General features: G+C 71.8%; 218 protein-coding genes, 7 tRNA genes and 2 pseudogenes (2 of these 227 running past the window's edge). 168 read left to right on the top strand and 59 right to left on the bottom strand.

Annotated elements, in window-relative coordinates; all coding sequences use genetic code 11:
- From dop to prcA, 5 genes are all read left to right on the top strand, one after another.
- Positions 1-1,334: the 3' portion of a depupylase/deamidase Dop gene (gene dop / locus ACQEVM_RS24535; protein WP_433082434.1), read on the top strand. It extends 178 nt beyond the left edge of the window; 1,334 of the gene's 1,512 nt are visible here — the last part of the coding sequence; its start codon lies beyond the left edge, outside the window; its stop codon occupies positions 1,332-1,334.
- Between the two features lie 193 nt (positions 1,335-1,527).
- Positions 1,528-1,740, top strand: a complete 213-nt coding sequence (locus ACQEVM_RS24530; protein ID WP_030233608.1) for a ubiquitin-like protein Pup — start codon at positions 1,528-1,530, stop codon at positions 1,738-1,740.
- 344 nt (positions 1,741-2,084) lie between these two features.
- Entirely contained in the window at positions 2,085-2,318 is a 234-nt protein-coding gene (locus tag ACQEVM_RS24525; protein WP_433082432.1) for an endonuclease VII domain-containing protein, read from the top strand.
- Positions 2,270-3,109 (top strand): proteasome subunit beta, encoded by an 840-nt coding sequence (gene prcB / locus ACQEVM_RS24520; RefSeq protein ID WP_351375550.1) that lies wholly within the window; start codon positions 2,270-2,272, stop codon positions 3,107-3,109. The genes ACQEVM_RS24525 and prcB overlap by 49 nt, the downstream gene beginning before the upstream one ends.
- 46 nt (positions 3,110-3,155) lie before the next feature.
- A complete protein-coding gene (gene prcA / locus ACQEVM_RS24515; RefSeq protein WP_351917259.1) occupies positions 3,156-3,920 on the top strand; it encodes a proteasome subunit alpha in 765 nt (254 codons plus the stop codon).
- 59 nt (positions 3,921-3,979) lie between these two features.
- Here the strand turns inward: prcA and ACQEVM_RS24510 are convergent, their stop codons facing one another.
- Positions 3,980-4,975, bottom strand: a complete 996-nt coding sequence (locus ACQEVM_RS24510; RefSeq protein WP_433082429.1) for a LacI family DNA-binding transcriptional regulator — start codon at positions 4,973-4,975, stop codon at positions 3,980-3,982.
- Between the two features lie 135 nt (positions 4,976-5,110).
- On the opposite strand from ACQEVM_RS24510, the gene ACQEVM_RS24505 reads away from it, so the two are divergent.
- The 12 genes from ACQEVM_RS24505 (at position 5,111) to ACQEVM_RS24450 (ending at position 17,290) form a co-directional block, all read left to right on the top strand.
- Positions 5,111-6,373 carry an MFS transporter gene (locus ACQEVM_RS24505; protein ID WP_433082427.1) on the top strand — a complete coding sequence of 421 codons (1,263 nt, stop codon included), beginning with the start codon at positions 5,111-5,113 and terminating at the stop codon, positions 6,371-6,373.
- 58 nt (positions 6,374-6,431) lie between these two features.
- Entirely contained in the window at positions 6,432-7,793 is a 1,362-nt protein-coding gene (pafA, locus tag ACQEVM_RS24500) for a Pup--protein ligase (RefSeq protein ID WP_053678744.1), read from the top strand.
- A 130-nt stretch (positions 7,794-7,923) separates the two neighbouring features.
- On the top strand, positions 7,924-8,928 hold the full coding sequence (locus tag ACQEVM_RS24495; RefSeq protein ID WP_351375540.1) for an FKBP-type peptidyl-prolyl cis-trans isomerase: 1,005 nt from the start codon (positions 7,924-7,926) through the stop codon (positions 8,926-8,928).
- Between the two features lie 69 nt (positions 8,929-8,997).
- A complete protein-coding gene (locus ACQEVM_RS24490; protein ID WP_433082424.1) occupies positions 8,998-9,378 on the top strand; it encodes an FKBP-type peptidyl-prolyl cis-trans isomerase in 381 nt (126 codons plus the stop codon).
- 151 nt (positions 9,379-9,529) lie between these two features.
- A complete protein-coding gene (locus ACQEVM_RS24485; RefSeq protein ID WP_433082422.1) occupies positions 9,530-10,489 on the top strand; it encodes a helix-turn-helix transcriptional regulator in 960 nt (319 codons plus the stop codon).
- Positions 10,490-10,534: 45 nt separating this feature from the next.
- Positions 10,535-11,503 carry a helix-turn-helix transcriptional regulator gene (locus tag ACQEVM_RS24480; protein ID WP_433082420.1) on the top strand — a complete coding sequence of 323 codons (969 nt, stop codon included), beginning with the start codon at positions 10,535-10,537 and terminating at the stop codon, positions 11,501-11,503.
- Between the two features lie 15 nt (positions 11,504-11,518).
- Positions 11,519-11,791: a hypothetical protein gene (locus ACQEVM_RS24475; protein ID WP_078998915.1), complete on the top strand. Its 273-nt coding sequence runs from the start codon at positions 11,519-11,521 to the stop codon at positions 11,789-11,791.
- A 25-nt stretch (positions 11,792-11,816) separates the two neighbouring features.
- Positions 11,817-12,017 (top strand): hypothetical protein, encoded by a 201-nt coding sequence (locus tag ACQEVM_RS24470; protein WP_266972279.1) that lies wholly within the window; start codon positions 11,817-11,819, stop codon positions 12,015-12,017.
- 197 nt (positions 12,018-12,214) lie between these two features.
- Positions 12,215-12,511, top strand: a complete 297-nt coding sequence (gene tatA, locus ACQEVM_RS24465; RefSeq protein WP_433082417.1) for a Sec-independent protein translocase subunit TatA — start codon at positions 12,215-12,217, stop codon at positions 12,509-12,511.
- Positions 12,512-12,567: 56 nt separating this feature from the next.
- Positions 12,568-13,524 (top strand): twin-arginine translocase subunit TatC, encoded by a 957-nt coding sequence (gene tatC / locus ACQEVM_RS24460; RefSeq protein ID WP_351375525.1) that lies wholly within the window; start codon positions 12,568-12,570, stop codon positions 13,522-13,524.
- A gap of 186 nt (positions 13,525-13,710) precedes the next feature.
- Positions 13,711-16,548 carry a DEAD/DEAH box helicase gene (locus ACQEVM_RS24455; RefSeq protein WP_433082414.1) on the top strand — a complete coding sequence of 946 codons (2,838 nt, stop codon included), beginning with the start codon at positions 13,711-13,713 and terminating at the stop codon, positions 16,546-16,548.
- 91 nt (positions 16,549-16,639) lie between these two features.
- Entirely contained in the window at positions 16,640-17,290 is a 651-nt protein-coding gene (locus ACQEVM_RS24450; RefSeq protein ID WP_433082412.1) for a helix-turn-helix domain-containing protein, read from the top strand.
- A gap of 61 nt (positions 17,291-17,351) precedes the next feature.
- Here ACQEVM_RS24450 and ACQEVM_RS24445 read toward each other — a convergent pair whose 3' ends face one another.
- The 4 genes from ACQEVM_RS24445 to ACQEVM_RS24430 form a co-directional block, all read right to left on the bottom strand.
- Positions 17,352-18,335, bottom strand: a complete 984-nt coding sequence (locus ACQEVM_RS24445; protein WP_433082410.1) for a pseudouridine synthase — start codon at positions 18,333-18,335, stop codon at positions 17,352-17,354.
- A 36-nt stretch (positions 18,336-18,371) separates the two neighbouring features.
- Positions 18,372-19,916, bottom strand: coding sequence for a serine hydrolase (locus tag ACQEVM_RS24440; protein WP_433082408.1), 1,545 nt, complete (start codon positions 19,914-19,916; stop codon positions 18,372-18,374).
- A gap of 341 nt (positions 19,917-20,257) precedes the next feature.
- Positions 20,258-21,103 carry a siderophore-interacting protein gene (locus ACQEVM_RS24435; protein ID WP_433082406.1) on the bottom strand — a complete coding sequence of 282 codons (846 nt, stop codon included), beginning with the start codon at positions 21,101-21,103 and terminating at the stop codon, positions 20,258-20,260.
- A 49-nt stretch (positions 21,104-21,152) separates the two neighbouring features.
- Positions 21,153-22,058: a 5'-3' exonuclease gene (locus ACQEVM_RS24430; RefSeq protein WP_433085347.1), complete on the bottom strand. Its 906-nt coding sequence runs from the start codon at positions 22,056-22,058 to the stop codon at positions 21,153-21,155.
- 161 nt (positions 22,059-22,219) lie between these two features.
- Between ACQEVM_RS24430 and ACQEVM_RS24425 the strand changes: the two genes are divergently transcribed.
- Both ACQEVM_RS24425 and ACQEVM_RS24420 read left to right on the top strand, forming a co-directional pair.
- Positions 22,220-22,852, top strand: coding sequence for a helix-turn-helix domain-containing protein (locus tag ACQEVM_RS24425; protein WP_433082404.1), 633 nt, complete (start codon positions 22,220-22,222; stop codon positions 22,850-22,852).
- 43 nt (positions 22,853-22,895) lie between these two features.
- On the top strand, positions 22,896-23,600 hold the full coding sequence (locus ACQEVM_RS24420) for a helical backbone metal receptor (protein WP_433082402.1): 705 nt from the start codon (positions 22,896-22,898) through the stop codon (positions 23,598-23,600).
- Between the two features lie 16 nt (positions 23,601-23,616).
- On the opposite strand, the gene ACQEVM_RS24415 is transcribed toward ACQEVM_RS24420, so the two are convergent.
- Entirely contained in the window at positions 23,617-24,741 is a 1,125-nt protein-coding gene (locus ACQEVM_RS24415; protein ID WP_433082400.1) for a TDT family transporter, read from the bottom strand.
- Positions 24,742-24,811: 70 nt separating this feature from the next.
- Between ACQEVM_RS24415 and ACQEVM_RS24410 the strand changes: the two genes are divergently transcribed.
- Positions 24,812-25,729 (top strand): LysR family transcriptional regulator, encoded by a 918-nt coding sequence (locus tag ACQEVM_RS24410; RefSeq protein WP_433082398.1) that lies wholly within the window; start codon positions 24,812-24,814, stop codon positions 25,727-25,729.
- A 141-nt stretch (positions 25,730-25,870) separates the two neighbouring features.
- Here the strand turns inward: ACQEVM_RS24410 and ACQEVM_RS24405 are convergent, their stop codons facing one another.
- From ACQEVM_RS24405 to ACQEVM_RS24395, 3 genes are all read right to left on the bottom strand, one after another.
- On the bottom strand, positions 25,871-26,671 hold the full coding sequence (locus ACQEVM_RS24405; protein WP_433082396.1) for a gamma-glutamyl-gamma-aminobutyrate hydrolase family protein: 801 nt from the start codon (positions 26,669-26,671) through the stop codon (positions 25,871-25,873).
- 73 nt (positions 26,672-26,744) lie between these two features.
- Complete coding sequence (gene eat, locus ACQEVM_RS24400) at positions 26,745-28,214, bottom strand: ethanolamine permease (RefSeq protein WP_433082394.1); 1,470 nt, start codon at positions 28,212-28,214, stop codon at positions 26,745-26,747.
- Positions 28,215-28,354: 140 nt separating this feature from the next.
- Complete coding sequence (locus ACQEVM_RS24395; RefSeq protein ID WP_433082392.1) at positions 28,355-29,101, bottom strand: FadR/GntR family transcriptional regulator; 747 nt, start codon at positions 29,099-29,101, stop codon at positions 28,355-28,357.
- Positions 29,102-29,178: 77 nt separating this feature from the next.
- Here ACQEVM_RS24395 and ACQEVM_RS24390 point away from each other — a divergent pair, with 77 nt between their 5' ends.
- From ACQEVM_RS24390 to ACQEVM_RS24375, 4 genes are all read left to right on the top strand, one after another.
- Positions 29,179-30,549: a glutamine synthetase family protein gene (locus ACQEVM_RS24390; RefSeq protein WP_433082390.1), complete on the top strand. Its 1,371-nt coding sequence runs from the start codon at positions 29,179-29,181 to the stop codon at positions 30,547-30,549.
- Between the two features lie 48 nt (positions 30,550-30,597).
- A complete protein-coding gene (locus ACQEVM_RS24385; RefSeq protein WP_433082388.1) occupies positions 30,598-31,977 on the top strand; it encodes an aldehyde dehydrogenase family protein in 1,380 nt (459 codons plus the stop codon).
- Positions 31,978-31,984: 7 nt separating this feature from the next.
- Positions 31,985-32,776 carry a 3-oxoacyl-ACP reductase gene (locus ACQEVM_RS24380; protein ID WP_433082386.1) on the top strand — a complete coding sequence of 264 codons (792 nt, stop codon included), beginning with the start codon at positions 31,985-31,987 and terminating at the stop codon, positions 32,774-32,776.
- Between the two features lie 121 nt (positions 32,777-32,897).
- Positions 32,898-34,196, top strand: a complete 1,299-nt coding sequence (locus ACQEVM_RS24375) for a haloacid dehalogenase-like hydrolase (RefSeq protein WP_433082384.1) — start codon at positions 32,898-32,900, stop codon at positions 34,194-34,196.
- Between the two features lie 24 nt (positions 34,197-34,220).
- On the opposite strand, the gene ACQEVM_RS24370 is transcribed toward ACQEVM_RS24375, so the two are convergent.
- Positions 34,221-35,414: an amino acid deaminase/aldolase gene (locus ACQEVM_RS24370; protein ID WP_433082382.1), complete on the bottom strand. Its 1,194-nt coding sequence runs from the start codon at positions 35,412-35,414 to the stop codon at positions 34,221-34,223.
- A 241-nt stretch (positions 35,415-35,655) separates the two neighbouring features.
- On the opposite strand from ACQEVM_RS24370, the gene ACQEVM_RS24365 reads away from it, so the two are divergent.
- From ACQEVM_RS24365 to ACQEVM_RS24355, 3 genes are read left to right on the top strand one after another with little or no spacing between them, the layout of a single operon-like run.
- The gene (locus ACQEVM_RS24365; protein ID WP_433082380.1) at positions 35,656-36,435 is read left to right on the top strand and encodes a hypothetical protein; all 780 of its coding nucleotides are present in this window, start codon (positions 35,656-35,658) and stop codon (positions 36,433-36,435) included.
- Entirely contained in the window at positions 36,432-37,619 is a 1,188-nt protein-coding gene (gene mycP, locus ACQEVM_RS24360; RefSeq protein WP_433082378.1) for a type VII secretion-associated serine protease mycosin, read from the top strand. The genes ACQEVM_RS24365 and mycP overlap by 4 nt, the downstream gene beginning before the upstream one ends.
- Before the next feature lie 2 nt (positions 37,620-37,621).
- Positions 37,622-38,362 carry an SseB family protein gene (locus ACQEVM_RS24355; RefSeq protein ID WP_433082376.1) on the top strand — a complete coding sequence of 247 codons (741 nt, stop codon included), beginning with the start codon at positions 37,622-37,624 and terminating at the stop codon, positions 38,360-38,362.
- Between the two features lie 68 nt (positions 38,363-38,430).
- Here the strand turns inward: ACQEVM_RS24355 and ACQEVM_RS24350 are convergent, their stop codons facing one another.
- Complete coding sequence (locus ACQEVM_RS24350; protein ID WP_433082374.1) at positions 38,431-38,808, bottom strand: DUF1844 domain-containing protein; 378 nt, start codon at positions 38,806-38,808, stop codon at positions 38,431-38,433.
- Positions 38,809-39,158: 350 nt separating this feature from the next.
- Between ACQEVM_RS24350 and infC the strand changes: the two genes are divergently transcribed.
- From infC to ACQEVM_RS24305, 9 genes are all read left to right on the top strand, one after another.
- Positions 39,159-39,893 (top strand): translation initiation factor IF-3, encoded by a 735-nt coding sequence (gene infC / locus ACQEVM_RS24345; RefSeq protein ID WP_433082372.1) that lies wholly within the window; start codon positions 39,159-39,161, stop codon positions 39,891-39,893.
- A gap of 104 nt (positions 39,894-39,997) precedes the next feature.
- Positions 39,998-40,192, top strand: a complete 195-nt coding sequence (rpmI, locus tag ACQEVM_RS24340) for a 50S ribosomal protein L35 (protein ID WP_030387121.1) — start codon at positions 39,998-40,000, stop codon at positions 40,190-40,192.
- 101 nt (positions 40,193-40,293) lie between these two features.
- Positions 40,294-40,680, top strand: coding sequence for a 50S ribosomal protein L20 (gene rplT / locus ACQEVM_RS24335; RefSeq protein WP_007263143.1), 387 nt, complete (start codon positions 40,294-40,296; stop codon positions 40,678-40,680).
- A 201-nt stretch (positions 40,681-40,881) separates the two neighbouring features.
- Complete coding sequence (locus ACQEVM_RS24330) at positions 40,882-41,739, top strand: TrmH family RNA methyltransferase (RefSeq protein WP_433082370.1); 858 nt, start codon at positions 40,882-40,884, stop codon at positions 41,737-41,739.
- Positions 41,740-41,795: 56 nt separating this feature from the next.
- A complete protein-coding gene (locus tag ACQEVM_RS24325; protein WP_433082368.1) occupies positions 41,796-43,016 on the top strand; it encodes an ATP-binding protein in 1,221 nt (406 codons plus the stop codon).
- 164 nt (positions 43,017-43,180) lie between these two features.
- Complete coding sequence (pheS, locus tag ACQEVM_RS24320) at positions 43,181-44,308, top strand: phenylalanine--tRNA ligase subunit alpha (RefSeq protein WP_433082366.1); 1,128 nt, start codon at positions 43,181-43,183, stop codon at positions 44,306-44,308.
- Positions 44,308-46,836, top strand: a complete 2,529-nt coding sequence (gene pheT, locus ACQEVM_RS24315; protein WP_433082364.1) for a phenylalanine--tRNA ligase subunit beta — start codon at positions 44,308-44,310, stop codon at positions 46,834-46,836. The genes pheS and pheT overlap by 1 nt, the downstream gene beginning before the upstream one ends.
- A gap of 440 nt (positions 46,837-47,276) precedes the next feature.
- On the top strand, positions 47,277-48,614 hold the full coding sequence (locus tag ACQEVM_RS24310; RefSeq protein ID WP_433082362.1) for a transcriptional regulator: 1,338 nt from the start codon (positions 47,277-47,279) through the stop codon (positions 48,612-48,614).
- A gap of 61 nt (positions 48,615-48,675) precedes the next feature.
- The gene (locus tag ACQEVM_RS24305) at positions 48,676-49,197 is read left to right on the top strand and encodes an NUDIX hydrolase (protein ID WP_385646803.1); all 522 of its coding nucleotides are present in this window, start codon (positions 48,676-48,678) and stop codon (positions 49,195-49,197) included.
- A 73-nt stretch (positions 49,198-49,270) separates the two neighbouring features.
- Here ACQEVM_RS24305 and ACQEVM_RS24300 read toward each other — a convergent pair whose 3' ends face one another.
- Complete coding sequence (locus ACQEVM_RS24300; RefSeq protein WP_433082360.1) at positions 49,271-50,173, bottom strand: 3-hydroxybutyryl-CoA dehydrogenase; 903 nt, start codon at positions 50,171-50,173, stop codon at positions 49,271-49,273.
- 153 nt (positions 50,174-50,326) lie between these two features.
- Between ACQEVM_RS24300 and ACQEVM_RS24295 the strand changes: the two genes are divergently transcribed.
- Positions 50,327-51,586 carry a glycoside hydrolase family 10 protein gene (locus tag ACQEVM_RS24295; protein WP_433082358.1) on the top strand — a complete coding sequence of 420 codons (1,260 nt, stop codon included), beginning with the start codon at positions 50,327-50,329 and terminating at the stop codon, positions 51,584-51,586.
- An 83-nt stretch (positions 51,587-51,669) separates the two neighbouring features.
- Here the strand turns inward: ACQEVM_RS24295 and ACQEVM_RS24290 are convergent, their stop codons facing one another.
- Together ACQEVM_RS24290 and ACQEVM_RS24285 are read right to left on the bottom strand one after the other, a co-directional pair.
- Positions 51,670-51,867, bottom strand: coding sequence for a DUF1918 domain-containing protein (locus ACQEVM_RS24290; RefSeq protein ID WP_433082356.1), 198 nt, complete (start codon positions 51,865-51,867; stop codon positions 51,670-51,672).
- A 59-nt stretch (positions 51,868-51,926) separates the two neighbouring features.
- Positions 51,927-52,832, bottom strand: a complete 906-nt coding sequence (locus tag ACQEVM_RS24285; protein WP_433082354.1) for a DMT family transporter — start codon at positions 52,830-52,832, stop codon at positions 51,927-51,929.
- Here ACQEVM_RS24285 and ACQEVM_RS24280 point away from each other — a divergent pair.
- A complete protein-coding gene (locus ACQEVM_RS24280) occupies positions 52,831-54,264 on the top strand; it encodes a PLP-dependent aminotransferase family protein (RefSeq protein ID WP_433082352.1) in 1,434 nt (477 codons plus the stop codon). The genes ACQEVM_RS24285 and ACQEVM_RS24280 overlap by 2 nt on opposite strands.
- A gap of 53 nt (positions 54,265-54,317) precedes the next feature.
- Positions 54,318-54,626, top strand: a complete 309-nt coding sequence (locus tag ACQEVM_RS24275; protein ID WP_433082350.1) for a hypothetical protein — start codon at positions 54,318-54,320, stop codon at positions 54,624-54,626.
- 34 nt (positions 54,627-54,660) lie between these two features.
- Here ACQEVM_RS24275 and ACQEVM_RS24270 read toward each other — a convergent pair whose 3' ends face one another.
- The gene (locus ACQEVM_RS24270; RefSeq protein WP_433082348.1) at positions 54,661-55,086 is read right to left on the bottom strand and encodes a VOC family protein; all 426 of its coding nucleotides are present in this window, start codon (positions 55,084-55,086) and stop codon (positions 54,661-54,663) included.
- 186 nt (positions 55,087-55,272) lie between these two features.
- Between ACQEVM_RS24270 and argC the strand changes: the two genes are divergently transcribed.
- Genes argC through ACQEVM_RS24245 form a run of 5 tightly spaced genes read left to right on the top strand, consistent with a single transcriptional unit; the run spans position 55,273 to position 60,130 of the window.
- The gene (gene argC / locus ACQEVM_RS24265; protein WP_433082346.1) at positions 55,273-56,301 is read left to right on the top strand and encodes an N-acetyl-gamma-glutamyl-phosphate reductase; all 1,029 of its coding nucleotides are present in this window, start codon (positions 55,273-55,275) and stop codon (positions 56,299-56,301) included.
- Entirely contained in the window at positions 56,298-57,455 is a 1,158-nt protein-coding gene (argJ, locus tag ACQEVM_RS24260) for a bifunctional glutamate N-acetyltransferase/amino-acid acetyltransferase ArgJ (RefSeq protein WP_433082344.1), read from the top strand. Before argC ends, argJ begins: the two co-directional genes overlap by 4 nt.
- Positions 57,452-58,360 (top strand): acetylglutamate kinase, encoded by a 909-nt coding sequence (argB, locus tag ACQEVM_RS24255; protein WP_267797522.1) that lies wholly within the window; start codon positions 57,452-57,454, stop codon positions 58,358-58,360. The genes argJ and argB overlap by 4 nt, the downstream gene beginning before the upstream one ends.
- The gene (locus tag ACQEVM_RS24250) at positions 58,357-59,586 is read left to right on the top strand and encodes an acetylornithine transaminase (RefSeq protein ID WP_433082342.1); all 1,230 of its coding nucleotides are present in this window, start codon (positions 58,357-58,359) and stop codon (positions 59,584-59,586) included. The genes argB and ACQEVM_RS24250 overlap by 4 nt, the downstream gene beginning before the upstream one ends.
- A gap of 7 nt (positions 59,587-59,593) precedes the next feature.
- Complete coding sequence (locus ACQEVM_RS24245; protein WP_214938308.1) at positions 59,594-60,130, top strand: arginine repressor; 537 nt, start codon at positions 59,594-59,596, stop codon at positions 60,128-60,130.
- A 650-nt stretch (positions 60,131-60,780) separates the two neighbouring features.
- Here the strand turns inward: ACQEVM_RS24245 and ACQEVM_RS24240 are convergent.
- From ACQEVM_RS24240 to ACQEVM_RS24230, 3 genes are read right to left on the bottom strand one after another with little or no spacing between them, the layout of a single operon-like run.
- Complete coding sequence (locus ACQEVM_RS24240) at positions 60,781-61,476, bottom strand: L,D-transpeptidase family protein (protein ID WP_433082339.1); 696 nt, start codon at positions 61,474-61,476, stop codon at positions 60,781-60,783.
- 3 nt (positions 61,477-61,479) lie between these two features.
- A complete protein-coding gene (locus ACQEVM_RS24235) occupies positions 61,480-62,061 on the bottom strand; it encodes a pyridoxamine 5'-phosphate oxidase family protein (protein WP_433082337.1) in 582 nt (193 codons plus the stop codon).
- 42 nt (positions 62,062-62,103) lie between these two features.
- Complete coding sequence (locus ACQEVM_RS24230) at positions 62,104-62,595, bottom strand: hypothetical protein (protein WP_433085345.1); 492 nt, start codon at positions 62,593-62,595, stop codon at positions 62,104-62,106.
- A gap of 928 nt (positions 62,596-63,523) precedes the next feature.
- Between ACQEVM_RS24230 and ACQEVM_RS24225 the strand changes: the two genes are divergently transcribed.
- Positions 63,524-64,717, top strand: coding sequence for an argininosuccinate synthase (locus tag ACQEVM_RS24225; protein WP_433082335.1), 1,194 nt, complete (start codon positions 63,524-63,526; stop codon positions 64,715-64,717).
- Between the two features lie 103 nt (positions 64,718-64,820).
- The gene (gene argH, locus ACQEVM_RS24220) at positions 64,821-66,251 is read left to right on the top strand and encodes an argininosuccinate lyase (RefSeq protein ID WP_433082333.1); all 1,431 of its coding nucleotides are present in this window, start codon (positions 64,821-64,823) and stop codon (positions 66,249-66,251) included.
- A 125-nt stretch (positions 66,252-66,376) separates the two neighbouring features.
- Here argH and ACQEVM_RS24215 read toward each other — a convergent pair whose 3' ends face one another.
- On the bottom strand, positions 66,377-66,898 hold the full coding sequence (locus ACQEVM_RS24215; RefSeq protein ID WP_433082331.1) for an HAD domain-containing protein: 522 nt from the start codon (positions 66,896-66,898) through the stop codon (positions 66,377-66,379).
- Between the two features lie 93 nt (positions 66,899-66,991).
- Here ACQEVM_RS24215 and ACQEVM_RS24210 point away from each other — a divergent pair, with 93 nt between their 5' ends.
- From ACQEVM_RS24210 to ACQEVM_RS24200, 3 genes are all read left to right on the top strand, one after another.
- Positions 66,992-67,543, top strand: coding sequence for a TetR/AcrR family transcriptional regulator (locus tag ACQEVM_RS24210; protein ID WP_433082329.1), 552 nt, complete (start codon positions 66,992-66,994; stop codon positions 67,541-67,543).
- Positions 67,540-69,084, top strand: a complete 1,545-nt coding sequence (locus tag ACQEVM_RS24205) for an MFS transporter (RefSeq protein WP_433082327.1) — start codon at positions 67,540-67,542, stop codon at positions 69,082-69,084. The genes ACQEVM_RS24210 and ACQEVM_RS24205 overlap by 4 nt, the downstream gene beginning before the upstream one ends.
- Positions 69,085-69,165: 81 nt before the next feature.
- Positions 69,166-70,650: a membrane-associated oxidoreductase gene (locus tag ACQEVM_RS24200; RefSeq protein ID WP_433082325.1), complete on the top strand. Its 1,485-nt coding sequence runs from the start codon at positions 69,166-69,168 to the stop codon at positions 70,648-70,650.
- A gap of 38 nt (positions 70,651-70,688) precedes the next feature.
- Here the strand turns inward: ACQEVM_RS24200 and ACQEVM_RS24195 are convergent, their stop codons facing one another.
- Positions 70,689-71,438, bottom strand: a complete 750-nt coding sequence (locus ACQEVM_RS24195; protein WP_329446515.1) for a lysophospholipid acyltransferase family protein — start codon at positions 71,436-71,438, stop codon at positions 70,689-70,691.
- A gap of 189 nt (positions 71,439-71,627) precedes the next feature.
- On the opposite strand from ACQEVM_RS24195, the gene ACQEVM_RS24190 reads away from it, so the two are divergent.
- The 3 genes from ACQEVM_RS24190 (at position 71,628) to ACQEVM_RS24180 (ending at position 73,975) form a co-directional block, all read left to right on the top strand.
- A complete protein-coding gene (locus ACQEVM_RS24190; RefSeq protein ID WP_433082322.1) occupies positions 71,628-72,788 on the top strand; it encodes a glycerophosphodiester phosphodiesterase in 1,161 nt (386 codons plus the stop codon).
- 121 nt (positions 72,789-72,909) lie between these two features.
- On the top strand, positions 72,910-73,431 hold the full coding sequence (locus tag ACQEVM_RS24185; RefSeq protein WP_433082320.1) for a sigma-70 family RNA polymerase sigma factor: 522 nt from the start codon (positions 72,910-72,912) through the stop codon (positions 73,429-73,431).
- Positions 73,432-73,468: 37 nt separating this feature from the next.
- The gene (locus ACQEVM_RS24180; RefSeq protein WP_433082318.1) at positions 73,469-73,975 is read left to right on the top strand and encodes a GNAT family N-acetyltransferase; all 507 of its coding nucleotides are present in this window, start codon (positions 73,469-73,471) and stop codon (positions 73,973-73,975) included.
- Positions 73,976-74,055: 80 nt separating this feature from the next.
- Here ACQEVM_RS24180 and ACQEVM_RS24175 read toward each other — a convergent pair whose 3' ends face one another.
- A complete protein-coding gene (locus ACQEVM_RS24175) occupies positions 74,056-74,487 on the bottom strand; it encodes a hypothetical protein (protein WP_433082316.1) in 432 nt (143 codons plus the stop codon).
- Position 74,488: 1 nt separating this feature from the next.
- The gene (locus ACQEVM_RS24170) at positions 74,489-74,857 is read right to left on the bottom strand and encodes a hypothetical protein (protein WP_267797508.1); all 369 of its coding nucleotides are present in this window, start codon (positions 74,855-74,857) and stop codon (positions 74,489-74,491) included.
- Positions 74,858-74,925: 68 nt separating this feature from the next.
- Here ACQEVM_RS24170 and ACQEVM_RS24165 point away from each other — a divergent pair, with 68 nt between their 5' ends.
- The 9 genes and pseudogenes from ACQEVM_RS24165 (at position 74,926) to ACQEVM_RS24125 (ending at position 86,776) form a co-directional block, all read left to right on the top strand.
- Positions 74,926-75,618, top strand: a complete 693-nt coding sequence (locus ACQEVM_RS24165) for an HAD-IA family hydrolase (RefSeq protein ID WP_433082314.1) — start codon at positions 74,926-74,928, stop codon at positions 75,616-75,618.
- Between the two features lie 378 nt (positions 75,619-75,996).
- Complete coding sequence (locus ACQEVM_RS24160) at positions 75,997-77,064, top strand: methionine ABC transporter ATP-binding protein (protein WP_433082312.1); 1,068 nt, start codon at positions 75,997-75,999, stop codon at positions 77,062-77,064.
- Positions 77,061-77,729, top strand: coding sequence for a methionine ABC transporter permease (locus ACQEVM_RS24155; protein ID WP_053681946.1), 669 nt, complete (start codon positions 77,061-77,063; stop codon positions 77,727-77,729). The genes ACQEVM_RS24160 and ACQEVM_RS24155 overlap by 4 nt, the downstream gene beginning before the upstream one ends.
- Before the next feature lie 106 nt (positions 77,730-77,835).
- Positions 77,836-78,699, top strand: a complete 864-nt coding sequence (locus tag ACQEVM_RS24150) for a MetQ/NlpA family ABC transporter substrate-binding protein (RefSeq protein ID WP_433082309.1) — start codon at positions 77,836-77,838, stop codon at positions 78,697-78,699.
- Positions 78,700-78,874: 175 nt separating this feature from the next.
- On the top strand, positions 78,875-79,555 hold the full coding sequence (locus ACQEVM_RS24145) for a GNAT family N-acetyltransferase (RefSeq protein ID WP_433082307.1): 681 nt from the start codon (positions 78,875-78,877) through the stop codon (positions 79,553-79,555).
- Positions 79,556-79,616: 61 nt separating this feature from the next.
- Positions 79,617-80,833 (top strand): annotated as a pseudogene (gene cbiE / locus ACQEVM_RS24140) (precorrin-6y C5,15-methyltransferase (decarboxylating) subunit CbiE).
- A gap of 236 nt (positions 80,834-81,069) precedes the next feature.
- The gene (gene cobT, locus ACQEVM_RS24135) at positions 81,070-84,408 is read left to right on the top strand and encodes a nicotinate-nucleotide--dimethylbenzimidazole phosphoribosyltransferase (RefSeq protein WP_433082305.1); all 3,339 of its coding nucleotides are present in this window, start codon (positions 81,070-81,072) and stop codon (positions 84,406-84,408) included.
- A 276-nt stretch (positions 84,409-84,684) separates the two neighbouring features.
- Entirely contained in the window at positions 84,685-85,902 is a 1,218-nt protein-coding gene (cobA, locus tag ACQEVM_RS24130) for a uroporphyrinogen-III C-methyltransferase (RefSeq protein ID WP_433082303.1), read from the top strand.
- Between the two features lie 43 nt (positions 85,903-85,945).
- Positions 85,946-86,776: a TrmH family RNA methyltransferase gene (locus tag ACQEVM_RS24125; protein WP_433082301.1), complete on the top strand. Its 831-nt coding sequence runs from the start codon at positions 85,946-85,948 to the stop codon at positions 86,774-86,776.
- Here ACQEVM_RS24125 and ACQEVM_RS24120 read toward each other — a convergent pair.
- Positions 86,709-87,969: pseudogene (locus tag ACQEVM_RS24120) on the bottom strand (serine/threonine-protein kinase). The gene ACQEVM_RS24125 and the pseudogene ACQEVM_RS24120 sit on opposite strands and share 68 nt — an antisense overlap.
- 546 nt (positions 87,970-88,515) lie before the next feature.
- On the opposite strand from ACQEVM_RS24120, the gene ACQEVM_RS24115 reads away from it, so the two are divergent.
- The 4 genes from ACQEVM_RS24115 to ACQEVM_RS24100 all read left to right on the top strand — a co-directional run bounded on the left by ACQEVM_RS24115 (position 88,516) and on the right by ACQEVM_RS24100 (position 90,705).
- The gene (locus tag ACQEVM_RS24115; protein WP_053684373.1) at positions 88,516-88,701 is read left to right on the top strand and encodes a hypothetical protein; all 186 of its coding nucleotides are present in this window, start codon (positions 88,516-88,518) and stop codon (positions 88,699-88,701) included.
- Positions 88,702-89,032: 331 nt separating this feature from the next.
- Entirely contained in the window at positions 89,033-89,329 is a 297-nt protein-coding gene (locus ACQEVM_RS24110) for a hypothetical protein (RefSeq protein WP_433082299.1), read from the top strand.
- Complete coding sequence (locus ACQEVM_RS24105; protein ID WP_433082297.1) at positions 89,317-90,312, top strand: phosphotransferase; 996 nt, start codon at positions 89,317-89,319, stop codon at positions 90,310-90,312. Before ACQEVM_RS24110 ends, ACQEVM_RS24105 begins: the two co-directional genes overlap by 13 nt.
- Positions 90,313-90,378: 66 nt before the next feature.
- The gene (locus tag ACQEVM_RS24100) at positions 90,379-90,705 is read left to right on the top strand and encodes a zf-TFIIB domain-containing protein (RefSeq protein ID WP_351760867.1); all 327 of its coding nucleotides are present in this window, start codon (positions 90,379-90,381) and stop codon (positions 90,703-90,705) included.
- 121 nt (positions 90,706-90,826) lie between these two features.
- Here ACQEVM_RS24100 and ACQEVM_RS24095 read toward each other — a convergent pair.
- The 5 genes from ACQEVM_RS24095 to ACQEVM_RS24075 form a co-directional block, all read right to left on the bottom strand.
- Positions 90,827-90,901 (bottom strand) — tRNA-Val (locus ACQEVM_RS24095).
- 50 nt (positions 90,902-90,951) lie between these two features.
- Positions 90,952-91,023 (bottom strand) — tRNA-Val (locus ACQEVM_RS24090).
- 19 nt (positions 91,024-91,042) lie between these two features.
- Positions 91,043-91,114 (bottom strand) — tRNA-Val (locus ACQEVM_RS24085).
- A gap of 1 nt (position 91,115) precedes the next feature.
- A tRNA-Cys gene (locus ACQEVM_RS24080) sits at positions 91,116-91,189 on the bottom strand.
- A gap of 42 nt (positions 91,190-91,231) precedes the next feature.
- A tRNA-Gly gene (locus tag ACQEVM_RS24075) sits at positions 91,232-91,304 on the bottom strand.
- A gap of 180 nt (positions 91,305-91,484) precedes the next feature.
- On the opposite strand from ACQEVM_RS24075, the gene ACQEVM_RS24070 reads away from it, so the two are divergent.
- The 3 genes from ACQEVM_RS24070 to ACQEVM_RS24060 all read left to right on the top strand — a co-directional run bounded on the left by ACQEVM_RS24070 (position 91,485) and on the right by ACQEVM_RS24060 (position 94,276).
- Positions 91,485-92,552, top strand: coding sequence for a chorismate-binding protein (locus ACQEVM_RS24070; RefSeq protein ID WP_433082295.1), 1,068 nt, complete (start codon positions 91,485-91,487; stop codon positions 92,550-92,552).
- Positions 92,549-93,367, top strand: a complete 819-nt coding sequence (locus ACQEVM_RS24065; protein WP_433082293.1) for an aminotransferase class IV — start codon at positions 92,549-92,551, stop codon at positions 93,365-93,367. The genes ACQEVM_RS24070 and ACQEVM_RS24065 overlap by 4 nt, the downstream gene beginning before the upstream one ends.
- Before the next feature lie 84 nt (positions 93,368-93,451).
- Positions 93,452-94,276, top strand: coding sequence for a GNAT family N-acetyltransferase (locus ACQEVM_RS24060; protein ID WP_433082291.1), 825 nt, complete (start codon positions 93,452-93,454; stop codon positions 94,274-94,276).
- Between the two features lie 12 nt (positions 94,277-94,288).
- Here ACQEVM_RS24060 and ACQEVM_RS24055 read toward each other — a convergent pair whose 3' ends face one another.
- On the bottom strand, positions 94,289-94,816 hold the full coding sequence (locus tag ACQEVM_RS24055) for a DsbA family protein (protein WP_433082289.1): 528 nt from the start codon (positions 94,814-94,816) through the stop codon (positions 94,289-94,291).
- 197 nt (positions 94,817-95,013) lie between these two features.
- Between ACQEVM_RS24055 and ACQEVM_RS24050 the strand changes: the two genes are divergently transcribed.
- Positions 95,014-95,463, top strand: coding sequence for a hypothetical protein (locus tag ACQEVM_RS24050; RefSeq protein ID WP_433082287.1), 450 nt, complete (start codon positions 95,014-95,016; stop codon positions 95,461-95,463).
- Positions 95,464-95,578: 115 nt separating this feature from the next.
- A complete protein-coding gene (locus tag ACQEVM_RS24045; RefSeq protein WP_433082285.1) occupies positions 95,579-95,755 on the top strand; it encodes a hypothetical protein in 177 nt (58 codons plus the stop codon).
- Here the strand turns inward: ACQEVM_RS24045 and ACQEVM_RS24040 are convergent.
- Both ACQEVM_RS24040 and ACQEVM_RS24035 read right to left on the bottom strand, forming a co-directional pair.
- Positions 95,696-96,316 (bottom strand): CGNR zinc finger domain-containing protein, encoded by a 621-nt coding sequence (locus tag ACQEVM_RS24040; protein WP_433082283.1) that lies wholly within the window; start codon positions 96,314-96,316, stop codon positions 95,696-95,698. The two genes, ACQEVM_RS24045 and ACQEVM_RS24040, sit on opposite strands and share 60 nt — an antisense overlap.
- A gap of 199 nt (positions 96,317-96,515) precedes the next feature.
- Complete coding sequence (locus ACQEVM_RS24035; protein WP_030011909.1) at positions 96,516-96,929, bottom strand: SsgA family sporulation/cell division regulator; 414 nt, start codon at positions 96,927-96,929, stop codon at positions 96,516-96,518.
- A 177-nt stretch (positions 96,930-97,106) separates the two neighbouring features.
- Here ACQEVM_RS24035 and ACQEVM_RS24030 point away from each other — a divergent pair, with 177 nt between their 5' ends.
- Positions 97,107-97,544: a TIGR02611 family protein gene (locus ACQEVM_RS24030; protein ID WP_433082281.1), complete on the top strand. Its 438-nt coding sequence runs from the start codon at positions 97,107-97,109 to the stop codon at positions 97,542-97,544.
- A 56-nt stretch (positions 97,545-97,600) separates the two neighbouring features.
- Positions 97,601-97,672 (top strand) — tRNA-Val (locus ACQEVM_RS24025).
- Between the two features lie 59 nt (positions 97,673-97,731).
- Here the strand turns inward: ACQEVM_RS24025 and ACQEVM_RS24020 are convergent.
- Complete coding sequence (locus ACQEVM_RS24020; protein WP_433082279.1) at positions 97,732-100,059, bottom strand: SCO7613 C-terminal domain-containing membrane protein; 2,328 nt, start codon at positions 100,057-100,059, stop codon at positions 97,732-97,734.
- 184 nt (positions 100,060-100,243) lie between these two features.
- Between ACQEVM_RS24020 and ACQEVM_RS24015 the strand changes: the two genes are divergently transcribed.
- Positions 100,244-100,315: transfer RNA gene (locus ACQEVM_RS24015), tRNA-Val, on the top strand.
- A gap of 52 nt (positions 100,316-100,367) precedes the next feature.
- On the opposite strand, the gene ACQEVM_RS24010 is transcribed toward ACQEVM_RS24015, so the two are convergent.
- Positions 100,368-101,093 (bottom strand): 3'-5' exonuclease, encoded by a 726-nt coding sequence (locus ACQEVM_RS24010; RefSeq protein ID WP_053684397.1) that lies wholly within the window; start codon positions 101,091-101,093, stop codon positions 100,368-100,370.
- Positions 101,094-101,300: 207 nt separating this feature from the next.
- Here ACQEVM_RS24010 and ACQEVM_RS24005 point away from each other — a divergent pair, with 207 nt between their 5' ends.
- On the top strand, positions 101,301-101,891 hold the full coding sequence (locus tag ACQEVM_RS24005; RefSeq protein WP_433082276.1) for a DUF4365 domain-containing protein: 591 nt from the start codon (positions 101,301-101,303) through the stop codon (positions 101,889-101,891).
- On the top strand, positions 101,891-103,108 hold the full coding sequence (locus ACQEVM_RS24000; protein WP_433082274.1) for a hypothetical protein: 1,218 nt from the start codon (positions 101,891-101,893) through the stop codon (positions 103,106-103,108). Before ACQEVM_RS24005 ends, ACQEVM_RS24000 begins: the two co-directional genes overlap by 1 nt.
- 57 nt (positions 103,109-103,165) lie before the next feature.
- On the opposite strand, the gene ACQEVM_RS23995 is transcribed toward ACQEVM_RS24000, so the two are convergent.
- From ACQEVM_RS23995 to ACQEVM_RS23985, 3 genes are all read right to left on the bottom strand, one after another.
- Positions 103,166-103,624, bottom strand: a complete 459-nt coding sequence (locus ACQEVM_RS23995; protein WP_433082272.1) for an SRPBCC family protein — start codon at positions 103,622-103,624, stop codon at positions 103,166-103,168.
- A 138-nt stretch (positions 103,625-103,762) separates the two neighbouring features.
- Entirely contained in the window at positions 103,763-104,329 is a 567-nt protein-coding gene (locus ACQEVM_RS23990; protein ID WP_433082270.1) for a TetR/AcrR family transcriptional regulator, read from the bottom strand.
- A gap of 31 nt (positions 104,330-104,360) precedes the next feature.
- Positions 104,361-104,843: a GNAT family N-acetyltransferase gene (locus ACQEVM_RS23985; protein WP_433082268.1), complete on the bottom strand. Its 483-nt coding sequence runs from the start codon at positions 104,841-104,843 to the stop codon at positions 104,361-104,363.
- Between the two features lie 169 nt (positions 104,844-105,012).
- On the opposite strand from ACQEVM_RS23985, the gene thrS reads away from it, so the two are divergent.
- Positions 105,013-106,989 (top strand): threonine--tRNA ligase, encoded by a 1,977-nt coding sequence (gene thrS, locus ACQEVM_RS23980; protein WP_053676663.1) that lies wholly within the window; start codon positions 105,013-105,015, stop codon positions 106,987-106,989.
- Positions 106,990-107,004: 15 nt separating this feature from the next.
- Here thrS and ACQEVM_RS23975 read toward each other — a convergent pair whose 3' ends face one another.
- A complete protein-coding gene (locus tag ACQEVM_RS23975; RefSeq protein WP_433082265.1) occupies positions 107,005-107,694 on the bottom strand; it encodes a potassium channel family protein in 690 nt (229 codons plus the stop codon).
- 67 nt (positions 107,695-107,761) lie between these two features.
- Between ACQEVM_RS23975 and ACQEVM_RS23970 the strand changes: the two genes are divergently transcribed.
- Positions 107,762-108,322, top strand: a complete 561-nt coding sequence (locus ACQEVM_RS23970; RefSeq protein ID WP_053676661.1) for an HIT family protein — start codon at positions 107,762-107,764, stop codon at positions 108,320-108,322.
- 77 nt (positions 108,323-108,399) lie between these two features.
- Here the strand turns inward: ACQEVM_RS23970 and ACQEVM_RS23965 are convergent, their stop codons facing one another.
- The gene (locus tag ACQEVM_RS23965; protein WP_433082262.1) at positions 108,400-110,064 is read right to left on the bottom strand and encodes a hypothetical protein; all 1,665 of its coding nucleotides are present in this window, start codon (positions 110,062-110,064) and stop codon (positions 108,400-108,402) included.
- Between the two features lie 158 nt (positions 110,065-110,222).
- Positions 110,223-112,418, bottom strand: coding sequence for an elongation factor G-like protein EF-G2 (locus ACQEVM_RS23960; protein ID WP_433082260.1), 2,196 nt, complete (start codon positions 112,416-112,418; stop codon positions 110,223-110,225).
- A 264-nt stretch (positions 112,419-112,682) separates the two neighbouring features.
- Here ACQEVM_RS23960 and pgsA point away from each other — a divergent pair, with 264 nt between their 5' ends.
- The 15 genes from pgsA (at position 112,683) to ACQEVM_RS23885 (ending at position 128,132) form a co-directional block, all read left to right on the top strand.
- Positions 112,683-113,342 carry a phosphatidylinositol phosphate synthase gene (pgsA, locus tag ACQEVM_RS23955; RefSeq protein ID WP_433082258.1) on the top strand — a complete coding sequence of 220 codons (660 nt, stop codon included), beginning with the start codon at positions 112,683-112,685 and terminating at the stop codon, positions 113,340-113,342.
- Positions 113,342-114,247 carry a phosphatidylinositol mannoside acyltransferase gene (locus ACQEVM_RS23950; RefSeq protein ID WP_433082256.1) on the top strand — a complete coding sequence of 302 codons (906 nt, stop codon included), beginning with the start codon at positions 113,342-113,344 and terminating at the stop codon, positions 114,245-114,247. The genes pgsA and ACQEVM_RS23950 overlap by 1 nt, the downstream gene beginning before the upstream one ends.
- Positions 114,244-115,404 (top strand): glycosyltransferase family 4 protein, encoded by a 1,161-nt coding sequence (locus ACQEVM_RS23945; RefSeq protein ID WP_433082254.1) that lies wholly within the window; start codon positions 114,244-114,246, stop codon positions 115,402-115,404. The genes ACQEVM_RS23950 and ACQEVM_RS23945 overlap by 4 nt, the downstream gene beginning before the upstream one ends.
- A gap of 93 nt (positions 115,405-115,497) precedes the next feature.
- The gene (locus ACQEVM_RS23940) at positions 115,498-116,037 is read left to right on the top strand and encodes a hypothetical protein (RefSeq protein ID WP_053676655.1); all 540 of its coding nucleotides are present in this window, start codon (positions 115,498-115,500) and stop codon (positions 116,035-116,037) included.
- Between the two features lie 137 nt (positions 116,038-116,174).
- On the top strand, positions 116,175-117,092 hold the full coding sequence (pdxS, locus tag ACQEVM_RS23935) for a pyridoxal 5'-phosphate synthase lyase subunit PdxS (protein ID WP_053676654.1): 918 nt from the start codon (positions 116,175-116,177) through the stop codon (positions 117,090-117,092).
- A gap of 5 nt (positions 117,093-117,097) precedes the next feature.
- Positions 117,098-117,691, top strand: a complete 594-nt coding sequence (gene pdxT, locus ACQEVM_RS23930; protein ID WP_433082252.1) for a pyridoxal 5'-phosphate synthase glutaminase subunit PdxT — start codon at positions 117,098-117,100, stop codon at positions 117,689-117,691.
- A 57-nt stretch (positions 117,692-117,748) separates the two neighbouring features.
- Positions 117,749-118,501 (top strand): YebC/PmpR family DNA-binding transcriptional regulator, encoded by a 753-nt coding sequence (locus tag ACQEVM_RS23925; RefSeq protein WP_053676652.1) that lies wholly within the window; start codon positions 117,749-117,751, stop codon positions 118,499-118,501.
- Positions 118,502-118,697: 196 nt separating this feature from the next.
- A complete protein-coding gene (gene ruvC, locus ACQEVM_RS23920) occupies positions 118,698-119,264 on the top strand; it encodes a crossover junction endodeoxyribonuclease RuvC (protein ID WP_266951383.1) in 567 nt (188 codons plus the stop codon).
- Positions 119,261-119,893, top strand: coding sequence for a Holliday junction branch migration protein RuvA (gene ruvA, locus ACQEVM_RS23915; RefSeq protein ID WP_433082249.1), 633 nt, complete (start codon positions 119,261-119,263; stop codon positions 119,891-119,893). The genes ruvC and ruvA overlap by 4 nt, the downstream gene beginning before the upstream one ends.
- Before the next feature lie 248 nt (positions 119,894-120,141).
- Complete coding sequence (ruvB, locus tag ACQEVM_RS23910; RefSeq protein ID WP_053676649.1) at positions 120,142-121,215, top strand: Holliday junction branch migration DNA helicase RuvB; 1,074 nt, start codon at positions 120,142-120,144, stop codon at positions 121,213-121,215.
- A 164-nt stretch (positions 121,216-121,379) separates the two neighbouring features.
- The gene (gene yajC / locus ACQEVM_RS23905; protein ID WP_433082246.1) at positions 121,380-121,862 is read left to right on the top strand and encodes a preprotein translocase subunit YajC; all 483 of its coding nucleotides are present in this window, start codon (positions 121,380-121,382) and stop codon (positions 121,860-121,862) included.
- Positions 121,863-122,015: 153 nt separating this feature from the next.
- A complete protein-coding gene (gene secD, locus ACQEVM_RS23900; protein ID WP_433082244.1) occupies positions 122,016-123,851 on the top strand; it encodes a protein translocase subunit SecD in 1,836 nt (611 codons plus the stop codon).
- 3 nt (positions 123,852-123,854) lie between these two features.
- On the top strand, positions 123,855-124,922 hold the full coding sequence (gene secF / locus ACQEVM_RS23895; protein ID WP_433082242.1) for a protein translocase subunit SecF: 1,068 nt from the start codon (positions 123,855-123,857) through the stop codon (positions 124,920-124,922).
- Positions 124,919-125,470, top strand: coding sequence for an adenine phosphoribosyltransferase (locus ACQEVM_RS23890; protein ID WP_053676646.1), 552 nt, complete (start codon positions 124,919-124,921; stop codon positions 125,468-125,470). Before secF ends, ACQEVM_RS23890 begins: the two co-directional genes overlap by 4 nt.
- A gap of 238 nt (positions 125,471-125,708) precedes the next feature.
- Positions 125,709-128,132 (top strand): RelA/SpoT family protein, encoded by a 2,424-nt coding sequence (locus ACQEVM_RS23885; RefSeq protein WP_433082239.1) that lies wholly within the window; start codon positions 125,709-125,711, stop codon positions 128,130-128,132.
- A gap of 81 nt (positions 128,133-128,213) precedes the next feature.
- Here the strand turns inward: ACQEVM_RS23885 and ACQEVM_RS23880 are convergent, their stop codons facing one another.
- Positions 128,214-129,443, bottom strand: coding sequence for a DUF349 domain-containing protein (locus ACQEVM_RS23880; RefSeq protein ID WP_433082237.1), 1,230 nt, complete (start codon positions 129,441-129,443; stop codon positions 128,214-128,216).
- Positions 129,444-129,641: 198 nt separating this feature from the next.
- Positions 129,642-130,418, bottom strand: a complete 777-nt coding sequence (locus ACQEVM_RS23875) for a peptidylprolyl isomerase (RefSeq protein ID WP_433082235.1) — start codon at positions 130,416-130,418, stop codon at positions 129,642-129,644.
- Between the two features lie 163 nt (positions 130,419-130,581).
- Between ACQEVM_RS23875 and ACQEVM_RS23870 the strand changes: the two genes are divergently transcribed.
- The 5 genes from ACQEVM_RS23870 (at position 130,582) to ACQEVM_RS23850 (ending at position 135,572) form a co-directional block, all read left to right on the top strand.
- Entirely contained in the window at positions 130,582-131,301 is a 720-nt protein-coding gene (locus tag ACQEVM_RS23870; protein WP_351375297.1) for an MBL fold metallo-hydrolase, read from the top strand.
- Between the two features lie 10 nt (positions 131,302-131,311).
- A complete protein-coding gene (gene hisS / locus ACQEVM_RS23865) occupies positions 131,312-132,574 on the top strand; it encodes a histidine--tRNA ligase (RefSeq protein ID WP_433082233.1) in 1,263 nt (420 codons plus the stop codon).
- A gap of 189 nt (positions 132,575-132,763) precedes the next feature.
- Positions 132,764-133,375, top strand: a complete 612-nt coding sequence (locus tag ACQEVM_RS23860) for a vitamin K epoxide reductase family protein (protein WP_433082231.1) — start codon at positions 132,764-132,766, stop codon at positions 133,373-133,375.
- 50 nt (positions 133,376-133,425) lie between these two features.
- On the top strand, positions 133,426-134,775 hold the full coding sequence (locus tag ACQEVM_RS23855; protein ID WP_433082229.1) for a replication-associated recombination protein A: 1,350 nt from the start codon (positions 133,426-133,428) through the stop codon (positions 134,773-134,775).
- Between the two features lie 80 nt (positions 134,776-134,855).
- The gene (locus ACQEVM_RS23850; protein ID WP_433082227.1) at positions 134,856-135,572 is read left to right on the top strand and encodes an HNH endonuclease family protein; all 717 of its coding nucleotides are present in this window, start codon (positions 134,856-134,858) and stop codon (positions 135,570-135,572) included.
- Here ACQEVM_RS23850 and ACQEVM_RS23845 read toward each other — a convergent pair.
- The gene (locus ACQEVM_RS23845) at positions 135,563-136,468 is read right to left on the bottom strand and encodes a DUF2470 domain-containing protein (protein WP_433082225.1); all 906 of its coding nucleotides are present in this window, start codon (positions 136,466-136,468) and stop codon (positions 135,563-135,565) included. The genes ACQEVM_RS23850 and ACQEVM_RS23845 overlap by 10 nt on opposite strands.
- A 55-nt stretch (positions 136,469-136,523) precedes the next feature.
- On the opposite strand from ACQEVM_RS23845, the gene rpsD reads away from it, so the two are divergent.
- Positions 136,524-137,135, top strand: a complete 612-nt coding sequence (rpsD, locus tag ACQEVM_RS23840; RefSeq protein ID WP_030294564.1) for a 30S ribosomal protein S4 — start codon at positions 136,524-136,526, stop codon at positions 137,133-137,135.
- Positions 137,136-137,162: 27 nt separating this feature from the next.
- Here rpsD and ACQEVM_RS23835 read toward each other — a convergent pair whose 3' ends face one another.
- On the bottom strand, positions 137,163-139,376 hold the full coding sequence (locus ACQEVM_RS23835) for an ATP-binding protein (RefSeq protein ID WP_433082222.1): 2,214 nt from the start codon (positions 139,374-139,376) through the stop codon (positions 137,163-137,165).
- Positions 139,377-139,502: 126 nt separating this feature from the next.
- Here ACQEVM_RS23835 and ACQEVM_RS23830 point away from each other — a divergent pair, with 126 nt between their 5' ends.
- The 14 genes from ACQEVM_RS23830 (at position 139,503) to nusB (ending at position 152,890) form a co-directional block, all read left to right on the top strand.
- Positions 139,503-139,955, top strand: coding sequence for a DUF948 domain-containing protein (locus tag ACQEVM_RS23830; protein ID WP_433082220.1), 453 nt, complete (start codon positions 139,503-139,505; stop codon positions 139,953-139,955).
- Positions 139,956-139,963: 8 nt separating this feature from the next.
- Entirely contained in the window at positions 139,964-140,317 is a 354-nt protein-coding gene (locus tag ACQEVM_RS23825) for a DUF6167 family protein (RefSeq protein WP_433082218.1), read from the top strand.
- Complete coding sequence (gene alaS, locus ACQEVM_RS23820) at positions 140,317-143,004, top strand: alanine--tRNA ligase (RefSeq protein WP_433082216.1); 2,688 nt, start codon at positions 140,317-140,319, stop codon at positions 143,002-143,004. Before ACQEVM_RS23825 ends, alaS begins: the two co-directional genes overlap by 1 nt.
- On the top strand, positions 143,001-143,471 hold the full coding sequence (gene ruvX / locus ACQEVM_RS23815; protein ID WP_053676633.1) for a Holliday junction resolvase RuvX: 471 nt from the start codon (positions 143,001-143,003) through the stop codon (positions 143,469-143,471). The genes alaS and ruvX overlap by 4 nt, the downstream gene beginning before the upstream one ends.
- A 126-nt stretch (positions 143,472-143,597) precedes the next feature.
- Complete coding sequence (gene mltG / locus ACQEVM_RS23810; RefSeq protein ID WP_433082214.1) at positions 143,598-145,415, top strand: endolytic transglycosylase MltG; 1,818 nt, start codon at positions 143,598-143,600, stop codon at positions 145,413-145,415.
- A gap of 168 nt (positions 145,416-145,583) precedes the next feature.
- Positions 145,584-146,417 (top strand): shikimate dehydrogenase, encoded by an 834-nt coding sequence (locus ACQEVM_RS23805; protein WP_433082212.1) that lies wholly within the window; start codon positions 145,584-145,586, stop codon positions 146,415-146,417.
- Positions 146,418-146,583: 166 nt separating this feature from the next.
- Positions 146,584-147,768, top strand: coding sequence for a chorismate synthase (gene aroC / locus ACQEVM_RS23800; RefSeq protein WP_433082210.1), 1,185 nt, complete (start codon positions 146,584-146,586; stop codon positions 147,766-147,768).
- Positions 147,765-148,283, top strand: a complete 519-nt coding sequence (locus tag ACQEVM_RS23795) for a shikimate kinase (protein WP_433082208.1) — start codon at positions 147,765-147,767, stop codon at positions 148,281-148,283. Before aroC ends, ACQEVM_RS23795 begins: the two co-directional genes overlap by 4 nt.
- A complete protein-coding gene (gene aroB, locus ACQEVM_RS23790; RefSeq protein WP_433082206.1) occupies positions 148,280-149,371 on the top strand; it encodes a 3-dehydroquinate synthase in 1,092 nt (363 codons plus the stop codon). Before ACQEVM_RS23795 ends, aroB begins: the two co-directional genes overlap by 4 nt.
- Positions 149,368-149,808 (top strand): type II 3-dehydroquinate dehydratase, encoded by a 441-nt coding sequence (gene aroQ / locus ACQEVM_RS23785; RefSeq protein ID WP_053676627.1) that lies wholly within the window; start codon positions 149,368-149,370, stop codon positions 149,806-149,808. Before aroB ends, aroQ begins: the two co-directional genes overlap by 4 nt.
- Before the next feature lie 80 nt (positions 149,809-149,888).
- Complete coding sequence (locus tag ACQEVM_RS23780) at positions 149,889-150,638, top strand: AAA family ATPase (RefSeq protein ID WP_433082203.1); 750 nt, start codon at positions 149,889-149,891, stop codon at positions 150,636-150,638.
- Positions 150,639-150,721: 83 nt separating this feature from the next.
- On the top strand, positions 150,722-151,828 hold the full coding sequence (locus tag ACQEVM_RS23775; protein ID WP_433082201.1) for a M24 family metallopeptidase: 1,107 nt from the start codon (positions 150,722-150,724) through the stop codon (positions 151,826-151,828).
- Between the two features lie 58 nt (positions 151,829-151,886).
- Positions 151,887-152,453, top strand: coding sequence for an elongation factor P (efp, locus tag ACQEVM_RS23770; protein WP_433082199.1), 567 nt, complete (start codon positions 151,887-151,889; stop codon positions 152,451-152,453).
- Positions 152,454-152,455: 2 nt separating this feature from the next.
- Positions 152,456-152,890, top strand: a complete 435-nt coding sequence (gene nusB / locus ACQEVM_RS23765; RefSeq protein ID WP_329446620.1) for a transcription antitermination factor NusB — start codon at positions 152,456-152,458, stop codon at positions 152,888-152,890.
- Between the two features lie 178 nt (positions 152,891-153,068).
- Here nusB and bldD read toward each other — a convergent pair whose 3' ends face one another.
- Positions 153,069-153,569, bottom strand: a complete 501-nt coding sequence (bldD, locus tag ACQEVM_RS23760) for a transcriptional regulator BldD (RefSeq protein ID WP_007263032.1) — start codon at positions 153,567-153,569, stop codon at positions 153,069-153,071.
- A gap of 249 nt (positions 153,570-153,818) precedes the next feature.
- On the opposite strand from bldD, the gene pyrR reads away from it, so the two are divergent.
- From pyrR to ACQEVM_RS23690, 14 genes are all read left to right on the top strand, one after another.
- Complete coding sequence (gene pyrR, locus ACQEVM_RS23755; protein ID WP_433082196.1) at positions 153,819-154,415, top strand: bifunctional pyr operon transcriptional regulator/uracil phosphoribosyltransferase PyrR; 597 nt, start codon at positions 153,819-153,821, stop codon at positions 154,413-154,415.
- Between the two features lie 104 nt (positions 154,416-154,519).
- Positions 154,520-155,512 (top strand): aspartate carbamoyltransferase catalytic subunit, encoded by a 993-nt coding sequence (locus tag ACQEVM_RS23750; protein ID WP_433082194.1) that lies wholly within the window; start codon positions 154,520-154,522, stop codon positions 155,510-155,512.
- Positions 155,513-155,514: 2 nt separating this feature from the next.
- Positions 155,515-156,801, top strand: a complete 1,287-nt coding sequence (locus tag ACQEVM_RS23745) for a dihydroorotase (protein WP_433082192.1) — start codon at positions 155,515-155,517, stop codon at positions 156,799-156,801.
- A complete protein-coding gene (locus ACQEVM_RS23740) occupies positions 156,798-157,379 on the top strand; it encodes a hypothetical protein (protein ID WP_433082190.1) in 582 nt (193 codons plus the stop codon). Before ACQEVM_RS23745 ends, ACQEVM_RS23740 begins: the two co-directional genes overlap by 4 nt.
- Positions 157,376-158,539 (top strand): glutamine-hydrolyzing carbamoyl-phosphate synthase small subunit, encoded by a 1,164-nt coding sequence (gene carA / locus ACQEVM_RS23735; RefSeq protein ID WP_433082188.1) that lies wholly within the window; start codon positions 157,376-157,378, stop codon positions 158,537-158,539. The genes ACQEVM_RS23740 and carA overlap by 4 nt, the downstream gene beginning before the upstream one ends.
- A complete protein-coding gene (carB, locus tag ACQEVM_RS23730) occupies positions 158,532-161,840 on the top strand; it encodes a carbamoyl-phosphate synthase large subunit (RefSeq protein WP_433082186.1) in 3,309 nt (1,102 codons plus the stop codon). The genes carA and carB overlap by 8 nt, the downstream gene beginning before the upstream one ends.
- A gap of 78 nt (positions 161,841-161,918) precedes the next feature.
- Positions 161,919-163,028, top strand: coding sequence for a quinone-dependent dihydroorotate dehydrogenase (locus ACQEVM_RS23725; RefSeq protein WP_433082184.1), 1,110 nt, complete (start codon positions 161,919-161,921; stop codon positions 163,026-163,028).
- Positions 163,025-163,870 carry an orotidine-5'-phosphate decarboxylase gene (pyrF, locus tag ACQEVM_RS23720; protein ID WP_433082182.1) on the top strand — a complete coding sequence of 282 codons (846 nt, stop codon included), beginning with the start codon at positions 163,025-163,027 and terminating at the stop codon, positions 163,868-163,870. Before ACQEVM_RS23725 ends, pyrF begins: the two co-directional genes overlap by 4 nt.
- Before the next feature lie 371 nt (positions 163,871-164,241).
- The gene (locus ACQEVM_RS23715) at positions 164,242-164,565 is read left to right on the top strand and encodes an integration host factor (protein ID WP_053676615.1); all 324 of its coding nucleotides are present in this window, start codon (positions 164,242-164,244) and stop codon (positions 164,563-164,565) included.
- 61 nt (positions 164,566-164,626) lie between these two features.
- The gene (gene gmk, locus ACQEVM_RS23710) at positions 164,627-165,190 is read left to right on the top strand and encodes a guanylate kinase (RefSeq protein ID WP_053676614.1); all 564 of its coding nucleotides are present in this window, start codon (positions 164,627-164,629) and stop codon (positions 165,188-165,190) included.
- Positions 165,191-165,251: 61 nt separating this feature from the next.
- Positions 165,252-165,524: a DNA-directed RNA polymerase subunit omega gene (rpoZ, locus tag ACQEVM_RS23705; RefSeq protein WP_030879741.1), complete on the top strand. Its 273-nt coding sequence runs from the start codon at positions 165,252-165,254 to the stop codon at positions 165,522-165,524.
- A gap of 97 nt (positions 165,525-165,621) precedes the next feature.
- A complete protein-coding gene (gene coaBC, locus ACQEVM_RS23700; RefSeq protein ID WP_433082179.1) occupies positions 165,622-166,848 on the top strand; it encodes a bifunctional phosphopantothenoylcysteine decarboxylase/phosphopantothenate--cysteine ligase CoaBC in 1,227 nt (408 codons plus the stop codon).
- Positions 166,849-167,042: 194 nt separating this feature from the next.
- Complete coding sequence (gene metK, locus ACQEVM_RS23695) at positions 167,043-168,251, top strand: methionine adenosyltransferase (RefSeq protein ID WP_267797434.1); 1,209 nt, start codon at positions 167,043-167,045, stop codon at positions 168,249-168,251.
- 94 nt (positions 168,252-168,345) lie between these two features.
- Positions 168,346-170,481 (top strand): primosomal protein N', encoded by a 2,136-nt coding sequence (locus ACQEVM_RS23690; RefSeq protein WP_433082177.1) that lies wholly within the window; start codon positions 168,346-168,348, stop codon positions 170,479-170,481.
- A gap of 196 nt (positions 170,482-170,677) precedes the next feature.
- On the opposite strand, the gene ACQEVM_RS23685 is transcribed toward ACQEVM_RS23690, so the two are convergent.
- Entirely contained in the window at positions 170,678-171,223 is a 546-nt protein-coding gene (locus ACQEVM_RS23685; RefSeq protein WP_433082175.1) for a hypothetical protein, read from the bottom strand.
- Positions 171,224-171,474: 251 nt separating this feature from the next.
- Here ACQEVM_RS23685 and fmt point away from each other — a divergent pair, with 251 nt between their 5' ends.
- The 7 genes from fmt (at position 171,475) to ACQEVM_RS23650 (ending at position 177,288) form a co-directional block, all read left to right on the top strand.
- Entirely contained in the window at positions 171,475-172,419 is a 945-nt protein-coding gene (gene fmt / locus ACQEVM_RS23680) for a methionyl-tRNA formyltransferase (protein ID WP_433082173.1), read from the top strand.
- Positions 172,420-172,602: 183 nt separating this feature from the next.
- On the top strand, positions 172,603-173,982 hold the full coding sequence (locus tag ACQEVM_RS23675; protein ID WP_433085343.1) for an RsmB/NOP family class I SAM-dependent RNA methyltransferase: 1,380 nt from the start codon (positions 172,603-172,605) through the stop codon (positions 173,980-173,982).
- Positions 173,983-174,192: 210 nt separating this feature from the next.
- On the top strand, positions 174,193-174,879 hold the full coding sequence (rpe, locus tag ACQEVM_RS23670) for a ribulose-phosphate 3-epimerase (RefSeq protein ID WP_351375216.1): 687 nt from the start codon (positions 174,193-174,195) through the stop codon (positions 174,877-174,879).
- A 138-nt stretch (positions 174,880-175,017) separates the two neighbouring features.
- Positions 175,018-176,031 (top strand): sugar-binding transcriptional regulator, encoded by a 1,014-nt coding sequence (locus ACQEVM_RS23665; protein WP_267797527.1) that lies wholly within the window; start codon positions 175,018-175,020, stop codon positions 176,029-176,031.
- Between the two features lie 96 nt (positions 176,032-176,127).
- Entirely contained in the window at positions 176,128-176,349 is a 222-nt protein-coding gene (locus tag ACQEVM_RS23660) for a CarD family transcriptional regulator (RefSeq protein ID WP_053676605.1), read from the top strand.
- A 49-nt stretch (positions 176,350-176,398) separates the two neighbouring features.
- Positions 176,399-176,863 carry a ribonuclease domain-containing protein gene (locus ACQEVM_RS23655; protein ID WP_433082170.1) on the top strand — a complete coding sequence of 155 codons (465 nt, stop codon included), beginning with the start codon at positions 176,399-176,401 and terminating at the stop codon, positions 176,861-176,863.
- Positions 176,860-177,288 (top strand): barstar family protein, encoded by a 429-nt coding sequence (locus ACQEVM_RS23650; protein WP_433082168.1) that lies wholly within the window; start codon positions 176,860-176,862, stop codon positions 177,286-177,288. The genes ACQEVM_RS23655 and ACQEVM_RS23650 overlap by 4 nt, the downstream gene beginning before the upstream one ends.
- A gap of 41 nt (positions 177,289-177,329) precedes the next feature.
- Here ACQEVM_RS23650 and ACQEVM_RS23645 read toward each other — a convergent pair whose 3' ends face one another.
- The 5 genes from ACQEVM_RS23645 to ACQEVM_RS23625 form a co-directional block, all read right to left on the bottom strand.
- On the bottom strand, positions 177,330-177,821 hold the full coding sequence (locus tag ACQEVM_RS23645; RefSeq protein ID WP_433082166.1) for a group II truncated hemoglobin: 492 nt from the start codon (positions 177,819-177,821) through the stop codon (positions 177,330-177,332).
- The gene (locus tag ACQEVM_RS23640; RefSeq protein ID WP_433082164.1) at positions 177,818-178,147 is read right to left on the bottom strand and encodes a putative quinol monooxygenase; all 330 of its coding nucleotides are present in this window, start codon (positions 178,145-178,147) and stop codon (positions 177,818-177,820) included. The genes ACQEVM_RS23645 and ACQEVM_RS23640 overlap by 4 nt, the downstream gene beginning before the upstream one ends.
- A gap of 77 nt (positions 178,148-178,224) precedes the next feature.
- Positions 178,225-178,740, bottom strand: a complete 516-nt coding sequence (locus tag ACQEVM_RS23635) for a hypothetical protein (protein WP_433082162.1) — start codon at positions 178,738-178,740, stop codon at positions 178,225-178,227.
- 70 nt (positions 178,741-178,810) lie between these two features.
- The gene (locus ACQEVM_RS23630; RefSeq protein WP_433082160.1) at positions 178,811-180,541 is read right to left on the bottom strand and encodes an FAD-dependent oxidoreductase; all 1,731 of its coding nucleotides are present in this window, start codon (positions 180,539-180,541) and stop codon (positions 178,811-178,813) included.
- Entirely contained in the window at positions 180,538-180,810 is a 273-nt protein-coding gene (locus ACQEVM_RS23625; protein ID WP_433082158.1) for a UBP-type zinc finger domain-containing protein, read from the bottom strand. Before ACQEVM_RS23625 ends, ACQEVM_RS23630 begins: the two co-directional genes overlap by 4 nt.
- A 299-nt stretch (positions 180,811-181,109) precedes the next feature.
- Here ACQEVM_RS23625 and ACQEVM_RS23620 point away from each other — a divergent pair, with 299 nt between their 5' ends.
- From ACQEVM_RS23620 to hemC, 30 genes are all read left to right on the top strand, one after another.
- A complete protein-coding gene (locus ACQEVM_RS23620) occupies positions 181,110-181,934 on the top strand; it encodes a type 1 glutamine amidotransferase domain-containing protein (protein ID WP_433082156.1) in 825 nt (274 codons plus the stop codon).
- Positions 181,935-181,943: 9 nt separating this feature from the next.
- On the top strand, positions 181,944-183,590 hold the full coding sequence (locus ACQEVM_RS23615) for a thiamine pyrophosphate-binding protein (protein ID WP_433082154.1): 1,647 nt from the start codon (positions 181,944-181,946) through the stop codon (positions 183,588-183,590).
- Positions 183,591-183,653: 63 nt separating this feature from the next.
- Positions 183,654-184,085 (top strand): nuclear transport factor 2 family protein, encoded by a 432-nt coding sequence (locus ACQEVM_RS23610; protein ID WP_433082153.1) that lies wholly within the window; start codon positions 183,654-183,656, stop codon positions 184,083-184,085.
- Between the two features lie 28 nt (positions 184,086-184,113).
- Positions 184,114-184,569: a nuclear transport factor 2 family protein gene (locus tag ACQEVM_RS23605; RefSeq protein WP_433082151.1), complete on the top strand. Its 456-nt coding sequence runs from the start codon at positions 184,114-184,116 to the stop codon at positions 184,567-184,569.
- A gap of 12 nt (positions 184,570-184,581) precedes the next feature.
- Positions 184,582-184,974: a nuclear transport factor 2 family protein gene (locus ACQEVM_RS23600; protein WP_433082149.1), complete on the top strand. Its 393-nt coding sequence runs from the start codon at positions 184,582-184,584 to the stop codon at positions 184,972-184,974.
- A gap of 10 nt (positions 184,975-184,984) precedes the next feature.
- Complete coding sequence (locus ACQEVM_RS23595) at positions 184,985-186,589, top strand: GMC family oxidoreductase (RefSeq protein ID WP_433082147.1); 1,605 nt, start codon at positions 184,985-184,987, stop codon at positions 186,587-186,589.
- A complete protein-coding gene (locus tag ACQEVM_RS23590) occupies positions 186,582-187,193 on the top strand; it encodes a DJ-1/PfpI family protein (RefSeq protein ID WP_078998584.1) in 612 nt (203 codons plus the stop codon). Before ACQEVM_RS23595 ends, ACQEVM_RS23590 begins: the two co-directional genes overlap by 8 nt.
- Complete coding sequence (locus tag ACQEVM_RS23585) at positions 187,193-187,651, top strand: VOC family protein (RefSeq protein WP_433082144.1); 459 nt, start codon at positions 187,193-187,195, stop codon at positions 187,649-187,651. Before ACQEVM_RS23590 ends, ACQEVM_RS23585 begins: the two co-directional genes overlap by 1 nt.
- A 1-nt stretch (position 187,652) precedes the next feature.
- On the top strand, positions 187,653-189,476 hold the full coding sequence (locus ACQEVM_RS23580) for an AGE family epimerase/isomerase (protein WP_433082142.1): 1,824 nt from the start codon (positions 187,653-187,655) through the stop codon (positions 189,474-189,476).
- 37 nt (positions 189,477-189,513) lie between these two features.
- On the top strand, positions 189,514-189,864 hold the full coding sequence (locus ACQEVM_RS23575; RefSeq protein ID WP_053676594.1) for an STAS domain-containing protein: 351 nt from the start codon (positions 189,514-189,516) through the stop codon (positions 189,862-189,864).
- A complete protein-coding gene (locus ACQEVM_RS23570) occupies positions 189,861-191,660 on the top strand; it encodes a glycogen debranching protein (protein WP_433082140.1) in 1,800 nt (599 codons plus the stop codon). Before ACQEVM_RS23575 ends, ACQEVM_RS23570 begins: the two co-directional genes overlap by 4 nt.
- Positions 191,653-192,009 (top strand): hypothetical protein, encoded by a 357-nt coding sequence (locus ACQEVM_RS23565; RefSeq protein ID WP_433082138.1) that lies wholly within the window; start codon positions 191,653-191,655, stop codon positions 192,007-192,009. The genes ACQEVM_RS23570 and ACQEVM_RS23565 overlap by 8 nt, the downstream gene beginning before the upstream one ends.
- A 16-nt stretch (positions 192,010-192,025) precedes the next feature.
- Entirely contained in the window at positions 192,026-192,337 is a 312-nt protein-coding gene (locus tag ACQEVM_RS23560; RefSeq protein ID WP_053676593.1) for an STAS domain-containing protein, read from the top strand.
- A 14-nt stretch (positions 192,338-192,351) separates the two neighbouring features.
- On the top strand, positions 192,352-192,807 hold the full coding sequence (locus tag ACQEVM_RS23555; protein WP_351375610.1) for an ATP-binding protein: 456 nt from the start codon (positions 192,352-192,354) through the stop codon (positions 192,805-192,807).
- Positions 192,789-194,048 carry a PP2C family protein-serine/threonine phosphatase gene (locus ACQEVM_RS23550; RefSeq protein WP_433082136.1) on the top strand — a complete coding sequence of 420 codons (1,260 nt, stop codon included), beginning with the start codon at positions 192,789-192,791 and terminating at the stop codon, positions 194,046-194,048. Before ACQEVM_RS23555 ends, ACQEVM_RS23550 begins: the two co-directional genes overlap by 19 nt.
- Positions 194,049-194,795, top strand: coding sequence for a MinD/ParA family ATP-binding protein (locus tag ACQEVM_RS23545; RefSeq protein WP_433082134.1), 747 nt, complete (start codon positions 194,049-194,051; stop codon positions 194,793-194,795).
- Between the two features lie 69 nt (positions 194,796-194,864).
- Positions 194,865-195,605, top strand: coding sequence for a type 1 glutamine amidotransferase domain-containing protein (locus ACQEVM_RS23540; protein ID WP_433082132.1), 741 nt, complete (start codon positions 194,865-194,867; stop codon positions 195,603-195,605).
- Positions 195,606-195,637: 32 nt separating this feature from the next.
- Positions 195,638-197,122, top strand: a complete 1,485-nt coding sequence (locus ACQEVM_RS23535; RefSeq protein ID WP_433082130.1) for an aldehyde dehydrogenase family protein — start codon at positions 195,638-195,640, stop codon at positions 197,120-197,122.
- 31 nt (positions 197,123-197,153) lie between these two features.
- On the top strand, positions 197,154-197,762 hold the full coding sequence (locus tag ACQEVM_RS23530) for an NADPH-dependent F420 reductase (protein WP_433082128.1): 609 nt from the start codon (positions 197,154-197,156) through the stop codon (positions 197,760-197,762).
- A complete protein-coding gene (locus ACQEVM_RS23525; protein ID WP_433082126.1) occupies positions 197,753-198,301 on the top strand; it encodes a (2Fe-2S)-binding protein in 549 nt (182 codons plus the stop codon). Before ACQEVM_RS23530 ends, ACQEVM_RS23525 begins: the two co-directional genes overlap by 10 nt.
- Positions 198,302-198,306: 5 nt before the next feature.
- Positions 198,307-200,712: a xanthine dehydrogenase family protein molybdopterin-binding subunit gene (locus tag ACQEVM_RS23520; protein WP_433082124.1), complete on the top strand. Its 2,406-nt coding sequence runs from the start codon at positions 198,307-198,309 to the stop codon at positions 200,710-200,712.
- Positions 200,709-201,530: an FAD binding domain-containing protein gene (locus ACQEVM_RS23515; RefSeq protein WP_433082122.1), complete on the top strand. Its 822-nt coding sequence runs from the start codon at positions 200,709-200,711 to the stop codon at positions 201,528-201,530. The genes ACQEVM_RS23520 and ACQEVM_RS23515 overlap by 4 nt, the downstream gene beginning before the upstream one ends.
- 29 nt (positions 201,531-201,559) lie before the next feature.
- Positions 201,560-202,816: an MFS transporter gene (locus tag ACQEVM_RS23510; protein WP_433082120.1), complete on the top strand. Its 1,257-nt coding sequence runs from the start codon at positions 201,560-201,562 to the stop codon at positions 202,814-202,816.
- Entirely contained in the window at positions 202,813-204,306 is a 1,494-nt protein-coding gene (locus tag ACQEVM_RS23505; protein ID WP_433082118.1) for an ATP-binding protein, read from the top strand. Before ACQEVM_RS23510 ends, ACQEVM_RS23505 begins: the two co-directional genes overlap by 4 nt.
- A 13-nt stretch (positions 204,307-204,319) precedes the next feature.
- Entirely contained in the window at positions 204,320-204,661 is a 342-nt protein-coding gene (locus tag ACQEVM_RS23500; protein ID WP_433082116.1) for a nuclear transport factor 2 family protein, read from the top strand.
- An 82-nt stretch (positions 204,662-204,743) separates the two neighbouring features.
- On the top strand, positions 204,744-205,391 hold the full coding sequence (locus ACQEVM_RS23495) for a TMEM175 family protein (RefSeq protein ID WP_433082114.1): 648 nt from the start codon (positions 204,744-204,746) through the stop codon (positions 205,389-205,391).
- Positions 205,392-205,463: 72 nt separating this feature from the next.
- Positions 205,464-206,753, top strand: a complete 1,290-nt coding sequence (locus ACQEVM_RS23490; protein WP_433082112.1) for an IS701 family transposase — start codon at positions 205,464-205,466, stop codon at positions 206,751-206,753.
- Positions 206,753-207,964, top strand: coding sequence for an XdhC family protein (locus ACQEVM_RS23485; protein ID WP_433082110.1), 1,212 nt, complete (start codon positions 206,753-206,755; stop codon positions 207,962-207,964). The genes ACQEVM_RS23490 and ACQEVM_RS23485 overlap by 1 nt, the downstream gene beginning before the upstream one ends.
- A 145-nt stretch (positions 207,965-208,109) precedes the next feature.
- The gene (locus ACQEVM_RS23480; protein WP_433082108.1) at positions 208,110-209,552 is read left to right on the top strand and encodes a GuaB1 family IMP dehydrogenase-related protein; all 1,443 of its coding nucleotides are present in this window, start codon (positions 208,110-208,112) and stop codon (positions 209,550-209,552) included.
- Between the two features lie 199 nt (positions 209,553-209,751).
- Positions 209,752-210,681: a hydroxymethylbilane synthase gene (gene hemC / locus ACQEVM_RS23475; RefSeq protein WP_433082106.1), complete on the top strand. Its 930-nt coding sequence runs from the start codon at positions 209,752-209,754 to the stop codon at positions 210,679-210,681.
- A gap of 41 nt (positions 210,682-210,722) precedes the next feature.
- Here hemC and ACQEVM_RS23470 read toward each other — a convergent pair whose 3' ends face one another.
- The 6 genes from ACQEVM_RS23470 to ACQEVM_RS23445 form a co-directional block, all read right to left on the bottom strand.
- Positions 210,723-211,976 carry a sensor histidine kinase gene (locus ACQEVM_RS23470; protein WP_433082104.1) on the bottom strand — a complete coding sequence of 418 codons (1,254 nt, stop codon included), beginning with the start codon at positions 211,974-211,976 and terminating at the stop codon, positions 210,723-210,725.
- Positions 211,973-213,703 carry a cation acetate symporter gene (locus ACQEVM_RS23465; protein ID WP_433082102.1) on the bottom strand — a complete coding sequence of 577 codons (1,731 nt, stop codon included), beginning with the start codon at positions 213,701-213,703 and terminating at the stop codon, positions 211,973-211,975. The genes ACQEVM_RS23470 and ACQEVM_RS23465 overlap by 4 nt, the downstream gene beginning before the upstream one ends.
- Before the next feature lie 165 nt (positions 213,704-213,868).
- On the bottom strand, positions 213,869-214,144 hold the full coding sequence (locus ACQEVM_RS23460) for a hypothetical protein (RefSeq protein WP_433082100.1): 276 nt from the start codon (positions 214,142-214,144) through the stop codon (positions 213,869-213,871).
- A 154-nt stretch (positions 214,145-214,298) separates the two neighbouring features.
- Positions 214,299-215,114, bottom strand: a complete 816-nt coding sequence (locus ACQEVM_RS23455) for a LytR/AlgR family response regulator transcription factor (RefSeq protein WP_433082098.1) — start codon at positions 215,112-215,114, stop codon at positions 214,299-214,301.
- A gap of 99 nt (positions 215,115-215,213) precedes the next feature.
- Positions 215,214-216,164, bottom strand: a complete 951-nt coding sequence (locus ACQEVM_RS23450; protein WP_433085340.1) for an SCO0930 family lipoprotein — start codon at positions 216,162-216,164, stop codon at positions 215,214-215,216.
- Positions 216,165-216,281: 117 nt separating this feature from the next.
- Positions 216,282-217,298 carry a GDSL-type esterase/lipase family protein gene (locus ACQEVM_RS23445; RefSeq protein ID WP_433082096.1) on the bottom strand — a complete coding sequence of 339 codons (1,017 nt, stop codon included), beginning with the start codon at positions 217,296-217,298 and terminating at the stop codon, positions 216,282-216,284.
- Positions 217,299-217,744: 446 nt separating this feature from the next.
- On the opposite strand from ACQEVM_RS23445, the gene ACQEVM_RS23440 reads away from it, so the two are divergent.
- Together ACQEVM_RS23440 and ACQEVM_RS23435 are read left to right on the top strand one after the other, a co-directional pair.
- Positions 217,745-219,199 (top strand): amino acid permease, encoded by a 1,455-nt coding sequence (locus ACQEVM_RS23440; RefSeq protein ID WP_267799414.1) that lies wholly within the window; start codon positions 217,745-217,747, stop codon positions 219,197-219,199.
- Positions 219,200-219,209: 10 nt separating this feature from the next.
- A complete protein-coding gene (locus ACQEVM_RS23435) occupies positions 219,210-219,665 on the top strand; it encodes an Lrp/AsnC family transcriptional regulator (protein WP_030027017.1) in 456 nt (151 codons plus the stop codon).
- A gap of 67 nt (positions 219,666-219,732) precedes the next feature.
- On the opposite strand, the gene ACQEVM_RS23430 is transcribed toward ACQEVM_RS23435, so the two are convergent.
- From ACQEVM_RS23430 to ACQEVM_RS23420, 3 genes are all read right to left on the bottom strand, one after another.
- The gene (locus ACQEVM_RS23430; RefSeq protein WP_433082093.1) at positions 219,733-220,224 is read right to left on the bottom strand and encodes a hypothetical protein; all 492 of its coding nucleotides are present in this window, start codon (positions 220,222-220,224) and stop codon (positions 219,733-219,735) included.
- A gap of 254 nt (positions 220,225-220,478) precedes the next feature.
- Entirely contained in the window at positions 220,479-220,772 is a 294-nt protein-coding gene (locus ACQEVM_RS23425; protein ID WP_433082091.1) for a WhiB family transcriptional regulator, read from the bottom strand.
- 435 nt (positions 220,773-221,207) lie between these two features.
- On the bottom strand, positions 221,208-221,927 hold the full coding sequence (locus ACQEVM_RS23420) for a GNAT family N-acetyltransferase (protein WP_433082089.1): 720 nt from the start codon (positions 221,925-221,927) through the stop codon (positions 221,208-221,210).
- 530 nt (positions 221,928-222,457) lie between these two features.
- Between ACQEVM_RS23420 and ACQEVM_RS23415 the strand changes: the two genes are divergently transcribed.
- The 3 genes from ACQEVM_RS23415 to ACQEVM_RS23405 form a co-directional block, all read left to right on the top strand.
- On the top strand, positions 222,458-223,087 hold the full coding sequence (locus ACQEVM_RS23415; protein ID WP_433082087.1) for a glutathione S-transferase C-terminal domain-containing protein: 630 nt from the start codon (positions 222,458-222,460) through the stop codon (positions 223,085-223,087).
- Positions 223,088-223,244: 157 nt separating this feature from the next.
- Positions 223,245-224,045, top strand: a complete 801-nt coding sequence (locus ACQEVM_RS23410) for a carbon-nitrogen hydrolase family protein (protein ID WP_433082085.1) — start codon at positions 223,245-223,247, stop codon at positions 224,043-224,045.
- Positions 224,046-224,133: 88 nt separating this feature from the next.
- On the top strand, positions 224,134-225,529 hold the 5' portion of the coding sequence (locus tag ACQEVM_RS23405) for a flavin monoamine oxidase family protein (protein WP_433082083.1). 317 nt of this gene lie beyond the right edge of the window; only the first 1,396 of its 1,713 coding nucleotides appear in the window; the start codon lies at positions 224,134-224,136; its stop codon lies off the right edge, out of view.

The raw sequence follows: 225,529 nt of genomic DNA, 5'->3' as shown, positions 1-225,529 counted from the left end.
GCGGCTTCGACCTCGCCCGCGAGGCCGCCGACAACAGCCAGCTGACCGACGAGGACATCGGCCTCGCCAACGTCATCCTCACCAACGGCGCCCGGCTCTACGTCGACCACGCGCACCCCGAGTACAGCTCGCCCGAGATCACCAATCCGCTCGACGCCGTCCTCTGGGACAAGGCCGGCGAACGGATCATGGCCGAGGCGGCCGAGCGGGCCGCACAGCTCCCCGGAGCCCAACCGATCCACCTCTACAAGAACAACACCGACAACAAGGGCGCCTCCTACGGCACGCACGAGAACTACCTGATGAAGCGGGAGACCCCCTTCTCGGACATCGTGCGCCACCTGACCCCCTTCTTCGTCTCACGCCAGGTCGTCACGGGCGCCGGACGCGTCGGCATCGGCCAGGACGGGCGCGAGCACGGCTTCCAGATCAGCCAGCGCGCGGACTACTTCGAAGTCGAGGTCGGTCTGGAGACCACCCTCAAGCGGCCCATCATCAACACCCGCGACGAACCGCACTCCGACGCCGAGAAGTACCGCCGGCTCCACGTGATCATCGGAGACGCGAACCTGTCGGAGATCTCCACCTACCTCAAGCTCGGCACCACCGCCCTGGTCCTGTCGATGATCGAGGACGGGTTCATCAACGTGGATCTGGCCGTGGACCAGCCGGTGCGCACCCTCCATCAGGTCTCCCACGACCCCGACCTCGGCCACCTGATCACGCTGCGCAGCGGGCGGACACTGACCGCCGTACAACTCCAGATGGAGTACTTCGAGCTGGCCAGGAAGTACGTGGACGAGCGTTTCGGGTCCGACGCGGACGAGCAGACCAAGGATGTCCTCGCTCGGTGGGAGGACGTACTGGGCCGGCTGGAGACGGACCCGATGAGCCTGTCCGGCGAGCTGGACTGGATCGCGAAGCGGGAGATCCTGGAGGGCTACCGCCGACGGGACAGCCTCGACTGGGACGCCGCCCGGCTGCATCTGGTGGACCTCCAGTACGCGGACGTACGGCCGGAGAAGGGCCTGTACAACCGCCTGGTGGCCCGCGGCAAGATGAAGCGACTGGTGGACGAGACCGCCGTGGAACGGGCCGAGGTGAAGCCTCCGGAGGACACCCGGGCGTATTTCCGGGGCCGGTGTCTGGAGCAGTACGCCGACGACGTGGCCGCGGCCTCGTGGGACTCGGTGATCTTCGACCTGCCGGGCCACGACTCGCTCCAGCGGGTCCCCACCCTGGAGCCCCTGCGCGGCACCAGGGCCCACGTGAAGGAGCTCCTGGACCGCTGTCGGACGGCGGAGGAACTGGTGCGGGTGCTCTCGGGCCGCTGAGCCCATTTCCGGTACCGGGACGGGGCCTGAAAAGGCCCCGCCGAGGGAATCATGAAGTCACCCGGACGTTGTGAAAGTACGGGGACGAATGTCGGGGCCTCCTTGTAGGGTCCGACGTAGGGTCTGATCTTGAGAGATCCCGAATCCGGGGTCTCTCGACATGAGCGTGCGAACCGAGCGGGGTGAGGTAGACATGGCGACCAAGGACACCGGCGGCGGACAGCAGAAGGCGACGCGCTCGACCGAGGAGGTCGAGGAAGCGGCGGTCGAGGAATCGACCGACCTCAAGGAGCGTCAGGAAAAGCTCTCCGACGACGTCGATTCGGTACTTGACGAGATTGACGATGTCCTCGAGGAGAATGCTGAGGACTTCGTTCGGAGTTTCGTGCAAAAGGGCGGCGAATAGCCATCGAATCCAAGGCGAACTCGCTGGCATCGGGGGCATGTCCCATGGGGCCGAGTGGTGTCGTGGCTGCGTCGTGGACGTGTCGCTGAGCGGATTCGCTTCAGACCGAGACCGCGGAGACGGTCCGCAGACGAGTTGTCGGGAGTGTGTGGCCGCGCACCGGGCCACACGCCATCGGCGCCGTCGGGCCGCCGTGGGCGAGGTCGTCAAGGAGAAGGTGGACGTGCCGTCCGGGCGCAAGCCGTGCAGGGTCCGCGGTGTCTGCGGTGAGATCGAGCCGCACGCGGGGTCGTGCGGTTCACCCGAAGCATTCGTGAGGAACCGCCGAGGCGCGGCGCGACGAGATGATCGCCGCTCGAGGCGGGGTCTGCGTGATCTTCGGATCGGCTCCGGCCGATCATGTGGATCACGATCATCAGACGGGTAGGGTCCGAGGCGTGCTGTGCTTCAGCTGCGACGCGGCCTCGGGGCAGTTCAAGGATCGGCCGGACGTCACAAGGCGTGCAGCCGCTTACGTGGAAGGAAACCTGTGGAACCCAACACTCGTAGCACAGGGCGTCTACCGGCAGCCTTCCTGACGCCGGGGTCCTCGTCCTTCATGGACTTCCTGGGGGCGCACCAGCCCGAGATGTTGCCGGGGAACCGCAAGCTCCCCGACGGTGTCGTCGAGGCGCCGCACGGGACGACGATCGTCGCGACGACGTTCCCCGGCGGCGTGGTGCTCGCCGGTGACCGGCGGGCGACCATGGGGAACATGATCGCCCAGCGGGACATCGAGAAGGTGTTCCCGGCCGACGAGTACTCCGCGGTGGGCATCGCGGGCACGGCCGGCCTCGCCGTCGAGATGGTGAAGTTGTTCCAGCTGGAGCTGGAGCACTTCGAGAAGGTGGAGGGGACGACCCTCTCGCTGGAGGGCAAGGCGAACCGCCTGTCCACCATGATCCGCAGCAACCTCGGCATGGCGATGCAGGGCTTGGCCGTCGTTCCGCTCTTCGCGGGCTACGACGAGGCCAAGGAGAAGGGTCGGATCTTCTCCTACGACGTGACGGGCGGTCGCTCCGAGGAGCACGGCTTCGCCGCCACCGGATCCGGTTCGATCTTCGCCCGCGGGTCCATGAAGAAGCTGTACCGCCCCGACCTGACGGAGGAGCAGGCCACCACGCTGGTCGTGCAGGCGCTGTACGACGCGGCCGACGACGACTCGGCGACGGGTGGTCCGGACCTCTACCGCCACATCTATCCCATTGTCACCGTCATCACCGACGAGGGCTTCCGCCGGCTGAGCGACGACGAGTCGCAGGCGCTGGCCCGCTCGGTGACCGACCGTCGGCTGGAGCAGCCCGACGGCCCGCGCGCCGCACTGCTCTGACCATCCGTCGCCTCGTAGGAGCCCAGAAGAAAGGGACGGTCAGCCGGTGTCGACTCCGTTCTATGTTTCACCTCAGCAGGCCATGGCCGACCGGGCGGAATACGCCCGCAAGGGCATCGCCCGCGGTCGCAGCCTGGTCGTGCTGCAATACGCCGACGGCATCGTGTTCGTGGGGGAGAACCCGTCCCGCGCGCTGCACAAGTTCAGTGAGATCTACGACCGGATCGGCTTCGCCGCCGCCGGCAAGTACAACGAGTACGAGAACCTGCGGATCGGTGGCGTGCGCTACGCGGATCTGCGCGGATACACCTACGACCGCGACGACGTGACGGCCCGTGGGCTCGCCAACGTCTACGCGCAGACGCTGGGAACCATCTTCTCCAGCGCGGGCGAGAAGCCGTACGAGGTGGAGCTGGTGGTCGCCGAGGTCGGTCCGACGGCCGCGGGCGACCAGATCTACCGGCTGCCGCACGACGGTTCGATCGTGGACGAGCACGGCTCGGTCGCGGTCGGCGGCAACGCCGAGCAGATCAGCACGTTCCTCGATCAGCGTCACCAGGACGGGATGACCCTGTCCGAGGCGTTGAAGCTGGCGGTGCAGGCGCTGTCGAGTCAGGCGAACGGCGCCGACAAGGCGATTCCGGCCGAGCGGCTGGAGGTCGCGGTGCTGGACCGTACGCGGGCGCAGCAGCGGAAGTTCAAGCGGATCCGGGGTCGGCAGTTGGCGCGGTTGTTGGAGGCCGACGTGCCGGCGGCGGCGCAGGCCGATGCCGTGTCGAATGACGAGGTGCCGGAGGACGACGCCGAGTAGGTCGTGTGTGTGGAGGGGCCCCGGTCTGCCGTTCGCGGTGGGTCGGGGCCTTTGCGCGTTCAGGCGGGGGCGGGGCCGGTGGAGTCGCGGACGACGAGTTCGACGGGGATGTCGGGGGCGGACCAGGGGGTGCCGTCGAGGACGGCGAGGAGCGCGCTCATGCCCTGCTCGCCGACACGTTCGGCCGGCAGCCGGACGGTGGTGAGTTCGGGTTCGACGGCGGTGGCGAGGGCGAGGTCGTCGAAGCCGGTGACGGAGAGGTCGTCGGGGACGCGCAGGCCGAGGCGGCGGGCGGCCTTGCAGGCACCGGCGGCGAGGATGTCGTCGTCGCAGATGACGGCGGTGGGTCGGGGCCCGGGGGCCTCCAGGAGGGCTTCCATGGCCGTGCGGGCGCCGTGCACGGTGAGGGGGGCCCGGATGGTGCGCAGTTCGGTGGAGGGGCCCAGGAGGGCAGGCAGGGCCTTGGCGCGGATGTCGAAGGTCCAGGAGTCGACCGCGGAGGCGAGGTGGAGGAAGCGGCGGTGGCCGTGGTCGAGGAGGTGGGTGGCGGCTTGCCGCATGCCGTCGGCCATGGCGAGGTTGACGTGGGCGGCGGCGGTGTCGGAGGCGGGGTCGCTGTCGAGCATGACGAGCGGGAGGCCTTCGCGGCCCAGGGCGTCGAGGGCGTCGGCGGCCATCGAGGAGGCGATGACTCCGTCGAGGGCGGCGCGGGCGGAGGCGAAGGGGTCGCGGGCGGGTCCGGTGCCGTCGGGGGAGGGGTAGAGGACGACGCCGAAGCCGTGTTCGGCGGCGACGCGGGCGGCTCCGGTGTAGACGCGGGCGAAGAACTCGTTGGTGAGGGCGGGGACGACGAGGAGGGCGGTGCGGGTGGAGCCCAGGCGCAGGTTGCGGGCGGCGAGGTTGGGGCGGTAGCCGAGGGCGGCGGCGCTCTCGCGGACGAGGTCGGCGGTGCGTTCGGAGACGCGTCCGCGCCATTTGTCGCCGAGGACGAGGGAGACGGTGGCCTGGGAGACCCCGGCGGCGGCGGCGACGTCCCGGCTGGTGGGTCTCGTCACAGGGGGCTCCCGTTGTCGCAGGTCATGGGGCGGGGGGTGGTCCGGCGGGTGGACCCGCGGACTGGGGACATGGTACGTATGACCCGTCAAGTTATACGTATTACCCCGGCTGGTTCCGGGCAGGAGGGGGCGGACATGGCCGCGGGTTACGCGGAGCTGCTCAAGACCAGGCACGCCGCGAGGCTGCTGGTGGGCACGCTCGTAGGGCGGTTGCCCAATGGCACCGCAGCCATCGCGATCGTGCTGTTCACCCGGGCCGAGGGCGGCAGCTACAGCCTGGCGGGCGCGCTGGCGGCGGCGTACGGGGTGGCCAACGCGGTGGGGCAGCCGCTCCTGGGCCGGGCCGTGGACCTGTACGGGCAGCCGCGCGTGCAACTGCCGTCCGCCGTGGTCTCCGCCCTGGGCATGGTGTGGCTGGCCCTCGCGGGGACCGGGCAGGTGGCGGTGGCCTACGCGGCCGTGGTCGTGGCGGGGCTGTTCACGCCTCCGCTGGAGGGCGGGCTGCGCGCGCTGTGGCCGGGGGTGCTCGGCGGCAAGGAGGAGCGGGTCCACGTGGCGTACGCCATGGACGCGGTGGCGCAGGAGGTCATGTTCACGGTCGGTCCGCTGCTGGTGACGCTCTTCGTCGCGCTGTGGGACCCGTCGGTCGCGCTGCTGGTGATCAATGGCATCGGCGTGTTGGGCGCGCTGTCCGTGGTGGTCTCCGAACCCTCCCGTACGTGGCGTTCCGCGCCGCGGGAGGCCCATTGGCTGGGTGCGCTGCGCTCTCGGGGGTTGCTGGCGCTGTTGGGCGCGTTCTTCTTCGTCGGGACGGCGCTGGGTTCGATCACGGTGGCCGGTGTGGCGTACGCCGACGATCACGGCGGTCAGGCGGTGTACGGCTGGTTGATGGCGGCCCTGGGGCTGGGCGCACTGGTGGGCGGTGTGGTCTACGGGGCCCGGCAGTGGGCCGGGGCGGCGGAGCGGCGGCTGCGGATGCTGGTGGCGCTGCTCGCCGTCTGCTACCTGCCGTTGATGCTGACACCGGGACCGGTGGGCATGACGGCGTTGGCGGCGTTGGCGGGCGTGTTCCTGGCGCCCGCCATCGCGTGCGCGTTCATCGTCGTGGACCGGCACGCTCCGCGGGGCACGGTGACGGAGGCGTTCTCCTGGCTGGTGACCTTCTTCGGGGTGGGTGCGGCGATCGGTACGGCGGTGGCCGGGCCGGCGGTGGAACTGGGTGACACGAGGGCCGGTTTCGCGGTGGCGAGCGTGGCCGGGGCGGCGGCGCTGGTGGTGCTGATGGCCACTCAGCGGGTGCTGGCCGCCCCGGTGCGCGGCGGGGTAGTGGCGGGCGCCGGCGGGGCCGTCGCGGAGGGCTCGGAGGAGGGCTCCGCGGACCCCCTGATCAGAAACTGATCGGAACGGCGCCGGCGAACCCGGTTTCAGAAGAGGGCAGAAGGCGTAATGTTCAGTCATGGACCGCCGCATTTTCGGGCTGGAGAACGAGTACGGCGTCACGTGCACGTTCAGGGGACAGCGCCGACTGTCTCCTGACGAAGTGGCGCGCTACCTCTTCCGCCGTGTTGTGTCATGGGGCCGCAGCAGCAATGTCTTCCTGCGGAACGGCGCCCGCCTCTACCTCGACGTGGGTTCGCATCCGGAATATGCAACTCCCGAATGCGACAACCTGATCGAACTGGTCACCCACGACAAGGCCGGCGAGCGCATTCTCGAAGGCCTGCTCGTCGACGCCGAACGCCGCCTGCACGAGGAGGGAATCGCGGGCGACGTCTACCTGTTCAAGAACAACACCGACTCGGCGGGCAATTCTTACGGCTGCCACGAGAACTATCTCGTGGCGCGGCACGGAGAATTCTCCCGTCTGGCGGACATCCTCATTCCCTTCCTCGTCACGCGCCAGCTGATCTGTGGCGCGGGCAAGGTGCTCCAGACCCCCCGGGGCGCGGTCTACTGCGTCAGCCAGCGGGCCGAGCACATCTGGGAGGGAGTCAGTTCCGCCACGACGCGTTCCCGGCCGATCATCAACACCAGGGACGAGCCGCACGCGGATGCCGAGCGGTACCGGCGACTGCACGTGATCGTCGGTGACTCGAACATGTCCGAGACGACCATGCTGCTCAAGGTCGGGGCCACCGATCTGGTGCTGCGCATGATCGAGGCGGGCACCGTGATGCGGGACCTGACCCTGGAGAACCCGATCCGGGCCATCCGTGAGGTCAGCCACGACATCACGGGGCAGCGCAAGGTGCGCCTGGCGAGCGGTCGCGAGGCCTCCGCCCTGGAGATCCAGCGCGAGTACTACGACAAGGCGGTGGACTTCGCCGAGCGCCGGGGCATCCGCACCGGTGTCGTCGACCAGGTCCTGGAGCTGTGGGGTCGCACGCTCGACGCGATCGACGCGGAGGACCTGGATCGGATCGGGACCGAGATCGACTGGGTCATGAAGTACCAGCTGATCGAGCGGTACCGGGCCAAGCACAACATGACCATGTCGAACCCGCGGGTCGCCCAGATAGACCTCGCGTACCACGACATCCACCGTCGGCGCGGTCTGTACTACCTGCTGGAGCGCAAGGGGCAGGCGGCGCGGATCTGCAACGACCTCAAGATCTTCGAGGGCAAGTCGGTGCCCCCGCAGACGACCAGGGCCCGGCTGCGCGGTGACTTCATCCGCCGGGCGCAGGAGCAGAGGCGGGACTTCACCGTCGACTGGGTGCACCTGAAGCTGAACGACCAGGCGCAGCGGACGGTGCTGTGCAAGGACCCGTTCCGGTCGGTGGACGACCGGGTGGAGAAGTTGATCGCCGGGATGTGATGTCCGGCGGCGGAGGGCCCCGTGCGCAGTGGCGTGCGGGGCCCTCCGCACGGCGCCGCCTTGTCGGCGAGGGGGTTGGCCGTAGAGTGGGCCGCTACGACGGACCATTCCAGCAACCCTGAGGACCACTGTGCGACGCCGACTTGCTGCCGCGCTCATCGTGCCGGCTCTGATGCTCACCGCGGCCTGTGGAGGGGGCGACGACAAGGACAAGAAGGATTCCGCGTCCCCGTCGGCCGACGCCTCGCAGCCCTCGGTACCGAAGGCGGTCGCGTCCGCGGACCCGATGCCCACCGTGGCGGGTGAGGCCGGGAAGAAGGCGGAGATCACCGTTCCCAAGGGCGACCCGAGCGGCAAGTTCGTGGTGAGCACGGTCAAGGAGGGGTCGGGCGCGGAGATCAAGAAGGGCGATCTCGTCGTCACGAAGTACACGGGCAAGGTCTGGAAGGGCGGCAAGGACCTGAACGGGTCCTACGACGAGGGCGGCGCGCCGATCGTCGTCACCGCCGGTTCCCCGGAGATCCTGCCGTTGTTCAGCGAGTCCGTGGTCGGCAAGAAGGTCGGCAGTCGTGTGCTGGTCGTGGCGCCCCCGGCGGCCGCGTTCGGCGACAAGGGTCAGCCGCAGCTGGGAGTCGGTCCCACCGACAACCTGGTCTTCGTGATGGACATCGACTCGACCCTGCCGAAGAAGGCCGAGGGCACGCAGGCGCCGATCCCGTCGGACCTGCCCCAGGTCAAGGCGGACAAGGACGAGGCCGCCACGATCACGATCCCGAAGAACGACCCTCCGAAGGAACTGGTCGACAAGGTCCTGATCGAGGGCAAGGGTCCCGAGGTCAAGAACGGCCAGACCGTCTACATGCAGTACAGCGGTGCCGCGTGGGCGCCGAACCAGGGCAAGGATGCCGCGAAGCTGTTCGACACCTCCTGGAAGACCGGCTCGCCGTTCTCCACGGCGATCGGCAAGGGGCAGGTCATCGAGGGCTGGGACAAGGGTCTGGTCGGCAAGAAGGTCGGCAGTCGCGTCCTGCTGGTGATTCCGCCGGAGATGGCCTACAAGGACCAGGCCAAGGGTGAGGACCTGCCGGCCAACTCCACCCTCGCGTTCGTCGTGGACATCGTCGGAGCAGTGTAAGACTGGTTCGGTCCTCTTCCCGGTTCAGGCCGGGAGGGGCCCCGGTTCTTAGATTTGAGGAGCAGTTCCGTGAGTGACCAGCTTGAGAAGCCCGAGATCGACTTCCCCGAGGGCGACGCCCCCGCCGATCTCGTGATCGAGGACATCTGGGTGGGCGACGGCACCGAGGCCAAGGTCGGTGCGTTCATCAAGGTCCACTACGTGGGCGTGGCGTTCTCCACGGGCGAGGAGTTCGACGCCTCCTGGAACCGCGGTTCCGCGCTGGCGTTCCAGCTCGGTGTCGGCCAGGTCATCAAGGGCTGGGACCAGGGCGTGCAGGGAATGAAGGTCGGCGGCCGCCGCAAGATCACCATTCCCGCGCACCTCGCGTACGGGGACAGCGGCGCGGGTGGCGGCCTGATCGCCCCGGGCGAGACGCTGATCTTCGTCTGTGACCTGATGGACGCCTGATCCTTCGGTCGTTGAGGCTGTGGGCCCCCGCCGGGACGGCGGGGGCCCTCGCTTTTGCGGGGGACCGCCGGGACGGTACGGTCAACGGTCACGAGGCCGTGCGCGTACGCGTACGCCGGGGGTGTGCGTCGAGAAGGGCGGAAGGGCGTCGATGGCGATTGCCAAGGCCGAGCGGCTGATGAATCTGGCGCTGTGTCTGCTGGGGACCCGACGGCCCCTCAGCAAGCGTGAGCTGCGCGGTTCGATCGAGGCCTACATGGAAGCCGGCAACGACGAATCCTTCAACCGGATGTTCGAACGGGACAAGGACGACCTGCGGGAACTCGGCCTGGTCATCGAGACGGTGGAGAACCTTGACGGTGACACGGGCTACCTGGCCCGTCGGGACAGCAATCGGCTGCCCCCGGTCTCCCTGGACGCCGAGGAGGCCGCCGCCCTCGGGTTGGCGGCGAAGGTCTGGCAGCAGGCCCGCCTGGCGGGCGCGGCCAGCGGAGCCCTGCAGAAGCTGCGCGCGGGCGGGATGCCCGAGGCGGGCGACCCGTACGAAGGTCAACACAGTGCCATCGAACCGCGGATCCCGGTGCACGAGGCCGCCTTCGAGCCGCTGATGTTGGCGTGCCGCGACCGGCGGCCGGTGGTCTTCGACTACCGCAAGTCCACCGCGGCGAGGCCCGAGACCCGTCAGGTCGAGCCCTGGGCGTTGGAGTGCTGGCGCGGCCACTGGTACCTGGCCGGCTTCGACCGGGACCGCGGTGCGGAGCGGGTGTTCCGGCTCTCCCGGATCACCGGCAAGGTCCGCTCCCGGGCCGCGAAGTACACCGCTCAGGTGCCGGACGTGGTGACCGTGCGGGAGACCGTCGCGAGCTGGGCCGGCGAGAGCGCCGACCGGTCCGCGCTGATCCGGCTGCGCACCGGGGCCGGCTATCCGCTGCGGGCCAAGGCCACCGGGGTGCGCGAGGGCGTGGCCGAGGGTTGGGACGAGCTGGAGATCCCTTACGGGCACGGGCTGGACGCCTGGCTGGTCGAGTTCGGCCCGGACGTCGTGGTGCTGGAACCCGCGGACCTGCGGGCCGACGTGGTGGACCGGCTGCGCGCCGTCGCCAAGGGCTGAACCGCAACATTCGCCAGAACCGCCCTGAGGGGGAGACGTACCAGCATGGCTGCGAACGCCATTGACCAGACCCGCCGGATGCTGTCCCTGGTGACGTATCTGCGCGAACGCCCCGGAGCGCACGTCGCCGACGTCGCGCGCGCCTTCGGGATCACCGAGGACGAGCTGATCTCGGACCTCGACGTGCTGCCCATGTGCGGCACCAGCTTCCGGGGCGGGGACCTGCTCGACATCGACACCGACGGGGAGCGCATCTGGTGGCGCAACCCCGACGCGTCGGGGGAGTCCACCGCCGAGCCGCTGCGGCTGTCCGCCGACGAGGCGACCGCGCTGCTGGTCGCCGCACGCGCGGTGGCCACGCTGCCGGGGTTGCGCGAGAGCGACCGGGACGCGCTGCTGCGGGCCACGGCCAAGCTGGAGGCCGCGGCGGGCGAGGTCGCCGGGGCGAGTTCCCGGCTGTCGGTGACCTTCGAGTCGGAGGGCGGGGTCTTCGCGGACGTCGACCGGGCGATCGCCGAGCGGCGCCGGGTCCGGCTGCGGTACTACTCGCCCGCGCGGGACGAGCTGACCGAGCGCACGGTGGACCCGATCCGGCTGTTCGCGGTGGGCCACACGTACATGGAGGGGTGGTGCCACCTCTCGGAGGCCCGGCGGACCTTCCGCCTGGACCGGGTCGCCGAGATCACGCTCCTGGACGAGCGGTCCGACCCGCCCGCGATCGAGCCGCGCGACCTGTCCGAGGGGCTGGTCCAGCCGGCCGCCGAGGACCCGGAGGTCGTGGTCGAGGTGGGCCCCGGCGGGCGCTGGGTCGCCGAGTACTACCCGCACGACAGCGCCGAGGAGCTGGCGGAGGGCGGTCTGCGGATCACCCTGCGCAGCCCGGACCCGGCCTCGCTGCGCCGGCTGGCGCTGCGGCTGGGCCGCGAGGGGCGCATCGTGTCGCCGCCGGAGCTGGCGGACAGCGCGCGGAAGGCCGCTGGAGAGGCGCTCGCGGGGTACGGGGAACAGGGCTAGGGGGAGCGGGGAGCGATGTCGCCATCATCGGGGCCGGTGCCGGGGTCCGGCCCGGCGGATTCGGCGGCGGCGCCCGCCGCGGTCACCTTCAAGGCGGGCTGTCCGCAGTGCCGGGCCCGGTTCGAGCTGGGGGCGGGCGCACTGAGACTGGCCATCGGGGGCAGTCGGCGGACCACCTTCTACTCGTTCACGTGCCCCGAGTGCGGCGCCTCGGTGCGCAAGCCCGCCGGTGAACGGATCGTGGAGCTCCTGACGGGTGGCGGAGTGAGCACCCTGCGCAGTGTCTGAGCCGGTCGTGGCCTAGGCTCGTCCCATGCTGTGGCCGATGCTCGCAATTGCCCTGGGTTTCCTCGGTGTCGCCGTTCTCGGCGTGCTGGCCGTACGAGTCTTCGTGCAGGTCCGGCGGCTGTCCGGCCAGGTGGCCGACGCCAGCCGCCGGATCACCGAGGCCTCGGGCGACCTCGAACGGGCCGCGAGCGATCTGGCCCGCACGGGACGCGCCACACTCCCGTAACTCCTGCCCATGGAAACCGCGGGTCGGGACCCGTACCGTCGGTCCCGTCACCCGCGCGCACGGATGCGGGGAGACGCCGGGGGATTGCCGGGCGTTAACCCCCGGGGGTTACGATCGTTGCAGGAAGGTGTGCCGGATCTTCGTTCGGCGTGACCCGCCACCACAACCAGCCGTTTCGGTGAGTAAGGAAGACACACATGATCGGCAATCTGAAGCCCCTAGAGATCCTTCTGATCATCGCTGTCATCGTGTTGCTGTTCGGTGCCAAGAAGCTCCCCGAGATGGCTCGCTCCCTCGGCAAGTCGGCCCGCATCCTCAAGAGCGAGGCGAAGGCCATGAAGAAGGACGGCGAGCCCGACGACGCGCCGACCGCCGCCACGGTCGCCGACCAGGCCGGCGCCCAGCCCGTCGCGCCGCGCACGATCCAGGCCGCGCCCGGTGACGTCACCAGCTCGCGTCCGGTCAGCGAGCCGAACCGCACCACCCAGGGCTGACGGCCGACGGCCACACCGGTCACGCCAGTCATCTGCATCGAGACGAGGGACGTGGGTTGCTCAAGTCTGCCCGCAAGCAGGAGAAAGCGGACAAGGACGCCGAAGGGCGCATGCCTCTTGTCGAGCACCTGCGTGAGCTGAGAAACCGCCTGCTGAAGTCGGTCCTGGCGATCATCCTGATCACCAGCGTCGCGGCCTTCTTCTACAAGGACCTCATCGACTTCATGCTGAAGCCGATGCTGGGCTCCGTCGGCTGCACCGACGGGGTGGTGTCGCAGCGCAACGGCCGCCCCTGCGCCGACATGACCGTGAACGGCCTCATCGCACCGTTCTCGATCGCCCTCAAGGTCTCGCTCACCGCGGGCATCGTCCTCTCCGCCCCGGTGTGGCTCTACCAGCTGTGGGCCTTCGTGGCCCCCGGCCTGCACGGCCACGAGAAGAAGTACGCGATCAGCTTCGTCGCGGTCGGAGCGCCGCTCTTCGGCGCCGGCGCGGTCCTCGCGTACAAGATCCTTCCGCAGACCGCGACGATCCTGCTGGAATTCACCCCCGATCACGCGCGCAACCTGCTGCCGGTCGACGACTACCTCGACCTGGTCACGCGGATGGTCGTCGTCTTCGGCCTCGCCTTCGAACTGCCGCTGCTGCTGATCCTGCTGAACTTCACCGGGGTCCTCACCGCGAAGCGACTGGCGAGCTGGTGGCGGGTGATGGTCCTCGGCATCACGATCTTCTCCGCCTTCGCGACGCCCACCGGTGACCCGCTCACCATGGTGTCGCTGGCCGCCCCGATCGTCGCCCTCTACTTCATCGCGCTCGGCATCTGCCTGATCAACGACCGCAGGCGCAGGCGCAAGAACCCCGACGCGGGTCTCGACGACGACGAGGCAGCCGAGCTGGACCTGACCCCCGCCCCGATCGGCGCGGTGGGCTCCGCGCCCGCCCCCTCCGCACTGCCGGAGCAAGCCGACGGCGGACGCCGGCAGATCAACGGTTACGACGACGCGACCTGACGGGTGGGCCCCGGACCACCGGGGCCCCACGTCCCTCCCGGCGCGGGCGCGCGCCCGGGATCCCCGGAGGCCGCCGGCATCACCGCCTGCGCGGACGGCGAGCCGCCGGGGCCGCTGCCGGCCACCCCGCACTCGTCGTAAAGATCGCGACTGTTGTCAGGGCCGGCGGGTAGGCTCGACGACAAGATGACCGAAGAACTCTCACCCGCGGAGCGCTACGCCGCTGCCCGGATCCGCGCCGCCGAAGAGGCCACCGCCCTGGCACCCTTCCGCGAGATGTACGAATTCGGCCTGGACCCGTACCAGGTCGAGGCATGCAAGGCACTGGAGGCCGGAAAAGGCGTCCTCGTCGCCGCGCCGACCGGATCGGGCAAGACGATCGTCGGCGAGTTCGCCGTGCACCTCGCCCTGCGGCAGGGCCGCAAGTGCTTCTACACCACGCCCATCAAGGCCCTGTCGAACCAGAAGTACGCCGACCTCGTCAAGCGATACGGCGCCGACAAGGTGGGCCTGCTGACCGGCGACAACAGCATCAACTCCGAGGCACCCGTGGTCGTCATGACCACCGAGGTGCTCCGCAACATGCTCTACGCGGGCTCCCAGTCGCTGCGCGGCCTCGGCTACGTCGTGATGGACGAAGTGCACTACCTCTCCGACCGGTTCCGCGGAGCCGTCTGGGAGGAGGTCATCATCCACCTCCCCGAGTCGGTGACCCTGGTCTCCCTCTCCGCGACCGTGTCCAACGCCGAGGAGTTCGGCGACTGGCTCGACACCGTGCGCGGCGACACCGAGGTGATCGTCTCCGAGGAGCGGCCCGTTCCGCTGTGGCAGCACGTCATGGCCGGCCGCCGGGTCTACGACCTCTTCGAGGAGGAGTCCGACCACGGGGGTCGCGGCTCCGGCCGCCGCGAGGTCAACCCGGACCTGCTGCGCATGGCGCGCGAGGAGAACAGCCGCACGTACAGCCCGAAGGACCGGCGGCGCGGCAAGATGGTCCGCGAGGCCGACCGCGAGCGCGAGCGCCGTTCCCGCAGCCGGATCTGGACCCCGAGCCGGCCCGAGGTCATCGGCCGGCTCGACAACGACGACCTGCTCCCCGCCATCAACTTCATCTTCAGCCGGGCCGGCTGCGAGGCCGCCGTCCAGCAGTGCCTCTACGCCGGGCTGCGGCTCAACGACGAGGCCGGGCGCCTGCGGGTGCGCGAGATCGTCGAGGCGCGGACCGCCACCATCCCCAGCGAGGACCTGCACGTCCTCGGCTACTACGAGTGGCTCGAAGGCCTGGAGCGGGGCATCGCCGCACACCACGCGGGCATGCTGCCGAAGTTCAAGGAGGTCGTCGAGGAACTCTTCGTCCGCGGCCTCGTGAAGGCCGTCTTCGCCACCGAGACCCTCGCGCTGGGCATCAACATGCCCGCCCGCACGGTCATCCTGGAGAAGCTGGTCAAGTGGAACGGCGAACAGCACGCCGACATCACCCCGGGTGAGTACACGCAGCTCACCGGGCGCGCCGGCCGGCGCGGCATCGACGTCGAGGGTCACGCGGTGGTGCTCTGGCAGCGGGGCATGGACCCGGCGGCCCTCGCCGGACTCGCCGGCACCCGCACCTATCCGCTGCGCTCCAGCTTCAAGCCCTCGTACAACATGGCCGTGAACCTGGTCCAGCAGTTCGGGCGGCACCGCTCGCGCGAACTCCTGGAGACCTCCTTCGCGCAGTTCCAGGCGGACCGTTCGGTCGTCGGCATCTCCAAGCAGGTCCAGCGCAACGAGGAGGGACTCCAGGGCTACCAGGAGGGCATGACCTGCCACCTGGGGAACTTCGAGGAGTACGCGCGGCTGCGCCGCGACCTCAAGGACCGCGAGACGGAACTCGCCAAGCAGGGCGCGGCCCAGCGCCGCGCCCAGGCCGCCGGATCGCTGGAGAAGCTCAAGCCGGGCGACATCATCCACGTGCCGACCGGCAAGTTCGCCGGGCTGGCGCTGGTCCTCGACCCGGGCGTGCCGGCCGGCCGTTCCAACGGACACCGCGGGTACGAGTACACCGAGGGTCCGCGCCCGCTGGTGCTCACCGCCGAACGCCAGGTCAAGCGGCTCGCCGCCATCGACTTCCCGGTGCCCGTCGAGGCGATCGACCGGATGCGGATCCCGAAGACCTTCAACCCGCGTTCCCCGCAGTCCCGTCGGGACCTGGCGACCGCGCTGCGCAGCAAGGCCGGGCACGTCAACCCGGAGCGCCAGCGGCGGGGCCGGGCCGCAGCGGCCGACGACCGCGAGATCGCCCGGCTGCGCACCGAACTGCGGGCACACCCCTGTCACGGCTGCGACGAGCGCGAGGACCACGCCCGTTGGGCCGAGCGCTACCACCGACTCCAGCGGGACACCCAGCAGTTGGAGCGGCGTATCGAGGGGCGGACGAACACCATCGCCCGCACCTTCGACCGGATCCACGCGCTGCTCACCGAGTTGGACTACCTGCGCGAGGACGAGGTCACCGTGCACGGCAAGCGGCTCGCCCGGCTGTACGGGGAGCTCGACCTGCTGGCGTCGGAATGCCTGCGCGAGGGGGTCTGGGAAGGCCTTTCCCCGGCCGAACTCGCCTCCTGCGTTTCGGCGTTGGTATTCGAGTCGCGGCAGGCCGACGACGCGGTGGCGCCCAAGGTGCCCGGCGGCGCGGCGAAGGCGGCGCTCGGCGAGATGGTCCGGATCTGGGGTCGGCTCGACGCGCTGGAGGAAGAACACCGCATCAACCAGGCGGAGGGGGTGGGTCAGCGCGAACCGGATCTCGGCTTCGCATGGGCGGCCCACCAGTGGGCCTCCGACAAGAGCCTGGACGAGGTGCTGCGCGAGGCGGAGATGCCGGCCGGCGACTTCGTGCGCTGGTGCAAGCAGGTCATCGACGTGCTGGGACAGATCGCCGCCGCGGCCCCGTCGTCCTCGGACAGCGGGAGCACGGTGGCGCGAAACGCCCGCAAGGCCGTGGACGGGCTCCTTCGGGGTGTAGTGGCATACAGCTCCATCAGCTAGACGCTTTTGGGGCTTCCTCCGAGAGTCGGGACGGCCGGATCTCATCTCTTGCCATGATCGATTCGACGTGTCCTGTGCGACGATCGGTCGCATGAGTGGGGGAACGGACGAAGGGCCGAGACGGGTCGGTCGGCCTCGCGCCGATCAACTGAGACCGGAAAGCGGCCGGCCGCCGCGCGAGGAACTCCTGCGCGCGGCGGCCGAGCTGTTCACCGCGCGAGGGTACGGGGCCACCACCACACGGGCGGTGGCCGAACGGGCCGGAATGCGCCAGGCCACGATGTACCACTACTTCGGCGGCAAGGAGGAACTCCTCGCCGAACTCCTGCAGTCCACGGTGGCGCCCTCGCTTGCGCTGGCCCGCCGGCTGTCGGCCGAGAGCGGCCGGCCCGCGGCGCACCGACTGTGGGAGCTGTGCCGCTCGGACGTGATGCTGCTGTGCGGGGCGCCGTGCAACCTGGGCGCGCTGTACCTGCTGCCCGAGGTCGCCGGGGACCGCTTCGCCGGGTTCCGCCGCATGCGCGGTGAACTGCGCGATGTCTACCTGGAGTTGCTGTACGCCGCCTCGGCCGACACCGAACTCGTCGGCGACAGGGACGGGTTGGCCCTGCGCAACGACCTCGTCTTCGGGCTGATCGAGGGCGTCATACTCATCCGCCGCTCCGATCCGGCGCGCCCGATGGTGACCTTCGCGGAGGCCGCGGCCGATGCCGCCCTGCGGATCGCGGGAGTGGCGCGCTGAGCGCTCGCGGGCCGCTCGCGGCCGCGAGCGCCGGGCGAGGTGGCGGCCGGCCGCCGGGGGTTCAGGAACCCGGGGAGTGTCCGGCGGCTCCGGGGTCGGATTCCCAGCCCGCCCGGTCGTCCCAGGCGCGCAGACTCAGCCCGCTCTCCAGGCGATGGGTCGTCCCGGTGACGGGATCGGTGAACTCCAACTTCCGCGCGAGGAGTTGGAGCGGTCGACGGTAGTCCGACGGATCCGCCGCCGCGGCGACCACCGGATAGACCGGGTCCCCGAGGATCGGCAACCCCAGGCGGTTCATGTGCACCCGCAGCTGATGGGTCCGACCGGTGTGCGGGGTCAACCGGTAGCGGCCCAGCTCGCCCCGGACGGCGACGAGCTCGACGCGGCTCTCGGCATTGGGTTCCAGGTCCGGGAGCTCCACGGCCGCCATCACCCCGCGGACCTTCTCGATGTGGCTGCGGACGGTGCGGGGCAGCTCCACCGAGGGATCGTGCGGGGCGAGGGCCTCGTACTCCTTCGAGACCTTCCGCTGCTCGAAGAGCGACTGGTACGCCCCGCGGTCCTCGGGACGGATGCTGAACATCACCAGTCCGGCGGTCATCCGGTCCAGCCGGTGCGCCGGGCTCAGCGTCGGCAGGTCCAACTCCTCCCGCAACCGCGCCAGGGCGGTCTGGGTGACGTGGCTGCCGCGCGGGGTGGTCGCCAGGAAGTGCGGCTTGTCGACGACCAGCAGGTGCGCGTCCCGGTGCACGACCCGGATCGGGAAGGGCACCACGGGCTCGGTCGGCATGTCCCGGTGGAACCACAGGAAGCCGCCCGCCTCGTACGGGTCCTCGGGGCGCAGCACGCGCCCGCCGACGCCGAGCACCCGGCCGTCGCGCAGGAGCCGCGCCATCGACTCGGCCCCGCGGGTTCCCGCGTACCGCGCCGTGAGGTAGGTGCCGAGATCCGGCCACATCCCCTCCGGGTCGGGGGGAAGCCGCAGTCGTACCGGATCGATGCCGGAGACCTGGGGCAGGGGCGCGGGCGGGATGTTCCGTTTCATCGGGCTCCAGCCTAGGCGCTGCCGTCGCCGCTGCCGCTACTGCTCGGTGAAGGTGCCCAGGTGGTCGGCGTCCAGGTACTCGACGCGGAGCGTGCCGTCGGAGAACGTGACCCCGGTGCGGCCCACGGCGTTCTCGCCGACGGTCTCGAAGCTGAACACGTCGCCGTCGTGGTGGGTGAGCGGGAAACGCATGGGCTTCGGCCCGAGGGCGAGGGTCAGTCCGTCGCCGCCCGGGTTCGCGGTGACGGTGGCCTTGCCGAAGTAGGGGTTGTCGTAGGTCCCGGTGTACGCGCCGACCTCCCGGGCCGGCTTCGCGCCGGCGGGCGGGTGGGCGTAGTCGGTGGGGGAGCGGCCCGCGGCGTCCATCTGCGCGTACAGGGCCCCGGTCAGGGCCGCCCAGTCCGTGGTGGCCTTGCCGTGTTCGGCGACGTCGAAGAAGTCCAGGGCGACGGCGTCGGCGAGACCGACCGGGGCGCCGTTGGTCAGGACGACGATCCCGAGCTGTTCCAAGGGGAGCATCGTCACGTTGGTGTTGGCACCGAGTTCGAAGGCGCCGGAGTGACTCAGGCGCAGCCGTCCGGCCTGGTCGTAGGAGACGTTCCAGCCGAGACCGTAGAAGCCGGTCGTCGCGGTGGGCGTGGCGGGCGGCTGGGAGACGATCTGCGGGACGTGGGTGCGGGCCAGGGTGTCCTGCGGGACGATGCGCCGTCCGTCGAGGGTTCCGCCGGCCAGCTGGAGGCGCAGCCAGCGGGACATGTCACGGGCCGTCGAGCTGACCCCGCCCGCCGGGGACTGGGCGTCCGGGTCGCGGACGAAGCGCGGGCTCCAGGTGCCGTCCGGGTTCCTCACGTGGGTGGCGGCCTTGTCCGTCGCCCGTTCGAAGGCGGCGAACTCCGTGCTGGTGCGCGTCATGCCGGCCGGCCTGAAGAGGGTGTCCCGGGCGAGCTTCTGCCAGGTGGTGCCGTGGGCCCGGGCGATGGCCTCGGCGGCGGCCGTGAACCCGAAGTTGGTGTACGCGTAGCTCGCGCGGAACGGGGTGAGGGGTTCCAGGCGCAGGTGGTCGAGGATGTACGCCTGGTCGTAGCCGAGGTCTTCGAGGAGGTCCCCGGCGTGGTCGGGGAGGCCGCTGCGATGGGAGAAGAGGTCGGCCGTGGTGACGTGGCCGGCGACCCAGGGGTCCTTGAGGGAGAAGCCGGGGAGCGGGACGTGCCGGTCCCATTCGTCGGGGGTGGTCAGGGCGCCGGCCACCACCGTCGAGGAGACGGGCTTGGAGAGGGAGGCGATCTGGAAGACCGTGTCGGGGTCGACCTTCGCGATCTCGCCGGTCCGGCGCAGTCCGAAGCCCTTCAGGTGGATGACCTCGTCGTTGTGGACCACGGCCACGGACACCCCCGGGACGCCGGTGCGTTTCATCATGTCCGTGACGGTGGCGTCGAGGCGGTCCACCGCCCTGTCGACGGCGGCGTCGGTCAGTCGGGGCTTCGGCGACGGGGGGCTCGGTGCGGCGGTCGCTCCCGCGGTGGCGGCGGTGGCCAGCATCATGGCAGCCCCTGCCGCGCCGAGCACGCGGAGCGTACGCATGGGGTCATTGTCCCGCCGGACGGGCGGGGGCGCGCGGTGGCCTGGCGGCCGGGCGGGCGGGCGTGGTGGTTGCGCGCCGCGCGGGGTGTCGGTGCGGGTGCCGGGTGCCGGGTGCCGGGTGCCGGGTGCGGTGCGGGCCGTTGCGCGGAGCGGCCCGGCTGCGCCGGGCTTTTCGGGGCTCCGCCCCGGACCCCGCGCCTCAAACGCCGGCGGGGCTGGAATGGCCGGGGTCCGGCGCCGGGTGTGTGGGGCGGGGCTGGAATGGCGGGGTCCGGTGCCGGGTGCGTGGGGCGGGGCTGGACCCCGGACCTCGAACGCCGGCGGGCTGGAAGTGGGCGGGGTCAGACCGTGGCGGGGGTGGGGAGTTCCTGTTCGGCTTCGACCTTGGCGTTCCAGTCGCGCTTGATCGCGCGCCAGCCCTCGTCGGTCTGGCCCAGGCGCCAGTAGCCGGAGATGGAGAGACGTTCCCTCGGGATGCCGCGTTCGACGCGCAGGTGGCGGCGGAGTTCCTTCACGAAGCCGGCCTCGCCGTGGACGAAGGCGTGGACGTCGGCGGAAGGGAATTCCAGGGAGGTGATCGCCTCGACCAGGGCCTCGCCGACGGGGCGGTTCCCGCGGTGCAGCCAGACGGGGACGATGCCGTCGGGGGTGGCGATCTTCTGCTCGCCGTCCGGGCCGTCGACCTCGATGAAGGCGCGGACCAGCGCCCCGGCCGGCATCCGCTCCATCGTCGCGGCGATGGCCGGCAGGGCGCTCTCGTCGCCCGCGAGGAGGTGCCAGCCCGCGTCCTCGGCAGGGGCGTAGGCGCCGCCCGGCCCGAGGAAGCGGACGAGTTCGCCCGGTTGGACCCGAGCGGCCCAGGGGCCGGCGAGACCCTCGTCGCCGTGAACGACGAAGTCGAGGGTCAGCTCGCGGTGTGTCGGGTCCCAGCAGCGCACCGTGTACGCGCGCTGACGCGGCCACTCCTCGCTGGGGTGCACGGCGCGGATCCGGTCCAGGTCCCACGGCACGGTGTACGTGACACCGTCCGGTGCGAACAGGAGTTTGACGTAGTGGTCGGTGAACTCGCCCGCGCCGAAACCGGCCAGACCCGCACCGCCCAGCACGATGCGCACCATGTGCGGCGTGAGCCGTTCGGTGTGTACGACGACGGCGGTGCCGACTGTGCGGGCGCGTCCTTCTGCCACGGCGTCTCCCCTGACTCCCCAGAAACTTAGGATTACCTAAGTTAGCACCTCAGGGACGCAGCGCGCCTCCCAGGCGCGATACGGCTCCACCAAGACCCCACCGGCGGGCCAATGCGTCGACCATCTCCGGATCCGCCGCAGCCGCCGGGAGCGCGGGGTCGAAGGGGGGCAGCGGGACGTCCGAGGCGACCTGGACCACCTTCGGGGCCACCGCCAGATATGGCCGGGATTCATCCAGCCGCCGGCGCTGCGTGGGGGTGAGGCCCGACGTCGGGTCGTCGATCGCGGCGATGATCCCCGCGAGGTTCCCGTACGCGTCCAACAGTTTGGCCGCCGTCTTCTCGCCGATCCCCGGCACGCCCGGCAAACCGTCGCTCGGGTCGCCCCGCAGCAGCGCCAGGTCCGCGTACCCGGGACCGTCCACCCCGTACTTCCCGCGCAGCCAGGCCTCGTCCGTGACCTGGAGGGTGCCCACGCCCTTGAGCGGGTACAGCACGCGGCGCCGCTTGGCGTCGTCCACCAGCTGGTAGAGGTCCCGGTCGCCGGTGACGATGTCCACCGGGCCGGTCGCCCGTGCCGTCAAGGTGCCGATGACGTCGTCGGCCTCGTAGTCGGCGACTCCCACCCGGGCGATCCCGAACGCGTCCAGCGCCGCCTCGATGATCGGCACCTGCGGGGCGAGGGTGTCCGGGGTCTCCTCCACGTCCGGTCCGGTCGTGGTCTCCTCCGCGACCCGGTGGGCCTTGTAGGAGGGGATCAGCGCCACCCGCCAGTGCGGTCGCCAATCGGCGTCCATGCAGGCCACCAGGTCGTCGGGACGGTGGTCCTGGACCAGCCGGCCGATGAAGTCGAGGAGCCCGCGCACGGCGTTGACCGGGGTGCCGTCGGGGGCCTTCACGGAGTCCGGCACACCGAAGTAGGCGCGGTAGTAGAGGGAGGCGGTGTCCAGGAGCATCAGGCGTCGTGTCGTCACGCTGACGATGATGCCGCAGCGGTCCGACGACCCGCGGCCGAGGACGGGTCGAGCCGTGCACGCGAATCCGGGGCCGGTTGCTGCGTAAGGTGCTTACAGCACACCGATGTGCGTCCGACGGACAAGGGGAGGGCAGCCCCGCCATGAACGACAAGGACGGCAAGGTCGACACGGACGGCAAGGACGAGAAGGACAAGGACAAGGACTCCAAGGACCAACCGCTCCGGGTGGGCGTGGCCGTGCGCAAGAGGCGCCGCGCGCTCCAGCTCACCCTCGCCGCGGTGTCGGCGCGCAGCGGCCTGTCCGTCCCCTTCCTCAGCCAGATAGAGAACGAGCGCGCCCGACCCAGCATGCGCTCCCTGGAACGGGTCGCGGACGCGCTGGAGACCACGGCCGTGGAGCTGCTGGCCGCTTCCGACACCGCGCGCACCGTGGATCTCGTACGGGCCGGAGACGACTCCGGTCTCACCCCGATCCCGGGAGTCCGTCCGCTCGTGCGCGGGCACCACCAACTGCACGCGCTGGAATTCACCGGGGACCAGGACGCGGGCCGCGAGTACCAGCACCGCAACGACGAACTGATGTACGTGGTCGCGGGCGCCTGCCAGGTGGAGGCCGAAGGCCGGGCGTACCGGCTGGAGAGCGGCGACGCGCTGTACCTGTCCGGCGGGGTGCGCCACCGCTGGCGGGCCGTCACCGAGGACACCCGGATCCTGGTCGTGGCGGTGGGCGAGCACATCCACGCCACCTCCGAGCCGCCCTCCCCGGGGCACTGAACCGGTGGTCGTGTCCCGCGGGGTCTCGCGCGTCGTCTCGCTCGTGCCCTCCTTGACCGAGGCCGTGGCGGTGAGCGCGCCCGGACGCCTGGTGGGGGTCACCGACTGGTGCACGCACCCCGCCGATCTCGACGAGGCGGGCGTGGTGCGGATCGGGGGAACCAAGAACCCCGACGTGGCGAGGATCGTCGCGCTCCGCCCGGACCTGGTCATCGCCAACGAGGAGGAGAACCGGGCGCCGGACCTGGCCGCGCTGCGGGCCGCCGGGGTGCCGGTGACGGTCACCGAGATCCGCGACCTCCCGCAGGCGCTGCGCGAGCTGGACCGGCTGCTCGTCGGGACGCTGGGTCTGGCCCGACCGCGGTGGTTGACGGAGGCGGAGGCCGCGTGGGAGCGGGTGGAGCCCACGGAGGAGCGGTCGGCCTTCGTGCCGGTGTGGCGCAGGCCCTGGATGGTGCTGGGGCGGGACACCTTCGCCGGGGACCTGCTGGCCCGGCTCGGGGTGCGCAACGCATACGCCGGACATGCGGAGCGGTACCCGCGGGTTCCGGTCGAGGAACTGGCCGGGTCCGGCTGCGATCTGGTGGTGCTGCCCGACGAGCCGTACCGCTTCACCCCCTCCGACGGGCCCGAGGCCTTCCCCGGTCTGCCCGCCGCACTGGTCAGCGGACGGCACCTGACCTGGTACGGGCCCTCCCTGGCCGAGGCGCCGGACGTACTGGCGCGGGCCCTGCGCGCCGCCCGCTGACCAGCCGCTCCGGGACTCAGCGCGGGGCGCGGAGCAGGCGCCCGGAGTGCAGGCCGCGCAGCGTGTGGACCGCGGCCGTGGCCCAGGCGGTCAGCAGGACCACGAACAGGGCCGCGGCCAGCCAGGCGAAGGCGGTCAGCCCGGTGTGGCGGGCCAGGCCGGCGGCGCCGGTGACACAGGTGCCGACCGGGAACGTCAGGGCCCACCAGGTCATCGCGAACCCCATGCCGCCCCGCGCGGCCCGGACCAGCATCGCCGCGGCCAGGGCCAGCCACAGCAGGGCGAAGCCCATGACGGGAACCCCGTAGACGACGGCGAAGGCCCCGAGGGCGCCGGCGTACGGCGCGCCGATCGCCCCGGGGGCCATGTCCGCGAGCTGGTTGGCGGCGGTGGTGGACTGGCCGAGGGGCCCCAGGACCAGGAACAGGGTCGGGGTCAGCAGCAGCGGCAGCGGACCGCTCGTGATCAGTCGGCCGAGGATCAACGGCAGCATCAGCAGGGTGGCCAGCAGACTCAGGCCGAAGAGCGCGTAGCAGCCCAACAGCATGGCCTCGCGGGCCTGGCCGACGGGCAGGTGGGGTATCAGCAGCGGGCCCAGCGCGGCGGAGACCATCGGGGCGACCAGGGGGAGCAGCCACACGGGGGTGACCTGTCGCGGCTCGACCTCGTGACGCACCACCATCAGGTACGGGACGAGCACCGCCATCAGCAGGCCGATCGCGGTGCCGGCGGTGAACAGGACGGCGTCGACGGCGACGGCCGCCTCCGTGCCGATCAGGTCCTTGCCGACGATGAGGGTGCCGCCGCCCACGGCCAGCAGCGCCATCGACAGACAGCCGTAGAACGGTGCGACGGCCGGGTCCAGGAGATGGGCGCGGGCCTGGTCGCGGTGGTACAGCCAGTGCCCGGCACGGGCCGTCAGCAGCACGGCGAGGGCCGCGGCGGAGAGCGCCCAGACGAGTTGGCAGGCCACGCGTTGGCCGGGGAGCTGGTAGGGCAGGGTCGCGCCGGCGTTGGCGATGATCGCCGTACCCATGACCGAGGCGTACCAGTTCGGGCCGAGGTGCCGGAGCGCGGGGGCCTTGTGGGCCCGGGGTGCGGCAGCGGCGGTCGTGCGGGGACGTACGAGGGTGGTGACCATGGGTCCAGCGTCGTGCCGGGCGGCACCGATCGGCAGAGGCCACTGTCCTATGAGGTCATAAACTGACCTTATGGGTAACGAGGAGTGGGTTCCGCTGGCGCACCGCGTACCGGATCTGGGCGCGCTGGAACTGCTGCTCGCGGTCGCGCGCGTCGGCAGCCTGAGCGGGGCCGCCCGACGGCTGGGCATCACCCAACCCGCCGCCAGCAGCCGCATTCGGGCCATGGAGACCCGCTTGGGCGTGGCACTCGTCGACCGTTCCCCGCGCGGGTCCACGCTCACGGCGGAAGGCGCGCTGGTCACCGACTGGGCGCGGCGGGTCGTGGAGGCGGCCGAGGCCTTCGACGCGGGCGCGCAGGCGCTGCGCGGGCGGCGCGACTCGCGCCTGCGGGTGGCGGCGAGCATGACCATCGCGGAGTACCTGCTGCCCGGCTGGTTGATCGCACTGCGGGGGCAACGCCCCGGCACGGCCGTGTCGCTGCACGCCGGGAACTCGGCCGACGTCGCCGCACGCGTCCTCGCGCACGAGGCCGACCTGGGATTCGTGGAAGGACTCTCCGTGGCGGACGGACTGGACTCGGTGGTCATCGCGCAGGACCGGCTGGTGGTGGCGGTGGCTCCGGGACACCCGTGGGCGCGGCGCACCAGGCCGGTGCCGGCGGAGGAACTGGCGGCGACCCCGCTGATCCTGCGGGAACGGGGCTCGGGGACGCGGCAGGTGCTGGACGCGGCGCTGACCGGTTGCGGGGGACTGGCCGCACCCCTGCTGGAACTGGCGTCCACGACGGCCGTGAAGGCGGCGGCGCTCAGCGGGGCCGGGCCGTGCGTGCTGTCGGAACTGGCGGTGGGGGACGAACTGGGGGCACGGCGGCTGGTGGAGGTGCCGGTCGCCGGGGCGGCGCTGGACCGGGCGCTGCGGGCCGTGTGGCCGACGGGGGCGCGGCCTGCGGGGCCCGCGCGGGATCTGCTGGCGCTGACCCGGGGGTGACCCCTGGCCGGGGGCGGACGGGGGCGGGGCGGTTGCCCCGGGCCCCGGCCTCGCCGGCCCCGGCCCCCGGCCTTGACGGGGTGCCGGGGGTGCCTCCGGTGCGGCGCCGTTGCGGGGGCTCCGCCCCCGGACCCCCGCGCCTCAAACGCCGGCGGGGCTGGAGGTGGCGGGCTGGAAGGTGGGCGGGGCTGGAGGGTGGGGCTGGAAGGGGGCTGGGGTCAGACGTGGGCCAGGGGGGGCGGTGGTGAGGTTCTCGGTGGGGGTGGCCGCCGTGATCAGGGCGGCCATGACCCGGGTGTCCTTGTCGCGTTCCGGGTGCCACTGGACGCCCACGACCCAGCGGTCCGGGTCGGGGAGTTCGATGGCCTCCACCGTGCCGTCCAGGGCGTGGGCCGAGACGATCAGGCCCTGCCCCAGGCGGTCCACGGCCTGGTGGTGGTAGGTCGGCACGTCCGCCTCCTCCGGCACCAGCGCCGCGTACCGGGTGCCCGCGACCGGGCGGACCGGGTGCGAGGAGATGGCGCCCGGGGTGTGGACGTGGCCGTCGAGGTGCTGGATCAGGCTGCCGCCCAGGGCCACGTTCAGCGCCTGCATGCCCCGGCAGATGCCGAGCAGCGGGAGGTCGGCGGCCAGGGCCGCCCTGATGAGGGCCAGCTCCCACTCGTCGCGGACCGTGGCGGGTGCGCCCGTACGGGGGTCGCGGGGGGCGCCGTAGTGGACGGGGTCGACGTCCGGGCCGCCCGCGACGACCAGACCGTCCACCCGGCTCAGCACCTCCGCGGCGCGTCCCGGTTCGTCCGGCGGCAGCAGTACCGCGGCGCCGCCCGCGGCCTGGACGAGTTCGTAGTACCCGGAGGGGACGAGGGCGGTCGGGAGGTCCCACACGTTGTAGCGGGTGGATTCCTCGACGTAGGTGGTGATGCCGATGAGCGGCCTGGGCACGGGTGCTACCTCCAGGGTGGTTCCGGGGTGTTCCGACGGACCCGTACCGGCGAACCGGTACGGGTCCAGGATTTCAGTCGCGGGTCAATTCCGCCTCGGCGGCGGCCAGCGCCGCGAACTCCTCCTCGGGTGCGGAGGCCACCAGGTGGTGGCGGCTGTAGAGCGCGAAGTAGGCGAGGGCGACGGCGTACACGGCCAGCGCGATGAAGGCCGCGTCCTTGTCCACGAGGAAGGTCGCGACGAGCGCCGAGAGGGCCAGGACGAAGGCCACCGAGGAGGTGACGATGCCGCCCGGGGTGCGGTACGGGCGCTCCAGGCCGGGCTCCCGCCGGCGCAGCACGATGTGCGAGAGGGCCATCAGGGCGTACGAGATGGTCGCGCCGAACACGGCGATGTTCAGCATGCGCGGGCCGTTGCCGGTGGCGGCTGCCAGGGCGAAGCCGATCGCACCGGGGATCAGCAGGCCCAGGTACGGGGCCTTGCGCTTCGAGGTCAGGGACAGGAAGCGCGGCAGGTAGCCCGCCCGGGAGAGGGCGAACAGCTGGCGCGAGCCGGCGTAGATGAGGGAGAAGAACGACGCCACGAGGCCCGCGAGTCCCGCGTAGTTGACGAACGTCTTCAGCCAGGAGAGGCCGGAGTTGCCCTCCAGGGCGACGACCAGCGGGTTGCCTGCGTCCTTGAGGGCGTCGGCGCCGCGGGCGCCCGTCGAGGCGAGGAAGGTGATCAGGGCGAGCAGGACGAGGATGCCCATGGAGATCGACAGGGCCCTGGGCATCGAGCGGACCGGGTCCTTGGCCTCCTCCGCCGCGAGGGGGACGCCCTCCACGCCCAGGAAGAACCACATGCCGAACGGGAAGGCGGCCCAGATGCCGAGGACGCCCAGCGGGAGCCAGGAGCCCGCGCCGAAGGCGCTGCTGTCGACGGCGATGTCGTTCAGGTTCGACGCGTCGAACTCGGTGAACGCGCCGAGCGCGAAGACGATCAGCGCGATCACGGCGACGGCGGTGACGACGAGGGAGAAGCGCAGGGCCTCGCCGACGCCCCAGAGGTGGATTCCGATGAATATCGCGAAGCAGGCGAGGTAGACCGGCCAGCCGGAGGTGAGGCCGAAGAGGTTCAGGGACTCGACGTAGTCGCCGATGAAGATGGAGATCGCGGCGGGGGCCAGGATGTACTCGATGAGGATCGCCGTGCCGGTGAGGAAACCGCCCCAGGTGCCCAGTGCCCGACGGGCGAAGCCGTAGCCGCCGCCCGCCGTGGGCAGGATCGCGGAGAGTTCCGCGAGGGAGAAGACCAGACAGGCGTACATCGTGCCCATCAGGACGGTGGCGATGGCCAGGCCGCCGAAGCCGCCCTGCGCCAGGCCGATGTTCCAGCCGGAGAAGTCGCCGGAGACGACGTACGCGACGCCGAGACCGGTGAGCAGCAGCCAGCCGGCGCTGCCGCGGCGGAGCGTGCGACGTTCCAGGTAGCCGTCGCCGCCGTCGGGGGACGTGGTGGGATCGGCCGCGGCTGTCTGCCGGGGCTCGGTGTCGTCGGCCATGTGCGCTCCTGCCTAGGGCAATGGTTGTGAGGCGTACCTTTGCGTCAAGGGAGTGGAGCGCGCAAGACCCCTGCGTTAAACAGGGGTTACGAAACACTCTCGGTCCGAAACCCGGCCGAACCAGCTGTAAAGGGCAACTTTCAGGCCAGAAATCCCCGCAGGAGCGCCGCCGTCCCGCAGCAGTGTTCGCGCATCGTCTCCCGCGCCGCGTCCGCGTTCCCCTCCAGGACCGCGTCCACCACGGTCGCATGCTGCTGCTGCGAGTGCTCCAGGTTGCGCACCAGCAGCGGAATGCAGTCCAGCAGGTCGTTCACGGTGGCGCGGACGGCCGCGTACTGGGCCGTCAGCGTGGCCGATCCGGCCAGTTCGCACAGGGTGAGGTGGAACAGCGTGTCCTGGCGGCGGTAGTCCGCGAGCGGGGCGTCGTGGGTGGCGGTCAGCGCGCCGAGCAGCCGCTCGGTCCCCTCCTCGGTCAGTCCCTGCGAGGCGCACAGCCCGGCCGCGCCCACCTCCAACACCTCGCGGAAGCGCAGCGCGTCCTCGATGTCCACGCCCGCCACCCGCCGCCGCAGCTCCCGCTCGGCGCCGCCGGCGGGGGTGTCGGGGCGGTTCAGCACGAACGTTCCGCCGTACCGGCCGCGGCGGGCCTCCACCAGGCCCTGGTCCTGGAGCACCTTCAGCACCTCCCGGAGGGTCACCCGGCTGATCCCCATCCGCTCGGCCAGCTCGCGCTCGGCCGGAAGCCGCTCCCCGCCCGGCACCAGCCCCAGCCGGACGACCTGGAGGATCTGCTCCAACGCCTCCTCGAAACCGTTGCCCGCCCGTACCTGTCGCAGTACGGGATTCAGCCGTGCGATGGCGTCGCCTTCACTGGTCGTATCGGTCATCTCGGCCCCTCCCCTTCCCAAGCAATGGTTCTATTCAATACCTTAGGCGCACTCGGCTCACCGAAGGAGAGATTCCAGTGGTAGACCGCAAGCCGCCGCTCGCGATCGAGGAGCTCCGCTCCCTCGTCGCCAGCGGTGAGATCGACACAGTCGTCCTGGCCTTCCCCGACATGCAGGGGCGCCTCCAGGGCAAGCGGTTCGCCGCACAGTTCTTCCTCGACGAGGTACTCGCCCACGGCACCGAGGGCTGCAACTACCTGCTCGCCGTCGACACCGACATGAACACCGTCGACGGATACGAGATGTCCTCCTGGGACCGCGGCTACGGCGACTTCGCCATGCACCCCGACCCGGCCACCCTGCGCCGCCTCCCCTGGAACCCCGGCAGTGTCTTCCTCCTCGCCGACCTGGCCTGGAACGACGGCTCGCCGGTGGTCGCCGCCCCGCGCCAGATCCTGCGCCGCCAACTGGAGCGCCTGGCCGACCTCGGGTACACCGCCATGGTCGGCACCGAACTGGAGTTCATGGTCTTCCAGGACACCTACGAACAGGCCTGGAACGCCAACTACCGTGACCTGACACCGGCCAACCAGTACAACATCGACTACTCCGTCCTCGGCACCGGCCGCATCGAGCCCCTGCTGCGCCGCATCCGCAACGAGATGCAGGCCGCCGGCCTCGTCGTCGAGTCCGCCAAGGGCGAGTGCAACCTCGGGCAGCACGAGATCGTGTTCCGCTACGACGAGGCGCTCACCACCTGCGACCAGCACTCCGTCTACAAGACGGGAGCCAAGGAGATCGCGGCCCAGGAAGACGTCTCGCTCACCTTCATGGCCAAGTACGACGAGCGCGAGGGCAACTCCTGTCACATTCACCTCTCGCTGGGTGACGCCGACGGACACAACGCGATGGCCGGCGGACCCGACGACCCCGACGGCATGTCGCCGGTGATGCGTCACTTCCTGGCCGGCCAACTGGCCGCGCTGCGGGACTTCTCCCTTCTCTACGCCCCGAACATCAACTCGTACAAGCGTTTCCGCCCCGGATCCTTCGCCCCGACCGCCGTCGCCTGGGGCGTGGACAACCGGACCTGCGCCCTCCGCGTGGTGGGCCACGGCCGCTCCATGCGCTTCGAGAACCGCCTGCCGGGCGGCGACGTCAACCCGTACCTCGCCGTCTCCGGTCTCGTTGCCGCAGGCCTTTACGGCATCGAGCACCGCCTGGAACTGCCCGACGCCTGCGCCGGCAACGCGTACACCGCCGACTTCGCCCACGTCCCGACCTCCCTGCGCGAGGCCGCGGAACTCTGGGAGAACAGCGAGATCGCCAAGGCCGCGTTCGGCCCGGAAGTCGTCGCCCACTACCGCAACATGGCGCGCGTGGAACTCGACGCCTACGACTCCGCGGTGACCGACTGGGAACTGCGCCGCTCCTTCGAACGCCTCTGACCGCACCCACCCCGCACCCACCGCACCCGAACGTCTGAGAGGCACCACGTGTCCGATGAGCTGGCCCCCCTCGATCTGAGAGTGCTGAACCCGGCCACCGAGGAGATCGTCGCCACCGTCCCGACCGCCACACGGGACGACGTCGACGCGGCCGTCACCAGGGCCGCCGCGGCCCAACGGGCCTGGGCCGCGGTCTCACCCGCCGACCGCGCCCGACTCCTGCGCCGCTTCGCCGCGGTGGTCGACGGACACGTCGAGGAACTCGCCGCCCTGGAGGTCCGGGAAGCCGGACACACCATCGGCAACGCCCGCTGGGAAGCCGGGAACGTCCGCGACCTGCTCGACTTCGCCGCCGGCGGAGTGGAACGACTCTCCGGCCGGCAGATCCCGGTCGCGGGCGGCATCGACGTCACCTTCCTCGAACCCCTCGGCGTCATCGGCGTGATCGCCCCCTGGAACTTCCCCATGCCGATCGCCGCCTGGGGCGTGGCACCCGCCCTCGCCGCAGGCAACGCCGTCATCCTCAAGCCCGCCGAGACCACCCCCCTCACCGCCCTGCGCCTCGCCGAACTCGCCCTCCAGGCCGGGATCCCCGAGCACCTCTTCCAGGTCCTCCCCGGCCGGGGAGCGGTCACCGGCGACGCACTGGTCGAACACCCCGGCGTCGCGAAGATCGTCTTCACCGGCTCCACCCCCGTCGGCAAGCGGATCATGGCCAAGTGCGCCGACCGGGTGAAGCGGCTCACCCTCGAACTCGGCGGCAAGAGCCCCAACATCGTCTTCGCCGACGCCGACCTGGAGGCCGCCGCCGCGGCGGCCCCGATGTCCTTCCTCGACAACACCGGCCAGGACTGCTGCGCCCGCACCCGGATCCTCGTACAGCGCTCCGTGTACGACCGGTTCCTCGAACTCGTCACCCCCGGCATCGAAGGCGTGGTCGTCGGCGACCCGTCCGACGAGAAGACCCAGATGGGCCCGCTGATCTCGCAGGCGCAACGGGAACGCGTACGCTCCCACGTCACCGACGACCTCACCGCGATCCGCGGCACCGCCCCCGACGGCCCCGGCTTCTGGTACCCCCCGACCCTCGTCCTCGACGTCGACCCCGCCGCCCCCGTCGCCGTCGAGGAGGTCTTCGGCCCGGTCGCCGTCGTCCTGCCCTTCGAGGACGAGGAGGACGCCGTGCGCCTGGCCAACGCCACCACGTACGGGCTCTCCGGCTCCCTGTGGACCCGCGACATCGGCCGCGCCCTGCGCGTCTCGCGCGCCGTCGCCGCGGGCAACCTGTCCGTCAACTCCCACAGCAGCGTCCGCTACTCGACGCCCTTCGGCGGCTACAAGCAGTCCGGCCTCGGCCGGGAGCTCGGACCCGACGCCCTCACCGTTTTCACCGAGACCAAGAACGTCTTCATCAGCACGGAGGCCTGAACCCACCATGACCACTTCCGACAACGAGATCGTCTGCCGCCGCCTGGTCGGCCGTACCGCCGTCATCACCGGAGCCGGCAGCGGCATCGGTCTCGCCACCGCGCGCCGCCTCGCCTCCGAGGGCGCCAACATCGTCTGCGCGGACATCGACGAGACCGCCGGCAAGGCCGCGGCCGAGGAAGTCGGCGGAACCTTCGTCAAGGTCGACGTCACCAGCCCCGAGGAGGTCGAGGCCCTCTTCAAGACCGCCTTCGACACCTACGGCTCCGTCGACATCGCCTTCAACAACGCGGGCATCTCACCCCCCGACGACGACTCGATCCTCACCACCGGCCTGGAGGCCTGGAAGCGGGTCCAGGACGTCAACCTGACCTCCGTCTACCTCTGCTGCAAGGCAGCCCTGCCCTACATGCAGCGCCAGGGCCGCGGCTCCATCATCAACACCGCCTCCTTCGTCGCGATCATGGGCGCCGCCACCTCCCAGATCTCCTACACCGCCTCCAAGGGCGGCGTGCTCGCCATGTCCCGCGAACTCGGCGTGCAGTTCGCCCGCGAAGGCATCCGCGTCAACGCGCTGTGCCCGGGACCGGTCAACACCCCCCTCCTCCAGGAACTGTTCGCCAAGGACCCCGAGCGCGCCGCTCGTCGCCTCGTGCACATCCCGCTGGGCCGGTTCGCCGAACCCACCGAGATCGCCGCTGCCGTGGCCTTCCTCGCCAGCGACGACTCCTCCTTCATCAACGCCACCGACTTCCTCGTCGACGGCGGCATCTCCGGCGCGTACGTCACCCCCCTGTAGCCGACCTGCGGGGACGCGCCGTCCCCCTCGACCACCCCCGACAGCCGGGCGTCGCACGACGCCCGGCTGCCGTGCTCCACCGTCCGCGACGACCCCCGCAGGAAACAGGAGTGCCACCCCGATGACCCGATCCGGTCCCGCGCGACGCCTCCGGGCCGTCGCGGTCGCCGCGGCGATGGCCGCCGGCTCCCTCGCGGCCACCGCGCCCGCCGCGCGGGCCGCCCACCCCGGCGGCCACTGCACCACCCCCACGCTCGGAGCCGGCTGGTACGGGGACAACCAGGCCCGGCTCCAGCGGCTCCTCGACACGTACGGCACCTGCGCCCCGTACCGACCGAACCGCGACAAGCCCGTCGCCGTCTTCGACTGGGACAACACCGTCGTCAAGAACGACGTCGGCGACGCCACCATGTTCTGGCTGCTGCGCAACGGCAAGATCCGCCGACCCGCCGACGGCGGCTGGGCCGGCACCAGTCGCCACCTCACCCCGGCCGCCGGCGCGGCCCTGGCCGACGCCTGCGACCGGCTCGCCCGCCCCGGCGCCCCGCTGCCCACCGGCACCCCCGCCGGCGCCGACTGCGCCGACGAGGTCAACGCCGTCTACGGCACCGCCACCACCCGGTCCGGCGCCGCCGCCTTCGCGGGCTGGGACCACCGCACCACCGAGCCCGGGTACGCCTGGCTGTCCCAGCTCACTCGCGGCTGGACCGCCCGCGAGGTCCGCGGCTTCGCCGCCGCCGCACGGACCGAGAACCTCGCCGCGCCCGTCGGCGCGACACAGCGGGTCGGCACCACGACCGCCACCGGCTGGGTCCGCTACTACGACCAGCAGAAGGACCTCATCGGCGCCCTGCGGAAAGCCGGCTTCGACGTCTGGATCAGCTCGGCCTCGCCACAACCGGTCGTCGAGGTGTGGGCCCGGGGCGTCGGCATCGCCGCCGACCACGTCATCGGCATCCGCAACACCACCACGCGCGACGGCCGGTACACCGCCCACCTCCAGGGCTGCGGATCCGTCAAGGACGGCGCCGACACGATGATCACGTACATCGACGGCAAGCGCTGCTGGATCAACAAGGAGGTCTTCGGGGTACGGGGCGCCGCCGCCGAGAAGATCCAACCGGCCGCCCGGCGCCAGACCTTCGCCGCCGGCGACTCCGACACCGACATCTCGTTCCTGCGCGACGCCACCGCGCTGCGGCTCGTCCTCAACCGAAACAAGAACGAACTCATGTGCCGCGCCTACGACAACAGCGACGGCAAGTGGATCGTGAACCCGATGTTCATCGAACCCAAGGGGCGCAAGACCACCCCGTACCCGTGCGCGACGACGGGACACGTCGAGCGCGACGGCACCCCGGGCCCCGTCCGCCGGGGCGACACGAGCGTCATCCCCGACCAGCAGGACACCGTGTACTGACCGACGGGATCCGAAGGGGACGGCTCAGAGGAACGTGCGGCCCTCGCCCCGGTACGTCGGGGCGGTGGCCGTCACCCGATCACCCTCGACGAGGTGCAACGTGTCGAAGCGCTCGCACAGTTCGCCCGCCTTCGCGTGCCGGAACCACACCCGGTCGCCGATCAGCAGATCGTCGGCCGGGCCGCCGAGCAGCGGCGTCTGGACCTCGCCGGCGCCCTCCTGCGGGTCGTAGCGCAGGCCCGCGGGGAGGTACGGCACGGGCAGCCGGTCCGGGCCGGGCGCACCCGAGGCCGGATAGCCCCCGCCGAGCACGGTCACGACCCCCACGCCGGGCCGGCGGACCACGGGCTGGGCGAACAGGGCGGCCGGCCGGCCCCGGAAGGACGTGTAGTTGTCGAACAGCCGCGGCACGTAGAGCCCCGAACCGGCGGCGATCTCCGTGACCGCGTCCTCGGCGGCGGTCTGCTGCACGCTGCCGGTGCCGCCCCCGTTGACGAACTCCAGGTCGGGCACCACCGCACGCACGGCCCGTACCGCCTCGGCGCGCCGGGCCGCCAACTCCCTGCGGGCCGCGCCCTGCATCAGACGGATCGTCCGGGACCGCAGCGGGCGCCCGGCCAACGAGTCGCCGACACCGGCGACATGACCCTCGTAGCCCATCAGCCCCACGACCCGGAACCCCGCACGGGCGGAGACCGCGCGGGCCAGGTCCGCGAGCTGCCGCGGCTCGCGCAGCGGCGAACGGCGGGCACCCACCCGGACCCTGCCGCCGAGGAGGTGCAGCGCGGTGTCCAACTCCAGACAGACCCGGATCTCCCGGGAACCCCCGTCCCGGGCCCGGTCGATGAGTTCCACCTGGGCGATGTCGTCCACCATCACGGTGATCGCCCCGGCCAGTTTCGGGTCGTCCGCGAGTTCCGCGAACCCGGCGAGGTCGGCCGAGGGGTAGGCGAGGAGCACGTCCTCGAAACCGGAACGGGCCAGCCAGATGCTCTCGGCGAGGGTGTACGACATGATCCCCGCGAACCCGGGTCGGGCCAGCACCCGTTCGAGCAGCGCACGACACCGTACGGACTTGCTGGCCACCCGGATCGGCTTGCCGGCCGCGCGGCGGACGAGGTCGTCGGCGTTGGCGTCGAACGCGGCCAGATCCACGATGGCCAGCGGCGCGTCGAGGTGGGCGGTGGCCTTGTCGTACCGGGCACGGTCGGAAGTCATGGCGGCAGCCTGCCATGCCCGTGTACCGGTGGGTAGGGGGTCCGTGTCACCACCCCGCGCGGCCGAGAACGACCGCCGTCCGACCGTGGCCCCGACATCCCGCCCGGTGCGCGGCCCCGGCGAACGGGCCGGCCGCCCTCCGGAGACCCGGGGTCGACCGCGCACCCCTGCCACCCCCCTGCCGGAGCCCCCGTACAGTACGGGGAAGGCCGCAGCGTAAGAACGGGGGCGGAGCAGCCGGATGACGACGTCCACACCGCAATCGCCGGTCCTGGCCGAGACCGACCCGCCCCCGCGCCGGCGCCCCGCACGCGTGACGGCCGCAGTCCTCTTCGGGGTGTTGGGAACCGGCCTCGTCGGCGGAGCCGCGTTCACCGCCTGGAACGAACACCGGGAAGCACACCGCCCCGTGGCCCCCGACGCCGCCTACCGCAAGGCGGCCACGCTCTGGCGCGACGCCCCCGTCGACCGGCTCTTCCCGCCCTCCCTCGACGGCCGCGACAAGGGCCCCGACGGCGCCGACCGCACCTGGACCCGGATCGCGCTCGCCCCCGACGCCGACTGCCCCGCCGCCCTCGACGCCACCTGGCGCGCGACCCTGGCCGACACCGGCTGCACCCGCGTGCTCCGCGCCACCTACATCGACTCCACCCGCAGCTCCCTGATCGCCGTCGGCCTGGTCTTCACCACCGCGGACTCCACCACGATGGCCGGCTTCCGCGACCGGATGACCCTCCCCACCGCGTTCGGGTTCTCCGACTCCCGGCGAGCCGCCTGGACCGCGACCCCGATCGCGGGCGCCCCCGCGATCGTCTACACCGTCTCCGCCTTCGCCGACGGCCGCGCACCCGACGCCCCCCGGCCGGCCGAGGAGGCCGTCCGGCAGGACGCGACCGGCGTCGTCGCCGAGTCCGGCCTCGGGCACGAGGCCAAGGCCGTCGCGTCGGAGGTGGGACGTGTGGTCGCCGCCCTGGCCGCCCCGCCCGCGTCACCCGCCCCGGACCGGAAGGCCCGACCGTGAGCCGCCCGACCGCGAGCCGCGCCGCCGGCGCCCTCGCCCTCGCCGTCCTCCTCGCCGGAGCCGCCGCGCACCCCGCCTCCGCCGACGCCATCCGGGACCGCCAGTGGGGCCTGTTGGCCCTGCGCGCGGAGGAGGCTTGGGGAACCACCCAGGGCGACGGGGTCACGGTCGCCGTCCTCGACACCGGCGTGGACGCCACCCACCCCGACCTCGCCGGCCAAGTCCTCGACGGCACCGACCTCGTCGGCATGGGCGCCGGCCGCGGCGACCGCGCCTGGGCCCGGCACGGCACCGCGATGGCGAGCATCATCGCCGGACGCGGCCACGGACCCAGCCGCGGCCAAGGCATCCTCGGCATCGCCCCGCAGGCCAGGATCCTGCCGGTACGGGTGATCCTGGAAGAGGCCGACCCGGGCCGGGCGAAGGCCCGCGGAAGCAAGTCCGGTGCCCTCGCCGAGGGCATCCGCTGGGCCGCCGACCACGGCGCCGACGTCATCAACCTCTCGCTCGGCGACGACAGCGAGTCCGCCCACCACGAGGGCGCCGAGGACGAGGCGGTCCGGTACGCGCTAGGCAAGGGCGTGGTCGTCGTCGCCTCCGCGGGCAACGGCGGCGAGCGCGGCGACCCCACCTCCTACCCGGCCGCCTACCCGGGGGTCATCGCCGTCACCGCCGTCGACCGCGAGGGCCGCAAGGCCGACTTCTCCACCCGCCACTGGTACGCGACCGTCAGCGCCCCCGGCGTGGACGTGGTCATCGCGGACCCCGACCGCTCCTACTACGAGGCGTGGGGCACCAGCGCCGCGGCCGCCTTCGTCTCCGGCACCGTGGCACTCGTCAAGTCCGCGCACCCGGACCTGTCCCCGGCACAGATCAAGAAACTGCTGGAGGACACCGCCTCCGACGCCCCGTCCGGGGGCCGCGACGACGCCCGGGGCCACGGCACGGTGGACGCGGTGGCCGCACTCCAGGCCGCGGACGCGCTCCGCCCCGAAGCGCCGCTGCCCGCCCCCGTCCCGGCCGGCCGGGAGTACTTCGGCCCCGGCCCCGAACCCGTCCGCCCGCCGCAACGCTCGGCACGCCTCGGGCCCCCGGCGGCCGCGGCGGCGGGTGTGGCGCTGCTCGCACTGGCCGGCGTACTGGCCCGGCGCCCGAGGGTTTCCCGGCGGGATAGGGTCGGTTGATTGTGGCGAACAAGAACATTCCCGACCCCGGTTTCTCCGACGACGACGGCTCGGCCGATCCCGTCCTGAGCGCGGCCCTGGTCGCCTGGTCCCAGGACAGGGCGCGGGAACCGGAGGTGTTGGCCGCCCTCAAGGGCGCCCGCCTGCTGGTGCCCGTGGTCGCGGTCCTCGGCGAGGTGGAGACCGACCCGCAGACCGGGCTCAAGCGGGAGAAGACCAGCGACATGGCCGTCCCCACCCTCACGGCGGGGGACCGGCGGGCGCTGCCCGCCTTCACCTCGATCGCCTCGCTGGCGCTCTGGGACCCGACGGCCCGCCCGGTCGCGGTGCCGCTGCACCAGGCCCTGGCCGCAGCGGCGCACGAGAAGGCCGACACGATCGTCCTCGACCTGGCCGGGCCGGTGACCTATCAGCTGACCGGTCCGGCGCTGCTCGCCCTCGCGGAGGGCCGCGCGGGTGCGAGCCCGGTCGACGACCCCGCCGTGCGCGAGGCCGTACGGGCGGCCGTGGCCGCCGAGCCCACCGTGCTCCGGGCCCACCTGGTCGCGGGTCGGGGGGACGCCGACGGCACGCTCGCGATCGTTCCCGCCGCCGACGCCCGGCCGGCCGCGACGGCGCGCCGGGTGGCCGAGGCCATCGCGGCCGACGAGACCCTGCGCGGCCGGCTGGTGCGCGGGCTGGACCTGGCTCTGCTGCCGCCCGACGCGCCGGCCCCGCCCGGCGAGCCGTTGTACGTCCGCTGAGAGCCCCTCGCGAACGACGATGGCCCCCTCGGAAACCTCCGAGGGGGCCATCGTCGTTCGCGTACCGGTCAGGAGAAGACGGGCCCCGTGTACTTCTCGCCCGGCCCCTGGCCCGGCTCGTCCGGCACCAGCGAGGCCTCGCGGAAGGCCAGCTGGAGCGACTTCAGGCCGTCGCGCAGCGGAGCCGCGTGGAAGGAGCTGATCTCGGTGGCGCTCGCGGTGACCAGTCCGGCCAGGGCCGTGATCAGCTTGCGGGCCTCGTCGAGGTCCTTGTGCTCGGAATCCGGCTTGTCCAGGCCCAGGTTGACCGCCGCGGCGCTCAGCAGGTGCACGGCCACCGTGGTGATCACCTCGACGGCGGGCACGTCCGCGATGTCGCGGGTCATGGCGTCGTAGTCGGGGGCGTGCTCGGCGTCGGTGGCGGGAGTGGGGGTCGCGTCAGTCATGTCCCACACGATAAGCCGGGCCGGGCGGCCCGCCGACCGGTGCTCGGGGTGAGCGGGTCCGGCGCGCAGTGCTATATTGGGCTGACGACCGGCCGGAGACGTATGTCCCCGGCCCACAAGTGGAGGCTCCGATCTCCCACCTGACCGCCCTCCGGGGTGGCGGGTCACCGGTCAGGCGGTATCCATCGTTCCGTACGGACGATGGAAAGCTGCCCGAGTTGCGCCCCGCGTTCGCATGCGGCGGTGCTCCGGTCTTTTGGAGCCCCTGCCTGTGCCCGGCGGGGCTTTTTTCATTCCCCGTCGCGGTTGGTCTGACGACAATAACGTCAGCGGCTGTCTGCCAGGCAGTCGTGTGGTGCTACCGAGGAGGATCCATCAGCACCGAGCCCCGCATCAACGACCGGATTCGCGTTCCCGAGGTACGACTCGTCGGTCCGAGCGGCGAGCAGGTCGGCATCGTGCCGCTTGCGAAGGCGCTTGAGCTCGCGCAGGAGTACGACCTCGACCTGGTCGAGGTCGCGGCGTCCGCACGCCCGCCGGTCTGCAAGCTCATGGACTACGGCAAGTTCAAGTACGAGTCGGCCATGAAGGCCCGTGAGGCGCGCAAGAACCAGGCGCACACGGTCATCAAGGAAATGAAGCTCCGGCCGAAGATCGACCCGCACGACTATGACACCAAGAAGGGTCACGTCGTTCGGTTCCTCAAGCAGGGCGACAAGGTCAAGATCACGATCATGTTCCGTGGTCGCGAGCAGTCCCGACCGGAACTCGGTTACCGACTGCTGCAGCGCCTCGCCTCGGACGTCGAGGACCTCGGGTTCATCGAGTCGAACCCGAAGCAGGACGGCCGAAACATGATCATGGTTCTCGGTCCGCACAAGAAGAAGACCGAGGCGATGGCCGAAGCCCGCGAGGCGCAGGCCGCCCGCAAGGCCGAGCGCCAGGGTGTCGCCCTCACCGACGACGACGAGGCTCCTTCCGAGGACGTCGTCGAGGTGACGGAGGACGCCGAGGGTACGGTCGCCTCCGCCGAGGCAGCCTCCGACGAGGCGGACACCTCTCACGAGGCACCTGCCGAGGCCTGATTCCGGGGCAGCCCGTCTCGGATCACCGACACAACATGACGCTCCTGTGAGCCGGTCCCGAAAAGGACCGGTGGGGGCGCCACCGACGAGGAGATAACGGCGCTATGCCGAAGAACAAGACGCACAGCGGTTCCAAGAAGCGCTTCAAGATCACCGGCTCCGGCAAGGTGCTCCGTGAGCGCGCCGGCAAGCGCCACCTGCTCGAGCACAAGTCGTCCCGTGTCACCCGCCGCCTGACCGGCACCGCGGAGATGGCTCCCGGCGACGCCGCGAAGATCAAGAAGCTTCTCGGCAAGTGACGCTCGCCGCTCCCACCACGGGAGCGGGACGTCAGGACCGGGACCCCATCGAATTCGGGTCGTGTGAAGACAACCACGGCCCCGCTACAAGGAGTTAAAAAGTGGCACGCGTCAAGCGGGCAGTAAACGCCCACAAGAAGCGCCGGGCGATCCTCGAGGCGGCCTCCGGCTACCGCGGTCAGCGTTCGCGCCTGTACCGCAAGGCCAAGGAGCAGGTCACCCACTCGCTGGTCTACAACTTCAACGACCGCAAGAAGCGCAAGGGCGACTTCCGTCAGCTGTGGATCCAGCGCATCAACGCCGCTGCCCGCCAGAACGGCATGACGTACAACCGCCTCATCCAGGGTCTGAAGGCCGCCAACATCGAGGTGGACCGCAAGATCCTCGCGGAGCTGGCCGTCAACGACGCCAACGCGTTCGCCGCGCTGGTCGAGGTCGCGCAGAAGGCCCTTCCGGCCGACGTCAACGCCCCGAAGGCCGCTGCCTAAGGCGTAGCCGGCCGCACCACGCGACCGGCACCCACGGACCCGCAGGCTCCACGCCTGCGGGTCCGTGTGCTTTCGCCCCGCACCGCCGGGGCGGGACCTTGCACCCCGCCACCACGTTGGCTCCCGCGACCCGCCGGGCTCCGTCCGTCGGTGAACCCCCGCGGAGCCACGCTCCGGACCCCGAGAGAGAACCGCAGACACATGGGCACCCCCGAGCTGATCTCCCCCCGATCCACCCGGGTGGCCGCCGCCAGGCGCCTGGCGCGGCGCAACTTCCGCACCAAGGAGCGCCGGTTCATCGCCGAGGGCCCGCAGGCGGTCCGTGAGGCCGTCGAGCACCGCGGCCCCGAGGGCGCGTCGACCCTGATCGAACTGTTCGCCACCGTCGAGGCGGCCGAGCGGTACGCCGACATCGTCGAGGCCGCGCTCCTGGCCGGGGCGCGCGTGCAGTACGCCGACGACGAGGTGCTCGCGGAGGTCTCGCAGACCGTCACCCCGCAGGGCCTGGTCGGCGTCTGCCACTTCCTGGACTCGCCCTTCGAGGACATCCTCAAGGCCGGCCCGAAGCTCGTCGCCGTCCTCGCCCACGTCCGCGACCCCGGGAACGCGGGCACCGTGCTGCGCTGCGCGGACGCCGCCGGAGCCGACGCCGTGGTGCTGACCGACGCCTCCGTGGACCTGTACAACCCGAAGTCCGTGCGGGCCTCGGTCGGCTCCCTCTTCCACCTCCCGGTCGCGGTCGGCGTGCCGGTGGAGCAGGCCGTCGAAGGGCTGCGGGCCGCGGGCGTGCGGATCCTCGCCGCCGACGGCGCCGGCGAGGAGGACCTCGACGCCGAACTCGACGCGGGCACCATGGGCGGTCCCTCGGCCTGGGTGTTCGGCAACGAGGCCTGGGGCCTGCCGGAGGAGACCAGGGCCCTGGCGGACGCCGTCGTCAGGGTCCCGATCCACGGCAAGGCCGAGAGCCTGAACCTCGCCACGGCCGCCGCCGTGTGCCTCTACGCCTCCGCGCGTGCACAGCGGGCGTCCGGAGGGTGCCGCTCCGTGACCCCCAGCTAGTAATGTGGCGGCTCGGGGGGCCCACTGCGCTACTCGGAGATGTGGGGTACGGGGACATGAGCGTCGGTACGAACAGCACGCCGGCGGCCGCCGAGGCGGCCGGACCGCCGCCCCCGGCCGTCCCCGCCCGGGCCGCCCGGGGCGTGCCCACGCAGGCCACGCCCGCCCGCGCCGCCGACCGGCAGCAACCACCCGTGTCGGAGTTCGCCGGTCTCGGGGTCGACCCCGACGACCTGCCCGACGGCCTGGTCGTCGCCGACCACACGGGCCGCGTCATCTGCTTCAACTCCGCCGCCGCCCGCATCACCGCCCTCCCGGCGGGCGGGGCGATCGGGGCGCGGATCGACCGCGCGCTGCCGCTGGAGGACCTCGAAGGCCGCCGCTGGTGGGCGCTGACCGACCCGTACGGGGGTCTGGCCACCCGGCGCGGCCAGCCCGAGCGGAACCTCCTCCTCCCCGGGGGGCGCGAGGTCCTGGTCTCCGCACGCTACGTGCGCACCCACCCCACCGGCCCGCTGACCCGCCTGGTGGTCACCCTGCGCGGAACCGAGGCCAGGCGGCGCACCGAACGCAGCCACGCCGAACTGATCGCGACCGTCGCGCACGAGCTGAGGTCCCCGCTCACCTCCGTCAAGGGGTTCACGGCGACCCTGCTCGCCAAGTGGGAGCGGTTCACCGACGACCAGAAGCGGCTGATGCTGGAGACCGTCGACGCCGACGCGAACCGCGTCACCCGCCTCATCGCCGAACTCCTCGACATCTCCCGGATCGACTCCGGCCGGCTGGAGGTCAGGCGGCAGCCCGTGGACGTCGCCACCGCCGTCGGCCGGCACGTCCAGGCGCTCACCGCGAACGGCCAGGCCCCCGAGCGGTTCTTCGTACGCGTCAGCCGTCCGCTGCCCGACCTCTGGGCCGACCCGGACAAGATCGACCAGATCCTCGGCAACCTCCTCGAAAATGCGGTGCGCCACGGCGAGGGAACCGTCACCATCGACGTGTCGCCGACCACCTTCGCGAACGCCGCGGGGAAGACCGAGAAGGGAACCGCCGTCACCGTGACCGACGAAGGGCCCGGGATCCCCGAAGAGTCGATGGGACGCGTCTTCACCCGCTTCTGGCGCGGCAGCAAGCGCGGCGGCACCGGGCTGGGCCTGTACATCGTCAAGGGCATCGTGGAGGCCCACGGCGGGACCATCACGGTCGGCCGCGGTCCCGACGGCGGCGCCGAGTTCCGATTTATCCTGCCCGTCGCCGCCCCGGCCTATCTCACGCAGTAACCCTGCGGAGGGTCTCGCCAGGCGGCCCACGGGCTCCTTCACCCCCGGCGACCTTTAGACTCGACCTTTGGCACCTTTGTGTCCTTGTGCAGAACGGGTCGGTCGAGACTGTCGAGCGGGTCGCGCGGGGATCCACCAGCCAGCCATCGGAAGTACGGGAAGAGATGTCGGCACCGAACAAGTCGTACGACCCTGTCGAGGTCGAGGCACTGAAACCGGAAGAGATCGAGCGCATGCGGGACGAGGCGCTCGCCGCCTTCGCGTCCGCCGGCGACCTCGACGAGCTTCGCGAGGCGAAGACCGCGCACATGGGCGACCGCTCGCCCCTGGCGCTCGCCAACCGCGAGATCGGCGCCCTGCCGCCCCAGGCCAAGGCCGAGGCGGGCAAGCGCGTCGGACAGGCCCGCGGCGCCGTGAACAAGGCCTTCGGGGCCCGCACGGTCGCTCTGGAGGCCGAGCGCGACGAGCGGGTGCTGGTCGAGGAGGCCGTGGACGTCACGCTGCCCCACGACCGGATCCCGGCCGGCGCCCGGCACCCCCTGACCACGCTGATGGACCGCATCGCGGACATCTTCACGGGCATGGGGTACGAGGTCGCGGAAGGGCCCGAGGTCGAGGCGGAGTGGTTCAACTTCGACGCCCTCAACTTCACCCCCGACCACCCCGCGCGCCAGATGCAGGACACCTTCTTCGTCCAGGGGCCCGAGGGCACCGAGGGCGACGAGTCCGGTGTCGTGCTGCGTACCCACACCTCCCCGGTGCAGGCGCGCTCGCTGCTGGAGCGCAAGCCCCCCGTCTACATCGTCTGCCCGGGCCGGGTGTACCGCACCGACGAGCTCGACGCGACGCACACGCCCGTCTTCCACCAGGTCGAGCTGCTCGCCGTGGACGAGGGCCTGACCATGGCGGACCTCAAGGGCACCATGGACCACATGGTCCAGGAGCTGTTCGGCGAGGGCACCACCACGCGCCTGCGCCCGCACTTCTTCCCGTTCACCGAGCCGTCCGCCGAGATGGACATGCAGTGCTACGTGTGTCGCGGCGCGTCGGTGGGCAACCCCGACCGCCCGTGCCGCACCTGCTCCAGCGAGGGCTGGATCGAGCTCGGCGGCTGCGGCATGGTCAACCCCAAGGTGCTCGTCGCCTGTGGTGTGGACCCGGAGAAGTACAGCGGCTTCGCCTTCGGATTCGGCATCGAGCGGATGCTGATGTTCCGTCACAACGTGGAAGACATGCGAGACATGGTCGAGGGTGACGTCCGTTTCACCCGGCCGTTCGGGAGTGAGATCTGATGCGCGTCCCGCTTTCCTGGCTGCGGGAGTACGTAGACCTCCCCGCAGGTGAGACCGGCCGCGACGTGGCCGCCAAGCTCGTCGACGCCGGCCTCGAGGTCGAGACCGTCGAGCAGCTCGGCGCCGGGCTCAAGGGCCCCCTCGTCGTCGGTCGGGTCCTGACCATCGAGGAGCTGGAGGGCTTCCGCAAGCCCATCCGCTTCTGCACGGTCGACGTCGGCTCCGCCAACGGCACCGGCGAGCCGCAGGAGATCGTCTGCGGCGCCCGGAACTTCGCCGTCGGCGACAAGGTCGTCGTGGTCCTGCCCGGCGCGGTGCTTCCCGGCGACTTCGCCATCGCCTCGCGCAAGACGTACGGCAAGACCTCGCACGGCATGATCTGCTCCGGCGAAGAGCTGGGCATGGGCGACGACGGCACGCACGGCATCATCGTGCTGCCGCACGAGCACGAGGTCGGCACCGACGCGATCGAGCTGCTCCAGCTCGTCGACGAGGTCCTCGACATCGACATCACCCCGGACCGCGGCTACTGCATGTCGATGCGCGGTGTGGCCCGCGAGGCCGCCACCGCCTACGGCCTGCCGCTGCGCGACCCGGCGCTGCTCGACGTGCCCGCGCCGAACTCGTACGGCTACCTCGTCAAGATCGACGATCCGGCCGGATGCGACCGCTTCACCGCGCGCACCGTGACCGGTCTCGACCCCGAGGCGCGCTCCCCGATCTGGCTCAGCCGCCGCCTGCAGAAGGCGGGCATGCGCCCGATCTCGCTCGCCGTCGACATCACCAACTACGTGATGCTCGAACTCGGTCAGCCGCTGCACGCCTACGACCGCTCGCGCATCGACGGCGCCATCGGTGTCCGCCGTGCCGAGCAGGGCGAGCAGTTCACCACCCTCGACGGGGTCAAGCGCACGCTCGACGCCGAGGACCTGGTGATCACCGACAACAGCGGCCCGATCGGGCTCGCGGGTGTCATGGGCGGCGCCAACACCGAGATCGCCGACTCCGTCACCGACCCCGAGACCGGCCGGGTCACGGGCACCACCGACGTGGTCATCGAGGCGGCGCACTTCGACGCCGTGTCGATCTCGCGCACCGCCCGCCGTCTCAAGCTGTCCTCCGAGGCCTCCAAGCGCTTCGAGCGCGGCGTGGACCCGCAGGCCGCCGCCGCGGCCGCGCAGCGCACCGTGGACCTGCTCGTGCTGGTCGCCGGCGGTACCGCCGAGGCCGGCGTCACCGAGCTCATCGCCCCGGGCGCCCCGCGCACCATCGCCATGCGCGCCGACCACCCGGACCGGGTCGCGGGCATGGACTACGGTCGCGAGACCGTCGTCCGCCGCCTCCAGGAGATCGGCTGCGACGTCTACGGGCAGGACGAGCTCGTCGTCACCGTCCCGTCGTGGCGCCCCGACCTCGCCGAGCCCAACGACCTCGCCGAAGAGGTCATCCGGCTGGAGGGCTACGGCAACCTGCCGTCGACCCTGCCGCAGGTGCCCTCCGGTCGCGGTCTGACCGCCCGGCAGCAGCTGCACCGCCGGGTGGGCCGCGCGCTGGCCGGCGCGGGCTACGTGGAGGCGCTCAGCTACCCGTTCCTGGGCGAGGGCGTCTTCGACCAGCTCCAGCTGGCCGCGGAAGACCCCGCCCGCCGGGTCGTCAAGCTCGTCAACCCGATCTCCGACGAGGAGCCGGCGCTGCGCACCACGCTGCTGCCGGGGCTGCTGAACGCGCTGCGGCGCAACGACAGCCGGGGCAGCCACGACCTGGCGCTCTTCGAGACCGGCTCGGTCTTCCTCGCCGGCCCGCAGCCGGGTGTCGCCGTACGACTGCCCGTCGACCGGCGTCCCACGGACGAGGAGATCGCCACCCTCGACGCGGCCCTTCCGGCCCAGCCGCGGTACGTCGCGGTCGTGCTGGCCGGAGCGCGCGAGCAGGCCGGCTGGTGGGGCAAGGGCTACCCGGCCGGCTGGGCCGACGCCGTGCAGGCGGCGCGCTCGCTGGCCGTCGAGGCCGGCGCCGAACTCACCGTGCGCCAGGGCCGGTACGGCCCCTGGCACCCGGGCCGGTGCGCCGAACTGCTCGTCACCCTCGACGGGGTGGAGACGGTCATCGGTCACGCCGGCGAGCTGCACCCGCGCGTGGTCAAGGCCATGGGCCTGCCGGCCCGCACCAGCGCCATGGAACTCGACCTGGACCGCCTCGCGGCGGCCGGCGGCGAGGCCCTGCGGGCGCCCCGGATCTCCTCCTTCCCGGTGGCGACCCAGGACGTGGCGCTGATCGTGGACACCGCGGTGCCCGCCGCGGCGGTCGAGGACGCGCTGCGCAGCGGCGCGGGCGAACTGCTGGAGTCCCTGAGGCTGTTCGACGTGTTCACCGGTGAGCAGGTGGGCGAGGGCAAGAAGTCCCTCGCGTACGCGCTGCGCTTCCGGGCGAGCGACCGCACGCTGACGGCCGAGGAGTCCACGGCCGCGCGCGACGCGGCGGTGGCCCTGGCCGGCGAGCGGACGGGCGCGGTGCTGCGGGGCGTGTGACCGCACCGCCGACACAGGCCTGCCGAGGGGCGCGTCCGGATCACCGGACGCGCCCCTCGGTCGTTCGGCGCAGGGGGGTGGAAGCGCGGCGTGGGGTGCGCCGGCCGCACGCACCGGACCCGGTGGATGGGCCCGGTGCGCGTTCGGCCCGGTTCCGGCCGGTCCCGGCGACCAACCGGGCGCCGGCGGAACCGTGGCGCGCCGCCCGTCCTGCCGTGGAGTGTCGGGCAGACAACAGAACGGGCGGCGCGGTGCCGGGTCGTCGCACTGTACGAGGGGGAGCCGACGACCCGAGCGGCCTCTTCACGAGGCCCTTAAGTGAAGCGCTCCGGGGTGCCTTCGCGGCAGGGTGCGTATCGCATTTATGCGCGTACTCGTTTCACACCCCGTGTGAACCGCGCACCCACTAGCCTGATGCGGACGAGCCCTTGGAGGGCCCCATGCAGCCCAATGCCCTGCTCGATGCCCTCCTCGCAGAGGCGGGCATGTCCCACGCCGGACTCGCCGCGCACGTCAACCAGGCGGGCCGCGGTCTCGGACTCGCGCTGCGCTACGAACACACCGCGGTCTCCCGCTGGTTGAAGGGGCAGCGACCGCGCGGCCAGGTGCCCGTGCTGATCTGCGAGGTGCTCGGCGGGCGGCTGCGCAGGCCCGTCACCCTCGACGACGCCGGGCTCGGCGCCGGCGGCCGGCCCGCGCCCCACGCGACCCCGCTGAACGGGTTCGTGGACCGGGCCGCCGCCCTGTGGCGCGCCGACGAACAGGGTCGGTCCCCGCTGCGGTCCGACGAGGCGGTCACCGGCACGTCGGCCGTCATGCCGGTCTGGGAGTGGGAGAACCCGCCCGAGGACTGCGACGTGTCCCGGGACGGCCCGCTGCGGATCGGGCCCGAGCACATCGAGGTCCTCAGGGCCGCCCGCGCGCACTACGAGTTGATGTACCGCAGGGCCGGCGGGATGGCGACCCGGGCACGGATCGTCCGCTTCCTGGGCAACGAGACCGCGCCCATGCTGCGCGGGAGCTACCCCGACGCGCTGGGCCGGCAACTGCACCGGGCCACCGGCTCGTTGGTGGCGGTCGCGGGCATCTGCGCGTACGACTCCGACGCCCACGGGGCGGCCCAGCGGTACTTCCACCAGGCCCTGCGGATGGCGAAGGCCAGCGGGGACCGGGGGCTCGGGGCGTACGTGATCGCCCTGCTCGTCAACCAGTCGCTGTACCTGGGGGACCACCGGCAGGCCGTGGCGTTCGCCGAGGCCGCCCTGCGGGCCGCCGGCCGGCACACCACCCCGGCGCTGGCCGCCGACCTGCACGCGATGCAGGCCAAGGCGTACGCCCGACTCGGCGACGGGGCGGCCGCGTTGGCGTGCATCCGGCAGGCGGAGGCGGACGCGGAGCGGATCCGACCCGGTACCGAGCCGGCGGAGACGGGATACGTGCAGCCCGGGCTGGTCAACGTACAGGTGGCGGAGGCGCTGCTCGCCCTCGGCGATCTGGAGGCGGCCCACGCCCAGGCGGAGGCCGCCGTCGGGACGCCCGCGCACGACCGCGGGCGGGTCCATCGGCTGGCGATCCTGTGCGAGGTGCAGTTGCGGCAGGGGGAACCGGACCGGGCGGTGCCGGCGGCGGTGGAGATGGCCGAGCGGGCCCAGGGCATGGAGTCGCAAAGGCTGCGGGATCGGCTGCGGGCGGTCAGGGAGAGGCTCCTGACCAGCGGTTGTGCCAGCGCGGAGGAGACCGCCCGGCTCATCGACGGGGCGCTGCGCGTTCCCCTGTAAGGGGTAGGGCTGCTGCCATGTTGCCACCGACGATTCGGAAGGTGGCACAACCGTGCAGTGGATGAACCTGAGTGAGCAGACCGTGTACAAGAACCGCTGGTTCGATGTGAACCTCGCGGATGTGGAACTCCCCGACGGCCGGCACCTGGACCACTTCGTGATCCGGCTGCGCCCGGTGGCGGTCGCCACGGCCGTCAACGCGGCCAACGAGGTGCTGCTGCTGTGGCGGCACCGTTTCATCACCGACAGCTGGGGTTGGGAACTGCCCGCCGGCGTGGTCGAGGACGGCGAGGACATCGCCGTCGCCGCCGCCCGCGAGATGGAGGAGGAGTCGGGCTGGCGGCCCGGCCCGCTCCACCACCTGATGACCGTGGAGCCCTCCAACGGCCTGACCGACGCCCGCCACCACCTCTACTGGGCGGACGGGGCCACGTACATCGGCCACCCCGAGGACGACTTCGAGTCCTCGCGCCGCGAGTGGGTCCCGCTCAAACTGGTGCCGGACATGATCGCGCGCGGCGAGATCCCGGCCGCCAACATGGCGGCCGGGTTGCTGCTCCTGCATCACCTGCGGCTGGGCTAGGTCGTCTCTTTAGGATCTTGCCGGGCGGCGCGGGTCAGGCAGGATCCGGAAGAGACGGCCCAGGCCCGGACGATCAGGCGTAGGGGTAGAAGCCCGAACCCGTCTTGCGGCCGAGGCGGCCCGCGTCGACCATGCGCTGGAGCAGCGGGGGAGCGGCGTACAGCGGCTCCTTGAACTCCGCGTACATCGAGTCCGCCACCGAGGCCACCGTGTCCAGGCCGATCAGGTCCGCGAGCTTCAACGGACCCATCGGGTGGGCGCAGCCCAGCTCCATGCCGTTGTCGATGTCCTCGCGGCTCGCGATGCCGGACTCGAACATCCGGATCGCCGACAGCAGGTACGGGATGAGCAGCGCGTTGACCACGAAGCCGGATCGGTCCTGGGCGCGGATCGCGTGCTTGCCCAGCACGTCCCGCACCAGGGCCTCGGCCCGCTTGATGGTCTCCTCGCCCGTGGTCAGCGCCGGGATCAGCTCGACGAGCTGCTGCACCGGGGCCGGGTTGAAGAAGTGGATGCCGATGACCTGGTCGGGCCGCGAGGTGGCGACGGCCAGCTTGACCAGCGGGATCGAGGAGGTGTTGGAGGCGAGGATCGCGTCCGGGCGGGTGATCACCTGGTCGAGGACCTGGAAGATCTCCGTCTTGACCTGCTCGTTCTCGACGACGGCCTCGATGACGAGGTCGCGGTCGGCGAACTCGCCGAGGTCGGTGGTGAAGGTGAGGCGGGCCAGGGTGGCGTCCCGCTCCTCCTCGCTGATCTTGCCGCGTTCGGCGGCCTTCATCAGGGAGTTGTGCAGCCGGGTGCGCCCGATCTCCAGCGCCTCGCCGGTGGTCTCGGCGACCATCACCTCAAGACCGCTGCGGGCGCACACCTCCGCGATGCCGGCGCCCATCTGGCCACAGCCCACCACGCCGACGCGTGCAATGTCGGTCGGGGGGGTAGAGAGGTCCGTCACGTCGTGCCTTTCGCTGCTCATCCATCGCGGGTCCCCCGTACTGGGCAGTGGTAACTGCGTTCGGCGCCCGCCACGCCCCCCGACGTTACCCCCGACCTTGCCCCGGCCGGCGGGCCGGGGCGGGCATGCTGGGCGCACGCAACGCATTGTCACGGAACGGAACGGAGTCGTCACATGACGTACATCGGGCGGCGGGGACTGCTGGCGGCGGGCGCGGGGCTGCTGGCCTCGGCCACGGGGGCGGGGCCCGCCGGGGCGGCGGGCAGGACACGACCCGAGGGGCGAAGGCCGGTGCCGACGGGGGCGCCCGCCTCCGAACTCCGGGGGATGTGGATCGCCTCCGTACAGAACGTCGACTGGCCCTCGGAGACGGGTCTCTCGGCCGCCGCGCAGCGCGCGGAACTCCTCTCGCTCCTCGACACCGCCGTCGAGCGTCGGCTGAACGCGGTGGTCCTCCAGGTCCGGCCCACCGCCGACGCGATGTGGCCCTCCGCGCTGGAGCCGTGGTCCCAGTGGCTGACCGGGACCCAGGGGGTCGACCCCGGCTGGGACCCGCTGGGCACGGCGGTCGCCGAGGCCCATGCGCGGGGGCTGGAACTGCACGCCTGGTTCAATCCGTACCGGGTGGCCAACCACACCGACCCGACCCGGCTCGCCCCCGCGCACCCGGCGCGCCGCAACCCCGGCTGGACGGTCCCGTACGGCGGCAAGCTGTACTACAACCCCGGACTGCCCGAGGTGCGGGCCTTCGTGCAGCGGGCCATGCTCGACGCGGTCGCCCGCTACGCGGTCGACGCCGTGCACTGGGACGACTACTTCTACCCGTACCCCGTGGAGGGAGTGGACTTCGACGACGACGAGGCCTTCGAGGAGTACGGCGGCTCCTTCGCCTCCCGGGCCGACTGGCGGCGGCACAACACCGACGCCCTGGTGAAGGAGATGTCCGAGCAGATCCGCCGGGTCCGCCCGACGACGAGGTTCGGCATCAGCCCGTTCGCGGTCTGGCGCAACGAGGAGATGGACCCGCTCGGCTCCCCGACCCGGGCGGGCATCGGCACGTACGACGACCTGTACGCGGACACCCGCAAGTGGGTCAAGGAGCGCTGGATCGACTACATCGCGCCGCAGGTCTACTGGCAGATCGGTCACCCCACCGCCGACTACGCCTCACTCGTGCCGTGGTGGGCGCGCACCGTCGAGGGCACGGGCGTGGACCTGTACGTGGGGGAGGCGCTCTACCGCTGCGACGCCGCGAGCCCCACCGCCGCCTGGCGCGACCCGGGGGAGCTGTCGCGCCACGTGCGCTTCTCCCGGGACCACGCGCAGGTCCGCGGCCACGTCTACTTCTCGGCGAAGCAGGTGGTCGCGGACCCCAATGGGGCGATGGCCAGGGTGGTGGCCGATCACTATCCGACGCGCGTGCCGCCGCGTTGAGCCTGCGCGTCGGGTCGGGCGCGCGTCGGGGTGTGAGGCGGGTGGGTGGAGTGTCCGGGGTGGGTCGGGTGTCGGGTGTGGGTTCAGTGGGTGGACTCGGACGGGTGCTTGACGACGCAGTCGGGGCCCGGGGACATCACGGCCTCGTGCCCGTCCTGGAAGCGGACCCGGTAGGGAGGGGTTCCGTTCTCTCCCAGGACCTGGGTGATCTCACCCACCTTGTCGTGCTGGCCCACGATCCTGCCGTGCTGCACCAACTGGTCGCCCTCGGTCGCGCGCATAGCCGGCCTCCCTCACAAGGCGGTCTGATCCGGTGCTAGCAGTTTAGGTCGTTCCAGCATTATTTGACCCGCTGTGTCACCGCGATGCAGACGAGTACCGCACCGGCCGCCACCGGTGCGGCCGGGGACATGTGCTCGCCGAGCAGCGCCACCGACCAGACCAGCGTCAGCAGGGGCTGCGCGAGCTGGAGCTGGCTCGCCCGGGCCGCGCCGATCTCCGCCATGCCGCGGTACCAGACGTACAGCCCCAGGAAGGTCGAGCCCGCCGCCACCCAGACCAGTCCGATCACCCCGTGCCAGGTCAGGTGCACGGGCTCGTACGCCGGCCCCAGCACCGAACCGGCGATGCTGAGCGGCAGGCACAGCACCAACGCCCAGCCGATCACCTGCCAGCCCGGCAGCAGGCGGGCGAGCCGCCCGCCCTCGGTGTAGCCGGCGGCGCACACGAGCAGCGCCCCGAAGAGGTAGCCGTCGCCGGCCGAGAGGGAGCCGCCGCTCTGGCCCAGGGTGAAGCCGAGCACGATCACCGCCCCCGCGACGGCCGCGGCCCAGAACCGCCTCGACGGCCGGGCCCCCGTACGCAGCGAGGACACCACGGCGGTGGTCAGCGGGAGCAGACCGACCACGACGGCGGCGTGCGAGGTGGTGGAGGTCTGGAGCGCGAGGGTGGTGAGCAGGGGGAAGCCGACGACGACCCCCGCGGCGACGACGGCGAGCCCCGCCCAGTGCGCGCGGTCGGGCAGCGGTACCCGGCGGGCCAGCAGGAAGGCGCCCGCGATCACCGCGGCGAGGGCGCTGCGCACGGCGACGAGGGACCAGGGGCCGAAGCTCTCCAGGCCCCAGGCGGTGGCGGGAAAGGTCAGCGAGAAGGCGACGACCCCGAGCGCGGCGAGAGCGGATCCGCTTCCGGCCCCGTGCTGAACCGCTATCGGGGTCGGGCGAGTAGCGCTATTCTGTGCTGTCATGTACGAGCGTAGCAGTGCGGCCGAGCTGGCTGAATCCCTCAAGTCGGAACTGAACCGCTACTCGGTAGGTGGAAAGCTGCCGTCGAGTCGGGCCCTCGTGGAGCACCATCGGGTCAGTCCGGTCACCGTGTCGCGCGCCCTCGCCCTGCTCGCGGCCGAGGGGCTCGTCGTCACCCGACCCGGCGCCGGGGTGTTCCGGGCCCGACCCCGCTCGGCGGAACCCGCCTCCGGGGACACCTCCTGGCAGGAGGTCACCCTCAGCGGGGAGGGCGCCGGCGACGTGGTCCCGCGGTCCGTGGACGCCTCCGGTGTGCTCGTCTCGCTGGCCGCCCCGCCGTCCGGGGTGATCGAGCTCAACAGCGGATACCTGCACCCCTCGCTCCAGCCCGAGCGGGCCATGGCGGCCGCCCTCGCCCGCGCCGGCCGCCGGCCCGGCGCGTGGAGCAGGCCCCCGGTGGAAGGGCTGCCCGAGCTGCGCGACTGGTTCGCCCGGGAGATCGGCGGCGCGGTGTCGGCCGCCGACGTGCTGGTCACCGCGGGCGGGCAGAGCGCCCTGACCACCGCGCTGCGGGCACTGGCGCCGCCCGGCGCGCCGATCCTGGTGGAGTCGCCCACCTACCCCGGACTGCTCGCCATCGCCCGCGCCTCCGGCTGCCGACCCGTGCCGGTCCCCGTCGACGCCGAGGGGGTCCGCCCGGAGCTGCTGGCGGCGGCCTTCGAGGCGACGGTCGCCCGCGTCTTCGTCTGCCAGCCGCTGTTCCAGAACCCGACCGGCTCCGTCCTCGCGACCGCGCGCCGCGCGGAGGTCGTACGGATCGCGCGCGCGGCCGGGGCCTTCGTGGTCGAGGACGACTACGCGCGGAACCTGGCCCACGAGGACGCCGGTCCACTGCCCGCCACCCTCGCCGCCGACGACGCCGACGGGGTCGTCGTCCACGTCCGCTCGCTCACCAAGGCGACCTCGCCCAGCCTGCGCGTGGGAGCGCTGGCCGCCCGGGGACCGGTACTCGACCGGCTGCGCGCCATCCAGGTCGTGGACAGCTTCTTCGTCTCCCGCCCGCTCCAGGAGGCCGCCCTCGAACTGGTCGGCGCGCCCGCCTGGCCCCGGCACCTGCGGGCCGTCGCCGCCGAGCTGCGGCACCGCCGGGACGTCCTCGCGGGCGCCCTGCGCCGGGAACTGCCCGCCCTGACCGTTCCCCATCCACCCTCCGGCGGATACCAGTTGTGGCTCCGGCTCGCGGACGGCGCGGACGAGGCGGCCTTCGTCGCGTCGGCGCTGCGCGCCGGCGTCGCGGTCGCGCCCGGCCGCCCCTACTTCGGCGCGGAACCGCCGGGCCCCTACGTACGGCTCAGCTTCGCCGGCGTCGCGGGCGCGGGCGAGCTGACCGAGGCCGCCCAACGGCTGCGATCCGGCCTCGGCCCCCACGCGTGACGCCGCCCCGCAATTCGGTTGAAGGGCGCGCGGGCCCGGCCTGGCCTGCGCCCATGACCGGCATCGAGACCACCACTGTGGCCCGACGTCCCGAACCGGCCCGACGGCTCTGGGACATGAAGGACCCGTGGCCATCGTTCGCCGGCCACGACTCGCTCGCCTGGTTGCCGTACCCGCGCATGGTGGCCGAGTTCCCCGATCACGTGCTGGTCGCCACGGACGGCGACGCCGTGGTCGCCAGGGCGTTCAGCCTGCCCTTCGCCCTGCACGCGGAAGGCCGCGGCGCCGGCGCCCTGCCCGCCCGCGGCTGGGACCAGGTCCTGCTGTGGGCCTTCTCCGACCTGCGGCACCCGCTCGGCTGAGGCGAGCGGGTCGGGTCCGGCCGGCCGGTCCCCGTCAGAGGACGGGCTCGCCGATCCCCACCAGGTTCCCCTCGCTGTCGCGGAACCAGGCGGCGCGCTCACCCCGCGCACCCTTGCTCGGGTAGTTCCCCTCGATCTCGGCGATCCCGTCCTCGGTGTGCAACCCGGGCACGTCGACCTCCTCGAACCGCACCCCGCGCCGCCGGAGCTCCGACACGACCGACGTCAGGTCGTCGACCACCCATCCCATCTGGGTGAACGTGCCGGGAGACGCCCCCGTGGACTCGAACAGGACGAACTCCGTGCCCCCGCACCGGTACAACAGACCACCCGGCCGTTCGTCCACGGGCTCCAGGCCGAGCCGCTCGGCGTAGAAGCGCCTCGCCCGCTCCAGGTCCTGCGCGGGCAACCGGGTCGCGACTCGTCCCCGCGCCAGAATGTTCCTGTCGTCTGCGTTCATGACCCCACTCTGCCGCGCCCCGCGACCGAAACGGACGGCCGACACCGGAGCGGGCGGCGATCGGGACCCGCGCTGACGCGTGCTGAGCGGTTGTGACCGTGCACGATGGTTGGGCCGGCGGGCAACCGCTGCTTTGCATAAACGTGCATAGATACGTATAGTCATGCCATCGATGAGGAGGGTCCGATGGTGGTACGAGTAGCGGTGGCCGGAGCGAGCGGATACGCGGGCGGTGAAGTCCTGCGCCTGCTGCTCTCGCACCCCGAGGTGGAGATCGGCGCGCTGACCGGCAACTCCAACGCGGGCCAATCCCTCGGCACCCTGCAACCGCACCTCGTGCCGCTCGCCGCCCGGACCCTCGAGGCGACCACGCCCGAGGTCCTCGCCGGGCACGACGTCGTCTTCCTCGCCCTGCCGCACGGCCAGTCCGCCGCCGTCGCCGCGCGGCTCGGCGAAGACGTGCTCGTCGTCGACATGGGCGCCGACCACCGCCTCAAGGACTCCGCCGACTGGGACCGGTTCTACGGCGCTCCGCACGCCGGGACCTGGCCCTACGGGCTTCCCGAGCTCCCCGGCGCCCGCGCCGCGTTGGAGCGGGCCAAGCGTATCGCCGTTCCCGGCTGCTTCCCGACCGCCGTCTCGCTCGCACTGTTCCCGGCCTACGCCGCCGGGCTCGCCGAGCCGGAGGCCGTGATCGTGGCCGCCACCGGCACCTCCGGCGCCGGCAAGGCCCTCAAGCCCCACCTGCTCGGCTCCGAGGTCATGGGCTCCGTCAGCCCGTACGGCGTGGGCGGCGGCCACCGCCACACGCCCGAGATGGTGCAGAACCTCAGCCCCCTCGCGGGCCGGCGGGTCTCGGTGTCCTTCACACCGACCCTGGTGCCCATGGCCCGGGGCATCCTCGCCACCTGCTCCGCCAAGGCCCTCCCCGGCACCACCGCCGAGGCGGTCCGCGCCGCGTACGAGAAGGCCTACGCCGACGAGCCCTTCGTGCACCTCCTCCCCGAGGGGCAGTGGCCGGTCACGAAGTCCGTCCACGGCTCCAACGCCGCCCACGTGCAGGTGGCGTACGACGAGTCCGCCGGACGGATCATCGCGATCAGCGCCATCGACAACCTGACCAAGGGCACCGCCGGCGGCGCGGTGCAGAGCATGAACATCGCCCTCGGTCTCGACGAGGGCCTCGGACTTTCCACGATCGGAGTCGCACCGTGAGCGTCACGGCAGCACAGGGATTCACGGCGGCGGGCATCGCCGCCGGAATCAAGGCGAACGGCAGCCCGGACCTGGCCCTCGTGGTCAACAACGGGCCGCGACTGGCCGCCGCGGGCGTCTTCACCTCCAACCGCGTCAAGGCCGCGCCCGTGCACTGGTCCGAGCAGGTCCTGCGCGGCGCCGCCGTCAGCGCCGTGATCCTCAACTCCGGTGGCGCCAACGCCTGTACCGGACCCAAGGGCTTCCAGGACACCCACGCCACGGCGGAGAAGGTCGCCGAGGCGCTCGGCGGCGAACACAACGCCGGCGAGATCGCCGTCGCCTCCACCGGCCTGATCGGCGTCCTGCTGCCCATGGACGAACTGCTCGCCGGCGTCGAGACCGCGGTCACCGCCCTCTCCGCCGACGGCGGCGAGGACGCGGCCATCGCCATCAAGACGACCGACAGCGTGCACAAGACGGCCACCGTCACCCGGGACGGCTGGACCGTCGGCGGCATGGCCAAGGGCGCGGGAATGCTCGCCCCGGGGCTGGCCACCATGCTCGTCGTCCTCACCACCGACGCCGACCTGGACGCACCCGCCCTCGACAAGGCGCTCCGCGCCGCCACCCGCACCACCTTCGACCGGGTCGACTCCGACGGCTGCATGTCCACCAACGACACCGTGCTGCTGCTCGCCTCGGGCGCCTCCGGCCGGGTGCCCGAGTACGAGGACTTCGCGGAGGCCGTACGGACGGTCTGCGACGACCTCGCCCGGCAGCTGATCGGCGACGCCGAAGGAGCGAGCAAGGACATCCGCGTCGAGGTCGTGGGCGCGCTCAGCGAGGACGACGCGGTCGAGGTCGGCCGGTCCATCGCCCGCAACAACCTCCTCAAGTGCGCCCTCCACGGCGAGGACCCCAACTGGGGCCGGGTGCTCTCCGCCATCGGCACCACCCGGGCCGCCTTCGACCCGGACCGGCTGAACGTCGCCATCAACGGCGTCTGGGTGTGCCGCAACGGCTCGGTCGGCGAGGACCGCGAGCTGGTCTCGATGAAGGACCGCGAGGTCCGCATCACCGCCGACCTGGCGAACGGTTCCGAGTCCGCGGTGATCTGGACCAACGACCTGACCGCCGAGTACGTCCACGAGAACAGCGCGTACAGCTCATGAGCACCGCGAGGAAGCACACCGCGCTCCCCAAGGCCGAGATCCTCATCGAGGCCCTGCCCTGGCTCACCCGCCACAACGGCAAGATCGTCGTGATCAAGTTCGGCGGCAACGCCATGATCGACGAGAACCTCAAGGCGGCCTTCGCCCAGGACGTGGTCTTCCTGCGCCAGGCCGGGCTGCGGCCCGTCGTGGTGCACGGCGGCGGACCGCAGATCAACGCCCAGCTGGACAAGCAGGGCCTGGTCAGCGAGTTCAAGGCGGGCCTGCGCGTCACCACGCCGGAGGCCATGGACGTCGTACGCATGGTGCTGGCGGGGCAGGTCCAGCGCGAGCTGGTCGGGCTGCTCAACCAGCACGGGCCGCTCGCGGTCGGCATGACCGGCGAGGACGCCCACACCATCACCGCGACCAAGCACAGCCCGCAGATCGGCGGCGAACTCGTCGACATCGGCCGGGTCGGGGTGATCACCGCCATCGAGACGGGCGCGATCGAGGCGCTGCTGGCCGACGGCCGGATCCCCGTCATCTCCTCCATCGCGCGCAGTGCCGACGACCACCACGTCTACAACGTCAACGCCGACACGGCGGCCGCGGCCCTCGCCGCCGCGCTGGGCGCCGAGACGCTGATGGTCCTCACCGACGTCGAGGGCCTGTACGCGGACTGGCCGAACAGCGACGAGGTGATCAGCCGGCTCACCGTCGGCGAGCTGGAGAAACTGCTGCCCGAGCTGTCCAGCGGCATGGTGCCCAAGATGGAGGGCTGCCTGCACGCCGTGCGCAACGGCGTGAACACCGCCCGCGTGATCGACGGACGGGTCCAGCACTCGATCCTGTTGGAGATCTTCACCGACGAGGGAATCGGCACGATGGTCGTGCCCGACGCACAGGGAGGGGAACCCGCATGACCGGCGGAAACCAGGAGACCGGCAACCAGCGCTTCAGCGCCCGCTGGCGGGGCGCGCTGACCGACAACTACGGCACCCCGGCGCTGGCCCTCGTGCGCGGCGAGGGCGCCCAGGTCTGGGACGCGGACGGCAGGCAGTACACCGACTTCGTCGGCGGCATCGCGGTCAACGCCCTGGGTCACGCGCACCCGGCGATCGTGTCGGCCGTCACCTCGCAGATCTCCACCCTCGGCCACGTCTCCAACCTGTACGCCTCCGAGCCGGTGTTGGCGCTCGCCGAGCGGCTGCTCCAGCTCTTCGACCGCCCGGGGCGGATCTTCTTCTGCAACTCCGGCGCCGAGGCCGTCGAGGGCGCCTTCAAGATCGGCCGGTTGACCGGGCGGACCCACATGGTGGCCACCGACGGCGGCTTCCACGGCCGGACCATGGGCGCCCTCGCGCTCACCGGCCAGCCCCAAAAGCAGGAGCCCTTCCTGCCCCTGCCCGGCGACGTCACACACGTCCCCTACGGCGACGTGGAGGCCCTGCGGGCCGCCGTCACCGAGGAGACCGCACTGGTGATCATCGAGCCGATCCAGGGCGAGAACGGCGTCGTCGTCCCGCCCGCCGGCTACCTGACGGCCGCCCGCGAGATCACCCGGGCCACCGGGACCCTGCTCGTGCTCGACGAGGTGCAGACCGGCATCGGGCGGTGCGGCCAGTGGTTCGAGCACCACGCCCACGAGGGCGTCGAGCCCGACCTCGTCACGCTCGCCAAGGGCCTGGGCGGCGGCCTCCCGATCGGCGCCGTCGCCGCCTTCGGCCCGGCCGCCGACCTGCTCCGGCCCGGCCAGCACGGCACCACCTTCGGCGGGAACCCGGTCGCCTGCGCCGCCGGCCTCGCCGTGATCGACACCATCGCCGCCGACGGCCTGCTCGACCGGGTCAAGGCGCGCGGCGAGCGGCTGCACTCCGGGATCGAGGGCCTGGGCCACGGCCTGGTGTCCCACGTCCGCGGCGCCGGCCTCCTGCTGGGTATCGTGCTGACCGAGCCGCTCGCAGCCCTGGTGCAGCAGGCGGCTCAGGACGCCGGCTTCCTGGTGAACGCGCCCGCCCCCGACGTCGTACGGCTGATGCCCCCGTACGTACTGACCGAGGCGGAGGCGGACGCGTTCCTCCGGGCCCTGCCCGGCGTGCTCGACGCAGCCAGGGACGCAGCCAACGGGGACGGACGAACCGGGGAATGAGACGACGATGAGTCAGGCGCAGGAACATGAGCAGAACGGCCAGTCCGTCCCCCAGACCCGCACCGCACGCCACCGCCGGATCGTGGACATCCTCAACCGGCAACCGGTGCGCTCGCAGAGTCAGTTGGCCAAGCTGCTCGCCGACGACGGGCTGAGCGTCACGCAGGCGACGCTCTCGCGGGACCTCGACGAGCTGGGCGCGGTGAAGATCCGCAACACGGGTGGCGAGCTGATCTACGCGGTTCCCAGCGAGGGCGGCTTCCGCACCCCGCAGGCCCCGCTCGGCGAGTCGGCGAAGGAGGAGCGCATGCGGCGCCTCTCCGGGGAGCTGTTGATCTCCGCCGAGGCCTCCGCGAACCTCGTGGTCCTGCGCACCCCGCCCGGTGCGGCCCAGTTCCTCGCCTCCGCGATCGACCAGGCCGAACTCCGGGAGATCCTCGGCACCATCGCCGGCGACGACACCCTGATGCTCATCAGCCGGGATCCGGCGGGCGGTCAGGCCCTCGCCGACCACCTGTTGCGGTTGGCGCAGAAGGAGAGCTGAGCCCCGCGAGGGGCGGTGAAATCGGCTGTCGGGAACGCCTGTTCGCCCCCTGGCCTCCACGGGTGCACTCCTTCGCCCTGCCCGCCTCGCTGACCGTCGTGGCCTGCCTCCTGTACGGGGCCATCGGCGTGCGGTGGTGGCACAGGGCCGCCGCCGACCGGGCCCTCGCCGAGGCCGTCGCCGGCCTCGACGTGGACCCGTACCACTCCGCCGTCGTCACCGGCCACGCGACCGAGGCGGCCGCCGCACACGGCCGCCCAGTGGGCCTCGACCCTGGCGACCGCGGCGGCGCTCGTGGCCCTGTGCTGCGCGGAATCCGTCAACCGCAGGATGCTCGCGGCCACGGCCGTGCCCGACCTGTCGGCGCAGCGCCACCGGGCGCGGCGGCATCCGGCGTTGACGGCGCTGGACGCCCGACGGACCACCCTGGTGCACCGCGGCCTCGGAGACCGGGAGCCGCGACGGGGCCCCGTCGCCACCCGCCTGCGGGTCCGTGGCCGCGGCGCGCGGGGCACACGGACGCGCGGCGCGAGCGCGCGGAGCCGGCGGGCGTACCGTCGAGGGGCGCCCGGCCGACCCGGAGCGCCCCGACAACGCGGCGAGGTGCGGCATCGGGCGCCGCGGGCCGGGCGGGACTTCGACGGCAGGGCCTAGTACCGGGTCGCGGCGAGCGGGCCGTCCTGCGTGCCGACCACGATGTGCGGGCGGCGGCGTGGGTCCGCCCAGCGCAGGATCGCGCGCATCGACCGCTCCGGCACGGACACGCAGCCCGCCGTCGCCCCCTTGCCGTTGACGTGCAGGAAGATGCCCGCGCCCCGGCCGCGTACGGGCCGGTCGTAGTTGAAGTCCATCACCAGCGCGTACGCGTACTGCTGCCGGTACGTGACCAGGTGCTCGGCCTCGCCCGGCGCGCAGTCGGCCGGCAGCGGCTCCACCCAGCGGTTGTAGCTGCTCGACGCGTTGTCCTGGCACCACCAGGAACGCTCGGTCACCCGCCGGTATCGGGTGCGGTACTCCGTGCCCGCGGGCGCAGCCGCGATGCCGAACGCGTACGGCAGTCCGTACAGGCCCGTCGGGGTGGTGTTCGTGCCCTGGACCCGGGTGGCGCCCTCGGCCAGGCCGTTCGCCCCGAACCGCGCGGGGGCGCTGCCCGCCTCGTACCAGCGGCCCGCGCGCCGGTCCCACCAGGTGAGCCGGCCCGTCGTGGATCCGGCGGAGGGGGCGACGGCGACGATCAGCTGACTGCCGCCCCCGGTGTCGGCGAGGCGCGCGGGCAGGGGTGTGGGTCCGGGCCACAGCAGGCCGGTGACGAACAGTGAGCCGGCGAGGAGAGCGGTACGCAGCACCCGTCAGACGGTACGGGCAGGGAGGGGCAGAGGCAGTGCAGGCAGGCCGTCGAGACTCGTTCCGATGTGGTCCTTCTTCTCGCAGTACTCGGCGAACTCCTCGTCCGTCTTGCGGCCGAAGTACTCCGCGTGCAGGGTGCGCTCGCCCTGGTAGTCCATGAGGGGGACGGCGTAACCGCACACGTCCGCGATCCGGCGGGCGTGGACCACGACGATCGCCCGCGCCGAGGGCCCGTCGGCCTCCCCGAACAGGGCGATGAGTTCGCCCCAGCGCGGATCGTCACGGAAGACCGCCTCGCCCTCGCCGTGGATGCGCACGATGTTCGGCGGACCGGAGAACGCGCACCACATCAGGGTGATGCGGCCGTTCTCGCGGACGTGGGCGACGGTCTCGGCACCGCTCCCGCCGAAGTCGAGGTAGGCGAGGGTCTGCTCGTCGATGACGACGAGGGTCCCGGCGCGGCCCTTGGGGGAGAGGTTGACATGACCGTCCCCGGCGAGCGGGGCGGTCGCGGTGAAGAAGACCGGCTGTTCCTCGATGAACTTCCGCAGGCGGCCGTCGATCTGTTCATAGAGCTTTCCCATGACCTGATCATCTCCTGTCACGCCGGGCGACCACCGCACGTTTCACCTCGTGAGACCCAGGCGCGAGCGTCGCACCCCCATCTCGTACGCGTCGAACAGCCCCGCCGAGCGCCGCAACGGCTCCGCGAGTTCCGGCCGGTCCGTGTCATCCGTGTGGAGACTGAGCTGCCAGTTCCACCCCCGTACGGTGGCACGGGCCGTCGCCCGCAGGCGGGGGTCGGGGTCCCCGACCAGCGCGACGCAGGCCCGCAGTTCCGTGATGCCGCGTCGTGCCCGCAGCAGCCGGAAGGCGGCCCGGCGCAGGTGCCGGGGGCGGTCCGCCTCGAGCTGTTCGACCAGCCGGTCGGTGTCCAGACGCCCCGATGCCGGGAGCAGGCTGAGGGAGGCCTCGCGCACCACGGCCGGCCAGGGGTCCTCCAACAGGGCGGTCAGCGCCGCGATGCCGGTGTTGTCGTCGTTGTCGTCCAGGAGCCGCAGCCCGGCGACGGCCGCGGCGCGCACCCGTCCGTCGGGGTGGGTGAGCAGGGCGTGCAGCCGCGGGCCGTCGGTGCGGCGGGCGCTCGGCGAAGCCCGCCACGGCGTGAGCGGTGACCCGCCCGGGATCCGTCACCAGCTCCAGACAGTGCGGGAAGGGGTCGCCGCCGCCCTGGCCGACGAGCCATCGCGCGCAGGCCCGCACCAGGCCGGAGCGGTCCGTTGGATGGCGCGTCGCCTCCCGGGTCCGTCCGGCTCCGCGCAGTGCCGTGACCCCGGTGGCGCGGACCGTCGGTGACCGCGCGCCGAGCAGCAGGTCGACGGCCTCGTCGTCGGGCCCGTCGGCGGCCATCAGCCGGGTGACCGCGTCGGCCCACAGTCGGGCGGTGACGGGGTCGGGGTCGGTCGCGGCGAGGCGGGCCAGGGCGCGGGCGTCGAACCGCCCGGCGAGGGTGCGAGCGGCGCGCTCGGGGTCGGTGCGCAGGAGCGCGCCGAGCGCCTGGCGGGCCCGGTCCCGTACCGCCGGCGCCCAGTCGGCGCACCGGATCGCGACGAGTTCGGGCCACCGTTCGGCCCGTTCGAGCGCGGCCTCGCGGATCCGCCCGTCGGGGTGGCACAGCAGGGTCTCGTGGAGGCCTTCCCGGGGCCCGGCCGAGTCGCCCGGGTCGTCACGCAGTCGGCTGCGGACCTCCTGGTCGAACGCGATCCACGCCGCCGGCCCGGCGTCCGCGAGTTCCCGTCGGACGTCCGCTCCCGGGCGGGCCGCGTTCTGCCCCGTCCGGAGGTGTTCTTCCCGGTGTACGCGCACGTCGGCGCCGCCTTCCTTGGGCTTGATGCGCCGATGCTACGGACGTTCATCCGGCGAGGGCCATTGAATAACCGCAGGCCAGAGGCGAGCGGACACGGTCGATTGACGAAACATACGGAGCAGTGCATAGTTATGCCTGTCGTTGAATGCATCGTGTCGAACACCCCCTGAGGAGGCACCGTGACCGAGCGCGTCGTACTCGCCTACTCGGGCGGTCTGGACACCTCCGTCGCCATCGGCTGGATCGCCGAGGAGACGGGCGCCGAGGTCATCGCCGTCGCGGTGGACGTCGGGCAGGGCGGCGAGGACCTCGACGTCATCCGCGAGCGCGCCCTCGCCTGCGGCGCCGTCGAGGCCGAGGTCGCGGACGCCAAGGACGAGTTCGCCGACGAGTACTGCCTTCCGGCGATCAAGGCGAACGCCCTCTACATGGACCGCTACCCGCTGGTGTCGGCCCTGTCCCGGCCGGTCATCGTCAAGCACCTGGTGGCGGCCGCCCGCAAGCACGGCGCCTCGACCGTCGCCCACGGCTGCACCGGCAAGGGCAACGACCAGGTCCGCTTCGAGGCCGGCATCGCCTCCCTCGGCCCCGACCTGACGTGCGTCGCCCCGGTCCGCGACTACGCGATGACCCGGGACAAGGCGATCGGCTTCTGCGAGGAGAAGAACCTCCCGATCGCGACGACCAGGAAGTCCCCGTACTCCATCGACCAGAACGTCTTCGGGCGCGCGGTCGAGACGGGGTTCCTGGAGGACATCTGGAACGCGCCGATCGAGGACGTCTACGAGTACACCGCGAACCCGGCCCTCCCTCGCGAGGCCGACGAGGTCGTGATCTCCTTCGAGGAGGGGGTCCCGGTCGCCCTCGACGGCAGGCCCGTCAGCGTGCTCCAGGCCATCCGGCAGCTCAACGAGCGCGCCGGTGCCCAGGGCGTCGGCCGGATCGACATGGTCGAGGACCGCCTCGTGGGCATCAAGTCCCGTGAGGTGTACGAGGCCCCGGGCGCCATCGCGCTGATCACGGCCCACCAGGAGCTGGAGAACGTCACCGTCGAGCGCGAACTGGCCCGCCACAAGCGGCAGGTCGAGCAGCGCTGGGGCGAGCTGGTCTACGACGGCCTGTGGTTCTCCCCGCTCAAGCGCGCCCTGGACGGCTTCCTCGACGAGGCCAACCGGTACGTGACCGGCGACATCCGGATGACCCTGCACGGCGGCCGAGCCGTCGTCACGGGGCGCAGGTCGGACGTGTCGCTCTACGACTTCAACCTGGCCACCTACGACTCGGGCGACACCTTCGACCAGTCCAAGGCCCAGGGCTTCATCGAGATCTTCGGCCTGTCGTCGAAGATCGCCGCACGCCGCGACCTCGCCTGAGTCCAGTCGTTGGGTCGTTACGCAGTACGACGTCGGCCTCCCCGACACCTCCGCGGCGGGGAGTCCGCGCACATCCGAGCATGCAGTCTGAGGAGCAGTAGCTGTGAGCAGCAACAACGGTGGTGACGTCCGGCTCTGGGGCGGCCGGTTCGCCGACGGCCCCGCCGAGGCCCTCGCGAAACTGTCCGCGTCGGTCCACTTCGACTGGCGCCTCGCGCCGTACGACATCGCCGGTTCCCGGGCCCACGCCCGTGTCCTGCACAAGGCGGGTCTTCTGACGGCCGAGGAACTGGACCGGATGACCGACGGTCTGGACCGGCTGGAGGCCGACGTGGCCGACGGCTCCTTCGTCGGCACCATCGCCGACGAGGACGTCCACACCGCCCTGGAGCGGGGCCTCCTGGAGCGGCTCGGCGCCGACCTCGGCGGCAAGCTGCGCGCCGGCCGGTCCCGCAACGACCAGGTGGCCACGCTCTTCCGGATGTACCTGCGCGACCACGCCCGGATCGTCGGCGGCCTGATCGCGGACCTCCAGGACGCGCTGGTCGGCCTCGCCGAGACGCACGCCGACGTGGCCATGCCGGGTCGGACCCACCTCCAGCACGCGCAGCCGGTGCTCTTCGCCCACCACGTGCTGGCCCACGTGCAGTCCCTGTCCCGGGACGCCGAGCGGCTGCGCCAGTGGGACACCCGGACCGCGGTCTCCCCGTACGGATCGGGTGCCCTCGCGGGCTCCTCGCTGGGCCTGGACCCGGAGGCGGTCGCCGCCGACCTGGGCTTCGAGCGCGGCTCGGTCGGCAACTCGATCGACGGCACCGCGTCCCGCGACTTCGTCGCCGAGTTCGCCTTCATCACCGCGATGATCGGGATCAACCTGTCCCGGATCGCGGAGGAGATCATCATCTGGAACACGAAGGAGTTCTCCTTCGTGACCCTGCACGACGCCTTCTCCACCGGCTCGTCGATCATGCCGCAGAAGAAGAACCCGGACATCGCCGAGCTCGCGCGGGGCAAGTCGGGTCGGCTCATCGGCAACCTGACCGGCCTGCTCGCCACCCTGAAGGCCCTCCCGCTCGCCTACAACCGGGACCTCCAGGAGGACAAGGAGCCCGTCTTCGACTCCTGCGACACCCTCGAAGTCCTGCTCCCCGCCTTCACCGGCATGATGGCCACCCTCACGATCAACCGGGAGCGGATGGAGGAACTCGCTCCGGCGGGCTTCTCCCTCGCCACCGACATCGCGGAGTGGCTGGTCAAGCAGGGTGTGCCGTTCCGGGTGGCGCACGAGGTCGCCGGCGAGTGCGTCAAGGAGTGCGAGGCGCTGGACATCGAGCTGGACGAGCTCACCGACGAGCAGTTCGCGAAGATCTCGGAGCACCTCACCCCCGAGGTCCGCACCGTTCTGAACGTCACCGGGGCCCTGGCCTCCCGCAACGGTCGCGGCGGCACCGCCCCCTCGGCGGTGGCCACCCAGCTCACCGAGCTCAAGGCCGACCTGGTCATCCAGCACGCCTGGGCGATCCACAAGCAGTAGCCGCGCGACCCGAAGGGGGCGTCCGGAGCACCCGCTCCGGACGCCCCCTTCGGCGTGCCGCCCCGCAGCCTCCGCGAGCCCCGCCCGTTCCGCGAGCCCCGCCCGTTCCGGGGGTTCCCGGGCGTCTACGCGGCCCAGTGCGCCGGCGCGTCGAAGTCGGCCGGGGTCAGCCCGATCCGTTCGTCGATGCGCATCAGCAGGGTGCGCGCCGGATGGCGCTGGTCCACGTACTCCCGGTCCATCGCGGTGATGTCGTCGTCGATCCACGCGAAGGGCCGCCCTCCGGCGTACTTCAGCACGTACTGCGTCTTCCAGAAGGTGCCGCGCGGCGCCCGGCCGTGCATCTGCGGCCAGTCGATGTACGGCAGGCGGGGGAGACCCAGGCGGGGGCCTATCCAGTCGTTGGCCTCGTCCTTCCACGTCGTCGCCCAGACCAGCTCGTAGGTCTCCGCCAGGGCGAGCAGCGCCGTGCCGTGGTCGGGGTTCAGCCAGACCCGCAGGGGCTTCGCGCTCTCGGCCCCGGTCCAGCCGGTGGGGCGCATGCGATGGGTGCCGTAGCCCTCGGGGCGGCTCTGCGGTTTGGCCGCGTACGGGTTCAGCGGGCCGTCGACGTCGATCAGCAGCAGGGGGCGGTGTCTCGGGTTCATCTCGACAGGATTCCTTTCGCCGCCCTGCGGGGCAGCTTGGTTTTGGATCACCCCGATGAGACAAAGTTGTCTCATTCGGGTTATGGTTGTCTCATGGCCATGGATCGTGACCAGGTGCTCCGCGACGCGGCGGCCCTGCTCTCCCGCAAATCGACCGCGACGATGGACGAGGTCGCCCGCGCCGCCGGAATCGGCCGCGCGACCCTCCACCGGCACTTCGCCGGGCGCGACGCCCTCGTACGGGCCCTGGAGGATCTGGGGATCCGCGAGTTCGAGGTGGCGTTCGACCAAGCCCGCCTCGGCGAGGACACGGCCGTCGACGCGCTCACACGGCTCGTCGCCGAGGTGGAGCCCAACGCCCAGCTGCTGGCCTTCCTCGTCACCGAGAACCAGCTGTTCGAGGGCGACGAGGTCAACGAGGGCTGGGCCCGGCTCGACGCCCGCGTGAACGCCCTCTTCCGGCGCGGCCAGGAAGAGGGGGACATCAGGATCGACCTGAGCCCCGCGTGGCTCACCGAGGCCCTCTACGGGCTGGTCGGCACCTGCGCCTGGGCCGTCATGGACGGCCGGGTCGCGGCCAAGGACTTTCAGTACATGATCATCGAGCTGCTGCTCGGTGGCGCACGACGGAGTGTGGAGAAATGAGTCGTACCGAAGAGCTGAGCAGGCGGACGGGGACGGAGGGACAGAGCCGAGGCCGCTGGCTGGCGCTCTCCGTGCTCGTCCTGGCCGTGCTGCTGGTCGCGGTCGACGCCACCGTACTCGGCCTCGCGACCCCCGCCCTCAGTGAGGACCTCAAGCCGTCCGGCACCCAACTGCTGTGGATCGGCGACATCTACTCCTTCGTCATCGCCGGCCTGCTCGTCTCCATGGGCTCCCTCGGCGACCGCATCGGCCGCAAGAAGCTGCTGCTCATCGGAGCCACGGCCTTCGGCGCCGTCTCCGTGCTCAACGCGTACGCGAGCAGCCCCGAGATGATGATCCTGGCCCGCGCGCTCCTCGGCGTGGCCGGCGCCACCCTGATGCCGTCCACCCTCGCGTTGATCCGCAACATCTTCCACGACCCCCGGGAGCGCAGCCTCGCGATCGGCATCTGGGGCGCCACCGCCTCGGCCGGCGCGGCCGTCGGCCCCGTCGTCGGCGGAGCGCTGCTCCAGCACTTCTGGTGGGGTTCCGTCTTCCTCATCAACCTCCCCGTGATGATCGTCCTGGTCATCGTCGGCATCAAGCTGCTTCCCGAGTCCAGGAACCCGGTCGCCGGGCCCTGGGACCTGATCAGCGTCGGCCTCTCCCTCGTCGGCATCATCGCCGTCGTCTACGCCGTCAAGGAAGCCGCCACCCACGGGCCCTCGTGGGAGGCCGCCGGCATCGCCCTCCTGGGCATCGGCACGCTCTACGCCTTCGTGCGCCGCCAGTTCACGCTGACCGCACCGCTCCTCGACATGAGGCTGTTCAAGCACCGCGGCTTCTCCGGCGCCGTCCTCGCCGACCTGCTCACCGTCTTCGGACTGTCCGGCCTGGTCTTCTTCCTGTCCCAGTTCCTCCAGCTCGTCCAGGGGCGCGAACCGCTGGAGGCGGGCCTGGCGGAGCTGCCCGCCGCGATCGGCGCGGTGGCCACGGGTCTGCTCGCCGGCCGGTACGCCCGCAAGTACTCGGTACGGGTGCTGGTCAGCGGGGGTCTCGCCGCCATCGGCGCGGCCCTGGCCGTCCTCACCGTGATCCACAAGGAGACCGGCTACCCGCTGCTCGGCGCGGCCCTGCTCGTGGTCGGCCTCGGCGCCGGCTTCTCCTTCACGGTCACCGCCGACGTCATCCTCTCCAGCGTCCCCAAGGAGCAGGCCGGGTCCGCCTCGGCCGTCTCCGAGACCGCGTACGAACTCGGCGCCGCCCTCGGCATCGCCCTGCTCGGCTCCATCGTCACCGGCGTCTACCAGAGCTTCACCGCCCCGGCGTCGGTCTCCGGCCCGGTCGCCGACGCGGCGCACGAATCGCTCGGCGGCGCCGTCGAAGCGGCCAAGTCGCTGGACCCGGAGACCGCCCGGACGATGGTCGACGCGGCACAGGTCGCCTTCGTGGACGGGCTGCGACTCGCCTCCGGCGTCGGCGCGGCCGTGCTGCTGGCCACCGCCGTGGCCGCCTGGTTCCTGCTCAAGGGGCAGGAGCTCCAGGACGGGATCGAGCACTGACCGCGGTGCCGTGATCCCCTCAAGGGACGGTGTCCCGCCCATGGTTGACAGGCCGTCGACAAGCGGGACACCATCCCGGCGATGGAGATCAACGAGCTGACGCCGGCCGAGCGCCGCGTATGGGACGCCTTCCCGCGCGGCGAAGGCGTCGACTTCAGGACGTCGCCCGACGAGGACTCCTCGGACGGCGGCTCCTGGGGGCCCGAGCGGACCCTGCGCGCCGAGGTGATCACCGCCCTGGTGCTGAGCGGGGCCCCGGCCACCGGCCAGGTGCCGGGGCTCAACGTCAGGGGCGCCCGGATCACCGGCAAGCTGGACCTCAAGTACGCGATCGTGCCGTACGGGATCCGCCTGCGGGGTTGCTGGTTCGAACGCAAGCCCCTCGTCCACGGGGCCCAGCTGCGCGCCCTCGTCCTGTCCGACTCCACCCTGCCCGGCCTGACCGGTGCCACCGTGAGCGTCGACATCGCGCTGCGGCTGTCCTGCTGCCGGATCACCGGGCCCGTCCGCCTCCAGGGCGCCCGCATATCCGGCGGCCTCTTCATCCGGCGGGCGGTCCTCGGGAACCCGGACGCGCCGGGCGGACAGGAATCGGACGAGGAACCGCTGCTCCAGATCAACCACGCCCACATCGGCACCGACGTCATCGCCATGGACCTCACCGTCCACGGCCAGACCCGCGTCAACGGCGCCGTCGTCGGCGGCCAGGTCAACCTCGACGGCGCCCGTCTGTCCGCCCCCGGCGGCACCGCCCTGCACGCCGAGAACCTCACCGTCGGAACCGACCTGCGGGCCATGCACATGGAGGCCCGGGGCCGCGTCAACCTCAGCGGAGCCCGCATCCCCGGCCAGCTCAATTTCGCCCACGCCCGGTTGGTCAACCCCGGCGGCGTCGCCCTGCGCGCGTCGAGCTGCGTGATCGGCGAGGTCTGGCTGCGGTCCTGCCCGAGGCTCCGGGGCGACGTCAACCTGCGCCGCTCCACCTTCGACCTGCTCCACGTCGAGCCCGACGCCTGGCCGGAGCGGATCCACCTCGACGGCCTGACCTACCGCACCCTGGCCCCCCACCTGCCGGCCGAGCAACGGCTGCCCGCGCTGGAGCACGAGGAGTCCGGTTACCTTCCGTACGCCTACGAACAGCTCTCCGCGGCCTACCGCACGGTCGGCGACGAACTCGCCGCCCGGACCGTCCAACTCGCCAAACTCCGCCGACACCGGCGCACCCAGCCACGGCACGCACGGCTCTGGGGACTGCTCCAGGACGTCACCGTCGGCTACGGATACCGGCCGATGCGGGCGGCCGGCTGGCTGACGGCCCTGCTGCTCACGGGGTGGATCGCGTACGGTCTGGAGCCGCCGCCCGCGCTGAAGGCGGACGAGGTGCCGCAGTTCAACGCGGTGTTCTACACGCTCGACCTGATGCTGCCGATCATCGGATTCGGGCAGGAGGGCGCCTTCGCACCACGCGGCTGGTACCAGTGGCTGTCGTACCTGCTGATCGTGACCGGCTGGGTCCTCGCCACGACCACCGCGGCGGGCGTCAGCCGGTCACTGCGCCGCCAGTAGCGGCGGCGCGGCGACGATCAGGCGGCCTTCGCCTTGGTTCAGGCGGCCTTTGCCTTGGTGGCGTACATGTCGACGTACTCCTGGCCGGACAGGCGCATGACCTCGGCCATCACCGAGTCGGTGACGGCGCGCAGCACGTAGCGGTCGCGGTCCATGCCCTCGTACCGGGAGAACTCCATCGGCTCGCCGAAGCGCAGGGTGACCCGCCCCGGGCGGGGCATGCCCTTGCCGCCGGGCTGGAGCTTGTCGGTGCCGATCATCGCGAACGGGACCACGGGCGCGCCCGTCATCAGGGTCAGACGGGCGATGCCGGTGCGACCGCGGTAGAGCCGGCCGTCGGGGGAGCGGGTGCCCTCCGGGTAGATGCCGAAGATCTTGCCCTCTTCGAGAATCCGGCGACCGGTCATCAGGGCCGCGACCCCGCCGTTGGCACCGTCGCGGTCCACCGGGATCATGCCGGAGCCGGTGAAGAACCAGGCCATCACGCGACCCTTGAGGCCCTTGCCCGTCACGTACTCGTCCTTGCCGATGAAGTGCACCGTCCGGTCGCACACCAGGGGCAGGATCATCGAGTCGATGAAGGTGAGGTGGTTGCCCGCGAGGATCACCGCACCGGTGCCCGGAATGTTCTCGATGCCCTCCACCTTCGTGCGGAACATCAGCCGCATGACGGGTCCGACGGTGGCCTTGATGAGCGCGGTACGGAACAACGTGAGCCCTCCGGCATCGAAACGCGGGTTGCGCACCACACAGTGGTAGTGCAGGTGAGGACGATACTCGCGGGTCATCACTGATCGCACATCGGGTTCACGTGTCGGATACGCAGTGTTGACGCGCGTTCGCGCCAAATTCGGCCAGGCGGCCCCTCCGGGCCATCGACCGCTGCCTACCATCGGCACGCCGATTCGGGCCGTCTGACACCGGGCCAACCGAGGTCCCGTGACCACCGGCCCTTGTCCGAACGGGGAGTGGCGGTCATGACGCAGGGTGGGACGGCGCGACGCGCGGTACTGGGAGCGGCGGTCCTGGCGGCGGGAGGCGGACTCGTCGGACTCCCCGCGCCGACCGCCGCGGCGGCGACCGCGGCCACGGGGCGCGGCGGCTACCGGGACCTCCCCGTCCCGACGGTGATCGGCCACCGGGGCGCCTCGGGCTACCGGCCGGAGCACACCCTGGGCTCGTACCGGCTGGCCCTCGACCTGGGCGCCGACGTCATCGAGCAGGACCTCGTCCCCACCAGGGACGGCCACCTCGTGTGCCGCCACGAGAACGAGATCGGCGGCACCACCGACGTCGCCGACCACCCCGCGTTCGCCTCCCGGCGCGTCACCAAGACCGTCGACGGGGTGCCCGTCACGGGCTGGTTCACCGAGGACTTCACCCTCGCCGAACTGAAGACGCTGCGCGCCAAGGAACGCATCCCCGCCGTCCGTCGGCGCAACACCCTCTACGACGGCCGGTGGGCCGTGCCCACCTTCGAGGAGGTGCTGCGCTGGGCGGACCGCGAGGGCGAAAGGCGTGGCAGGCGGATCTGGCTGCACGTCGAGACCAAGCACCCCACCTACTTCCGGGGACTGGGCCTCGGTCTGGAGGAGCCGCTCGCCCGACTGCTGCGCCGGTACGGCCGCGACGGCCGCGACGCGCCCCTCTTCCTCCAGTCGTTCGAGCCGTCCAGCATCCAACGGCTCGCCCGACTGGTCTCGGCGCCCCGCGTGGTGCTGCTGTCGGCCGCCAACACCCGCCCCTGGGACTTCGAGGCCGCCGGCGACCCGCGCACCGTCGCCGACCTGGTCACGCCCGACGGGCTGAAGTGGATCGCCGGCTTCGCCCAGGGGATCGGCCCGACCCTCGACCTGATCGTGCCGCGCACCGCGGACGGCAGGCTCGGCACCCCCACCACGCTGGTGCGCGACGCCCACGCCCGCGGACTGGTGCTCCACCCCTACACCGCGCGGAACGAGAACAGCTTCCTGCCGACCGAATACCGCAAGGGCACCGACCCGGCCGACTACGGTGACGCTTTCGGCGCCTTCCGCGCGTACTTCGAACTGGGCATCGACGGAATCTTCACCGACAACCCGGACACCGGGCTGCTCGCGGCCGAGGACTTCCGCCCGGGCCGCGGCGGACACCGATAGCGCGGGCGCGTCCCGGGAGGAACGCCCGCCGAACGCGTCAACGGGCGCGCGGAGTTTCTCGTACGAGTGTTCCGGGTCCGGCGCGGAAACCACCGGGCGGGACCCCCGCGTCCCGCCCGGCATGGACCTGCTGAAGGACGCCGACCTCCTGAACGAACTGGGACCGCTGCTCTCCGCCGAGGCGGCCGCGGAGGCCCCGGCCGCCGGAGTGGACGCGGCCGACCTGGAACAAGCCGTCTGGGTCAGGCTGCTGGAGGGCGGACCCGCCCCGGAGCCCGCCGACCGTGCGAGCTGGCTGCGCCGGGCGGTCCGCGCCGAGGCGCGCGGTGCGCGCCGCCGGGCGCGGCGCGAAGTCCCCTACGCCGCCCGCCCCGGCAGCGCCGGCGCCGAACCGGAGGACGCCGCCCTGCACGGCGAGGTCAACCGTGTCCTCCGATCGGCTGTCGCCCGGTTGCCCGGACGCTGTCCGGAACTCATAGGGGCACTTCTTTCGCCCAGGGATCTCACCTACCGTGAAATCGCAGGAGAGTTGGGTATCTCACAAGGAAGTTTGGGACCCGTACGTTCCCGTTGCCTGGGATGTCTGCGCAGAATGCTGGCTGCAGAGGTTGCGGCTCCTGACCTGCGGGGAAGGGAGCGGTAGACCAACGGGCCACCAGGTGAGCGGGAGGCATGCGCACATGGGCATGAGTGTGACCATTTCGGCGGCGGCCGCCGAGGACGCGGAGCAGATCTTCAAGCTGCAGTACCTGGCGTTCCAGAGCGAGGCCGAGCTGTACGGCAACTACCTCATCCAACCCCTCACCCAGTCGCTCGACTCCCTCAAGTCGGAGCTGGAGACGGACACCGTGCTGGTCGCCCGACTCGGCGACGAGGTCGTCGGCACCGTCCGCGGCAACGTGGACGAGGACGGCACCGGCAGGATCGCCAAGCTCTGCGTCCACCCCCGACTCCAGGGCCACGGTCTCGGCGCCCGACTGCTGCGCGCGGTCGAGGCGGCGCTCACGGGCGACGGCGAGACCAGCCGCTTCCGGCTGCACACCGGCCACAAGAGCGAGGCCAACCTGCGGCTGTACCGCAAGGCGGGCTACACCCGGGTGGGCAACCGCACCGCCTCGGACGGCGTGCACCTGGTGATCCTGGAGAAGGACGCGAAGGACGCCTCGGACTTCGCCGTCAGCGCCTGACCTCCCGTCACCGCCGGTCGGCCGCCCCTCGCCTCGGGTCGGTCGACCGTCACCGCCGGCAGGCCCGCGGGGCCTTCTGCTCAGCCCTGTCGGCGTCGGCGCAGCCAGAGCATTCCGGTGATCGGCAGGATCACCGGGATGAACAGGTAGCCCATGCCGAAGTCCGACCACACGGTGGCGTCCGGGAAGGCGTCGGGTTCCACCAGGGTCCAGGTGCCCACGACGAGTACGCCGGTCAGCTCGGCGGCGCAGCAGATCCGTGCCGCCTTGCGGGCCGTCTCCCCGCCCCGCACCAGTGAGTACGTGATGAAGGCGTAGACCAGCGCGGCCACCGCCGACAGGGCGTAAGGGAGCGGGGCCCGGTCGAACTCGGTGGAGATCTGGTAGGCCGAACGCGAGACCGCGCCGACCGTGATCACCCCGTACAGCCAGACCAGCAGCAGGCCCGGTCCGGAGACCAGCCGCTCGCGCGCCCCGGCCGGCGGGGCCGCGGCGGAATCGGTGTCGGGCATGTCAGGCACCGGCGGTTCCCCAGATGTCGTAGAGGCGTACTTCGAGCACGGCCAGGACGACGGCACCCGCGGCCACCGTCACCGAACCCCACTTGGTCCGCTCGGTGAGCGAGAGCATTCCGGCGGCCGGGACCGCCGCGAAGGCGCCCAGCAGGTAGGCCACGAAGATCACCGTGCCCTCGTCGGCCTTCTCGCCGCGACCCAGCTGCACCAGGCCGATCACCAGCTGGGCCAGGACCAGCACGGTCACCACGGCCATGCCGATGAAGTGCCAGTCCTTGGTCGGCTGGTCCCGCAGTGCGGCGTGACCGCACCAGGCGGCGAGGGCGAGTGCGGCCACACCGATGGCGACCGTCAGGGCGTCGAGCATGCAGCGAGGGTATTACGGGCCGAAAGACCCGATGCGCTCACCCCTCGGCGCGGGCTTTCCTGGAGGGCATGAAGCCTTCGGACGCGCACGACACACCTGCGGGCACCTGCGTCACGCAGGCCGACGCCCTGCTGTTCGACAACGACGGCACCCTGGTCTCGTCCATGGAGTCGGTGCGCCGGTGCTGGACCCGATGGGCCCGCGAGTACGGGATCACCGAGGAGGCCTTCGCGGCCGTCGAACTGCACGGCCGGCCCGCCGCCGAGATCATCGCGGAGCTGCTGCCCGTCGAGGCCCGGCCGGCGGCCCTGGCCCGGATCGAGGAGCTGGAGGTGGACGACGTGGCCGGGGGAGTCGTCCTCCTCCCCGGTACCGGGGAGCTGCTCTCCTCCCTGCCCGCCGGCCGCTGGGCCGTGGTCACCTCCGCGACCCGCCCGCTCGCCGAGGCCCGGCTGCGCGAGGCCGGCGTCGACTTCCCCGAGCTGGTGGCCGCGGACGACGTCACGCGCGGCAAACCCGACCCGGAGCCCTTCCTGCTCGCCGCCGCCCGGCTCGGGGTCGATCCGGCCCGCTGCGTGGTCTTCGAGGACGCGCCCGCCGGCCTGGCCGCCGGTCGGGCGGCCGGCATGCGGACCGTGGCCTTGACCACAACGCACACCGCCGCGGAACTCGACGCGGACGTGGTCGTGCGCGACCTCTCGGCCGTGTCCGCGCAGGTCACGGACGCCGGTGTGACGATCCGGACCGACGGCTGGAAGTGATCGCCACTGTCCGGAATGTGGTCGATATTCGTCCGCTATCCGGACGGCATTGATCGGTCAGGTGACAGGTCTGGTTTACTGGGGCCCATGACCACGACGAGCAGCCGCACCCTTGCGACCGAGGCGACCACGACGCCCGGTGCTCGTTGTATGTGTCGAATGCGCGCTTTCTGAGGGCCCCCTCCCAGCAGTCTCGCGCCCCGAAGCGAGACCGGCCGAGCCCCGTCCGGCACCACCGTGTGACACCCGGAACGCTCCTGCCCCGCGCACGCGCCGCCATCGCCGATTCGTGATGGTTCGTCCCGTGTCGCGTCCCCTGATGTTTGCCCCGTGCCCGGCACACCGCACCGCCGTGCACTCGACAGCGACGGAATTCCTGTGATCACCACATCGGGCCTCACGAAGGTCTACCAGTCCCGTGACCGCGAGGTCACCGCCCTGGACGGCGTCGATCTCCACGTCCGCGAGGGCGAGGTCTACGGAGTCATCGGCCAGAGCGGCGCCGGCAAGTCCTCCCTCATCCGCTGCGTGAACCTGCTGGAGCGCCCCACCTCCGGCACCGTCACCGTCGACGGCGTGGACCTCACCGCCCTCGCCGGCCGCGGCCGGCGCGCCGGCAAGGAGCTCCGCGAGGCCCGCAGCCGCATCGGCATGGTGTTCCAGCACTTCAATTTGCTGTCCTCGCGCACCGTGCAGGCCAACATCGAGCTGCCCCTGGAGATCCTCGGGATCTCCGGCCGCGAGCGCTCGCGCAAGGCCGTCGAACTCCTCGACCTCGTGGGCCTCGCCGACAAGGCCAAGGCCTACCCCTCCCAGCTCTCCGGCGGCCAGAAGCAGCGCGTCGGCATCGCCCGCGCCCTGGCCGGCGACCCCAAGGTGCTGCTCTCCGACGAGGCCACCAGCGCCCTGGACCCCGAGACCACCCGCTCGATCCTGCAACTGCTGCGCGACCTCAACCGGCAGCTCGGCCTGACCGTCCTCCTGATCACCCACGAGATGGACGTGGTCAAGGCCGTCTGCGACTCCGCCGCACTGATGAAGAACGGCCGGGTCATCGAGTCCGGCACCGTCTCGGAACTGCTGGCGACCCCCGGCTCCGAGCTGGCCACCGAGCTGTTCCCGGTCAGCGGCGCCGCCACCGGCCCCGACCGCACGGTCGTCGACGTCACCTTCCACGGCGAGGCGGCGACCCGACCGGTCATCTCCCAGCTCTCGCGGACCTACAACATCGACATATCGATCCTCGGTGCCGCGATGGACACCGTCGGCGGCAAGCAGATCGGCCGCATGCGGATCGAGCTGCCCGGCCGCTACGAGGACAACGTGGTCCCCGTGGGCTTCCTCCGGGAGCAGGGCCTCCAGATCGAGGTGGTCGACGAGGTCGAGGACGTACAGACCGCGGTGAACACGATCACCGACGCACTGGTCAAGGAAGGTGCCAAGTGACCTGGTCCGAAATGCAGCCCCTGCTCACCCAGGGCACGTACGACACCCTCTACATGGTCCTGTGGTCCACCCTGGTGACCGTCGTCGGCGGCCTGCCCATCGGCATCCTCCTCGTCCTCACCGACAAGGGCGGACTGCTGCGGAACCAGCCGCTCAACAAGGTTCTCGGCGTGATCGTGAACATCGGCCGCTCGCTGCCGTTCATCATCCTGCTGATCTTCCTGATCCCGGTCACCACGGCTGTCGTCGGCACCTTCATCGGCCCCACCGCCATGATCGTCCCGCTCGCCATCGGCGCCATCCCCTTCTTCGCGCGGCTCGTCGAGACGGCCGTCCGCGAGGTGGACCACGGCCTCGTCGAGGCCGTCGAGTCCATGGGCGGCGGTGTACCGACCCTGGTCGGCAAGGTCCTGCTGCCCCAGGCCCTGCCCTCCCTGATCGCCGGCGTCACCACCACCGTGATCACTCTCGTCGGCTACTCCGCCATGGCGGGCGCCGTCGGCGGCGAGGGACTCGGCTCCAAGGCCATCACGTACGGCTTCCAACGGTTCGAGACCGGCTTCATGGTCGCCACCGTCGTGGTCCTGATCGCCCTCGTCACCGTGATCCAGCTGATCGGCGACGGCGTGGTGCGCGTCCTCGCCCGCCGCGGCCGCACGGCCTGACCCCCAGACCCCCACCCCAGAGAGCCCGCACTTGTCGTGCTTGGGCCACCACCCCGCAAGAACCGCGCGCGATCCGCGCCCTTGCAAGCAATGAAAGGCACTCTTCGTGCGTAAGAACATCAAGCTCACCGCTTTCGCCGCCGCGTCCGCCGCGCTCGCCCTCGGCCTCACCGCCTGCGGCAGCTCCTCGGACCCGTCCTCCGCCAAGACCGACGGCGGCAAGGCGGACGAGAGCAAGGCGCTGGTCATCGCCGCGTCCCCGAGCCCGCACGCCGACATCCTGAACTTCGTCAAGGACAAGCTGGCGGCCAAGAACGGCCTCAAGCTGGAGGTGAAGGAGTTCACGGACTACGTCCTGCCCAACACCGCCACCGAGCAGGGCCAGGTCGACGGCAACTACTTCCAGCACAAGCCGTACCTCGACGACTTCAACAAGAAGAACGGCACGCACATCGTGCCCGTCGCGAACGTGCACCTGGAGCCCCTCGGCCTCTACTCCAAGAAGATCAAGGCCATCGGTGACATCAAGGCCGGCCAGACCATCGCCGTCCCCAACGACACCACCAACGAGGGCCGCGCGCTCCAACTGCTCGCCACCAACAACCTGATCACCCTCAAGGAGGGTGTCGGCACCAGCGCCAAGCTGTCCGACATCACCGACAAGAAGGGCCTGGAGTTCAAGGAGCTGGAGGCCGCCACGGTCCCCCGCGCCCTGAACGACGTGGACGCCGCCATCATCAACGGCAACTACGCCATCGAGGCCAACCTGGCACCCGCCAAGGACGCGCTGGTCCTGGAGAAGGCCGAGGGCAACCCCTACGCCAACTTCCTCGCCGTCAAGGACGGCAACCAGAACGACCCGCGCGTCCAGAAGCTCGCCAAGCTCCTGAACTCCGACGAGGTCAAGAAGTTCATCGAGGACAAGTACCAGGGCTCGGTCGTCCCCGCCTTCGGCGCCCCGAAGGCCTGACCCACAGCGGTACTTCGGCCCCGCACGCCCCGGCGGCGTGCGGGGCCGCGCGCTGCCCGCTTCCGGGCAGCCCGGCCCTGCACAACCCGCGGCCGATGCTGCATGCTGTGGCCTACGACCCGCACAAACGGTCCCGCAACACGGTCGCACCACGGTCTCAGGCATGGAGCTGCGCATGACTACCACCTTCCCGGACGTCACCATCAGCACGGACCGGCTGGTGCTGCGCCCCTTCGAGGTGGAGGACGTCACCGCGCTCGCCGAGATGATGAACGACGAGCACGTCACCGCCTGGACCAGCGCCCCGCAGCCGTACACCCATGCCGACGCCCACCGTTGGGCCACCCGCGAGTCCCACGCCGAACGCACCGAGGGCCACGGGATCGTCCTGGCCGTCACCGAATTCCTCACCCACCGCCTCGTCGGCGTCGTCCGCCTGATGAACACCGACTGGCGGACCCTCACCACCGAGGTCGGCTACGTCACCGCCCCCTGGGCCCGCGGCGAGGGCTACGCGAGCGAATCCGTGCTCGCCGTCGCCCAATGGCTCTTCCGCGACCGGGGGTTCGAACGCCTCGAACTGCGCACCGCCGCCGACAACGCGGCCTCCCAGCAGGTCGCCCAGAAGATCGGCTGCATCAGCGAGGGCGTCCTGCGCAACGCCTGCATAGTGCGCACCCAGACCGGCACCGGAGGCTGGACCGGGACCCGCAGCGACCTCATCGTCTGGGGCCTGGTCCCCGAGGACCTCGACGACGCCGAGGGCTACGACGGCTACCCCGGATACGGAGACCAGTACGCGTTCGGCGGGCGCTCCGACGCGAGCGGATACCCCGTCGGGGCCGACTGGAGCTGACCCGATGACCAGGTAGTCTCACCGTGCCCGCCCCCCGACGCATCCCAGGAGACTGACGACGATGGCCGACCGGGTCACGGTGATCGGCTGGGACGGTTCGCCCTTGACCGCGGCCGCCCGGTCCGCGCTCTCCGCCGCCACCCTCGTGGCCGGCGCAGCCCACCACCTCGCGCTCCCCGAGGTCCCCCGGGCGCGGAACGCATCCGCCTCGGCAGCCTCGGCCTCGCCGCCCGCCGGATCGCCGGCCACCGCGGCACCGCCGTGGTCCTGGCCGACGGCGACCCCGGCTTCTTCGGGGTCGTACGCACCCTGCGCGCCCCCGAACACGGACTCGAAGTCGAGGTGGTCCCCGCCGTCTCGGCCGTGGCCGCCGCCTTCGCCCGCGCCGGCATGCCCTGGGACGACGCCCAGGTCGTCGTGGCCCACCCCCGCACCCTGCGGCGCGCCGTCAACGTCTGCCGCGCCCACGGCAAGGTCGCCGTCCTCACCTCACCCGGAGCGGGCCCCGCCGAACTGGCCCTGCTGCTCGGCGGAGTCCACCGGACCTTCGTCATCTGCGAGGAACTCGGCACCGAACGGGAACGCGTCACCGTCCTCACCTCCGACCGGGTCGCCGACCACACCTGGCGCGACCCCAACGTCGTCATCGTCATCGGCGGCGGCGCCGCCCAGGCCGGCGGTGTCGCGGCCGAACCCGGCTGGCTGCTCGGCCACGCCGCCGGAGGCGAACGGGGGTGGGCCCGACCGCAAGCCGACACCGGAGAGGGCGAATCCGCCCTGCTGCGGGCCGCCCAGCTCGCCCGACTCGGCCCGCGCCCCGGCGACCTCGTCTGGGACATCGGCACCGGCTCCGGCACCCTCGCCCTGGACGCCGCCGCGTTCGGCGCCGCCGTCATCGCCGTCGACGCGGACCCGCACGCCTGCGCCCGCCTCGTCACCGCCGCCCGCAGCCGGGGAACACAGCTCCAGATCGTGAACGGCCGTGCGCCCCACGCCCTCGAAGACCTGCCCGAACCCGACGTCGTCCGGGTCGGCGGAGGAGGAGCCGAGGTCGTCGCCGCCGTCGCGGACCGGCGCCCCGAGCGGATCGTCAGCCACGCCTCGACGCGCGACGAGGCCGAGGCCATCGGCCGCACTCTCACCGAACACGGGTACGTCGTCGAGTGCGCGCTGCTCCAGTCCGTCGGCCTCGACACGCGCTCCTGGACCGAACGGCAGCGCTCCGTCGTCTTCCTGCTGGCCGCCGAGCGCCCGGCGAACCGCCCGGACAGGACCTGAGCAAGGGCCCGGGGTAGGCTGACCGATCGGCGTACCGCCCGCGGACCGCGCGACGTGGCGCAGTCCACAACGGACCGCGGTGATTTCTGGCCGACACGGCGGCCGGCGAGCGCGACAATGCTCACTGGTTGTCGTGCGTACGGGCGAGACGCGAACGCGACGCACGGCGGCCCCGCTCGTTGGTCACGTGGGCGTCGGGCGATCGAAGAGGCAACACCGATGGGCGAGGGGTACGCATGACTGACACCGGCCAGGTTCCGGGCGAGGGCCACCCGGACAACGCGGGCATGGTGGATCAGCACGGCATCCCCGCCCCGGTCCCGCCGCAGATCCCGACGGGCTACGCCTTCCAGGACCTCGTGGACAATCCGGCCGAGCCGGAGGACGAGGAACTGCTGCTGATGCCGAGCGGCCAAGGCGCGTGGAGCGACCCGCAGCTGGTCCCGCCGCCGGCCTTCCCGATCGAGTCGGCCCCCGCGTACGACGAGGCCCCCGCATACGACCAGTACGCGCAGCAGCCCGCGGCTCCGGCATACGCCGACCCGGCCGCCGCCCCCCGGGTTCCCGAGCCGTCGGCGCCCCTCCACGCCGAGCCCGCGCCCGTACACCCCGAGGCCGTCGCCGCGCCCGCGTACGCCGAGCCCGCGCACCAGGGCTTCCCCGACGCCGGACAGCCCGAGCCCTTCTACAGCGCCGGCGCCCACGAGGCGGGCGGCCGGGACTCCGGGTCGCTCGACCTCGGCGGCCTCCTGATCCCGTCGCCGGCCGCGCCGCCGGTCCCCCCGGCCCCCGCGACGCCCTCCCGACGCCCCCTGCACATGGGCCCGCCGGTGCCCGAGGCCGGCGGACTCGTGCGCTCCCTCGCCGACCGGGGCCCGGCCGCTCCGCAGACCCCCGTGACGCCGATGCCGGTCCGCCAGTCCGGACCGCCGACCACGGGCCCCGAGTACCTGGACATCCCGCGCGCCGAGGACATCCCCGCCCCCGCCGCGCCGCAGGGTGAGATCCCGCCGCAGGCCGGCGCCCCGTGGGCCGCCGAGCCGGTGCTCCCGGCCCCCGAGGTCGAGCCCGTCACCGCCGCCGCGGAGCCCGGGTCCGAGGCCCCGGTGGAGCCCGACCCGCACACGCCGGTGGCACCCGCGCCGCCCGCCGAGGCCGAACCGGCCGACGCCCAGTCGGTCACGGCGAACGAACCCGAGCCCGCCGTCGCCCCGGAGCCGGCGGCCGAGACCGTCGCACCCGCCGAGCCGGCCGCACCCGCCGAGGTTCCCGCGCCCGCCGACGTCGTGGAGGCCCCGGCGCCCGCGGAGGCCGCCCCGGCCCCCGCCCCGCAGCCCGAGCCCGCCCCGGAACCGGTCGTCGCGGTCGAGCCCCCGCCCGTGCTGGTGGAGGCCGCCCCCGAGATCCCGCAGCCCGTCGAGGCCGCGCCGCCGGCCGCGCACGAGGCCCCCGAGGCCGTCGTGGCGCCGGTCGAGCCGCAGCCGCTGCCCGCCGCAGCCGCGGAGAGCGCCGAAGCCGTGGCGGCGCCGACCGAGCCCCAGGCGGAGGAGCAGGCGCCGGCGGAAGCCGCCCCGCCCGTCGAAACCGTCGTCACGCCCGAGGCGCCGGACCGGCCCGAGGCCACCGAGGCGCCGGTCGAGCCCGCGCAGCCCGAGGCCCCCGCCGAGCCCGCCGCCCCCGCCGAAGAGTCGGAGCCGGACCCGGCCGCCCTGCACCCCGTCGAGCCCGCGCACCCCGTCGAGGTCGCGCCGGAGGAGGCCCCGGAGACCCCCGAGGCCCCGGAGGCCGCCGCCCCCGTCGAGGTCGAGGTGCCCGAGCCCCTCGCCGCCGCCCCCGTCGGCGAGCCGGCCCCCGCCGGCTACGACGAGGCCGAGCGTGACGCCATCCAGCGGGTCATGCGCGAACGCCGCGACATCCGCAAGGGCTTCCGCTCCGACCCGATCCCGCACGATGTGCTGCTGCGCGTCCTGGAGGCGGCCCACACCGCCCCCAGCGTCGGCCACTCCCAGCCCTGGGACTTCGTCGTCATCCGGTCCGCCGAGACCCGCCGCACGATGCACGAACTCGCCCAGCGCCAGCGCGAGGCCTACGCCAAGTCCCTCCCCAAGGGCCGGGCGAAGCAGTTCAAGGAACTCAAGATCGAGGCCATCCTCGACACCCCGGTGAACATCGTCGTCACCGCCGACCCGACCCGCGGCGGCCGCCACACCCTCGGCCGGCACACGCAGCCGCAGATGGCCCCGTACTCCTCGGCCCTCGCCGTCGAGAACCTCTGGCTCGCCGCCCGCGCCGAGGGCATCGGCGTCGGCTGGGTCAGCTTCTTCGACGAGCGCGAGATGGTCCGCGAGCTGGGCCTGCCGGAGCACCTGGAGGTCGTCGCCTACCTGTGCGTCGGCTACGTCGACGAGTTCCCCGAGGAGCCCGAGCTGGCGCAGGCCGGCTGGTCCCAGCGCCGGCCGCTGGCCTGGGTCGTCCACGAGGAGACGTACGGGCGCCGCGCGCTGCCCGGCGCGGAACCGCACGACCTGCTCTCCGAGACGGTCGCCGGCATCCGCCCGCTCGACGCGAAGGCGCTCGGCGAGGCCTGGGAGCGACAGAAGCGCATGACCAAGCCCGCCGGGGCCCTGGGCATGCTCGAGATCATCTCCGCGCAGCTCGCCGGCCTGTCGCGGGTCTGCCCGCCCCCGATCCCGGAGCCCGCGGCCGTCGCGATCTTCGCCGGCGACCACGGGGTGCACGCCCAGGGCGTGACCCCCTGGCCGCAGGAGGTCACCACCCAGATGGTGGCCAACTTCCTCGGCGGCGGAGCGGTCTGCAACGCCTTCGCCAACCAGGTGGGCGCCGAGGTCTGCGTCATCGACGTCGGTGTCGCCGGGGACCTCCCCGCCACTCCCGGGCTCCTCCCGCGCAAGGTGCGCCCCGGTACGGCCGACCTGTCCGTCGGTCCGGCCATGACCCGCGAAGAGGCCATCGCGGCCATCGAGGTCGGCATCGAGACCGCCCGCGACCTGGTGGCCGCCGGCAACAAGGCACTGCTCACCGGTGAGATGGGCATCGCGAACACCACGGTGTCCGCGGCCCTGATCTCGGTGTTCACCGGGGTGGACCCGGGCGAGGTCACCGGACGCGGCACCGGCATCAACGACGAGACGCACGCCCGCAAGGTCGAGGTCGTCCGGCGCGCCCTGGAACTCCACCAGCCCGACCCGGCCGACCCGATCGGCGTCCTGGCGGCCATCGGCGGCCTGGAGCACGCGGCGATCGTCGGACTCCTGCTCGGCGGGGCCTCGCTCCGCACGCCGGTCATCCTGGACGGCGTGAGCGCCGGTGCGGCCGCCCTGGTCGCCCGGGCCATCGCCCCGGAGGCCCTGTCGGCGTGCATCGCGGGCCACCGCAGCGCGGAGCCGGGCCACGTGGCCGCCCTGAACAAGCTGGGCCTGCGCCCCCTGGTCGACCTGGACCTCCGTCTCGGCGAGGGCACGGGCGCCCTGCTGGCCCTGCCCCTGGTGCAGAGCGCGGCCCGCGCGATGCACGAGGTCGCCACGTTCGACTCGGCGGGCGTCACCGAGAAGTAGCCGGCCCCGGCCGGGGAGCGGCCCGTCCCGGCCCCGGCGCCCCGCCCGGGGTGCCGGGGCCGGTCCCTCCGGTCGCCGCCCCGGCCCGGCCGGTCCTGACCGGCCCACCCGCCCGGGTCCCGACGAGGCCCCGCATCGCAGCCTCGGGCACCGGCCCCCGGAAGGACCGGTCGGCGACCGGGTCGTATCGTGGACCCGGGCACACCACACCCCGCCCCACCAGCCGCTTCAGCGCCGCAGCGGCCCTCACCCCGCCGCATCAGGAGCCGCACCGCCATGGCACATCCCGCCTACCCCGTAGGACTCCGCCTGGCCGGCCGCCGCGTCGTCGTCATCGGCGGTGGCCAAGTCGCCCAACGACGCCTCCCCGCGCTCATCGCCGCCGGGGCCGACATCCTGCTCGTCTCCCCGTCCGCCACGCCCTCCGTGGACGCCATGGCGGAGACCGGCGAGATCCGCTGGGAGCGCCGCCGCTACCAGGACGGCGACCTCGCAGGCGCCTGGTACGCCCTGATCGCCACCCAGAACCGCGAGGACAACGAGCGGGTCTCCGCCGAGGCCGAGCGCGAGCGCGTCTGGTGCGTGCGCGCCGACGACGCCTCCGCGGCCACCGCCTGGACCCCGGCCACCGGCCGCGTCGAGGGCGTCACCGTCGCCGTGCTGACCGGCAACGACCCCCGCCGCTCCGCCTCCGTCCGCGACGCGATCGTGGAGGGCCTGCGCGAGGGCACCCTCGCCGCCCCCGGTCACCGCCACCGGTCCGCCCCCGGCGTGGCACTCGTCGGCGGCGGCCCCGGCGACCCCGACCTGATCACCGTGCGCGGTCGCCGGCTGCTCGCCGAGGCCGACGTGGTCATCGCCGACCGGCTCGGCCCCCGCGACCTGCTCGACGAACTGCCCCCGCACGTCGAGGTCATCGACGCCGCGAAGATCCCGTACGGCCGGTTCATGGCCCAGGAGGCCATCAACAACGCCCTCGTGGAGCACGCCAAGGCAGGCAAGGCCGTGGTCCGGCTCAAGGGCGGGGACCCGTACGTCTTCGGCCGCGGCATGGAGGAACTCCAGGCCCTCGCGGAGGCCGGCATCCCGTGCACCGTCGTGCCGGGCATCTCCAGCTCCATCTCCGTCCCCGGCGCGGCCGGCATCCCGGTCACCCACCGCGGCGTGGCACACGAGTTCACCGTCGTCAGCGGCCACGTCGGCCCCGACGACCCCCGCTCGCTCGTGGACTGGGCCTCCCTCGCCAAGCTCACCGGCACCCTGGTGATCCTCATGGGCGTCGACAAGATCGGCCTGATCGCCGAGGCCCTGATCCGCCACGGCCGCCCCTCCGACACCCCCGTCGCGGTCGTCCAGGAGGGCACCACCGCCGCCCAACGCCGGGTCGACGCCACCCTCGCCACGGTCGGGGAGACGGTGCGCGCCGAGGAGATCCGCCCGCCCGCGGTCATCGTGATCGGCGCGGTCGTCGCGGTTCACACCCCCAGCGCCTGACCGGGCCGTTGGCAGCACACCCAGGACAAGGCAGTATCACCCTGTGGCAGATCTCATCACCGTCGAAGACCCCGAAGACCCCCGCCTGCGCGACTACACGGGCCTGACCGACGTCGAACTGAGACGTCGGCGAGAACCCGCCGAAGGCCTCTTCATCGCCGAGGGCGAGAAGGTCATCAGACGGGCCAAGGACGCCGGGTACGAGATGCGTTCGATGCTGTTGTCCGCCAAGTGGGTCGACGTCATGCGCGACGTCATCGACGAACTCCCGGCCCCCGTCTACGCGGTCACCCCCGAGCTCGCCGAACGCGTCACCGGCTACCACGTGCACCGCGGCGCCCTCGCCTCGATGCAGCGCAAGCCGCTGCCCACCGCCGAGGAACTGCTCGCGCAGGAGTCGACGGGGCAGCGGATCGGCGTGTTCGAGGGATTCGTCGACCACGCCAACCTGGGCGCCGCGTTCCGCAGCGCCGCCGCCCTCGGCATCAGCGCCATACTGCTGTCCCCGGACTGCGCGGACCCGCTGTACCGGCGTGCCATCAAGGTCTCGATGGGCTCGGTCTTCTCGGTGCCGTACGCACGCCTGGACCAGTGGCCCGCCGACCTGGAGAAGGTCCGCGAAGCGGGCTACCGGATCCTCGCCATGACGCCGAGCGAGAAGGCCACCCCGCTGGACCAGGTGCCGCCGGAGCGGTTCGCGCGCTCCGCGATCATGCTCGGTTCGGAGGGGCACGGCCTGTCGACGTACGCCCTGCGGGCCGCCGACGAGTGGGTGCGCATCCCCATGGCCGAGGGCATCGACTCGCTCAACGTGGCGGCGGCCTCCGCCGTCGCCTTCTACGCGACCCGCCCGCCCGCGTCCCCGCAGGCGTAGCGCCCGGTCCCGCCGGGCCGAGGCTCCGCGGGACCCCGCTACAGCTTCTGTGCGGCGGCGATCCCCAGCGCCACGACCAGCGTCACCACGATGAACACGATCAGCCGCTGCCGCATCAGCTTCGGGTCCGGCCGCGACGGCCGCCGCCCCGTCCCGGTCGTCCGCGGCGCCGGCCGCCCGCCCGTACGGCCCGCCGTGGAGCCCGGGTTGTGGGGTGACGAGGGCCGCGAGTGCGGTCCGCTGTGCGGCCCCGTCGCCCGGGGGATCGTGTTGCCGCCCGTGCGCTCGGTCCGCTGGTCGACGTACTCCTCGGCGGGCGACCGCTCGGTACGGCGCTGCGCCGGCGGCCGGGCCTCGCCCAGCCCCTGCGCCTCGCGCGCCGCGATCTCCTTCAGGCGCATCGACAGCTGGAGCGTGCTCGGCCGTTCCTCGGGATCCTTGGCGAGGCAGGCGCGCACGAGGGGCGCGAGCGCGTCCGGAACCCCCTGGAGGTGGGGCTCCTCGTGCACCACCCGGTACAACATGACCTCGGAACTGCCGTGCCCGAAGGGCGAGTCGGCGGTCGCCGCGTAGGCGAGGGTGGCGCCGAGGGAGAACACGTCGGTCGCGGGCGTGACGGCCGCCCCGCGCACCTGCTCGGGCGCGAGGAAGCCGGGGGAGCCGACCGCGGTGCCCACATGGGTGAGGGTGCTCGCCCCGGTGGCCCACGCGATCCCGAAGTCGATGATCCGCGGCCCCTTGGGGGACAGAAGAATGTTCGAGGGCTTGAGGTCCCGGTGGACGACGCCGGCCTCGTGCACGGCGACCAGGCCCTCCGACAGCGCGGCGCCGATGGCGGCGATCTGCACGGCCGTGAGCGGGCCCTCCTCGGCCACCTTGTCGTGGAGGGAGGGCCCCGGCACGTACTGGGTCGCGAACCAGGGCCGCTCGGCCTCCAGGTCGGCGGCGACCAGCCGCGCCGTGCACCCGCCCCGGATCCGCCGCGCGGCGGACACCTCGCGGGCGAAACGGGAGCGGAACTCCTGGTCCTCGGCCAGATCCGGCCGGATGACCTTGAGCGCGACACGCTGCCCACGCCGGTCGGATCCCAGGTAGACCACGCCCATGCCGCCGGCGCCGAGCCGCCGGTGCAGCCTGAACGAGCCGACGACACGCGGGTCCTCGCGCCGGAGCCGCATCATCGCCATGTCCACCCCGCCGCCCGGTCGTCCTGCTGACGTGCCACAGCTTACGGACCATCCGCCATCGGCGCTCAGAGGCCGCGCCCTCGCCGGGAGATTCGATTGTCAGTGCGGGGCAAGCCACTTGAGGGTTGTTCAGGTGAAGTGCCGGTTCTTCGTCCGATGGGCCGCCGGATGTCCAAACAGCCCTACCCGCAAGGGGATTGGCCCCGTACCGGGCCGATCCGGCGGCCGTGCCGGAGCCGATCACGCGCGGAGTCGCCGCCGGCTTGATCCACACCACGCGGGAGGACACGCGTGTGCGGGGAGTGACGGAAGTGAGCGAAGTCACTACCCTCCGGTCATCCCCTCCGGGATGACCCTCACGACGGACCGCCGGTCTCCACCCAGGGGAGTAGTCCGGGGGTGACCCCGTCATCCTCCTGGAGGCCTGCCAATGGGTACGGAGGCATGAGGCCAGACGCCCGACGGCCGCCTAGTGTTGAAGACAAGCGGCGGGTGGCGCACTCGTCCCCCGAGGTCACAAGCCCGCCGCTGCCAAACGACAGGGAGAGGGCCATGGCGGACATCGCACGGCAGGGACGCAAGGCATTCGCGTTCAACGGCCATGAGTCCGGCAAGCGGCACCCGCTGGTGGCCGCGGCCATGGTCCTTCCCCTGGCCGCCGTCCTGCTCTTCGTCTTCGGAGGATTCGACCAGGTGGCGGCACAGGCGTCGTCCGTGGGCGCGATGCTGGGGCGCTGAGCGGCGCCCCGGGTCCGGGAGAGCGGCCCGGGCCGGGACATCGGCCTGTCGAACCCCGTGGGGACGGGGGCGCGACGGACGGACGGCAGGTGAAGGGTGCTGCCCGTACGGCTGGGGAGTCGGACGGGCAGCACCCTTTTTCACGCGCCCACTCACGCGCCCGGTCACGCGTCGTCCCGCGCGGCACCCCGCGACGTTCACGCGACCGGCCCCGCCGACGAGCGGGACACGGGCTCGCTCCGGACGCCCACACCCGCACCCGAGTCCGTAACCTCCTCCTGGGACCGCGGTCGCGCCCGGCGACGGCGGGGCGACACCGGAGCCGGCCACCATGACCCAGGACGACACCACCTGGCGCCTGATGCGCGAGGACGTGCTGCTCGGCACGATCACCGTCGAGGACACCGACTTCCCCCGGATGTACGGCCGCTTCACCGCCGAGCCCGCCTTCGCCGAGGTGAAGCCGTGGTTCGACGCCGTCCGGGAGGTGATGGCCGCCGAGGTCCACGACGCCCGGTTCGACGCCGCGTACGCCCCCATCGCGCGGACGCTGACCCTCGTCTCCCCCTCGGGTCCGGTGACGGACTTCCTGCTCCACGTCGACGGGACGACCGCATGGTTTCGCTGAACGACCGGCCGGCGGGCCTGCCCGCGGCCCTCGCCGCGTACGCCTCGACCGTGTGGCCCGGCACCCCGCCCCACCCGTACGTCCTCCTCGCCGACCGGGACGACGGCACCGTCGTGCGCTGCGGCGCCGCCGTGGTCAAGGCGCACGCCGAGGACACCGACCGGGGTGGTCTCGCCGTACGGATGCGGATCGCGGGGGAGCGGGCGCTGGCCGAGGTGTTGCTGCCGCCGCTGTCGGTGGAGGCCGGCCACGTCCTTCGGCGCCCCGTCTCGCTGTGGCCGTACGGAGTTCCGGTGGATCCCGCGCGCCCCGAGGACGCCCCGTGGGAGGCGGTCGCCCGACTCCTGGCGGCCCTCCACCGCGTCCCCGTGCACACGCTCCCCGGACCGGTCCCGCCGATGCGCGGCCCCGCCAAGGTCGCCCGCGCCCTGCGCCGCCTCGCCGAGGCCCTGCCCGACGACGCGCCGCGGGTTCCCGGGGGCGTCCCGGGTCCCGCCGACGCCCGGGTCGTGCGGAACGCCGCGCGGACCCTGCCCGGGTGGGCGCGCGGGGCGGGGGAGCCGCCCCGCGGCGGGGTGCTGTGCCACGGGGACCTGCACCTCGGGCAACTGGTGCGCTGCCCGGCACCGGACGGCGCCTGGCGGCTCATCGACGTCGACGACCTCGGAGTCGGCGTCCCCGCCTGGGACCTGGCCCGTCCCGCGGCCTGGTACGCCGCCGGCCTGCTCGCCCCGGAGGACTGGCTGTGCTTCCTCGACGCCTACCGGGCCGCCGGGGGGCCCGCCGCCGGTCCCCCCGGCACCGACCCCTGGCCGGAACTCGACGTCGTCGCCCGGGCCCTGACCGTACAGACCGCCGCCCTCGCCCTGGCCAAGGCGGCGGCCGGGAACCGGGACCTCGACGAGGGGGAGCGGCTGATGCTGGACGCCTGTGCCCGAATTTCCGCCCTCCCGCCCGAGTTGGAGCCGCAGCCTCCGTCGTAGGGTGAGCCCCACGCCACCGGGGCACCCCTCCGGTGGCGACGTACACGGCGAGGAGTTGATCCGGTCATGCAGTGTCCGAAGTGTCACGCGATGATGCACACCTACAACCGCAACGGCGTCCAGATCGAGCAGTGCAGCGGCTGTCGCGGCATCTTCCTCGACTACGGCGAGCTGGAGGCGCTGACCCGCCTGGAGTCGCAGTACACCTCCCAGCAGTACGGCCAGGTCCCGCCGCCCGCCGCGCCGCCCGCCCCCTACCCGGCCGCCCAGCACGGAGCTCCCGCACCGGCGCCGGCCTGGGGCGCCCCGCAACAGCACGGCGGCTACGGCCACGGCCACGGGCACGGCAAGCACCACCGAGGCGGCTTCGGCCGGATGCTGTTCTCCTCCTGACCCGCGCCGCCGCGTACGGGGCCCGGTACGCACACGGGTCCCGACCGGCCGGCGCCCCCTGCGGCGCACCCGCCACGACAACGCGGAAGCCCCGACCGTCGAGACGGTCGGGGCTTCCGGATGGTGCGCGATACTGGGATTGAACCAGTGACCTCTTCCGTGTCAGGGAAGCGCTCTCCCGCTGAGCTAATCGCGCGGGAACGGCTTGATGGCCGCAATTAAAGCACGTGTTGCGATGGTACTGCGTGCGCGATACTGGGATTGAACCAGTGACCTCTTCCGTGTCAGGGAAGCGCTCTCCCGCTGAGCTAATCGCGCGGGGATCCTTGCGGATCAGTGGACGATACTGGGATTGAACCAGTGACCTCTTCCGTGTCAGGGAAGCGCTCTCCCGCTGAGCTAATCGTCCTTGGAGGTGGAGACGGGATTTGAACCCGTGTAGACGGCTTTGCAGGCCGTTGCCTCGCCTCTCGGCCACTCCACCATGGAGCCGCGGGGGTTCTCGGGAAGATGATCCCCCACTTCGAGCGGACGACGAGACTCGAACTCGCGACATCCACCTTGGCAAGGTGGTGCTCTACCAACTGAGCTACGTCCGCAGGTCACCGTGTTTGGTCCGGGGTGTTGCCCCTTCGCTCCCTGGCGACGTGTTGAACTCTAGCGGATTCCCGGGCCAGCTCAAAAACGCGTTTCCGCAGCGTGCTGCCGGTCGATCACCACCGGTCACCCGGCCGTCACCTCACCGGCGGGATCCCGTCACCGGTCATAGACTCGCAGCCGTGCACGACCTGCCCCCCCTGGCCCGCTTCGGCGGCCGCCTCGCGACCGATCTCCGCGATGTCACCAGCGACCCCTCCGCCCTCGACTCCACCGGCTTCTGGGCCGTGGCCGCCGACTTCGAGGGGCGACTGGTCTGCGCGCGGTTCGGCGACGTACGCCCCGACCCCGTTCCCGCGCCGGTGCCCGGCGCCTGGCGCGGTCCCGCCGCCGACGGCTGGGTGTCCTCGCTCGACCGCGCCGCGTACCTGGCCGGCGTCCGGCGTGTGCGCGAGTACATCGCGCAGGGGGAGGTCTACCAGGCGAACCTGTGCCGGGTGATGTCGGCGCCACTGCCCGACGCGGCCACCGCCGATGTCGACGCCCTCACCGCACTGCTCGCGCGCGGTAATCCGGCGCCCTACGCAGGAACGATTCGGCTGCCGGCGCGCGGCGTCGAGATCGCGACCGCCTCGCCCGAGCTCTACCTGCGCCGCAGCGGACGCCACGTGGAATCGGGCCCGATCAAGGGCACCGGCCGGACGGTGGCCGACCTGCTCCCCAAGGACCACGCCGAGAACGTGATGATCGTGGACCTCGTGCGCAACGACCTCGGCCGCGTCTGTGCGACCGGCTCCGTGGCCGTCCCCGCCCTGTGCGAGGTCGAGGAGCATCCCGGGCTGGTCCACCTCGTGTCCACCGTCAGCGGTGAACTCGCCGAGGGCGCGGGCTGGGCCGAGCTGCTCGGGGCGACCTTCCCGCCCGGCTCGGTGACCGGCGCCCCCAAATCCTCCGCGCTGCGGATCATCGAAGAGCTGGAGACCGCCCCGCGCGGCCCCTACTGTGGCGGCATCGGGTGGGTCGACGCCGATCAGGGCACCGCCGAGCTGGCCGTCGGCATCCGGACCTTCTGGATCGACCGCGCGGCAGCGGGCGGACCCCGCCTGTGCTTCGGCACCGGCGCGGGGATCACCTGGGGGTCCGACCCGGACCGGGAATGGGCGGAAACGGAATTGAAGGCCGCCCGGCTGCTCGGCGTCGCCTCCGGCACGCCCGAGAAGCACGGGCTGAGCGCGGGGAGCGTGCGGTGAAGATCTGGCTCGGCGGCACATTGCGGGACGTGGACGACGCGAAGGTGTCGGTGCTGGACCACGGACTGACCGTGGGGGACGGCGTCTTCGAGACGCTCCGGGCGAGCGAGGGGCAACCCTTCGCGCTCACCCGGCACCTGGACCGGCTGACCCGCTCGGCGCGTGGCCTCGGCCTGCCCGACCCCGACCTCGACGAGGTGCGCCGGGCCTGCGCCGAGGTGCTGAAGTCCAACCCGATGCCGCTCGGCCGGCTGCGGATCACCTACACCGGCGGGGTGTCCCCGCTCGGGTCCGATCGCGGCGAGGCAGGTCCCACCCTGGTCGTGGCGGTCGGCCCGACGACCCGCCGCCCGGACACCACCGCCGTCATCACCGTTGCGTGGGTGCGCAACGAGCGCTCGGCCGTGACCGGGCTGAAGACCACCTCGTACGCCGAGAACGTGGTGGCGCTCGCCCGCGCGCACGCGGCCGGGGCCAGCGAGGCCCTGTTCGGCAACACCGTGGGACGGCTCTGCGAGGGCACCGGCTCCAACGTCTTCGTGGTCCTCGACGGACAGGCGCACACCCCGCCGGTCTCCTCGGGTTGCCTCGCCGGCATCACCCGGGCCCTGACCGCGCGATGGATCGGTGCCCAGGAGACCGACCTGCCCCTCGACGCCCTGGAGCACGCCGAGGAGGTGTTCCTGACCTCGACCCTGCGCGACGTGCAGGCCGTCCACCGGATCGACGGGCGGGACCTCGCGGCCCCCGGGCCGGTCACCGCCCGTGCGATGCGGATCTTCGACGAGCAGGCGGGCGCGGACCTCGATCCGTAGCCGAAGCCGCCGGCGGGCGCCGACCCGCGGCCCCGTCGGGGACGGGCACTGTCGCGGAGGCCGCACGGCGGGTAGAACTCGACGATGACCACCACCCTGCGGCCGAGCGGGCCGCTTCAGCAGAGCGACGGGGGCGTGCGCTCGCGCCCGTACGAGATCCGCGTCAACAGCAGGCGCGTCGGCGCGCTGACGATCGCCACGGACAGTCCCTTCGGGCCCACCGTCGGAGAGATCCGCGACCTCGCCGTCGACGAGCCCGACCGCCGGCGGGGTCGGGCCACCGTCGCGGCACTCGCCGCGGAGGAGGTACTGCGGGGCTGGGGCTGCCGCCGGGTCCGCGTCTCGGTGTCGCCCGACTCGGCGGGCGGGCAGCGGTTGGCCGAGACCCTCGGGTACGTCGAGTACGGCCGCAACATGGTCAAGGAACTCCCCGCCGAACCGCCCGCCGCGCGCGAGGGGGTGACCGGCCGGCCCATGACGCCGGCCGAGTACGAGGCGTGGGAGACCCTGGCCCGCGCGAGCTACGCCGCGCTCTGGGTCGAGCGCGGCATGTCCCCGCAGGCCGCGGCCGCCAAGTCGGAGGCCGACCACGACGCCGACCTGCCCCGGGGACTGGCCAGTCCGGGCGTCTCACTGTCCGTCCTGGAGGCGGGCGGTGCCAGTGTGGGGACGCTGTGGGTCGCGCGGCGCGACGGGGGAGCGTACGTCTTCGACGTGGAGGTGGTCGAGGAGCACCGTGGGCGCGGCCACGGCCGGGACCTGATGCTGCTCGCCGAACGCGTCGCCGTCGCCGACGGCCAACGGACCCTGGGGCTGCACGTCTTCACCACCAACACCCCGGCCCGACGGCTCTATGAATCCCTCGGCTACCGCGCGACCCGCTTCAACCTCGCCAAGGACCTGATCTGAGCGAGGGACCGGTCACCGGGCCAGCAGGCGGTCGGCGATCTCCTCGATGCGGGCGCGAAGACCGTCCTGGCTCTTGCCGCCGTCGAGGCGTTCGCCACCGATCACGTACGTCGGTGTGCCGGTCACGCCGATCGCCTTGCCCTCGGCCTGGTCGGCGTCGACGATCAGGATGTGCCGCCCGTCGACCAGGGCGGTGTCGAACTCCTCGACGTCCAGTCCGAGTTCGCGTGCCACGTCCAGCAGGACGGGCTCCCCGACCCGGGCGAGTTCCGCGGTGCGGGCCAGTACGGCCTCCGCGTACGGCCAGCCCTGGCCCTGCTCCACGGCCTCCTCGGCGGCCTGCGCGGCGGCGAAGGCGTGCTTGTGCTTCTCCAGCGGGAAGTGGCGCAGCACGATGTCCAGCCGGTCGCCGTAACGGGCCCGCAGAGCGCGCACGTCGTCCAGGGCGGCGTGGCAGTCGGGGCACTGGAGCTCGCACCACACCTCCAGGACGACGGGGGCGGGAGCGGAGGCGGAGGCGGAGGCGTGGGAATCGGTCATGGGCACAGTCTCCCAGCAGTGTCCGGGCCTCCGAGCACCCCCACCCACCGGTACCCGGGGAGGAGGTGCGACCCGGAGATGTCCCGGAGATCAGTGCGGGATCCGTTCCGGGCGTGGCCTCGGCGGGGTCGCCCGGTGCAGGATGGATAGGGACAGAACGCCCAAGCCTGACAGACAGCTCTGCCCTGGAGGACAGCATGCTTGCCGAGACCATATGTTCCGCGGTGTCCGCGGCGGGCCTGGGCTTGGCCGCGGTGACGGCCTACCGCAAGCGCTTCCTGGCCGCCACCCGGATCGCCGCCTACTCGCTGGTCCCGGTGGGCCTGGTGCTGACGGGCGTCGTGGAGTGGGTGTCCGGGATGGTCTTCAAGCCGTCCGTCTGGATCGGCTTCGGGCTCCTGGGCCTGTCCTGGCTGCTCTTCATGACCACCCGCGCCGTCGAACGCCGTGCGCTCGCCAAGGGCGGGAAGCCGCCGAAGGAGCCCAGGGCGACCAAGGGGCGCCAGGCACCCGAGGCCGTCGCCCCGAACGCCTCCGCGCCCTCCCTCGGCGCCGGTGCGCCCCGACCTGCCGCGGGCCGGACCCCGGCGGCGCCCGCGGACGACTTCTCCGACATCGAGGCGATCCTCAAGAAGCACGGAATCTGAATCCGGCGGGCGCCCGGGGACGCGTGTGCGAACGGACGGGAACTGACGAACTCCCGCGTGTTCGTTGGCGTGTTGATCGCCGAATCGGGGTGCGCTGCGCGATCATCGCCCCGACATGCTCGACACATCGCAGGGTGAGCCGCAGGCTCCCGCCCCCGTCGCCGAGGCCCCCGTCGCCCCCGAAGCACGCGGTTGTCTCTACGCGCTCTCCCAGCCGCCCTTGATGATCTTCCTAGGGGTGATCGGAACCCTGCTGCTGCTCGCCGCCATGCACGACCTCTTCCTGCTCTGAATCGTGCGCGTCGGCTTCCTTGCGGCGCGCCCGGTACGCCGCCACGTGCAGGCGGTTTCCGCAGGTCCGGCTGTCGCAGTAGCGGCGCGACCGGTTCCGGGACAGGTCCACGAAGGCGCGCCGGCAGTCGGGGGCCTCGCAGCGGCGCAGCCGCTCCTCCTCGCCGGAGACCACGATGAACGCCAGCGCCATGCCGCCGTCCGCGGCCAGGTGGTCACCCAGCGAGGCGCCCGGCGCGAAGTAGTGCACGTGCCAGTCGTAGCCGTCGTGGTCGGTCAGGCGTGGGGTGGTGCCCGCCGTGGCCACCAGTTCGTTGATCTGCGTCGCGGCCGCGCGCGAGGTCGGTGCCGCGAACACGCGGGCGAACTTGCCGCGCACCGCGCGCACCCCGGACAGGTCACGGGCGCCGAGCTCGCCGACGTCGCTGATCGCGTACTCGCGGACGAAACCGCGCAGTGCGCCCAGGTCCGACAGCCCGTCCGCGCGGCCGGGCTCGGCCGCGGTGTTCACCAGCGCGACGACGACGTCGAGCGCGCGACGGGTGTCGTGGGGGATCTGCACGAGGTCTCCCTGGAGGGCGGGCCTGCGACGACGGGCCTGCCGTCACTTGGGGGCCGACTCTAGCGGGTCCTCCGCGAAGCGCACCGGCGCCGCCCTCGCGGTTGGCTTCCGCGAGAACAGCGCCGGCACGGCCGTATGTGGTTGTCCGACGCGCACCGTCGCCCCGAGTCGGACGGTGTCGCGCCGGTGGGAGCCTGGCTCAGCTTTCGGCCAGGATGTGGGAGAGCTCCTTGTCGAGGTCGAAGTGCCGGTGCTCGGTCCCGGGTGGGACCGCGGCGTCCGTCCGCTTGAGGAACGACTCGAGTGCTCGGGCGGGTGCTTCGAGCAGCGCTTCTCCCTCCGGTGAGCTCAGGGCGATGCAGACGACGCCCTGACCGTGGCTGCGGGACGGCCAGACGCGGACGTCGCCGGTACCGGTGGGCCGGTGGAGGCCCTCGGCGAGGAGGTCGCGGGCGAATACCCATTCGACCGTCTCCTCGGCGCCGGTGTGGAAGGTGGCGTGCACGGCGTAGGGGTCGGCCGTGTCATACCGCAGGCCCGCGGGAACAGGCAGTGAGGACTCGCTCGACACAACGAGGCGCAGGTGCAGCTCGCAGCTGACCGTGGTGTTCATAAGCGCCAGGGCCTTTCGCTCAGTGTGCGCTCGGGGATTCGCACGTCGGCGAAATCGACATGCCACCTACGGTGCCGTTGTAAACCCCTCTGACCGTTTTGCGGACCTCTGGGTCCCTCGAACGGCGGATCCAAACCACCGTTCACGCGTGTATCCGGCTCGGGTAGATTCGGTGCCATGAATACGGGGAGTGACCGCGAGACCCATGAGTCCGCGACCAGTGCGACGGAACCGGACGAGCAGCCGCACGTGTCGAGGGCGCCGGCCTTCGTCAAGGCCCGGCGCAGTCTGCACCTGAGCTGGCAGGTCGGCGTTTTCATCGTCGGCCTGGCCGTCATCGCCGCCGGTGTGGCGATGCTCGTCCTGCCGGGCCCGGGCTGGGTCGCGATCTTCGCCGGCCTGTTCATCTGGGGCACCGAGTTCGCCTGGGCGCAGGTCGTGCTGCGCTGGACGAAGCGCAAGGTGGCCGAGGCGGCGCAGAAGGCCCTCGACCCGAGGGTGCGCCGCCGCAACATCATCCTGACCAGCGTCGGCCTCGTGATCGCCGGCGTGCTGGTCGGCTTCTACCTGTGGAAGTACGGCCTGATGCTGCCGTGGAACATCAAGGACCAGTGATCCTTCCCTGATGGCGGGGAGCACCGCTGACATGCGGTAATGTTTGCGGTGCGTCCGGGCGATTAGCTCAGTGGGAGAGCACTTCGTTCACACCGAAGGGGTCACTGGTTCGAACCCAGTATCGCCCACCCGGACCAGAGGCCCGGAGACTTCACCGTCTCCGGGCCTTCGGCGTTTCCCGGGGGTGTCACCCCAGCCGGCCGAACGCGGCCCGCAGTCGACGGGCGTCGCGCAACCGCGCTTCGTACGTCGCCCCCACCGCCAGCAGCAACAGGCCCGCCAGCGCCGGCGGCAGCCACCTGGGCAGCGCGCCGACGGCCTGGACCACGTAGGGGGCCAACTCGTGCAGGGCCACCGCCGCGAGCGTCGCGCCGCCCAGCAGGAGCGGCGCCCGGAGCCGCCGGTGGGCGCCGAGCAGGGTGAGGGCCAGCGACGCGAGCCCCAGCAGCAGCGGTCGCTGCCAGTGCGGGTCGCCCCAGGCCGCGATCAGGGCGGGCAGCAGGGTCGCCGCCAGTCCGGGCCCGTACGCCGTCCAGGACGAGGCGGCCGGATCTCGCCGCCGCCGTACGAAGCCCACCACCAGCGCCGGGAGCGTGACGGGCAGCGTGTACGCCTCCGGCCAGGCCACCCCGGACGCGCTCAGCCGGACCCAGGTCGCGGCCACGAACAGCGCCCAGGCCGCCCAGCCCAGCCGGCGCCGGTCCGCACGGACCGCCGCGGTCGCGCAGACCACCCCGGCCAGGGCCAGCGCCAGAGCAAGCGCGGACCGGTCGGGGGCCGCCAACGCCAGGGCGAGCACCACCGGGGCGATCGACGCGGCCTCGGCGGGAACCCGTACGGCGCCCCACCGGGGGCCGAGCGCGACCACCGCGGCGGCCACGGCCGACAGCGGCGGCGCCCACCACACGACCGCGAGGTCCGACAGCGCGCACAGGGCCACCACCAGGGCCGTGGCCCAGCCGACGGTGAGCACCGCGGCCCCGGCCCGCGCCCACCCGGGCCCGGGCCGGTACGCCGCTCCCGCCGCGCCGGCGGCCGTCAGGGCCCCGAGCGCCAGGACCGTGGCCGACCGGCCGTCCAGCGCCCCCACAGCCACGTTCCCGGCCCCCAGGAGCGCGCACCCGGCGGCCGCGATCCCCAGGCCTGAACCCCCGGGCCGGGGCCGCAGCGCGAGCGCCCCCGCGACCACCGTCACCGACAGTTGCGCCGCGAGCACGGCCGCCACCGGGAACCCGAGCAGCACCGGAGCCGTGAACAGCCCGGCCCAGCCCAGGACCGCCGCGAGCACCCCGGGCTCGGGCCGGGGCGGGAGCAGCCGGGCCGCCGTGGCGGCCGCGCCCGCCGTCACCAGCAGCGTCACCGCCACCGCCGCGCCCGTGGCGGGCCGGTCCACCTCCGGGGTCGTCGCCGCCCACACCTCGCCGAGCACCCGCAGCCGGGCCGCAAGCACCGGGACCACCGACGCCAGGGCCCAGAACGCCGCCACCGCCGTCACACCCAGCCCCGCGCGGGCCAGGCCACGCCGCACCGCCCCCGGTACCGAGGCCGCCCCCACCGCCGCCGGCAGGGTCAGCGCCAGGGCCACCGCCAGGTGCGCCGGCACCGCCCAGCCCGTGTCCCACCCCGGGGAGAGCGGGCCGGCCACCGCCACGACCGCGGCCAGACCGCCCGCGAGCGCCGCCGCGGAGGCCCCCGGCACCCGCCAGGCCACCGCCACGCCGAGCGCCGCACCCGCCGCGAGCAACAGCGCCGGAGCCGACGCGCCCGGGCCGGCCGCCGACTCCGCGAACCCGACTGCCAGCGCGGCCACGCCCAGCGCGGCCCCCGCCGGCCACGCGGCCTGCGCCCGGGGCACCGTCATCGCCGCGACCAGGTCGAGCGCGGCCGTCGCCAGCAGCGCCCAACCGAGCCCCACCGGGTCCGCCGCGGAGGCGAGCGCCGCCAGCGGCAGCGGGAACTGCGCCGCCGCCACGGCGACGGGCAGCGGCAGTCGAAGCCCGGGCAACGCGAACCCGTACCCGGCCCAGAGCGCCGCCAGGACACCGGCCGCCCCCGCCGCGTACGCCGTGCCGTCGACCGTCGACATCCCGACGGCGTGCACCGCGTACGCGTCCAGCACCGTCAGCAACAGCCCCAGCGCGGCGACCGACTCGGCCGTGGACCGCAGTCCGCGACGCAGCAGCGGCTGCGGCGCGACGAGCGCCCCCACCGTCACCACGGCCAACGCCGCGGCGCGCCCGGCGATGCCGAGGGAGCCCCAGCTGACGAGGGTGAAGGCGAGCGCGGCCACCGAGAGCAGCACGGCGCCCAACGTCAGCAGCACGTTCTGCGCGCCGCGCCCCGAGGCGTCCTTGGCCGGGAGCGAGGGCGGTACGGGCGCCGACGGCCACGGGATCGGAGGCAGTCGCAGCAACCAGTCACGGCGGGCCGTCAGATGGGCGCGACGGGCGTCGAGCAGGGCGAGTTCGCCGTCGATGAGCGCCAGTTCCTCGGCGGGCGACAGGGGCGTGTTCATGCTCGGAGTGTGGTGCCCGTCACGCCGCCGGAACATCGGCGTGCGTACTCAGATCCGCCTGAGTACACCCGGTGCGCGGAACGGGGGCGGAACGGGGATCGGGTGCCGCGAGCGGCCGGCGCGAGGCCCGACCGGAAGCGGTTTGAACAGACCCCGAGGCTCTTGTATTGTTCAGTCCGTTCCCGGGCGATTAGCTCAGCGGGAGAGCACTTCGTTCACACCGAAGGGGTCACTGGTTCGATCCCAGTATCGCCCACCGGGACAGGCCGGTCCGTCACTGACGGACCGGCCTTCCGCATTCCCGGCCCTCAGGCCGCGGCCCCCAGTTCCGGTCGCAGCGGCCAGTGCGGATCAACCGATTCGGGAGTGCCCTGGCGGGCGAACCAGGCCTGGAGTCCCCGCGCCTGCGCCGCGTGCCACACCGCCTGCAGCGTGTGCAGCTCGGCCGGTGTCAGCCGCTCCAGCCGGCCCGCGAACCGGCGCCCGACCGCCCGGACGACCTCCAGCGAGGCCAGGGCGTCGGCCGACGCGTCGTGGGCCCCCTCCAGCTCTATGCCGTAGTGCTCGCACAGGTCCGTCAGCGTCCGGCGACCCTTGCGGTAGCGGTCCAGGTGCTTGTCCAACACCCGCGGATCCAGCACCGTCAGCGGCCGGTTGTCCAGATAGCGCCCCAGCGACGACGCCCGGTGCCGGCGCAACTCCCGGTCCAACAGCGTCAGATCGAAGGGCGCGTTCATCACCACCACCGGCCGGCCCGCCACCTGCTGCTCCGCGAGCGCGCGGGCTATCTCCTCCACCACCGGCGCCGGCCAACGGCCGTGGCGCTGGAGGTGCTCGTCGGTCAGACCGTGCACTTCCGTGGCGCCCGGGGGTACCGGGACACCGGGATTGACCAGCCAGCGCGTGGAGCGGACACGACCGCCCGCACACTCCTGCACGACGAGCGCGGCGGACACGATCCGATCCTGCTCGACGTCCACTCCGGTGGTCTCCGTGTCGAATGCGGCCAGCGGGCCCTCGTACCAGCGTGTCATGGCGAACTCCTCGTCCCCGGTCGGCAGGTGGGGCGCACCCGGATCACGCCGCCCTTGCCCGAATCGGTGATACCCGGGCTGTTTGCCCCGTACGCCGTTTGCGACCCGTCCGCTACGGAGACAACTTCCCTGGGGGAACGAACGGATGACCGGTCGTCACCCCGACACCCTCACTCTGCGGAGCCCGGAAGGCATGGGGAGCCGGCCATGGCGCTCACACAGCCCGAACCGTTCGGGGTGCCACCGGCGCGGATCGGTCCGCGGTCGGACGCGGGAACCGGACCGTTGCGCGGCACACTCGCCACCACCGCCTGCATGGAGACCCTCCAAGTGGGATACCTGCACGCCGTCGCGGCCGCGGCCGGCTGCTCGCTGTCCCAGCCCTTCCCGGACAACGGCATCGACTGGCACGTCAGTCACGGCGCCCCCGAGCACGTCGTCGACGACGAGGTCACCATCAAGGTGCAGTTGAAGGCGACCTACCAGACACCGCCCCGGCCGGCCGGGGCCACCTTCGGCTTCACCCTCGACAACGAGCACCTCGTGAAGCTGGCGCGCACTCCCGTCGCCGTCCACAAGATCCTCGTGGTGATGCTCGTACCGAGGGAGCGCGAACAGTGGTTGGCCGCCGGACACGACCGGCTCGACCTGCGGCACTGCTGCTACTGGACCAACCTCGCCGGACAGCCCGTGACCGGCCGGCGCCGGACCACCGTACGGATCCCGACCACGCGGATCTTCGACGACCGGGCGCTGTGCGAGATCATGACCCGGGTCGGGTCGGGAGGGACACCTTGATGGAACGGTACTCACCGCGCCCGGAGCCGCTGACGCCCCCGGATCCCACCGTGTACGCGGACGCCGCCACGCCCGATCCCGCGAAGGTCGACCCCGCCGTGCTCGGTGCGCTGCTGCACCGGCACGGCTGGCTGCGACGCGGCGGGGCAGCCGGTCGGTACGGCAGGTGGGCGCCGCCCGGGCACCCCGGCACCAGCCTGCTCGTCCCCGAGAGCCGGACCTTCCCCGACTGCGCGGACCTGCTGGACGAGGCGTTGGCCGCGCTGGCGCACAGCGGGCTGCCCTCGGCCCGGGAGGTGCTGTTCGGGTTGAGCGTGCCGAGCGACGAGATCCGCTGGGAACGGGAGTTCCCCGAGGGGACGTACCCGTCGCAGGGCGCGGAGGCCTGGACCGTACAGGAACAACTCCGCTCGGCGGCCCGGCAACTGCTGCTCGCCGGCGCCCTGGCGGCGCACGCCCGCGCCGGGTACTACGGGGCGCGTCACCGGGCACAGGCCGAACGGGCCCTGGACGGAGTGCTGGTGGGGCCTTCTCCGGGCGGCCGGCGACTCGCCGCGTACGTTCCGGTGGACGGCGGGAGGGGCATCACCGCCCGGCTCCACCACGCGCTGCACGCCGCCCGCGAGGCGGTGGACTACCGGCGGGCCACCGGCGGCATGGACGCTTTCGACGCGGCGGTGGAGGCCGGCGTCAGCCGGGAACTCGCCGATGCCCTGATCGCCCTCGTCCGGGGTTCGGAAGGGGCCCGGATCGCGTTGGCCTGGGCTCCGGCGGCGGGCGTCCCGGCCGGGTGCGCGGCCCGACCGGAGGCGGTGGAGTTCTCCCCGGGCGACCTGCCGGTGCTGCGCGAGGCGGCCGCCCGGTACACCCGGGACGAACCGGCGATCCCCGTCCGGTTGGCCGGGGCCGTGGTCCGGATGCGGCGCTCGGCGGCGGGCGGCGGCGGGACGGTGCGGCTGCGGGTGCTGTCGGGGGCGGAGGTGCCCTACGTACGGGCCGCCCTGGACGAGGAGTCGTACCGGGTCGCCGGCCACGCCCACCTGGTGGGGCTGCCGGTCCGGGTCAGCGGGCGGCTCCAGCGGCGGGGCGGGTTCCGCAGGCTGACGGACGCGGTGGACGTGCGGCCGGTCCCGCTGGACGAGGTCGAACGGGACCGGCTGATGAAGTCGCTCGACGAGGCCTTCGACCCCTCGGAGGTGCTTCCCTCCGACGACTAGCGGCCTCTGATCGCAGGGGGTTGTGTCTGGTGGGGGTTCGGTCGGCTTCGGTGGCCTTCAGTGGGCTTCGGCGGTGGTCTTGAGGAGGTGGAGCCACTCCTCCAGCGACTGGCGCAGCGCCGCCTCCAGTTCGGCGGGGCGTGCCTCGACGGGGGCGCCGGCCCAGGACTCCTCGGTGCGGACGGTGACTCCCTCGGCGCTTTCGTGGAAGGTCCAGACGTGGATTCCGTCGATGCCGTGGGCGGGGCCGCCCCAGGCGATCCGCTCGCCCGGCGTCACGTCGAGGACGGTGGAGGTGATGTCGAGCCCGTGGGTGAGCCAGCGGAAGCGGGTGCCCGCGGCGAGGGGTCCCACGAACTCGACACGGTCGATGCCGGTGTGCCAGTCGGACCAGCCGGCGATGTCGGTGTGCAGGGCCCACACCGTGGCGAGGGGGGCCGCGACGGTGGTCTCCAGGCGGACGACGGCGGGGGCGTTCTCGTCGATCGTGGTGGGGCGGGCGTTGTTCGTGGTCATGACGGTTCTCCTGGTTCGGTGGGTGGTGGTGGGCTGTTGCAGGAGTGTGAGTGGTTGACCACTCACACTCTGGTCCGGAAACGGGGCGGGCCCGGGGCCCGCCCTGCTCTCGTCGTTCGTCCTCGATCGTCGGCGCCGTCAGTGGTGCCGGACTCCCGCCGAGAGGGTCCGTGTCCACGGCGCGTCCACGGCCTGCGTGTCCATCGACACCAGCAGGTGGCAGAGCATGCCGATCGCGAAGAATCGCTGCACCTCGGGTTCATCGCCGCCCGAGGCGCCGCGCACGTACTCCACCAGGCGGGCGTAGCCGGCCCGGACGGCGTCGCGGACCGCGGTCTCCGACACGGCCGCCGCCTGGGCGTGGGTGAGGACGAGCAGCAGGTCCTTGTCCGCGATCAGGTGGGCGTAGGCGTCGCCCATGGCGCTCAGCACCGTCTCGGGCGCACTGCCGGCGGCGTTCGCCGCGCCCTCCTCCAGGCTGGCCCGCACCCGGGTGAAGCAGTGCTCGACGACCGCGGTGAACAGCGCCTCCTTGTTGGGGAAGAGTCGGTAGACGTACGACTGCGAGATGCCGGCGGCCTTGGCGACCTCCGTGGTCGTGGTGCCGAAGTAGCCGCGCGAGGCGAAGGCCCCGATGGCCGTGCGCAGCACCGTGTCCCGGCGTTCCTCGGCAGAGGAGAGCTGTCGACGTCGTTCCGTGTTCATGTGAGTAATAAACCACTCACACTTTTCGATGTCAACGGATCGGGGGAGCGAGGGGAGCGGGACCTCGGGAGAACGAGGCCATCCGCAGCCCCGGGACGGGCTCGAAGTCCTCGCCGCGCAGGAAGCCGAGACGTTCGTACAGGGCCACGGCGGGCGCGTTCGCGGCGCCGGTGGTGACGGTGACGGGGCGGTCGGCCGGCAGCCGCGCGCACAGCAGCGAGGCGATGCCCCGGCGGAACCAGGCCGGATCCACACACAGCCGGTCGACGCACACGCCGCCGGCCCCCGTGTCCTCCCAGGCGAGGAACCCGGCGATCACGTCGTCCCGCGCGACCGCGCCGATCCAGTGCAACGGCCGCTCCCGCATCTCGTCGAGGCTCTCCCGCAGGGCGGGGATGCCGTCGAAGCCGATGAGCGCGGCCTCCACGCCGTACGCGGCCCGACCGACGCGGTGCACGGCGGCGGCGGTGGGCTCGTGGTCGAGGTCCAGCGGGCGGACGAGCACGTGCGGCATGACGGTTCGCTCCAGGGGGTCGGGACGCGGCGAAACGGTACCCCGGCCGGTCACCGCCGAGGTGGGCGTCCGGCTCCGGCGAACAACCGTTTAGCGATGGCGCCCCCCGGCTCGGTACGATTCAGGCGCGCAGTGTTCGCTCGCGCACCCCCTGAGTCAGGAGAGACCGGTGTCAGACGTCCGTGTGATCATCCAACGCGATTCCGAGCGGGACGAGCGCGTGGTGGCCACGGGCACTACGGCGGCCGAGCTCTTCGCCGGCGAGCGCACCATCGTCGCCGCGCGCATCGCGGGGGAGCTGAAGGACCTCGCGTACGAGGTGAAGGACGGCGAGACCGTCGAACCGGTGGAGATCTCCTCCGAGGACGGCCTGAACATCCTGCGCCACTCGACCGCGCACGTCATGGCGCAGGCCGTGCAGGAGCTGTTCCCCGAGGCCAAGCTGGGCATCGGCCCGCCGGTCCGCGACGGCTTCTACTACGACTTCGACGTCGCCCGCCCCTTCACCCCCGATGACCTCAAGGCCATCGAGAAGAAGATGCAGGAGATCCAGAAGCGCGGGCAGAAGTTCGCCCGCCGCGTGGTCACCGACGAGGCGGCCCGCGAGGAGCTGGCGGACGAGCCGTACAAGCTGGAACTCATCGGCATCAAGGGTTCGGCCTCGACCGACGACGGTGCGAACGTCGAGGTGGGCGGCGGCGAGCTGACCATCTACGACAACCTCGACGGCAAGACCGGCGAACTGTGCTGGAAGGACCTCTGCCGCGGTCCCCACCTGCCCACCACCCGCAACATCCCCGCCTTCAAGCTCATGCGCAACGCGGCCGCCTACTGGCGCGGCAGCGAGAAGAACCCGATGCTCCAGCGCATCTACGGCACCGCGTGGCCCTCCAAGGACGAGCTGAAGGCCCACCTCGACTTCCTCGCCGAGGCCGAGAAGCGCGACCACCGCCGGCTCGGCACCGAACTCGACCTGTTCTCCGTACAGGACGAGATCGGCTCCGGCCTGGCCGTCTTCCACCCGCGGGGCGGCGTCATCCGCCGCACCATGGAGGACTACTCGCGCAAGCGCCACGAGGAAGAGGGCTACGAGTTCGTCTACACCCCGCACGCCACCAAGGGCGCCCTCTTCGAGAAGAGCGGGCACCTGGACTGGTACGCGGAGGGCATGTACCCCCCCATGCAGCTCGACGGTGGTACCGACTACTACCTCAAGCCCATGAACTGCCCGATGCACAACCTGATCTTCGACGCGCGCGGCCGCTCCTACCGTGAACTGCCGCTGCGCCTCTTCGAGTTCGGCACCGTGTACCGGTACGAGAAGTCCGGCGTGGTGCACGGTCTGACCCGCTCGCGCGGCTTCACCCAGGACGACGCGCACATCTACTGCACCAAGGAGCAGATGGCGGAGGAACTCGACCGCACCCTGACCTTCGTGCTGAACCTGCTGCGCGACTACGGTCTGACCGACTTCTACCTGGAGCTGTCGACCAAGGACCCGGAGAAGTTCGTCGGCTCGGACGAGGTCTGGGAGGAGGCCACCGCCGTCCTCCAGTCGGTCGCCGAGAAGCAGGGCCTGCCCCTGGTCCCGGACCCGGGCGGCGCCGCCTTCTACGGCCCGAAGATCTCCGTGCAGTGCCGTGACGCGATCGGTCGCACCTGGCAGATGTCGACCGTGCAGCTCGACTTCAACCTGCCGGAGCGCTTCAACCTGGAGTACACCGGCCCCGACGGCTCCCGTCAGCGCCCGGTCATGATCCACCGTGCGCTGTTCGGTTCCATCGAGCGCTTCTTCGCCGTGCTGCTGGAGCACTACGCGGGCGCCATGCCGCCGTGGCTGGCCCCCGTCCAGGCCGTCGGCATCCCGATCGGCGACGGACACGTGGAGTACCTGCAGGAGTTCGCCGCCGAGGCGAAGAAGCAGGGGTTGCGCGTCGAGGTGGACGCCTCCTCGGACCGGATGCAGAAGAAGATCCGCAACCACCAGAAGCTCAAGGTCCCGTTCATGATCATCGTCGGTGACGAGGACATGGCCGCCGGCACCGTCTCCTTCCGCTACCGCGACGGTTCGCAGGAGAACGGCGTGGCCAAGGACGAGGCCCTGGCCAAGCTGGCCAAGGTCGTCGCGGACCGCGTCCAGGTCTGACCGACCCGCCGCAGGTCAGAAGGGGGCTTGGGGGGAACTCTCGTTCCCCCCGGGCCCCTTCTCGTCCTCCCGGCGGAAGACCTGGATCAGCCAGGACGAGAACGAACCGGTCACCGCGCCCAGCAGGGCCACACCGAAGACCATCAGCCCGACCGCGATCAGCCGCCCCACCGGGGTCACCGGGGTGATGTCCCCGTAGCCGACCGTCGTCAGTGTCTGGCACACCCACCACAGCGAGTCCCCGAAGGTACGGATCGTGGCGTCCGGGGCCAGGCGCTCCTCGTGGTAGACGCACAACGCCCCGGAGAAGCCGAGCAGGACCGCCGAGAGCCCGGCATAGGTGATCACCCGCTCGTACAGTCCGCGGCGCGGGCGGTCCTGCTTGGCCTGGATCGCGTCGTGGACCTTGACCATCCGCAGGGGCCGCAGCAGCGGCAGGATGACCACCAGGGTGTCCAGCCAGTGCAGCCGGATGAAGCGGAGCGGTCGCCGGCGGCTCAGCACCATCCGGACCACGTAGTCCACGATGAAGCAGATCCACATCAGCAGGACCATCAGTCCGGCGATGTCCCGCCAGAGGTGATCGGCCTTGTGGGCGAGTACGCGGACCGCGTATCCCGCGATGAAGATCAGGGAGGCGTAGAACAGCGGCAGCTCGGTCCGGCGTTCCCAGGCCTTGTCGCGGGGCTCGACATCGGGGTGCATGTGCCCAGCATCGGGGCGGAGGTACCCGTCTTCGCCCCGGCGACACGCCCCGCGCGGGCAAGGTCATATGCTGCATCCCATGACGATTGAGCCGGAGCAGCAGATCGGTGTGGGCACGCAGGACGCGTTCCAGCGTCTGTGGACGCCCCACCGGATGGCCTACATCCAGGGGGAGAACAAGCCGACCGGTCCGGAGGCCGGGGACGGCTGTCCCTTCTGCGGGATTCCGGACATGTCGGACGAGGACGGGCTCGTGGTCGCCCGGGGCAGGCACGTCTACGCCGTGCTCAACCTGTACCCGTACAACGGTGGCCACCTGATGGTCGTCCCGTACCGGCACGTCGCCGATTACACGGAACTCGACGCCGCCGAGACCGCCGAGCTCGCCGACCTGACGAAGCGGGCCATGACCGCCCTGCGCAAGGCGTCCGGGGCGCACGGATTCAACATCGGCATGAACCAGGGCGCGGCGGCCGGCGCCGGCATCGCCGCGCACCTGCACCAGCACATCGTGCCGCGCTGGGGCGGGGACACGAACTTCATGCCGGTCGTCGGCCACACCAAGGTGCTGCCGCAACTGCTCGCGGACACCCGTCAGATGCTCGCGGACGCCTGGCCCACCGACTGAGACGCGAGGGCCGGCCGGTCCGGGAGGCCCACGCCTCCCGGCCCGGCCGGCCCGCCCTCGCGCCGTACCGTCCGCGCCTACGCGTCGTAGACGTCCGCCTTGCGCGGCGACGGCTCCTGGATCAGACCGCTCATGATCGAGGAGCGGTTGGTGAAGCGGTCGGTGTCGACGCCGTTCTCCTCCAGGACCTTGAACGCGGCGGTGTGCACCGACCGCAGGACCGGAGCCACGGTGCGCAGGGCGTCGTCCGCCATGAAGCGGTGGCGCCACATCGAACCGGCCCACACGTGCCGCAACCCGAACGGCTCGGGCAGGATCAGCTTGCCGCCGAAGTACTCCAGGAGCGGCGGGTACCAGGTCAGCGAGGCACGCACGGCCAGGCGGACGACCTCCGTCGCGTCCACCAGCGGGAGCTGTCGCTCCACCGTCTCCCAGAAGCGGACGGACTTGGCCACCTCGACCGTCTTGGGCGCGGACTTCGTGGTGAACAGACCGTGCACGGGACCCAGGGCGTGGGCGGTGACGTCCACCCGCAGGGTCTTGTAGAGCACCGTGACCGTCACCAGCATCGTGATGACGAGCTGCCCGTCCCAGAGCGGGTACTGGATGCCCAGATAGTGCCGGTTGCCCGCGCTGAACTGCTGCTCGTTGCAGATCCGGGTGATCTCGTGCGGCTTCACCAGGAAGGTGTCCACGTCCTCGCCGGTGGGCCGGGCCACCTCCGCCGCGCCCTCGCCGATCGGGGTGACGATCCAGTGCTGGATCGACGCGGTCGGGAAGCCCCCGGTGTGCAGCGGGCCACGCTCCAGCTTGCGGAGCTGGGTGTCGATCGCGCGTATGACGTCCCAACTGCGGAAGGGGTGGATGTCGGCGCCCTCGGTCCTCGGCGTCAGCTCCTCGGCCATCTGCCAGCTGCCCCAGCGGGTGCCCATGCCGAGGATCCCCTTGGGGCCGGCGTAGAAGGCGGAGTTGCTGCGGTCCTCGGCGGTGAGCTTCGCCAGTTGGTGGCGCAGGTCCTCACGGGCCTTCTCGTCGGGGTTGCCCGGCACCGCCTCGGGGATCTTGGCGGCGACGCCCCCGCCGCCCAGCAGCCCGTCCCAGCGGGAACGCATGTCGACGGCGGTGGCCTCGCAGATCCGCCGGGCCAGGAACCAGCCCAGCGCCGGAGCGATGATCATCGCCCGCAGGTATATCCCGAGGAACCCGGTGAAGGGCAACCGGAACATCAACACCGCCACCACGACGGCGACGCCCACGAGCAGGGCGGTGACCAGCCAGGACCGCTTGCCCTCGCCCTTGCCCAGGGACTTGCGGAGCTGGAAGAGGCCCAGCCACAGCAACAGCCCGGGCAGGAAGATCACCCCGCAGACCAGCACGATCATGCGCAGCTTGCGGTCGCGCTCCTTGCGGATGCGGGAGGCCGCCAGGCAGTGCTCGACGACGGTCTGCGGGTCGGCGCCGAAGGACTGGATGAGCGGCTTGCGGCCGGCGCCGAGGGTGCGTACCTCGACCGCGCGGCAGAAGGCCTCGCCCAGGTTGGGTTCGAAGAGGGAGATCTTCGGGGCCTTGACCTTCGACTCGTGGAGGTCGTTGTTGGCCTTGAGGATCTCCTCCAGCTTGCCGTCGCGGTACGCGGCGGACGCCAACGCGTTGGTCGCGGCGGTCTGCCCACCGCCTCCCTGGAGCGGAACCTGCGCCCCGGGCCTGAAGTCGAAACCGTCGTCCGCCACCATTGCCCCCATCACCGTGCGCCTGTGCCCACTGCCGGCCCGCGCCTGCCGTCGTCCTGCCCCGCACCGCCGAAAAGCCTATCGGCGCAGCCTGCCCCGTGGTCATGGGACAGGGAAATACCGCCCACCGCAAGCCGGTTGGGTGGGCGGTCGCCGCAGCGCTATGTCAACTACGTTCCCTTCTCGGCCTGTTCGCGAATCTTTTCCGCCAATTGTGGTGGCATGGGTTCGTGGCGTGCGTAGCTGCGACGGAACCCGCCCGTGCCGTGCGACACGGACCGCAACTCCACCGCGTACCGGCCGATCTCGATCTCCGGGATCTCCGCGCGCACCCGCGTCCGACCCGGCCCGGCCTGGTCGGAGCCGACGACGCGACCCCGGCGCCCCGCGAGGTCGCTCATGACCGGGCCGACGTACTCGTCGGGCACCAGAACGTCGAGTTCCGCGACGGGCTCCAGGAGGTGCATGGTCGCCTCGGCGGCGGCCTCGCGCAGGGCCAGCGCGCCCGCGGTCTGGAAGGCGGCGTCGGAGGAGTCCACCGAGTGCGCCTTGCCGTCGAGCAGCGTGATCCGTACGTCCACCAGCGGGTATCCGGCCGCGACCCCGCGCGCGGCCTGGGCGCGGACGCCCTTCTCCACGGACGGGATGAACTGGCGGGGCACCGAACCGCCGACCACCTTGTCGACGAACTCCACGCCGCTGCCGGCCGGCAGCGGTTCGACCCGGATCTCGCAGATGGCGAACTGGCCGTGGCCCCCGGACTGCTTGACGTGGCGACCGCGCCCGGTGGCCTCGGCCCCGAAGGTCTCGCGCAGGCTGACCTTGTGGGGGACCGGGTCCACCTGGACCCCGTAGCGGGTCCGCAGGCGTTCGAGCACCAGGTCCTGGTGGGCCTCGCCCAGGCACCACAGGACGAGCTGACGCGTGTGCGGGTTCTGCTCCAGCCGCAGCGTCGGGTCCTCGGCCACGAGACGGGCCAGCGCCTGCGAGAGCTTGTCCTCGTCGGCCTTGCCGTGTGCCTCGACGGCGAGGGGCAGCAGGGGATCGGGCATCGACCAGGGTTCCATCAGGAGGGGCCGGTCCTTGGCGGAGAGGGTGTCGCCCGTCTCGGCGCGGGTGAGCTTCGCCACGCAGGCGAGGTCGCCGGCGATGCACCGGCCCAGGGGCCGCTGGTGCTTGCCGAAGGGGGAGGAGAGGGCGCCGGTCCGCTCGTCCACGTCGTGGTCCTCGTGCCCGCGGTCCGTGAGCCCGTGGCCGGACACGTGCACCGTCGCCTCGGGGAGCAGGGTGCCGGAGAAGACGCGGACGAGGGAGACGCGGCCGACGTAGGGGTCGGAGGACGTCTTGACGACCTCGGCCACGAGGGGCCCCTCGGGATCACAGGTGACCGGGGGGTGGGCGGAACCGTCGGGGGCGGTGACGGCGAGCGGCGCGCGTTCCGCCGGGGTCGGGAAGCCGCCGGTGACCAGTTCGAGGAGTTCCACCGTCCCGAGGCCCTGACGGGCTCCCTCGGCCGCGGGCGCCGCCATCAGCACGGGGTGGAAGGTGCCGCGCGCCACGGCCCGCTCCAGGTCGTCCACGAGGGTCTTGACGTCGATGTCCTCGCCGCCGAGGTAGCGGTCCATGAGGCTCTCGTCCTCGCTCTCCGCGATGATCCCCTCGATCAGGCGGGAGCGGGCGTCGGTGATGAGGGCGAGTTCCGCGGGGTCCGGGTCGCGTTCGACGCGTTCTCCGGAGCCGTAGTCGTACACGCGCCGCGAGAGCAGGCCCAGCAGTCCGGTGACGGGGGCGTGCCCGTCCGGGCCCGCGGGCCCGTGCAGGGGCAGGTAGAGCGGTACGACGGCGTCCGGGTCCTCGGCGCCGAAGATCTCCCCGCAGACGCCGGCCATCTGCGCGTAGTCGGACCGGGCCGCCTCCAGGTGGGTGACGACGATGGCCCGGGGCATGCCGACGGCCTCGCACTCGTCCCAGACCATGCGGGTGGCGCCGTCGATCCCGTCGGCGGCGGAGGCGACGAAAAGGGCCGCGTCCGCGGCGCGCAGACCGGCCCTGAGTTCACCGACGAAGTCGGCGTATCCCGGAGTGTCCAGGATGTTGATCTTGATCCCGCCCCATTCGACGGGGACGAGGGAGAGCTGGACGGACCGGTGACGACGATGTTCGATCTCGTCGTGATCGGAGACGGTCGACCCGTCCTCGACCCGGCCGGCTCGATTGACGGCCCCTGCGGTCAGCGCCAGGGCCTCGACCAACGTGGTCTTGCCGGCGCCGCTGTGGCCGACCAACACGACGTTCCGTACGGAAGTGGGCCGGTCGGCCGTCAGTGCCCTGCCGGCGGCCCCGGCTTGGTGTGATGTGGCTCCCATGATGCTCGTGCCTCCCGGTGTCGCGGTGAGGAGGGTGATCGGGGTCCTTCGAGCTTTGCACCGGTGTCACACCACGTCCATACGTCGTACCCGGAGCCGTACGGAGCACGACGAACGGCCGGCGCGGAGCCGACGTGGAGCCGGCGCGGGGATTGTCCGGGGCGAACCGGTGGGTGCGCGGCACCCGGGGCGCGAGGCGCCGGCTACGATGGGCCAGCCGGTGGCCGCTGTGGCCGTGCGGCCCAGCGACCCTCCGGGAAGGCCATGCTGAACAAGTACGCGCGTGCATTCTTCACGCGTGTTCTCACGCCGTTCGCCGCATTTCTCCTCCGTCGGGGGGTGAGCCCGGACGCCGTCACCCTGATCGGCACCGCCGGAGTGGTGGCCGGAGCGCTGGTCTTCTTCCCACGGGGCGAGTTCTTCTGGGGCACGATCACCATCACCCTCTTCGTCTTCTCCGACCTGGTCGACGGGAACATGGCCCGCCAGGCCGGCGTCTCCAGCCGCTGGGGGGCGTTCCTCGACTCGACGCTCGACCGGGTGGCCGACGCGGCCATCTTCGGCGGACTCGCCCTCTGGTACGCGGGCTCCGGGAACCACGACGTGCTCTGCGCCGTGTCGATCTTCTGCCTGGCCAGCGGACAGGTGGTCTCCTACACCAAGGCCCGGGGCGAGTCGATCGGGTTGCCCGTGGCGGTCAACGGGCTCATCGAACGCGCCGAGCGCCTGGTGATCACCCTCGTCGCGGCCGGCCTGTCCGGGCTCCAGACCTTCGGCGTCCCCTCCTGGATCGGCGTGCTCCTGCCGATCGCCCTGTGGGTGGTCGCGGTGGGCTCCCTCGTCACGCTGATCCAGCGGGTGGTCACCGTGCGCCGCGAGGCCGCGGAGGCCGACGCCGCTGCGACCGAAGGCGGGGCCGCCTGATGGGCGCCGTACAGGACAAGCTCGTCGACGGGCTCTACGGGCTCGGCTGGGCGGGAGTGAAGAAGCTCCCCGAGCCCGCGGCGGTGGCCCTCGGCCGCCGGATCGCGGACTACGCCTGGAAGCGGCGCGGCAAGAGCGTGCTGCGCCTGGAGTCGAACCTGGCCCGGGTGGTCCCGGACGCGACCCCCGAAGCCCTGCGGGAACTGTCGCGGGCCGGCATGCGCTCGTACATGCGGTACTGGATGGAGTCCTTCCGACTGCCCACGATGGACCCGAAGCGGTTCGGCACGGACGTCGAGATGAAGGACGACCACATCCTGCGCGAGGCGCTGGCCGCCGGACGCGGGGTCGTGGTCGCACTGCCGCACCTCGCGAACTGGGACCTCGCCGGTGCCTGGGCCACTGGCCACATCGGCGTGCCGTTCACCACGGTCGCCGAGCGGCTCAAGCCCGAAACCCTGTACGACCGCTTCGTGGCCTACCGGGAGAGCCTCGGCATGGAGGTGCTCCCGCACAGCGGCGGCGCCGCCTTCGGCACCCTGGCCCGACGGCTCCGCTCCGGGGGACTGGTCTGCCTGGTCGCCGACCGGGACCTGTCGGCCTCCGGGGTCGAGGTGGACTTCTTCGGCTCCACGGCGCGCATGCCCGCGGGACCGGCGCTCCTGGCCCAGCAGACGGGCGCGGTGCTGCTTCCGGCCACCCTGTACTACGGGGACACCCCGAAGATGTACGGCCGGATCCACCCCGAGGTGGCCGTGCCGAAGAACGGCACCCGGGTCGAGAAGACGGCCGTCATGACCCAGGCCGTCGCCGACGTGTTCGCCGCGGGAATCGCCGAGCACCCCGAGGACTGGCACATGCTGCAGCGGCTGTGGCTGGACGACCTGGAGGAACGCGCGCAGTGAAGATCGGCATCGTGTGCCCGTACTCGTGGGACGTACCGGGCGGCGTCCAGTTCCACATCCGTGACCTCGCGGAACACCTGATCCGCAGCGGCCACGAGGTGTCGGTGCTCGCCCCCGCGGACGACGAGACCCCGCTGCCGCCCTACGTGGTCTCGGCGGGACGAGCGGTCCCGGTGCCGTACAACGGATCGGTGGCCCGGCTGAACTTCGGCTTCCTGTCCGCGGCCCGCGTCCGGCGCTGGCTGCACGACGGCGTCTTCGACGTGATCCACATCCACGAACCGGCCTCACCGTCCCTCGGCCTGCTGTCCTGCTGGGCGGCCCAGGGACCGATCGTCGCCACCTTCCACACCTCCAACCCCCGCTCGCGCGCGATGATCGCCGCGTACCCGATCCTCCAGCCGGCGCTGGAGAAGATCAGCGCCCGCATCGCGGTGAGCGAGTACGCGCGCCGGACCCTCGTGGAACACCTCGGCGGGGACGCCGTCGTCATCCCCAACGGGGTCGACGTGGACTTCTTCGCCAAGGCCGAACCCAAGGCGGAGTGGGGCGGCCGGACCCTCGGCTTCATCGGCCGGATCGACGAGCCCCGCAAGGGCCTGCCCGTGCTCATGGCGGCCTTCCCCAAGATCGTGGAGGCCTGCCCGGACGTACGGCTGCTCGTGGCAGGCCGCGGCGACGAGGAGGAGGCCGTGGCCTCGCTGCCGGCCGACCTCCGCTCCCGGGTCGAGTTCCTCGGCATGGTCTCGGACGAGGACAAGGCGCGACTGCTGCGCAGCGTCGACGTGTACGTCGCCCCCAACACCGGTGGCGAGAGCTTCGGCATCATCCTCGTCGAGGCCCTCTCGGCCGGAGCCGCGGTGCTGGCCTCGGACCTGGACGCCTTCGCGCAGGTACTGGACCAGGGAGGCGCGGGCGACCTCTTCACCAACGAGGACGCCGACTCCCTCGCGGCGGGCGCCGTCGCCCTCCTGCGGGACCCGCAGCGCCGGGCGGAACTGAGCACCCGCGGCTCCGCGCACGTGCGGCGCTTCGACTGGTCGACGGTCGGAGCGGACATCCTGGCCGTCTACGAAACGGTCACCGACGGCGCGGCGGCGGTCGCGGAGGACGAACGCGTCGGCCTGCGCGCACGGTTGGGCTTCTCGCGGGACTAGGGCGTCGCCCAGGCGTCCCCCGGCCCCGGGCGCCGCTGGCCGCCGTCGGGCCGGGCCCGGACCGCGGGCCCGCGAAAGGTAGAGTCGCGGCCCGTGATCGAAACCCTTGTCTGGATTGCCCTGGGCCTCGGCGTCATCGGGGTCTACCTCAGTTGGACCGCCGGTCGGCTCGACCGGCTGCACTCGCGGATGGACGCCGCCCGGGCCGCCCTCGACGCGCAGCTCGTGCGGCGGGCGTCGGTGGTGCTGGAGGTGGCCACCTCGGGTGTGCTCGACCCGGCCTCGTCGCTGGTGCTGTACGAGGCCGCGCACGGGGCCCGGCAGGCCGAGGAGGAGCACCGTGAGGTGGCCGAGAGCGAACTGAGCCAGGCGCTGCGCGCGGTGTTCGCCGACGTGGACCAGGTCGAGGTGCTGAAGGCCGCTCCCGGCGGCGCGGAGGCCACCGAGGAGCTGGCGGCCGCCGTCCGCCGGGTGCCGATGGCCCGCCGCTTCCACAACGACGCCGTACGGGCGGCCCGCGCGCTGCGCAGGCACCGCAAGGTCCGTTGGTTCCGCCTGGCCGGACACGCCCCCTTCCCGCTCGCCTTCGAGATGGACGACGAGCCCCCGGTGGATCTTGCGGAACGGCCGTAGCGGCCCCACTTGTACCCAATGGCCAAATCGGAAGGAGCCACCGGCTCCTCATTGGCCCTTGCAGTGGACTGGTCGTGGGGGGTTTGCTCACCGCAGTACCACCGCAGCACCCGTCTTCCTTCGAGTGAGGTCAATCCGTGAGCACGCTTCCCTCCACCCCGCAGTCCGCTGAGTCCGCGATCGGCACGTCCCGCGTCAAGCGCGGCATGGCCGAGCAGCTCAAGGGCGGCGTGATCATGGACGTGGTCAACGCCGAGCAGGCGAAGATCGCCGAAGACGCCGGCGCCGTGGCCGTCATGGCCCTGGAGCGGGTCCCCGCCGACATCCGCAAGGACGGCGGCGTGGCCCGGATGTCCGACCCCAACATGATCGAAGAGATCATCGAGGCCGTCTCCATCCCCGTCATGGCCAAGTCCCGCATCGGCCACTTCGTCGAGGCGCAGGTGCTCCAGTCCCTCGGCGTCGACTACATCGACGAGTCCGAGGTCCTGACCCCGGCCGACGAGGTCAACCACTCCGACAAGTGGGCGTTCACCACCCCCTTCGTCTGTGGCGCCACCAACCTGGGCGAGGCCCTGCGCCGCATCGCCGAGGGCGCGGCCATGATCCGTTCCAAGGGCGAGGCCGGCACCGGCAACGTCGTCGAGGCCGTCCGCCACCTGCGCCAGATCAAGAACGAGATCGCCCGCCTGCGCGGCTTCGACAACAACGAGCTGTTCGCCGCCGCCAAGGACCTGCGCGCCCCGTACGAGCTGGTCAAGGAGGTCGCCGAGCTCGGCAAGCTTCCGGTCGTGCTGTTCTCCGCCGGTGGCGTCGCCACCCCGGCCGACGCCGCGCTGATGCGCCAGCTCGGCGCCGAGGGCGTCTTCGTCGGCTCCGGCATCTTCAAGTCCGGCGACCCGGCCAAGCGCGCCGCCGCCATCGTGAAGGCCACCACCTTCTACGACGACCCGAAGATCATCGCCGACGCCTCCCGCAACCTGGGCGAGGCCATGGTCGGCATCAACTGCGACACCCTCCCCGAGTCCGAGCGCTACGCCAACCGGGGCTGGTAACAAGCATGAGCAGCACCCCCGTCATTGGTGTCCTGGCACTTCAGGGCGATGTACGGGAGCACCTGATCGCCCTGGCCGCGGCGGACGCCGTGGCCAGGCCGGTCCGGCGTCCCGAGGAACTCGCCGACGTCGACGCCCTGGTGATCCCCGGAGGCGAGTCCACGACCATGTCCAAGCTCGCCGTCCTGTTCGGCATGCTGGAGCCGCTGCGCGAGCGCGTGCGGGCCGGGATGCCGGTCTACGGCACCTGCGCCGGCATGATCATGCTCGCCGACAAGCTCCTGGACGGCCGCGAGGACCAGGAGACGCTGGGCGGCATCGACATGATCGTCCGCCGCAACGCCTTCGGGCGCCAGAACGAGTCCTTCGAGGCACGGATCGACTTCGCGGGCATAACCGGCGACCCGGTCGAGGGTGTCTTCATCCGCGCCCCGTGGGTAGAGTCGGTCGGCGCCTCGGTCGAGGTGCTCGCCACGTACGACGGTCACACCGTCGCGGTACGGCAGGGGAACGTGCTCGCCACGTCCTTCCACCCGGAACTGACCGGCGACGACCGCGTTCACGCGTACTTCGTCGACATGGTGCGCGCGGGGCTGTGACGCCGTCCCGGTAGGATCTGAGGCGAACACTGTTGGTGACGCGAAGGAGACAGGCAGATGTCCGGCCACTCTAAATGGGCTACGACGAAGCACAAGAAGGCCGTGGTTGACGCCAAGCGCGGCAAGCTCTTCGCGAAGCTGATCAAGAACATCGAGGTCGCGGCCCGCATGGGCGGCGCCGACATCGATGGCAACCCGACGCTCTTCGACGCCATCCAGAAGGCCAAGAAGAGCTCGGTCCCGAACAAGAACATCGACTCCGCGGTCAAGCGCGGCGGCGGCCTCGAGGCCGGCGGCGCCGACTACGAGACGATCATGTACGAGGGCTACGGCCCGAACGGCGTCGCGGTGCTCATCGAGTGCCTCACCGACAACCGCAACCGTGCCGCGTCCGACGTGCGTGTCGCCATGACCCGCAACGGCGGCTCGATGGCCGACCCGGGCTCGGTCTCGTACCTGTTCAACCGCAAGGGTGTCGTCCTCCTGCCCAAGGGCGAGCTCTCCGAGGACGACGTCCTGGAGACGGTGCTGGAGGCCGGAGCCGAAGAGGTCAACGACCTCGGCGACAGCTTCGAGATCATCAGCGAGGCCACCGACATGGTCGCGGTCCGCACCGCGCTCCAGCAGGCCGGCATCGACTACGACTCGGCCGACTCCAACTTCCTGCCCACCATGCAGGTCGAGCTGGACGAAGAGGGCGCGCGCAAGATCTTCAAGCTGATCGACGCGCTGGAGGACAGCGACGACGTGCAGAACGTCTTCGCCAACTTCGACGTGTCGGACGAGGTCATGGAGAAGGTCGACGCCTGAGCCGCCGGCTCCCGCCGCAACAGACGTGAACGGCCCGCCGGATCGATCCGGCGGGCCGTTTCGTTGGCCGAAGGCCCCCTCGGCCCTCCGCCACTCCTCTCGCCGGCCACCGAACACTGCGGACCCGTCCCGTGCCGTCACCGCCGCTGTCGGTGGTGGCCGGTAGCCTGCACACCTGCGTGAAGGAGGAGGGGACGTGCGAGTGCTCGGTGTGGACCCGGGGCTGACCCGATGCGGTATCGGGGTGGTCGAGGGCGTCGCGGGTCGCCCGCTGAAGATGTTGGGCGTGGGGGTCGTAAGGACGCCGGCGGATGCCGAGATCGGCCTGCGGCTCGTCGCCATCGAGCAGGGCATCGAAAGCTGGCTCGACGAACACCGCCCCGAACTCGTCGCGGTGGAAAGGGTGTTCAGCCAGCACAACGTCAGCACCGTCATGGGGACCGCGCAGGCCAGCGCGGTCGCCATGCTCTGCGCCGCCCGCCGCGGACTGCCCGTCGCCCTGCACACCCCCAGCGAGGTCAAGGCCGCCGTCACCGGTAGCGGTCGCGCCGACAAGGCGCAGGTGGGAGCCATGGTCACCCGCCTGCTGCGGCTCGACGCGCCGCCGAAACCGGCCGACGCCGCCGACGCCCTGGCCCTCGCCATCTGCCACATCTGGCGGGCCCCCGCCCAGAACCGTCTCCAGCAGGCGGTCGCCCTGCACGCCGCGACCGCCGCGCGCGGCTCCGCCCCCGTCTCCGCCCGGAAAGGCCGTACCCGATGATCGCCTTCGTCAGTGGCCAGGTCGCCGCCCTCGCCCCCACCCTCGCCGTGATCGAGGTCGGGGGCGTCGGCATGGCCGTGCACTGCACGCCGAACACCGTCTCCGGGCTCCGGCTGGGCGAATCCGCGCGGCTGGCGACCTCCCTGGTCGTACGGGAGGACTCGCTGACGCTGTACGGCTTCGCCGACGACGACGAGCGACAGGTCTTCGAGCTGTTGCAGACCGCCAGCGGGGTCGGGCCGAGGCTGGCCCAGGCCATGCTGGGGGTGCACAGCCCGGACGCGCTCCGGCTGGCCGTCTCCACGGGCGACGAGAAATCCCTGATGGCGGTGCCCGGCATCGGCAAGAAGGGGGCGCAGAAGCTCCTGCTGGAGCTCAAGGACAAGCTGGGCGCACCGCTGGGCACGAGCGGCCTGGTCGGGGCCCAGCGGGCCCCTGCGGCCGGACCCGCGCCGTGGACGGAGCAACTTGCCGCGGCGCTGATCGGGCTGGGGTACGCCTCGCGGGAGGCGGAGGAGGCGGTCTCGGCCGTCACCCCACAGGCCGAGGAGGCCATCGCCGCCGGCGGCTCGGCCCCCGTGCCGCAACTCCTGCGCGCCGCCCTCCAGTCCTTGAACCGGGCGCGCTGACCCCGCGACGCACCCCGGCGGCGCGCCCCCGGACCCGCCGCCCGCGCCGGCGACCCCGGCAGGCGGCGCCCGACCGGGACCGCCGCGCGACCGCAACTGCCGCCGCCCCCGCCGGCCCGGCCGGCCGGGGGAGTCCGTACGGCGGACGCCCGCGCGCGCGGTAGCCGGTCCCGGGCGGCGTCCCCGTACCGGGCCGCCCCGCAGGGCCACGATGACCACCGCACCGACCGAGAAGGCAGACTGACACCGTGAACTGGGACGACGAGACCGACGCAGCCGAGACCGACCGTCTTGTCGCGGCGGCGGCCGGCGGCGAGGACACCGCCGTCGAGGCGGCCCTGAGGCCCAAGGACCTCGGCGAGTTCGTCGGCCAGGAGAAGGTCCGCCGGCAGCTCGACCTCGTCCTCAAGGCGGCCCGCCAGCGCGGGGCCACCGCCGATCACGTCCTGCTCTCGGGTGCGCCCGGCCTCGGCAAGACCACCCTCTCCATGATCATCGCCGCCGAGATGGGGGCACCCATCCGGATCACGTCCGGTCCCGCCATCCAGCACGCCGGCGACCTCGCCGCGATCCTGTCCTCCCTCCAGGAGGGCGAGGTCCTCTTCCTCGACGAGATCCACCGCATGTCCCGGCCCGCCGAGGAGATGCTGTACATGGCCATGGAGGACTTCCGCGTCGACGTGATCGTCGGCAAGGGCCCGGGAGCGACCGCCATCCCGCTGGAGCTGCCGCCCTTCACCCTGGTCGGCGCCACCACCCGGGCCGGACTGCTGCCCCCGCCGCTGCGCGACCGCTTCGGCTTCACCGGGCACATGGAGTTCTACGTACCGGAGGAACTCGAACGGGTCATTCACCGCTCGGCCCGCCTCCTCGACGTGGAGATCGACACGGCCGGCGCCGCGGAGATCGCAGGCCGCTCCCGGGGCACCCCGCGCATCGCCAACCGGCTCCTGCGCCGAGTCCGGGACTATGCCCAGGTCAGGGCCGACGGAGTGATCAACCGCGAGGTGGCCGGCACCGCCCTCCAGCTGTACGAGGTGGATGCGCGTGGGCTCGACCGGCTCGACCGGGCCGTGCTGGAGGCCCTGCTCAAGCTGTTCGGCGGTGGACCCGTTGGTCTGTCCACCCTCGCGGTGGCCGTCGGGGAGGAGCGGGAGACCGTCGAGGAGGTGGCCGAACCCTTCCTGGTGCGCGAGGGGCTGCTGGCACGGACGCCCAGGGGTCGGGTCGCGACCCCCGCCGCCTGGGCCCACCTGGGGCTCGTGCCGCCCCAGCAGGGCGGTAGTGGATCAAGCGGACAACAGGGGTTGTTCAGGGCCTGACGGCGCGGAGGTTCGACCGCCCAGGAACTGCGGTGCCATGCTGGGCGTTGTTCCATCGGTGCGGACTCGCCTAGACTCCGCCGATGCCGACCCTTCGGGTCGGCATGCCCACCCCCGTAGAAGAAGGCCGTCTCCCGTACGGTCGTGCGAAGGATCTCCGTCCCGTGAATCTCGTGACACTCCTCCCGTTCATCGTGCTCATCGGGGCGATGTTCCTGATGACCCGCTCCGCCAAGAAGAAGCAGCAGGCGGCCGCGCAGATGCGCAACGAAATGACGCCCGGCACCGGGGTCCGCACCATCGGTGGCATGTACGCCACCGTGAAGGAGATCGGTGAGGACACCGTCACCCTCGAGGTGGCTCCCGGCGTCCACGCCGTCTACGCGAAGAACTCCATCGGCGCCGTCCTGGACGACGCCGAGTACAACCGCATCGTCCACGGCGCCACCGATGATCTGACCATCGACACGCCGGTCGTCCCGGACGACGCCTCCTCGCTGACCGCGGGCGAGACGCCGAAGACCGACCTGTCGAAGGACGAGGACGAGGCTCCCAAGCTCGACCTGGGCAAGAAGGACGAGCCCGGCGACGGGCCCGCCGACGAGCCGAAGGACGGCAAGACCGACGGCGAGGCCGGCGCGAAGTAGCGCTTCGCCGGGAACCGCGGAGGCGCCTGATCGGCGGCCGCCGCGGTTCCCGTGAGTGACACTTCTGCGGGGGGCAGGGGTCCCCACCACACATTTCGTGGCCGTCCGCGTGCTGACCCGGCGCGGGACGGTTGGACAGGGAGATACGACAAGGTGGCAGCACCGAAGAAGGGCCGGCGGCCCACGGGGGCTCAGGGGAGGCCGGGGCGTGCCCTGGCGATCATCCTGATCGCGATGGTGGCGCTCACCGCGGGGATGTTCCTCTCCAAGCAGACGACTCCCCGACTGGGCATCGACCTCGCCGGCGGTACGAGCATCACGCTCAAGGCGAAGAGCGAGCCCGGCAAACCGGACGCGATCAACGAGACCAACATGAACACCGCGGTCGGCATCATCGACCGCCGTGTCAACGGTCTCGGTGTGTCGGAGGCCGAGGTCCAGACGCAGGGCCGCGACCACATCATCGTGAACATCCCCAAGGGAGTGAACGAGCAGCAGGCGCGCGAGCAGGTCGGTACCACCGCCCAGCTCTACTTCCGCCCGGTCCTGGCCTTCACCCCGAGTGAGCCGGCCACGCCCAACGCCACGCCGAATCCGTCCGGCAGCCCGTCCGCGAAGCCCTCCGGCAGTCCGTCCGCGAAGCCCTCCGCGAGCGGCTCCGGCGCCCCCAAGGCCCAAGACGGCAAGCCGTCGGCCACCCCGTCGTCCAGCGCCACTTCCCAGGGCCGCGCGCTCAGCGAGGGCCTCAAGGCCCCGAGCGCCCCCTCTCCCACGCCGTCGGCGAACGGGTCGAAGAAGGCAGACGACAACAAGGCCACCACCCCGGCCACCACGCCGGCACCGGTCCCGTCCGGTGCCGATGCCGCCGCGGCCGACCTGCAGGCCAAGTTCGCGGCGCTGAACTGCGCCGACCCGGCGCAGCGCGCCGTGGCCGGCAAGGGCGCCAAGCCCGAGGACCCGATGGTCGCCTGTGGCGACCGCGGCAAGTGGGTGCTCGGCCCCGCCGGCGTCAACGGTCAGGACGTCGACAAGGCGAAGGGCCAGATCAACCCGCAGACCGGTGAGTGGATCGTCACGATGCAGTTCACCGACAAGGGCTCGGACAAGTTCGCCAAGATCACCGGTGAGCTCGCCACCAAGCAGATGCCGCAGAACCAGTTCGCGATCGTGCTCGACGGCTCGGTGATCTCCGACCCGTCCGTGAGCCAGGCGCTGACCGGCGGCAACGCCGAGATCTCCGGTGGTGGCTTCACCCAGGAGTCCGCCACGGACCTGGGCAACATGCTCTCGTACGGCGCGCTGCCGCTCTCCTTCCAGGAGGACAGCGTCACCACCGTCACCCCCGCGCTCGGCAGCGAGCAGCTGAAGGCCGGTCTGATCGCCGGCGCCATCGGCCTGCTCCTCGTGGTGATCTACCTGCTGGTCTACTACCGGGGCCTGGCGTTCATCGCGATCGTCAGCCTCCTGGTGTCCGCGATCCTCACCTACACGATCATGGCGCTGCTCGGAAAGGGCATCGGGTTCGCGCTGAACCTGCCCGCCGTCTGTGGTGCCATCGTCGCGATCGGCATCACGGCGGACTCGTTCATCGTGTACTTCGAACGCATCCGTGACGAGATCCGCGAAGGCCGCACCCTGCGTCCGGCCGTGGAGCGCGCCTGGCCGCGGGCCCGGCGCACCATCCTGGTCTCCGACTTCGTGTCGTTCCTCGCCGCCGCGGTGCTGTTCATCGTCACCGTCGGCAAGGTCCAGGGCTTCGCCTTCACGCTGGGTCTGACCACCCTGCTCGACGTGGTCGTGGTGTTCCTCTTCACCAAGCCGATCATGACGCTGATGGCTCGTACGACGTTCTTCTCCAGCGGCCACCCGTGGTCCGGGCTGGACCCGAAGCGGCTCGGCGCCAAGCCCCCGCTGCGCCGGTCCCGCAGCACCGGTACCGGTGCGAGTGCCGCCACCGTGTCCGCCCCCGTCGACTCGAAGGAGGCGTGAGAGATGTCGAAGCTGGGAGATCTCGGCGCCAGGCTGTACCGCGGTGAGGTCGGCTACGACTTCGTCGGCAAGCGTTTCCTCTGGTACGGCGTTTCCATCCTGATCACCATCACGGCGATCGTGGCCCTGGCCGTTCAGGGCCTCAACATGGGCATCGAATTCAAGGGAGGTGCCGTCTTCACCACCCCGAAGCCGGCCGCCTCCGTCGCCCAGACGACGGAGATCGCGGAGAAGGCCTCCGGGCACGACGCGATCGTCCAGGAGCTCGGCACCGGCGGCATGCGCATCCAGATCTCCGGTCTGGACACCGACGCCGCCGCCGACGTGAAGAAGGACCTGGCGGCCGAGCTGAAGGTGCCGGCCGGGGACATCAACGCGGACCTGGTCGGCCCGAGCTGGGGCGAGCAGATCGCGAACAAGGCCTGGACCGGCCTCGCCATCTTCATGGTCCTCGTGGTGATCTACCTCGCCATCGCCTTCGAGTGGCGGATGGCGGTCGCCGCGCTGGTCGCGCTGATCCACGACCTCACCATCACCGTCGGCGTGTACGCGCTCGTCGGGTTCGAGGTCACCCCGGGCACCGTGATCGGTCTGCTCACGATCCTCGGTTACTCCCTCTACGACACCGTCGTCGTCTTCGACGGTCTCAAGGAGGGGTCGAAGGACATCACCAAGCAGACCCGCTACACCTTCAGCGAGATCGCCAACCGCAGCATCAACGGCACGTTGGTCCGCTCGATCAACACCACCGTGGTGGCGCTGCTCCCGGTCGGGGCCCTGCTCTTCATCGGCGGCGGCTTCCTGGGCGCGGGCATGCTCAACGACATCTCGCTGTCGCTGTTCGTCGGTCTCGCGGCCGGTGCGTACTCCTCGATCTTCATCGCGACCCCGCTGGTCGTGGACCTGAAGGAGCGCGAGCCGGCCATGAAGGCCCTCAAGAAGCGGGTGCTCGCGAAGCGGGCCGCCGCCGCGGCCAAGGGCGAGCCCGTCGACGACGGCCAGGCCGCCGAGGGCTCCCCGCAGGTCGTGGCCCAGGGCCAGGTCGAGGGCCACGGACGGCGGCGCCGATGACCGCGTGCGCACCCGAGGTCCGCGAACTGCTGCTCAGCCGGATCAAGGACGTCCCGGACTACCCGAAGCCGGGGGTGATGTTCAAGGACATCACCCCGCTGCTGGCCGACCCCAAGGCCTTCGCGGCCCTGACGGACGCGCTGGTGGACCTCGCGGCCCGGTACGGCGCGACGAAGATCGTCGGGCTGGAGGCGCGCGGGTTCATCCTGGCGGCCCCGGTGGCCGTCCAGGCCGGGATCGGCTTCGTGCCGGTCCGCAAGGCCGGGAAGCTGCCCGGAGCGACGCTCTCGCAGTCCTACGAGCTGGAGTACGGGACCGCGGAGATCGAGGTCCACGCCGAGGACCTGTCGGCCGGTGACCGGGTCATGGTCATCGACGACGTCCTGGCGACCGGCGGCACGGCCGACGCCTCGCTCTCGCTGATCCGGCGCGCCGGCGCCGAGGTCGCCGGCGTGGCGGTCCTGATGGAACTGTCGTTCCTGCCGGGCCGCGCCCGGCTGGAGCCGGGCCTCGACGGCGCTCCGCTGGACGCGCTGATCGTGGTCTGACCCTTCCGTCACACGGAGCGGGCGGTGTACCGGGGCGACCGGTACACCGCCCGCTCCGGCTTTGCGGGGGCGCGCGGCGCACTCCGCCGCAGACCCGTCGCGGGCGAACGCCGGCGGATCGGGGCGTGCCCGGGCGGCGGCGGGGGAGCCGGGGCCGAGGGGAACGAGCCGGCGCAACCCTCGCTACCATGGGTTGTCCGGACCTGACCGGGGCACCGGATCCGCTTGAGGAGCGCTCTTGCCAGACGAGGTCCAGCCAATCTCCGCCGCGCAGCCCGACCCGCAGCCCGAGGAGGCCGCGGCGGCCGCGGCCACGCCCCCGCCGGCCCCGCCGGTCAAGCCCGCTCAGGCGAAGCCGGCCGGGTCCTCCAACCGGGTGCGCGCCCGGCTCGCGCGCCTCGGCGTACAGCGCTCCAACCCGTACAACCCGGTACTGGAACCCCTGCTCCGCATCGTCCGCGGCAACGACCCCAAGATCGAGTCGGCGACGCTGCGTCAGATCGAGCAGGCGTACCAGGTCGCGGAGCGTTGGCACCGCGGCCAGAAGCGCAAGAGCGGCGACCCGTACATCACGCACCCGCTCGCGGTGACCACGATCCTCGCCGAGCTGGGCATGGACCCCGCGACGCTGATGGCGGGTCTGCTGCACGACACCGTCGAGGACACCGAGTACGGGCTGGACCAGCTCAGACGCGACTTCGGCGACGCCGTCGCGCTGCTCGTCGACGGGGTCACCAAGCTCGACCGGGTCAAGTTCGGCGAGGCCGCGCAGGCCGAGACCGTGCGCAAGATGGTCGTCGCCATGGCCAAGGACCCCCGGGTGCTGGTCATCAAGCTCGCGGACCGCCTGCACAACATGCGCACGATGCGCTACCTCAAGCGGGAGAAGCAGGAGAAGAAGGCCCGCGAGACGCTGGAGATCTACGCGCCCCTGGCCCACCGGCTGGGCATGAACACGATCAAGTGGGAGTTGGAGGACCTCGCCTTCGCGATCCTCTACCCCAAGATGTACGACGAGATCGTGCGTCTGGTCGCGGAGCGGGCGCCCAAGCGCGACGAGTACCTCACCGTCGTCACGGACGAGGTGCAGACCGACCTCAGGGCGGCCCGCATCAAGGCCACCGTCACCGGCCGGCCCAAGCACTACTACAGCGTCTACCAGAAGATGATCGTGCGCGGTCGCGACTTCGCGGAGATCTACGACCTGGTCGGCATCCGGGTCCTGGTGGACACCGTCCGGGACTGCTACGCGGCCCTCGGCACCGTGCACGCGCGGTGGAACCCGGTCCCCGGCCGGTTCAAGGACTACATCGCGATGCCCAAGTTCAACATGTACCAGTCGCTGCACACGACGGTCATCGGGCCCAGCGGCAAGCCGGTCGAACTCCAGATCCGCACGTTCGACATGCACCGCCGTGCCGAGTACGGCATCGCCGCCCACTGGAAGTACAAGCAGCAGACCGTCGCCGGCACCTCCAAGGTGCGCACCGACGTGCCGCAGGCGGCCAAGGGCAGCGCCGGGCAGGACACCGTCAACGACATGGCGTGGCTGCGGCAGCTGCTGGACTGGCAGAAGGAGACCGAGGACCCGGGCGAGTTCCTGGACTCGCTGCGCTTCGACCTCTCCCGCAACGAGGTCTTCGTCTTCACGCCCAAGGGCGATGTCATAGCGCTGCCCGCGGGTGCCACCTCCGTGGACTTCGCGTACGCCGTGCACACCGAGGTCGGTCATCGCACGATAGGAGCGCGGGTCAACGGGCGGTTGGTGCCGCTCGAATCGACCCTCGACAACGGCGACCTGGTCGAGGTGTTCACCTCCAAGGCCGAGGGCGCCGGACCCTCCCGGGACTGGCTGGGCTTCGTCAAGTCCCCACGGGCCCGCAACAAGATCCGGGCCTGGTTCTCCAAGGAGCGCCGCGACGAGGCGATCGAGCACGGCAAGGACGCCATCGCGCGGGCCATGCGCAAGCAGAACCTGCCGATCCAGCGCATCCTGACGGGGGACTCGCTCGTCACCCTGGCGCACGAGATGCGCTACCCCGACATCTCGTCCCTGTACGCGGCGATCGGCGAGGGCCACGTGGCCGCGCAGGGCGTCGTCCAGAAGCTGGTGCAGGCCCTCGGCGGCGAGGAGGCCGCCAACGAGGACATCGAGGAGAGCATCCCGCCGGCGCGCGGCAAGTCCAAGCGCCGCGCCAACGCCGATCCGGGCGTGGTCGTCAAGGGCGTGGACGACGTCTGGGTCAAGCTGGCCCGCTGCTGCACCCCGGTGCCGGGAGACCCCATCATCGGGTTCGTCACGCGGGGCAGCGGCGTGTCCGTGCACCGCGCGGACTGCGTCAACGTGGACTCCCTCTCCCAGCAGCCCGAGCGGATGCTGGAAGTCGAGTGGGCGCCCACCCAGTCCTCCGTCTTCCTCGTCGCCATCCAGGTCGAGGCGCTGGATCGGTCCCGACTGCTGTCCGACGTCACCCGCGTCCTGTCGGACCAGCACGTCAACATCCTGTCCGCGGCCGTGCAGACCTCGCGCGACCGGGTGGCCACCTCCCGGTTCACCTTCGAGATGGGCGACCCGAAGCACCTGGGGCACGTCCTGAAGGCCGTACGCGGCGTCGAGGGCGTCTACGACGTCTACCGCGTCACCTCGGCCCGCAGGCCGTAGCCCGCGGCCCCCGGGGCCGAACACCGAACGGGCACCACCGGAGGATTCCGATGGTGCCCGTCTCCACGTGTCGAGCCGGCGTCAGCCGCCGAACTCCTCCAGGCCCTTGAGCGCCTGGTCCAGCAGCGCCTGACGGCCCTCCAGCTCCCGGGAGAGCTTGTCGGCCCGCGCGTTGTTGCCCGAGGCCCGCGCCGCGTCGATCTGCCCGCGCAGCTTGTCGACCGCCGCCTGGAGCTGACCCGTCAGACCGGCCGCACGCGCCCGGGCCTCCGGGTTCGTACGCCGCCACTCGCCCTCCTCGGCCTCCTGGATGGCCCGCTCCACGGCGTGCATCCGACCCTCGACCTTGGGACGGGCGTCGCGCGGTACGTGGCCGATGGCCTCCCAGCGCTCGTTCAGGGAGCGGAAGCCGGCACGCGCCGCCTTCAGGTCCGTGATCGGGACGAGCTTCTCGGCCTCGTCGGCCAGCTCCTCCTTGAGCTTCAGGTTCTCCGTCTGCTCGGCGTCGCGCTCGGCGAAGACCTCGCTGCGGGCGGCGAAGAAGACGTCCTGCGCACCGCGGAAACGGTTCCACAGGTCGTCCTCGGACTCGCGCTGCGCCCGACCCGCCGCCTTCCAGCTCTCCATCAGCTCGCGGTAGCGGGCGGCCGTCGGACCCCAGTCCGTCGACTTCGACAGCGACTCGGCCTCGGAGACCAGCTTCTCCTTGGCCTTGCGGGCGTCCTCGCGCTGCGCGTCGAGCGACGCGAAGTGCGCCTTGCGACGCTTGGAGAAGGCGGAGCGGGCGTGGGAGAAGCGGTGCCACAGCTCGTCGTCCGACTTGCGGTCGAGCCGGGGCAGGCCCTTCCAGATGTCCACCAGGGCACGCAGCCGTTCACCGGCACTGCGCCACTGGTCGCTCTGCGCCAGCTCCTCGGCCTCGACGACCAAGGCGTCCTTGGCCGTACGGGCCTCGTCCGCCTGCCGGGCCTTCTGGATCTTGCGCTCCTCGCGCCGCGAGTCCACCGTCGCGACCAGCTTGTCCAGCCGGACGCGCAGGGCGTCGAGGTCACCCACGACGTGGTGCTCGTCCAACTGCGTCCGCAGATGGTCGATGGCCGTCTGGGCGTCCTTGGCGGACAGATCGGTGGTCCGCACCCGCCGTTCGAGGAGGCCGATCTCGACCACCAGGCCCTCGTACTTGCGCTCGAAGTAGGCCAGGGCCTCCTCAGGGGTGCCCGCCTGCCACGAGCCGACGACCTGCTCGCCCTCGGCTGTACGCACGTACACGGTGCCGGTCTCGTCGACTCGGCCCCACGGGTCGCTGCTCACAGCGCCTCCTCCACCTGATGCCTTGCGAGGGGTTCACCCCCTGGGCATCGTCCACAGTTTCCTGGGGCGGGCCGCGCCCGCCCTGCACAACGCCAACATAGGCGACCGCCGGGTCGGCTGTCCGCATCCCGCACGACGGAATATCGACGCGCGGGCGGTGGACCGGCCGGGTTCGGGCCGCCGTCGCTCGGTCCTCGGTCAGTTCTTGGTGACGACGCCCTTCTCGATGGTCACACCGTTCTTGGGGGCCCCGTCCTGGGCCCCGTCGGCGGTTCCCGCCTTGGCGATCCCCTCCAGGACCTTCACGCCGGCCGCGTCGATCTTGCCGAAGGGCGTGTACGAGGGGGCCAGCGGGCTGTCCTTGTAGACGAGGAAGAACTGGCTGCCGCCGCTGCCCGGCTGACCCGTGTTCGCCATCGCCACCGTGCCGGCCGGGTAGACGACCTGACCCTGGTCGTTCGGCTTGCCGAGGGAGTCGAGGTTCTCGTCGGGGATCGTGTAGCCGGGGCCGCCCGTCCCGGTGCCCTCGGGGTCGCCGCACTGGAGCACGAAGATCCCGCCGGTCACCAGGCGGTGGCACTTGGTCTTGTCGAAGAAGCCCTTGTCGGCGAGCGACTTGAACGAGTTGACGGTCTGCGGGGTCTTCGCCGCGTCCATCTCGAACTTGATCGCGCCCGCGTTCGTCTTCAGGTCGAAGGTGTACTTCGCCTTCTGGTCGATCGCCATGGCCGGCGGCGACTGCTTGGGCGATGGCGAGGACGACGGGGTGTCCGTCGGGTCGGTCGCCTTCGTGTCCTTCGAATCGAAGACGCCTCCCACCACCAGGCCGATCAGCGTGGCGACCACCACGGCCACCGCCGCACCGATCACCGCCATGTTGCGGCGCGCCTTGCGCCGGGCCGCGGCCCGGTTCGCCTGCTGGCGCTCGTACTTCTCCCTGGCGAGCTGTCGCCGACGCTGATCGCTCGTGACCACCGGTCGTCTCCTTGTGCGTCTCTGGTACCGCTGTCCGGGCTGGGCTAGGCCGTACCGTATATGGGTTCGCTGTGTAATGAGCGGCGCCGGTAGGCTCTGAGCAGCGGTATTTCCATCCGCGGCCGCTTCCGTGGCTCCCATCGGACGACGATTGAGGACGAACGTGCTGATTGCCGGGTTCCCCGCCGGGGCCTGGGGGACCAATTGCTATGTGGTCGCCCCCGCCGCCGGTGAGGAGTGCGTGATCATCGACCCGGGCCACCAGGCCACCCAGGGCGTCGAGGACACGCTGAGGAAGCATCGGCTCAAGCCCGTCGCGGTCGTCCTGACCCATGGCCACATCGACCATGTGGCCTCGGTGGTCCCGGTGTGCGGGGCGCACGACGTGCCGGCCTGGATCCACCCCGCCGACCGCTACATGATGAGCGACCCGGAGAAGGCCCTCGGCCGGTCCATCGGGATGCCGCTCATGGGCGAGTTGACCATCGGCGAGCCGGACGACGTCCGGGAACTGGCCGACGGCGCCGCCCTGAGATTGGCCGGGATGGACTTCTCCGTGGCTCACGCGCCCGGGCATACCGAGGGGTCGGTGACGTTCAGGATGCCCGAGGCGGCCGACATCCCGCCGGTCTTCTTCTCGGGCGACCTGCTCTTCGCCGGCTCCGTCGGACGCACCGACCTGCCCGGCGGCTCCCACGCCGAGATGCTCCGGTCGCTGGCCCGCGTGTGCCTGCCGCTGGACGACTCGACGGTGGTGCTGTCCGGCCACGGTCCCCAGACCACCATCGGGCGCGAACGCGCGACCAACCCGTACCTGCGGGAAGTCGCCGCCGGCGGCCCGGACCGCGGAGACGGCACCGCCGCTCCACGACGAGGAATGTGACGAGAGTTTCGTGAGTACTTTTCAGGCCCCCAAGGGCACGTACGACCTGCTGCCCCCCCGCTCGGCGACCTTCCTGGCGGTGCGCGAGGCGATCTCGGCTCCGCTGAGGAACTCGGGCTACGGGTACGTCGAGACCCCCGGCTTCGAGAACGTCGAGCTCTTCTCGCGCGGCGTCGGTGAGTCCACCGACATCGTCAGCAAGGAGATGTACACCCTCACGACCAAGGGCGGCGACCAGCTCGCCCTGCGCCCCGAGGGCACCGCGTCGGTGCTGCGCGCGGCGCTCCAGGGCAACCTGCACAAGGCGGGCCTGCTGCCCGTCAAGCTCTGGTACTCCGGTTCCTACTACCGCTACGAGCGGGCGCAGAAGGGCCGCTACCGCCACTTCTCGCAGGTCGGCGCCGAGGCCATCGGCTCCGAGGACCCGGCCCTGGACGCCGAGCTGATCATCCTGGCCGACCAGGCGTACCGCACGCTGGGCCTGCGCAACTTCCGCGTCCTGCTCAACTCGCTGGGCGACAAGGAGTGCCGCCCGGTCTACCGGGAGGCCCTCCAGGGCTTCCTGCGCGGGCTCGACCTGGACGCCGAGACCGTGCGCCGGGCCGAGATCAACCCGCTGCGCGTGCTCGACGACAAGCGCGAGGACGTGCAGAAGCAGCTCGTCGGGGCGCCGATGCTGCGCGACTACCTCTGCGACGCGTGCAAGGCGTACCACGAGGAGGTGCGGGCCCTGGTGACGGCGGCCGGCGTCGCCTTCGAGGACGACGAGAAGCTGGTGCGCGGCCTCGACTACTACACCCGGACCACCTTCGAGTTCGTCCACGACGGCCTGGGCTCGCAGTCGGCGGTCGGCGGCGGCGGTCGCTACGACGGCCTGTCCGAGATGATCGGCGGCCCGTCGCTGCCGTCGGTGGGCTGGGCCCTGGGCGTGGACCGGACGGTCCTCGCGCTGGAGGCCGAGGGCGTGACGCTGGACATCCCCGCCGCGACCTCCGTCTTCGGCGTGGCCCTCGGCGAGGAGGCCCGCCGGGTGCTCTTCGGCAAGGTCACGGAGCTGCGGCGGGCCGGCGTCGCCGCCGACTTCGCGTTCGGCGGCAAGGGCCTCAAGGGCGCGATGAAGGACGCGAACCGCTCGGGGGCGCGCTTCGCGGCCGTCCTGGGTGAGCGCGACCTCGCCGAGGGCGTCGTCCAGCTGAAGGACATGCAGTCCGGCGAGCAGGGCCCGGTGGCCCTCACCGACCTGGTGGACGTGCTCCGCTCCAGGCTGGCCTGACCGAGACCACCCGAGGGGGCGGGGCCGGGGACCGTTTCCCGACCCCGCCCCCTCGGGTGTTCCGGGGGCGCGGGCACGGCCCGGAGTCCCTCGGTCCGGCCGCCTTGTGCCCATCGAACGGTGGGCGCACAGCCCCGTACGGCACAATGGCCGGTCCTTGACGACCTTGCAGATGTGGAGCGGGCGGGTATGACGACAACAGGTGCTGACGCGGACGCCGCCCGGACCCACGGCGGCAGCCGGGCCCTGGCGCTCCTTCTGGTGATCACGGGAGCGGCCGGACTGCTCGCCGCCTGGGTGATCACCATCGACAAGTTCAAGCTGCTGGAGGACCCGAACTTCACGCCGGGGTGCAGCCTCAACCCGATCGTCTCCTGCGGCAACATCATGAAGAGCGACCAGGCGTCCGTCTTCGGGTTCCCCAACCCGATGCTGGGTCTGGTCACCTACGCGATCGTGATCTGCGTCGGCATGAGCCTGCTCGCCGGGGCCCGGTTCCGGCCCTGGTACTGGCTCACCCTGAACGCCGGCACCCTCTTCGGCGTCGTCTTCTGCACCTGGCTGATGTACCAGTCGCTGTACAACATCAACTCGCTGTGCCTGTGGTGCTGCCTGGCCTGGGTCGCCACCATCGTCATGTTCTGGTACGTCACCTCCCACAACGTCCGCCAGGGGCTGCTGCCCGCCCCGGGGTGGCTGAAGGCCTTCTTCGACGAGTTCACGTGGGTCGCGCCCGTGCTGCACGTCGGGATCATCGGCATGCTGATCCTGACCCGCTGGTGGGACTTCTGGACCTCCTGAGCCCGACGGAGCCCGACGGCGGTGTCGGTGGGCTCGCATAGGCTTCCCGTGTGGAACCAGATCTCTTCACCGCCGCAGCCGAGGACCGCCAGGAGAAGGACCCGTCGAGTTCTCCACTCGCCGTCCGGATGCGTCCGCGCACCCTGGACGAGGTCGTCGGCCAGCAGCACCTGCTGAAGCCCGGCTCGCCGCTGCGCCGCCTCGTCGGCGAGGGCGCCGGGGGACCGGCCGGAGCCTCGTCGGTGATCCTCTGGGGACCGCCCGGCATCGGGAAGACCACCCTCGCGTACGTCGTCAGTCAGGCGACGCAGAAGCGGTTCGTGGAGCTGTCCGCGATCACGGCGGGCGTGAAGGAGGTCCGGGCGGTCATCGAGGGCGCCCGACGCGCGGCCGGAGGGTACGGCAAGGAGACCGTCCTCTTCCTCGACGAGATCCACCGCTTCAGCAAGGCCCAGCAGGACTCCCTGCTGCCGGCCGTGGAGAACCGCTGGGTGACCCTCATCGCGGCCACCACGGAGAACCCGTACTTCTCGATCATCTCCCCGCTGCTGTCGCGCTCCCTGCTGCTGACGCTGGAACCGCTGACCGACGAGGACCTGAGCGCCCTGATGAAGCGGGCGCTGGCGGAGGAACGGGGCCTGGGCGGGGCCGTCACCCTGCCGGCCGACGCGGAGGCCCACCTGCTGCGCATCGCCGGCGGCGACGCCCGGCGGGCCCTGACGGCGCTGGAGGCGGGGGCAGGGTCGGCCATCGCCAAGGGCGAGGAGGAGATCACCCTCGAAACCGTCGAGGAGGCGGTCGACCGGGCGGCCGTGCGCTACGACCGGGACGGCGATCAGCACTACGACGTGGCGAGCGCCCTCATCAAGTCCATCCGCGGCTCCGACGTGGACGCGGCTCTGCACTACCTGGCACGGATGATCGACGCGGGGGAGGACCCCCGGTTCATCGCGCGACGCCTGATGATCTCCGCGAGCGAGGACATCGGCCTGGCGGACCCCACCGCCCTGCCGTTGGCCGTGGCAGCGGCCCAGGCCGTGGCCATGATCGGTTTCCCGGAGGCGGCCCTGACCCTGTCGCACGCCACGATCGCGCTGGCCCTGGCACCCAAGTCGAACACCGCCACGACCGCGATCGGCGCCGCGCTGGCCGACGTGCGGGCCGGGTCGGCGGGCTCCGTCCCCGCGCACCTGCGCGACGGCCACTACAAGGGGGCGGCGAAGCTCGGTCACGCCGTCGGGTACGTCTACCCGCACGACGTCCCCGGCGCCATCGCCGCGCAGCAGTACGCGCCGGACGAGATCCACGGCAAGCGGTACTACGAGCCGACCCGGTACGGCGCCGAGGCGCGGTACGCGGACGTGGTGGAGAAGGTCCGCGAGCGCCTGCGCGGGTCGTAGCGGGCGGGCCGCCTCGCGGGGCGCGGTGCCGGGCGGCGCGGGGCAGGCAGGATCCGGAAGAGACGGTCTAGGCTCCGGGCATGGGCAGTCGGGCTCCGCTGATCGTCGTCGTCGCGGCCGTGCTGTCGGCCGCCGGATGCCATCACGGGGACGGGGCGGAGCGTCCCGCCGGCATCGCGGCGCTCGTCTCGGGGGCGCCGCTCACGAGCCCCGGGTTCCCGCCGACCGCGCGGGAGGCGACCGACCGGCTGGCCGGGCTCAAGGTCGAGTGGGGCAGGAACTGGCAGACCTACAAGCGGGAGAACTTCGGCCGCTACTGGTCGGACGAGACCGACGCCCTCGGTGGCCGCAACGGCTGCGACACCCGCGACGACGTGTTGCGCCGGGACCTCAAGCAACTCCGGGAGGGGGACCGCAACCCGTGCGTGGTGCTTTCCGGGGTGCTGCACGACCCGTACACCGGCAAGGAGATCCCCTACACCTACCGCCGCGCCTCCGGGATCGAGACGGACCACGTCGTCGCGCTGGGCGCCGCCTGGCGGGGAGGGGCCCACGCCTGGACGCCGCGACGCAGGCTGGAGTACGCCAACGACCTGAACGTCCTGCTCGCCGTGGACAAGCAGACCAACCAGGACAAGGGCAGCAGGACCGCCGACAAGTGGAAGCCCCCGCGGCGGGCGTACTGGTGCGAGTACGCCCGGCGCTACACCGGCATCAAGGCGACGTACGGGCTGTCGGTGACACCGCCGGAGAAGGACGCCCTCGTCGAGATGCTGGCGACCTGCCCTCAGGGGTGACCGGCAGCCGAGAAGAGCGTGTGCATCGCCCGGCGCAGACCGCAGATGTCCGATACCGGCTCCGGGAAGTCGAAGCGGGCGTCGAAGGCGGCGGAGGGGTCGCAGCCCGTGAAGCGCACGCGCAGCCCCAGTCGGTCGAGGGCCAGCGGGACCGCGTTCATGCCCTGCGCCCCGCGTGTGCCGAGCAGCCCGCACAGGTCCGCGATCCGGTCGCCGTGGGCGGCGGAGAGGTGCTGGAGGAGTTCCGTCTCGTGGGCGACCATCGGGTCCGGCTCCGCCGCCGCCAGCTCGTCCGGGTCCACCTGCTCCGCACCCCACAGGTCGTCCACCGAGATCTCGCCGACCTCCAGGCGGAGCATCATCCAGGCGGGGCGGCCCGAGTACGGGGCGTCCAGGGACTCGGACATGCCGAGCAGCTCGCCCACCGGACTGCGCTCCGCGAGCAGCGCCGCACAGGCCGGCCGGTCGTCCCCGCGCACCGGCGTCAGCCACCCGGCGAGCCAGGCGCGGCCTCGGATACGATGGGGCACGGACACCGGCGCCACATCCGTGATCTCGATCACGGCGGTGAGGTCGTCGTCCTGGGCGTGAGCGGCTGCCCTGGCAGCCGCGGATTCCCCTGAAACAAGGAGAATCACGTCCCCGTCCGGGGTGACGGTCCGAGCGGCCGGCAGCCCTGTCCCGAACTCTTCCTGGTCGAAAGCACCCGGGAGCGTGAGGGATACTGAGGCGTTGGACTCTACGAGGGTTCGTACGCGTTCGGCTCCGGTGAGCTGCCGAACGCCTTCCCTGGGACGCGGCTGACCTTGCTTATCGTCGTCGAAAGCAGATTCCGTATCGTTGGAATCTGAACTTCGACGCGCACTGGGCAGGGGGATCCCATGTGGTCGAGACATTACGTCCTCCTCGCTAAGGTAAGCCTCACCTAACTTACATGGAGGTAGGTTCCACGTGAACCAGAAGCGACCCAAGGTCAAGAAGTCGCGTGCCCTCGGCATTGCGCTGACCCCGAAGGCCGTCAAGTACTTCGAGGCCCGCCCCTACCCGCCGGGCGAGCACGGCCGTGGCCGCAAGCAGAACTCGGACTACAAGGTTCGTCTGCTGGAGAAGCAGCGTCTGCGCGCTCAGTACGACATCTCTGAGCGTCAGATGGCCCGCGCGTACGACCGCGCCAAGAAGGCCGAAGGCAAGACGGGCGAGGCGCTTGTCGTCGAGCTCGAGCGTCGCCTCGACGCCCTGGTCCTGCGTTCGGGCATCGCCCGCACCATCTACCAGGCTCGCCAGATGGTCGTTCACGGCCACATCGAGGTCAACGGTGGCAAGGTCGACAAGCCGTCGTTCCGTGTCCGCCCGGACGACGTCATCACGGTGCGCGAGCGCAGCCGCGAGAAGGTTCCGTTCCAGGTTGCCCGTGAGGGTGGCTACGCAGGCGAGGGCGAGACCCCCCGTTACCTGCAGGTCAACCTGAAGGCCCTGGCCTTCCGCCTGGACCGCGACCCGAACCGCAAGGAAATCCCGGTCATCTGCGACGAGCAGCTCGTCGTCGAGTACTACGCCCGCTGATTCGGCGGACGTAGCCTCACAGGCTGGTCAACCCGCCGGTTCCCCCTTGGGGGAGCCGGCGGGTTTCCTGTTGTCCGCGCCCGCCCCGGCGCGGCCCGCCGTCCGGGTGGGCATCGTGCGAGGCCTCGGCAGCGCGACCGCGGCAACCGGCTGCGGCCCCCGCAACGCCCGCTCCACCAGCGCGTCCGACGACAGGGCCCGCCCGTGCCGGGCGCCGGCCGCGTAGTGCTCGGTGCCGATCAGCTCGCCCGCGCGCTCCAGGCACCTCAGCCGGGGCGCGTTGAAGTACCCCGAGCCGAAGAGCCTCAGCCCGACGCCGTCCCACATCGGCTCGGCCGCGCCCTGGAGCACCGCCGCCTCCGCCGGATGCCCCTCCGTCACCGTGACCAGGGCCAACAGCTCGATCGCGAGGACCAACCCCACCAGGTCCCGGAACGCGTGGTTGATCTCCACGCACTCGGTCAGCAGTGACCGCGCCCGCCCCGTGTCCCCGGCGTCCAGCGCCGCGTACGCCAGCACGTACAGCGCGTACGCCTTCGTCCAGAGCTCCCCGCGCTCCTCGCAGATCTCCCGGACCTCCTCGCACAGCGAGAGCGCGCCGGCCGGCTCCCCCAGGAAGGCCAGCGACATCGCCAGCTCCACCTGGCACATCAACACGTTGCTGTTCAGCTCGCCGGCCTCCCGGTAGCGCTCCAACGCCGTGCCCAACAGTTCCCGGGCCCGCGCCATGTCGTCCGAGACCAGGGCCAGACAGCCCAGGCGGTGCACCGCGTACGCCGCGGCCACGGGGTTCCCCGTACGGGCCGCGCCGTCCCGGCACTCGTACAGGGCGCTCATCGAGGCCACCGGGTCGCCCTGGAGGGCGGCCACGTACCCCAGCACCCAGAGCGCCTTCAGCCGCGAACTCTCGTACTCCGGGCCCGGAACGTGCTCCAGCGTGCGGTCCAACCAGTGCCGGCCCTCGGTGAGCCGACCGCAGCCCGCCCAGTAGAACCAGAGGGTGCCCGCCAGGTACTGGCCCAGATGCAGCTCCTCCGGTTCGTCGAGACAGCACTCCAGGGCCAGCCGCAGGTTCGGCAGCTCCGCCTCCACCAGCGCGGCCACCTCCCGCTGACGCGGACTGAACCAGTCCAGCTCGCACCAGGTCGCCAGCCCCATGTACCAGTCCCGGTGCCGTCGCCGCAGCCGCCCGGCGTCGCCCAGCGACTCCAGCCAGCCCGCGCCGTACAGGCGCACGGTCTCCAGCATCCGGTAGCGCACCCCGGCCGGGGTCTCCTCCTTCACCAACAGCGACTGGGTCAGCAACTCCCCGACCAGGTCCAGCACGGACTCCACCGGCAGGTCCCGACCGGCGCACACGTATTCGGCGGCGTCGAGGTCGAACCGCCCGGCGAAGACCGAGAGCCGCGCCCACAGCAGGCGCTCCGGCGGCGTGCACAGCTCGTGGCTCCAGCCGATCGCCGTACGCAGCGTCCGGTGCCGCGGCAACGCCCCGCGCGCCCCGCCCGTCAGCAGGGCGAACCGGTCCGCCAGTCGGGCCGAGACCTGCTCCGGCGCCAGCGCGCGCAGCCGGCCCGCCGCCAGCTCCAGCGCCAGCGGGATCCCGTCGAGCCGCTCGCACAGCCCGATCAGCGCCCCCCGGTTGGCGTCCGTCACCTCGAAGGCCGGGTCGAGTGCCGACGCCCGGTTCGCCAGCAGCTCCAAGGCCTCCTCGGCGACCGGCGGGGCCAACGGGAAGACCAGCTCCCCGTCCACCTCCAGAGGACGCCGTCCCGCGGCCAGCACCCGCAGACCGGGGGAGCGGAGCAGCAGCTCCCGGACCAGGACCGCGCACTCGTCGACCAGCTGCTCGAACCCGTCCAGGACCAACAGCAGCCGGCGCCCCGCCAGGTGCTCGGTCAGGACGGTCCGCAGCGGCCGGGTGGTGTGGTCGGTCAGGCCGAGCGCCTCTGCGACGGCGAACTCCAGGAACGCCGGATCCCGCACGGACGACAACTCCGCCCACCACACGCCGTCGCAGTAGCGTTCCTGCTCGGCCGGGGTCCCGGCCGCCTCCAGCTCCCGGGCGGCCGCCAGCGCCAGCCGGGACTTGCCCACGCCCCCGACTCCGGTCACCGTCACGAGCCGCGAGGTCCCGAGGAGCCGTTCCAGCCCGTCGAGTTCGTCCCCCCGGCCGACGAACGCGCTCAGCTCCGAGGGAAGATTGCCCCAGGTCCTGTTTCGAAGGGGTCTCTGTCGCATGGGACACGGAGAGTACTGGTCCGGACGCGCCCCGTACAAGGCGGACCCCGAGGCTCCGGAATTCCGGTACGGGCGGGGATCTCCGGCGCGATAGGGTCGGACGACGACCTTTATACGTGGCGATCGATGTGCAGAGAGTGGTGCGAAGTGTCCGGTGGAGAGGTGGCCGGGATCCTCGTGGCCGTCTTCTGGGCCATTCTGGTCTCCTTCCTCGCCGTGGTGTTGGTGAGGCTGGCCCAGGTCCTGAAGGCGACCACCAAGATGGTGGCCGACGTGACCGAACAGGCGGTCCCGCTGTTGGCCGACGCCTCCACGACCGTCCGCTCCGCCCGCACCCAGCTCGACCGGGTCGACGCCATCGCGAGCGACGTCCAGGAAGTCACCTCCAACGCCTCCGCGCTGTCCTCGACCGTCGCCTCCACCTTCGGCGGCCCCCTGGTCAAGGTCGCGGCCTTCGGCTACGGGGTCCGCAAGGCGCTGGGCAAGAACACGGACGCCGCACCGAAGAAGACATCCCGACGAACCGTGATCGTCGGCCGTACGGTGCCGACGCCCCGGCGCCGGAAGCAGAAGGGCTGAGACCTCCGATGTTCCGCCGAGCCTTCTGGTTCACCGCCGGCGCCGCCGCCGGCGTGTGGGCCACCACCAAGGTCAACCGACAGCTGAAGAAGCTGACACCGGAGAGCCTCGCCGCGCAGGCCGCCGACAAGGCGGTGGAGGCGGGCCACCGCCTCAAGGACTTCGCCCTGGACGTCAAGGCGGGAATGACGCAGCGCGAAGACGAGCTGAACGATGCGTTGGGGCTCCACCAGGACCCCGACCGGCCCGACAACGTCACCGCCCTCCCCGGGCCGCGACGACTGAAGGCCCTGGAGAACGACCAGACCACCCACCGCACGAACCACTCGACGGTCGGGTACAACCGGAATGAGGACCACTGATGGAGTCGGCTGAAATCCGCCGCCGCTGGCTGAGCTTCTTCGAGGAGCGCGGTCACACCGTTGTCCCTTCGGCGTCGCTCATCGCGGACGACCCGACTCTGCTGCTGGTCAACGCGGGCATGGTCCCGTTCAAGCCGTACTTCCTCGGCGAGACCAAGCCCCCGGCCCCCCGGGCCACGAGCGTGCAGAAGTGCGTCCGTACCCCGGACATCGAAGAGGTCGGCAAGACCACCCGCCACGGCACGTTCTTCCAGATGTGCGGCAACTTCTCCTTCGGGGACTACTTCAAGGAAGGCGCCATCAAGTACGCCTGGGAGCTGCTCACCAGCTCCGTGGCGGACGGCGGCTACGGCCTCGAACCCGAGAAGCTCTGGATCACCGTCTACCTCGACGACGACGAGGCCGAGACGATCTGGCGCGACGTGGTCGGCGTCCCCGCCGAGCGCATCCAGCGCCTGGGCAAGAAGGACAACTTCTGGTCCATGGGCGTCCCCGGCCCCTGTGGCCCGTGCTCGGAGATCAACTACGACCGCGGCCCGGAGTTCGGCGTCGAGGGCGGCCCCGCCGTCAACGACGAGCGCTACGTGGAGATCTGGAACCTGGTCTTCATGCAGTTCGAGCGCGGCGCCGGCGACGGGAAGGAAGACTTCCCGATCCTCGGCGACCTGCCGTCGAAGAACATCGACACCGGTCTCGGCCTCGAACGTCTCGCCATGATCCTGCAGGGCGTGCAGAACATGTACGAGACCGACACCCTGCGCGTGGTCATGGACAAGGCCACCGAGCTCACCGGCGTCCAGTACGGGGCCGCCCACGGCACCGACGTCTCGATGCGCGTGGTCGCCGACCACATCCGCACCTCGGTGATGCTCATCGGTGACGGCGTCACCCCCGGCAACGAGGGCCGCGGCTACGTGCTGCGCCGCATCATGCGCCGCGCCATCCGCAACATGCGCCTCATGGGCGCCACCGGTCCCGTCGTCCAGGAACTCGTGGACGTCGTGATCAGCACGATGGGGCAGCAGTACCCGGAGCTGACCACCGACCGCAAGCGCATCGAGACCGTCGCCCTCGCCGAGGAAGCCGCCTTCCTGAAGGCCGTCAAGGGCGGCACGAACATCCTCGACACCGCCGTGAGCGAGACCAAGGCGACCGGTGGCACCGTCCTTTCGGGCGACAAGGCGTTCCTGCTCCACGACACCTGGGGCTTCCCGATCGACCTCACCCTGGAGATGGCCTCCGAACAGGGCCTCTCCGTGGACGAGCCCGGCTTCCGCCGCCTGATGCAGGAACAGCGCGACCGCGCCAAGGCCGACGCCAAGGCCAAGAAGACCGGCCACGCGGACATGTCCGCCTACCGGGAGATCGCCGACGGCGCCGGAGCCACCGAGTTCACCGGCTACGCCACCACCCAGGGCGAGTCCACGATCGTCGGCCTGCTGGTCAACGGCGTCTCCGCGCCCGCCGCCTCCGAGGGCGACGAGGTCGAGATCGTCCTCGACCGCACCCCCTTCTATGCGGAGGGCGGCGGCCAGCTCGCCGACCAGGGTCGGATCAAGCTCGACTCCGGCGCCGTCGTCGTCGTCCGCGACGTACAGCAGCCCGTCCCGGGCGTCTCCGTGCACAAGGGTTCCGTCCAGGTCGGCGAGGTGACGGTGGGCGCCTCGGCGTACGCCGCCATCGACATCAACCGTCGCCGCGCCATCGCCCGCGCCCACTCGGCCACGCACCTGACGCACCAGGCGCTGCGCGACGCCCTCGGCCCCACGGCCGCCCAGGCCGGCTCCGAGAACTCGCCGGGCCGCTTCCGCTTCGACTTCGGCTCCCCGAACGCCGTCCCCGGCACGGTCCTCACCGACGTCGAGCAGAAGATCAACGATGTGCTCTCGCGCGAGCTGGACGTCACCGCCGAGATCATGAGCATCGACGAGGCCAAGAAGCAGGGCGCCATCGCCGAGTTCGGCGAGAAGTACGGCGAGCGCGTGCGCGTCGTCACCATCGGCGACTTCTCCAAGGAGCTGTGCGGCGGCACGCACGTCGGCAACACCGCCCAGCTGGGCCTGGTGAAGCTGCTCGGCGAGTCCTCCATCGGTTCCGGCGTGCGCCGTGTCGAGGCTCTCGTGGGCGTGGACGCGTACAACTTCCTCGCCAAGGAGCACACGGTCGTCGCCCAGCTCCAGGAGCTGGTCAAGGGCCGTCCGGAGGAGCTTCCGGAGAAGATCGCCTCCATGCTCGGCAAGCTGAAGGACGCCGAGAAGGAGATCGAGAAGTTCCGCGCGGAGAAGGTCCTCCAGGCCGCCGCCGGTCTCGCCGCCGGCGCCCAGGACGTACGGGGCGTCGCGCTCGTCACCGGCCAGGTGCCGGACGGCACCGGCGCCGACGACCTGCGCAAGCTGGTCCTCGACGTCCGCGGCCGGCTCGCCCAGGCGCCGGGGCAGGGCGACCGCCCGGCCGTCGTCGCGCTGTTCACCGTCGCCAACGATCGCCCGCTGACGGTCATCGCCACCAACGAGGCCGCCCGCGAACGCGGCCTCAAGGCCGGTGACCTGGTGCGCACCGCCGCCAAGACCCTCGGTGGCGGTGGCGGCGGCAAGCCCGACGTCGCCCAGGGCGGCGGTCAGAACCCGGCCGCCATCGGCGACGCCGTCGCGGCCGTCGAGCGGCTCGTGGGCGAGACCGCCCGATGACACTGCGCCGCGGCCGCCGGCTGGCCGTCGATGTCGGTGACGCCCGGATCGGGGTCGCCTCGTGCGACCCCGACGGGGTGCTGGCCACACCGGTGGAAACCGTGCCGGGACGGGACATCCCCTTCGCCCACCGGCGGCTGCGGCAGCTCGTCGCCGAGTACGAGCCCCTCGAAGTCGTGGTCGGCCTCCCCCGCTCGCTCAGCGGGCGGGAGGGGCCGGCCGCGGTCAAGGTGCGCGCCTTCGCGAACGAACTGGCCAAGGGCATCAAGCCGGTGACGGTCCGTCTCGTGGACGAGCGGATGACCACGGTCACCGCGGCCCAGGGGCTGCGGGCGTCCGGGAAGAACGCGAAGAAGGGGCGCTCGGTCATCGACCAGGCGGCCGCCGTCGTGATCCTGCAAACCGCTCTTGAGACCGAACGGGTATCGGGTAATCCGCCCGGCGAGTGCGTCGAAGTGGTTGTCTGATCGCGATACGGTAACGTTCCGCGCGATGTGGCGGCATTCGAACAGCCGTCGCCCACCACTTCAGAGGCGGAACCGGGTGCCGCGGCAACGAAGCCGCTGCCTCCGTCTCGCGGCTCTAGGGGATCGATGACTGAGTATGGCCGGGGCCGCACCCCCGAACCGTGGCACCCCGAGGACCCCCTGTACGGGGACCAGGGGTGGACCGGACATCCGGTCCAACAGGGTCAGACGCCTTACGACACCGGCGCTCAGGAGCAGTACCAGCAGCAGCCGCCGCAGCATCCGGACCCCCAGACCGGCCGGCCCCCGTACGCGGATCCGCAGTACCAGCAGCAGTACGCGCAGCAGCAGTACCCCCAGGCGCAGTACCCGGACCCGCAGTACCAGGACCCGCAGCAGTACCCGAACCAGCAGCAGTACCCGCAGCAGGGCTATCCCCAGCAGCAGCCCGCCCCGCAGCAGCAGGGCGGGCAGCAGCTCCCCCCGCAGCAACCCCACCCGCAGCAACCCCACCCGGAGCAGCCCCGGCAGCCGTACGGCGACCAGGTCTGGGACACCGGCCAGGGCCAGTACGTCCCCGGGCCCGCGACGGTGGACCCGTACGCCGGCGTGGACCCGTACACCCAACAGAACGCGGGCGCCTACCCCGGCGAGGCCCCCGACCTGTACGGCACTCCCGACGCCTACCCGCCGCCACAGCCCCCGGGCCGGCGGCACCTGGAGCCCGAGCCCGGGGCCGAGGCACAGGACGGCGACCTCCTGACGGAGGAGCGCGAGGAGGAGAACGGATCCCTCGCCGGGGAGGACCCCGACGGGTCGGGCGGCGGGCGCAGGTCGGGCCGTTCGAAGGACACGACGAAACGCAGCGGCGCCGCGTGCCTGATCGCCGCCCTCGTGATCGTGGGCGTCGTCGGCGGGGGCGGTTACTACGGCTACACCTACCTCAAGGGCAAGTTCAGCTCGGCCGCGGACTTCTCCGGCACGGGCAACGACGAGACGGTCGACGTCGAGATCCCCAAGAACGCCGGCCTGATGCTCATGGGCCAGCTCCTCAAGAAGGCGGGCGTCGTGGCCAGCGCGGAGGCCTTCGCCGCCGCCGCCGAGGCCAACCCCAAGGGCAAGTCCATCCAGCCGGGCGTCTACTCCCTCAAGAAGGAGATGTCCGCCAGGTCCGCGGTCGAGATCATGCTCGACCCCTCGGCCCTGAACGTGCTCACGATCCCCGAGGGCAAGCGCAACTTCGAGATCTACACCCTGATCGACAAGAAGCTCTCCCTCAAGCCCGGCACCACGAAGGACGTCGCGACCAAGGAGTCCAAGAACCTCGGCCTGCCGGACTGGGCCAACTCCAACAAGAACATCAAGGACCCGCTGGAAGGCTTCCTCTACCCGGCCCGCTACGACCTGGGCAAGGACATGAAGCCGGAGGCCCTGCTCAAGCAGATGGTCGCCAAGGCGAGCCAGGAGTACGCGAACGCCGACGTCAAGGGCCAGGCCACGAAGATGGGCCTGAAGACCCCCCTCGAACTCGTCACCGTCGCGAGCCTCGTCCAGGCGGAGGGCAAGTACCAGCACGACTTCGACAAGATCTCGCGCGTGGTCTACAACCGCCTCAAGCCGGGCAACACCGAGACGAACGGTCTGCTCGACTTCGACTCCACGATCAACTACATCAAGGGCCAGAGCACCCTCGACGTCGGTTCGGTCAAGGAACTGCGCCAGATCGCCGACCCCTACAACACGTACAAGGTCGTGGGCCTGCCCGCGGGACCGATCAGCAACCCGGGAGCCGACGCGCTCAAGGCGGCGACGAACCCGGAACCCGGCCCCTGGTACTACTTCGTGTCCGTCAACGAGAACAAGACGCTGTTCGCCGTCACCAACGACGAGCACAACGTCAACGTCGAGGAATACGAGAGGGAGCGCAAGAAGTCGGGCCAGTAGCCCGACGGTTCGGGACGCTCCGACACCCGGTCCCCGTCGTCCCCGGACGACGGGGACCGGGTGTCCTCGTCGCCGCGCGGGCTGCGGTACTGTCTCTCGCGCCCGGGCACCGGCCCGGTCGTCCGCGCGTGCCCGCGCGCGGACGGGAACTGGTGAGGGGCGAGGGACATGCAGCCGACAGTACGGCGGGCCGCGGTGCTGGGGTCGCCCATCGAGCACTCCCTCTCCCCGGTCCTGCACCGCGCCGCGTACCGGGAGCTGGGCCTCCTCGACTGGACGTACGACCGCTTCGAGATCGACGAGGCCACGCTCGCCGGGTTCGTCGCCGACCTGGGCCCCGAGTGGGCCGGGCTGTCCCTCACCATGCCGCTGAAGCGGGCGATCATCCCGCTGCTCGACGGGATCAGCGACACCGCCGCTTCGGTGGAGGCCGTCAACACGGTCGTCCTCACCCCGGACGGCCGGCGCCTCGGCGACAACACCGACATCCCCGGCATCGTCGCCGCACTGCACGAACGCGGCGTCGAGAAGGTGCCCGCCGCCGCCGTCCTCGGCGCCGGGGCCACCGCCTCCTCGGCGCTGGCGGCGCTCTCCCGCGTCTGCACCGGCGAGGTCACCGCGTACGTGCGCTCGCGCGAGCGCGCCGACGAGATGCGGCAGTGGGGCGAACGGCTCGGCGTCGACGTCCGCACGGCCGACTGGTCACGGGCGGCCGAGGCGCTCGGCGCACCGCTGGTGATCGCCACCACCCCGGCGGGCGCGACCGACGCCCTGGCCCGGGAGGTGCCCGCCGGCGCGGGGACCCTGTTCGACGTCCTGTACGACCCGTGGCCCACCGCGCTCGCCGCGGCCTGGACGGCGCGCGGCGGCACCCTCCTCGGCGGGCTGGACCTCCTGGTCCACCAAGCCGTCCTCCAGGTCGAGCAGATGACCGGGCGCGCCCCCGGACCCTTGGCCGCCATGCGCACGGCGGGCGAGGACGCGCTCCGGGCCCGACCGTGAGGGTGTGACACCGCCTCGAAGGGCGGGGACCTGACGGATCCCCCGTCCGATACCTGGACCTGGCACCGGGATACCCCCGCGGACATGGGAGGATCGGGTGAGGCGGGTCAGGGCCGCGCACCCGATCGCGCCTTCGCTGTGCCGGGCGCGAGCATGAGGAGCATCGTTGAGCAGGTTGCGTTGGCTGACCGCAGGAGAGTCGCACGGACCGGCCCTGGTGGCGACGCTGGAGGGCCTCCCCGCCGGCGTCCCGGTCACCACCGAGCTGGTGGCCGACCACCTGGCCCGGCGCCGGCTCGGCTATGGCCGCGGTGCCCGGATGAAGTTCGAGCAGGACGAGATCACCTTCCTCGGCGGCGTCCGCCACGGACTGTCCCAGGGTTCCCCGGTCGCCGTCATGATCGGCAACACCGAATGGCCCAAGTGGGAGACGGTCATGTCGGCCGACCCCGTCGACCCCTCGCTGCTCAAGGAGACCGGCCGCAACGCGCCGCTGACCCGCCCGCGCCCCGGCCACGCCGACCTGGCGGGCATGCAGAAGTACGGCTTCTCCGAGGCCCGCCCGATCCTGGAGCGCGCCAGCGCCCGTGAGACGGCCGCCCGCGTGGCCCTCGGCGCCATCGCCCGGTCCTTCATCAAGGAGGTCGCGGGCATCGAGATCGTCTCGCACGTGGTGGAACTCGCGGCGGCCAAGGCCCCGTACGGCGTCTACCCGACCCCCGCCGACGTCGACAAGCTCGACGCCGACCCGGTGCGCTGCCTCGACGCCGACGCGTCGAAGGCGATGGTCGCCGAGATCGACCAGGCCCACAAGGACGGCGACACCCTCGGCGGCGTCGTCGAGGTCCTCGCGTACGGGGTGCCCGTCGGCCTCGGCTCGCACGTCCACTGGGACCGCCGCCTCGACGCCCGCCTCGCCGCCGCGCTCATGGGCATCCAGGCCATCAAGGGCGTGGAGGTCGGCGACGGCTTCGAGCTGGCCCGCGTGCCCGGCTCCCGGGCGCACGACGAGATCGTCTCCACCGACGAGGGCCTGCGTCGCACCTCGGGCCGTTCCGGCGGCACCGAGGGCGGCCTGACCACCGGTGAGCTGCTGCGGGTACGCGCCGCGATGAAGCCCATCGCGACCGTGCCGCGCGCGCTCGCCACCGTGGACGTGTCCACCGGGGAGGCGACGGTGGCCCACCACCAGCGCTCCGACGTGTGCGCCGTCCCGGCCGCCGGCATCGTCGCCGAGGCGATGGTCGCGCTCGTGCTGGCCGACGCCGTCGTCGAGAAGTTCGGCGGCGACTCGGTCCCCGAGACCCGCCGCAACGTCCGCTCGTACCTCGACAACCTGCAGATCCGGTGACCGCCGGACCACTGGTCGTCCTTGTCGGACCCATGGGGTCCGGCAAGTCCACGGTCGGAGAACTCCTCGCCGCACGCCTCGGCGTCCCCTACCGGGACACCGACGCCGACATCGTCGCGGCCACCGGCCGGGAGATCTCCGACCTCTTCGTCGACGAGGGCGAGCCCTACTTCCGCGAGCTGGAACGGCAGGCCGTCGCGGCCGCCGTCGCCGAGCACACCGGGGTCCTCTCCCTCGGCGGCGGGGCCGTCCTCGACGAGGGCACCCGCGGGCTGCTGGCCGGCCTGCCCGTCGCCTACCTGTCGATGGACGTCGAGGAGGCGGTCCGGCGCGTCGGCCTGAGCGCCGCGCGCCCGCTGCTCGCCGTCAACCCGCGCCGCCAGTGGCGCGAGCTGATGGAGGCCAGGCGCCACCTGTACACCGAAGTCGCGCGCGTCGTCGTGGCCACCGACGACCGCACACCCGAAGAGGTCGCGCAGGCGGTCCTCGACGCTCTGGAGTTGAAGGACGTATGACAGACCAGGTGACGCGCATCCAGGTCGGCGCGAGCGCCGGACACGGCGCGTACGACGTGCTGGTCGGCCGGCAGCTGCTCGGCGAGCTCGGCTCCCTCATCGGCACGAAGGCCAAGCGGGTCGCGGTGATCCACCCCGAGGCGCTCGCCTCGACCGGTGAGGCGCTGCGGGACGACCTGGCCGCGCAGGGCTACGAGGCGGTCGCCATCCAGGTGCCGAACGCCGAGGAGGCCAAGACGATCGAGGTCGCCGCGTACTGCTGGAAGGCGCTGGGCCAGTCCGGCTTCACCCGCACCGACGTGATCGTCGGCGTGGGCGGGGGAGCCACCACCGACCTCGCCGGCTTCGTGGCCGCCTCCTGGCTGCGCGGCGTGCGCTGGATCGCCGTACCCACCACCGTGCTCGCCATGGTGGACGCGGCCGTCGGCGGCAAGACCGGCATCAACACCGCCGAGGGCAAGAACCTCGTCGGCGCCTTCCACCCGCCCGCCGGCGTGCTCTGCGACCTCGCGGCGCTGGACTCGCTGCCGGTCAACGACTACGTCAGCGGTCTCGCCGAGATCATCAAGGCCGGATTCATCTCCGACCCGGTGATCCTCGACCTGATCGAGGCGGACCCGCAGGCGGCCCGCACCCCCGCCGGCCCGCACACCGCCGAGCTGATCACCCGCTCCATCCAGGTCAAGGCGGACGTGGTGTCCAGCGACCTCAAGGAGGCCGGGCTGCGGGAGATCCTCAACTACGGGCACACCCTCGCGCACGCCATCGAGAAGAACGAGCGCTACAAGTGGCGCCACGGCGCGGCCGTGTCGGTGGGCATGGTCTTCGCCGCCGAGCTCGGCCGGCTCGCGGGCCGGCTGGACGACGCCACGGCCGACCGGCACAAGGCCGTCCTCGCCTCCGTCGGCCTCCCGCTGACCTACCGCGGCGACCAGTGGCCCAAGCTGCTGGAGACCATGAAGGTCGACAAGAAGTCCCGCGGCGACCTGCTGCGCTTCATCGTCCTCGACGGACTGGCCAAGCCGACCGTGCTGGAGGGGCCGGACCCCGCGCTGCTGTTCGCGGCGTACGGCGAGGTCGGCGCATGAGCCGGCGGGTGTTCGTCCTGAACGGCCCGAACCTGGGCCGGCTCGGGTCGCGCGAGCCCGACGTGTACGGGGCCACCTCCTACACCGGGCTCGTCGAGAGCTGCCGCGCGGTCGGCGCGGAACTCGGCTTCGACGTCGAGGTCCGCGAGACCAACGACGAGGGCGAGCTGGTGCGTTGGCTGCACGAGGCGGCGGACGGCAGGATTCCCGTGGTCATCAACCCGGGCGCCTTCACGCACTACTCGTACGCCATGCGGGACGCGGCGGCGCAGCGCACCGCGCCGCTGATCGAGGTGCACATCTCGAACCCGTACGCCCGCGAGGAGTTCCGGCACACCTCCGTGATCGCCGCGGTGGCGACCGGCACCGTGGCGGGCTTCGGCATCGGTTCGTACCGCCTGGCGTTGCGCGCGTTGGCGGACGAAGTGACCGCCTGACGGCAGGGGTGGGACGCCGGAGGTCCGGGGTCATATAACGTTCTCGCATCAGTCGCCGGAACGAGACGGAGTGGCAGCGGATGCAGCAAGGAGTGGGAGGCGGTGCCTGGGGCGGGTCGGGACAACACCCGGCGTCGCCCTCGCAGCCGCCCATACCCCCCGGGCAGGGCTGGTCGGGTTCCGTACCGCCGCCCCCGCCGGTCCCGCCCCAGCAGGCGGTCCCGGAGACGACGGGTCACATCCCGCTGCCCCCGGCCGTGGCCCCCGGCACCGGCGGCGCCACCCTCGCCGTCCTGCTGATCGGCCCGGCGGGCGCGGGGAAGACCACCGTCGCCCGCCACTGGGCGGCCACCCGGCCCGTGCCCACCGCGCACATCAGCCTGGACGACGTCCGGGAGTGGGTCTGTTCGGGCTTCGCCGACCCGCAGGCGGGCTGGAACGAGCACTCCGAGGCCCAGTACCGGCTCGCCCGCCGCACCTGCGGTTTCGCCGCGCGCAACTACCTGGCGAACGGGATCTCCTGCATCCTCGACGACGCCGTCTTCCCGGACCGGCCCGTGGTGGGCCTGGGCGGGTGGAAGCGGCACGTCGGCCCGGCCCTGTTGCCGGTCGTCCTGCTGCCCGGCCTGGAGATCGTCCTGGAGCGCAACGCGGCCCGCTCCGGCAACCGGCGGCTCTCCGACGAGGAAGTCGCCCGCATCCACGGGCGGATGGCGGGCTGGTACGGGTCCGGGCTGGCGATCATCGACAACTCGCACCTGGACGTCGAGGGCACCGCCCGCGCGCTCGACGAGACCCTGGCCCGTGTCATCGGGGCCCCGCAGGCCTGAACCGGGGCCGGGCCCCGGGACCGCAGGCCCGTACGGACCCGCTCGCCAGGCCGGATGGACGGGGCGCTCGTAGGCTCGAAGACATGTCAGACGCCTACGCGGCCCGCAGGGGCCGGCTCCGCGACCGCTGTGCCGCCGCGGGCAACGCCGCCGCGTTGATCACGCGTCCGGCCAATGTCCGCTACCTGGCCGGGGCGTCCCCGCGCGGCGCCGTCCTGCTGGTCGGACCCGTCGAGGACGTGCTGTTCTGCGGCACCTCGCCCACCGGGGAGGCCGACGAGGGCCGCCTGGACGACCGACTCCGACTGAACGTGCTCTCCGCCCCCGGCGGGGACCCCGCCGTGGCCGCCGCCGACATGGCGGCCTCCGCGCGGGCCGACTCGCTCGCCGTGGAGGAGCACCACCTCACCGTCGGCCGCCACCGGGCCCTGCGCTCGGTCGCGCCCGGACTGCGCCTCGCGGACCTCGGGACGTCCGTGGAACAGCAGCGCCTCGTCAAGGACGAGGAGGAGATCGCCTGTCTGCGGATCGCCGCCGAGATCGCCGACCAGGCGCTCGGCGAGCTGCTGGAGTCCATCCTGGTCGGCCGGACCGAACGCCACCTCGCCCTGGAGCTGGAACGGCGCCTGGTGGACCACGGCGCCGACGGCCCCGCCTTCCCCACCTCGGTCGGCACCGGACCGCACTCCGGCCGCTCCCGGCACCGGCCCTCGGACCGTCGGGTGGAGGAGGGCGACTTCCTCTCCGTCTGCCTGGGCGCCAACTACCGTGGATACCGCTGCGAGATCGGCCGCACGTTCGTGATCGGCACCACCCCGGCCGACTGGCAGATCGAGCTGTACGACCTGGTCTTCGCGGCCCAACGGGCCGGCCGGGAGGCCCTCCTGCCGGGGGCCGCCTACCGGGACGTCGACCGCGCGGCGCGGTCCGTGTTGGGCTCGGGCGGCCACGGCGAGGCCCTCGCGCCGTCCACCGGACACGGTGTCGGTCTCGAAATCGACGAGGACCCGCAGCTTGCACCTACGGCAATGGGTAAACTGGACGCTTGCGTGCCGGTCACCGTCGAACCGGGGGTTCACCTCCCGGGCCGGGGAGGTGTCCGGATCGATGACACGCTCGTCGTGCGCCCCGAGGCGGACGGCGGTCCCGAGCTACTCACCATTACGACCAAGGAGCTGCTCGCGCTGTAGTCCGCCAACCGGACCGTGCGCGCCTCCCTGGTCTTCCAGTGCAGGAGATTCCGCAACCGTGGCTTCCACGAACGACCTCAAGAACGGCATGGTGCTGAAGCTCGACGGGGGCCAGCTCTGGTCCGTCGTCGAGTTCCAGCACGTCAAGCCCGGCAAGGGCCCGGCCTTCGTGCGCACCAAGCTCAAGCACGTGCTCTCCGGCAAGGTCGTCGACAAGACGTTCAACGCCGGCACCAAGGTCGAGACGGCCACCATCGACCGCCGCGACATGCAGTTCTCGTACATGGACGGCGAGTACTTCGTCTTCATGGACATGGAGACCTACGACCAGCTGATGGTCGACCGCAAGGTCGTCGGCGCCGCCGCCAACTTCCTGATCGAGGGCTTCACCGCCTCCGTGGCCCGCCACGAGGGCGAGGTGCTCTACGTCGAGCTCCCCGCCGCCGTCGAGCTGGTCATCCAGCACACCGACCCGGGCGTCCAGGGCGACCGCTCCACCGGTGGCACCAAGCCGGCGACGCTGGAGACCGGTCACGAGATCCAGGTCCCGCTCTTCGTCAGCATCGGCGAGAAGATCAAGGTCGACACCCGCACGAGCGACTACCTCGGCCGGGTGAACAGCTAACCGTGGCTGCCCGGAGCAACGCGCGAAAGCGCGCTTTCCAGATCCTCTTCGAGGCCGATCAGCGCGATGTGCCCGTGCGCGAGGTCCTCGCGGACTGGATCCGCCACGCGCGGTCGGACGACCGCCAGTCGCCGGTCAACGCCTACACGATGGATCTTGTCGAGGGTTACGCCGACAAGGTGGACCGCATCGACGATCTGATCGCCACCTACGCCGTGGACTGGGACCTCGACCGCATGCCGGTCGCGGACCGGAACATCGTGCGGCTCGGAGCCTACGAGCTGATCTGGGTGGACGACACCCCGGACGCCGTGGCGATCGACGAAGCGGTCCAGCTCGCCAAGGAGTTCTCGACGGACGAGTCGCCCTCGTTCGTGAACGGACTGCTGAGCCGGTTCAAGGACCTGAAGCCGAACCTGCGCCGCAGCGAGAGCTGACGCACAGGCCACGCACACACGGAAGGGCCCGCAGCGCACGCGCTGCGGGCCCTTCCGTCCGTTCCCGTGGATCCCGGAGCCGGGGACGCGCGGGGCACACGGAAACGGCGGCCGCCGGGACCCCCGAAGGGGCCCCCGACGGCCGCCGGTACGTTTCTGCTGGGCCTGGGCCCCGGGACTAGATGTCCTCGTGCGCCACCGCGCGACGTGCGTCCGCGTCCAGCACGCCCCAGCTGATCAGCTGCTCGGTCAGGACCGAGGGGGACTGGTCGTAGATGACGGCGAGGGTGCGCAGGTCGTCCTGGCGGATCGACAGCACCTTGCCGTTGTAGTCGCCGCGCTGGCTCTGGATCGTCGCCGCGTAGCGCTGCAGCGGACCGGCCTTCTCGGCGGGCACGCCCGCGAGGCGCTCCAGATCCAGACGGAGCTTCGGCGGCGGCTCGGCGGCCCCGCCGGGAGTCGTGCCCGGCAGCAGCTCCTGCACCGGCACCCCGTAGAAGTCCGCCAGCTCGGCGAGGCGCTGGACGGTCACGGCGCGGTCCCCGCGCTCATAGGAACCGACCACCACGGCCTTCCACCGGCCCTGGGACTTCTCCTCGACACCGTGGAGGGAAAGGCCCTGCTGGGTGCGGATGGCACGGAGCTTGGCCCCGAGCTGTTTGGCGTATTCGCTGGACATAACGCTCCCGGACGCTGTGACGCTGTGACGACATGGACAACGTGCGGCTCCGCCGCGCGGCTGGTAACTCACTGTGAGGTTACGCAGCGTTACTTGGATGCGTCAAGCCGAATGGTCTTCGTCGCCCCCTCGCAAGGGCCTCCGCCCGGGCCCGGCGCGAGGAGCGCGGAATCGCCCTGGTACCGTGGAAGGCGTAGATCAGACGTCCTTTAAGGTCCGTCCCGTGAGGCGGAGAAGGAGGTCCTTTTCATGGACACCCAGCACAGCCCGGACACCCGGCACGCCCCCGATGACATGCGCCCCGTACTGGACGCGCAGGACATCGCACGGGTCCTGACCCGCATCGCCCACGAGATCGTCGAACGCGCCAAGGGCGCCGACGACGTGGTGCTCCTCGGCATTCCCACCCGCGGTGTGTACCTCGCCCGCCGGCTGGCCGCCAAGCTCGAAGAGATCACCGGCACCAAGATCCCGGTCGGCTCCCTCGACATCACCATGTACCGGGACGACCTGCGCCTGAAGCCCGCACGGGCCATCGGCCGCACCGAGATCCCCGGCGACGACATCGACGGCCGTCTCGTGGTCCTCGTCGACGACGTGCTCTTCTCCGGCCGCACCATCCGCGCCGCCCTCGACGCGCTCGGCGCCATCGGACGTCCGCGCGCCGTGCAGCTCGCCGTCCTCGTCGACCGGGGCCACCGCGAACTGCCGATCCGCGCCGACTACGTCGGCAAGAACCTCCCCACGTCGCTGCGGGAGACCGTCAAGGTCCAGCTCCAGGAGGAGGACGGCCGTGACGCCGTGCTGCTCGGCCAGCGGACCGCCCCGGCAGCGGGGCAGCAGTAGCCCACACCGGCTCGGGGCCCGCACACGGGGCCCGTGCCGCGGCACGCCCTGCCCGCACGCCAGTCAGTCCACCTGCCTGCCCTCCTGACCTACGGAGCACCCGGATGAAGCGCCACCTCATCTCGGCCGCCGATCTCACGCGCGACGACGCCGTCCTGATCCTCGACACCGCCGAGGAGATGGCCCGCGTCGCGGACCGGCCGATCAAGAAGCTGCCCACCCTGCGCGGCCTGACCGTCGTCAACCTCTTCTTCGAGGACTCGACCCGCACCCGGATCTCGTTCGAGGCCGCCGCCAAACGCCTGTCCGCCGACGTCATCAACTTCTCCGCCAAGGGGTCCTCGGTTTCCAAGGGCGAATCCCTGAAGGACACCGCCCTGACCCTGGAGGCCATGGGCGCGGACGCGGTCGTCATCCGCCACCACGCCTCCGGCGCCCCCTACCGGCTCGCGACCTCCGGCTGGATCGACTCCGCCGTGGTCAACGCCGGCGACGGCACCCACGAGCACCCCACCCAGGCCCTGCTGGACGCCTTCACCATGCGCCGCCGGCTCGTCGGCCGCGACGCCGGACTCGGCAAGGACCTGAACGGCCGCCGGATCACCATCGTCGGCGACGTGCTGCACAGCCGCGTGGCCCGCTCCAACGTCCAGCTGCTCCACACGCTGGGCGCCGAGGTCACCGTGGTGGCCCCGCCCACCCTCGTCCCGATCGGCGTCGAGAGCTGGCCCTGCGAGGTCTCATACAGCCTCGACGAGGTGCTGCCGAAGTCCGACGCGGTCATGATGCTGCGTGTGCAGCGCGAACGCATGAACGCCGCCTTCTTCCCGACCGAGCGCGAGTACTCCCGCCGGTACGGGCTCGACGGCGACCGCATGGCGAAGATGCCCAAGCACGCCATCGTGATGCACCCCGGCCCGATGAACCGCGGCATGGAGATCACCGCCGAGGTCGCCGACTCCGACCGCTGCACGGCCGTCGAGCAGGTCGCCAACGGCGTCTCCACCCGGATGGCCGTCCTGTACCTGCTGCTCGGTGGTTCCGAGCCCGCCGTCACCACCACCCCCGCCGCCGCCCGTACCGAGGAGAGCAAGTAACCATGAGCAAGATCCTTATCCGTGGCGCGCAGGTACTCGGTGGCGAGGCGCAGGACGTCCTGATCGACGGCGAGACCATCGCCGAGGTCGGTACCGGGCTGTCCGCCGAGGGCGCGACCGTCATCGAGGCCGAGGGCCAGGTCCTCCTCCCCGGCCTCGTCGACCTGCACACCCACCTGCGCGAGCCCGGCCGCGAGGACTCCGAGACCGTCCTGACCGGCACCCGCGCCGCCGCGAGCGGCGGCTACACCGCCGTCTTCGCCATGGCGAACACCTTCCCGGTCGCCGACACCGCCGGCGTCGTCGAGCAGGTCTGGCGGCTCGGCAAGGAATCCGGCTACTGCGACGTGCAGCCCATCGGCGCCGTCACCGTCGGCCTGGAGGGCAAGCAGCTCGCCGAGCTCGGCGCCATGCACGACTCCGCCGCCCGCGTCACCGTCTTCTCCGACGACGGCAAGTGCGTGGACGACGCCGTGATCATGCGCCGCGCCCTGGAGTACGTGAAGGCCTTCGGCGGCGTCGTCGCCCAGCACGCCCAGGAGCCCCGCCTGACCGAAGGCGCCCAGATGAACGAGGGCGTCGTCTCCGCCGAACTCGGTCTCGGCGGCTGGCCCGCCGTCGCCGAGGAGTCGATCATCGCCCGCGACGTCCTCCTCGCCGAGCACGTCGGCTCCCGCGTGCACATCTGCCACCTCTCCACCGCCGGCTCCGTCGAGATCGTCCGCTGGGCGAAGTCCCGCGGCATCGACGTCACCGCCGAGGTCACCCCGCACCACCTGCTCCTCACCGACGAGCTCGTCCGCTCGTACAACGCGGTCTACAAGGTCAACCCGCCGCTGCGCACCGAGCGCGACGTGCTGGCCCTGCGCGAGGCGCTCGCCGACGGCACGATCGACATCGTCGCCACCGACCACGCCCCGCACCCGCACGAGGACAAGGACTGCGAGTGGGCCGCCGCCGCCATGGGAATGGTGGGCCTGGAGACCGCGCTCTCCGTCGTCCAGCAGACGATGGTGGAGACCGGACTGCTCGACTGGGCGGGCGTCGCCCAGCGGATGTCCTTCGCCCCCGCGCGCATCGGCGGCCTGGAAAACCACGGCCGACCCGTCTCGGCAGGTGAACCCGCGAACCTGACCTTGGTCGACACCTCGTACCGTGGTGTCGTGGACCCCGCACACTTCGCCTCCCGCAGCCGCAACACGCCCTACGAGGGCCGCGAGCTGCCGGGGCGCGTCACTCACACATTCCTGCGGGGCCGGGCAACGGTCGTGGACGGGACGCTGGCGTGACACCTGCAGTAATCCAACTGGCCGCCGAGGCCGCCGAACGACAGTCGGCGGAGGTGACCAGCCTCGGCGCCCGCATCGCGTGGGTGATCGGCCTGGTCGTCTTCATCGTGTTCGTGTACTGGCTGATGCGGCAGGGCTGGAAATGGCGCGGCGCCCTGCAGGGCGATCTGCCGGAACTCCCCGCCGCCCCGAGCGGTCTGCCCGAACACCGGCTGGCGCTGACCGGCCGGTACCACGGGTCGACCACCGCCGGGCAGTGGCTCGACCGGATCGTCGCCCACGGTCTGGGTGTCCGCAGCCGGGTGGAGCTCACGCTCACCGACGCGGGCCTCGACGTGGTCCGACCGGGTGCCACCGACTTCTTCGTACCGGCCGCGCAGCTGCGCGGCGCCCGCCTCGACAAGGGGATCGCGGGCAAGGTACTCACCGAGGGCGGTCTGCTCGTCGTCACATGGGCGCACGGCGACAAGCTGATCGACTCCGGATTCCGCTCCGACCGCGCGGCCGAACACGCCGCCTGGGTCGAGGCGATCAACCACATGAACTCATCCATCACGACGGAAGGCGCCGAACGATGACGACCTCCACCAGGGGAGCAGCCAAAGCTCCCGCCGTACTCGTCCTGGAGGACGGTCGGATCTTCCGCGGCCGCGCCTACGGCGCTGTGGGGGAGACCTTCGGCGAGGCCGTGTTCTCCACCGGCATGACCGGCTACCAGGAGACCCTCACCGACCCGTCGTACCACCGACAGGTCGTCGTGATGACCGCCCCGCACGTCGGCAACACCGGCGTGAACGACGAGGACCCCGAGTCCTCCCGCATCTGGGTCGCCGGCTACGTCGTGCGCGACCCCGCCCGCGTCCCCTCCAACTGGCGCTCGCGGCGCTCGCTGGACGAGGAGCTGGTCCGGCAGGGCGTCGTCGGGATCTCCGGCATCGACACCCGCGCCCTGACCCGCCACCTGCGCGAGCGCGGCGCCATGCGCGTCGGCATCTTCTCCGGCGAGGCCTGGGAGGGCGTCCGCGACGAGGCGCTGCTGGCCAAGGTGCAGGCCGCCCCGCAGATGAAGGGCGCGAACCTCTCCGCCGAGGTCGCCACCAAGGAGGCGTACGTCGTCCCCGCGATCGGCGAGAAGAAGTTCACCGTCGCCGCCGTGGACCTCGGCATCAAGGGCATGACCCCGCACCGGATGGCCGAGCGCGGCATCGAGGTGCACGTGCTGCCCGCCACCGCCACGGTCGAGGACGTGTACGCCGTCAACCCCGACGGCGTGTTCTTCTCCAACGGGCCGGGCGACCCGGCCACCGCCGACGGCCCCGTCGCCGTCATGCGGGCCGTGCTGGAGCGCAAGACCCCGCTCTTCGGCATCTGCTTCGGCAACCAGATCCTGGGCCGCGCGCTCGGCTTCGGCACGTACAAGCTGAAGTACGGCCACCGCGGCATCAACCAGCCGGTCCAGGACCGCACCACGGGCAAGGTCGAGGTCACCGCGCACAACCACGGCTTCGCCGTGGACGCGCCCCTCGACAAGGTCTCCGAGACCCCCTACGGCCGCGCCGAGGTCTCCCACGTCTGCCTGAACGACCAGGTCGTCGAAGGTCTGCGGCTGCTCGACCGGCCCGCCTTCTCCGTCCAGTACCACCCCGAGGCGGCCGCCGGCCCGCACGACGCCGCGTACCTCTTCGACCGCTTCACGTCTTTGATGGAAACCGCCCTGATGGAGGCCGAGCGTGCCTAAGCGCACCGATATCCAGTCCGTCCTGGTCATCGGCTCCGGCCCGATCGTCATCGGACAGGCCGCCGAGTTCGACTACTCCGGGACCCAGGCCTGCCGCATCCTCAAGGCCGAGGGCCTGCGGGTCATCCTGGTCAACTCCAACCCCGCGACGATCATGACCGACCCGGAGATCGCCGACGCCACGTACGTCGAGCCGATCACCCCCGAGTTCGTCGAGAAGATCATCGCGAAGGAGCGCCCCGACGCGCTGCTGCCCACCCTCGGCGGCCAGACCGCGCTCAACACGGCGATCTCCATGCACGAGCAGGGTGTGCTGGAGAAGTACGGCGTCGAGCTGATCGGCGCCAACGTCGAGGCCATCAACAAGGGCGAGGACCGCGAGCTCTTCAAGGGCGTCGTCGAGGCCGTCAAGGCCAAGATCGGCCACGGCGAGTCCGCCCGCTCGGTCATCTGCCACACGATGGACGACGTCATCGCCGGCGTCGACACCCTCGGCGGCTACCCCGTCGTCGTGCGCCCCTCCTTCACCATGGGCGGCGCCGGCTCCGGCTTCGCCCACGACGAGGACGAACTGCGCCGCATCGCCGGCCAGGGCCTCACGCTCTCCCCGACCACCGAGGTGCTCCTGGAGGAGTCCATCCTCGGCTGGAAGGAGTACGAGCTGGAGCTGATGCGCGACACCAAGGACAACGTGGTCGTCGTCTGCTCCATCGAGAACTTCGACCCGATGGGCGTCCACACCGGCGACTCGATCACCGTCGCCCCCGCGATGACGCTGACCGACCGCGAGTACCAGCGGCTGCGCGACATCGGCATCGCGATCATCCGCGAGGTCGGCGTCGACACCGGCGGCTGCAACATCCAGTTCGCGATCGACCCGGTCGACGGCCGCGTCATCGTCATCGAGATGAACCCGCGCGTCTCGCGCTCCTCGGCGCTCGCGTCGAAGGCCACCGGCTTCCCGATCGCCAAGATCGCCGCCAAGCTGGCCATCGGCTACACCCTCGACGAGGTCCCCAACGACATCACCGAGAAGACGCCGGCCTCCTTCGAGCCGTCCCTCGACTACGTCGTCGTCAAGGCCCCGCGCTTCGCCTTCGAGAAGTTCCCGCTCGCCGACGCCACCCTCACCACCACCATGAAGTCGGTGGGCGAGGCCATGGCCATCGGCCGCAACTTCACCGAGGCCCTCCAGAAGGCCCTGCGCTCGCTGGAGAAGAAGGGCTCGCAGTTCACCTTCGTCGGCCCGCCCGGCGACAAGGAAGAGCTGCTGGCCACCGCGGTCCGCCCGACCGACGGCCGCATCAACACCGTCATGCAGGCGATCCGCGCCGGCGCCACCCAGGAGGAGGTCTTCGAGTCCACGAAGATCGACCCCTGGTTCGTCGACCAGCTGTTCCTGATCAAGGAGATCGCCGACGACCTGGCGGCCGCGGACAAGCTCCGGCCCGAGCTGCTGGCCGAAGCCAAGCGGCACGGCTTCTCGGACCACCAGATCGCCGAGATCCGGGGTCTGCGCGAGGACGTCGTCCGCGAGGTCCGCCACGCCCTCGGTGTCCGCCCGGTCTACAAGACGGTCGACACCTGCGCCGCCGAGTTCGCGGCCAAGACCCCGTACTTCTACTCCTCGTACGACGAGGAGTCCGAGGTCGCGACCCGCACCAAGCCCGCGGTGATCATCCTGGGCTCCGGCCCGAACCGCATCGGCCAGGGCATCGAGTTCGACTACTCCTGCGTCCACGCCTCCTTCGCGCTGAGCGACGCCGGCTACGAGACCGTGATGGTCAACTGCAATCCCGAGACCGTCTCGACGGACTACGACACCTCCGACCGCCTGTACTTCGAGCCGCTGACGCTGGAAGACGTGCTGGAGATCGTCCACGCCGAGTCCCTCGCCGGCCCCATCGCGGGCGTCGTCGTCCAGCTCGGCGGCCAGACCCCCCTCGGTCTCGCCCAGGCCCTCAAGGACAACGGCGTCCCCGTCGTCGGCACCCCGCCGGAGGCCATCCACGCCGCCGAGGACCGCGGCGCCTTCGGCCAGGTCCTCGCCGAGGCCGGGCTGCCCGCCCCCAAGCACGGCACGGCCACCACCTTCGCGGGTGCCAAGTCCATCGCCGACGAGATCGGCTACCCGGTCCTGGTCCGCCCGTCCTACGTGCTCGGCGGCCGCGGCATGGAGATCGTCTACGACGAGACCCGCCTGGAGTCGTACATCGCGGAGTCCACCGAGATCTCCCCGACCCGCCCCGTGCTGGTCGACCGCTTCCTCGACGACGCGATCGAGATCGACGTCGACGCGCTCTACGACGGCCACGAGCTCTACCTCGGCGGCGTCATGGAGCACATCGAGGAAGCCGGCATCCACTCCGGCGACTCGGCCTGCGCCCTGCCCCCGATCACCCTCGGCGGGTACGACATCAAGCGCCTGCGCACCTCCACGGAGGCCATCGCCAAGGGCGTCGGCGTCCGCGGCCTGATCAACATCCAGTTCGCGATGGCGGGTGACATCCTCTACGTCCTGGAGGCCAACCCGCGCGCCTCCCGGACCGTTCCCTTCACCTCGAAGGCGACCGCGGTCCCGCTGGCCAAGGCCGCCGCCCGCATCTCGCTCGGCACCACCATCGCCGAGCTGCGCGAGGAGGGCATGCTGCCCAGGACCGGGGACGGCGGCACCCTGCCGCTCGACGCGCCGATCTCCGTCAAGGAGGCCGTGATGCCGTGGTCGCGCTTCCGCGACATCCAGGGCCGCGGCGTCGACACGGTCCTCGGCCCGGAGATGCGCTCCACCGGCGAGGTCATGGGCATCGACTCGGTCTTCGGCACGGCGTACGCCAAGTCGCAGGCCGGCGCCTACGGCCCGCTGCCCACCAAGGGCCGCGCCTTCATCTCCGTCGCCAACCGCGACAAGCGCTCGATGATCTTCCCGGCGCGCGAGCTCGTCGCCCACGGCTTCGAGCTGATGGCGACCTCGGGAACGGCGGAGGTGCTGCGTCGCAACGGCATCAACGCCACCATCGTGCGCAAGCTCAGCGAGGGAGAGGGCCCCGACGGTGAGAAGACCGTCGTCCAGCTCATCCACGACGGTCAGGTCGACCTGATCGTGAACACCCCGTACGGCACGGGTGGCCGCCTCGACGGCTACGAGATCCGTACGGCTGCCGTGGCGCGCGGCGTCCCGTGCCTGACCACGGTCCAGGCGCTCGCCGCCGCCGTCCAGGGCATCGACGCGCTCAACCGCGGCGACGTCGGCGTCCGCTCGCTCCAGGAGCACGCGGAACACCTGATCGCGGCCCGCGACTAGCAGCCCGTACGAAAGGGGGGCACCGGCACGGCGACCGGTGTCCCCCCTTTCATGAGCGCACAAGGGATATTTCGGACGATGTACAAACTGTTCTTCAACCTCGTCTTCAAGCGCATGGACCCGGAGCAGGCGCACTACCTGGCCTTCCGCTGGATCCGTCTCGCGGCCCGCACCCCCGTGCTGCGGACCTTCGTCGCCGCCTGGCTCGCGCCCCGCCACGAGGAGCTGCGCACCGAGGCCCTGGGCCTGCGCATGCACGGCCCCTTCGGTCTCGCGGCGGGCTTCGACAAGAACGCGGTCGCCATCGACGGCATGGCGATGCTCGGCTTCGACCACGTCGAGATCGGCACCGTCACCGCGCAGGCACAGCCCGGCAACCCCAGGAAGCGGCTCTTCCGACTGGTCCCCGACCGCGCCCTGATCAACCGCATGGGCTTCAACAACGAGGGCTCGGAGGCCGTCGCCGCCCGGCTGGCCGCCCGCAACCCCGTCTTCAAGACCGTGGTCGGCGTGAACATCGGCAAGACGAAGGTCGTCCCGGAGGCGGAGGCCGCGGCGGACTACGTCGCCTCCACCGAGCGGCTCGCCCGCCACGCCGACTACCTCGTCGTCAACGTCTCCTCCCCGAACACCCCGGGCCTGCGCAACCTCCAGGCCACCGAGTCCCTGCGACCGCTGCTGACGGCCGTACGGGAGGCCGCGGACCGGGTGGTCACCGACCGCCGGGTCCCGCTCCTGGTCAAGATCGCCCCCGACCTCGCCGACGAGGACGTGGACGCGGTCGCCGACCTGGCCCTGGAACTCGGCCTCGACGGCATCATCGCCACCAACACGACCATCGCGCGCGAGGGCCTGGGCCTCAAGTCCGACCCCGCCCTGGTCAAGGAGACCGGCGGCCTGTCCGGCGCGCCCGTCAAGGACCGCTCCCTGGAGGTCCTCAGGCGGCTGTACGCCCGTGTGGGCGACCGCCTGGTCCTCGTGGGCGTCGGCGGCATCGAGAACGCCGAGGACGCCTGGCAGCGGATCCTGGCCGGCGCGACGCTGATCCAGGGGTACAGCGCCTTCGTCTACGAGGGTCCGCTCTACGCCCGCGCCCTTCACCGAGGCCTGGCCGCCCGCCTCGCGGACAGCCCGTACGACTCGCTCGCCGACGCGGTGGGCGCCGAGACCCGGAAGGCCTCGCTGTGACCTCTGTGACCCCCTTCGGCACCCGCCTGCGCGCGGCGATGGACTCCCGGGGCCCGCTGTGCGTCGGCATCGACCCGCACGCCGCCCTGTTGGCCTCCTGGGGCCTGGACGACGACATCGCGGGGCTGGAGAAGTTCTCCCGCACGGTCGTCGAGGCGCTGGCGCAGGAGGTCGCGGTCTTCAAGCCGCAGGCCGCCTTCTTCGAGCGGTTCGGGTCGCGCGGCATCGCCGTCCTGGAGCGGACCGTCGCGGACGCCCGGGCGGCGGGCACGCTGGTCGTCATGGACGCCAAGCGCGGAGACATCGGTTCGACGATGGCCGCGTACGCGGAGACCTTCCTGTCGCCGTCCTCGCCGCTGTTCTCCGACGCGCTGACGGTCTCCCCGTACCTGGGCTACGGCTCGCTGGCCCCGGCGGTGGAACTGGCCCGCGCGTCGGGCGCCGGCCTGTTCGTGCTGGCCCTGACCTCGAACCCGGAGGGCGCGGAGGTCCAGCGCGCGGTGCGCGAGGACGGTCGCACGATCGGCGCGACCATGCTGGGGCACCTGGCGGCCGAGAACGCGGGCGCCACCCCCATGGGCTCCTTCGGCGCGGTGGTGGGCGCCACCCTGGGGGACCTGTCCTCCTTCGACCTGGACATCAACGGGCCGCTGCTGGCCCCGGGCATCGGCGCGCAGGGCGCGACCGCGGCCGACCTCCCGGGCGTGTTCGGGGCGGCCGTGAGCAACGTCGTGCCGAACGTCTCGCGAGGCGTGCTGAAGCACGGTCCCGACGCGGGTGCGCTGCGCGCGGCGGCGGCCCGTTTCGCGGACGAGGTCCGGACCGCGGTGGCGTCGGCCTGAGCCCCGTCGGGGCGGTGGGCGGGCCCGACGTGACGCGGATCACGTCGAACCCGCCCGCAGGGCGGCTTCGGGGCGCGGAACGGGGGCGTTCGGGGAGGCGTGGGCGGGACGCGTCGCACTGCTTGACGAAATTCGAACGTCCTTCACCGGACAAAACCGAGGTAGTTTGTCCGTGATGTACGGTTCAGCAAAGGCTGACCAGGACTTTTCGTCCGTTCTCGCTGACGGGAGCGGCCCTGGCCGCTAGTCTCCGACCAGAGTGAACGAGCAGCGATCGAGCACCACCGCTGTTCTGGGGCTCGCCTGGTGTGATGCCTTCCGGCATCCCGCCGGTCCGTATCCGACAGTTCGACATCCGAGGTGACGTAGGCGTGGCTCTTCCGCCCCTTACCCCTGAACAGCGCGCAGCAGCGCTCGAAAAGGCCGCCGCGGCTCGCCGGGAGCGGGCCGAGGTGAAGAATCGACTCAAGCATTCCGGCGCCTCCCTCCATGACGTCATCAAGCTGGGCCAGGAGAACGACGTCATCGGCAAGATGAAGGTCTCCGCTCTTCTGGAGTCCCTCCCCGGCGTGGGCAAGGTCCGCGCCAAGCAGATCATGGAGCGCCTCGGCATCTCCGAGTCTCGACGTGTTCGAGGTCTCGGCTCCAACCAGATCGCCTCTCTGGAGCGTGAGTTCGGCGGCAAGCCCGCCTGAGGCTTCGCACGAAGTTCTCCCGGCGTTCTCAGGCAGTCCCGAGAACCTGGATAATCGCTCTATGGCAGCAGAGGTTCGTCCGCGGCTGACCGTGCTCTCCGGCCCCTCGGGGGTCGGCAAGAGCACGGTCGTCGCGCATATGCGCAAGGTTCACCCCGAGGTATGGCTCTCGGTGTCGGCCACCACCCGCAAGCCGCGGCCCGGTGAGCGACACGGAGTCCACTACTTCTTCGTCAACGACGACGAGTTCGACAAGCTGATCGCCAACGGCGAGCTGCTGGAGTGGGCCGAGTTCGCGGGCAACCGCTACGGCACACCGCGCGGCGCGGTACTGGAACGCCTGGAGAACGGCGAGCCGGTCCTGCTGGAGATCGATCTCCAGGGCGCCCGACTCGTCCGCGAGTCCATGCCCGAGGCCCAGCTGGTCTTCCTCGCCCCGCCGAGCTGGGAGGAGCTGGTCCGCCGGCTCACCGGCCGAGGGACCGAGTCGGCCGAGGTCATCGAGCGTCGGCTCGGCGCGGCACGTGTCGAACTCGCCGCCGAATCGGAGTTCGACACCACCCTCGTCAACACCTCCGTCGAGGACGTGGCGCGCGAGCTGCTAGCCTTGATGGAAGTTGTCTGATCGTTGATCGATGTTCTTTCGATCGATGTTTGAATCTTCACCCATCTTCGGAAGGTAGAGCGTGTCCTCTTCCATGACTGCGCCCGAGGGCATCATCAACCCGCCGATCGACGAGCTGCTCGAGGCCACCGACTCGAAGTACAGCCTCGTGATCTACGCGGCCAAGCGTGCCCGTCAGATCAACGCGTACTACTCGCAGCTCGGCGAGGGCCTGCTTGAGTACGTCGGCCCGCTGGTGGACACCCACGTCCACGAGAAGCCGCTTTCGATCGCGCTGCGCGAGATCAACGCGGGTCTGCTGACCTCCGAGGCCATCGAGGCCCCGGCTCAGTAAGCACCGAGAATTCCTTTCACCACAGGCCCGGCAGAACATCTGTCGGGCCTGTGGTGTGTCATAGGTGTCAGTGACGTTCCGCGAAGGGGAGTGTGTGGTGGGCAAGCCGAAGGTCGTGCTGGGGGTCAGTGGCGGAATCGCCGCCTACAAGGCCTGTGAGCTGCTGCGTCGGCTGACCGAGTCCGGGCACGACGTACGGGTGGTGCCCACCGCGGCGTCCCTCAACTTCGTCGGCGAGGCCACGTGGGCCGCGCTCTCCGGCAACCCGGCCTCCCATCAGGTCTGGGAGACCGTGCACGAGGTGCCGCACGTGCGCATCGGCCAGTCGGCCGACCTGGTGGTCGTCGCGCCCGCCACCGCCGACATGCTCGCCAAGGCCGCCCACGGGCTCGCGGACGACCTCCTGACGAACACCCTGCTCACCGCGCGCTGTCCGGTCGTCTTCGCACCCGCGATGCACACCGAGATGTGGGAGCACCCCGCCACCCGGGAGAACGTGGCCACGCTGCGCCGACGGGGCGCCGTCGTCATCGAGCCCGCCGTCGGCCGGCTCACCGGCAAGGACACCGGCAAGGGGCGACTGCCCGACCCCGAGGAGATCTACGAGGTCTGCCGCCACGTCCTGCGGGGCGCCGGCCGCGCGGACGGCGCCGGACCCGACCTCGCCAGCCGGCACGTGGTGATCAGCGCCGGCGGCACCCGGGAGCCGCTCGACCCGGTCCGGTTCCTCGGCAACCGCTCCTCCGGCAAGCAGGGCTACGCGCTCGCCCGCACCGCCGTCGCCCGCGGCGCCCGCGTCACGCTGGTCGCGGCCAACACCGCGCTGCCCGACCCGGCCGGGGTGGACGTCGTACGGGTGGGCACGGCCCTCCAGCTCCGGGAGGCGGTCCTCAAGGCCGCCGCCGAGGCCGACGCGGTGGTGATGGCCGCCGCCGTCGCCGACTTCCGGCCCGCCCACTACGCGGACGGAAAGATCAAGAAGAAGGACGGGCAGGAGCCCGAACCGGTGGCCCTCGTGCGCAACCCCGACGTCCTCGCGGAGGTCTCCGCCGACCGTGCCCGTGAGGGGCAGGTCGTCGTGGGATTCGCCGCCGAGACGGACGACGTGCTCGCGAACGGACGTGCGAAACTCCGCCGCAAGGGGTGTGACCTTCTCGTCGTCAACGAAGTGGGCGAGAGCAAGACCTTCGGTTCGGAGGAGAACGAGGCGGTCGTCCTCGCTTCCGACGGGACCGAGACGGCCGTGCCGTATGGTCCCAAGGACGTACTGGCCGAGGTGATCTGGGATCACGTCGCGAACCGTTTCGCGCCACGACGCGCCTGAACGGGACGCTTCCCGCAGACATGCTCCTGGGTCAGAATGGAGTGCCGCAGGTCACACGGCTCCCACAAGGCGAGACGGGTGGTCCGACAGACGGCGACGACCGATAAACTGCACTCGGAACGTGATCGGGCGCAGCCCCCGATGTGGTTCCGCCAAATGATCAGCCAGCAGCCGCTGCAACCCCAGGGAGCGTTGTGTCCCGTCGCCTGTTCACCTCGGAGTCCGTGACCGAGGGCCACCCCGACAAGATCGCTGACCAGATCAGCGACACGATCCTCGACGCGCTTCTCGCCGAGGACCCGACTTCGCGCGTGGCCGTGGAAACCCTCATCACCACCGGTCTCGTGCACATCGCGGGAGAGGTGACGACGAAGGCCTACGCCCCGATCGCGCAGCTCGTCCGCGACAAGATCCTCGAAATCGGCTACGACTCCTCGAAGAAGGGCTTCGACGGCGCCTCCTGCGGCGTGTCGGTGTCCATCGGCGCGCAGTCCCCCGACATCGCGCAGGGCGTCGACACCGCGTACGAGAAGCGGGTCGAGGGTGACGAGGACGAGCTGGACAAGCAGGGCGCCGGCGACCAGGGCCTGATGTTCGGGTACGCCTGCGACGAGACGCCCGAGCTGATGCCGCTCCCGATCCACATCGCGCACAAGCTCTCGCGCCGCCTGTCCGAGGTCCGCAAGAACGGCACCATCCCGTACCTGCGCCCCGACGGCAAGACCCAGGTCACCATCGAGTACGACGGTGACAAGGCCGTGCGCCTGGACACGGTCGTCGTGTCCTCGCAGCACGCCGCCGACATCGACCTGGACTCGCTGCTCGCCCCGGACATCCGCGAGTTCGTCGTCGAGCACGTGCTGGCCCAGCTGATCGAGGACGGCATCAAGCTCGACACCGAGGGCTACCGCCTCCTGGTGAACCCGACCGGTCGCTTCGAGATCGGCGGCCCGATGGGCGACGCCGGCCTCACCGGCCGCAAGATCATCATCGACACCTACGGCGGCATGGCCCGTCACGGTGGCGGCGCCTTCTCCGGCAAGGACCCGTCCAAGGTCGACCGCTCGGCCGCCTACGCCATGCGTTGGGTCGCCAAGAACGTCGTCGCCGCCGGGCTGGCCTCGCGCTGCGAGGTGCAGGTCGCGTACGCCATCGGCAAGGCCGAGCCGGTCGGTCTCTTCGTGGAGACCTTCGGCACCGCCAAGGTCGACGTCCAGAAGATCGAGGAGGCGATCGGCCAGGTCTTCGACCTCCGCCCGGCCGCCATCATCCGCGACCTGGACCTGCTGCGCCCGATCTACGCGCAGACCGCCGCCTACGGCCACTTCGGCCGCGAGCTGCCGGACTTCACCTGGGAGCGCACCGACCGCGTCGACGCCCTGCGCGCCGCCGCCGGTCTGTAGGACCCCCGGCGCGAACGCGCCCGCACGTACGGCCCCGGACCCCTCGGTCCGGGGCCGTACGTCGTTGTCACCGGCATTTGGTAAGAATTCGGGTGTGAGCAGCGAGAGCGATTCCGAAGAGCGGCCCGAGGACGGGAGTCCCGGCGGTCCGCCGGAGCAGCTCGCGCTGATCCGGGGGATGGTCGCCGAGGCCAAGGCGACGGCCGAGGAGAAGGCCAAGCCCCGCACCTGGCGGGGAGCGCCGCTGGCCAAGGACCTGCCGATCGCCAGGGTCCTCGTCAACAAGGGCGTCCTGCACCTCGACCAGACCTGGGACTACGCCGTCCCCGAGCACCTGGCCGAGGACGCCCAGCCGGGCGTCAGGGTGCGGGTCCGCTTCGGCGCCGGGGAGGGCCGCGTCCGTGACGGACGCCGCGAGGGCGGCGGCCTGATCGACGGCTTCGTGATCGAGCGGATCGCCGAGACGGACTACACCGGGCCGCTGGCCGCACTGGCGCAGGTGGTGTCCCCGGAGCGGGTGCTGAGCCCGCGGATGGAGAAGCTCGCCCGGGCCGTCGCCCAGCGCTACGCGGGCAGTCTCGCCGACGTCCTCCAACTGGCGATCCCGCCGCGCCACGGCCAGGCCGAGAGCCGCCCGTCCCCGGAGCCGAGGCCCGCCCCCGAGGCGCCGGAACCGGGCGGCTGGGAGCGGTACCCGGCCGGACCCGGCTTCCTGCGCGAGCTGGCTTCCGGCGCGAGCCCCCGCACCGTGTGGACGGCACTGCCCGGTCCGCACTGGCCGGACGAGCTGGCGCGCGCCATGGCGACCACCCTGGCCTCCGGCCGCGGCGCGCTGGCCGTCCTTCCCGACGGGCGCGCCGCCGCCCGGGTGGACGAGGCGCTGACCGCCCTGGTCGGCAAGGGGCTGCACACCCTGCTCACCGCCGAATCGGGCCCCCAGAAGCGCTACACGCAATGGCTCTCGGTGCACCGCGGCTCGGTGCGGGCCGTGATCGGGACCCGGGCGGCCATGTTCGCTCCCGTCCGGGACCTGGGGCTGGTCGCCGTCTGGGACGACGGGGACTCCAGCCACAGCGACGACAACGCCCCCTTCCCGCACGTGCGGGAGGTACTGCAACTGCGCTCGTTGACGGAGGGCTGCGCCTTCCTCCTGGGCAGTACGAGCTGCACGGTCGAGGCCGCCCGACTCGTCGAGTCCGGCTGGGCCCGGCCGCTGGTGGCCGATCGGACGACGGTACGCGCGCACGCACCCCGCATCCGGACCGTCGGCGACGAACTCCTCGCGCGGGACGAGGCGGCCCGCGTGGCCCGACTGCCCAGCCTGGCCTGGGAGACCGTACGGGAGGGCCTGAAGACCGGGCCCGTGCTCGTCCAGGTGCCCCGGCGCGGGTACGTGCCCCGGCTGGCCTGCGAGCGGTGCCGGACCCCCGCGCGGTGCGGGGCCTGCGCGGGACCGTTGGAGGCGCCCGACGCGCGGGAGCTGCACTGCGGATGGTGCGGCCGACAGGAGAGCGCCTGGCACTGCGAGGAGTGCGGGTCCTTCCGCCTGCGGGCCCAGGTGGTCGGGGCGCGCCGCACCGCCGAGGAACTGGGGCGCGCCTTCCCCGCCGTGTCCGTGCGCACCTCGGGGCGCGACCACGTGCTGGACCGGGTGCCCGACGCCCCGGCCCTGGTGGTCTCCACGCCGGGCGCGGAGCCGGTGGCGGAGGGCGACGGCTACGCGGCCGCGCTGCTCCTCGACGGCTGGGCGATGCTCGGCTTCCCCGACCTGCGGGCGAGTGAGGAGGCGCTGCGACGGTGGATCGCCGCGTCGTCCCTGGTGCGAGGCAGCGGCCAGGTCGTCATCGTGGCCGAGCCCACGCTGCGCCCCGTGCAGGCGCTGGTCAGGTGGGACCCGGTGGGGCACGCGCTGCGCGAGCTGGCGGAGCGCGCCGAGCTGCGCTTCCCGCCGGTGTCGCGCATGGCGTCCGTCATCGGCCGCAAGGAGGCGATCGAGGGCTTCCTGGCCGCCGCGGACCTGCCGTCGGACGCCGAGATCCTGGGCCCGGTGCCGCTGCCGGCGCGGCGCGGGGAGGCCTCCTCGAGCGAACGGGCGCTGGTTCGGGTCAGGCCCGGCAACGGTGCGGCCCTGGCGGCGGCGCTCAAGTCGGCGCAAGCCGGTCGGATGGCCCGGGGCGTGTCGGCGGCGGAGTCGGTGCGGGTCAGGATCGACCCGCCGGACATCGGCTGACGCCCGCCCCGGGCCGGCGGGTGGCCCCCTCCGGGGAGCCGCGGCGTCGAGTGCTCGGGCGCGTCCGGCGGCCGGGACGCCGAACGCCCCCGGCGGGGCGACCGTTCGGATCGCCCCGCCGGGGGCGGGAACAGCTGTACTGCGGCAACGGATCGGCCCCGACCGTCGGGGGTCGGCGTCCCGGCGGTGGGGGCGATCAGCCGTTCCGCGGTCCCGGGAACGCCGGCGAGCGGGGGACCGACCCCGCCGCGGCTCCGGCTTGGGCACCCGCCTGCGACTCCTCGCGCACGGGCTGCGGCGGTACCGAGCGGGCCGCCGGGATGGTGGGGAGCGGCCCCAGGGTGCGGGTGGTGGTGGTCGCCTCGGCCGGCGGCTCGGCCGACTCGACGGGCTGCGCCCGCCGGGCCCCGTAACGCCGGTGCACGGCCTGCTTGGTGACGCCGAGAGCCGAACCGACCGCGTCCCACGAGAAACCGAGCGAGCGGTCGAAGTCCACCGCGGCGGTGACCAGCGTCTCGACGCTGTCCCGCAGTTCCTGCGCGAGGCGGACGGTGGGCGCGGGCGCCCTTCCGTAGACGACGAAGCCCGTGGAGGGCCCTGAGCGGCGCGGGCGGTACACGTTGCCGAGCTGGGCGGTGAGCGTACGCAGGGCATCCACCTGCCGGCGAACCCGCTCGATGTCCCGCACCAAGAGGTGCAGGCTGGCCCGTGCTTGGGCGTCGTGGGTGGCGTGGTCGGCCATGAAGTAGCCTCTCGAACCGGTGCTGAAGAGCGGAGCGGCCGCAGACACCGGTGTGATGCGCGGCCCGTTTCGGTCAATCTCTCTTGACCAACGCTCCAGCCGGTGCGCAGGTCACGCTGTGGGGGCGTGTCGGCATATGCGAGGGGCGCGCGCGTGTGCGTACGCCCCCTCGGGAGCACAGGTGAGCCGCCTCGCGCGCACCCCCATAGACTGGTGTGCTGCTGACAGCCGAGATAGCGAGGTAGTAACCGGTGAAGCTCGTCTTCGCAGGCACCCCCGAGGTCGCCGTGCCCGCCCTGGACGCCCTGATCGCCTCCGGGCGCCACGAGGTCGCCGCCGTCGTCACCCGGCCCGACGCACCGGCGGGTCGTGGCCGACGGCTCGTCGCGAGCCCCGTCGCCGAGCGCGCCGAGGAGGCCGGGATCGAGGTCCTCAAGCCCACCCGGCCCCGCGACCCCGACTTCCAGGCCCGGCTGCGCGAGATCGACCCCGACTGCTGCCCGGTCGTCGCCTACGGGGCGCTGCTGCCCAAGAGCGCGCTGGAGATCCCCCGGCGGGGTTGGGTCAACCTGCACTTCTCGCTGCTCCCCGCCTGGCGCGGCGCGGCCCCCGTACAGCAGTCGATCATGGCGGGGGACCAGGTCACCGGCGCGTCCACCTTCCAGATCGAGGAAGGTCTCGACTCCGGCCCGGTCTACGGGATCCTCACCGAGGAGGTCCGGCCGACCGACACCAGCGGCGACCTGCTGACCCGGCTCGCCTTCGCCGGGGCCGGTCTGCTGGCGGCCACCATGGACGGCATCGAGGACGGGACGCTGCGCGCCGTCGAGCAGCCGGCCGACGGGATCTCGCTCGCGCCCAAGATCACGGTGGAGGACGCCCGGATCGACTGGAAGGCCCCCGCGCTCCGTGTCGACCGGGTGGTGCGCGGCTGCACGCCGGCCCCCGGGGCGTGGACCGTCTTCCGCGGCGAGCGGCTCAAGCTGATCTCGGTCGGCCTGGTGCCCGACCGCACGGACCTGGAGCCCGGGGTGCTCGCCCCGGCCAAGAACAACGTGTACGTCGGCACCGGTTCGCACGCCGTGGAGCTGCTCTGGGTGCAGCCGCAGGGCAAGAAGCCGATGAAGGGCGCCGACTGGGCGCGCGGGGTGCGGATCGCGCCCGGCGAGCGCCTCGGTGGAGTCGACGTAGGCTGATCCCCGTCGTTCCCCCCCCCGCCTCTGCAGACCCGTAGCACCTCGTACATCCGGAGCACCTTTCACGTGAGCGAACAGCCTCGCCAGCCTCGTCGTCGACCCGCCGCCACCGGGGGTGGCAAGCCGTCCGGGGCCCAGGGCGGCAAGCCGGGCAAGCCGTACCGCCGGCCGCAGAAGGACCCCGTGCGGATGCTGGCGTTCGAGGCGCTGCGGGCGGTGGGGGAGCGGGACGCGTACGCCAACCTCGTGCTCCCGCCGCTGCTGCGCAAGGCCCGCCAGGACGAGAACTTCCAGGCACGCGACGCGGCTCTGGCCACCGAGCTGGTGTACGGGACGCTGCGCCGCCAGGGGACGTACGACGCGGTCATCAAGGCCTGCATCGACCGACCGCTGCGGGAAGTGGACCCGCCGGTGCTGGACGTGCTCTCGCTCGGCGCGCACCAACTGCTGGGGACCCGGATCCCGACGCACGCGGCGGTCTCCGCGAGCGTGGAACTGGCGCGGGTGGTGCTCGGCGACGGACGCGCCAAGTTCGTGAACGCCGTCCTGCGCAAGATCGCCGCGCACGACCTGGACGGCTGGCTGGAGAAGGTCGCCCCGCCCTACGAGGACGACGCGGAGCAGCACCTGGCGGTGTACCACTCGCACCCGCGCTGGGTCGTCAGCGCGCTGTGGGACGCCCTGGGCGGAGGCCGCGCGGGCATCGAGGACCTCCTGGAGGCCGACAACGAGCGGCCCGAGGTCACCCTGGTGGCGCGACCCGGGAGGTCCACCACCGAGGAGCTGTTGGAAGCCGTCGGCGAGGACTCGGCGCTGCCCGGGCGCTGGTCCCCGTACGCCGTGCGGATGGCCGAGGGTGGCGAGCCGGGCGCGCTGGAGGCGGTGCGCGACGGGCGGGCCGGCGTGCAGGACGAGGGCAGTCAGCTGGTGGCGATGGCCCTGGCGGCGGCTCCGATCGAGGGTCGCGACGCCCGCTGGCTGGACGGCTGCGCCGGCCCCGGCGGCAAGGCGGCCCTGCTGGCGGCGCTCGCCGCACGGCGGGGCGCGTTCCTGCTGGCCTCCGAGAAGCAGCCGCACCGGGCACGCCTGGTGGAGAACGCGCTGGCCGGAAACCCCGGTCCGTACCAGGTCATCGCAGCCGACGGCACCCGCCCGCCGTGGCTGCCGGGCTCCTTCGACCGGGTCCTGGTGGACGTGCCCTGCTCCGGCCTGGGCGCGCTGCGGCGACGCCCCGAGGCCCGCTGGCGGCGACGTCCCGAGGACCTGGACGGCTTCGCGCCGCTCCAGCGCGGTCTGCTCCGGGAGGCGCTCTCGGCGGTCCGCGTCGGCGGCCTCGTCGGCTACGCGACCTGCTCCCCGCACCTGGCGGAGACCCGGGTCGTGGTGGACGACGTCCTGAAGGGGCGCGGCGCCGGCGCGTCGCCCGTCTCGGCCGAACTGATCGACGCCAGGCCCTACATGTCCGGCGTGCCGGCCCTGGGGGACGGCCCGGACGTCCAGCTCTGGCCGCACCTGCACGGTACGGACGCCATGTACCTGGCACTGCTGCGCCGCACGGCCTGAGGGCCGGCCCGCCGCCCCCGTCGAGGGCGCGGCGGGCGGTGCGGCGGTGGCGGGATCCCTCGGCGGCGGCGGGGCGCGCGGCGCGGTCGTGCCGGGGGTGGTGACGAGGGGCGAGTGGGGCGAGGCCCATGATCACTCGCGCGTCCCGCACCGTACGGAGACTTCCGGGGTCATGGCCGGAACCGGGCGGGGGCATGGCAACCTTGGGGCATGGCCGTTCAGATCAATCCCAGCATCCTGTCCGCCGACTTCTCCCGGCTCGCCGAAGAGGCCAGGGCCGTCGAGGGCGCCGACTGGCTGCACGTCGACGTCATGGACAACCATTTCGTCCCGAACCTCACCCTCGGCATGCCGATCGTGGAGTCCCTGAGCCGGGCCACGGACATCCCGCTCGACCTGCACCTCATGATCGAGGACCCCGACCGCTGGGCGCCGCAGTACGTGGAGGCCGGCGCGGGATCGGTCACCTTCCACGCCGAGGCCGCCGCCGCGCCGGTGCGGCTGGCACGGGAGATCCGGGCGAAGGGGGCGCGGGCGTCGATGGCGCTCAAGCCGGCCACGCCGATCGAACAGTACGAGGACCTGCTCCCCGAGCTGGACATGGTGCTGATCATGACGGTGGAGCCCGGCTTCGGCGGACAGGCCTTCCTCGACATCATGCTGCCCAAGATCCGGCGTACCCGGGAGCTGATCGCCAAGCACGGGCTGGAACTCTGGCTCCAGGTCGACGGCGGGGTGTCGGCCTCGACGATCGAGCGGGTCGCCGAGGCGGGCGCGGACGTGTTCGTCGCCGGGAGCGCGGTCTACGGCGCGGTCGACCCGGCCGCCGCGGTGCGGACGCTGCGTGAGCAGGCGAGTGCGGCCATCGCCGCCGCGCCCTGGGGTTGCGACCACTGAGACAAGGCTTGGTGAACAGCTCGGTGAACGGGGGCTGTCCAGGCTGATCAACGGCCGTCGGATCTGACAGGATGAACGGCGAGTCGAGAGTGTGAACACGAGAGTGTGAACAGCAGTGAGGAGAACGCGGTGTCTGCAATGTCGGCGGGACGGTCAGCCCTGCGGATGGGACCCGCGGAGCTGGTGCAGGCGGCGGCCATGGCGCGCCGCTTCTACCTGGAGGGGAAGTCCAAGATCCAGATCGCCGAGGAGTTCGGCGTGAGCCGCTTCAAGGTGGCCCGGGTCCTGGAAACGGCGCTGGAGCGCGATCTCGTGCGCATCGAGATCCGGGTCCCGGCCGAACTGGACGCGGAGAGGTCGGACGCGCTCCGCGCCCGGTACGGGTTGCGTCACGCGGTCGTCGTGGAGTCGCCGGCCGACGCGACCGAGGACGCACCCGACCCGGAGAACCTCGGCGCGGTCGCGGCCGACCTCCTCGGCGAGCTCGTCAACGAGGGCGACGTCCTGGGACTGGCGTGGGGCAGATCGACCATTCACATGGCCGCCTCCCTGCACCGCCTGCCTCCCTGCACGGTGGTCCAGCTGACGGGCGTGTACGACGCGGGGACCGCCGAGCGCGGCTCCGTGGAGGCCGTGCGCAGGGCCGCGCAGGTCTCCGGCGGCGACGCGCACCCCATCTACGCCCCCATGCTGCTGCCCGATCCGGCGACGGCCGCCGCGCTGCGCGGCCAGACGGGCATCGCGCGCGCCTTCGAGTACTTCGACAAGGTGACCGTCGCGGCCGTCTCCATCGGGTCCTGGGAGACGGGCATCTCCACGGTCCACGACATGCTCACGGACGAGGAGCGGGCGCACTACGCCTCCTTGGGCGTCGCCGCCGAGATGTCCGCGCATCTGTTCGACGCGGAGGGTCGTCGGGTCGGACGGGACCTCGGCGAGCGGTGCATCACCGTCGAGGCGGACCGACTGCGTCGGATTCCCGAGGTCGTGGCCATCGCGGGCGGGTTGCGCAAGGCCTCCGCGATCGGGGCGGTGCTCCGGTCGGGCCTGGTGACCAGCCTCGTCACGGACACGGCGGTGGCCGACTACCTGCTCACCGAATCCGCGCCGGGGCTCCGGCCGGCGCTGGAGCGGGCCGACCCGGACGACTGACCGGGCCCCCGTCGGGGGTCGGTGGTGCGGATGGTGCCGGAATTGAGATCCGAACGGCGGACCGTGGGGCGGCCTGTGGGGCGCATACTGGGTTCAATGACAAAGTCAGCAGTACCTCGCCGCCATTTGCCGTCCAGCCCGTTCAAGGCCCCTGTGGAAGCGCCCTTGCGGCACTTCAACGTGGGCGACCGGGTTACTCACGACGAACACGGTCTCGGCCGTGTCGTCGGGATCGAGGAGGGGATCGCCGTTCTCGTCGACTTCGGGTCGGTCCAGAAACGAATCCTGAGTCCCTACACCAAGATGGCCGCGCTCTGAGGCCACCGGGCGATTCGCGAGCGAATCGGATATTTGGCACGATCGGTGCATGATCTTTCGGAACGTGCCCCGATCGTTGCTGCGTGTGCTGGGGGCTCTGTTCCTCTGCGTCGCGCTGGTCGGTGCGGCGGGCTGCGGTGCGAAGAATCCCGCGCCCACCGACGCCGGCACGCCTGCCTCCGGCTCGGCCTCCGCCTCCACCGGGGGCGACGCCGCCGTGCCGAAGTGGGCGAAGGGGATGGCCACGGTACGCGCGGACGCGCTGCCGCGGCAGGCACGTGAGGTGCTGGCGCTGATCGACCGGGGTGGGCCGTACCCGTACCGGCAGGACGGGACCGTCTTCGGGAACTTCGAGAAGGCACTGCCCCGGCAGAAGCGCGGTCACTACCACGAGTTCACCGTGACCACGCCGGGGGCGCGCGACCGCGGGGCCCGGCGGATCGTGACGGGCGAGGGCGGGGAGTTCTTCTACACGGACGACCACTACGAGACCTTCAAGGCGGTTCTCCGATGACCCTCGACGCGCAGCCGCTCGGCCCGGCACTCGCCGCCGCGAGGGAGGCGGGGTGGACGATCCTGGACCTGGACCTGGACGGGGTGCGGAGCAAGGCCGAGCTGATGCGCCGCCTCGGCGAGGCGCTGCGGGTCCCCGAGTGGTTCGGCGGCAACTGGGACGCGCTGGCGGACGCGCTGATCGACCTGTCGTGGCTGCCGGCGGCGCCGGGGCGACTGGTCGCGGTGACCTCCTGGCGCGGGTACGAGCGGGCCCGCCCGGCGGACTGGGAGACCCTCCGGGAGATCCTGGAGGAGGCCGTGGACTTCTGGGCGCGGGAGGACGACGGACCGTCGTCCCCGCTGACCGTGCTGCTGGCGGACGGGTCGACGACGGACCGCGGGGACTCGCCCCGGTCACCGCGCCGCGGGCCCCGGCGGGACTGAACCGACGGGGCGGGAAGGTGGGGGCCGGGGCCCCCACCGGGTCACGGGGTCTTGGGCGGTCCGGGGACCCACGGCGGGGTCTGGCCCCAGGACCAGACCGGGATGTCGGCCGCGTCGACCGGCGGCGGGTTGGCGCCCGAGTAGATCAGCGCCATCCGGGTCCCCCATTCGATGTAGTAGGCGAAGACCGCCCGGAACTCGGGGTCCGTCGGGAGCTTGACCTCGTCGGCGGTGTCCATCAGCAGGTCCACCCAACGGCGTCGCTGCTTCTCGGTGATGCCCCGGCCCAGGTGCTTGGTGGCCATGTGCCGGTGGCCGCCGTGGTGGGCGGTGTAGTCCTTCGGGCCGCCGAAGACCTCCGACAGCCAGACGGCGACGTGCCGCGGGTGCTCCGCGTCCATGCCGGCGAAGACCGGGGCGAGGATCTCGTCGCGCAGCGCGTGTCCGTAGAAGGTGTCGGCGAGGCGGTTCATCGCCTCCTCGCCGCCCATCCACTCGTAGATGGTGGGGGTGGTGTCGGGCGAGGTGCTCATGACCGGGAGGCGGCCTTCCCCGGGCCGACCACGTCGGTCACCCGGTAGTGCTTCATTTCCTCGATGTTGCTCACGTACGGGCGGATCGCGTTGAAGAACGCCGGGAACTGCTCGCCCTTGCGGAAGCCCTCCAGGTGGTCCGCGACCGAGGTCCAGCGGATGCGGAGGATGTAGCGCTCGGCCTCCTCCTCGCCGTGGGCCAGCTCGTAGTCGATGCACTCGGGCGAGGCGGCGAGGGACTCGGCGGCCCGGCCGTACGCCGCCTCGAACTCCTGCTGATCGCCCGGGGCGATCCGGTAGCGGATGTATTCGACGGTGGTGGTCATGGTGTGCGTGCCTCTCCCTGGGTTCAGGTGGTCCCGGCCAGCCTTCCGCGATCTTGCGTTCCCGGCGACGCTTTCGGCTATTCGGACCCGGACTTCTTGATGTTCGAGTCGGTGTCCGCGTCGAGGTCGGGGCCCTGGGAGCGGACCTGCCGGACCTTGTCGAGGGAGTCGCGCAGCTCGGTGAGCCACGCGTCGGTGTTGCGGTCGACCAGGCGTACGCACCAGGCGAGGGCGTCGGCCCGGCTGCGCGCGACGCCGCCGGCCACCAGGGTGTCGAGGACCTGGCGTTCGCTCTGGCGCAACCGGGTCATCACGGGCACCGCGAGGTGGGTGAAGACGGTGGTCTCCCCGCCGGAGCGGACGCCCCAGGCGACCTTGCGGCGGTAGAGCTCCTCCGCCTCGCGGGCGACCTCGACGCGCTGCTCGCGGGTGCGTTCGCGGAACTCCGCGACCGATTCGTTCGCCGGCGCGGTCCCGACGACCGTGATCTCCTCGCGGTCGACGGTGACCGACACCAGCGACTCGTAGACGTCCACCGGAAGGCGGTCCGAGAACCAGGTGCGGAGCTGTGTCTGCTGCTCGGCTGTAATCATGTAATCAACGTTGCATCCGTTGTCCGCTTGATCGCAAGCGTCCGGCGGGCATCGTCGACCGTGTTCGCTCTCAGCCCATCGAGCGGTAGCGGTGGATCAGCGAGACCGCCATCGCCCCCTCGCCCACCCCCGACGCGACCCGCTTGACGGAGTGGGCGCGCACGTCGCCCGCCGCGAAGACCCCCGGCACGCTGGTCTCCAGGGGGTAGGGCGCGCGTTCCAGGCTCCACTCCTGCGGGAGCTCCCCGCCGTTGGCGATCAGGTCGGAACCGGTCAGGACGAAGCCGTACTCGTCGCGCTCCACGACCCCCGCCAGCCAGTCCGTGTGGGGGCGGGCACCGATGAAGGTGAACATGAAGCGGGCCGGCACCTCCTTGTCCTCGCCGGTCTCCGCGTCGTGCAGGGTCAGCCGCTCCAGGTGCTCGTCACCGTCCAGCGAGACCACCGTCGTCCGCACCCGGACCTCGATGTTGGGGGTCCGCTCGATCTCGTCGATCAGGTAGCGGGACATGCTGTCGTCGAGCGAGGCCGCCCGGACCAGGATCGTCACCCGGGCCGCGTACTTGGCGAAGTGCACCGCGGCCTGCCCGGCCGAGTTCGCGCCGCCCACGATGAACACGTGCTGCGAGATGCAGGCCGAACTCTCCGTGGTCGCCGCTCCGTAGTACAGACCGGCGCCCTCGAAACGGTCCGCGCCGGGGGCCTGGAGCCGGTTGTACGAGACCCCGGTCGCGAGCAGCACCGTCTCCGCGCTGATCTCCGTGCCGTCCGCCAGGGTCAGGATCTTCGCCGGGTCGTCCCGGGTCAGCGAGACCACCTCCACCGGGTGCAGGATCTCGGCGCCGAACCGCGAGGCCTGGATGGTCGCCCGGCGGGTCAGGTCCCCGCCCGAGAGGCCCGAGGGGAAGCCCAGATAGTTCTCGATCAGGCTGGAGGTGCCCGCCTGGCCGCCCGGGGCGCGGGAGTCCAGCATCAGGGTGGACAGGCCCTCGGACGCCGAGTAGACCCCGGCCGCCAGCCCCGCCGGGCCCGCGCCGACGATCACGCACTCGTAGTGCGGGCGGGAGGCGGTGGTGGACAGGCCCAGCCGCTGGGCGAGTTGGGTGTCGGTCGGGGCGGAGAGCACCGTCCCGTCCGGGAAGCGGACCAGGGGGAGCGCCGCGTCGGCGTGCGCGGAGGCGATCACGGTCAGCGCCTCGGGGTCCCGCTCCACGTTCAGGAAGCGGAACGGCTGCCCGTTGCGGGTGAAGAAGTCCCGGACGGCGTGCGTGCCGGGGGAGACCAGGTGGCCGGCGACGATGATTCCGTCGTACGCGGGCCGGTAGTTGGCGAGCCAGTCCGAGAGCAGGTCGTCCAGGACGGGGAAGAGCCGCTCGTGGGGCGGGTCCCACGGCTTGAGCAGGTAGTAGTCCAGCCGGACCCGGTTGATGGCGGTGATCGCCGCGTCGGTCTCCGCGTACGCGGTCAGCAGGACGCGACGGGCGTCGGGGAAGCGGCTGACCGCCTCCAACAGGAACTCGACCCCCGTGACGTCCGGCATCCGCTGGTCGACGAGGAAGAGCGCCGGGTCGTGACCGCGTTCGTCGAGGGAGTCCAGGATCTTCAACGCGTCGGCGGCGGAGGAGGCGCCGAGCACCCGGTACCGGTCGCCGTAGGCGCTGCGCAGGTCCCGACGGACGGCGCGCAGGACCTGCGGATCGTCGTCCACGGCCAGGATGACGGGCTTGCGGTTCTCGGTGCGTTCGGCGGCGGTGCCGCTCCCCGCGGGGGCGACGCGGGCGCCCTCCCGGGCCGCGCTCACGCCGGGTCCAACATCAGCTGGTCCGCGTAGCACCAGGCCCAGTCCTCACCGGGCTCGTGGGAGGCCGCGATGGGGTGCTCCGTGGTGCGGTAGTGCCGGGTGGCGTGACGGTTCCTCGAGGAGTCGCAGCAGCCCACGTGCCCGCAGCTGAGGCACATCCGCAGGTGCACCCAGCCGTCGCCCAGGACCAGGCACTCCTCGCAGCCCTCGGTGCCCGGTTTCACCGGACGTATCCGGTCGACGTGTGTGCACAACAGGTCCATGGTCATCGTCCCCGTCCCTCTCCTCGCGCGCTCGTCCCGATCGCGTGCGGTTGTGGTGCCGCTCATCGCGCCAGTGATTCACGGCGCGTCCAGACCATAAGTCGGGCCCTCGGGAATGGTTCACCGATTCGGCCGAGGTCATGAAGTGTCGGGGCTACTTCATGACCTCGCGAGATGACTACGTGAGGTGTCGGGCCGGCCTGCCCTTCTACCTCACGAAGTCGCACACGGGCGCTTTGACGCAGGCCCCGGGCGGAAGCAGTGTGGGGGACGCCAACGACAACAGGCGGCGCCTGGAGGAATCCGTGAGCAGAAAGATTCTGGTCATTGTCTCCGAACACGGTTACTGGGCCGAGGAATTGATCGGCCCCGTGTCGAAGTTCGACGAGCGAGGCTACGAAGTCGTATTCGCCACACCCACCGGAAAGCGGGCGCACGCCCTCCCGCCGAGCCTCGACGCGCACTATGTCGACCCTCCGCTGGGCCGTTCGGTGACCACCGAGGAGAACGCCCGGCTCGGCCGCGAGTTCGAGCAGTCGAGCCGACTGGACTCGCCGATCGACATCGAGGCCTGGGCCCCCGAGCGCCCGTACACCAGCGACGCGGACTACCTGCCCAGGCTGGAGCAGTACCACCGTGATCTGGACCGACTCCAGGAGGAGATCGCCGGCTTCGACGCGATCCTCGTCGTGGGCGGCAGCGGGCCGATCGCGGACCTCGCCAACAACGAACGCGTACACGCCCTGATCCTGGCCTTCAGGAACGCCGGCAAGGTCGTGGCCGCCGAATGCTACGGAGTCGCCTGCCTGGCCTTCGCCCGCGACTGGGGCGACCGCGAGAGCATCATCCGGGGCAAGCACGTGACCGGCCACTGCAAGGAATACGACTACAAGGACGGCACCGGATTCCTCGGCACCGACTTCAACATGGGGCCGCCGCCGTACCCGCTCGAATACATCCTGCGCGATGCCACCGGTCCGAACGGCGCATACCACGGGAATTTCGGCCACCCCCTGTCGGTGATCGTCGACTACCCGTTCGTGACGGGTCGTTCCACCCCCGACTCCTATTTGACGGGGCAGAAGATCGTGGAAGTGCTGGAGGACGGTCTCACCCGTTACGGGTGGTAGGGGGAATTCATGGAAGCCACTCCCGGACGGGAAAGGCTGATCGAGCAGTTCAAGGCCGACGGTCTGCACGTGATGTTCGGAAATCCGGGGACGGTGGAACAGGGATTCCTCGACGCGGTCGACGCGGCGGCGGACTTCCGGTACGTCCTCGCCCTCCAGGAGACCGTGGCGGCCGGCATCGCCGACGGCTACGCCCGCGCCACCGGCGGTGCGGCCCTGCTCCAACTGCACTCCGGCGTGGGCCTGGGCAACGGCATCGGCATGCTGTACCAGTCGCTGCGCGGCCACACCCCGCTCGTCGTCGTCGCCGGTGACGCCGGGGTGCGCTACGACGCCATGGACGCGCAGATGGCCTGCGACCTGGTGGCGATGGCGAGGCCGGTGACCAAGTACGCGACCCGGGTCACCGACCCGCGGTCCGTGCTGCGCACCGTGCGACGGGCCGTCAAGATCGCCCTGACCCCGCCGCGCGGGCCGGTGTTCGTGGCCCTGCCCATGGACGTGCTGGACGAGCTCAACTCCGAGCCCGTGCTGCCCACCTCGGTGCCACTCACCGACGTGGCGCCCTCGCCGGCCTCGGTGGGGCGGGCGGCCGAACTGCTCGCCTCCGCCGAGCGGCCGGTCGTGCTGATCGGTGACGGTGTGGCCCTCTCCGGGGCGCAGGCCGAACTCGTCGCGGTGGCCGAACTGTTGGGCGCCGACGTGTACGAGGTCGACTCCTCCGAGGTCAACATCGCGGCCTCCCACCCACTGCGCCGCGGCCAGACGGGACACATGTTCGGCCCGCACAGCAAGGAGCTGATCGGCGGCGCGGACGCGGTGCTGATCGTCGGCACCTATGTCTTCCCGGAGGTGTTCCCCGAGCTGGAGAGCCCCTTCCGGGCGGGCGCGAAGGTCGTGCACATCGACCTCGACGCCTACGAGATCGCCAAGAACCACCCGGTCGACCTCGGTCTCGCCGCCGACCCCAGGGAGGCGCTGCGCGCGCTGGCGGGCGTACTGCGACAGCGGCAGACCACCCGGCAGCGCGCCGCCGCGGCGGCCCGGCTGGACGCGCGGACCCGCGAGCGGGCCCGCGCCGCCCTCGACGGTGGGCGAAGCGACGACGACGGCACGCCGATGGCCGTCTTCCTGCGGACCCTCGCCGAGCGGACCGGGGGCGACCTCATCGTCTTCGACGAGGCGCTGACCACCTCGCCGCTGGTCACCAGGTACCTGCCGGCGGAGCGGCCGGGCGACTACCACCTCACCCGGGGCGGTTCGCTCGGGGTGGGCTTCCCCGGGGCGGTCGGGGCCAAGCTGGCCCGCCCGGACCGGCTCGTCGTCGGCTTCGCCGGCGACGGCGGCTCGATGTACACGTACCAGGCGCTGTGGACCGCGGTCCGGCACGGGATCGACGCCAAGTTCGTGGTCTGCAACAACCGCAAGTACCGGCTGCTCGACGACAACATCACCCGGTACTGGCAGGAGCGGGACATCGCCGAGCACGCCTTCCCCGGCTCCTTCGACCTCTCCCGCCCCGAGATCGACTTCGCCGGCCTGGCCCGGGCCCTCGGCGCGGACGGGATGCGGGTGGAGAAGCCGGACGAGGCGGTCACCGCCGTCACCAGGATGCTGGCCCACCCCGGCCCGTACCTCGTCGACGTCCAGATCTGAGTCCCCGCACCACTTCATCCGACTCCCCGCACCACCTCACCGGCACGGACAGGAGGAGACCGCATGCCCGCCGAACGGCTGACCGAGGACGCGATCCGCAGCTTCACCGAGGACTGGTACGTGGCACTGGACCAGCACCTTCCGCCGGCCCGGGTGCTCGCCCTCGTCACGCGGGACCTGGAGTTCAAGGTGCCCGAGGACACCTTCCTCGGGCACGAGGGCTTCGGCCGCTGGTACGCGGCCGTCACCCACCGGTTCTTCGACGAGGTCCACACCGTCACGAAGGTCGAGCCCGTCATCGAGGGCGACCGGGCCGTCGTCCGGGTCCTCGTGAACTGGCAGGCCAAGATCTGGGACCCGCCGGCCGCCCGCAGCCAGTGGCTCGGCTTCGACGCCGACCAGACCTGGACCCTGGTGGCCGGCCCGGACGGACCGCTGATCAAGCAGTACACCGTCAACGAGCTGGCGCCGATGCCCGGTTCCGGCGCCCTGTGAGCGCCGGCGACCGCGAGGAGGAACGGCGATGACCGAAGTGACACGGGAGCGGGTCGAGGCGGCCTACCGGGCCCTGGGCTCCGGCGACCGGGCGCGCGTCCTGGAGTACTACGCCGAGGACCTGCGCTGGCTGGTGCCGGGCAACCATCCGCTGGCCGGCTGGTACGAGAGCCTCGACGCCTTCCTGGAGCTGATGGGGCAGACCCACAAGCTCACCGGCGGCACCTTCCGGATGGACGTCCAGGCGGTGCTCGTCGGAGAGGACTGCAGCGCCGACGTGTGCCGCAACGTCGCCCTGCGGGACGGCGCGGACCCGGCGAGCGCGTCCCCGTACGAGCGGATGGACTACCCGGTCTTCCACTTCATGCGGTGGCGCGACGGCCGGATCGTCGAGGGCCGCGACGGGCTCTTCGGCGACACGGCTTCCGCGTTCAGCCAGTTCTGGGCGCCGTTCGCACCGGACGGAACCCGCAGGGACCGATAGGGGAGGAGCGCGATGAGCGCGTCGGACGCACGAGACAGCTCGACCGAGATCCTTCGGAAGTACTACGAGTACGCCAACGCCGGTGACTGGGACCGCTGGTGCGACCTGTTCGCCGACGACCAGGTCATGGACGAGCAGCTCGCCGGCCACATCGAGGGCCTGGAGACCCTGCGTTCGATGATGAAGGGCATGGGGACGATGTACCGGGTCTTCCGGAACGAGCCCGTGCACTTCCTCGTCGACGGGGAGAAGGCCGCGGCCGTGTCCCACCTGACCGCGGTCGCGGCGAACGGCGGGGCCATCGAGGCCGAGGTCATGAACTTCTTCCGCATCGTGGACGGAAAGATCGCCTACATGGCGAACCACCACGACACGGTCCCCTTCCAAGTCCTGAGCCGGGACTGAGGTGGCCTCGATGACCGTGGACGCATACGACTACATCGTGGTCGGCGCCGGCACCGCCGGCAGCGTGCTCGCCAACCGGCTCTCCGAGGACCCCGACGTCACCGTCCTCGTCCTGGAGGCCGGAGGCCCCCGCATCCCGCCCGAGGTGGACGACCCCTCCTCCTGGTACAAGCTGCTCGGCGGACCCCTCGACTGGGGGTACACCAGCGTCCCGCAGCCCGGCCTCGACGGCCGCCGCACCCACGAACCGCGCGGCAAGGCCCCCGGCGGCAGCAGCAACCTCTACATCATGATGCACGTCCGGGGCCACGCCTCGGACTTCGACAACTGGGCCTACCAGGGCGCGGCCGGCTGGTCGTACGAGGACGTACTGCCCTGGTTCGCCCTGCTGGAGGGGCAGGAGGACGCCACCGCGGCGACCACCGGCACCCGGGGCCCCCAGCGGATCACGCACGCCGGCCGGCACCAGCCCAACCCGACCTCCCGCGCCTTCATCGACGCGGCCGTGGAACTCGGCCACGAGGAGATCGCCGACTTCAACACCGACGGCCCCCGGCGCGGCCTGTTCGGCACCGGCTGGCACCACATCGACGTGGCCGACGGCCGCCGCCAGGGCGCTCTCGCCGCCTACCTCGAACCGGCGCTCGACCGCCCCAACCTGACCCTGCGCACCCACGCGCAGAGCACCAGGCTGCTGTTCGACGGGGACACCTGCACGGGCGTGGAGTACACCCGCCTCGCCCCGCCCGCGGAGTTCCCCGGCCGCACCGTCCACGACGGCCACAACGACTCCGGCTCGCCCGGGGCGCACACCGCACGCGCCCGCCGGGAGGTCGTCGTGGCGGCGGGGGCCATCGAGTCCCCGAAACTGCTGCTGCTCTCCGGCATCGGGCACCCGGAGCAACTGCGCGCCCACGGCATCGAGGTCACCGCGGCCCTGCCCGGCGTCGGGGAGAACTTCCACAACCACGTCCTGACGGGGCTGATGGCCGAGGTCACCCAGCCGCTCCCGGCGCCGACACAGAACCTGTCCGAGAGCGCTCTGTTCCTCTCCTCGCGGCCCGGCCTCCCCGCCCCCGACCTGCAGATCGCCTTCGTCCACGTGCCGTTCGACGTGATCGTCGGCCAGGACCACCCGAACACGGTCAGCATCCTGCCGGGCGTCGTACGCCCCGTCTCGCGCGGCTGGATCAGGCTGGCGAGCGCCGACCCGCTGGCCCACCCGCTGATCAACCCGAACTACCTGGGCGACCGCTGGGACCTGGAGCGGATGGTGCAGGGCGTCAAGCTCGCCCGGGAGCTCTTCGCGACCTCCGCCTTCTCGCCCTGGTACAAGCAGGAACTCCAGCCCGGTCCGGGCTTCGTGGGCGACGAGGACCTGCGGACCTTCGTGAAGCGGACGTCCGAGAGCTACCACCACCAGGCCGGCTCCTGCCGCATGGGCATCGACGACCTCTCCGTCGTCGACCCCGAACTGCGGGTGCACGGCGTGCGCAACCTGCGCGTCGTCGACGCGAGCGTGATGCCCGCCGTCCCGTCGGGCAACTGCCACACCGCCATCGCGATGATCGCCGAGCGCGCGGCGGACTTCCTCAAGGGAGGGTCCCGTGCCTGACGCCGTACCGCGCGAGGGAGCGCTGTCCGGGACCCGGATCGCGGTCCTGGTCGAGAGCGACTTCTACGAACCGGAGATCTTCTACTACCGCCACCGCTTCGCCGAGGAGGGCGCCGAGGTCGACTTCCTGACCCGACTGTGGGGCAACGACTCCCTCACCTTCACCGGACACGAGTACCGGGCGCCGTTCACCGCCGACCGCTCCCTGGAGGGGCTGACCGACGAGGAACTGCGCCGGTACGCGGCGATCATCGTGCCCTCGGGCATGGTGGCCGACCGGCTGCGCTACACCGAGGACGTGGACGTGCTCGCGCCGGCGACGGAGCTGCTGCGCAGGGCCTTCGAGGAGCCGACGGTCCTCAAGGGGATCATCTGCCACGGCATGTGGCTGGCCGCCTCGATCCCGGACAAGATCCGCGGTCGCAAGGTCGTCTGCCACAACAACCTCGTCGGTGACGTCCGGAACATGGGCGCCCAGTACGTGGACGAGGACGTGGTCGTCGACGGCGACCTGGTCACCGGCCGCACCGGCGCCCACCACCACCTCTTCGCCCGGCGGATCATCGAGCTGATCGCGGCCGGCCGCGGCCGGGGCGCCGACTGATGGGGGCTGTGGTCTGGTCGCACGTCGGCCTCAACTGCGCCGACCAGAAGGCCACCGAGGAGTTCTACACCCGGTACTTCGGCTTCCGGCGGGCCCGCGTGGTCGACCTCGGGGAGTCGGCGATCGTCTTCCTGCGCCAGGGGGACGCGTACCTGGAACTCTTCGCGGCCGGCACGGAACCGGCGATCCCCGCCCACGACGACGGGCCGCAGGCGCCCGGGCGGCTGCGTCACCTGGCCTTCCAGACCGACGACGTGGACGCGTTCCTGGCGGAGCTGGGGGACGCGGCCGAAGTGACCCTGGGGCCAACGGACTTCGACGACTTCATCCACGGCTGGCGGACCGTGTGGGTCCGCGATCCCGACGGGGTGATCGTCGAGGTCAGCCAGGGATACGAGGACGAGCACGGCACGCCGCGACAGCCCGGTGGGCCCTTCAACGAAACGGACGGTGCATGACATGGCGGATGCCGTGAGCTTCTCCTTCTCCGACACCATCGCCGGTTACGTCAGCCGCTTCGACTCCGGAACCCGGCTGCTCGGCCTGAAGACCGCGGACGGCCGCGCGTTCGAGGTGTCGCTGGCGGGCGACCCGAGCGCCGAACTGGTCCGCAACCTCGACGAGCCCTACGTCGACGCCTCCGGGCACCTCGACGAGATGCTCTCGCCCGGCCGTTTCCTCTACGTCCACGGGATCCACTATCCCGAGCACGGAGGCCGGTTCGACGCCAAGCGCCTGGTGTTCCTCGGGCGCGGCGCGGAGGACTACCGGTTCGAGGAGCCGAGCTGGTGGGTCAAGCAGATCGAGTCGCTGGCCACCTTCTACCGGCGGGCGCAGTTCGGCGACGGGCCGGTGGACTTCACCGAGTACCGCACCGAGGTCCGGCTCGGCGGGGACAAGACGGCCAGTCATGTCCAGGAGACCGACACGATCTCCCGCCTGGTCTACGGCATGGCCTCGGCCTACCTGCTGACCGGCAAGGACGAGTACCTGGAGGTCGCCGAGCGCGGCACCGAGTACCTGCGCAAGCACATGCGGGTCGTGGACAGCGAGGAGGACGTGGTCTTCTGGTACCACGGCATCAGCGTCGACGGGGACAGCGAACGCAAGCTGTTCACCTCGGAGTTCTCCGACGACTACGACGCGATCCCGATGTACGAGCAGATCTACGCCCTGGCCGGCCCGATCCAGACCTACCGGGTCACCGGAGACACCCGGATCAAGAACGACGCCGACGCCACCATCCGGCTCTTCGACAAGTTCTTCCACGATCCGGAGCAGGGCGGCTACTACTCGCACATCGACCCGATCCTCTTCAGCGCCGACCACGAGTCGCTGGGGGAGAACGCGGAGCGCAAGAACTGGAACTCGGTCGGCGACCACGCGCCCGCCTACCTGATCAACCTCTACCTGGCGACCGGCGAGCAGAAGTACGCCGACTTCCTGGAGTACACCTTCGACACCATCGCGGACCGCTTCCCGGACTACGGGAACAGCCCGTTCGTCCAGGAGCGCTTCCACCGCGACTGGTCGGCCGACACGGAGCACAGCTGGCAGCAGAACCGCGCCGTCGTCGGTCACAACCTCAAGATCGCCTGGAACCTGATGCGGATGAACTCGTTGAAGGCCAAGCCGGCCTACGAGGAACTGGCGCGCAGGATCGGCGACATCATGCCGGCCGTCGGCAGCGACGTGCAGCGCGGCGGCTGGTACGACGTGGTCGAGCGGACCCGGTCCGGTGACGAGGAGACGCATCGTTTCGCCTGGCACGACCGCAAGGCCTGGTGGCAGCAGGAACAGGCGATCCTCGCCTACCTCATCCTGAACGGCACCGTCGGCGGGGACGCGTACCGGCGCGAGGCCCGACAGGCGGAGGCCTTCTACAACACCTTCTTCCTCGACCACGACGAGGGCGCCGTCTACTTCAACGTGCTGGCCGGCGGCACGCCGTACCTCCTCGGCACCGAACGCCTCAAGGGCAGCCACTCGATGTCGATGTACCACTCGGCGGAGCTGTGCTACCTCTCCGCCGTCTACAACAACCTGCTCGTCAACGGTCGGGAGATGGACTTCCACTTCCAGCCCGACCCCACGAACCTGCCCGACCGCGTGCTGCGCGTCTCGCCCGACCTGCTCCCCGCGGGATCCGTGGCCGTCGCGTCCGTCGAGATCGACGAGAAGCCGTGGACGGACTTCGACGCGGACGGCCTGACCGTCCGCCTGCCCGACGTCCAGGGACGGGTCAAGGTCAAGGTACGGCTCCGGCCCGTCACCCAGAAGTAGCGCTCAACGGGGGGCGCCCCGACACGAGGGGAAGACAATGACACTGAGTGTGAAGGAACGTCGGAACAAGACGGCCACCGTGCTCGTCGCCACCGGCGAGATCAACAGCGAGACCTCGGGCGCACTGCTCCAGGCCCTGCTGCCGCTGGTCCGCGAGGGCCGGCCGCTGCGCATCGACCTCACCGCCGTCGACTACGTCTCCAGCGCGGGGCTGCGTACCCTGCTCGTCGTCTACCGCGAGGCGCAGCACGCCGGCGTCGCGGTGACCCTGTACGGGGTGAGCGAGGAGGTCCGGTTCGTCATGTCGGCCACCGGCTTCCTCGACTTCTTCTCGGCCGGCGAGGCCGCGGCCGCCGAGGCCAAGGCCAAGGCGAAGGCCGCGCGATGACCGAGTCCCGGTCCGAGCAGGTGCTGCGCGTCGACGCGTACCCGACCCACGAGGTGGGCGGGTACCGCGTCCGGGCGGGCAAGCCGTTCCCCTTCGGGGCCAACGTGGTCCCCGGCGGGGTCAGCTTCTCCGTCTTCTCCGACCAGGCCACCTCCATGACCCTGGTCCTCTTCCGGCGCGGCGAACCCGAGCCGATGGCCGAGTTGGAGTTCCCGGAGGAGTTCCGCACCGGCAGCGTCTTCGCCATGACGGTCTTCGGTCTCGACCACGAGAACATCGAGTACGGGTACCGGGCCGACGGCCCCTACGACCCGGTCACCGGGCACCGCTTCGACGCCCGCCAGATCCTCTCCGACCCCTACGCCCGGTTGATCGCCGGCCGCGACGTGTGGGGCGTGGAGCCCGACCGGGGCCGCGGCTACCAGTACCGCTCGCGGGTCTGCCTCCAGGACTTCGACTGGGCGGACGACACCCCGCTGCGGATCCCCGCCGAGGACCTCGTCGTGTACGAGGCACACGTGCGCGGCTTCACCCGACACCCCTCCTCGGGGGTCACCGCCCCGGGCACCTTCGCGGGGCTGCGGGAGAAGATCCCGTACCTGAGGGAACTCGGGGTCAACTGCATCGAGCTGCTGCCGGTGTTCGAGTTCGACGAGAGCGACAACCCGCGGAGCAACCCGGAGACGGGCGAGAAGCTCTACGACTACTGGGGCTACAACACCGTGTCGTTCTTCGCGCCCAAGGCCGGCTACGCGGCCACCGGACGCTACGGGATGCAGGGCGACGAGTTCCGGACCCTGATCAAGGACCTGCACGCCGCCGGCATCGAGGTCATCCTCGACGTCGTGTTCAACCACACCGCCGAGGGCAACGAGCAGGGCCCGACGATCTCCTTCAAGGGGCTCGACAACGCCACGTACTACATGCTCACGCCCGAGGGGTACTACTTCAACTTCAGCGGCACCGGCAACACCGTCAACTGCAATCACCCCGTCGTGCGCAACTACGTGCTCGACTGCCTGCGCCACTGGGTCGCCGACTACCACATCGACGGCTTCCGCTTCGACCTCGCCGCCATCCTCGGCCGGTCCGCGGACGGCACCCCGCTGCCCAACCCGCCGCTGCTGGAACTCCTCGCCTACGACCCCGTCCTGCGCCACACCAAGCTCATCGCCGAGGCCTGGGACGCGGGCGGCCTCTACGAGGTCGGGAACTTCCCGGCGTACGGCCGCTGGGCGGAATGGAACGGCAAGTACCGCGACACCGTGCGCAGCTTCCTCAAGGGCGATCCCGGGGTGACAGGGGAACTCGCCACCCGCATCGCCGGCTCACCCGACCTCTACTCCGGGCGCGGAACCTCCGCGTCGGTCAACTTCCTGACCGCGCACGACGGTTTTCTCGCTCGCCGACCTGGTCTCCTACAACGACAAGCACAACGAGGCCAACGGCGAGGGCAACAACGACGGGGGCAACGACAACGCCAGCTGGAACTGCGGCGTCGAGGGGCCGACCGACGACCCCGGGATCAACGCGCTGCGCGAGCGTCAGATGAAGAACGCCCTCGCCATCCTCTTCACCAGCCAGGGCATTCCGATGCTGCTGTCGGGGGACGAGGTCGCACGCAGCCAGCAGGGCAACAACAACACGTACTGCCAGGACAACGAACTCTCCTGGTTCGACTGGGACCAGGTCGACGAGAACGCCGAACTGCTTCGGTTCACGCGCGAGATGATCGCCTTCCGCAAGCGTCACCGCGAGCTGCGCGCGACCGTCCACCCCACCGGCCGCATGCGTGACGGCCTCGGACTGCCGGACATCAGCTGGCACGGGGAGCGGGCCTGGCAGCCCGACTGGTCCGGCGACGCCCGGCTGCTGGCGGTGGCCCGCTGCGGCACCGGTGACGACGACGTGGTGTACGTGGCCATGAACGCGCACTGGGAGTCGCACGACCTGGAACTGCCCGCCCTGCCGGGAGGCCGGAGCTGGCACCTGTTCGCCGACACCGGCAACGAGGCGCCGTACGACATCCGCACCCCCGGGGCGGAGCAGGAACTCGACAACGCCGGCAAGTACCTGATCGGCCCGCGCTCGGTGGTGATCCTCGTGGGCCGCGCGAACGATCCCGAGACGACCGGGACCCTCTGACCGAAGGAGACCTGACATGCCGCTTTCCGTGTCCCTGAGCATCGAGGGCGACACCACCGTGATCGAACTGACGGGCGAGCTGGACGCCAAGACCGCACCGGAGTTCCACCAGACCATCGAGAAGGCCGCCGGCCACGGCACCAGCACCGTCGAGATCCGGATGGCCGGCGTCGGCTACATGGCGAGCGCCGGACTGCGCTCACTGGTCTTCGCCCAGCAGAAGGTGGCCGACCACGTCACCATCAAGGTGGTCGGAGCCATCGAACCCGTCTCCCGGACCATCCGCACGGCCGGACTGGACCGGAGCATCATCCTCACCGATGAGTGACGGCCGTGGGTGACATGGTCGAACTGGCGAGGAAGCCCTGTGTGCTGGAGGTGCCCGCGACGGTGGGGGCACTGGGCGACATCGCCGCGTTCGTCCTGCGGCTGGCCGGCCGGGCCGGGCTCGGCAAGAGAGCCACGTACCGGATCCGGCTGGCCGTGGACGAACTGGCCACCAACATCGTGATGCACGGATACCGGGGCGGCGACGGACGGATCACCGTCCGCGGCTGCTCCGGCCCGGACGGGGTGCGGATCGTCATCGAGGACACCGCTCCCGCGTTCGACCCCGTCGCAGGGCGCCTGCCCCCCGCCACCGGGGTCCCCCCGCAGCGGCGGCGGGTCGGCGGCCTCGGTATTCATCTCGCGCTGACCAGCGTGGACGCATACCACTACGCCCGCAGGGACAGCCGCAACATCAGCACGCTGACCGTGAAGGCCGAGGGGACGGATCCATGCCCTCCACGTCCGTGATCATCCTTGACGAGTACCCCGCGCCCCCGGCCGAACTGCTCGACGCACTGCGGCTGATGGACGCGGAACCCGTCTCGCGCACGCTGTCGGAACTGCTGCACGACCGCCAGGAGACGCTGCCCGTCGCCGACGTGCTGCTCGCCCCGGCCGAGGCCGACGGGGAGTCCGTGCGGGCGGCCGTGCGCAGGCTGCGCCGCCGGGCCGGCGCTCCCATCGTGGTCGTCTGGACGGTGGCCGGGTTCACCGCGCTGGAGGAACACGTGCGGCTCGGGCACGACTACCTGGTACCGCCGTTCCTGCCGGCCCTGGTCGGGGCCCGACTGCACAGCTGCTCCGAGCGCGCCGGACTCGGACGAACCCTGCGGGAGGCCGACGCCCGCGCGGAACTCATGGGATACGAGAAGGAGTTGGAGATCGGTCGGGAGATCCAGGCGGGCTTCCTGCCCGAATCGCTGCCCATCCCGGACGGCTGGGAGATCGACGTCTGCTTCCGGCCCGCCCGCCAGGTCGCCGGGGACTTCTACGACGTCTTCGAACTCTCCCGGGGACGCCGCCTCGCCGTCGTCGTCGCCGACGTCTGCGACAAGGGGGTCGGAGCGGCCCTGTTCATGGCGCTGATCCGCTCCCTGCTGCGGCACACCGCCGAGAACAGCGGACTCCAGCACCTGATGGCGGCGGGCCGCACCGGCGGCGGCCGGCGCACCCCCGTCGTCGGCGCCACCCCCCTGCTCAACGCGGTCACCGCCACCAACGGCTACCTCACCCGCAACCACCTCAGACAGGGGTACTTCGCCACGCTCTTCTTCGGCGTGCTCGACCCGCTCACCGGAAGCCTCGTCTACATCAACGGCGGCCACAACCCGCCCCTGCTGCTCTCCGGCTCGGGCGACGTACCCGTCCCGCTGGACGTCACCGGCCCGGCCGTCGGGGTGCTGCCCGACTGCGTCTACACCCTCGGCTACGCCCAGGTGAACCCCGGCGACACCCTCTTCGTCTTCACCGACGGGGTGCCGGAGGCGCGCTGTCCCGACGGGGCCTTCCTCGGGGACGCGCGCATGCTCGAACTGCTCGCCGGCCCCCCGGTGAACGGCAAGGACACGGTCGAGCGGATGGACCGGGCGGTGCGCGAGCACACCGGCACCGCCGAACAGCACGACGACGTCACCATGCTGGCCCTGCACCGGCCACGTGCGGCGCGGGGGCCGCACGCGGACGGCGCCGGTCACAGGGTGGTGGCCTAGATGACCCGGACCATCGCGGCGCACTCGCACCGCGGCGGCACCGGGAAGTCCTCGGCCCTGGCCAACCTCGCCCTGCTCATCGCAGCCGGGGGGCGCCGGGTGGGGGTGGTCGACACCGACATCCAGTCGCCCACCCTGGACCTGCTCTTCCGACTGCCACCGGGCGCGGGCTCGCTCGCCGACTACCTGCTCGGACGCTGCGAGATCGAGGCCGCGGCCCAGCGGACCCGACTGCCCGGGTTGTACGTCGTACCGGCCCGGACCGGGACCCCGGCCCTGCGCGAGCTGATGTCCACCGGGTACGACGTGGGGCTCCTGCCGGAGGGCTTCGACCGGCTGGCCGGGCACTTCGCCCTCGACGTGCTGCTGCTCGACACCCACGCCGGCCTCAACAACGAATCGGTGACCGCGATGGCGAGCGCCGACGTGGTGATGATCATGGCGCGGGCGGACCGGATCGACCTCTCCGGTGTCGAGGAGACCATCGCCCTCGTCGGCCGGCTGGCCTGCCGGCGGGCCCTGGTCCTGAGCATGGCGCCCGAGGGCACCGACCGGGCCGCGGTCCGACGGCGGGCCGAGGACGTCTACGGGGCGCCGCTTGCCGGAATCCTTCCGTATGTGCCGGAAATGGCGGCGCTCTACGGAGAACGCATATTCGCGGAAGCCCATCCCGACCACTCCCTGGTCGGTGAATTCCGCGCGATCCTGTCGGCGTTGGACGCACGTGACGAAGTATCACGGGCCTGACGCCTTCCCCTTACGCCCCCAGCAGGGGGCGTGTTGAATCGGCAGCGAATCCAGAACTGGGAGAGAATCATGAAGATTCTCGTCGTCATGACGGCAAAGGCCACGCTTCATCTGCTGGACGGGGAACAACACCCCTCGGGATTCTGGGCCGAGGAATTCGTCGTCCCCCACGAGCTTTTCCGGGCCGCGGGTCACACCGTGGACGTGGCGACGATCGGGGGAGCGGCCCCCACCGTCGACCCGACCAGCATCGACCCACAGTTCCTCCAGTGGGTCCGCCCGGTGGGCTCCCCGAACGAGGACGCGGCCAACGCCGCCGAGTACGTCCGGGTCATCGAGGAGACCGAACAACTGCGACACCCCCTCGCGCTGGAATCCCTCGGCGAGAAGGACATCGCGGAGTACGACGGCGTCTACGTCAGCGGCGGTCACGGCGCCATCGGCGACCTGCCCAAGTCCGACGAACTCGCGCAGATCCTGCGCTGGGCCATCGCCCAGGACAAGCCGCTCGCGACCGTGTGCCACGGCCACACCGCGCTCCTCGCCCTGCGCGACGGCGAGGGCCGGTGGCCCTTCGAGGGCTACCTGATGACCGCCTTCTCGCACAGCGAGGAACTGGTCACCAACATGGCCGGCCGACTCCCGCTGATCCTGGAGGTCGAGCTGACCCGGCTCGGCGCCCGGTACGAGAAGGCCGAGGCGATCTGGGACTCGCACGTGGTCGTGGACCGCAGGCTGACCACCGGGCAGAACCCGTACAGCTCGAAGGCCCTCGCCGAGACGTTCCTACAGCAGCTCGCGAAGGGCTGACACGCCCCCGCACACGACACCGGAAGGCAGCCATGACCAAGCGCGAGCTGAGCGGCAAGCCCCTGGCCAACCCCGGGAAGCTGTTCATCGGCGGCCGATGGGTCCCGGCCCGGGACGGCCGTACCGAACCGGACGTCAGCCCCGTGGACGGGCAGGAGATCGTGCCGGTGGCCCAGGCCGCCGCCGCCGACGCGGACGCGGCCGTGGCCGCCGCCCGCAAGGCGTACGAGGAAGGGCCCTGGAGCAGGCTGTCCGCCCAGGAACGCGCGCTGCGACTGAACCGGGTCGGTGAACTCATCGAGCGGGACCTGGAGGAGATCGCGCTGCTGGAGACGGTCGACATGGGGAAACCCTTCGCCTTCTCCAGCACCGTCGACGCCCCGATGGCCGCACAGCTCATGCACTACTACGCGGGCGCGGTCACCCGGGTGGACGGTTCCTCCCGGGCCCCGGCCGGCGGACAACTCGCGTACACCCTGCGCGAACCGCTGGGAGTGGTGTGCGCCATCACCCCCTTCAACTTCCCGCTGCTGCTCTCGATGACGAAGATCGCCCCGGCCCTCGCGGCCGGGAACACGGTCGTCCACAAGCCCTCCCCGGCCACCCCGCTCACCGCGCTGAAGATCGCGGAGCTCTTCCAGGAGGCGGAGATCCCGGACGGCGTGCTGAACGTCATCACCGGTCCGGGGGTGGAGCTGGGGGAGACCCTCACCGATCACCCGGACATCGACAAGATCGCCTTCACCGGCTCGACCGTCGTCGGCCAGGCCATCATCCGCAAGTCGGCCGGCACCCTGAAGAAGGTGACGATGGAACTCGGCGGCAAGTCCGCCAACATCGTCTTCGCCGACGCCGACCTCGACGCCGCCGAGGAACTCGCCTTCTTCGGCATCTACTACAACAAGGGCGAGATCTGCACCGCCGGCTCCCGGTTGCTCCTGCACCGCCCCATCCACGACGAGATGGTCGAACGCCTGGTCCGCCGGGCCGCGGCGCTCAAGCCCGGAGACCCCCGCGATCCCGAGACGCTGTTCGGTCCGCTGGCCCACCGCGGCCAGTTCGACAAGGTCAGCTCCTACGTCGAGGTCGGCGAGAAGGAGGGCGCGATCCTGCGCACCGGCGGCGCCGGCTGGACCCCCGAGGGCGCCTCCAGCCAGGGCCTCTACTTCCTGCCGACCGTCTTCACCGGCGTCGACAACGGCATGCGGATCGCCCAGGAGGAGATCTTCGGCCCGGTCCTGTCGATCATCCCCTTCGACACCGAGGAGGACGCCGTGCGCATCGCCAACGACAGCGCCTACGGACTCGCCGCCGGTGTCCACACGAAGGACCTGCGGCGCGCCCACCGGGTCGCCTCGCAGATCAAGGCCGGCACGGTCTGGGTGAACTGCTACAACCAGTACGACCCCTCCGTGCCGTACGGCGGCTACAAGGCCTCCGGATACGGCCGCGAGTGCGGGCCCGAATCCCTGGAGAGCTACACCCAGACCAAGTCGGTCTGGATCGGCATGGACTGATCGACCCACCACCGTTCACGGAGGAGCGTCAATGAGGACAGGCGTCATCGGCACCGGGCGGATCGGTTCGACCCTGGCCCGGATCCTCGTGGCCGCGGGCCACGAGGTGGTGTTGGCCAACGCGCGCGGACCGCGCTCGCTCGCCCCCCTGGTCGCCGAACTCGGCCCGAGGGCCTCGGCGGCGCACCCCGCCGAGGTGGCCGCGCGGGCCGAGGTCACGGTGCTGATGGTCCCGTTCGAAGCCGTCCGCGGGCTGCTGCCCCGGGACGCCGTCCGGGACACCGTGCTCGTGGACGCCACCAACGCCTTCGGCGGCCCGGACACCCCCCGCGACCCGGCCGGCCGGGGATCCAGCGAACTCGTCGCCGAGTGGTATCCCGGCGCCCGGATCGTTAAATCGCTCAACACCATGCATTTCGAGACCCTCGCCGTCGCCGGCACCGCGGGAGGCGAGCGTCTGGCCCATTTCACCGCCGGCGACGACGAAAAGGCAAAGGGCATCGTCGCGGGAATCATCACGGACCTGGGATTCGTGCCCGTGGACACCGGACCGCTCCATTCCGGAGGAATTCTCCAACAGCCCGGCGGTCCCCTCTTCGACAAGCCGCTCACGGAAGCGCAGGCGCTCGCATGGATCTGACACTGAATGTCAACGGAAGACCCAGAAAATTTACCGCCGAACCGAACGAACTCCTCGTGGAACGGCTCCGTGACGGCCTCGGGCTGACCGGGACCAAGGTCGGCTGCGACACCGGACAGTGCGGCTCGTGCGTCGTGCGACTCGACGGCAGGTCCGCGAAGAGCTGCCTGGTCCTCACCGTCGCCGCCGCCGGCTCCGAGGTGACCACCATCGAGGGCGTCGCCACCCCGGGCGGCGAACTGACCGGCCTCCAGGAGGCCCTGCGGCAGGAGCACGGCACCCAGTGCGGCTTCTGCACGCCCGGCATGGTCATGGCCCTGGGCGAACTCGTCGAGAACACGGCGGACGGCGACGCCCCCACCGAACCCGAGATCCGCGAGTGGCTCACCGGGAACCTGTGCCGCTGCACCGGCTACCACAGCGTCGTGCGCGGGGTGCAGCGCGCCTGCGCCGCAGCCCGGGCCGCGGCCCCCGGGACGGACGCCGTCTGCGACGCCATGGCCGACGCCGTGACCGCCGCGTCCGGACAGGAGGGTTGAGGGAGATGACCACGACGACGGGGGAGAGCGTCCTTCAGGGACAGGGAGTGCTGGGAAGACCCCTGGACAGCCGCGAGGACCCGCACCTCCTGCGCGGCGAGGCCACGTACGTGGCCGACATCGACCTGCCCGGCACGGCCCACATGACCATCCTGGGCAGTCCGGTGGCCCACGCCCGGATCCTCTCGATCGACACCAAGGCCGCGGAGCAGCTCCCGGGCGTCCTGAAGGTCGTCACGGCCGCCGACTTCACGGACGTGATGCCGCTGCCCTGCATCTGGATACCCGGCGGGGTGGAGAGCCACTTCCCGCCCCACCCCTACGGACTTCCCGGCGCCCGCCCGGTGCTGACCGGCGACGCCGTCCGGCACGTCGGCGACCCGATCGCCGCGGTCGTCGCCGAGACCCCGCGCCAGGCCGCCGCCGCGCTGGCCGCGATCCACGTGGAGTACGAGCCGCTGCCCGTGGTCACCCGGGCCGACGAGGCCCTCCGGGAGGGCGCGCCCCAACTGCACGAGGCCGTCCCCGGGAACCTGAACGCGTACTGGACCTGCGGCGACAAGGACCGCACCGACGCGGCCATCGCCGCGGCCGAGGTCACCGTCGAACTGGACCTGGTCAACCAGCGCACCATCAACAGCCCCATCGAGCCCCGCGGAGCGGTCGGCGACTACGACCCCGCCACCGGTGAGTACACCCTGTACGCCACCACCCAGGGCCCGCACAACCATCGCTTCCTGCTCTCCGCGCTGGTTCTCGGCATCCCGTTCAACAAGCTCCGCGTCGTCGCCCCTACCGTCGGCGGCAGCTTCGGCACCAAGGGCTACCTGTACCCCGACATGCCGCTCGTCCTGCTGCTCTCCAAGGCGCTGGGCCGGCCCGTGAAATGGGTGGACACCCGTACCGGGCTGATGAGCTCCACGGTCCAGGGCCGCGACCACCGCCAGCACGTGACCCTCGCCGGCACCCGCGACGGCCGGATCACCGCCGTGCGGGCCACCAGCCACGCCAACCTGGGCGCGTACCCCTCCACCATCGGCCCCGGCGTCGCCACCGCCCTGATGGGCCGCTCCATCAGCGGCATGTACGACATCGACGCGGCCTTCTGCGAGGTCTACGCGGCCTTCACCAACACCGTCCCGCTCGGCGCCCAACGCGGCAGCGGGCGCGCCGAGGCGGCCTTCCTGATGGAACGCCTCGTCGACCGGTACGCGTCCGAGATCGGCATGGACCCGGCGGCCGTCCGCCGCAAGAACCTGGTGCCGAAGGAGAAGTTCCCGTACGACAACGGACTCGGCTGGACCTACGACTCCGGGGACTACCTGCTGAACTTCGACCGGGCCATCGAACTGTCGGGCTACGCCGACATGCCCGCCCGCAAGACCGAGGCGCGCGCCCGCGGCAAGCGCCTCGGTGTCGGCATCGCCGCGTACGTCGCGATCTGCGGGGTCGGACCGTCCACCCGGATGTCCAAGGAGGGCATGCTCGGCGGCACCTGGGAGAGCGCGAACATCCGCGTCCACCCGACCGGCGAGGTCACCGTCACCGTCGGCTCCGCCTCCACCGGCCAGAGCCACGGCACCGTCTTCGCGCAGGTCGCCGCCGACGAACTCGGCATCGACCCGGACACCGTCCAGGTGTACGAGGGCGACACCCTCAAGGCCCCCTACGGGCAGGGAACCTACGGGTCCCGCTCCTACAGCATGGCCGCGCCCGCCATCGCGCTCACCGCCCGGAAGATCAAGAGCAAGCTGGTCAAGGCCGGCGCGGTCTTCCTCGGGATCCCGGAGGAGAAGGTCGTCTACGCCGGCGGCAAGGTGTACGAAGAGGGCAACGAGGCGAACACCAAGACCTTCGCCGAACTGGCGATGGCCATGTGGTACGGCTGGGGGCTGCCCCCGGAGATCGAGCCGGCCCTCGACGAGACCACCCACTTCGACCCGCCGGACTTCAACTACCCCTTCGGCACGCACGTCGCCGTCGTCGAGATCGACGAACTGACCGGCGAGACCGAGGTCGTGGCCTACACCGCCGTCGACGACGCCGGCAACATCGGGAACCCGAAGGTGGTGCTCGGCCAGATCGAGGGCAGCATCGTGCACGGGCTCGGCCAGGCCCTGATGGAACACGCCGAATACGACGAGAACGGCCTGCTCCTCAGCTCCGACCTGGGCCACTACGCCCTGCCGAGGGCCTTCGACGCGCCGTTCTTCTCCCTCGACAAGACCACCACCCCGTCCCCGCACAACCCGCTCGGCGCCAAGGGGGCCGGCGAGATCGCCACCGTCCCGCCCGCCGCGGCCGTGGTCAACGCCGTCGTCGACGCGCTCTCCGACCTGGGCGTGATCCACATCGACATGCCCGTCACCCCCGAGAAGGTCTGGCGCCACCTGAGAGGGGAAGCCCGGTGATCCTCACCGAATTCGACTACGCACGGCCCGCCGCCCTCGACGAGGCCCTGACCCTGCTCGCGGGTGCCCCGGGCGCCCGGATCCTCGCCGGCGGCCAGAGCCTGCTGCCCGACCTGCGCTCCGGCGCCGACCGGGCCCGGCTGCTGGTCGACGTACGGCACCTGGCGGAACTCCGGGGCATCGCGCGCACCGCCGACGGGCTGCGCATCGGAGCGCTGACCACGCTCGCCGAACTGGCCGCGCACCCGCTGGTGTCGGCCGAGGCGCCCGAGCTGGCGGCCGCCGCCCGCGCCAACGGCGACCCCCAGGTCCGCAACCTGGGGACCGCCGGCGGGAACCTGGCCGCCGGTGGACGCGCCACCGACCTGCCGGTCGCCGCCATCGCCGCGGGCGCCGTCGTCGAACTCGCCGGCCCCGCGGGTCTCTCCACCCTCCCCGCCGAGCGGCTCGCCGCCTCCGGGGTGCCCGGCGGCGCGGTGATCACCGCGCTGCTGCTGCCGCCCGGCGGGCGGGCCGCCGCCTTCGAGAAGGCCGCGGACCGCGCCACCCGCTACCCGCTGTGCGCCGTCGCCGTACGGATCACCCCGGACGGGCCGCGGATCGCGGTCACCGGGGCCACCGCCCGCGCCCTGCGCCCGCGCGGCGTCGAGGAGCGGCTGCGCGCGGGCCCGCACACCACGGACACCGTCCTCGCGGCGTTCCGGGCCGAACCCCGGGGGCTGTTCGTCCCGGGCCGCGGCACCTCGGCCGAGTACCTCGGCCACCTCGCGGGAGTGCTCACCGCCCGCGCGCTGGTGAGGGCCCAGGCACTCGCCTGACCACCGCACACCACGGGGGAGTTGACGCAGTGCCCGAACCGACCGAGACGACCGCGGGGGACATCGTGCAGCCGACCGGCCCGCCCGCCCGAGCGACCGCGGGCCCCGGCTTCCGCGTGGTGGGCGCGATCCTCGTCCTGCTGATGCTCTCCTCCTCCGTGCCCTCCGCCCTCTACGTGCTCTACCAGCAGCGGTGGGGCCTGTCCTCCGGCACCATCACGGTGGTCTTCGCCCTGTACGCCGTCACCGTGCTCGGCGGACTCCTGCTGTTCGGGTCGCTGTCCGACACCCTCGGGCGGCGCCCCGTGCTCGGCGCCGCACTGATCCTGGCGATCGTCTCCATGGCCCTGTTCGCCGGGGCCCAGGGACTGGCGCTGCTGCTCGCCGCCCGCGCCGTGCAGGGCCTGGCCGTGGGCCTGGCCACCGGCGCCATGGGCGCCGCCCTGCTCGAACTCACCCCGCCCTCGCGGCCGGCGCTCGGCGCCCAGGTCAACAGCGCCGGACCGACCGTGGGCATCGGGCTCGGCGGGCTCGGGGCCGGGCTGCTCGTCCAGTACGCGCCGGCCCCGACGGTGCTGAGCTACCTCCTGCTGATCGGCGCGTTCGCCGTCACGCTGGCGGGCGTGGTCCGGATGCGTGAGAGCGCTCCCGGGGCCGGTGGGCGGTTCCGCGTGGTCCCGCACCGGATCCGGGTGCCGGCCGCCCACCGCGGCCGATTCGCCGTCCTCGTCCTGACCATCGTGGCCGTCTGGTCCGTCGGCGGCTTCTACCTCTCGCTCGGGCCGCACCTGGCCCTGTCCCTGCTCCGGAGCACCAACTACCTCGTCGGCGGCGCCACCGTGGCCCTGCTCGCGGGCGCCGCCACCGGCGCCCAACTGCTCCTCGGCCGCACCGAGGCGCTGCGCACCGCCGTGCTGGGACTGTGCGGACTCCTCGCCGGGCTGGCCCTGGTCCTGCTGGCGCTGGGTCTCGGTTCGGCGCCGGTGTTCCTCGCCGCCACGGCCGTCCTCGGCTGCGGCTGGGGCGCGGCCTTCCTCGGTTCCTTCCGGGCGCTCAGCGCCCTCGCGGATCCCGGCCACCGGGGCGAACTGACCGCCGCCGTCTACGTCTTCGCGTACCTCGCCATGAGCGTCCCGGCGGTCCTGGCCGGAATGCTGACCAACATCCACGGACTGCACCGCACCTCGGTCGGCTTCATGGCCGCCGTCGCCGGGGTGTGCGCCCTGGCCCTGATCGTCACCCTGCGGCTGTCCGCCCGCGTCAGGGCCGAGGGGAGCACACCGTGAACACCGGACCGTGGAACACCGCGGAACTGCGATCGGCCCTGCACGGACTGGAGATCTTCGAAGGGCTCACCGGGGAGCAACTCGACTGGCTGGTGTCGGTCTCCGAACCCCGGGTCCTCGCCGACGGGCAGGTCCTCTTCCGCGACGGCGACGAGGCCACGTGCTTCCACGTCCTGCTCGCCGGCGGGCTCGTCGTCACCAAGATGGTCGACGGACGGGAGGAGGTGCTCACCCGACACTCCACCGAGGAGGAGAGCGCGGCGGCCGAGGAACACGACGGCAAGCCCACCGCCGCACACCGGTTCACCGGGGAACTGCCGCTGCTGACGGACGGCTCGTACGTGGCGACCGCCGCCGCGAGCGGACCGGCGACCACCGTCGTGGGCTACCCGAAGGCGGTCTTCTTCGAGATGCTGACCCGCTGCCACGGGGTGGCCGCCGTACTCATCCCCGTGCTGGCCTGGCGGATCAAGTCCTCCGAGGTGCAGGCCCGCAAACGGGCCACCGTGGAGGCGCTCGGCACCCTCGCCGCGGGACTGGCGCACGAACTGAACAACCCGGCCGCCGCCGTGGCCCGCGCCGCGCAGGAACTGGCCCCCGCCCTGGAACGGCTGACCCTCACCGCCCACGCCTGGGGCGCCGCCGCCGACGGAGCCGAGCGCGCCGTCCTCGATCGACTGGCCGAGGAACTGGACAAGCTGCCGCCGCCGGAGACCAGCGACCCCCTGGCCCAGGCCGACGACGAGGAGGAGATCACCGACCGGGCCGAGGACGCCGGCGCCGAACGGCCGGGTCTGCTCGGGTCGGGGGTCTCCGACCTCGGAGTGGGACAGGCCTGGCTGTGGGCACGACTGGAGGGGATCGGCGAGCCCGCCCTGCCCGCCGCCCTCGACCATCTGGCGGCGCTGCTGGAGACCCGGTCGCTGGCCGCCGAGCTGCGGGCGGCCGGTCCGCGGATCTCCCAACTCGTGGCGGCGACCCGCGATTACGCCAATCTCGACCGGGCCCCCGAGCAGCGCTTCGCGGTGACCGAAGGGCTGGAGAACACGCTGGTCGTGCTGCGTGCCAAGCTCGCCGGCATCACCGTCGTGCGCGCCTACGGCGAGGGTCTGCCCGAACTGACCGGCTATCCGGGAGAGCTGAACCAGGTGTGGACCAACCTGGTCGACAACGCCGCCGAGGCCATGGAAGGCGCGGGCACGCTCACGCTGCGCGCCTTCGCCGAGGGCGTCTGCATGGTCGTGGAGATCATCGACAGCGGCCGGGGCATCCCCGAGGACGTGCTGCCGCGGATCTTCGAACCCTTCTACACCACCAAGGACGTCGGCAAGGGCACGGGCCTGGGGCTGCACCTCAGCTACCGGATCGTGACCCAGCGGCACCGCGGGTCGATCGCGGCCCGCTCCCGCGCCGGCGAGACCCGGATGGTCGTCCGGCTGCCCCTCGCCACACCGTCGGCATCAACCGCCGTACGGGACCACACCAGTTGAAACGGAGTCGAACATGTCCAAGTACGACATCGCCACACTGCACCCGGTCTTCGTCCGCCAGATGGAGGCGCTGGCCGCCCTGGACATCGAAGCGGTGATGAAGAACTACACCGACGACGCGGTCCTGTTGCGCTTCGAGGCGACCGCGGTGGGCATCGAGGCCGTTCGGGAGGCGCTCACCGGCTATCTCACCCTCAAGCCCACCCTGGTCGAACTCCAGGAGTACATCGAGACCGAGGACACCGTCTTCTACCGGGCGATCATGAACCTCAACGGCGAACCGGAGCACGCTTTCGGGACACTCGTGGTCCGCGATGGCCGGATCTGGCGGCAGACCGCCGGATTCGGCGGCTGAACCCGAATATCTGGGTAGCGTGTGCGGAGAGGGCGCGGCGGCGCCCTCTCCGCATGTTCGACCGAATGGCAAAGGGGAGGTCATGGAACGCGAAACCGCGCGGGTCGAGGCATTCAGTGACGGTGTATTCGCCATCGTCATCACGATCCTTGTTCTGGAACTAAAGGTTCCGGAGGAAACCGGAAGCGACTTCTGGCACGGTGTCGGGGAACAATGGCCGCACTACGCCGCATACGTGGTGAGTTTCCTGATCATCGGCGTCATGTGGGTCAACCACCACACGATCTTCAGTCACCTCAAGCGCGTCGACCGACCGCTGTTGTTCCTGAACCTCCTGGTGCTGATGGTGGTGTCGGTGATCCCCTACACCACCACCGTGCTCGCGGAACACCTCGTCGAGGAAGGTGGTTCGGCCAACGCCGCCGCCGTCCTCTACAGTGCCATCACCGTGCTCTACGCCTTGGCCTTCCTGGCCTTCTGGTGGTACGTCACACGGGTCGGCCACCTGTTCCACGAACGCGTGGACAAGGAGGGTGCGCGGGCGACCCGGATGCGGTTCGGTCTCGGCGCCATCGCGTATCCCCTCACGGTGCTCTTGTCGTTCTACTCCGCACCACTCACTCTTGTCGCACACTTCCTGATCGCGCTCTACTACGCGGCGAACCAGATCCCCATCCCGCTCGTGGTGGAGGAAGAGCGGCTCGAAACCGCCGGCGACCTCAGGAAGTAGCCGTCTCGGCCTACGGCCGTTCTTCGCGGTCAAGTAGGGTATTGGATCTAGCTGGTCGCGGGGGAGGCCCAGATGGCTCGCGTAGTCCTGCCGGAGGATTCCACGAAGGAAATCTCCGATCTGATCGACGTACTGATCTCGCTCTTCTTCGAGTCATTACCCCGGCGGGACCAGCGAAACTGGGCCCGCGTTTATCTGAATGGACTGGTGCGTACCACCGGGAAGAAAACAATCCGTAACATCGCCGGAACCGGGGCCAGTTCCGTCGAACAGAGCCTTCAGCAGTTCATCAGCAAATCACCGTGGGACTGGACCCCCGTCAGACGGTCCCTCGCACAGCACCTCGAACGGACCGCCCAGCGCCCCCTGGCGTGGGTGGTCCAGCCCATGGTCATCGAGAAGGCCGGCGACGCCTCCGTGGGCGTCGGCCGACAGTTCGTTCCCCAACTGGGCCGCACCGCCAACTGTCAGCAGGCCGGCGGGATCTGGCTCGCCTCCAGCGAGGCCAGCTTCCCCGTCGAATGGACCCTCACCCTCCCCGGGCCCTGGACCAGTGAACTGCTGCGCCGCACGCGGGCGGGCATCCCGGACACCGCACGCTCGCTCACCCCCGCACAGGACGCCGTACACGCCGTCCAGCGCATGGCCGCCACCTGGCAACTCCAGCGGCGCCCCGTGGTGATGGAGGTGTCCAACGCCGAACTTCCCCACTGCGTCGAGTCCTTCTCCCTCCAGGACATCCCGTTCGTCTTCAAGGTCGACGGGTCGCTGCCCGTCTCCTTCGGCGGCGCGGGCCGCCACAAGCCCGGACCGCACACCGCGCCCGCCCGCGAACTCATCGACTCGCTGCGCTCCCAGCGGCGCGTCGTGGAATGGACCCGGCACGGCCGCACCGAGGGGGCGGTGACCCTGCTGACCTCCGCCGCCATCCTCGCCGGCGTCGCCGAGGACCGGCCGCCGCCGACCCCGCCCACCCCCCTGCTGCTCGTGGGAGCCTGGACGGAAGCCGCCCTGCTGCCCTCCGAGTTCTGGATCACGAACATCGGGGACCGGCCGCTCGCCCAGCTCTTCCTGCTCGCCAAACTCACCGACCGGGTCTCCCTGGACTTCGCCGAGACCTGCGAACCCGTCGGCATCCGCGACTTCGAGGGCCGCTCCTTCCGGGGCTGGCACCACCACGCCACCCTCGCGAGCGTCGCCCACGCCGCACAACTGCTCGGCTGCGCCACCGGCCGGGCCCCCGAACCGCCCACCCCCCTGCCCTACCCGGGGCCGCCGAGGGCCCCCGGCCGACCCCCCGCCGTACTGCCGCCGCGCCCCCTGATCCCCGGGCAGACCACAAGACGCGAGTACATCCGCTGATGCTCGACATCGCCGCGGAACTACGCGCGTGGTGTGCCGAGCGGCGGGAGTTCGCCCTGGCCACCGTGGTCGCCGTCAGCGGCAGCGCGCCGCGCGGACCCGGCGCCTCACTGGCCGTGGACGCCGCCGGGACCGCCCTCGGCTCCCTCTCCGGCGGCTGCGTGGAATCCGCCGTGCACGAACTGTGCCTCGACGCGATCACCTCCGGCGAAAGCGCCGTGCACCGCTTCGGCTACAGCGACGACGACGCCTTCGCGACCGGCCTGACCTGCGGCGGCGTCCTGGACGTGCTCGTCACACCGGTGCGCGGACAGGACCCCGTGCGACCGGTCCTGCGTACGGTGCTCGACGCCGCCGTCGCCGGGGCACGGGCCGCGCTGGCCAGGGTGGTGGCCGGGCCGCCCGAACAGCTCGGTCGGGCGCTGGCCGTCCACGCCGACGGTTCCTACCAGGGCTGCCTCGGCGGCGCTCCGGCCCTCGACGAGAGCGCCGCGCGGCGGGTCCGGGCCCTCCTGCTCGCCGGACGGACCGGCACGGCGGAGCTCGGGACGGCCGGCGGCCTGTGCGGAGAGCCGCTGACCCTGCTCGTCGAATCGGCCGCCGAACGCCCCCGGCTGATCGTCTACGGGGCCATCGACTTCGCCGCCGCCCTCGCGCGGATCGGCGCCTTCCTCGGACACCGGGTCACCGTCTGCGACGCCCGGCCCGTCTTCACGACGCGGGCCCGCTTCCCGGACGCCGACGAGGTGATCGTCGACTGGCCGCACCGGCACCTCGCCGCGGAATGGGAGGCGGGGCGCCTGGACGCCCGTACGGCGGTCTGCGTACTGACCCACGACGCCAAGTTCGACGTTCCGCTGCTCGCCCTGGCCCTCGGGCTGCCCCTGGCCTACGTGGGCGCCATGGGTTCCCGGCGCACCCACACCGAGCGGGCCGGACGACTGCGGGCGGAGGGGGTGACGGAAGCCGCCCTGGCCCGATTGCGCTCCCCGATCGGCCTCGACCTCGGCGGGGGGACCCCCGAGGAGACCGCCCTGGCCATCGCCGCCGAGTTCACGGCGGTCCGGCACGGCGGATCGCTGTTTCCGCTCGCCGAGAGCCGAGGACCGGTCCACCGCCGGCCGGCGGACCGCAGGCCGTCCCCGATCGGAGGTCCCGACACGCCCGCCCGGCCGCCCCGGACCGCCCGGTTCGGGACCAACGTCCCGTAGGAACGAACCACCCGGCCCGGTATGTCCTGGACGATCGACCCGGGCGGCACGAACGGCGGGACATGGGAGAATGAAGTACGTGCGTTTCCTCGGCTGCCCCGCCCGGGCATGACGGGCTCCTCCGAACGACTGGGATGTTCAGCACGTGCGTTTCCTCAATGACCTGAAGCCGCCGTACGACCTGACGTACGACGATGTGTTCATGGTGCCGAGCCGCTCCGCGGTCGGCTCCCGCCAGGCCGTGGACCTGTCCTCGCCCGACGGCACCGGCACCACCATTCCGCTCGTCGTGGCGAACATGACCGCCATCGCGGGGCGCCGGATGGCCGAGACCGTCGCCCGCCGCGGCGGCATCGTCGTCATCCCGCAGGACATCCCCATCGACGTCGTCACCGACGTCATCTCCTGGGTGAAGACCCGCCACCACGTGCTCGACACGCCGATCACCCTGGCGCCCACCCAGACCGTCGCGGACGCGCTGTCCCTGCTGCCCAAGCGGGCCCACGGCGCCGGCATCGTCGTCGACGCCGACAACCGCCCGATCGGCGTCGTCACCGACCACGACCTCACCGGCGTGGACCGCTTCACCCAGATCTCCGAGGTCATGTCGAAGGAGCTGCTGCTCATCGACGCCGACATCGACCCGCGCGAGGCCTTCAACAAGCTCGACGCCGGCCACCGCAAGCTGGCCCCCGCCGTCGACGAGGACGGCAGGCTCGTCGGGATCCTGACCCGCAAGGGCGCCCTGCGCGCGACCCTCTACACCCCCGCCACCGACGCCCGGGGCAAGCTGCGCATCGCGGCCGCCGTCGGCATCAACGGCGACTTCGCGGCCAAGGCCAAGCAGCTCCTCGACGCGGGCGTCGACACGATCGTGATCGACACGGCCCACGGCCACCAGGAGTCGATGATCAACGCGATCAAGGCCGTCCGGGCGCTGGACCCGCAGGTCCCGATCGTGGCGGGCAACATCGTCGCCGCCGAGGGCGTCAAGGACCTCATCGAGGCCGGCGCCGACATCATCAAGGTCGGTGTGGGCCCCGGCGCCATGTGCACCACCCGCATGATGACCGGCGTGGGCCGCCCGCAGTTCTCCGCGGTGATGGAGTGCGCGGCCGAGGCCAGGAAGCACGGCAAGCACGTCTGGGCCGACGGCGGCGTCCGCCACCCGCGCGACGTGGCGATGGCGCTGGCCGCCGGCGCCTCGAACGTCATGATCGGTTCCTGGTTCGCCGGGACGTACGAGTCCCCGGGCGACCTCCAGCAGTCCGCCGACGGTCGCTTCTACAAGGAGTCCTTCGGCATGGCCTCGGCCCGCGCGGTGCGCAACCGGACCTCCGAGGAGTCGGCCTACGACCGGGCCCGCAAGGGGCTCTTCGAAGAGGGCATCTCCACCTCGCGGATGTTCCTCGACCCGACCCGTCCGGGCGTCGAGGACCTGATCGACTCGATCATCGCGGGCGTGCGCTCCTCGTGCACCTACGCGGGCGCGGGCTCCCTCGCGGAGTTCGAGGAGAAGGCCGTGGTCGGCATCCAGTCCGCCGCCGGCTACGCCGAGGGCAAGCCCCTGCACGCCAGCTGGAGCTAGGTCCAGTCGTCACCCGAGCGATCGGCTCCTCCCTTCCGCGGCCCCGGGCCCGCCCCCTCCGGGCGGCGCGGGGCCGCGGGGGTTCGCGCGGGCGGGGGCCACGGGAGCCGCCGTGGCGTTCCCGACCCGCTGTCTGCATCACCACCGCCCCGCCCCTCGTAGCCTGGTGACACCCCGTCAGGATCCGAGAGGCTCTTCCGTGACCACGTATCTCGTCGGCTCGCGCGCGAGCAATCTGGCCCGGACCCAGGTCCGCGAGTTCCTCGCCCCGCTGCGCGAACGGTTCCCCGACGTGGCCTTCACCCACCGGGTGATCCTCGAAGGCGGGGACCGGGACCGCCGGTCGCCCCTGGCCGCCGTCTCCGCCGTCAGCGGCGGTTCGGCGTTCAGCAGCGAACAGGAGGCGGCGCTGGTCCGCGGCGACGTGGACGTCGTCGTGCACTCGCTCAAGGACCTGCCCACCGAGAACCCGGCCGGCCTGACCCTGCTGCCCCCGCCGGTCCGCGAGGACGTGCGCGACGCGCTCTGCGGATCCACGCTCGCCGGACTGCGCGAGGGGGCCCGCGTGGGCACCGGGTCGGCCCGGCGCAAGGCCCAGCTCCTCGCGGTCCGGCCCGACCTCGACGTCGTGCCGATCCGAGGGAACGTGCCACCGAGGCTCCGCAAGATCCAGACGGAGGGGCTCGACGCGGTGGTCCTCGCGGCCGCCGGTCTGCACCGACTCGGACTGGCCGACGCCGTCGGGGAGTTCCTCCCGCTCGGGGACTTCCCCCCGTCACCCGGACAGGGTGCGCTCGGCATCCAGGTCCGCGAGGAGTCCGCCGCGCTGCGCGAGATCCTCGCCGGTGTCGGCGACCCCGACACCGATGCCCAGGTGCGCGCGGAGCGCGCCCTCCTCGCAGAACTGCACGGCGGGTGCAGCGTCCCCGTGGGAGCCCACGCGCGCACCGCACCCGACGGCACCCTCACCCTCCACGCCCAGGTCACCTCCCTCGACGGCCGCCGCAGGGTGTCGGGAACCCTCACCGGCCCCGCGGACGCGCCCGAGAAGATCGGCGCCGCCCTGGCCGGTGAACTGATCGACGAGGGCGCCCGCGAGATCCTCGACGCGGTGCGCGCCGCCCTCTGACCGGGTCGCGCCGCGCACGGGTCGCAGCCGCCCGGGTCGGGTCAGCTCCGGTGCCGGCCCGGCGGCGGGCCCGGTTCACCGGGTGCCGACGAGTGCACACCCGCCCGGTACTTGGGGATCCGCACGGTGATCTTCATGCCGGCGCCCACCCCCGTCTCGATGACGAGCCCGTACTCGTCCCCGTACACCTGCCGCATCCGCTCGTCCACGTTCGGCAGGCCCACGCCCGAGGAGGAGCCGGTCCGCTCCCCGGCCAGGATCCGCCGCAGCAGCGCCGGATCCATCCCGACCCCGTTGTCCTCGATGGTCAGCACGGCCTCCGAGCCCTCGTCCCGGGCCGCGATGGTGATCCGGCACTCCTCGGTGGAGTCCTCCAGCCCGTGCTTGACCGCGTTCTCCACCAGCGGCTGCAGACACAGGAAGGGCAGCGCCACCGGCAGCACCTCCGGTGCCACCCGCAGCGTCACCTTCAACCGGTCGCCGAACCGGGCCCCCGCCAGGGCCAGGTACTGCTCGATGGACCGCAACTCCTCGGCCAGCGTGGTGAAGTCGCCGTGGCGACGGAACGAGTAGCGGGTGAAGTCCGCGAACTCCAGCAGCAGGTCCCGCGCACGCTCCGGATCGGTCCGGACGAACGAGGCTATGGCCGCCAGGGAGTTGAAGATGAAGTGCGGGGAGATCTGCGCCCGCAACGCCTTGATCTCCGCCTCCATCAGCCGGGTGCGCGACCGGTCCAGCTCCGACAGCTCCAGCTGGACCGACACCCAGCGCGCGACCTCCGTCGCCGCCCGCACCAGCACCGCGGACTCCCGCGAACCGTACGCGACGAGCGCGCCCGACATCCCGTCCTCGCCGGTCAGCGGAGCGAACACCGCCCACTTCAACGGACAACCCGGCTGCCTGCAGTCGGTGCGCAGGCTCACGCTCCGCCCCGACTCCAGCATCGCCGTCACCCGGGCCATCGCCCGCCGCTCGTGGTGATCGGCCCCCGGACCGTCCCAGGCCAACACCGCCTCCCGGTCGGTCAGACACAGCGCCTCCGTGCCGAGCAGCGACCGCAGCCGCCTGGCGGCCTTGCGGGCGGCGTCCTCGGTCAGGCCGGCCCGCAGCGGGGGAGCGGCCAGCGAAGCGGTGTGCAGCGTGTGGAAGGTGGCCCGCTCGACGGGAGTACCGAGGTCGAGCCCCGACGCCCGGTCGCCGCGCCGCGCGTGCCACCGCCCCCCGGCCCAACCCGACGCCAGCAGCAGCGCCGCGCCCGCCAGGGCCGGAACCGCGAGCGCCACCGCGCCCGTCACCGCGCGTCCCCGGCCCGGTGCCCGGCCACGTCCTCCGGCAGGTGCAGCCGGGCCAGCGTCGTCGCGGTCCCCGCCGGGATCCGCGACCTCGTACCCAGCGACACCACGACCATCGTCAGGAAGCCCAGCGGTACCGACCACACGGCCGGCCAGGCCAGCAGGGTGTGCGCCCAGCCCGGCGCCGCCAACCCGCCGCGGGTCGCGACCACCGCGCCCAGCGCCGCCCCACCCCCGGCGATCAGCCCGGCGACCGCCCCCGGCGGGGTCAACCCGCGCCACCAGATGCCCAACACCAACAACGGGCAGAACGACGACGCCGACACCGCGAAAGCCAGACCCACCGCGTCCGCCACCGGTACCGCCGTCGCCGCCACCGCGCCCACCAGCGGCACCAGCATCGCGACCACCACCGCGAACCGGAAGCTGCGCACCCCGCGCCTGGGCAGCACGTCCTGGTGCAGCACCCCGGCCACCGCCATGGTCAGCCCCGAGGCCGTCGACAGGAACGCCGCGAACGCGCCCCCGGCCAACAACGCCCCCAACAGCTCGCCGAGCAGCCCGCCGACCATCCGCCCCGGCAGCACCAGCACCGCGGCGTCGGCGTCGCCCGTCAACGCCAGCTCGGGCGTGTAGATCCGGCCCAGCGTCCCGTACACCGGCGGCAGCAGGTAGAAGATCCCGACCAGCCCCAGCACCACCAGGGTGGTGCGCCGGGCGGTCCGTCCGTCCGGGCTGGTGTAGAACCGCACCGCCACGTGAGGCAGGCCCATCGTGCCGAGGAAGGTCGCCAGGATCAGCCCGTACGTGGCGTACAGCTGCTGTCCCCGCCGCTCCCCGGACAGCGGCTCCGACCAACCGGCCCGGGCCGGGCCGGACTCGGCGCGTGCGTCGGGCACCCGGCTCTCCGGCGCGAACTCCAGCCGGGTGCCGGCCCGTACCGAGTGCTGCCCGGTGGCCAGGACCAGCGACTCGCCCTCGACGGCACGCCCGTCCACCCGCCCGGTCACCGTCACGGGCAACGGCTCGTCCAACGCGATCCGCAGGTCCTCGCCCACCGTCACGGCGGTGTGCTCCCGGAAGACCGCCGGTGCGTCGAAACCCGCGCGCGGGGCCCCGTCCCCGGCCCAGGCCGCGATCAGGAAGAAGGCCGGCACCAGCAGTGCGGTGAGTTTGAGCCAGTACTGGAACGCCTGGACGAAAGTGATGCTGCGCATCCCGCCGGCCCCCACGGCCGCCGTCACCACACCGGCCACGACCAGCCCGCCGACCCAGGTCGGGGCCCCGGTGAGGATCTCCAGCGTCAGCCCGGCGCCCTGCAACTGGGGCAGCAGGTAGAGCCAGCCGACCCCGACGACGAACAGCACGGCGATCCGCCGCACGACCTGCGACTCCAACCGGGCCTCGGCGAAGTCGGGCAGCGTGTACGCCCCCGAGCGCCGCAACGGGGCCGCCACCAGCACGAGCAACACCAGGTACCCGGCCGTGTAGCCGACCGGATACCAGAGCATCCGCGGCCCCTGGAGCAGCACCAGCCCCGCGATGCCCAGGAACGAGGCGGCGGAGAGGTACTCCCCGCTGATGGCCGCCGCGTTCAGGCGCGGACCCACGGTGCGCGAGGCGACGTAGAAGTCGGAGGTGGTCCGGGATATCCGCAGGCCCAGCGCGCCGACGAGCACCGTGACCAGGACGACGACGGTGACCGCGGTCAGCGCGTACGTCTGGTTCACCGGGTGGTCCTTCGACGGGGAGATGCGCTGGGCAGCGGGGACTTTCGGAGTCTATGCAGCGCCGCGCACCGGCGAACAGGCGCGTTCCGGCACCTTGGCGGGAGATGTGCGGCGCCGCGTCGGCGCCCTCCCCGTGCGCCGGGTCGGGTTCACCGGGCGGGGGCTTCAGCGGGCCGGGTCGCCGTGGTCCGCACAGTCGCGCAGGGCGATCTCCAGCTCCACGTACGACTCCTCGGCGCGACGGAAGGCCTGCATCAGGGCGGCCTCCGCGCGCGGCGGCAACTGCCGGCGGGTGCCGTCGTGGGCCTCGTACAACAGGTCCGCCCAGCGGGCCGCCGCGCTGCGCAGCCGGGCCAACAGGGCCTCGGCCTCGGCCGGGCCGGCGGGCCGGGTCCGGGGCAGTCCGGTCAGCGCGTCCAACAGCGCCTCGATCTCGGACAACCGCTGCTCCTCCCACGCCGGAAGATCCACGATACGCGCGGCCGGCCGGCGCGGGGGGAAGCGGGACGACCGGTGCGACCGACGGGCCCCGGGCATCGCCGTACGCCCTCCCCGGCGCGACGAACGGCGCGCCGGACGGTCGGCGGTCCGGAGGTCAGCCGGTGGCCTGGCGCATCAGGAGGTCGCGGAGTTCGCGTGCGTGGCGCCGGCTGACCTGGAGTTCCGCCGAGCCGATGCGGACGGTCGTGGCGCCGCCGTCCAGGCGCAGTTCGTCGATCCGGCGCAGCGCCACCAGGTGCCGGCGGTGGATCCGGACGAAGCCGCGGGAGGCCCAGCGTTCCTCCAGCGTGGACAGCGGGATCCGCACCAGGTGGCTGCCCTCGTCGGTGTGCAGGCGGGCGTAGTCGCCCTGGGCCTCCACGTGGGCGATGTCGGCGATGGCCACGAAGCGGGTGACCCCGCCCAGTTCGACGGCGATCTGGTCCGGCGCGCGGTCGGTCACGACGACCTCCGGCGGCGCGGCGCCGTCCGTCCCAATCGAGGGGGCCTGGCGGTCCGCCGCCGGCGGCTCCTGCGGCCGGCCGAGTTGGGCGCCGACCCGGCGGACGGCCTCGGCCAGCCGCTCGGGGCGCACCGGCTTCAGCACGTAGTCGACCGCCTTGAGGTCGAAGGCCTGGACGGCGAACCCCTCGTGGGCGGTGACGAACACGATCAGCGGCGGTCGCGCGAACCCGGCGAGCAGCCGGGCGATGTCCAGGCCGGTCAGCCCGGCCATGTGGATGTCGAGGAAGACCACGTCGATGCCGTCGGGGCCGTCCGGGCCGCTCTCCAGCGCCCGCGTGATCCGGCGCAGCGCCTCGGTGCCGTCCGAGGCGCCCTCCGCGCTGCGCACCCTCGGATCGGAGCGCAGCAGGTAGAGGAGTTCCTCCAGCAGGGGTCTCTCGTCGTCGACGGCCAGTGCGCGCAGCATGGGGCCGAGTCTAGGTTCCGCTCCGCCGGGGCGGAACGGGGCGCGACCCCCGCCGGGGGGAGGGGGCGGGGGTCGCGCGTTCAGGATGGTCCGTGGCGCCTACTTGGCGATGGTGATGAGCTTGCCCTGGGGGGAGACGGCGTACCAGGTGCCGCCGACGCCCTGGCCGTTGGTGTCACCGGCCTGCTTGTCCCCGCTGAAGGTGTAGATGGGCCAGCAGTCGATCGACTGCTGCTTCTTGCCGTCCGGGCGGTTCAGGACCGTGTAGCCCTTCTCGATGATGCCCTTGGCGTTGGCCTTGTCGACCGGGGCGACCGCGGGCCACTTCTCCGCGCAGGCGCCCTCGCAGTTGGACTTCATGGGCCAGGCGCTGTCCTTCTTGAACCGGTAGACGGTCATGCCGTTCCCGTCGACGATGTGCTCGCCGAGCTTCGGGTCCTTGGCGACGGTCAGCGCGCCGGCCGCCTCGCCCGCGCCTTCCGGAGCGGGGGCGGGTGCCGCCGCGGCCCCCTTGGCCGCCTTCTTGCCGTCGGGGGCGGAGGCGAACCACGTGCCGCCGACGCCCTGGCCGTTGGTGTCACCGGCCTTGGCGTCCTTGCTGTACCGGTACATCGGCCAGCCCGCCACCGTCAGCTGCTTGCTTCCGTCGGCGCGCTCCACCTCGCCCAGCAGCGCCGCGTCCACGCCCGCGGCGGCCGTGACGTCCCCGGCGGGGACGATCGGCCACGTGTTCGCGCAGGCGCCCTCGCAGTTCGACTTCGGCGGCTTCGGGGTGTCCTTGTCGAAGCGGTACAGGGTGAACCCGGCGCTGTCGGTGAGTACGGAGCCGAGCTTGTCGTTCTCGGCGACGGTCAGTTGGCCGGCGGGCTTGGCCTCGGCGGCGGCCGCGGGGTCCGCGCCGGCGCCGGCGCCGTAGGGGTCGGCCGCGGGAGCCACGGCCCCGGCCGGCTGGGTGTTGCCGCCCGCCTTGTCGGCTCCGCCGCAGGCCGTGGCCGAAAGGGCGACTGCGACTGCGACGACGGCCAGGGTGGTTCCGCGCTTGAAGCCCATCTTGATCTCTCCCACGTGTGATGACTGCCGAGTCCGTCGCCGGAGCGTCGGCAACTTGTGCAGGACACGTCGCCGGGGGAGCGAACCGTTCAGCGCGAGAGGTGTGTCGTCTTTCACCTAACCCGCGTCGAACCCGGCCCGCCGCAGAGCCGTGCACACAGCGAGGCCGAGAACCTGGTGTCCGTTGTCGTCGGGGTGCAGTCCGTCCGCGAGGTGCTCGGCTCCCAGCAGGTTCCGCCCGGGCAACAGCGCCAGCCGGCCGTCCCCGGCGGCCATCCGGTCGCGGGTGGCGCGCTCCATGGCGTCGCGCAGGGCGCCCAGGGTGGCGCCCAGCTTGTTCGGCGTGCGCTCGGCGTCGGGCCGCAGCACCGGGGAGAGGAGCAGCAGCGGGGTGCTCGGGTGGCCCTGCCGGACCAGGTCGAGGAAGGCGCGCGTGGTCTCGTACAACATCGCCGGGGTGAACGGCGCCCGGGACCAGCAGTTGGTGCCGAAGGCCAGGGTGAGCACGTCGGCGGGGAGCCCCGCGAGCTGTTCGGCGGTGGCGAGTTCCCCGCACGCGGCGCCCGCGTAGCCGAGGTTGACGGTGTCCCAGCCCATCGACCGGCCGGCGACGGCGGGCCAGCCGTGCGCGGGGCGGGTGGACCACCACCCCTCGGTGATCGAGTCGCCGTGCACCACCCAGCGCGGGGCCGTCGGGGCGGGGGAGATCGGGCCGCCGATCCCGCGCACCCCGAGGATCACGGGGGACTGGGCCTCGGGCGGATGGACGGTGAACGGTCCGCGACCGCCGGTGATCCCGACGCGTACGACGGCCTCCGCGGCCGGCTCGGTGAAGACCTCGGTGAGCATGCCCTGCCGGTTCCACAGCGCGAAGCCGTGCGCGAGGTCGCGCAGCGCGTCGGTGGGGCCGGGCACGGTCGCCCGGTAGCGGATCTCCAGCGCGTGCGCCGACTCGGTGGTGAACTCCAACCGCACCCCGATGGGCAGGGCGGCCCGCTCGCCGGTGTCCCAGGGCAGCCGCATGGTGTCCGCCGGGTCGGCACGCACGGGCCGGCCCTCGTCCAGCCAGGCGACACCGCGCAGGAAGGGGCCGGGGTCCAACCACCCGTCGTCCGCCGTCAGTGGTCTCGCCACGCTCACTCGTCGCCTCCGATCGTCGGGTACGGGAACCTCGCGCGCCGACCCCGCGGCCGACCACCCCCGTCTGCCCCGTCACGTGCGGGAACACCCGTGAGGGGCCGGCGGCACCGTCCTGGCGGCACCGTGCGGCAGATCTGACGAAGTGTCAAGGAACTGCCGTCGGGGCGGTCGGGAGGGGGGTCGCGCAGTGATCGATCATCCGCGCGCAACAAAGGACCATCCAGGACAGATCCGCGCAACGATCGTGCGCCAATGTGCAAGGATGGTGCATTACGGGCGGTATCACTCAGCTCGTAGGCTCACTCGCTGTACGTGGAGTGGCGTGGACCGCCTGCTCGGCGGTCCCCCATGCCCAGGCTGGCTCCTGCCCGCCTGCTCCTGCTCCGGATCGCTGCGGTCGATGCCTGAATCCCCACCCGCAGTGTCAAAGGAGTCCCCTCGTGCTCGAAACCGGCCAGGCGCCACCGCTCACCTCGGAGCCGCGCAAGCCTGCCCATCCTTTGCTGCGCCGCAAGCCGGTCGAGCAGCTGGTCGCCGAGGGCGGCCAGGGTGAGGGCGGCTCCCTGCGCCGCTCGCTCACCATGTGGCAGCTGACGATGATCAGCATCGGCGCCACCCTCGGCACCGGCATCTTCGTCGTCCTCGGCACGGCGGCCCCCAAGGCCGGCCCCGCCGTCACGATCTCCTTCGTCATCGCGGGCCTGACCGCCCTGTTCTCCGCGCTCTCCTACGCGGAGCTGGCCGGATCCGTGCCGGTCTCCGGCTCCTCGTACTCCTACTCGTACGCCACCATGGGCGAGCTCGTCGCCTGGGTCTGCGGCTGGTGCCTGGTCCTGGAGTACGGCGTGTCCGTCGCGGCGGTCGCCGTCGGCTGGGGCGAGTACCTCAACGAACTCCTCGACGGGACCATCGGCGTCACCATCCCCGAGGCCATATCCGCCCCGCTGGGCGAGGGCGGCTTCATCAACCTGCCCGCGCTGATCGTGGTCCTGCTCGCCATGGTCTTCCTGATGGGCGGCGCCAAGGAGAGCGCCCGGGTCAACTCGATCATGGTGGGCGTGAAGATCGTCACGCTGCTGCTCTTCATCGGCATCGGCTTCATGGGCATCAAGGCCGGCAACTACACCCCGCTCGCCCCGCTCGGCATCACCGGCATCAGCGCCGCCGCCTCCACGCTGTTCTTCTCGTACATCGGGTTCGACGCCGCCTCCACCGCGGGTGAGGAAGCCAAGGACCCCAAGCGCGACCTGCCCCGCGCGATCATGCTCTCGCTGGGCATCGTCACCGTGCTCTACGTCCTCGTCGCCTTCGTCGCCGTCGGCGCCATGCCGTGGCAGGACTTCGAGGGCACCGAGGCCGCCCTGGCGCAGATCATGACCGACGTCTCCGGTCACACCTTCTGGGGAGTCGTCCTCGCCGCGGGCGCCGTCGTCGCCATCGCCTCCGTGGTCTTCGCCGTGCTCTACGGCCAGACCCGCATCCTCTTCGCCATGTCCCGCGACGGCCTCGTCCCCAAGGTCTTCGCCAAGGTCAACCCGAAGACCGGCGCCCCCCGCGCCAATGTCGTGATCGTTTCCCTCTTCTGCGGGATCCTCGCGTCCTTCATTCCGCTCGGCAAGCTCGCCGACGCCACCAGCATCGGCACCCTCTTCGCCTTCGGCCTGGTCAACATCGCCGTCATCATCCTGCGCCGCACCAAGCCCGACATGCCGCGCACCTTCAAGGTGGCGCTCTTCCCGATCACGCCCATCCTCGGTTTCCTCGCCTGCGGCTACATGATGTTCAGCCTGGACACCGTCACGTGGATCGTTTTCGGTGGCTGGATGGCAGCGGGTCTCGTGTTCTACTTCCTGTACGGCATTCGCCGCTCCCGACTGGCCACAGCAGAGAAGTGATCCACCCGCAGTGCGACTGAACGATCTCGACGAACGCATCGTGCACGCCCTCGCCGAGGACGCCCGACGTTCTTACGCGGACATCGGCTCCGAGGTCGGACTCTCCGCCCCCGCCGTCAAACGGCGCGTGGACCGGCTGCGTGCCGAGGGAGCCATCACCGGCTTCACCGTCCGGGTCGACCCCGCCGCCATGGGCTGGGAGACCGAGGGCTTCATCGAGATCTACTGTCGCCACAACACCTCGCCGGACGACATCCGGCGAGGGTTGGAGCGGTACCCCGAGGTCGTGTCCGCGTCCACCGTCACCGGTGACGCGGACGCCCTCGTGCAGATCTTCGCCTCCGACATGAGGCACTTCGAACGCGTACTGGAACGGATCGCGGGCGAGCCCTTCGTGGAACGCACCAAATCCGTCCTGGTCCTCTCCCCGCTGCTGCGCCGCTTCACCTCCGGCGCACCCGCGTAGCCGCCGACGCCCCGGTCCACGGACCGGGGCGTTTCGGCGGGCCGGGGCGTGCGGCGGACCGGGGTGTTCAGCAGAACGCCTCGCGCGCCACGGCCGCGCCCTTCTTCCAGCCGTTCGAGAACTGCTGGTTCGCCGACGGCGGCGCGGTCGCGTCGCAGCTCCCCTTGACCGCGTCCCACCCGGCGGCGACACCGGCCTTGTACGGGTTTCCGCCCGCCCGGGCGTGCGCGTCCGCCTCGTCCGCGCCACCGCACCTGGTGTCCCGGCCGCCCTGGGCGACGGTGTACGCGCCGTTCTGTCGCTTCGGGAGGGTGAAGGAGCCGTCGGGGCCCACCTCGAACCGGCCGCCCTGGGCGGTCGGAGAGGAGAGGACCGCGGGTCCCGGCGCGAACCCGCTGCCGGACACGGACACCGTTCCGCCGGGCCGGGTGGCCGACACGGAGCAGGTGGCCGCCGGTGCGGCCGCCCCGGCGCCACCCGAGGAGATCACCACGGAACCGACGGCGAGGGCGCCGGTCGCCAGCGGGGTGAGCACGGTCAGACGAAAGCGTCGCTTCATGGGTGTTCCTCTCGTGGGACCCCCGGTCGACAGAACCTCGTCACGCGGCAGATGCGCCTTCGCGCGGCCGATGCGCACAGCCGGTCAATTTTATCCCGGCGGCAACCGCGCCGCCCGCTCTCGCCGACCCACGACCCGCACCGGCCAGGGCGCCGCAAGGGCCAAGGGGCCGGGGCAGCGAAACGGGCCGGACGCTTCACACGTCCGACCCGTCGTCGTCGCCCGTCCCGCACGCGCGCGGCCGACCGGCTCTTCTACACATGGGCCGGCGCGCGGCGACCGCCCAGGAGGGCGTGCCGCTCCTCCTCGGTCAGGCCGCCCCAGACCCCGAAGGCCTCACGGGTGCGCAGCGCGTGTTCGAGGCAGGCCGTGCGCACCGGGCATCCGGCGCAGATCCGCTTCGCGGCCTCGTCCCGGTCGTCGCGGTCCTCGCCACGCTCGCCGGCGGGGTGGAAGAACCGGGTGGACCCCAGGTCCCGGCACGCCGCCCGGGATTGCCACTGCCAGTTGTCGGGGGCGGAACCCGGCAGGCGGGAGACGTCGGTCATGGCAGTTCCTTTCCGAGGGGTACGTGGGTTCCCCCGCGTGTGACCGCTCCGTGCCCCCTGAAACATCCCCGCCCGCAAGGGAATCCCCACCCGCCCGCCCACCCGTCGAAGCGGGCGGTACGGGGACCGGCGCCGAAAGCGCGGGCACGCCCCCGGGCCTCGACTCGCCGATCGGACAAGGGCATTGGAGGCGGGCGGTGCGCCGCCCGTGCCGATCGGGGCCGGGCGCCCGGGAGTTGCTCAGGGACGACGCGGCGGGACGCAGGCCCGTTCCGGGCCGAAGCGGGTCCGGGAATGCCACCGGACCGACCCCGTCGCAGCGAGCCGGGGGGTGGGATGGGCGCCCGCACACTGCGTGTCCACCGCCACCCCCCTGTTCATCGCTACCCACCCCGAACCTAAGCCGCCGGGTGCGCTCACTCGATGAACCCCGTGTTAAGCCTTCTTTTCGTCGCCCGGGCCGCCCGGGGTCCGCACCCCGATGAAGACCGGCTCGCGGCGCAGCACGAAGCCCATCGACGTGTACAGACGGATCGCGTTCACATTGCCCGCGGCGGCGTGCAGGAAGGGAACGTCCCCGCGCTCGCGGATGCCGGCGGCCACCGCCCGGATCAGCCGCGCCGCCAGGCCCTTGCCCCGGTGCCCGGGGTGCGTGCACACCGCGCTGATCTCCGTCCAGCCCGGTGGCCGCATCCGCTCCCCGGCCATCGCCACCAGCCGGCCCTCGTGCCGGATCCCGAGGTACGTGCCCAGCTCGACGGTGCGCGGCAGGAAGGGCCCCGGCTCGGTCAGCCGGACCAGGTCCAGCATCTCGGGGACGTCGGCCGCCCCGAGCCGCACCGCCTCGGGCGCCGGCTCGCCGGGCACCGCGCTGCCGTCGAGCTGGACGCCCGGTACGGCCAACACCGTCTCCCAGCCGGCGGGCGGCGTCGGCAACCCCGTCAACCAGACCTCCGTGCCGGGACCCACGAGCGCCGCGAGGTCCTCCCAGGCGCGCGGGTCGTCCGGATCGGCCAGGGCGGCGAAGGGGTTCGCGTCCGTCCGGTAGCGGGCGGCGCGCCCACCGGGTATCGCGAAGTCGCGGTGCGGGCCGCTCAGCGCCGCCCAGACCGGGTTGTCGAGAGGATGTGTGTCGGTGTCCGTGTCGGGGGACATGAGGTGCGGGGATCCTTCCGTCGAATACGCGGGGTCGCCGGTTCGTGACCGACTTCTTGACGGCCTCGCGCGACGCCGTGAGACTGCGGGGGACGGTCAGGATCGTCAGCGCCCGCGACGGGCGGGTTTATGCCCCGAGGACAGGACGAGATCGGTGGAGATGGCCCGGACACCCGAGACGGGGACGCATCCCCTGCGCCGCTCGTGGCTGACCCGACGCCTGCACATCGACCTGCTCCGCGTCTGCAGCGCCTTCGCCGCGCACGCCTGAAGCCCTCTCCACCGCCCGGCCGGCCGATCAGGCCCGCCGACCCGCGGTCCCGCCACGCCTCCGCGCCGCCGTGTGCGGGCGGCGGCCGGGGCGCCCTCCCGTGCCCCGGCACGGCCGGGCCGCCCGCGCCGCGGCGTCCCCTTTCCCACCCGCCGCGCCTCCTCCTGCCCGGGCCCGGGGCACCCTCGGCCCGGGTACCGCTCACCGACGACCCACCCCGCGGCCCCGCAGGCCCCGGTACCGACGACCGAGGAGAGCCATGCTCCAGATCACCCTGCCCCGCACCGCCCCCGCCCCGGCCCTCCGAGGCCGCATCGGCAGCGGCTTCTCGCCCGACCCCCGCCGCTACCACCTGCACCTCGCCGCCGACTGTCCCCGCTCGCTCCGGGTCACCACCACCCTGCGCCTCCTCGGCCTCGCCGACTGCGTGGGCACCACCGTGCTCGGGGATCCGGCCTCCCATGCCGCCCTGCGCGCGGCGTACGAGGCCGCCGGACACCACTACGACGGCACCCTCACCGTTCCCGCGCTCAGCGACACCTGGAGCGGCCGCGTGGTCAGCAACCACACCCCCGACATCATCGACGACCTGGCCGTCGGTCTCGCGGGGCGCCCCGATCTCGCCCCGCCCGCCCCCGCCGCGCTCGCCGAGGCCGTCCGGACACTCCTGGACGACACCGCGCCCCCGGCCGGGTGGTCGGCCGCCCTCGCCCTGCTGGAACAGCGCCTGGCCCGGTCCCCGTACGCCCTGGGCGACCGGCCGACCGTCACCGACGTGGACCTGTGGGTGGCGCTGCGACACCACCCCGCGTCGGCCGGGGCGGGGCGGTCCGTACGCTCGTACCTGGGTCGCCTCCGCGCCCATCCCGCCTTCCGCTCGGGCGAGTGAATCGGCGGCGGAGGGGGTGCGTGCAACGAATCGCCGCTCGACCCGCCGAATGCGCAACGAATCGATACTCCGAGCGCAACGGTGACGGCTTGTCCCGGTCGAACGCCCGAACGTACCGTCTAATGACCCCCTCCCCACCTGTCACAGAGGTACGCCCATGCCCCCGCTGCGCACCGCCCTCCTCCAGAGCTCCGGACGGCTCGGCGACACCGCCGCGAACCTGAAGGCGCTCGACGAGGCCGCGGCACGTGCCGCACAGGGCGGGGCCGGGCTCCTCGTGACCTCGGAGATGTTCCTGACCGGCTACGCGCTGGACCTCCAGGACATCCCCGGCATCGCCGAGCCGGCCGACGGCCCGTCCGCCGTCGCCATCGGCGACATCGCCCGCCGCCACGGCGTCGCCGTCCTGTACGGCTACCCGGAGCGGGCGGGCGACGCCGTCTTCAACTCCGCGCAGCTCATCGGTCCCGACGGGACCCCGCTCGCGAACCACCGCAAGACCCACCTCTTCGGCTGCTTCGAGCAGGACGCCTTCACCCCCGGCGACACCCCCGTCGTCCAGGCGGACCTGAACGGCCTCCGCATCGGCATCCTGATCTGCTACGACGTGGAGTTCCCCGAGAACGTCCGCGCGCACGCGCTGGCCGGCACGGACCTCCTCCTCGTCCCGACCGCGCAGATGCACCCGTTCCAGTTCGTCGCCGAGCAGCTGGTCCCCGTCCGGGCCTTCGAGAACCAGATGTACATCGCGTACGTCAACCGCACCGGCCCCGAGGGCGAGTTCGAGTTCGTCGGCCTCAGCTGCCTGGCCGCCCCCGACGGGGTCACCCGCACCCGGGCCGGCCGCGGCGAGGAACTCGTCTTCGGCGAGGCCGACCCGGAACTGCTGCGGGTCTCGCGCGAGACCAACCCCTACCTGCGCGACCGCCGCCCGGGGCTCTACGCCTCGCTGGTCTGACCCACCAGAGCCCGGAACCCCACGGACCCGCCCCCGGTCCGCCCTCCCGCCCCCACTGCCCGAGTCCGTTCGCAAGGAGCCGTACCCCATGACGTCCACGGTGCCCACCACCGCCGTCCCGCACAGCGACGGACAGCCCCCGATCACCATGTTCGGCCCGGACTTCCCGTACGCGTACGACGACTTCCTGGCCCACCCGGCGGGGCTCGGCCAGATCCCGGCGACGGAGTTCGGCACGGAGGTCGCCGTCATCGGCGGCGGACTGTCCGGCATCATCTCCGCCTACGAGCTGATGAAGATGGGCCTCAAGCCCGTCGTCTACGAGGCCGACCAGATCGGCGGCCGGCTGCGCACCGTCGGCTTCGAGGGCGCCGGCACCGAGGAACTGACCGCGGAGATGGGCGCCATGCGCTTCCCGCCGTCCTCCACGGCCCTCCAGCACTACATCGACCTCGTCGGCCTGGCCACCGAGCCCTTCCCGAACCCGCTCGCCGAGGCCACCCCCTCCACGGTCGTGGACCTCAAGGGGGAGACCCACTACGCCGAGACCATCGCCGACCTCCCGCAGGTCTACCGCGACGTCGCCGCCGCGTGGAACGCCTGCCTCGACGAGGGCGCCGACTTCTCCGACATGAACACCGCGATGCGCGAGCGGGACGTCCCGCGCATCCGCGAGATCTGGGCCAAGCTCGTCGAGAAGCTCGACGACGAGACCTTCTACGGCTTCCTCTGCAAGTCCGAGGCCTTCCAGTCCTTCCGCAAGCGCGAGATCTTCGGCCAGGTCGGCTTCGGCACGGGCGGCTGGGACACCGACTTCCCGAACTCCATCCTGGAGATCCTCCGCGTCGTCTACACCGAGGCGGACGACCACCACCGCGGCATCGTCGGCGGCTCGCAGCAGCTGCCGCTGCGCCTGTGGGACCGCGCGCCCGGCAAGATCCTCCACTGGGCCCAGGGCACCTCGCTGTCCACCCTGCACGACGGCGCCCCGCGCCCGGCGGTCACCCGCCTGCACCGCACGGCCGGCAACCGGATCACGGTCACCGACGCCACCGGCGACATCCGCACGTACCGCGCCGCGATCTTCACCGCGCAGTCGTGGATGCTGCTGTCCAAGATCGAGTGCGACGACACGCTCTTCCCGATCGACCACTGGACGGCGATCGAGCGCACCCACTACATGGAGAGCTCGAAGCTGTTCGTCCCCGTCGACCGGCCGTTCTGGCTGGACAAGGCCGTCGACGACGCCGGGAACCCGACCGGCCGCGACGTCATGTCGATGACGCTGACCGACCGGATGACCCGCGGCACCTACCTCCTGGACAACGGCCCGGACAAGCCCGCCGTCATCTGCCTCTCGTACACCTGGTGCGACGACAGCCTGAAGTGGCTGCCGCTGTCCGCGAACGAGCGGATGGAGGTCATGCTGAAGTCCCTCGGCGAGATCTACCCGAACGTCGACATCCGACGGCACATCATCGGCA

Origin of the sequence: Streptomyces sp. CA-243310 (genome assembly GCF_050936775.1) — a bacterium.
GTDB lineage: Bacteria > Actinomycetota > Actinomycetes > Streptomycetales > Streptomycetaceae > Streptomyces.
This window is presented reverse-complemented; position numbering and strand designations above follow the sequence as displayed.

What these genes read in the sequence shown, in the direction of transcription:
- ACQEVM_RS24235 (WP_433082337.1), bottom strand. Translation starts at nt 62,061, where the DNA reads ATGGGAAAGCTCTATGAACAGATCGACGGCCGCCTGCGGAAGTTCATC.
- ACQEVM_RS24530 (WP_030233608.1), top strand. Translation starts at nt 1,528, where the DNA reads ATGGCGACCAAGGACACCGGCGGCGGACAGCAGAAGGCGACGCGCTCG.
- ACQEVM_RS24395 (WP_433082392.1), bottom strand. Translation starts at nt 29,101, where the DNA reads ATGACCGATACGACCAGTGAAGGCGACGCCATCGCACGGCTGAATCCC.
- ACQEVM_RS24475 (WP_078998915.1), top strand. Translation starts at nt 11,519, where the DNA reads ATGTCGCCATCATCGGGGCCGGTGCCGGGGTCCGGCCCGGCGGATTCG.
- ACQEVM_RS23850 (WP_433082227.1), top strand. Translation starts at nt 134,856, where the DNA reads ATGGGCAGTCGGGCTCCGCTGATCGTCGTCGTCGCGGCCGTGCTGTCG.
- ACQEVM_RS23985 (WP_433082268.1), bottom strand. Translation starts at nt 104,843, where the DNA reads ATGCCGCACGTGCTCGTCCGCCCGCTGGACCTCGACCACGAGCCCACC.
- ACQEVM_RS24055 (WP_433082289.1), bottom strand. Translation starts at nt 94,816, where the DNA reads ATGACCGATTCCCACGCCTCCGCCTCCGCCTCCGCTCCCGCCCCCGTC.
- ACQEVM_RS23635 (WP_433082162.1), bottom strand. Translation starts at nt 178,740, where the DNA reads ATGATTACAGCCGAGCAGCAGACACAGCTCCGCACCTGGTTCTCGGAC.
- ACQEVM_RS24215 (WP_433082331.1), bottom strand. Translation starts at nt 66,898, where the DNA reads ATGAACCCGAGACACCGCCCCCTGCTGCTGATCGACGTCGACGGCCCG.
- ACQEVM_RS23655 (WP_433082170.1), top strand. Translation starts at nt 176,399, where the DNA reads ATGATCTTTCGGAACGTGCCCCGATCGTTGCTGCGTGTGCTGGGGGCT.
- ACQEVM_RS23665 (WP_267797527.1), top strand. Translation starts at nt 175,018, where the DNA reads ATGTCGGCGGGACGGTCAGCCCTGCGGATGGGACCCGCGGAGCTGGTG.
- alaS (WP_433082216.1), top strand. Translation starts at nt 140,317, where the DNA reads ATGGAGTCGGCTGAAATCCGCCGCCGCTGGCTGAGCTTCTTCGAGGAG.
- ACQEVM_RS23615 (WP_433082154.1), top strand. Translation starts at nt 181,944, where the DNA reads ATGGAAGCCACTCCCGGACGGGAAAGGCTGATCGAGCAGTTCAAGGCC.
- aroB (WP_433082206.1), top strand. Translation starts at nt 148,280, where the DNA reads ATGACAGACCAGGTGACGCGCATCCAGGTCGGCGCGAGCGCCGGACAC.
- ACQEVM_RS23830 (WP_433082220.1), top strand. Translation starts at nt 139,503, where the DNA reads ATGTGCAGAGAGTGGTGCGAAGTGTCCGGTGGAGAGGTGGCCGGGATC.
- argB (WP_267797522.1), top strand. Translation starts at nt 57,452, where the DNA reads ATGAGCACCGCGAGGAAGCACACCGCGCTCCCCAAGGCCGAGATCCTC.
- ACQEVM_RS23450 (WP_433085340.1), bottom strand. Translation starts at nt 216,164, where the DNA reads ATGGGCTTCAAGCGCGGAACCACCCTGGCCGTCGTCGCAGTCGCAGTC.
- ACQEVM_RS24115 (WP_053684373.1), top strand. Translation starts at nt 88,516, where the DNA reads ATGGCGGACATCGCACGGCAGGGACGCAAGGCATTCGCGTTCAACGGC.
- ACQEVM_RS24165 (WP_433082314.1), top strand. Translation starts at nt 74,926, where the DNA reads ATGAAGCCTTCGGACGCGCACGACACACCTGCGGGCACCTGCGTCACG.
- ACQEVM_RS24415 (WP_433082400.1), bottom strand. Translation starts at nt 24,741, where the DNA reads ATGGTCACCACCCTCGTACGTCCCCGCACGACCGCCGCTGCCGCACCC.
- ACQEVM_RS23545 (WP_433082134.1), top strand. Translation starts at nt 194,049, where the DNA reads ATGACCCGGACCATCGCGGCGCACTCGCACCGCGGCGGCACCGGGAAG.
- pyrR (WP_433082196.1), top strand. Translation starts at nt 153,819, where the DNA reads ATGGACACCCAGCACAGCCCGGACACCCGGCACGCCCCCGATGACATG.
- ACQEVM_RS23925 (WP_053676652.1), top strand. Translation starts at nt 117,749, where the DNA reads ATGTCCGGCCACTCTAAATGGGCTACGACGAAGCACAAGAAGGCCGTG.
- ACQEVM_RS23995 (WP_433082272.1), bottom strand. Translation starts at nt 103,624, where the DNA reads ATGACCACGAACAACGCCCGCCCCACCACGATCGACGAGAACGCCCCC.
- ACQEVM_RS23610 (WP_433082153.1), top strand. Translation starts at nt 183,654, where the DNA reads ATGCCCGCCGAACGGCTGACCGAGGACGCGATCCGCAGCTTCACCGAG.
- ACQEVM_RS24410 (WP_433082398.1), top strand. Translation starts at nt 24,812, where the DNA reads ATGGGTAACGAGGAGTGGGTTCCGCTGGCGCACCGCGTACCGGATCTG.
- ACQEVM_RS23565 (WP_433082138.1), top strand. Translation starts at nt 191,653, where the DNA reads ATGCGTGACGGCCTCGGACTGCCGGACATCAGCTGGCACGGGGAGCGG.
- ACQEVM_RS24275 (WP_433082350.1), top strand. Translation starts at nt 54,318, where the DNA reads ATGACCGGCATCGAGACCACCACTGTGGCCCGACGTCCCGAACCGGCC.
- mltG (WP_433082214.1), top strand. Translation starts at nt 143,598, where the DNA reads ATGACTGAGTATGGCCGGGGCCGCACCCCCGAACCGTGGCACCCCGAG.
- ACQEVM_RS23420 (WP_433082089.1), bottom strand. Translation starts at nt 221,927, where the DNA reads ATGTCCCCCGACACGGACACCGACACACATCCTCTCGACAACCCGGTC.
- ACQEVM_RS24000 (WP_433082274.1), top strand. Translation starts at nt 101,891, where the DNA reads ATGGAACGGTACTCACCGCGCCCGGAGCCGCTGACGCCCCCGGATCCC.
- ACQEVM_RS24270 (WP_433082348.1), bottom strand. Translation starts at nt 55,086, where the DNA reads ATGAACGCAGACGACAGGAACATTCTGGCGCGGGGACGAGTCGCGACC.
- ACQEVM_RS23555 (WP_351375610.1), top strand. Translation starts at nt 192,352, where the DNA reads ATGGTCGAACTGGCGAGGAAGCCCTGTGTGCTGGAGGTGCCCGCGACG.
- ACQEVM_RS23585 (WP_433082144.1), top strand. Translation starts at nt 187,193, where the DNA reads ATGGGGGCTGTGGTCTGGTCGCACGTCGGCCTCAACTGCGCCGACCAG.
- ACQEVM_RS23500 (WP_433082116.1), top strand. Translation starts at nt 204,320, where the DNA reads ATGTCCAAGTACGACATCGCCACACTGCACCCGGTCTTCGTCCGCCAG.
- ACQEVM_RS24190 (WP_433082322.1), top strand. Translation starts at nt 71,628, where the DNA reads ATGACGCAGGGTGGGACGGCGCGACGCGCGGTACTGGGAGCGGCGGTC.
- ACQEVM_RS23625 (WP_433082158.1), bottom strand. Translation starts at nt 180,810, where the DNA reads ATGACCATGGACCTGTTGTGCACACACGTCGACCGGATACGTCCGGTG.
- ruvX (WP_053676633.1), top strand. Translation starts at nt 143,001, where the DNA reads ATGACACTGCGCCGCGGCCGCCGGCTGGCCGTCGATGTCGGTGACGCC.
- ACQEVM_RS24170 (WP_267797508.1), bottom strand. Translation starts at nt 74,857, where the DNA reads ATGCTCGACGCCCTGACGGTCGCCATCGGTGTGGCCGCACTCGCCCTC.
- ACQEVM_RS23490 (WP_433082112.1), top strand. Translation starts at nt 205,464, where the DNA reads ATGGCTCGCGTAGTCCTGCCGGAGGATTCCACGAAGGAAATCTCCGAT.
- ACQEVM_RS24060 (WP_433082291.1), top strand. Translation starts at nt 93,452, where the DNA reads ATGACCACCACCCTGCGGCCGAGCGGGCCGCTTCAGCAGAGCGACGGG.
- ACQEVM_RS23780 (WP_433082203.1), top strand. Translation starts at nt 149,889, where the DNA reads ATGCAGCAAGGAGTGGGAGGCGGTGCCTGGGGCGGGTCGGGACAACAC.
- ACQEVM_RS24145 (WP_433082307.1), top strand. Translation starts at nt 78,875, where the DNA reads ATGACTACCACCTTCCCGGACGTCACCATCAGCACGGACCGGCTGGTG.
- ACQEVM_RS23600 (WP_433082149.1), top strand. Translation starts at nt 184,582, where the DNA reads ATGAGCGCGTCGGACGCACGAGACAGCTCGACCGAGATCCTTCGGAAG.
- ACQEVM_RS24350 (WP_433082374.1), bottom strand. Translation starts at nt 38,808, where the DNA reads ATGACTGACGCGACCCCCACTCCCGCCACCGACGCCGAGCACGCCCCC.
- ACQEVM_RS23845 (WP_433082225.1), bottom strand. Translation starts at nt 136,468, where the DNA reads ATGTCTCGACCACATGGGATCCCCCTGCCCAGTGCGCGTCGAAGTTCA.
- ACQEVM_RS24330 (WP_433082370.1), top strand. Translation starts at nt 40,882, where the DNA reads ATGGGCACCCCCGAGCTGATCTCCCCCCGATCCACCCGGGTGGCCGCC.
- ACQEVM_RS23860 (WP_433082231.1), top strand. Translation starts at nt 132,764, where the DNA reads ATGACGACAACAGGTGCTGACGCGGACGCCGCCCGGACCCACGGCGGC.
- ACQEVM_RS24010 (WP_053684397.1), bottom strand. Translation starts at nt 101,093, where the DNA reads ATGACACGCTGGTACGAGGGCCCGCTGGCCGCATTCGACACGGAGACC.
- ACQEVM_RS24290 (WP_433082356.1), bottom strand. Translation starts at nt 51,867, where the DNA reads ATGCGCGCGACCGAGGGCGACCAGTTGGTGCAGCACGGCAGGATCGTG.
- ACQEVM_RS23970 (WP_053676661.1), top strand. Translation starts at nt 107,762, where the DNA reads ATGCTGCATCCCATGACGATTGAGCCGGAGCAGCAGATCGGTGTGGGC.
- ACQEVM_RS24480 (WP_433082420.1), top strand. Translation starts at nt 10,535, where the DNA reads ATGGCTGCGAACGCCATTGACCAGACCCGCCGGATGCTGTCCCTGGTG.
- ACQEVM_RS24020 (WP_433082279.1), bottom strand. Translation starts at nt 100,059, where the DNA reads ATGAACACGCCCCTGTCGCCCGCCGAGGAACTGGCGCTCATCGACGGC.
- ACQEVM_RS24300 (WP_433082360.1), bottom strand. Translation starts at nt 50,173, where the DNA reads ATGAGCAGCGAAAGGCACGACGTGACGGACCTCTCTACCCCCCCGACC.
- ACQEVM_RS24005 (WP_433082276.1), top strand. Translation starts at nt 101,301, where the DNA reads ATGGCGCTCACACAGCCCGAACCGTTCGGGGTGCCACCGGCGCGGATC.
- pheS (WP_433082366.1), top strand. Translation starts at nt 43,181, where the DNA reads ATGTCGGCACCGAACAAGTCGTACGACCCTGTCGAGGTCGAGGCACTG.
- ACQEVM_RS24525 (WP_433082432.1), top strand. Translation starts at nt 2,085, where the DNA reads ATGATCGCCGCTCGAGGCGGGGTCTGCGTGATCTTCGGATCGGCTCCG.
- ACQEVM_RS23645 (WP_433082166.1), bottom strand. Translation starts at nt 177,821, where the DNA reads ATGAGCACCTCGCCCGACACCACCCCCACCATCTACGAGTGGATGGGC.
- ACQEVM_RS23660 (WP_053676605.1), top strand. Translation starts at nt 176,128, where the DNA reads ATGACAAAGTCAGCAGTACCTCGCCGCCATTTGCCGTCCAGCCCGTTC.
- pgsA (WP_433082258.1), top strand. Translation starts at nt 112,683, where the DNA reads ATGCTGAACAAGTACGCGCGTGCATTCTTCACGCGTGTTCTCACGCCG.
- ACQEVM_RS23495 (WP_433082114.1), top strand. Translation starts at nt 204,744, where the DNA reads ATGGAACGCGAAACCGCGCGGGTCGAGGCATTCAGTGACGGTGTATTC.
- carA (WP_433082188.1), top strand. Translation starts at nt 157,376, where the DNA reads ATGACGACCTCCACCAGGGGAGCAGCCAAAGCTCCCGCCGTACTCGTC.
- cobA (WP_433082303.1), top strand. Translation starts at nt 84,685, where the DNA reads ATGGCACATCCCGCCTACCCCGTAGGACTCCGCCTGGCCGGCCGCCGC.
- ACQEVM_RS24185 (WP_433082320.1), top strand. Translation starts at nt 72,910, where the DNA reads ATGGACCTGCTGAAGGACGCCGACCTCCTGAACGAACTGGGACCGCTG.
- rpmI (WP_030387121.1), top strand. Translation starts at nt 39,998, where the DNA reads ATGCCGAAGAACAAGACGCACAGCGGTTCCAAGAAGCGCTTCAAGATC.
- ACQEVM_RS24200 (WP_433082325.1), top strand. Translation starts at nt 69,166, where the DNA reads ATGGAGATCAACGAGCTGACGCCGGCCGAGCGCCGCGTATGGGACGCC.
- ACQEVM_RS23595 (WP_433082147.1), top strand. Translation starts at nt 184,985, where the DNA reads ATGACCGTGGACGCATACGACTACATCGTGGTCGGCGCCGGCACCGCC.
- ACQEVM_RS23745 (WP_433082192.1), top strand. Translation starts at nt 155,515, where the DNA reads ATGAGCAAGATCCTTATCCGTGGCGCGCAGGTACTCGGTGGCGAGGCG.
- ACQEVM_RS23605 (WP_433082151.1), top strand. Translation starts at nt 184,114, where the DNA reads ATGACCGAAGTGACACGGGAGCGGGTCGAGGCGGCCTACCGGGCCCTG.
- ACQEVM_RS23685 (WP_433082175.1), bottom strand. Translation starts at nt 171,223, where the DNA reads ATGGCCGACCACGCCACCCACGACGCCCAAGCACGGGCCAGCCTGCAC.
- cobT (WP_433082305.1), top strand. Translation starts at nt 81,070, where the DNA reads ATGACTGACACCGGCCAGGTTCCGGGCGAGGGCCACCCGGACAACGCG.
- ACQEVM_RS24035 (WP_030011909.1), bottom strand. Translation starts at nt 96,929, where the DNA reads ATGAACACCACGGTCAGCTGCGAGCTGCACCTGCGCCTCGTTGTGTCG.
- ACQEVM_RS23575 (WP_053676594.1), top strand. Translation starts at nt 189,514, where the DNA reads ATGACACTGAGTGTGAAGGAACGTCGGAACAAGACGGCCACCGTGCTC.
- eat (WP_433082394.1), bottom strand. Translation starts at nt 28,214, where the DNA reads ATGGCCGACGACACCGAGCCCCGGCAGACAGCCGCGGCCGATCCCACC.
- ACQEVM_RS23650 (WP_433082168.1), top strand. Translation starts at nt 176,860, where the DNA reads ATGACCCTCGACGCGCAGCCGCTCGGCCCGGCACTCGCCGCCGCGAGG.
- ACQEVM_RS24445 (WP_433082410.1), bottom strand. Translation starts at nt 18,335, where the DNA reads ATGAAACGGAACATCCCGCCCGCGCCCCTGCCCCAGGTCTCCGGCATC.
- pdxT (WP_433082252.1), top strand. Translation starts at nt 117,098, where the DNA reads ATGAGCAGCACCCCCGTCATTGGTGTCCTGGCACTTCAGGGCGATGTA.
- ACQEVM_RS23530 (WP_433082128.1), top strand. Translation starts at nt 197,154, where the DNA reads ATGAGGACAGGCGTCATCGGCACCGGGCGGATCGGTTCGACCCTGGCC.
- bldD (WP_007263032.1), bottom strand. Translation starts at nt 153,569, where the DNA reads ATGTCCAGCGAATACGCCAAACAGCTCGGGGCCAAGCTCCGTGCCATC.
- tatA (WP_433082417.1), top strand. Translation starts at nt 12,215, where the DNA reads ATGATCGGCAATCTGAAGCCCCTAGAGATCCTTCTGATCATCGCTGTC.
- ACQEVM_RS24210 (WP_433082329.1), top strand. Translation starts at nt 66,992, where the DNA reads ATGGCCATGGATCGTGACCAGGTGCTCCGCGACGCGGCGGCCCTGCTC.
- ACQEVM_RS24110 (WP_433082299.1), top strand. Translation starts at nt 89,033, where the DNA reads ATGACCCAGGACGACACCACCTGGCGCCTGATGCGCGAGGACGTGCTG.
- ACQEVM_RS23640 (WP_433082164.1), bottom strand. Translation starts at nt 178,147, where the DNA reads ATGACCACCACCGTCGAATACATCCGCTACCGGATCGCCCCGGGCGAT.
- ACQEVM_RS23525 (WP_433082126.1), top strand. Translation starts at nt 197,753, where the DNA reads ATGGATCTGACACTGAATGTCAACGGAAGACCCAGAAAATTTACCGCC.
- ACQEVM_RS24175 (WP_433082316.1), bottom strand. Translation starts at nt 74,487, where the DNA reads ATGCCCGACACCGATTCCGCCGCGGCCCCGCCGGCCGGGGCGCGCGAG.
- ACQEVM_RS23560 (WP_053676593.1), top strand. Translation starts at nt 192,026, where the DNA reads ATGCCGCTTTCCGTGTCCCTGAGCATCGAGGGCGACACCACCGTGATC.
- ACQEVM_RS24295 (WP_433082358.1), top strand. Translation starts at nt 50,327, where the DNA reads ATGACGTACATCGGGCGGCGGGGACTGCTGGCGGCGGGCGCGGGGCTG.
- ACQEVM_RS24470 (WP_266972279.1), top strand. Translation starts at nt 11,817, where the DNA reads ATGCTGTGGCCGATGCTCGCAATTGCCCTGGGTTTCCTCGGTGTCGCC.
- ACQEVM_RS24380 (WP_433082386.1), top strand. Translation starts at nt 31,985, where the DNA reads ATGACCACTTCCGACAACGAGATCGTCTGCCGCCGCCTGGTCGGCCGT.
- ACQEVM_RS24205 (WP_433082327.1), top strand. Translation starts at nt 67,540, where the DNA reads ATGAGTCGTACCGAAGAGCTGAGCAGGCGGACGGGGACGGAGGGACAG.
- ruvA (WP_433082249.1), top strand. Translation starts at nt 119,261, where the DNA reads ATGATCGCCTTCGTCAGTGGCCAGGTCGCCGCCCTCGCCCCCACCCTC.
- secF (WP_433082242.1), top strand. Translation starts at nt 123,855, where the DNA reads ATGTCGAAGCTGGGAGATCTCGGCGCCAGGCTGTACCGCGGTGAGGTC.
- argC (WP_433082346.1), top strand. Translation starts at nt 55,273, where the DNA reads ATGGTGGTACGAGTAGCGGTGGCCGGAGCGAGCGGATACGCGGGCGGT.
- gmk (WP_053676614.1), top strand. Translation starts at nt 164,627, where the DNA reads ATGGCAGCAGAGGTTCGTCCGCGGCTGACCGTGCTCTCCGGCCCCTCG.
- ACQEVM_RS23950 (WP_433082256.1), top strand. Translation starts at nt 113,342, where the DNA reads ATGGGCGCCGTACAGGACAAGCTCGTCGACGGGCTCTACGGGCTCGGC.
- ACQEVM_RS23725 (WP_433082184.1), top strand. Translation starts at nt 161,919, where the DNA reads ATGTACAAACTGTTCTTCAACCTCGTCTTCAAGCGCATGGACCCGGAG.
- ACQEVM_RS23425 (WP_433082091.1), bottom strand. Translation starts at nt 220,772, where the DNA reads ATGACCGACGTCTCCCGCCTGCCGGGTTCCGCCCCCGACAACTGGCAG.
- ACQEVM_RS23990 (WP_433082270.1), bottom strand. Translation starts at nt 104,329, where the DNA reads ATGAACACGGAACGACGTCGACAGCTCTCCTCTGCCGAGGAACGCCGG.
- ACQEVM_RS24030 (WP_433082281.1), top strand. Translation starts at nt 97,107, where the DNA reads ATGAATACGGGGAGTGACCGCGAGACCCATGAGTCCGCGACCAGTGCG.
- ACQEVM_RS24105 (WP_433082297.1), top strand. Translation starts at nt 89,317, where the DNA reads ATGGTTTCGCTGAACGACCGGCCGGCGGGCCTGCCCGCGGCCCTCGCC.
- ACQEVM_RS23580 (WP_433082142.1), top strand. Translation starts at nt 187,653, where the DNA reads ATGGCGGATGCCGTGAGCTTCTCCTTCTCCGACACCATCGCCGGTTAC.
- ACQEVM_RS24365 (WP_433082380.1), top strand. Translation starts at nt 35,656, where the DNA reads ATGACGACGTCCACACCGCAATCGCCGGTCCTGGCCGAGACCGACCCG.
- ACQEVM_RS24245 (WP_214938308.1), top strand. Translation starts at nt 59,594, where the DNA reads ATGAGTCAGGCGCAGGAACATGAGCAGAACGGCCAGTCCGTCCCCCAG.
- ACQEVM_RS23805 (WP_433082212.1), top strand. Translation starts at nt 145,584, where the DNA reads ATGCAGCCGACAGTACGGCGGGCCGCGGTGCTGGGGTCGCCCATCGAG.
- ACQEVM_RS24100 (WP_351760867.1), top strand. Translation starts at nt 90,379, where the DNA reads ATGCAGTGTCCGAAGTGTCACGCGATGATGCACACCTACAACCGCAAC.
- ACQEVM_RS24425 (WP_433082404.1), top strand. Translation starts at nt 22,220, where the DNA reads ATGAACGACAAGGACGGCAAGGTCGACACGGACGGCAAGGACGAGAAG.
- ACQEVM_RS24375 (WP_433082384.1), top strand. Translation starts at nt 32,898, where the DNA reads ATGACCCGATCCGGTCCCGCGCGACGCCTCCGGGCCGTCGCGGTCGCC.
- ACQEVM_RS23570 (WP_433082140.1), top strand. Translation starts at nt 189,861, where the DNA reads ATGACCGAGTCCCGGTCCGAGCAGGTGCTGCGCGTCGACGCGTACCCG.
- aroQ (WP_053676627.1), top strand. Translation starts at nt 149,368, where the DNA reads ATGAGCCGGCGGGTGTTCGTCCTGAACGGCCCGAACCTGGGCCGGCTC.
- ACQEVM_RS24050 (WP_433082287.1), top strand. Translation starts at nt 95,014, where the DNA reads ATGCTTGCCGAGACCATATGTTCCGCGGTGTCCGCGGCGGGCCTGGGC.
- ACQEVM_RS23825 (WP_433082218.1), top strand. Translation starts at nt 139,964, where the DNA reads ATGTTCCGCCGAGCCTTCTGGTTCACCGCCGGCGCCGCCGCCGGCGTG.
- ACQEVM_RS24180 (WP_433082318.1), top strand. Translation starts at nt 73,469, where the DNA reads ATGGGCATGAGTGTGACCATTTCGGCGGCGGCCGCCGAGGACGCGGAG.
- ACQEVM_RS24285 (WP_433082354.1), bottom strand. Translation starts at nt 52,832, where the DNA reads ATGACAGCACAGAATAGCGCTACTCGCCCGACCCCGATAGCGGTTCAG.
- ACQEVM_RS24280 (WP_433082352.1), top strand. Translation starts at nt 52,831, where the DNA reads ATGTACGAGCGTAGCAGTGCGGCCGAGCTGGCTGAATCCCTCAAGTCG.
- pafA (WP_053678744.1), top strand. Translation starts at nt 6,432, where the DNA reads ATGGACCGCCGCATTTTCGGGCTGGAGAACGAGTACGGCGTCACGTGC.
- ACQEVM_RS23750 (WP_433082194.1), top strand. Translation starts at nt 154,520, where the DNA reads ATGAAGCGCCACCTCATCTCGGCCGCCGATCTCACGCGCGACGACGCC.
- ACQEVM_RS23415 (WP_433082087.1), top strand. Translation starts at nt 222,458, where the DNA reads ATGCTCCAGATCACCCTGCCCCGCACCGCCCCCGCCCCGGCCCTCCGA.
- ACQEVM_RS23455 (WP_433082098.1), bottom strand. Translation starts at nt 215,114, where the DNA reads ATGCTGCGCGCACTGGCCGTCGACGACGAGAGACCCCTGCTGGAGGAA.
- ACQEVM_RS24305 (WP_385646803.1), top strand. Translation starts at nt 48,676, where the DNA reads ATGAACCTGAGTGAGCAGACCGTGTACAAGAACCGCTGGTTCGATGTG.
- ACQEVM_RS23965 (WP_433082262.1), bottom strand. Translation starts at nt 110,064, where the DNA reads ATGGGGGCAATGGTGGCGGACGACGGTTTCGACTTCAGGCCCGGGGCG.
- ACQEVM_RS23550 (WP_433082136.1), top strand. Translation starts at nt 192,789, where the DNA reads ATGCCCTCCACGTCCGTGATCATCCTTGACGAGTACCCCGCGCCCCCG.
- ACQEVM_RS24325 (WP_433082368.1), top strand. Translation starts at nt 41,796, where the DNA reads ATGAGCGTCGGTACGAACAGCACGCCGGCGGCCGCCGAGGCGGCCGGA.
- ACQEVM_RS24430 (WP_433085347.1), bottom strand. Translation starts at nt 22,058, where the DNA reads ATGCTCCTGGACACCGCCTCCCTCTACTACCGCGCCTACTTCGGTGTG.
- ACQEVM_RS23960 (WP_433082260.1), bottom strand. Translation starts at nt 112,418, where the DNA reads ATGGGAGCCACATCACACCAAGCCGGGGCCGCCGGCAGGGCACTGACG.
- ACQEVM_RS24310 (WP_433082362.1), top strand. Translation starts at nt 47,277, where the DNA reads ATGCAGCCCAATGCCCTGCTCGATGCCCTCCTCGCAGAGGCGGGCATG.
- ACQEVM_RS23835 (WP_433082222.1), bottom strand. Translation starts at nt 139,376, where the DNA reads ATGCGACAGAGACCCCTTCGAAACAGGACCTGGGGCAATCTTCCCTCG.
- ACQEVM_RS24485 (WP_433082422.1), top strand. Translation starts at nt 9,530, where the DNA reads ATGGCGATTGCCAAGGCCGAGCGGCTGATGAATCTGGCGCTGTGTCTG.
- ACQEVM_RS24440 (WP_433082408.1), bottom strand. Translation starts at nt 19,916, where the DNA reads ATGCGTACGCTCCGCGTGCTCGGCGCGGCAGGGGCTGCCATGATGCTG.
- ACQEVM_RS24450 (WP_433082412.1), top strand. Translation starts at nt 16,640, where the DNA reads ATGAGTGGGGGAACGGACGAAGGGCCGAGACGGGTCGGTCGGCCTCGC.
- pheT (WP_433082364.1), top strand. Translation starts at nt 44,308, where the DNA reads ATGCGCGTCCCGCTTTCCTGGCTGCGGGAGTACGTAGACCTCCCCGCA.
- ACQEVM_RS23890 (WP_053676646.1), top strand. Translation starts at nt 124,919, where the DNA reads ATGACCGCGTGCGCACCCGAGGTCCGCGAACTGCTGCTCAGCCGGATC.
- ACQEVM_RS23540 (WP_433082132.1), top strand. Translation starts at nt 194,865, where the DNA reads ATGAAGATTCTCGTCGTCATGACGGCAAAGGCCACGCTTCATCTGCTG.
- ACQEVM_RS23410 (WP_433082085.1), top strand. Translation starts at nt 223,245, where the DNA reads ATGCCCCCGCTGCGCACCGCCCTCCTCCAGAGCTCCGGACGGCTCGGC.
- ACQEVM_RS23535 (WP_433082130.1), top strand. Translation starts at nt 195,638, where the DNA reads ATGACCAAGCGCGAGCTGAGCGGCAAGCCCCTGGCCAACCCCGGGAAG.
- ACQEVM_RS23430 (WP_433082093.1), bottom strand. Translation starts at nt 220,224, where the DNA reads ATGAAGCGACGCTTTCGTCTGACCGTGCTCACCCCGCTGGCGACCGGC.
- ACQEVM_RS24370 (WP_433082382.1), bottom strand. Translation starts at nt 35,414, where the DNA reads ATGACTTCCGACCGTGCCCGGTACGACAAGGCCACCGCCCACCTCGAC.
- ACQEVM_RS24505 (WP_433082427.1), top strand. Translation starts at nt 5,111, where the DNA reads ATGGCCGCGGGTTACGCGGAGCTGCTCAAGACCAGGCACGCCGCGAGG.
- ACQEVM_RS24195 (WP_329446515.1), bottom strand. Translation starts at nt 71,438, where the DNA reads ATGACCCGCGAGTATCGTCCTCACCTGCACTACCACTGTGTGGTGCGC.
- ACQEVM_RS24045 (WP_433082285.1), top strand. Translation starts at nt 95,579, where the DNA reads ATGCTCGACACATCGCAGGGTGAGCCGCAGGCTCCCGCCCCCGTCGCC.
- ACQEVM_RS24250 (WP_433082342.1), top strand. Translation starts at nt 58,357, where the DNA reads ATGACCGGCGGAAACCAGGAGACCGGCAACCAGCGCTTCAGCGCCCGC.
- ACQEVM_RS23520 (WP_433082124.1), top strand. Translation starts at nt 198,307, where the DNA reads ATGACCACGACGACGGGGGAGAGCGTCCTTCAGGGACAGGGAGTGCTG.
- ACQEVM_RS23975 (WP_433082265.1), bottom strand. Translation starts at nt 107,694, where the DNA reads ATGCACCCCGATGTCGAGCCCCGCGACAAGGCCTGGGAACGCCGGACC.
- rpe (WP_351375216.1), top strand. Translation starts at nt 174,193, where the DNA reads ATGGCCGTTCAGATCAATCCCAGCATCCTGTCCGCCGACTTCTCCCGG.
- ACQEVM_RS23775 (WP_433082201.1), top strand. Translation starts at nt 150,722, where the DNA reads ATGTCAGACGCCTACGCGGCCCGCAGGGGCCGGCTCCGCGACCGCTGT.
- ACQEVM_RS24455 (WP_433082414.1), top strand. Translation starts at nt 13,711, where the DNA reads ATGACCGAAGAACTCTCACCCGCGGAGCGCTACGCCGCTGCCCGGATC.
- ACQEVM_RS23485 (WP_433082110.1), top strand. Translation starts at nt 206,753, where the DNA reads ATGCTCGACATCGCCGCGGAACTACGCGCGTGGTGTGCCGAGCGGCGG.